Origin of the sequence: Paenibacillus sp. PastM-3 (assembly GCF_029893965.1) — a bacterium.
Lineage (GTDB): Bacteria > Bacillota > Bacilli > Paenibacillales > Paenibacillaceae > Paenibacillus_AQ.
Genome location: NZ_JARXXP010000007.1, coordinates 1 through 222,986 on the forward strand (window position 1 = coordinate 1; position 222,986 = coordinate 222,986).

A 222,986-nucleotide genomic window follows, 5' to 3' on the forward strand; every position below is an offset into this window, starting at 1 on the left:
CCTATTTTAGTTGTGGCTGTGGTAACTACAACTTTAGGGGGAACCGATTTGTTTGTGAAGGGCTATTTTTTCATGTCAGGTTCGGTGCAAGTGTACTGCCTTATTTTCGCAATAATCGTGTTTTGAGCAAGCTAACGGACTCCAGAGCCTTTATTTGCAAATATTTACTGCAAAACAGCAATTTCAGAGGAAATAAGGGCTCTACGGTCCGTTAGCTTTGCAGAGTGTCTCATACACATCAAATAAGGTCGCCTCGGTCCGTTAACCTGCTCCCCGGCTACTTTTTCCCTACCAGTTACCCCCAGACATTTGCATACACAATTGATCCATCAGTCTCGCATTTATTTAGCTGGCGTTTTGCGGTGCTGTTCAGGATTGACCAGTGCTATTCAGGATTGTATAGTGCTCTTTAACATTGGTCAGTGCTCTTTAGCATTGGTCTTGTACTATTTAGGATTGACCGGTGCTCTTTAGCATTGGTCTTGTACTATTTAGGATTGTCCGGGTGCTCTTCAGCATTGGCCTTGTACTATTCAGGATTGTATGGTGCTCTTCAGTATTGGCCGATATTGTCTGGTATAGTAGAAATGACCATTGTTGATGTAATGTTGAGGTAATGTCGAAGTAATGTCGAGGTAATATTGAGATATTGCTGAGGTATTGCTGAGGTATTGCTGAGGTATTGCTGAGGTATTGCTGAGGTATTGCTGAAGTATTGCTGAGGTAACGTTTAGCTTTGCCACATTATCCACCAAATGCCCATGTTTACTCCAACCTGAACACATCCCCCCATCCCCCTGAACAAAAGAAGGCCAACAATGTTTTCAGAACTCACCCGCTCCTAGCAGCAGCACCACCCTTTTCCCCCTTAACCAAACAAAAAGCGCCCCTGCCGCATATTGCGGACAAGGACGCTGCAACAAACTTGAGCTAATTGTAACTAGGTTCAACTACCCCGGCTATCTATCCATTCCAAACGGCAGCTTCGCCTTACCTCCGGTAAAAAGTGAAGGTGCCGTTTTTCATTTTTTTCTCAATCCATTTCAGCAGAAAAACCCGGTAAAGCGGCCGGGTCAGCGGAAACACCAGTGAAAAACCGATTATATCCGTAACGAAGCCGGGCAGGATCAGCATCAGGCCGCCGAAAAAGATACAAAGTCCGTCCAGCATGGTCCGTCCAGGCACCTTACCTTCCTGCATTTGCACCTTGCTGTCCTGCAGCACCTTTTTGCCTTCAAATTGCATCATCAAAAAGCCAATTACCGATGTAACGACCATGATGAGCAGTGTTTTGGGCGCACCGATAAAACCCGCCACATAAATAAACCCGAATAATTCCACGGCCGGGATTACAAACATAGCAGCCCACAGCCATTTGCTTCTAATCATTATGTTCCTCCTTCTTCCCTCAGCGCCCCGGTAATGGCATTGTACAGCTCGGGCAGTGCCCGGTCCAGCCTTACCGGCTTCCAGTCCCTGTTCAGCCAGACATGAGAGGTTGAACCGCTGACCAGAAGCTCGCCCGCAAGCGGCGCATCCGATGGACCAGACGTCACGCCCGATCCGGAACTGTAGCCGGCACCGCTGCCAGTGAAGTCCGCCAGCCGGTGGATTTCATATTCGTATACAACCCTCAGAGGCGAAAAGACGCTGAGCCGCGCATACACGGCGATAAGATCATCATAGCGTGCCGGACTTTTAAATTGCAAATCTGCAGCGGTCACGGGAAGCATTACACCCATTTCCTCAAGCGAACGGTAGGCAAAGCCAAGCCCGCGGAACATTTCGGTCCGCCCGCTCTCAAACCAGCTCAGATAGTTGGCATGGTAGACAACGCCCATCTGGTCCGTCTCCTGATATCTTACGCGGAAAGCGGTGCTGTACCAGCGGCTGGCCGGCACCGGTTCACGTGATTTCATAACAAATCGCCCCTTTCTGTAGTCAATGGCAGGCACAGCTGCAGCCCGAAGCCTGAGTTCACAGGCTCAAGCCGTTCGAAGACACCGGCAGCTGCACCTTGCGGCGCGAGCTTCTGGCCACATATAGCAGCAGCACAGATCCGACAGCTGCACTCAGCATGCAGGCCAGATTCATCAGCCCGACACCCCCGCTACTAAGCAGCAGTCCGTTCAGCAGATTGCCGAGAATTCCCGCAAACCCGGAGAAGACAATATTAAAGACGCTTTGGCCGGTCGCCTGAATTTCTGACGATGTAATCTGGGATACATATTCAACCGCAGCAATATAGAAAAGTCCGAAGGACAGGCCATGCAGAACCTGCACTCCGACCATAACCGAAGGATACGGAAAAGCCACCTGAATGCCCCAGCGAAGCACATATATAAGCGCTCCGATCAGCAGCGTGCGTTCACGTCCCAGCTTACGGATAACCTTGGAGGCATAGAGCATGGATGGCACATTGGTAAAAGAAGCGATAAACAGGGCAATCCCGGCGTAGCTCGCCGACCCCCCCACAGACTGAAAAGCCACTACAAAATAAGTGCCGAACGCAGCCATTGTCTGGTTCACCAGAAAGCATCCGCCGAGAAAAGCCAGAAAAATCCGGTTGCTGAGCAGCTGCTTCACACCCTGTGAAAAGGATTGGCTCATCATATGGTTTTCTTCCGCCTGTCTGGGCAGTGTCAACGCGAATATTACGGCTACCGAGCTCAGAAGCAGGAAGGGCAGCCAGATGGTCGATACCGAAAACAGCTCAATATACTGTCCGCCCGCATAGGCCCCTACGGCCGCCCCTATGCTCATCATCATCCGGATGCTGCCGTAGGATGACCCGGCCCTGTTCGCGGCTGCAATGGCGTAAGAATCGGCGATAGGCGCCTGTGTAGCCGAGAAGATGGTGGACACCGTGTAGATCAGCAGCATAACGATAAAATAGTCGAACCGGTAAAAGCCTGCCAGCACTGCAGGTACGGCCACACTCAGAATCAGCACAAGTCGCGCCTGGTTGTACCTGTCAGCAATCAAGCCCCACACCGGTTGAATACAAATGGCAATCAGCGTACCGGCCGCCATCATCATACCGATCTGGCTGACAGCCATGCCGTTATTCTTCAGCAGCAGAGTCAGATATGAGCCGAAGGAGCCCCCTGCCAATCCCAAAAAAAGATAGAAGCCGCGCAGCTTCATTAGTTTGTCCATAGGTGCTAGTAGTCCTCTCCATTCCTTTTTAACAGATAACCCATACTTTACGAGACTTCCCTGCATTAGATAGAGCAGAACCTTATTGAAGGCGGTGGACAAGTGAGCACAGTTCATAGATTTCAGCGCAGTCAGCCCTGTCTAACTGACAAATCCAATACAGGCCGGACCCGTAATTCCGGCTTCGGCTGGACGTCAAGCAACTGGAGCGGATATGCCATCACCGGCCAGAAAGGCGCCTTCCGGCGGATCTCGGCCGAGTGGACAGTCCCCTACGTAAAACCTACGGCTAAGCCTACTTATTCATCGGCCTGGATCGGAATCGACGGCTTCAAAAACAGCAGTCTGATCCAGACAGGCACCGGCCACGAATCCATGAACGGAACCGTCCATTATTATGCCTGGTGGGAGATTCTCCCCGAGGCTGAGACCGTCATTCGGCTTCCCGTGTCCCCAGGAGACCTCATCCGGGCAAGCATCGTAAAGCTCAGCCCCGGTAAATGGCGCATCCGGCTATGCAATCTGAGCAAGCGCTGGACCTTCCGTACAGTCCAGCGCTACAACGGACCGCAATCCTCTGCAGAATGGATCATGGAGGCACCTCTGGTCGGGGGAACCGTCGCCGATCTCGCCCGTACCTCATCTGTACGCTTCCGCTGCTGTCGGGTCAACGGGATTAGCCCCAGGCTTAAGCCTGCAAACGGCGGCATCATGATCCAGAACAAGGTTACAGTCGCCGTACCTTCGAGTCCCAGTGCCAAGGGCGATGCATTTACAGTAAAACGTCTATATCCTAAAGGCCTCTCGCAAGCTTACCTGAAAAGCCCTGTTTTTATCCGCACCAAAGCAACAAGCGCTCTCAAAAAAACCCTCAATCAAATATAATCATTCAAAGCCGTGATATCAAGCAAAAAAGCAATGGCGAATTGCACCATTGCTTTTTTGCTTATGTCTTTTATCCGTTATGGAAATCAAGCCTGTCTTAGTCGGCAGGAATCGTATCCACTTTCACGAGGTTGGTGGATCCGGAACGTCCCAGCGGGATACCGGCAGTGATCACAACGAGATCGCCTGCTTTTACCAGACCGGAAGCTTTACCGCCTTGCAGTGCAGTAGCCAGCAGTTCGTCAGTTGTAGTAGCTTCATTGCCGAATACTGGAGTTACGCCCCATACCAGCGCCAATTGACGCATTGTTCTTTCCTGAGTCGTTACTGCGATGATCTGGGATTTAGGACGGTATTTGGAAACCACGCGTGCTGTGTGGCCGGTTACAGTCGAAGAAATAATAGCTTTAGCGTTCAGGTCCAGAGCGGAGATCGCTACGGATTGGCTGATAGCTTCAGTAACCGTTGTTTCTTGCGCGATCTGCTGCTTCATGAAGATTTCACGGTGGTTCAGGGCAGATTCCGCTTTCTCGGCAATGCGGGACATGGTCAGTACGGATTCTACCGGATATTTCCCGGCAGCTGTTTCACCGGACAGCATGATTGCATCAGTACCGTCGAAGATAGCGTTAGCTACGTCACTCGCTTCAGCGCGGGTAGGACGCGGGTTGCGCTGCATGGAATCCAGCATTTGGGTAGCTGTGATTACCGGCTTGCCGGCTATGTTACATTTTTTGATCATCAGCTTCTGGGCCAATGGCACATCTTCAGCAGGAATTTCTACGCCGAGATCACCGCGGGCAACCATCAGACCGTCAGATACTGCCAGGATTTCATCAAGGTTGTCGACGCCTTCCTGGTTTTCGATCTTGGAGATGATTTGGATGTGGGAAGCATTGTGCTTCTCAAGCAGTGCACGGATTTCCAGAACGTCGCTGGCTTTGCGAACGAAGGAAGCGGCGATAAAATCGATGTCCTGTCCGATCCCGAAAATGATATCGTTGGTGTCTTTTTCCGTAATACCCGGCAGGGAGATGGAAACTCCCGGTACGTTAACGCCTTTTTTGCTCTTGATTGTACCGCCGTTAACAATACGGGTCTTGATTTCAGTGCCTTGAATGTCTACAACTGTAAGTCCGATAAGACCGTCATCGATCAGGATTGTTGATCCAACCGAAACGTCGTTAGGAAGGTCGCTGTAAGTGATAGAGATACGGTTTTGATCGCCAAGGATTTCTTCCGTAGTCAATGTCAGGTACTCGTCCTGAACCAGCTCAATCGGTTCTACTTCCAGCTTGCCTGTACGAATTTCTGGTCCTTTGGTGTCAAGCAGGATAGCAACGGTCTTGCCCAGTTCCTGGGAAGCCTGACGAATCGTTTTGATCCGGTTGCCGTGCTCTTCATAGTCGCCGTGGGAGAAGTTCAGACGGGCTACATTCATACCAGCCAAAATCAATTTTTTGATATTCTCCAACGATTCACTTGCAGGTCCGATCGTACATACAATTTTACTTTTCCGCATTAGGTTTTCCTCCGTTTTTTCGTTCTCTCTGTCTCACTTTTTCCAACTACAAAATCTACTATAAGGCTTAATGTTTGTATAGGAACTATATCACATGCACCTTTTACTACGCCCTAATGAATATTACTGCAACTTGGACACAAAATCAATGTTCCAGCGCGTTTCCTCTGTAAATATACGTCGAATTTACGCAATCTGCCATCAAAATAAAAATCATCCCGCGGCATTTGCGGGATGATTGCTATGACAATAAATGTATAATCCAGTCTTCCGTGGTTGTAGACCGGAAAGAACTTCCATATGTGTGAAAGTGCAAATGAAACCGTTACTCTACTCCACGTTCTGGACTTCTTCTTCGGGTAATAGAGACTCTTGGGTACCTTCGGCAAACTCGCCGATTTTGCGGAATTTGCGGTAACGGTCCTCCTTGAGCTCTGCAGCATCCAGACTGGACAGTTCCTGCAAATGGCGCCACAGGGCCTCCTTGATGTTGGCTGCAGCAGTCTCGTAGTCCTGATGCGCGCCGCCCCGCGGTTCCGGGACAATCTCCTCGATGACTTCCATCCCGAGGAGATCCGCTGCGGTAATCTTCATCGCTTCGGCGGCCTGCTCCGCTTTGGAGGCATCCTTCCACAGAATGGAGGCTGCGCCGTTCGGCGAGATCGCCGAATAGATGGCATGCTCCAGCATCAGAACACGGTTGCCCACAGCCAAAGCCAGAGCCCCGCCGCTTCCGCCTTCGCCGATGACGACACAGATGACCGGCACAGCCAGCTGGGACATCTCATAGAGATTGCGCGCAATGGCTTCAGACTGCCCGCGTTCCTCCGCTGTATTCCCCGGGTAAGCTCCCTTGGTGTCGATAAAGGTAATGATCGGGCGGCGGAATTTCTCCGCCTGTTTCATCAGCCGCATGGCCTTGCGGAACCCTTCCGGGTGCGCGCTGCCGAAAAAGCGCTGGATATTGTCCTTCGTATCCTTGCCGCGCTGCTGTCCGATTACCGTAACCGGCAGACCGTTCAGCTTCGCAATGCCGCCGACAACGGCCAGATCATCCCCGAACAGGCGGTCGCCGTGCAGCTCCAGGAAGTCCGTAAAAATCAGCCCGATCAGATCAAGCGAGGTCGGACGTCCGTGGTGCCGGGCCAGATGCATCTTCTGGGAGGCGGAAATATTGCTGTAAATTTCATCCGCAAGCACGCGGTAACGTTCTTCAAGCCGGATGATTTCATCCGTAAAATCAATGCCCTTCTCTTCACCGAACTGCTTCAGCTCGGCAATCTTCTTGCGCATTTCTACCAGAGGCATTTCAAAAGGCAACTCTCCCGCCAACCTAAAATCCCCCTTTCACATCATGCAGCTCCAAAATCCTGGTCAGTGTAGACCGCATTTCCTTACGGTGCACCACCAGGTCGAGCTGGCCGTGCTGAAGGTTGAATTCAGCCGTCTGGAAATCATCCGGCAGCTTCTGGCGGATCGTCTGCTCAATGACGATTCTCCCGGCGAAGCCGAACACGGCTCCGGGCTCGGCAATAATAATATCGCCAAGGCTCGCAAAGCTCGCGGATACACCGCCGGTAGTAGGGTCAGTAACGACCGAAATATATAATCCTCCGGACTCGCCAAAACGGGCCAGAGCCGCGCTTGTCTTGGCCATCTGCATCAGGCTGAGGATACTCTCCTGCATCCGTGCTCCGCCGGAGGTGGAGAAAATCAGCAGCGGGAGTCTTTTCTCCGTTGCTTCCTCCACCGCACGGGTAATCTTCTCCCCGACTGCGGAGCCCATGCTGCCTGAGAAAAATTCAAAGTTCATCACCGCAACAATGACGGGATGGCCGCCGATGGTGCCCTGACCGGTCACTACCGCCTCAACTTGTCCGCTTTTGGAGCGCTGCTGCTCTAGCTTAGAGGCATAACCCGGGAACTGCAGCGGGTCCACTGACGACAGCTCGCTGTCAAACTCGATGAAATTCTCCGGATCAAGCGTCATGGCGATCCGCTCCAGCGCGTTCAGCCGCATATGGTGGCCGCAGGCCGGACATACCTTCAGGTTCTTCTCCAGCTCCTTGCTATACTGGATCGTCCCGCATTTACTGCATTTGCTCATAAGCCCTTCGGGAATCTCCCGCTTCGGGCGTTCGCCTTCCGCCGGTCCGCCGCTCCGCTCCAGACGTTCTGAAGGAATAGTCGCGTACTTCCGTTTTTTCTGAAATAAATCTTTGAACAAGGGTCGCACCTCTTCAGCCGTTTATTTGCGCATTCAGCAGCTTGCCGCTGTCAACTACTGCACTTATACATATTTAATTAGGGATGTAAAATCAGATTCAGGGCTTCCTGCACTTCCTCAAGCTCCCCCGAAGGAACCAGTATCTCAAACTGTTGCTTGGACATATTAATCGGACGGCACTTTACCAGAAATCCTTCTTCCGTAAGCCTGCTCTGAATCATATCCGCCACTTTGGCGGTTGGCGCTATATAAATTACCGTCCACATGCCCTGCAAGGCCTCCCTGATCTCAATTCCCAGCCGTATCCCGCGTATAATGGAATCATGATAACACAGTTTTCTTTTTTCCCGCAACAGGAGTAAAACGGAGGAGGCGGGACCAGGAGGCCGCATTCATCAGCTATTAGGTGTTCCCTTATGACGTACCGGTGACATGGGGATACACCTTTGCCCCTTCATGGCGGTGGGCAATCCGGGCAGAAGCGGCTGCGGCAATTCCGGCAACAAGGTCATCCAGGAAGACATGGATTCTGCCCGGCTCATCATTGAGCCTGCCGATTACGCCAAGCTTGACTTTGTCCAGGTAGCCGAAGCTGGTCAGCCCGATCATGCCGTACACCCCCGTAATCCCCAGCGCCAGCGTCTCGTCTGCGCCGTACAGCGATTCATCCGCCTCCATCACCGCCTGCAGCGGCTGGGGAAGCGCCCCTTTCTCCGCCAGCTCATCCAGGGCAATGCCTGTCATGAGCGTGTACTGCACCTCTCTTTTGCCGAGCACCGACTTCACGCTGGACATACATTCATCCTCTGTTAAATCCTGATAATATTTGGATTGCAAAATATATACGATCTCAGCAATGGACGATAACGTAACTCCCCTGCGTTCCAGCAGTTCTGTTGCCATTTGATAGGACATGTTGTCAATCCCCTTTCCGCACGGGACCATTCCCTGTGGTTTCCTAAATGTATGCGGAAAAGGGCGAAAATGTTCTTATTTTATTCTTACTGTACCGGCTCCCAGCATGTCTTCAACTGCTGCGAACAGCTCCGGCGACGGCTCGATCCGGTAGCTGTCGCTGAGCGCCAGCACCCGCTGCTCGCGCTCATAGAACAGCAGGGTGGCTGCAGGCCCGGGATGGGTCTGCAGCAGTGCCTGCAGGCGCGAGAGCAGCGCCGGGTTCTCCGCGGCCGGCGTGATCTTGATAAAGACACGCTGGCCGCCTCCCGCCGCCCCCGCAGGTGCGGCCGGCGGGGCTGCAGGCGCTGCTGCGCCGCCTGCAGTAGTGCGCGGCGCGCCGGTGCCCCCGGCGCCGCCCCGCGGGGCAGGAGCGCTGCGCGGCGCTCCTGTAGAGGCTGTCCGCCCCGGACCGGACGGACGGGAGGCAGCTGCGCTGCGGCGCTGCAGCAGGCCATGAAGAGCGTCCGCGCCAAGCGGCGCGACCTCCTCGGCCAGCAGCTTGAAGCCCTCGTCCTCCTGCTGCACCTTGGCGCGCAGGGCCAGCAGCGCACCCTTCTCGACCAGGCTGCGGCTGCGTTTCCACACCTCCGGGAACAGCACGACCTCGCAGCGCTCGATCTGGTCCTCCCACTGGATGAACGCCATCGCCTTGCCGGCCTTGGTCGTAATCTCCTTGACGGAGACGACCATCCCCGCCGTAACCGTCTGGCTCTCATCCGCAGCTTCGCCAAGGTCCATCAGCCGCTGGATGCCCGGCTCCTCAAGCAGAGCCGCACTGTCGTCCAGCGGATGGCCGGACAGGTATAGCCCGAGCAGCTCGCGCTCCAGCTCCAGCTGCTGGGTTACACTGAACCTCGGGATATCCGGGTAGCGGATTTCCCAGTTCGGGGTTTCAATCAGATCGTCGAACAGCTGGATCTGCAGCTCGTCCCGCTCCTTGCGCCATTTGGCCGCGGCATCAACGGTCTCGTCGAGCATGGCCAGCAGCTGGGCCCGGTGTCCGGGCAGCCGGTCGAAGGCGCCGGCCTGGAGCAGCGATTCGATGACGCGTTTGTTGCAGACGCGCAAATCGACACGGCGGCAGAAATCGAGCAGGCTGTCGAACGGACGCTCTTTACGGACGGCTATAATGTTCTCCACCGCCAGCGTTCCGACATTTTTCACCGCTGCCAGCCCAAAGCGGATATGCCCGCTGCTCCCGTCCCCGCCGGGAACCGGAGTAAACAGCACGCTGCTCTCGTTGACATCCGGCGGCAGAACACCGATGCCGGTTCGCCGGCATTCCAGCACATATTCGGCCACCTTGCGGTGGGTGCCCATGACCGCTGTCAGCATCGATGCCATGAACTGTACCGGATAGTGCGCCTTCAGATAGGCGGTCTGGAAGGCCAGCACGCCGTAAGCGGCGGCATGGGCCCGCGGGAAGCCGTAATCGGCGAACCGGACGATCATATCATAAACGGCATTCGCATCCGCCTCCTGATAGCCCTGCTGCAGGCTGCCCTCCACGAAATGGCTGCGCTCCTTGTCCAGCGTCTCGCGCTTCTTCTTCGACACCGCACGGCGCAGCAGGTCTGCTTCACCAAGCGAGAAGCCGGCCATCAGGGAAGCAATCTGCATAATCTGCTCCTGGTATACGATAATGCCGTACGTATCCGCCAGAATCGGCGTCAGGTCGGCATGCGGGTAGTCCACCGCAATTTCCCCGTGCTTGCCGGCAATAAACTTGGGGATAAACTCCATCGGGCCGGGACGGTACAGTGCCAGCACAGAGATGACATCCTCGAAGCCCGAGGGTTTCAGGTCCTTCAGCACACGGCGGATGCCCGCAGACTCCAGCTGAAAGACGCCGGTCGTCTCGCCGGCCCCGAGCATTTCGTAGGTCAGCGGATCATCATCGGGAATGGTGCGGAAATCGGGAGACTCCCCGTCCATCTCCCTGATCCAGTTCATGCAGCGTTCAATAATCGACAGCGTCCTTAGTCCCAGAAAATCCATCTTGAGCAGTCCGACGCTCTCCAGATGCTCCATGGAATACTGGGTCAGCGCCGTGCTCTCATTGCCGGCCTGCAGCGGCACCGCATCGGTCAGCGGCCCTTTGGAAATCACAACGCCGGCAGCATGTGTGGACGCATGGCGCGGCATGCCTTCAACCTTCATCGCCATGTCGAGCAGCTCCCTGGTCTTGCCGCTGGTCTCATACAGCGCCTTCAGATCAGGGCTGCCCTCAAGTGCCCGCGCAATGCTGATTCCCAGCTGTCCGGGAATCAGCTTCGCTGCCTTGTCCACCTCATTGTACGGCAGATTCAGCACCCGGCCGACATCACGGACCGCTGCCCTGGCCGCCATTGTTCCAAAAGTAATAATCTGTGCCACATGCTCCCTGCCGTATTTCTCGACCACATAGGCGATAACCTCATCACGGCGCTCATCGCTGAAGTCGATATCAATATCCGGCATCGTAATCCGCTCAGGATTTAGAAAACGCTCAAAGAGCAGGTTATATTTCAGCGGATCAACATCGGTGATCCGCAGGGTATAAGCGGTGAGACTGCCTGCCGAAGAGCCGCGGCCCGGGCCGGTAACGATACCATTCTTGTGGCAGAAGGCAATGAAATCCCAGACAATCAGAAAATAATCGCTGAAGCCCATACTCTCGATGACACCCAGCTCATAGTCCAGGCGCTGCTCGGCAGCCGCCTTCCGCTCGGGTGAAGCCCACAGCGGTGTATCCGCATAGCGCGCTTCAAGTCCGCTGCGGCAGAGCCGGCGCAGATAAGCTGCTGCATCCAGCCCTTCCGGCAGCGGGGAATATTCGGGGAGAATATGCTGCCCGAACGTCAGTTCCAGATTGCATTTATCAGCAATTTCCTGAGTGTTTGCAATCGCCTGGGGCACATGCGGAAACAGCGCCGCCATCTGCTCTCCGCTCTTCAGGAACAACTGGTCCGTACCAATCTTCAGCCGGTCCTCATCGTCCACCGTCTTGCCTGTGCCGATACAGATCAGCACATCCTGTACCTCCGCATCCTCCTTGGCCAGATAGTGAACATCATTCGTCGCGACAAGCGGAATGTCCAGCTCCGCTGCCAGAGCAATCAGCTGCGGATTCACCCGCTTCTGCTCGGGAATGCCGTGATCCTGCAGCTCCAGATAGAAGTCGCCGCCAAAAATCTCCTTGTAGCGCAGCGCCGCCTTACGCGCCTCATCTTCGCGCCCGTGCAGCAGATGCTGCGGCACTTCTCCGCCCAGACAGGCGCTCAGGCAGATGATTCCCTCGGCATGGGCGGCCAGTGCCTCCATATCAATGCGCGGCTTGTAATGCTGGCCCTCCAGATGGCCGATGGAGACAAGCTTCATCAGATTTCTGTAGCCGGTTTCATTCTTCGCGAGCAGGATCAGGTGATAGATCGGCTGATCCTTGCGGCTGCCCCGCTCACGGCGCGATCCTGCTGTCAGATAGGCTTCGCAGCCGATAATCGGCTTAATGCCGGCGGCTGTGCACGCTTTATAAAAGGGGATTGCCCCATACATCACTCCATGATCCGTCAGCGCCAGCGACTTCATGCCGTATTCGCCGGCCCGGCGCACGAGATCCGTAATGCGCGCGGCGCCGTCCAGTAAACTGTATTCGCTGTGCACATGCAAATGCACGAATGGGCTCATGATCCCCACATCCCTTCTACTCTTCAAATCAAAACATAAGATGAAACTATTTTATCATAATACCGGGGGAGCCGCCCATAGAATGGATTAAGTGCACAGGGACAGGCAGACTTGTCCGGAAAGGGGCCTTGTATGAGTATTTTCATGAGCAAAGCCGTTCTTGATTTTTTCATCGCCTTCGGCATCGTCCTGGGCGGCGCCATGCTTGGAGGGATCGGTGCGGTCGTCTCGCTGCAGCCGCCGACGCAGACGATGCTGGACATCGCCGACCGGATTAAAATCTGGGCGCTCGCCGCCGCGGTCGGAGGCACCATCGATCCTATGCGGGTCATTGAGAGCAATATGATCGGGGGCAATCTGTCTCCCGCAATCAAGCAGATCCTCTACCTGGTATTCGCCTTTTTAGGCGCCCATATGGGCAGCGAGCTGGTCAAATGGGTGTGCGGCAAGGGGTGAGCGGACCATGAGAATCCCCCCTTTTCAGCGCTACCGCCGCTTTTCGCAGATTTCCGCCGTTTTCGTGCTGGGTATGGTAACGGGAGCCGTCATGTACAATGCCATTTTTCATATGAGCTATAATGTGCTCTGGCTGGACAACCAGGCTCTGCGGGTGCAGATCAAGCAGTACAGCAAAGACATCAAAACGCTAAAAAAATACAACAATACCTCGACCGTCATCCGGGAAATCAAGCTGCGCACTGAGGAGAGCAAGACAAAAGAGGGAAATGCCGTGCTGGATCAGGTAACTGTGAAGGAAATAATCAGCCGGATGAGCGAAGACCTGGAGCCGATGCGCGGCCGCAGCATGTTCGACATTGATACAGACGGCAAGCTGGCGCGGCTGCTGCTGGACGGTAAAATCTACATCGTCCGTGAAAAAGAGTACTCCGTACGGATCCGGACCATGCTGGTAATGGAGGGCGTGCTGCAGATCTGGGTGGAGGTCAATCCTTATAAACGCAGCTGAGCCGCAGATTAGGCGGGCGTACCGGCGGAAGCCGTGCTACAATAATGGACAGGTATATCGGCAAACGGAATTCATGCTGAGGGCTATACTTTTTTTGAATGATTTTCTGATAAAGGAGCTGCCTGTCCATGATTATGCTCATCAAGTATCTGCTGTTCATCCTGCTTGTTGTTTTTATGATTGGTGCCGCCGCATACAGCCTTTCCTCACGCCGGACCTCCGATCCTCTCGAAAAAGGCCGCCGGCGCTCCGTAATGAACGTGCTGCTCGGTGCCATGCTGGTTACGCTGTCGCTGATGTCAATGTTTCTGTTCCGCGGCTCGACCCTAAGCGTGATTGTGGAAGCGGTGTTTCTCGTTATCGGGGCGTTTAATATTTTTTCCGGTCTGCGCAGCCACGGGTACTACAGCCGGAACGGGGGCAGACGCAAGGCTTAGGCGATTGCTTGCTTTTACAGCCTTATTGAGCGGTATGCAACCGCCCTCTCCGCTGCCCGGTATTCCTGAGAAGTGCTAAGTGGAAAAATGCCATCTAATTCTTGGCTAATAGCCGAAAACAGAATTCCAATTGGAAAAACGACACTTAATTCCAGTGTTTTCATCCCGGATGGCGCTTTTAGCCTGAACTAAGTGATGATTTTCCAACTAATTTATTTAATAATTGGATTATGAGCGGATTAAATGTCAAAAATCCAACTAAATTCTTAATGCGCGTAGACCGGTGAAGGGCTGCAGTGTAATAGCGGAGCAGACCGGGATTTTCCAATTTCACTCTAATATAATAGTAAAAAAGAGAGACTGCCCGTATTGAGCGGTCTCTCTTCATACAGTGCAGGCTACCCGTGATCAATCGACTGCAGCATCAGTACCGCCTTGGCGACCATCGTGTCATTGTGGCTGATCTCGATCTCCAGCTTGCAGGTTCTGCGGCTGATCTCCAGCAGCTTGGGCATCACGATAATCGAATGCTCAATCTGCACCGGACGGATAAAATAGGTGGACATGTTGTCCAGCACATAATCGTTGCCGGTAATATCCTTGGCCGCCTTGAACGCGGATAGTGTCATCAATGTGGACAGGACACCTTCGGAAATGGTACCCAGATCCGTCGCCATCTGCGGGGTGATGAAGCCGTGGAAGAACAGCCTCCCCTCCTCATCCCGTTCCTCGGCAAACCCGTTCCAGATCAGATGATCGAACGTTTCGCCCATCTGCGGCTGGTTGCTGACATCCCGCAGGCTCTGCAGCACCTCACGGCGGGTCAGCGATCCGACCAGCTTGCGGTTGCGGTCCACAATCGGCAGAAAGTCGATCCCCTCCCACATCATGATCTGTGCCGCCGAAGCCAGCGAAGTCTGCAGAGCCGCTGTAACAGGGCTGCGGACCATCGCTTTTTCGATGCTCTGCCCCTCCTGCAGCTCCTCCACATCGCGCCGTCCGACAATTCCGATGACCCGGTTCCATTCATCCGTTACAGCAAAACGCTGCTCCCCGCTGGAGAGTGACAGCTGGCGCAGCTCACCGACCGTGCTGGACGTTTTCAGCGTGTTCAGCCGCGGCTTGCTCTCCAGAATGTCCTCTACCAGCATGATCTTTTTCTTGATCAGCCGGTCAAAGATCGCCCGGTTTATCATCGAGGCGACTGTAAACGTATCATGCCTTGAGGAAATCACCGGCAGATCCAGCTCGTCCGCCAGCGCCTTAACCTCACGGCTCGTACCGAAACCGCCCGTAACCAGTACCCCTGCCCCCTGCTCCAGTGCCAGTGAATGCACGTCGTCGCGGTTCCCTACGATCAGCAGGCTGTCGGCATCAATATAACGGATCATGGCATCGACCTTCATCGCGCCGATTATATATTTATGCAGGTGCTTGTTCAGCCCGTCCGCTCCGCCCAGCACATGACCTTCCACAATGTCCACGACATCCCCGAAGGTCAGCTGGTCTGATATGTTCCGCGGCTTCTTTTCGACACGGACGGTACCGATCCGCTCCTTCGTGATGACGATACCCAGGTTCTCGGCCTCCTTTACCGCCCGGTAAGCCGTCCCCTCACTCACTACCATTTCCTTAGCCAGCTTGCGTACAGAAATTTTGGTGCCTACCTTGAGACCTTCGATATGCTGCAGCAGTTGTTCATGCTTTGTAATGTTATCGCCTTGTCCTTCCAACTGTTACACCCCCATGCCCCAATCTGTACTATTCTGTACTCATTATACAGCCGGAAATTGCAGAGTACAACCGTCCTTAGGAGGTCAAATAAGTTAAGTCAGTGAATGACCGGACAGCCAAAATAACCCCGCAAAGCGGGGCATTTGCAAGGATATTAACCTGGTTACGCAAGGGATACCGGAAAGTCTTTATCGTCCCAAAAGCCCGGACGCCGTTTCCGGCAGCCAGGCCTTCCGATCTGTATCAGGTGTTGTTTGCGGGGAGACTAAACACTGGGCTCCTTTTCCTCTGTTCACAGCCTTCTATAAACGCTGCGACATTCTGGTTTCCTCGTTCCACTTGCCCTGCCACTGCTCCAGCTTGTGCTTGCGGACCGCTTCCAGCCGCTTCTGCTTCTCCTCATCCACCCCGATGATGAAATGCAGATGCGCCGCAATAATCAGGAAAGCAAATACGCACCAGACAACCCCAAAGCCCAGCACCCAGCTTGGCCCGTTCTGGAATGACAGCTGCGGGAGTGCATAGAGCAGCATGGCAAGTGCAATCAGCAGGTATACGCTGTGCTTGAACTTGTTTCTTTTTTTCATCACAAACAGCTCCTTCAACTGAATCTATATCTCTACTCTATGAACCGCCCCCGGAAATTATGAGACAAGTCTGCAAAAAAATAAGCCTGCGCACAAAATGATATAGCACTGCCCGCGGTCATATGAGATGATATATACAATTATTAGGAGGCGATTATTTGAATCAGGCGTACGGGTACATGGAGTATACGATCCGCAAAAAGGTTTTTTCGATTATGAGCACCAAGCTGCATATTTATAACAGCTCTGAGGAGCTGGTGCTTTATTCACAGATGAAGGCGTTTAAGCTAAAAGAGGATATTGCGCTCTACACGGATGAGTCGATGGAAAGGGAGCTTCTGCGGATTAAGGCACGGAGCATTATCGACTTCAGCGTCACTTTTGATGTGATTGACTCCGAGACCGGAGAGCATGTTGGCGCGCTCCGCCGCAAGGGGCTCAAGTCGATTCTGAAGGATGAGTGGCTCATTCTGGACAGTCATGACCAGGAAATCGGGCTGGTGAAGGAAGACAGCACCTTTATGGCTCTGCTGCGCCGGATGATCAGCTTTATTCCGCAAAAATACAGTGTCGAGCTGCAGGGGGACCCAATCCCGACCTACAGCCAGAACATCAACCCGTTCGTCACCAAAATTACCGCCGACTTCTCCGGCGACCGGACCGGACAACTCGACCGCAGGCTCGGGCTGGCCGCCGGAATTCTGCTCTGTGCCGTTGAAGGCAAGCAGGATTAGCAGTCCCGGCAAACAGAACAAAAGGGGATTCTCCAGCCGACCGGCCGGGGAGTCCCCTTTGCGCTTGTCCTGCTCCATCCGGAGCGGGCAGTATTAATGTCCGCCGTACATCTGCGACAGGCTGTCCGTAATAATCTTGTTCACATCTTCAATCACTACACTGAGACGGCGCTCTGCGTCGAACAGCCGGCGTATGCCGAGATTCAGGTTCAGCACCTCGAACAGCTTCTCCATTTTTTCCATTTCCTCCTGCGGAGGCATTTCCCCGTTCATCATCCGCTGCTGCAGCTCAATCTGGTTCTGGCGGAAATTATCCAGCATCTGCTTGCTCTCCGGATCGGCTTCAATCACCTTCATTGCACTGCTGATGTCGGAAAATTCAGTGCTTTCTTTAATGGCCCTGGCCAGCTCATGTGCCTTGTCGATTACGTTCATTTGTGTTACCTCCTGGATTTTGTTGTTGTGTCTGCGGTCTGCGCCCGCAGCAATAGCGATTTACGCCCGGCACGGCTTTTTACGGAATAGGTCAATCACCAAGGGTCAGATGTCTCCATATGATGAATGATATGTAACCCTTATGATTCATAATTGCCGGCATCATGCTGCCTACCGGAAGGAGATCCACGATGTCTAAGTTCAAGATCCCGGTCCAAACGGTCCACTCGGGCATCCTGCAGGAAAACGCGATCATGCTTGGCGACAAATCCATGAAAAGGCTCAAAATCCCGGCTCACGGCATCATCCATCTGAGCTTCGGCTCATTCAGGCAGGAGGTTACTGTCATTCCTGTCCCAAAAGCCGACAGCCTGCGCGTAAGCGAAGGGCTGGCCCGGCGGCTCGGCTGGAGAGGCCGGCCTGTGCTGAATGCCTCCTACAGTACCGGCAGCCGCATTCTGCGGCTCGGTCCGCTGATCGGTGTGCTGGTGAGCCGGGACCATCCTGACCAGCCGGACCGGGTGTTCGGTCAGATCACGATGTTCTGCCGGGAACTTACCAACGCCTGCCAAGCACAAGGTGCCTATGTATATTTCTTTACCCCTGAGGCGCTGGAAACGCACAGCTCTTCCATCCAGGGCTGGGTATACGACGAGGGCTGGCGGAAGCTGAGTCTTCCTGTCGCCGATGTAATCAACAATCGGCTTACTACGCGCAAGGTAGAGAACAAACCTAGCGTACAGCATTTTCTGGCGGATGTAAAATCCCGCTATGGAACCCATTTCTTCAATGAGAAGTTCCTTGACAAAACCGAGGTGTTTGAGGCGCTTGCCCAGGATACCGCCCTGCAGCGGTATTTGCCGGAATCCCATGCCCTGAGCGGTTTTGCCGTCCTCAAAAAAATGTGCAACAGCTACCCCAGCGTTTTTCTGAAGCCCGTACGCGGCAGCCTTGGCAAAGGCATCCTTCGCATTTCCCGTGAAGAAGGCGGAGGCTACCGGCTGCTGTCCACGACACCGCTGGGCACGCGCAAGCAGAGCTATCCCAGTCTTGCAAAGCTGTTCCAGTCGATTTCACCCAAGATGAAAACCACCCGCTTCCAGATTCAGCAGGGGCTGAGCCTGATGGAGCTCGGCAAACGGCCGGTTGATTTCCGGGCACTGGTGCAGAAGAACGGCAGCGGCAAATGGGGTGTGACTTCGATCGTTGCCCGTACCGCGGGGAGCAACCACTTTGTCTCCAATCTGGCCCGGGGCGGCACGCTCAGCACGGTGAAGGAAGCCATCGGCAAAAGCAGCCTTCCCGCAGGAATAAAGGAAAGCTCGCAGGTTCAGCTGCCCAGGGCGGCACTGGCCATTGCCCGGGGGATCGAGACCTTTATTCCCGCGCACTTCGGGGAGCTGGGCATTGACCTTGCACTGGACCAGTCGGGGCGGATCTGGCTGCTGGAGGTCAACTCCAAGCCGTCCAAGAACGACAACACCCCGCTGAATGACCAGAAGATCAGACCGTCCGTGAAACAAATGATTCTATATTGCCGCTATCTGGCCGGGTTATAAGGAGGACACCATGACAGAACCAGCACAGGGATTCCTGGGCATAATGACCGGCCGGCGCCAGGGACATCCGCCGATCGCAGAGCCGGAGTTCTGCAGCCAGCTAAGCGCGGCTGCCCCGCTGTTTGATCTGAAGGTGCTTGTGTTCCACCCCGAAGATGTCGCGGAGAACGGCGAATCCATAACCGGTTATGCCTGGAAGGAAGGCCGGTGGCAGCAGACTGTAGCCCCTGCACCCGATATCCTGTATAACCGCTGCTTCTATTCGAGCCGCCAGGAGAAAAAGGCGGCAGCGGCAGCGCTGGCGGCGCTGTCCCGCACCGTTCCCTGGTCGCGGGGACTGCCTGACAAATGGAGAGTGTATGAAATACTCCGCCGCAGCCCGGCTGCTGCACCGCTGCTGCCGGAGACCAGACTCTATACCGGTACGGACGCGCTTGGCTTCATGCTTGCCGAGCGGGAATACGGCGTATTTCTGAAGCCCAGGGCAGGCTCCCACGGCAAACGCACGCTGCATGCCAGGCTGCCCGGCGCAAGGGAAGGCGGGGGATTAAGCATCCGCGGCCGGAGCGGAGCCAACGAAGCCTTCCGCCATCACTTCAGCACCTCCGATGAAGGACTCCGCTGGATTGACCGGTTCATCGGCACGCGCCGCTACATCATCCAGCCTTATCTGCAGTTAACCGGCAGCCAGGGCCGGCCCTTCGATGTCCGGGTGCTGATGCAGAAGAACGGACGCGGCGCCTGGACACTGACGGGCATGGCTGTGCGGATCGGCGGTCAGGGCAGCCTCACCTCCAACCTTCACGGCGGGGGTACTGCAGCAGCCGTGCTGCCCTTCCTGCTTGCAGAGTATGGTTCAGCCGGAGCTGAGCTGCTGGATGAGCTTGCTGCTGCTGCAGCGCTCCTCCCTCCCCTGCTGGAGGAATCCTGCGGTAGGCTCGGAGAGCTGGGGCTTGACTTTGGCATCGACCCCGGGGGCAGAATCTGTCTGCTGGAGGCCAATTCCAAGCCGGGCCGCTCGGTATTCAGGCTGACAGGTGACATCCGGGCGGCCACACTCGCCGCCGAGAACCCGCTGCGCTATGCGCAGCATCTGCTTCAGCACTCGCCGGCCGGCCGCAGAATACCCGCCAAGACGCTCCGCTACAGACAGGAGAATGAAATCAATGGTTCCTAAGGAGGATTCATCAATGGGTCTCACTTTTTGCAATGTCCATTTCACCAAGCAGCCCCAAAGAGTTGTCTACGTCTCGGGTGAACTGATGAAAAGCCTGAAATTATCCGGCAAAAAAAATATTCGCCTGCGGCTCGGCAAGGATGCCATTCCGGCCATGATCAAGCCCATCAAACGGGCAGGAAAGCATCTGTTCCTGGCTTCAGGCGTAAAAAGCGCGATCAAGGTACCTAAGACGGGCGGTGTTTACCTGCGTAATCTGCAGAATGATGAGGTGCAGCTCGGGCCGCTGGTCGGCATTCTGTCCGACGGGCCTACCTCATCAAGCAATCCCTTCGGCTCCCGTACCGGCTTCATCAAGCAGCTGCTGCGCGGGGGCAGCAACAAATGCTATATTTTCGCCTTCACGCCGCGAGATATTGACTGGCAGAAGGAGCGGGTCAACGGCTTTTTTCTGAACGCAAATGACAAGTTCGAGCGCAAGCTGGTGCCGCTGCCGGACGTCGTATACAACAGGCTGCCAAGCCGCCGTGCCGAAACCTCCCCTTATATCAACCAGCTCCGCGAAAGGTTCGGGCGGAAACGGATTCCCTATTTCAACTGGAGCTTTTTCAACAAGTCGGATGTCTACCGGCTGCTGGAGAACGACAGCGCAGCCTACCGCCATGTGCCTGAGACGCTCACCAATCCAAGCCCGGAAAAAATGCGTGAAATGCTGGACCGTCATCATTTCGTATACTACAAACCGTCTGCCGGCAGCCTGGGTCACGGAATCTACCGGCTGACTTACCTGCCCAAGAAAGGGTACTTTGCCCGCTACCGCAAAAACGGTAAAAATGTGCTGCTGCGCTTCACCAGCTTCGACAGCCTGATGCGCATGCTCCGCTCCCGCCACGGCCAGCACCTGCAGAATTATGTGGTGCAGCAGGGCATCCGCCTGATCGAGATTGACTCCTGCCCGATTGACTTCCGTTTCCATATGCACAAGAATGGCAGCAATCAATGGGTAGTCGTCGGCATCGGAGCCAAAAAAGCCGGCCGTGGCAGCGTCACCACCCATCTGAAGAACGGCGGAGCCCTGCTCACTCCACAGCAGGCACTCGGCCGGGTATTTGGCGCAAGGTCGGATGAAGTGCTGCAGCGGGCCAAAACGACTGCCGTCAAGCTGGCTGAAGCGCTGGAAATCCAGCACCGTCACCTGCTCGGTGAAATCGGCTTTGACCTTGGCATTGACCAGGATGAAGATATCTGGATGTTCGAGGCGAATGCCAAACCTGGACGTTCCATCTTCCGCCATCCTTCCCTGCGTGCTGAGGGCAAAGCTTCCGTCGAGCATATTCTGGAGCACTGCCTGTATCTCAGCAAATTCCGCAGGAGGGATGAGCTGTGAATACCCGTTCCCCTGACTCCAGCAAACCGGTAATTGCCATATTGACAACCAGTGACAGGCTGAAGCAGTTCCGCGGCAACCGGAACAACTTCCGCGACATTATCCGTACCGGCAAGGAAATGGGTTATCTCGTCTATGTCGTCACCGTCCGCGACCTGAATTTGGAGGAGCAGACGGTGAACGGCTTCGTTCCTTCCCCCAGCGGAAAGCTCTGGTACAGCGTCCCCATGCCCCTGCCGCAAGTGATCTACAACCGGATTCCAAACCGCAACGAGGAAGAAAAGGCCCCGGTCGCCCGTAAAATTGCCGAGTGTCTGGAGCATGAGTCCATCCAATTGTATAACCCGGGCTTTTTCAACAAATGGACTCTGTTTGAATGGCTGAAGGAATCAAAGGCGACTGTCCGGCATGTGCCCAAAACAAGACGACTGAAAAGTGCTGCCACGCTGGTTGCCATGCTGAAACACCATGACAGCCTCTATCTCAAACCTGAAAACGGCAAGGCTGGAAAAGGCATCATGCGGATCAAATATGCGGCAGAAGCCAGCCTGCCCTTCCGGCTGCAGATCCAGGGCGGCAAAAAGAATGCAACCTACAAAGCCGCTACGATCGACCGCCTGTGGGCCCGGATCAGAAGAGAAAAGGGCATCTCACAGTATATCGTGCAGCAGGCCATCGGGCTGGCCACCCACCGTGGCCGCCCCTTTGATCTGCGGGTGCTGCTGCAGAAGAACGGCCGGGGAGCCTGGGCGGTGACCGGAATCGGCGCCAGGCTGGCCGGTGTCCGCAGCATCACTACTCATGTCCCCCGCGGCGGCAGTGTTGAAGAGCCGGCGAGCATGCTGGAGGGAACCTTCGGCACGGAACGGGCTGCAGTCATCCTGAAAAATGTTCCGACCACGGCCCTGCTGATTGCCCGCCAGATCGAGCGGGCTTCGGGGGCTATGCTCGGCGAGATGTCGATGGATCTCGGCGTCGATGAGGAAGGCGGCCTCTGGTTCTTCGAGGCCAATTCGCGGCCGATGAAGTTCGATGAACCGGCCATCCGCAAGCTGTCGCTGGAGCGGATCTTTCAGTTCAGCCAGTATCTGGCCCGGCAGGGAAAGTAGAATCCTTCCAAGGAAGTGAACCCCATGCAGATCTCTTCTATATATGACAGCAATCCTGAGCGCTGGAAAGCCAGGATTGCCGGGCTGCTGGATTTCCTGCGGGAATACGGGGACCAGCGGATCACACTGCGCGGCTTCCGCCTGCTGGCCCGGCTCACGCCGGAGCAGCTGGCGGCGCCCGGTGTGTCTCTGCTCGTCGCTACGGTGCGCGGACAGAACGGCCGGCAGCTGGCAGGTGTCAGCTTTGTCTCCGGCTACGGCAAGGAAGCCTGCCTGATCGCCGTTCATCCCTTGTACCGGGGCCGCCATACCGGAACAGCGCTGCTGTCAGCACAGCTGCAGCGCCTGGGCCGCCTGGAATGCCAGGTGGCTTGTGACAATCCGGCCAGTCTCAAGATGTGCTTCAACAGCGGCCTTGCCGCTGTTGACCTGATAAGCGGACCGACAGGCAAGTCCACGCTGCTGCTCCGGTCGCAGCCGGACCGCAGCGCGGCTATTCTTCCACAAGAAGGTGAACTTTTGTGCCAGAACCCGTCTTAGGCATCCTGACGCTCTATCTGAACGACGCCAAGCAGCTCGAGGAAAGAAGCATCTACCGGAGGATGATCATTGAGGGCAAAAAAATCGGCCTGGATGTCTTTGTGTTTACACGTTCATTATAGACCTTAAAAATACAAGGATTTGTTCATATTTCAAACTAAGCTTAGAGATGTATAAATCTGTTCCAAATAGTCCCCCCTCCCCTCTACTCATACTTATCATAAATGTAAAAAATAAACAAACAAAAATAAAAATACGAACAACCAATCTACAAATAAAATAATTATGTAACGAATAAATAAAATTCGATATATAAACAAATAATAAATCCAGTCGAATTTTTATTGACTATAACCTTTTATTTACTTATAATTTCTATATTCGATAAATATTATTTTTGTAAAGGTGATGAAATTATGAAGGCAGTACTTAGCATGATCCCCCAATTAATTCGTGCATCTATTGAAAACGACATGCGAACAGTCGAATCCTCTGCCCTCACTATATTGAGAAAACTTAAGACTGAGGAACCAGCAATTTCAGCAGAAATAGCAAAAGCACTTTCCTATCATGGAGTAGGAGCCGCTGTAACACGTTCGGTAGGCATCGACCCACCACCTACAGATCGAGATACTTTCATGTCATTGGCACGCGTAGAAGAACCGAATGTAATCGAACCAAAAATTGTTTTGAGCGAAGAAAACTCCATGCTTATAGACAGATTCATAAAGGAACGTTCGTTAGCTGAAAAGTTACTTGCTGCTGGTGTTACGCCTCCTACCAGCCTTCTGCTATATGGGCCACCAGGAGTTGGAAAAACCTTTTTAACTTCACTTCTTTCTCACAAATTAGGACTTCCTTTAATAACTTTGGACTTAGCTTCCTCAATATCCAGCTATTTAGGAAAAACAGGTCAAAACCTAAAAAAAGTCATTGAATATGCTCAAAGTGCACCTTCAATACTATTTCTTGATGAGTTTGATGCTGTAGCAAAAAGAAGAGATGATCCAGGGGATTTAGGAGAACTAAAGAGAATCGTTAACGTGCTCCTTAAAGAACTCGAAAATTGGCCCATTCAATCAATTGTTGTGGCAGCCACTAATCATGCAGACATGCTAGACAAAGCCATTTGGAGAAGATTTGATCGCGCAATTGAAATTGGGCTACCAGACTTAGGGGCAAGAAAAGCACTTTGGCTTCACTATTTAGGAAGCTATCTTAATACAATTGATGAAGACTTTATACTAGTCCTAGCAAAAGTTACTGAAGGAAAAAGTGCAGCTGATATTTCACAATTATCTGAAAGAATTATTAGGCAGGTGATTGTTGATGATATTGAGCCAATACAAGCCGTTATTTATCAACTAAAATCTGTTTCTGAGGATAACAAGTTTAATAGCCTTTTTGCAAAAACCGCTAAGGATATCCTGGGAAAAAAGGTTACTCAGAAAACGATTGCCAACTGGCTTGGAATAAGCCCTTCAACTTTAAGTCATCACATAAATACAAATAAGGAGGAGTAAAAATGCCAGATGATAATCAACGTTTATTACCAATTTTAGGTTATGGAGAAAATCTTATAGAACCAGTTCGACCCGGTTCTGGCGGCGGTGAAGTTACTTACCCCAGATCATATTCAGAAGCGCGAAATCGAGTAAAAAAACAAGTATCGACTTTAATAAATTCTGTTAAACAAATCCCATCAGAAAAAAGACTTGATGAAGTGGTAGTTACAATTAGGTTAAATCATAAATTCCTTGCCAAGTCCTACACTCCTAACACCCTATTTAGAGATATTAATGTTGAAAATGTTGGTTCTCGACGATGGTTTTACTCAGAAAACGATGAGTCAAATCAAGTTAATTATAGCAAAATGCATTTTATTAAAGCTACTCAAGAGAATTTAACGAAATTAGAAGAATTATTAGATCAAAATGAAGTTGCCACTAAAGAAGCCTTTAAAAAAGACATCCAGAAAATTGAGGATATCTCACTGCTTTCTCCTGAAGAGATTATAGTGGGCTTTGATGATAATTGGGAACAGGGAAAAGTAGAAATGATTCTTCATCCTTTTGAAGGTGATACAGACGAAGCCGTCGAGAAATTCATTAAAATTCTGAATGAGAACGGTGTCCAGACCGATTCACTACGCATTAAGAGTTATGCAAATGGCCCAACATTTATCAGCGGGAACCTTAACAGAAGAGCACTTCAGGCAATTAACGACTTTAATCCTTTAAGAACAGTTCATCCTATAAACATAAGGTCCTTTCCTGAGATGAGAACTATTAGAATAGACCCTAACGCTCCTGAACCATATAGGGGAAATTCACGTTCTTCAATAAAAATTGGTATGTTCGATGGTGGAGTTGATACCACTAACCCCTTGCTAATAAATCATGTCACGGAAAATAATGTTTTAGATACAGAACCGCTAAGTGAGGGCATAGCACATGGTACAGCAGTAGCTGGTTGCATTCTTTACGGACCTCTAAATGCTTATGGGAAAACAGCACAAGTCCCTCAGCCATTAGTTTCTGTTGAAAGTTTTAGAGTACTACCTTTAAACGATCCTACTGACTATGAACTCTATGAAGCAATTGACATCATAGAAAGCATTGTCCCCTCAAGACATGATATTAGTGTTTATAATTTATCTTTTGGTCCAAATGGACCGATTCTGGACGATGACATATCTCGGTTCACATACGTTCTTGATGATTTAGCTTGGAACTATCGAAAACTATTTGTTGTGGCAGTGGGTAACGATGGAGATCTAGCTTCACCATTAAATCGTATACAATCACCTGCTGATATTGTAAACGGACTTGGTGTAGGTGCTTTTTCATATGATTATTCTAGTGGAGAGGTAATACGGGCATCATATAGTTCCATAGGCCAAGGTAGAGAAGGCTGTAAAGTAAAACCGGATGTTGTAGGCTTTGGTGGAGATGAAAATAGACCTATTCACTTGGTGTCAAGTGTCCATGGACAAAAACAACTAAGTATGGGAACAAGTTTTGCCACGCCAATCATTACAGGGATGGCTGGTGAATTGTTAGGTCGTTGTGATAGATTTGATCCTTTAGTTGCTCGTGCATTATTAATCCATTCAGCCAATAATCCAAAGGATGTATGTAATGAGTTAGGTTACGGGTTTATTGATCAAACTGTTGACCAGATAATGCACTGTACTGATAAACATGTAACTCTTGTTTATAGCAGTTCCATACTTCCAGCTAATTATGCCAAACTTCCTATTCCATATCCAATAAACGCAAAAGATGCTGGAACTCTTGAAATTAAATACACAATCGCAGTGCTCTCCAAGGCAAGTCCGCTTCATGTGGAAGATTACACTGAATCAGCTATCGAGGATACTTTTTACCCGCATGATAAAAAGTATCGTTTCACTTTAAATAATAAAAATTACGTTAGACACGTGGTAGAAGATGCTGAAGAGATTCAGAGCTTAATGGATCGTGGAGCTCTAAGAAGTACTCTTCCCGTGACTAGAAGCACGCGTAGTTACCAAACTGAGCAGGCTCGGCGCGGGGAATTGAAATGGGATACAGTCGTGCAGAAATGGGATAAAATGCGTGCCACGTCCTTAGAAAATCCTTTTTTGGTTCTACACGGTATGGGTCGAAATAGTGGAAATAGTAGAATGGATTATGCTGTTATTGCAACAATATCCGCTCCTCGTTATCAAGGAAGTCTCTATGAGGATATCTTAAATGAATATAAGCAGTTGCAGCCAGTACAAATGCGTGCTATTAACGAGATTTTGATACCTATATCATAAATAAACAGACGTGGATATGATTCTCTTAAATGGAAGGTTATTAATTCCTATTGTCGAATCTCATTACTAGTACCGTTTATTCAACAGAGAGGAAGATATACTTTATGAAAAAAAATAATGATAGAAGCACTTCTTCTGGACACAGTAACCAACCTTCACAACCACCAAAAACACCACAGCCAGGAGTAAAAAGACAATATAACGAGTCCCTTCCTCCGCTTGTACAGCGCTCAGTCGAGAGAAGTACAGCAATAGAAATTAAAAAACCTCCTGGAACTAATTAAAAATCTTCTTTGTTTTGTGTGGGCTTATTAGGGTCTATTTCCTGTATAACAATTCCTGACTTTATGTCAACATAAGTACGAATGACTTCATAAACATAGTGCTTATCCGATGCTTTTAAATCTGCACATTTATCAAGAACCAACGCGCGTTCCGTCTCATATGGACGGGACGCTCTGTCCACGACACCAACTAAACTTTCCTCTCCAGGTTTATCTAATTTATAAACCCTCACTGCCAGAACTCCTTTATTTCTTTTTTCATCAACCTTTATAAAAAATTCTTCCCAAACCGTTTGGAGAGTAGTTAAAGGGGCTACACCTAACTTTTTACGACTAGAATTGACTAATAATCTTTGAATCGGATATAAGATCTTCGTATAGAATAAACTTACAGCAAAACTAACCGGGATACTTATCATTAAGAACCATCCAAGAAATTTCAAGTTATCTGCTTGCATCTTCAACTCAGTTAATGTCCAAATCGATTTTTGTCCATAAATGTCACCTACTAAGTTATAAATAAAAATAGTTGCAATAGAAACCGGGAGCCACATCAACGCCGTAATTGCAGCTAATTCTGGGACTGAATGTTTTACAACAGGATTTATTCCAAATGCCTGAATCCAGAAGTACATAAGAATTCCAGGAAGTATAAAAACAGCTGTAGATACAAAATTGTCCATAATTACAACTCCTTAATTGCGTTGCTAATCTTTACGGGTATTAATAATTTTTGTATTTGTCAGTTCAATGAGAACCTTAAAAACACTAATCTCGATTAAGATAGTGCTAACAAAGAAAACACCCTCTCAGCCTAAGCTAACAGGGCGATTGTGCCGATTCTTTCGGACTACACGCCGGCGCTTCCGATCAGTGTAGTTTCACATTAACATGATTGTAACATTCTGTAAATCGACAATTCAAAGTCATAAACCGACAACGATCCCCAGCAGACCTAAAGTAAGAAATGGTGCTAGCGGCACAGAGAGCTGGGCCTCCACAGACAGCATCTTTCTTCCTCCCTGATACAGAAGCACGAAAATGCACATCAGTAACAGAGCAGCAACCGCTCTTTCCAGGCCGATACATAGCCCAAGCAGTGCAACCAACTTCACATCACCGGCTCCCAGGGATCGGGGGATAATCATGAAGATCAGGAATAACACAGCGCCTGGAATCAGCCCCCATAAATACTCTGGACTACATACGATCCGGAACACAAGCATAACTAAAATTGCAGGATAAGTTAGTGTATTGGAAATCCGCCGCTCCGTAATATCAGTGTAACTGAACCAACAACAAAGGATAAGCAGACTTGCTATGAGCAACATATTTACTATGGCCATCACTACGCTCCTAGATCCGGGAATAACAGCTGCAATCCAAAGATAATGATTGCCTCCAAGAGTGTACATAAGTTAGATACCATGATTTCCTCCTTCAGTGAGCCCTCTCGGTGCTCATAAGCAAAACCCCACCGCGAACGATGGAGTTATCAGCTTCTTTGTATTAGTTTGTCCGTCTTACATTCTGCACATCATCATACATACTGCCGTAGATCTCTACTTGCTTCGTAATGCAAGTCACCAAGCCATTCATTCCTGCAGGATCGGTTGAGATTTTGATCCGGTAATAGCCATCAGAAGCATTCACTGAGGTCATGTATTTGCGGCTCTGATAGGCTTTGCCAGAGTCAGAAGTGATCTTGGTCAGCGGTAATTCCCAGGTCGCGTTATTACGATCACCGCTCGTCTTTTCGAGTTTGACCTGGCGCTCCATCTTCCAGTTTGGATCGTAGAACGTAGCGTATACCGTATCTGGTCCGTAGTAAACTCCTCCTAATGGATATGCCGTTCCTTCTAGTCCAGCAGGGATTTTGGTTTCCCAATTTGTCGTGTACGTTGTATTTACTTTCAGCTCGATGCCATAACCTGCCCGGGTGATTTCGTTGGCAGTCTTCCCGTTCTTTTTGGCATAGGGTATAATCTCCCAAGACCCACGGCTCTCTCTATCCGACTCTTTGGGGTGATTGAGATCTGTCGCTATACCTTGTTTGGTGTTTACTTCGGCAGAGATTTTCAGATTCTCCTGGTACTTTACAGGAGTGCTGCTCCAGTTAGGATCACTATAATCCGTGTAGGAATCTGTAAAATAATGAGTTTTCCCATCTGCTGTAGTGTAACTTGAAGTGTAATATTTCGTTGGGTAGCCTGTGATTACCGGATAAGAGACTGACCACTCCCCTGCAGCTTCAGGTTGATTACACTCACTCCCACTACTAGCACCGCCGACCACACTGCAGCCAGTCGTTACAATATTATTGCTCCGGTTCTGATCAAACTTTTCCTTATCAGGATCTACGGAGAGCGTAAGATTATGGACACCTGTCGAGTTCCCAGTCCAATTAAAAGGACCCACGGTTACAGTCTGACCTGCAGCAAAAGATTTCCGCGTTTCATAAATCTTACTGGCGTTGTCATACAAGCGAATGAGCACATCATTCTGTCCTGCTTCACTATCATTCTTGACCTTTCCGGTGATGCTGGACTGACCACCCTTGGTTATAGAATCCGGCGAGGCTATGATTGATACGGCAATCAGATCAGCTTTCGGAGCCACACGTTCGATCAACCATTCTCCATGTAGGGTATTGTTATTATAAGCCACTGCCGGTGACTCCAGCGCCCGATCCTGATGAACCGGATTGTTAATCGTAGTGTCTACTTTGATGTAGTACTTCCCTGGATTATCACCAATCTCGATTTTGCCCAGCATGTAGTTGAATTCTTGACCATTCACTATCGTCGCTGGAAGAGAATCATACATCGAAGCCAGCGAAAACTCTGCGGTAAGTACTCCACCGATTTTAACTTTAGCATTCATCGGTATCCCCCGCGTATTCACATAGTCAGAGGCCATGATATCATCGCCGTCATACCGGAACTTCACCCAGAGCTGCCCACCATCCGTGAGCGTCAGCTTCGTAGGCACAAAATCCAGTGCCTGATCATCCGGGAGTGTAATACTACTAATCGCTGTCCGGCCATATCCATCATCCACGATGATATCTACGTCTCTACCAAGGACTTTAGAGATATCCTTCGCATTCACACTTACATTGCCGTTATAGATCGATTCGGCAGTATGGATTAGTTTTCCATCTGTAAGGCTGACCACCTTAGACAAATCCGGAAATGCTCCTTTGGGGGCTGCAATTACCCGAACGTCTCGTTCCGAATAACCATAGGAAGAAAAAGCGATATTAAGCGCATTTCCCTGGGATACAGTTAACTTAGGCCATGGCGAGACATCGTAGAGCGCACGGTAGGAGTCTTCATTTACCTTCTGAGTGCTATTGAACTTAATTCCCATGCGCGGAACTATGCCTGATGTACGGAGAAATTTATAAGCATATTGTATTGTGTAGAAATACTCATGACCTGTCGTAAATATAGGATCATTAGCCGTTTGAACAAACTGGTTACGAAAGTATAACCGCTGTATTTCTTGAATAGGCTGTCCTGACCAAATGGAGTCAAACAAATCACCCAATGCTGCCTCGCTTTTGTAGACCAAGCCAAAACCATTCTCTTTGTTAAAATTCTGATCAACTTGAGTTCTCTTTACGTTAAAAACATCATAGTTGGAAACTACTCTTGTCTGCCCATCTGCAAATGTGAACAAGCCATTCCATTGATATAACTGCCAAGGGTTATTGTTTACTCGCTTATCAAGGGCCGGGATAAATCCTGCAAACCCTAAACTTTCTTGTTTTCCATAATTCCACTCGACATATTTGTGTAACATCGGAGTTCCCGCTGCCGACACTCCTTGAGAAAGCAGAAATATACTAATCACAACTAATACAAAAGCTTTGTTTATCCTAAGTGCTTTCAATTCGCTTTCACCCTCCCAAAAAAAATGTAAGACTCTGCATAAAAAAGAGCCTGCCGCAATACGCGATCAGACCCTCAACAATTATGCTCCATTGCTCGATACTTCACTTGAGATTCGCTAATAAATACTACTTCAAGGCTTTTGACAACCGGATAACTTCTGATAATGTGGAACCACTATTCCCTTCACCAAACACGATTACATCATTTTTAATACTACCAAATAATTTATCCATATCTTCATTAAAGCTCGTGTCCAGAAATATACCATAACCTTCCCATCCGCTTCCGCTTGACTCGGGTTTAGAAATCGTAATGAACCCTGCTCCCTTACCAATAGTATATGAATAAGTTTGACCAGGAACTAACTTTACAGAAGTACCATCTGAAGCATACTTACTCCCGCCTTCCGCGATCTTTGGCAATGTAAACGTTAGTTTTCCGTTTGCAATCTTCATATTATCAACAAAGAGCGCTTTACCCAGTTCGGTTTCTCCCCCCCACTTAAGCCCTAAAGTATACATATTATTGCCACCCGCAACAGGCGTGGCCGAAGGAGACGGGCTCGCTACTGGTGTAGAAGACGCTCCTGTAGTAATCGTCACCAGACGCTTTTCTTGATTCCAGCCCACCTGTGCACCGAGCGCTTCCGAAACGAACCGCAAAGGCACAAAGGTACGGTTCTGCTGCAGACGCGCAGGTACATCCAGCTTCTGAATGACCGAATCAACCGTTACAGTATCGCTATTGATCTTCATCAAAATCTTCTTTGCGCCTAACTCAATGGTTACCGACCTATCCAGGCCATAGCCTACCTTAGCTCCCAACGCTTCGCTTACGAACCGGATCGGTATCATCACCCGGTTATTCTCATAGTACGGCTTAGCGTCCGGGAACTTCACCGCTGTTCCATTGACTTGTACGGTAACGGTGACTTGAGCTGCGGAAGCAAAGCTTGCCATCAAGCCCAGCAATACGATCATTGCTAAACACGCACTACCTATTCTTAATTTTATCCGATTCATTTGCTTCACTCCCCGTTTTGGTCTTCATTTGTTGTATTAGCTGCAGCAGCTTATTTATCGTCCCTTGGAATTCTTCCGATATATTCGTGATGTTCTTCTCGTTATCCGCTAGTAATTGTCTCCACTCCGGACTCCAGAAATAGCGTGTTTCATCTTCATTCAGACGATGTATTGCTTCACGAATGGCTTCCGCTCTGTTGGTGTTATGTTTATCGCAGTAGTCCTGCAGGATTTTCTCTGTGGCTTCATCGAGTCTGATTGGAATCGATTTGCTTTTGGGGTTTTTGGAAGGGGGTCTACCCATTCTTGAATGATTCAGAACAGTCACCTCATTTAATGATATACGCATAGTTTAATATATCGAATACCATTTGTAAAGAAATATTTTCCATTTTGCATATTAATCCCCTCCCTCCTCTCCCCCACCGCGTCATATGACTGAAAAAAGACAAAATAAAAAGCCCCTCGTAGGCACTTGTGTCGTGATTCTATTCATATTTTTTTCAGTACACTTATTGCTGGACACTTCATGTAACTGCTCACGATCACTTTGGGACTGGTTCTCGATTTCTTTCAATAGTTCGCTTCACATGCTGGCTCATGGCATTCTCCTCTCTTATTACAGTAACTAGCATACCCCACATAACCGAGACAGACGTATACAAAAAGTATGGGTTATGTCTGTATTGAGGTATAGTTACCCGTCTGATAAGATAGGCTGTGAATAGGTGTTACGACCGAAATAGACCGCAATCCTTGTCACGGGGAGCGGTCTATTTCTTTGTGTTTCGGTTGCTGAACGCTACAACGATAGTTACAACCAGCGTCAGAATGGCTACAATAAGCAAGCCAAAGCTGATCATAATCGTCTAACAAATGATTAGATCCCTGAAGCCAACGTGAACGTAAACTGTGAACGATACGTTCCTACCCTTAGCCCCGTTTTGCCTCCGGCTTGGTATTCACTACCGTTTCCTGCAGTAACGATCTCTACTTTGTCTGGTACCCGAAGTGTAAAACTCATCGGAATCTGATACTGGCCCATTCCATGAAATTCGCTTGCGCTTGCCAATATCACTGGTTCCTGATTGAAAATATAATTGCCATTCAGGCTCAAATTACTATCCTGACCGGCAAGGGTAGAAGATTTGGTTACATCCACGCTTAGTGCAGTGGATGGCATTTTTACTACTAAATCATTAGTGCCCAGACTATTATCGACTACGGGATCACTAAAGAAGTCAGTTACTTTGAGAGAATAATTCCAACCGGCACCTGTTCCCCGGCTATCCTCGATCACAGAGTTTGTTACGGAGTTGAGCACCTGATACTGATTGGTTGTACTAATTGTAATTGTATCCAGCTTGAGTCCATTAAACTGAGAATTGAAGCCCCCGCTCAGCACTGTAAAGGACACATCTTCAGAGCCAATTGGACTACCCCAGCTCGGGTCCATCGTGGGTTGTGGCGTGGTGGTTGGCGTTGGCATACCTGTGGGGGCCACTGTTGGTAATGGTGTCGCTGTAGGTGCTACTGTCGGTGTTGGTGTGGGAGTTGGTGTAGCTGTAGGCGAAATTGTCGGTACTGGTGTTGGTACCGGTGTAGGCCCATTAATGGTTTTGTTGCCAGTTGCTAATTCTTCTCCTCCAGCATTGACGAGTCTCACATCCACCACATGGCTACCTTCAGGTAGAGTAACCGGCCCCTTATACTCGCCCCACGTCCCATTATCCATTCTAACCTCAGTTCGAATGCTGGGATGTGTAGTTCCGGATTCCACAGTGTAACTTCCCTTACCGTTATCTATAATCTTGGGATATCCAGGTGTAATCAGGATCGGATCATTAGTCACCTCAATTTCCAGAATCTCACTGTAGATCCCACTCGCGCCGGAACGAGCTTTGAAAGACAAAGTTCCGGTTGTGGTCAACGTCACCGGTGCCGTGTAGGGCAGCCAAGTCGTACCGCCATCCAAAGAGTATTCATTCGTGGTAATCATTGGCTCATTACCGAATTCAACCGTCACAATTGATCGATTATACTTATCCAATGTCAGAGTACTTGTAGGTTTATCAAGGGCTACATAATCCGCAGGAAATACAGTAGGGAAACCGGAAACTGCTGAACCGTATGGCAAGCTCTGGAACACTCCCGTCTCTGTAATCCCATATACCGTATATACACCGTATCGATCAGGCAACGAAAATAGAGAAAGATACTTCTGCGTTGATTTGGTAAATTGACTTGCGCTATTCCAGTAAATTAGTTCGTGCGTATCCTTCAGAGCGTACGTATAGCCACCTGAAGCAGAGAGCTGTTTCACATTAGCAATTTCATTGCTTGTCCCTGTTACTTGAACTGGAGTATTGAGTACACCACCAGATACTCCAGACCTTGAATTCAAGTTCGTCCCAAATGAATAAATCTTGCCAGCCTTCAGATACCAGAATGTGCCCTGGCCGTCACCAACAACTGACTCAACATCCGCAGCAATGTCTGAAGTAGCCTGAATCGCACTGCTTCCACTGCTCCAGCCGCTGAATGGAGTACCCCAATACTTTAGAACCCCGTTCTTAATCGTTGTGTAACCATTCAACAGGTAGTCCGAGGCAGACACCCTTAAAGTTTTGGTATAGCGGTGCACGTTGTTTACATCAACATCTGAGGGTATAGGGATTAGAGCAGGTGTAGCACTATCAATTTCAGTAGTTGTGGATAAAGGATCGCGATACGTTTTCCAGTTCGTCAAGGAATAGCTTTGACCATTAATAGTAAAGATACGTGAGCCTATATCGGCTTTGACCTCACTCCAGTTTGCCCCCCCTGGTCGGGTTGCGATCAGACTGTGGTTGTTATCATTTAAGAAGCTCATTTGAAAGTTCTCTGCTGAAGTAAATGCAGGAAAAAGCGAGGTGACATCTACTGCCTTCGATGATGCACCTCTTGAAGTTAGTCCAAATGCTGAACCTATTAAGTAGACGGTATTATCACGTACAGCCAAGAATGCATTGGGGGATAAATAGTACAGCTTTTGTACTCCTGTAAGCACTGAGCCCGATGGATCAAGGACTTCTGTAGGGACCGACTTGTCTCCGCTTGGGCCAACGGCAAGTTGACCATAAGCCCCTGCTCCCCAAGCCCACACACTTCCGTTTTGCTTCAGGATAAAATAACTGAATTTATCGATATTGCTGTACTCCGAGTTCGTGAGCACTTGAAAGTCGATCACGTTATCCGCTTTTTGAATCGGGCTTGCATCAATTTTCTGAGTGAATAGCTTACCGTTCGAAATGTACACATAACCAATTTTTGTACTTCCATAGGAATTATAGAAAGGCCGATATTTCTCCGAAACGACAGGAGAGACGATAACCCCATATTGACTTAAGAGAGCTTTATAACCATTATCCAGACTGAGGGCGACTTGACTGGTGTCATACTCATCAAATGTCTCTTGTCCAACAATATGGGTATACGCAGCCCCTTCAACGATAGAAGACCCGCCTGAGATAAATAGTCCAGGAATTAGTAGCACTAACGATAGCGCTAAAGCTCCCCAGCGCTGATGCTTCTTGTAAATGGCTTGTTTAGGTACTGTTGTCATTCGTTTTCCTCCTTATAGTCCTGCTGTCGCGGTATAGGTGAATGTCGAGGTATATGTTCCCTGCAGCAGCCCGACCTGCTGGCCGTTGCTGCCGGTAATCAGCTTGGGAACGTTCAAAATATAAGAAACCTCAAATTGGTGCGTCCCCGCTCCTTCAGAAGGAATCACACCGACTATCCGGCTGTCCTCTGAGGAGAGAACCTGGTGACTTGCCAGTTCTCCCTTCGCTGCCTGGAAATCAATAGGTGTTCCCACGAGAGCACTCTTGTACTGCGCTGTGAACGATACAGATGAAGCCGGAATAACAAACTCAACAACCTGTCCAGCAACTATTTTGGTCAATTTGAAATCAGAAGCCCTGAGGACGATCCCCCAGCCCGCAGCCGTTCCCCGTGCATCCATGACGTACAAGCTGCTGTCGGCGGCTGACGTTTGGCTTTGTTTCAAATCCAGTGTAATATCGCTAAAGGCCGGCTTTGTTTGTGTCATTTGCAGGCCTGCACCGGTGACCACCACTTCCGATTCATCGACTTCCGCTGCAAAGGCAGAAGAGACCGGAAGCATAAGAACAAGTGCGGCCCATAACGCGAATATCATTTTTCTCATTTCTTTTTGTTCCTCCCTTATTTACTGTTCATTTGGATCGTGCATTGCTATGGCAGCTGCTGTGCAGCCCGGAATCGCCTCCTCTCTAGCTCAACTGGCAACCCAAAATAAAAATGCAAACCCCATTGCGGTGTCTGCATTTTGAGCTAATTATCTCGATGGCGAAGCAGTATTCCTCAGGAAGTAACCGGGACCTTCCCCTCTTCCTGCTCTTCCGTATCTTTCTTCTCTTTTTTACGTCTCCATAGCAATAACAAAAGCCACAAGAACAACAAGAAGATCAGTACAATTAACACTACAATAAGCACCAGAACCAACATATGCAGCTCTATCCACTCTCCAACGGTCTGGTTAACTTCAATCTTCCCCGCTTCGGTCAACGACTCCTTGGAAGCATTGGACTGCTCCGGAGTAACCTGGAATGTAAACGTCCGGCTAATGGTTTTACCCGAAAAGCTTGCGGTATAGGTCACTTTGTATGCATCCGGCAGCAGCAGCTTGTCATTTACAATGTAGACCATATCTGCGGTCGTCCCCGCATAGATGGAATCAGCGGTGTAATCTTGCTGATATATCACCTTTCCCTGGCTATCCCGGACCGCTATGGAGCCTTTCGGTTTCTCCAAAATCGTTCCTCGATCACTGAGCTTGATCGTCAGCCGGGAATGGCCTGTACTAACATAGTCATGCTTGAAACTGTCGATGCTCATTTCATGAGTCGCCTGATCTGCCTGGTATTCCAGAACCATCTGAACGCCGCTGCGGTTAACCACATCAATAGCTACCGAAGCTTGCTGCCCTTGCGGACTAGTCTGATGATCTTCGGCCTGAATCAGTTCTTCGGCCGCGATCACACCCACATACTGACCAGGTGTAGTCTCGCTTGGAACTGTAACCTTATAGGTGAAGCTTCGCTCCTCTTTCGGCTTCAGCGTGACATTTTGAACACCTTGGGGTTCTACCCACGACCCTACCAAGGAGAGCTTCTGTTCCTTTTCCGAAAAGCTGCGCCCCCCATTTTGAGCAGGAAGTGCATCTGCAGGATACAATTTCAACTGTAAAGGTGCGTCTTTCGTGTTCCTCACAATAAACGTATACTCATTGGAATCGCCAGGTTTCACCTCGTCCTTATAATATCCCCTTCCCTCCTCGACGGCCTTCACCGGGGACAGCACAAAAGAACTGTCCGCACTGGCTACACCGGTCAGCCACAAACAGCCTATCCAAAACAAGCTCATTAAGCTCATCATCTTTTTAAACTTTGGCCTCTCCATGCATCAACCTCTATTCTTTATTCTCATAGTCCTGTAACCAAGGTAAAGGTCAGGCTTGCCCGATACTCTCCAGCCAGCAGCCCTACCCTCTCACCAGGAGAAATCACATCTGTACCGCTCACTTCGGCTACCTCAATTAGTGAGGGCAGATCCACCTGCAGCAACAGATCAGCACTATAGTTCCCACGCCCTGATCCTTCAGCAGCCTCCAGAACAACTTGAGGAGCTCCAGGAACAAATACACCCGAACCTGTATTAATCCTTCCAGACGATTGATCTGAGATTACATCAGATACCTGGTACGAAGCGTATCCTGCCGGAATTCTCGCCTGTATAATCCCTTCCTGCACCTTGTGCCGAATGGTGAAATCATTCAACGATACGGCATATTGCCAGCCGGAGTCTCCTTGATGTTCAACCATAAGATTTAAGCACTGATTAAATTGAAGTTTCCCGGAGAGATCCAGCGTAAGCTGCGCCGAACCTCCGGCAAGACGCAGGCTGCCCATAGGTTCGGCATAGACTGCATAGGTGGCCGACATGACTGTTTCCCCGGAACTCTCCGTATCCGGTCCGGTGTTCTCGGCATGGGTCACCGGGGAGCTTCCTATACCGATAAGCCAAACTACACCTAACCACACCAATAATCGCTTCATAAGTTCCTCCTCTATGGCTGAAGCGTTCCTGCCGGTAACAGGTAAACCTTCCCTGTCTCTTGATATTCCATCAACAGCGCGGCTTGCTTAGGCGTCACTTCCAGTACAATAACCGCCGGGATGAGGCTGCCACCATCTGCCGGATCAGGAACCTTCCCCTCCGAATTTAATCGTTTGACCACCTTCAGACTAGACAGCTCCGGTAAAACCATTTGTTTGGATTGGCCGGTTGCCGTATCGGACACGAATGCATACGCATCAACAAGGATACCTGGCTTGACTTCATCGCCGGAGGACAGAACCAAATCTGTCTTCACCCCGATCTGCCGCATGCCCTCTTTCAAAGAAACCGCTGTGCCGATTCCAGAAGCAGCTGCCGTGGTCACAAGTGACTGGCGGATCGGAGTTCCTTTAAGAAATCCATATTGGGATGCATAGGCATCGTTGAAATCCAGTGTCTCTGCCGAAGTGATCGCATCCTCAGGCACTTCACTAAGCACAATCTCCCGAAATTCAAGCTGTTCTTTGGACAGGGCAGTGAACGGGGCAATGTCTTCTTTCGCCACAATTATTTTTTCAGTCTGCACTTGCTCTGCAATGTTTTTACGATTGAGCTGAAACGCGACCAGAGCAAGAATCAGTCCGAGCACGATGATCAATGCGCTGCGGGTATATTTATTCCATAACTTTTTCAAAGGTATGATCCTCCTCCCTCTCTCTCTCTATTTATAAATACTCTCATAGGGAATATTGCGATGAATGGTAACCGGATATTGGACACCAGGCAGAGCAAACGAGACATGCGTGCGAAAGACTACATCAATCCAGGGAACGTCACTTGAGTCATAGATCAGCTTCAATTCAAAGCTACTGTCTTTCATGATTGGATTCTCCATTGCAGCACTCAAACGCTGAGACTGAATGAACGCTTGTATTGTTGCCGCACGCAGTGTGTTCTGCTCCAATTGAATCAATCCTTGCTGTGCATCCGTTACGATACCGGACCGGATAATTCCCGAGTCAATAGCATGCTCGATGGCCCGGCCATTCGAGTCATACACACTGTCTAGCACAAGTAAGTCCATTACAAGTAGAATGAGAATTAGACCAAACAAAATGGCTCCGCATACCTTAATCCACATGCTATTCCCCCGTTCGGTAGAACTTATGAGCCAGTCCAGACACATGAACTTGAATAGGTACCGTATAGTTCACACCGACCGCTTTCAGGGCAAACACGTTGTACTCCCGGATCGCAGTCACTTCCAGAAGATCACCGCGCTGGACAGGTTTCGGCGTAGCTGTAAAGAAAACCTTAGCCGGATTCATGCCCATACTTTGAAGCAGACCGTCAAATCTGGTCCGTGTCGCTTGGTCTGCCCCATTCTCTACCTTCATGACCTGCAGCACCTCGTTAGCCGCTGTGCGGAGATTAGAGCGAATCATTACATACTGGATTATGGAGACTGTAATTAAAGAAATAATGAGCACAATGAGCAGCAGAAAGAAGATGGAAATAATCCCATCTCCCCTCTCACTCCGGTAGAACCGTTGCCATCTACGACGCATGATATTTCCCTTAATCAAGCGAATTCATTTTGCCGAAGATTTTATCCACGACAAAGGTGTTAATCTGTGCCTTGAACAGCAGATACACGGCGATGAACAGCAGCAGCGTGATAAGAATGCCGATAACCCACTGCATCGCGTCTCCGCGCTCTTCTGTCCGGAACCGGTTCAGCCTTACCACCAGGACTCCTGGAGCGTTCACCACTACCTGCTTTGTACCTTCAACCATTTTCTTCATCAGCTTCTTCATTCGTCAATCATCCTCTCATTTCATGTTTATAGGGAATTAAACGCGCCGAACATTTTGATCAGCATCATAAAAAAGAACACGACCACATGAACAATGACCATTCCATAGAACAGATTCATCTTTCCCGGATTGCCCCGGGTGCGTTCGCGCAGGGCAAGCTTGCTTAGATTACGCAGATCGTTTTTGACACCATTCAGATCGTCCTCGGCTTCATGAAATCCTTTCTCCGCGACGACATTGACCACTGACACAAAATCATACACCACAGGCACATGGACCTCTTTGGCGAACCCTTGCAGGGCATCCTTCTGCGACATCGTCCCCATGTTGGCAACGAGACGCTTAAGTAGTGCTGAAAGCGTTGGGCCACAGCGGGTACTGACTTCCTGAAAAATCACGTTTAACGGCTTGCCAACCTCCAGCGCAGTGATCATTTTGCTAATTAAAAACGGCAAGTCCGCAATGAGCAGATTTTGCCGTTTTTGATACGCCTGGGGAATTTGCCGCATTTGAAGCCAAAAGAATAGAAAAGACAGAATTGGTCCGGCAATGGCAAAAAAGACTTGCTGCACCATACCCGCCAGCACGAGGGCAAATCCACCCGGCAAGAGGGCTTGGATGATCGCCTTGGCGAGATAGATCTCATAACTCACCGGGTATCCCAGCATGCCGTACATTTCACGCTGCTTACTACTCTGCCTTTTTCCTTGCCTAGCAGAGAGCCTGTCCGCTAGGGACCGGATAACGGCATTCTGCTGTAGCCGTAGCCGCTGCGCCTCGGACTGGTTGACCAGAGCCGCCAGATTCATGAGCTGCTGCTGCCGCCGGAAGCCAGGAATGGCGATCCGCAGAACAGGAATGACGATACAGAGTGCGGCAAATCCAAACAGTAGGGATGTAATCATGTTTCACCTTCCTTACAAATCATCCAGATTCAGGCGCAGCAGCGAATCCTTCTTCCAGAGTCCAATTATCACGCTGACAATCATGCTCGCCAGCAGCAGCTTGCCGAATCCTGTCTGCAGGGTCGTCGCTGCCTTGAATTCCTGCACCAATTGACTTTCTAGATAACCAAACAGGAACGGGAAGAGCAGACTGATGCCGAACACCACGAACGGTTCCATCCGCTTTTTCTCATTCTCAATATCAATTTCCTGCAGCAGATGCATGTCTGAAGCAATATCTGCGATGCTCTCCCGAATCCCTTCGACCGAACGGGCATGGAATCCGTCCTTGTTCCCGGCCATCACTTTTTCGCAGAAATCATCGAACTTTTTAAATTGAACCGCTTGTTTCATCTGCTCCAGTACCGTGGGGACATCGATCCCGATCCGCAGCGAAGCGTACATCTGCTCAAACAACGGAACCGTCACACCGCTCATCACCGGCAAGGACATCTCTAGCGACTTCTGGAGGGATTTGCAATCCCGGAACTTGGAGGACAGCAGCCGAAGATTCCCAGGCAAGTTCAGGAGAACCTCTTTCCTGCGTTTGAACTTCACCGCTGAAATGATCATCTTGGGCACAATCACCCCCATCGCGCCCCCTACGCCGACAAACCAGATGTTCGCCGTCCAGTAAGCTACCCCCGCACCTATCGCAAGGGTGATGCCAAGGAGTTGAACATAGTTACGCCACTCCAGGTGAATTCCTGCCGCCTTCGCTTCTGCTTGTGTTTGCTCAAATCCAAAGGCGATACGCAGCTGTCTGGAACGACTGCTGGCCGCTGGCAGCAACGAGAACACGCCAAAGGAGACCAGGAGTCCAGCAGCTAACAGAAGGATGGGCATCATATGGCCTTCAGCTCCTTCCCTTCACACCAGCGCCGGACTTCTTCCTGCGTCGGGTCTTTCAAATAAATTTTCTCCATCAATGACTCGGACTGGATCTTGCCGACCCGAATATGCCGTTTCCGGCTGTAATCATATTTGAAGATCGGATTTAGCACCGGCTCCTCGGTTCCCCGGTATCCAATGAGCTCCGACAGCTCCGTCACGACCCGGGCTCCATTCGGCAACTTCTTCTGAAACAAGATTAAGTCAATTGATCCTGAGATCTGACTGGCCGCAGCCATCGTGTTCCCGTTTAGTTGCAGGAATCGGGTCGCCGCCTCTTTCGCGCTGTTCGCGTGAATGGTCGTCCAGACGGTGTGCCCGGTGTTCATCCCGATCAGACTTTGCTGTGCTGCCGGTTCATCCCGGATCTCCCCGATGCACATCACTGTTGGCTTGAGCCGCAGACAGGCTTTGATCAGCTTGGCGATGCCATAGCTCTTCTTCTCATCCTCCACTTCCTTGACCAAAAGTGAAGGTAAATTCGGGTAGTCGAGATATTGCCGTTTGCTGGCCAGCATCATTTCCTCGGAATCCTCAATCGAGATAATGCGGGTAATCGGCTCCATGCACATCGGTAGGCGAATCAGCTGTGTGGTCTTACCACTGTTGGTTCCCCCGCCAATGACGAGATTGGCTCCCTTGGGGACAATGAAATGCAGGAACTCGGCAATCTCTGGCGAGATGTTCCCGTACTGGATACACTGCTCATCGGTGTACACATCCGGAGGGAACTTCCGGATACTGATCAGCGGTGCATTGGCGCTAATCCCTTGATACTCTTTCGTATCCGCGACTACACAAATCCGGAAGCCCCGGTAATTGGCATCTACAATCGGATCGGTACTGGAGATCGGTTTGCCGATGGGCATGAGCATTTTGTTAATCACTTCATACAAGTGAGACACACTCTGAAACCGGATATCCGGCCGGTGAATGTCTTGCCCGCCCTGCTCAATGATCACTTGCTCCGGACCGTTGATCTCAATCGAACTGACCGTAGGATCATCCAAAATGCCCTGCAGCACCCCAAGCTCCGTGATTTCCTTCTGCACCCATTCCACCACTTCATTCAGGGGAATCGACAGGGCATATTCATTCTGTTCCCGGATCAAATCCGAGATGTAATAACGAATCTTTTGCCGTGAAGGTTCATGGGTTAGGGACTGTACATATTCGTCCAGGTGATCCTCCTGCAGCCGATAACGGACAAAGTTCAGCAGCCCCTCCAGCTTTTTGGCATCCCCCTCCGACCATTCACTGTTGACCGGCTGAATGGAAATCTGAACATCCAAATATTCCAGCGGTTCAATGATTCCTACCGTTTCTTTGTCACGCCCGGCAGCTTGTCCTTCCCGCACCGGGATCTTGTTCGGTTCAAGTGCCTTCCAGCGCTTGATCAGGTCACTGAATTTGGTATACACAGGCGCTTCGTCTATTTTGACATTGGTATCTGCCGAAAACAGATAAAGTCGCTCCCGCTCCACACTGAACACTTCAAGCAATCGGCGGTAATGTGTATAATTGCCAACAAAATCAATGGCATCTGCGCTATAGAGTACGGCTGCATCCGAAGTCCGGAGAGCGAAGTGAGTCGTTGGCTGGATGAGCGAACCCTGTGTGAGTAGAATGATCACATCATAGGCGGCTTCCAGCTGTTGCCGCAGCACTACGGATGCCGAGATCAGCGTTTGATTTGAAGACAATTTACGAATTACGGGTGCTTCAGGCTGAGAACGCGGATTCACCAGCAAATAGTCCACACCACTCCGCTGAACCATGTACTCCTGGATCGGCTTCAAAGCTTGGCGGTCCAGATCGAGCAGGAATTGATCCATTGTGCGCTCTTTGTGGAGTTCGGCGATTTGCTGATCGAAGGTATAGGCAATGCGCGGTAAACCGACACAAGGCAATTCAGCCACCACCACGCGCTGATCCTTGGGATAGGCGCGGATCAGTTTCATGACACCTTGAACCGCATCCCCGCCGCCCAGATTGGCGAAGGCGATCACCTGCGCTTTGCCGGTCATGATCTCCCCTCCGTCTCGCCCCGGTGGCAATTGCCCCGGTACACCCAGCCTTGACTTGTTTTTTCTAAGGTGGCGTAGGTGGCTTTGCCTCCCACATGGCTATTCGGCTCTCCGATCTGGATGATCTTCGCCGTCCAGCAGGCCGGAGGCAGCACATTCAGAAAGTGATCGGCCATCTCTTCATCTACCACATCACCGATCCGGAGGTAATCCTCCAAATCTCCTTCCCAGTTTGCATAGGTCTTTATCATTTCATGTTCACTCCTTATTGTGCCTGGTACGTATCTACGATGTTCCACTTACCATTCGAGAAAACTTCCACTGTGACCTGATTGTTGTAGGGCATACCATCCGCAACGGTCAGTCGGGACAACCAGACCCGTTCATTTCTGGTTTCCTTCTTCAGATTATCCGTGTGTGATTGTTGCAGCGTAGGCATGGCCTTCAGCTCAGCAAGGCTGTACTTCTTATCCAATGTTATTCCCTCCCCATCGTCTCCTTGAGTGCTCGCCAAGCCGTAAGTATAGTGCTCACTGCCTGTTCCTGACCGTGCCAAAACAAGTTTTCTGTCAGGCTACTTATTTGGGTGTCAAAGGCTTCCCATTCGCTTCCCTGGATCACAGGCTGTGATTCCTGCTGATCAGGTTCTTCCTGCGTAACTACAGATGAAGAGACGGCTTTCTGAATCGCCTCTTCCAGTGTTCCTTCCTGGAGCCTGAGCTTGACCTCTCGCAGCACACCTACATCCTGCCAGTCCAGCTGCCTACGCTTACCGTCACGGTTGAAGGTGTACCCTTGCTCCTCCAATAAGACGACCCAGCGCCGCAATGTGCTGACCGGCGTATTCAATATTTCTCCTGCTTCTTTGAATCCAACTTCCTGCATCGCACTCTCCTCTCTCAACGCAAAGGCCGCCCCTTGGATTGCCGGGGCGGCCTCTTTTTGTTTTCTTGCATGATATAAGATTAACTCAATTGTTCAAGTGAAACGTATTTAAAAAGTATGGGAAAAGTATGAGGTTTCAAGTTTGCGCATGTGGCCCATTTTCTTTCCTCCCTCCCATTGCATTTACGGTTCCGTTATACTCCCCATCCTTGGTTCCCGATAAAAGTGAAGTCTGTAGAAACAAAAAAAGCCATAACCACGTGGGTTTTTGGCTTTTGAATTTAGGAACTATAAATGGAACTGTAAATAATCCCTTCGTAAAACATCACTTCTTTTCGCCAGTATTAGGGTATCCAATGTGATGTCGCATAACAAAAAAAGGCGAGAACATATCCCAACTTTTGATCAACCCATACTTCTATGGATTAATAATATTATTGGTTCTATTCTGTCTCACTACTGGTCTAGCCATTCATAAACGAGGTTTAGTTATCAATAGATATTCTATCATTTGTTTTAATATCTCTGTGTTTTCTGTAGAATCCTTGTGATCTTCAAATAATTTAAAAGATAATAACATGTTTTGAACATTTAACAGGCTATCATGATACTCCTTCAGCTGCAATATTGTTTTACTATAAAGATAAAACATCAACCCAGAAACAATTTCAACCATAACTCCCGATGCACCAGCAATATATGCCATGTCTTTCGCACCATCCATAATATATGAAGCAACTAAACCTCCTGCTATAAGTAAAAATCCCAAAATACTTACAGCGAGTGATGCATTGAAAGATTTCCTGTTACTTACTTTAACCAGTTCGTAATAATCTTCCAAATTCCTTAAATTAATCCCGACCAATGTATCAAAATAAAGATTAGTATTATTTTTCGCCACATTCCCAAAATTTCCAATAGTAGATTGAGTGGCCTTACTCTCTAGCCTATTTTTTTGTCTTTCAAGAGCATCAATTTCAGCCTGAATGCTTACTTGTCTGGATTGTCTACCAAAACTAGCTGCAACCATTAATGCAGAAAAAATAGTTATAGGCACAGAAACATAGTTAGTAATCCAATTTACCAAAGTAAGTATATCAGCTAAACCAATTAATACGATGACGATAAAAAATATCCTCAAACCAAGTGAGAGCCTTTTATCAGCTGCGATGTCTTCTTTTAATTTCCTAATCTTTGTTTCGTAAAAATCTAGCCCAATAACTTCTATGGAGCTACTTATTTCGGAATTTACATTTTTAACATACGGTATATTATCTGACTCTCCCATCTCTTCCAAATCAATCACCCTCGCTCTTAGTATTGATACTGAATGAAATCAATTCCTCTTTATTGTAGCACCTCCAATACTAGGAATCATCAGTAACCTCAGCACCGAGAGCTTAGTTAATATTTATACTTTCAAAAACTGCTGAATTTTCTCTTCACTCCAAGCAACGGTATATCCAGCTTTCGGACTTACCGGGGAAAGCAAAAATCCCTGCGCTACCAGTTGACTCATTAGCTGCAGCACTCTCTCCTTACGAATACCAAGTTCTTGCTGCAGTTCAGCAGACCTTGCTGAGCCCTTCTCGCAAATCATAAGCTGCATCCGGAGCAGCAGCTCTTCATCACTTTCCCGGACGCTCAACAGCCAAGGCTTCAATCCCGACTCTGGGTCATACTCAGATGCAACCTTTCCTTCTCTACTTAACTGCTCAACATAGGTAGCAGCCGTCACATAATCAATATTTAATGCGTGCTGCAGCAACCTGCCGGACACGCCGTTATGTTCCCGCGCCAAGCGAATAACTTGTTCGTACATACTCTTATTAACAGACTGCACCTCTTCTTCCTCCAGATCAGCCCATTCCTCTAAGTGGCTCACGCTCTTCGGTATAGTCCGTTCGTCAGATACAGGCTCCGCATCCGGTAATTCCTGTTCTTCCTGTTCAGATATTACAGTAAACGAAGACAAACCTCCGTTTGCTTGTAGTTCAGGATCTACTTTACGCAGCCGCATTTCATTCCGCCAATAATGTTTTAACTCCTCGATATACCCAGTCGTCTCATCATCATCCGCACTGATCGCAGCCGATTGAAACCTCTTCTGTCCGCCACCGTTCAGCATGCAGATCCCATCTCCACCACCGAGTAAATGCGGCCCTCCTGTATCCATGACGGTCTTGAAATCATAGACACTCAGCAAATGAAAAGTTACCCGGGAGGGCAGATTCGACTTAATCACACCAGTCACAACATCCACGCTGGGACGCTGGGTGCCCAAGATGAGATGGAGACCCGCAGCTCGTCCCATTTGGGTCAGACGTTGCACGGTTTCCTCCACATCTGCACGGGCAATGACCATCAAATCGGCATATTCATCAATTACAGTGACAATATACGGCATCTGATCTTGCGGATGATTACGGTTATACTGCAGCAAATTACGTACACCTGCTTCTGCAAAACGCTGATACCGCTTTTCCATTTCTACGACAAGCTTTTTGAGCGTTAGTGCCGCCCGTTTAGGATCAGTAACTGGCGGGGAGATCAGATGCGGCAAACCGGTATACATCGTAAACTCGACCATTTTGGGATCAATGAGCAGAAACTGGACTTGCTGCGGTGAACGTGTAGAGGCTAATGAAGTTAGCAGTCCATTAATAAAAACAGACTTTCCGGAGCCGGTAGCCCCTGCCACAAGCAAATGCGGTAATTTGGCTAAGTCCACCAGTATCGGTTTGCCCTCCATATCCTTTCCGAACACCATAGGCAGTTGAGCTGTTTGAGCAAACACCTTTAAGTCTTGTGCCATATCCCTCATATATACAAATGCCCGTTCGCTATGAGGCAATATAAAGGCTGCTGCACTTGCAAATGGGGATGAGGTCACCGCGAAACTCCGGTCATGCCCGATATGGTTCGCCAGATCATCTCTTTTCTTGACCAGATCACTGAGTTGCAGCCGGGCCGGTAGTCTAAAGGAAATGGTTTGTAGCGTTGGCCCGGCATCGATAGAAAGAATTTCTGGCGGTTCCTCCATTTTCAGCCCTGCCAACTGGACTGTATTGAAGATGAGCTCCGATGCCTGCTCTGCTGATAATGTAGAAGAAGAATTCGGCCGAGGGTTCGGTGGAAAAAGCGCATAGGGTCCCGATTGAACACTCTGTTCGCATGCAAGCACAACCAGCCTATGATTGGGTTCGCCCCGCTCAGGTGCGGAAGGCATAGATTCCACACCCCCGGCATTCAGCAGCTTGCTTAGCGAAATATCTGCTGACGACTGCCCCGGTCTCCATTCCAGGTTTTGAATCTTTTGCCGCAGCTGGATAAGCCATGGCCACATACGTTTCCGATGCTTCCAAGCCACTCGCGCAATATGAGGTACAGCTACAATACCCAGCCACAAAGTGACTGCATACCGGAGTACCGCATGTGCCAAATGGCTGAGTTCTGGCGCTGGCTCCAGAAACAATACGATTACACTTCCCAGCGCAGCCATGACGGTCAGGCGATTCACGAATTGTCCAAAAGATTCCTTTGGCGGTGGATCTGGAGTGCTCACTATGGCCTCAACTTCCTTTCATCATAGATTGGATTAGATCTCTAAGCTGCTGATTAAAACGCGCCGCATTCTCTTTTACGAGAGGCCACCACGCATCCGACTCGTCGAAAACAAAGTGATAGGCTTCATTCAAATTGCGCAGCAGCATAATTACCAAAAATACACCCAACGCTTTGACGAGCCAGGTCGGTAAACCATTGCTGCCTTTCTTGTAAAACACCCATAGCAATATGGCGATAATGACAACTGTTAAATTCATTTCAACCACTCCCCGCTACTAACAATTTGAAGTACTTGGATACCCCGATCCACCATCCGTTATCTGCAGCATAGTAACCACGCGGATTATCTTTAGCCGACAACCACTGAATCGGATCTCTTCCAGCAGGAAGATCCTGAGACAGCTTAATGATCGTATTCGCTGCAATCTGTGCAGCCTCGCCAGTCGAGAGCTGCGCACCTTTCCCGTTGCACCAGCAGCCAAATACATTCCACGGGTTGCGGATAATCTCCGAGGCATGGTTATTGTTTCTCGGCACAAAAGACTGCTCTTGACCGGTAATGGCAATCAGCAGATAGGGAGAGACATTTTTGCTTCGCCCTGCGTCATCGATCATCTGCAGCAGGCTGCGATCTGCCAGCGCTGATTTTCGTTTCTCCAGAAACTGCAGCACATACTCGATATTTAAAGACTGGTATCCCAGCTCTCTTGGCAGAGTAGGCAGCTCCGTACCTGGAGCAAAGACATACTCCAATGGATCAACCGGCACCCCGCTCAGCTCCACTTGAAAATGTAAATGCGGTCCGGTAGACCGCCCGACAATGCCCTCCCCAATGGTTCCAATCAACTGCCCTTTGCTCACCACATCACCCACTGTTACGTTCATCTGAACAGATAAATGTCCGTAAGTGGTCACCAGCCCATTACCATGATCGATCATAATCGCTTGACCATAACCACTGGCAGCTCCAGCCAGCGTCACTGTTCCTGCAGCCATGGCATAGACCGCCTGTAGCTCAGTATTCGCAGCACCATTCGCTATATCAATTCCCTTGTGCATTCGGGTGGTGCCAAACAGATCACGCAGTGCAAATGGAGATGAGACCCGGTCAATGGTCGGCACCGGCCAGATGTAGGCCGTTCCGTCCACATCCAGCTGCACGGGAGCCATCCAGGCATACTGCCCACTTGATTGCGGCTTATAGCTGTCGGTATCCGAAAAGATCATGAACGGCAAGAAGACAAACAACATGATCAATACGGCAAGTCCCAGGAAGATCAGCACCAAACCGATTCCGGGAGAGCTCAGCGCCGAAATCAGCCCGATGATTTTCTTCATCTCATTGGCCTTTTTAACAACTTCCACTTCTCCTCCTCCTCTACCCTGCGGTTTTCAGTCCTCGCGTTTTATACAGGACATGTTCTTCCGGAGGGACATGCATAATCAGTTCATCGTAGCGTTTGTGGTTCTCCAAAATGTAGCGCTGCGTGCCTTCATTCTGAGTAATAAGCTCCTGAATCTCAGATGGCAGATCCGCGTGAGAGGAAAGTAAACGTACCGCTGATTGCTCCATGTAAAAGTACACGCGCACACTGGTGTTCTCCCACATGCCCACGCCAGCTGCGGTATCCAGCATAATGGCCGGGGAGTTGCCTGCCAGGATCATCATACCGTTCTGCTTGCGAATAGCCGTGTACCAGGTGAAGACATAACTGCGCAGCTCAGGATTTTGCAGCTGCCGCTGGCCTTCATCCACCAGTACGGCAGAAAAGTCGGCACCGGCAATTTTGAGCAGATGAATGTTGGCATTGACCTGTTCAAAAGCCATCGACATCTTGATCTGTGCTTGCTTGGCCGATTCATCCTTCTTGGACTCATCCTCTTCACCGGAGCCGACCCGGTAGACAACCAGAGGCGCTTTGTGATCAAAACTGGAGGCTTCTTCGATTTGGAAAATATCATCGTAAATCCCGATGAAGTAGATCTTGATTTTGTCATACAGGCTTTTGGCATCGGCATTGCTGTGAGCCGCCTCTTCGATTTCATGAAATACCGCATGAATCGTCGGCTTCGGTCCTGTAGGTGCATTCCACGTTTCCGGCTGCTTCTTCTCAATCCCTGCCGCACGGTAGACTCTGCGAATGGCTTCGCCTACTTCAAAGATTTCCGGACGGGTTAAATTCTCCCCAAGCAGCGAGAAGGTGCGCACGCCACTTTTCTCGGCCATTTTGTACCGAGCGCGGTTATACTGTGCACATTCCTCATCAATCTCGGTGATGGCTGGCATAATAGTCAGCGGTTCAAAATAGCGCCCTTCTTCGGTGGTGTGGTCAATATAGACACCGCCCACATACGAACAGAGCTCCCTCCATTCACCGTCCAGGTCAAAGACAAATACATGCACACCCTCTTCCAGCAAGGAGACCACCAGCGCCTTCAGAAAGTAACTTTTCCCTTCGCCGGTCTTGCCAAATACAGTCACGTTCTGCGCCCGGGGATCATCCGGATCACACAAATTGACAAAACAAAAGCCGCCGTCCTCGGTCCGGCGACCCAAATAGAGTCCTTCGCTATCCGAGAACGAGCCTCGGGTCATGGGGTAGGTGCGTGCAGCGACAGAATCTGTCGTGACCCGCCCATAATGGGTCTTGTTGAAAAATTCACTGTGATCACTGTAGGGGTCAAAGGCCGGGGTTGTTTGCCGCATCGCCTCTTGCTGCTCACGCTTCAGTTCGTTAAGCTTCCCGGACATGTTATCGAACCACAGCTTCATCCCCGCCTCTGCCGCCTCAATCTGATGAAGCTTCGGCGCGGATATTGTTAAGAAGGTCTGCACTTCGACCAGCTTGTGATCACTGGATAACGTAGAATCTCGTAAGGCCAAGATGGTCTCTTTCGCAGCAATCTCTGCATTCCGCGCCGGATCGGTTTCACTCTGATCATTAATACTGGCCGTTAGCCGGTTCAGCTTGTACTTCATTCGGGTGTTGAATTTAATATCGCTTTGCGCATACCGGATCGTCTTACGCAAGGTGGCCCCGGCATGAGTCACGATGCCATCCAGCTGATCCAGATATCCGGCGATAATCTCCGGCGGATACTCCTGGACCATGAACACCCGCACATAATGGCCAGTCTTCCCATCCTTACCGTCCACCATGTTCACCACCAGTTGCCGGGGCTGCTTCTTCCACTGTTTAACTAACCGCTTCGTATGTTTGAGCAGGCTCATGGGTGGTCTCCTCTCTATTTATGTGTACGTTCAGTAAGCTGCGTTTGTCGGGATCAAGTGCCAGAGGCCGGCCCTGATACAAGCTGTAGGCCGCTGATGGAAAATACGGATAAACCGCTGTATACGCCTGCTGATACTGCTCCTTGAGCAGAGTGTCCATCCGGGGAGCCATGTCTGGAGTACTCTGGTTCAGCCAGCACTCCCCTTCCCAGCGCGGGGCTGCTTCAACGAAGCGAAGCCAATGGTGGTAATCACAATCAAGCACTGCAATGGAACGATATCGCTGCAGCAGCGTCTCCCGTTCAGGATAGTTCCAGGGGATTTCAGCAATAACGAGTCCATCTTCCTCCGCCCGGTGCTGAAGCAGCTGCTCCACTTCCTGCAAGGTGGGATAACGTGTAGGGGTAAATAGCATCCAGTCTGCTGCTTTCCCGGACCAGCTGTCCCAGGCGTCCAGTTCCGAAGGTTGCTGCAGCGGATTCAGCACCGTACGGGTTCCCTGATCCAGCGATAGATCTACAATGCTCACGGTAGTACCGGATAGACTTGCCGCCACCCCAAGATTCGCAGCCAGAAAAGACTTGCCGCTGGGTATGGGTGAGGTCAGTAATATAATCCCTTGAAGCTGATTGGCTCCGTATGTTGGAAGCTTTGGCGGTAGAATCCCTTCTTCCGTTAGCTTATCCGGCGTGTACTCTAGCTTGGCTGCTGGAAGTTTAACCTTTCGGACTCTAACCTTCTGCCAGTCCACACGGCAATTCTGTATCCACCTGCCAAACCAAGGGAGAAACCTTGTACTCCAGGTTGTTCGAAGAAAGGAAATCCCATGTTTACCGCTTTGCATCCATCGTGCTATAGGCCATTTCCCGAGCTGCAATGCGCTTCTCCATGATGACTCGCGGACCACATCCTCGATCAGCAATGGTGTGGGGATCTTTTCCTTCTGAATGTCTTGCATGACTTCATTCTCCGCGTGGTCTTCCACCGGAGGACCGTCCTGAATGAACTTGACTAGCGATGGACTGAATAGCGAACGCCTTTCATCTCGTTCTTCGCCTTGCAGTTCTAATCCCTCCTGCTCATTTAGTGGGTCCGAGTCTTCGGACACTTCATATGGGCTGGGTTCAGCCCATGAGTCTCCATTCATCTTCCAAGCCTCCCATGTGGTCCGGTCCCACCAACGCCCCACAATCTCCGGCAGTGAAAATCCGGATAATAACGATGTGCTATGCCCACCATGCGAAGTAAGTGTGTGGAGCACGCGATCCTTTTTCTCCTGCAGCTCACTCAGCAGGCGGAAACGTTTCAGCGCTTCCGGATTCAGATCTGATGGTTCATCTGCCCGTTCCCTGATCTTGATTTTCGATTCCGAGGTCGTGAGGGTCAGTGTATATTCACTGCGCAGCGCCTTTCCCTCTCTGGCCAGCCGCTCCCACATCTCGATGCGGTTCAACTTCATCGCTTGGATACCTGGACTCTTCGCCGGATGGTTTCGTTTCTGATTCCACAGCTCCAGGCGAACATCCGGGATCTGCTCCGCTGAGATTTGTGCCGAGAAGCCTTCCTGCACCATGGCACGAAGAAACTGTTCAAAGCCGCCAATCCGCGTCCGTTTCTGCGCATACACCGCTGTTTTCCACGGGGATGCCGATAACGAAGACACCACATGCAAGGTTTTCCCGCTGCGGTAGAGCCAGCCATCTTCCTCTACGCCAAGAAAGGAACCGAGGTCTTCCCCGGCTCCTTCCTTCTTTTGCTGTGCATCATGTATGTAGCGCTTCAGACGATACGGCCACTTGAGCCATTGCCCCAAAGTGCTACTCATGAAGATGGCTACAATCCAGGTCATTTTGAACAACACCGGGAACGGAAGCAAAAAGGGGAAGCCCCCGATCATGAGCGTGGTTCCTACGATCCAGCCAATATCCCTTAGCGACAATCCTAGAAACTCTACATCCTCACGGATATCGCCCATAAAGCTTGCACGCAGCAGCTCCTCTTCCCGTTCCTGCTGTTCCTGATTCATTTACTTCACCTGCCCTTTACCTTTCGTTTTTTCAGCATCTTGTGCTTTCGCCGTGCTCGCCTACTGAGTTACCTTGGTCCGCTGCTGTTCATGCCGATGGAGCATTTCCTTCTGCAACTGTTCAAAGCTGCCCATATCCAAACCATCCAGCGGCGGTTGTCCATAGTTGACCGGCACGCGGTCTTTAATGACATAGATTGCGCCATCTTTCGCACGCCAGTAGGGAATCCGGTCTTTTCGGTAGCTGTCATACGCCTTTTGGAATTCACTAAAATGTTCTTCGGGAATAAAGGCATGAGATTCATCTTTAGCCAGCTCCAGCACTTCCACCAGCGCCTCCGATGTACCGGTACGCTCCCAATCGGCGATCATACTGGCCGCAAATCGGGAGTGACGCGGGAAGTTCACCCGGATCTTCCGGGTCGTTTGGGTGAGCATTCCCTCCAGCACTTCAGTAGCCTCTTCCAGGTGATCATCCGGCAACCATAACACGCCCTGCTCCAGCAGCAGCTCCTTCACCCATGGGTATTCATCGGCCCGTTCCTGCAGCGCATGATAGGCCGAAGATCCTGTGCCTTGGGGCAGCTTCGCCTGCGTGTAGAGGGGTAAGGCTTCTTTGATCTGTTCTGCCGCGTGCTCCGCTTCCGAGGATTCGGTCAGCAGTGAAATCTTCGGTGTACTATTCAGATCCACAAAGGCTCCATCCTTGTACATGCCCTCACGAACAGCAGAGATATCGAATCCTTCCTGCTCCAGCTGGGGCAGCATGTCGAGGGTCGGCCCGGCCAGAATCAATTCACCGGTACGCTCATCCCACTGGACATCTTCCTGGTACTCTTTCTTCAGGGTACTAAGCTTCTTGGTCAGTTGTTTACGCTGGGCCACAGGAGCCTTCAGCAAGGATACACTCCGGAACCCTTCGTCTCCCAGTACTTCTGAAATATTCAGCGCCGAGGATTTGATTTCTGACTCTCCTAGCGCCAGCTCATGCGGAGCCTCCACATGGATCTGACCGCCCTCTTGAAGCCATTCTTCCGGTTCATGATAGGCGATGCCCTGCACCGATTCAGACAATCCACCACTAAGTGTCGAGACCAGCTTGTCTTTGCCTACTCTGCGTTGAGTACGCATACGATCTGCCGCTTGCTGCATCCGTTTGCTGGCTTCCTGCATGCTCAGTGCCTTCTTCTGCACACCTTCCGAGCCCATCCGCTTGCCCATGGAATCCAGAGACGATGACGTTCGTTCTCCCCATTTCCCCATGGAATTGAGTACCTGTGCTCCATTCAATGTCACCGGATGCTGCACAGCTTTCATAAGGGGCTTCAGCCAGAAAAAGAAGAAGAACACGAGTAACGCCAGCGCACTGAGAATCGCAAAAATGATGGGCGGTATACCTATAGCAGCACAAAACCCTTCTCCCTCGCCGTAATCCGTCTGCATTTTCACAAAAATTGCCCAATGCAAACCGCAGATCAGGCCAACGAGTAGCGTCCGCAGATATAGATTGGCAAACCCCAGCAGCGTCTCCATTTTTCCGGTATAGGCTGATTGTGTAATCCATAGATTGACCAGGATCGCCATAAAGATAAGCACCAGAGTCTTGAGTACGGCAACCACATATAGGGGCAATACGACCAGTAGCAAATAACTGAGCAGATTAAAAATCCCGCCGCTGGTAGACACGGTCAGTTCACCGAGAGTTTGGGCGGCATACGCGGCATCTGTAATTCCATCAACACCGACAATCATCGCTTTCAGAATCTGCTGCCCCTCTAAGCCTTCATAGGCAATGCCGCTGGTTCCAATAATCCCCTCAAACATCTTGCTGGCGATCCAGTTGATGCCTACATTGGCGATATTCAGCGCCGTTAGTGAGAAATACGTGGCGACAAAGCAAACTAAAAAGACCTTGAGCAAACTGCCCAGATCCTTTTTGCCTTGAATGATTTTAAAGGTTAACCATGAGATCCCGATAAACAACAGTACCAGACCAATGATCATAAAGAGTGACCAACCTGACTGCACCATAGCGATTTCTGCAATTTGCGGCGTGAACAAGTAGCTTTTGGCAAAGGCATCATAGAGTGGGGACATGAGCTCATCCACCAGCAGGACGATGAGTCCTTCAATCGCATCCTTGATCAGCTTGCCGGACATAAGATCCTTGAATGACTGGATCATGTCATCAACTTTTTGAATCATATCGTCTACCCAGCCGGGAATGTACCAGCTCGTTTCCCGTTCAGCAGGCACCTCTGTACTGGTCGGCACCGTGGTTGGTGTTGGCAATGCAGAGGCCATCTTCAGATCCGCTTGTTTTGAAGTTACGATCTTGCTGGGGGAAGCCTGTACCGTTACGGTCAGCAGATTGTTTGTGAAACCTAGCAACAGTAGCAGCAGAACGGTCAACATCCGAAATCGCTGTCTCAACCTCCCCACCCCCAAATCGCCATATAATCATAAAACTGTGACAGCAGGGTAAATACCGAGCCGGTCATGAATAACAGAATCAGCCCCAGCGCTACCGCCATCCGCTTCCAGAATTTTGTATCTTTCAGGCTTTTTGCCCCACGGCTGGCGGATAACAGGAACGCAAAAAAACGAATCAGCCAGTACGCTAAAGCGAGCACACACAGTATTGTCCCTGCGGCACCTGCCAGGACTAAGAACCAGTTCAAATCATCCACTACTCCTGGATCAACGGTATACATTTTTTTCATTTTTGAGATATAATCGTTGTCCATACCTGCACTAGCCCCTTAACTTGCGAAGGTCCGGCTGGGTCCACAACGCTGACTTTTCACCTCCAAGATCCTGTGTGGATGTCCAGTTATAGATATTTTCCAGGAAGCTGAAGAAGGCTCCGCTGATGAACAGGAACACGATAAATACAATGAGGCCTGCTTCAATCCAGAACCATTTATCCTTGATAGTGCCTTTCCCGGTACTGATCTTGACCAGCTTGATGATCACCCGGACAACGACAAATACCAACGTGGCTATCGTCAGTAACGAGATCACGAGGCCAATCGGGGTAAATACAAAATCCAGACCGTCTAGCACCTTCCAGTTAAACTTCATTTTCTCCTTGATCTTGGTGATCGGATTATTATCGTCGGCATAGGCCAGCATAGGTAACATGAACATACTAAACAGGACCATCATGATGAGGGTCCCGGTCTTTTTGATTTTCATTTTTCTCTTCCCTTCCGTTTTCAATAGAATGTCATCAGCCAAAGTGCGATACTGCAGAGCCAGCAGCTTCTTGCAATCCACCGCTCGGCAGCCCCGCCATTTCGCAGCAGATTCAGCGCCACCTTAAGCCGTGGGAGAAGTACGGAACGAATGCCTTCCACCGTTACAGCATCCCCCACTAAATGCGACCACCAGCCCGTCATCAAGCCAAAACCGAGCGCCTGGAACAGAACCGGCTGTGTCGAGGTAAAAGAGACTACGCCAAGGCTCAAGGCACCTGCGAACTCCGGACTATGGATGATCCCGCGATGTTTGACGAAAGGCATTACCAGCAAGGCAACGCCAGCAAGCAGGGTAAGCCAGTGGAGGCTATATAGTTCATATCCTGCAAGCAGCAACAGTCCAAGTCCACTTAGGAGGAGCATGCGTAGTCGAGAGGCTAAGGCAAAGATTAGGCCTGCTGCTGCCCATAGCCAGGGCATTGGTTGCTGCAGGACAAACCACAAGATTCCCATCCCCAGCGATAGAACGGACAATCCTTTCAATTTCTTTCGTGTATTTGTCGAGAACTGGAGCTTATTACTGACTGTGCTGGTTTTATGGTCCAGATCCGGCAGCAGCCCGCCGATCCCCGCAGCGGCAATCAATGAGGCAGCAGGTACGATAGGCAGGGCTGGCGTAAAATAGAGCACTGTCGAACCTGCCAGAATCGCCATTCCTATATGTCCTTGTCGATTCACTTAGAATTTCACCCCCTTTCCGGACAGCACAAAATACCGCTTCAACGCTTGAAGCAGTTCAGGTCTTTGCAATGATTGAATTGAACCTTCTGTTAGAAAAAACGGCCAAGTCCCCGCTTTTTCTGTTTTTGCAAAATCGGAGATAAGAGGCCTTCAAGTAATTCATCTGTATCCGCTTGGGGATGAAAAGGATCTGGATGATTCGGAACCGCAAATACGGGCCTGCCGCTTAAGCATCCCGCCACCATCTCCCGATTTGGTTCGTTTGCCAGTGGCAAAGCAATGCGCCAGTATTCCTGCGGCACTCGGCTATGCTCCCTGCAGAAGGAGATCAGTTCCTTCACCCGCCATTCACTGCCGGAACCCACCAGTACAGGAACGCTGGCTTGTACAAATAGGTCAGCCTTCTTGCTGTTCTGTAAACTCCCTAGATCCAGCACCGTATAGCGGTAGTCGCTCATCAGCGATCCGATCCAGTACTCGGATACCTCAGCCTTATAGAGAGCCACATTATTCAATTCATAACGGGGATGATTCGAGAAATTACCTTCCTTAATGTATTCCAGGAAAGAGAAACACGGATGATTCCCGCCTTCCCACACCGCCACTTTGGTTTTCGCATACCGGGCTAAATAGTGAGCGATGAGCAGCGCAGTATGTGTGCTGCCAGCACCTTCATACACACTGCCTACAGCAATAACGATCCTTTCCCCTTTTCGACCGAAGTTCAATTCAGGCAATGCGATCTGTTGAGGACTCACCTCTACCAGATGATGAGCTGCGAGCAGCTTCTCTTGCCAGTTTCCGTTCAGCCATACGTCCGAAGCGCCCAATGCGGTCCAGCTTCTTACCGCTGTTGGTGATAGGCTCGATGCCTCACTAATCACGACAAACTTTACGGGGATCTCCTCCGCTAACGGTAAGATACTACGGGCCTCATCCTCATGGATCAGGACGTATTCCGGCATCAAGATCAAGGAGCTTTCTTTGACTTCTTCAAATTTACCGCATACATGAAACTTAAAATGGGGATCACTGATTTCTGGCTTTATGCCAACAAGTACAATATGCAATGATGTCCTACCTCCTCTGAGCAATATGTCTACTGTATGATCATAGCTCATGGAGGCAAGCCGAACGTGCGAAAAATGTTCTGAAAAAGTATGGGTTGTTGAACATCCTTGAAAAAAGGCCACCCTGACCTATTTTTGAATCTATTTTGTCACTTATAAATATTTATTCATCATCTTCACCAAATCTGATGTCTTCATGATCTAAAAATAAAGTAATTTCATCTATTTCTGCATCTAAACTAATATAGTCATGAAAAAAGCAATAGTGTTCAGAATCAATTAGTAAATTTCTATCTGAGTTATTAAATAGATTTGCCTTCTCAGCTAACATTATGAGATTCTCATTGCCATTTGAATTTGCAGTTGTACAATAATAAAATATAAAAATAATCTCGCTTTGAGTTAATTGTGCTCTAAGAATACTAATATATTTCTCCTTGTATTTATCTTCTAGATTAATTATAGATTCGATAATAAATCTAAGATTTCGAATGTAATGAATTAATGAAGTTTCATATTTAGAGTAAATCTCATTATATGCTTGTCGAGTTACTCTGAATTTAATGTTATCCTTAATGCTAATGTTAAATCGACCATAATCTTCATCTAATATTTCATTATATATGCTTTTCATTTCTTTATAGAGTGACTTAAATACGTTCCTCCCATGGATCTCTTCCTCTACATCTATTCTGATGCTAATATTATTTGATAATTCATTATGTAGAGAGATTAGTTTGAAAAATGTATTATCGTATTGAATCATCTCCATCTTATGATTCTGTTCATCCTGCTTGCGTATAGTAATCAAGACCCCAAGTAATGTAAACAAGCCCCCAAAAATCCCTCCAAGATAACTACCCAAAAACCCAATCCAATCATTGGAGTTACTCATATCAAACCACATAAAATTTTTTGAACTTACAATCCATCCTAAGTTCCCGGAATTTATAACGAGGGAGGTTCTACTCCGAGCGCTCGATACAAATCAGCCTGTTTTTGCGTCACTTCACCTAAGATTCGTCCGTGTCCAGGCGCTTCAAACCGCTCTATGGTGTCCAATTGATCGAGTAGTCCTTGCATCGTCCAGGATTCAAAGAGTCCGGCATCCTGCATGCGTTTCTTGACGTAGGAAAGATAGATAAGAGCAATAAATTCCACAAACAGCTTGCCATTAAGCGAAGTTTCTGAAGAAACTTGCATTCTCCGGAAATTCAGCCGTTCTTTGAGATTGCCGAATGCCTTCTCTACGATGTCTTTGCTGCGGTATAGTGACAACGCTTCATCCGGTTCTTTGACTTCGTTGGAAAGCAGTGCAAAGTAGCCATAGTTCTGTGCCACCTCAAGCATCTTGTCCTCTCGTGGGACAATCTTTCGGCCACGCTTGGGGGTCTCGGTCACTTCAAAATACTTGGCGTAATCCTTTCGACAATACTCACGCAACGTGCCTTCCTGCAGATCCCGGTACAGACGTGTCAGGTACTCATTCATGTCTGCTTGATCCCTGGCTGCTTTCTCTGGATTGTAATAGAGCAGGAGATAGGCTCTGCGCGTTTCTTGCAGAACGTCGCCCTTGTAAGGGCGCTCTTGTTCGTAGGCCCAATCGATTCGTTTGCAGATGCCATAGGTTCCGTACTGCGTATGTAAATTCGACCAGAGTCTCAAGCGCTCCCGTTCCTCTTCCAAGTGCGATTTGACGTAGGAGAGGTTTAACTTGACGCCGATGATAAATTTTTGATGGTTCTGGTAGAGATGATCGACATTACGCTTGCTGTAAAAGCCACGATCCAGCACGACGCTTACTTTCTTGTACCCCATGATGTGAAACTCTTGCATCAGTTGCCGAACCGTCTTGACGTCCGTCACGTGCCCGGGAAGCTTTCGGTAGTAAAAGGGCAGGCCGGATTCCTCGCCAAAGAGGAGCGCCAAATTGATTTGGGGCAACCGATCATGTTCTTTATTCTTGCCCTTCTTCACTTGCTTCAGCACCTCAGAGTAGCTGGAAATCGTGGTAATATCGAAAGCCCAGTATTCCTTTTCGATGCGCCGTTTGCCTTGCCTCTCGAAAAAGGTCATGCGCTGTGCCTCTTCAATCGACTGGAACAACTCGCTGCTTCGTTGCGAAGGAATATCTGCTCCATAGGGATGAATATGCATGCGCTGCCAGTGGGAAAAGCGGCTGAGGGAGTTGTTTTCTTCCAGGATTAGATAGTAGGCGATGGACAGAATTTTCTTGTAGCTATCCGGAAAACAAGCCTTGAGATCGGCTTCGACACCGGTTTCCTGTCCGATTTGATCAAAAAGGTACGTTGCGCCGTAGAAACTACGCTGAAAGCTGCTGATCGGTACAGGTCCGCGTTTCTTGGCAGGAGCTTCAGCCCCCGTCTCTGGCTCTTTCCGATACGCTCGGGTAGGAACGATTTCTCCTGTCTTTGGGTCGACTCTCCCAATCAGCGTCCGCTTTGCCCGAGACTGCTGCTTTTCCTTGTCCCAGAAGGGCTCGTTGTTGTAGGCATAGGTAATGCCTGTCTTTTTATTGGTTTGATAAATGATCGCCATAATAACCACCAACCTCGTTATACATTCTATAATATGTAACGAGGTAAAATCAACCATTTTGTTGTTAAACCCTTGTCACTACGCGGTGTTCCCTTACAACATCGTTACACAATCCGGGAACTCAGGATACATTGCCTATCAATGTGGTGAATATTTCTCCATAGATTACGAGCAAAAACAATACATGAAAATACCGCCCGAAATCTCGAATAATCTCGGCCATCGGAATATCGTATTGAAGAATCTCGGGCTGACTCCCATAAGAAGCCCGAATAATGGTATGAATTTTCTCTCGGTAGGCCGGTCCGGTGTGTTTGAATTCTTTTATCAAATCCCGTAATGTTTGTTCATTAACAACCGGGAAAATGACATCACGAATTACTCCATCTGGATTATTGATTGCGGACTGCGCCATGTTGAATAAAATTCCATACTTATTGCTTACCTTGCGTAAGTCATTCAGAATTTCCTTTTCGACTTTACGTTCTGCTCTTACTCCTATCCGATGGACGATCTGAATAAGCAGCTCGATCAAATTGTCCGTTATTTCCATGCTTCTTAGCCGGAAGAAGGCGGCCAACAGTGTATAACGGATCGGATCAGGATGCCGGCGAAGTTCCCTGAGATCCTCTGTTGCGGTCCGCTGTCGGTACTTGGTCAATACTTTAAGAGGGATATCACGAAACAGATCATCCGGAAGTTCCAGATTTCGAATCGTTCGTAGCTTGCTTACTTCTCTTAACACACTTTCAACACCTGGTTTGCCTGGATCGGACTTCAGCTCTTGAAAAGAAAGAAGTCCCTCGTCGCTGCTTGAACCGCCCTGTTCTTCATCCAGAAATGCGATGCGCTCTACAAGTGAATCCAATTTAGACAAAGACGACGTGGGCATCTTGCCCAGTGTGGCTTGGAAAAATTGCTCTTCATATGTACGGATTGCCGCTCTAATAAGTCGCTCGATGCGATCGGGCGTAGGCGGTACAACTTTTATCTCCCGAAATCGCCGGTATACAATCTCAACCAAATGTTCGAAGTCGTGATCCTGGAATAACACATTTTTGCATAGCCAATCGATTACCTCTTCAGCATCTTGGATGGTATCCTCACGAAAGGGGGTAGTACCAGCGTAGCTGTCACCAAGGGCAAAGTAGATGTAAATTAAATGGGAAATTTATTGATAACCTCGTTATATTCCTGCTGGGCATCGGTGATTGCAAGCTTCGAATAGATTTCCAATGACTTCCGGCTTTCATGACCGGAATACGGCTGTATGAGTGCGTCATCGATGCCCTGTTTATTGAGCCAGGTCAACAGAAAATGACGCAGCTTGTGTGGCGACAGGTTTTGAGCAAGTTTAGCTTCCTCCAAATATTTGGCCAAAATCTTCCGTATTCCCCGATCCGTGTACATTTTCTTCCACGATGATTCAAATAAATAGACCGCATGTTTTTTCTTCAAAGTATTCGAGTAAATGACTGAACAATCCTGCCCCGTTTATTCAGTGATGCACGCTGAAACTCAAAAAAAACGATGGATCGGTTCCATCGTTCGCGATCTCATAACCCGGAAGAAAAAGCAAGTGAATCCATTTGCTCACGATCTTGACTCCGTTCGTCCTGGATCAATTGACATAACGTTCTCGCCAATATACGTCCAGCCGTTCTTGGCGCGACCAATCCCGGTAAACTTGGTGCCAACAAGGCCTTGATTCCACGTTTTTCGGCAAAACGAAAATCGGTTCCACCTGGTTTGGAAGCCAAATCAATAATAATAGCGTGATGCGGAATACGGGTCAACACACGAGAAGTAAGGATTTGCGCCGGAACCGTGTTAAAAATAATATCCACATTTACGCCTTCATCGTACAAATCTTTCGTATAAAACGGCTCAATCCCCATCTCCCATGCACGTGCAAACTGCTCCGGTTTCTGCACCCCCGCTTTGACATGTGCACCCAGGCGCTGAAGCATTCCGGCTAGCGTAAGACCGATTCTCCCCAAACCCAGCACCATACAACAGGAACCATGTATGGTAATGTCCGTATGTTGAATGGCCATCAATAAGGCGCCTTCCGCAGTGGGAATGGAATTGTATATGGCAACATCGTCCCTGCTGAATAATTCAATCAGATCTATTCCTAGTTCCACGCAAAGGTTCCTCAAGTAAGACTTGGCTATGCCAGTACCGGGTTAACCCCCGAATTATGGACACTGCACCTCTTATTCGACTGATTGCGTAGAAAACCTTGCATTTCTTGTGCTTTACAGATGACTGCGATCATACCTTGATTACCTTGGGTTTTACGCTGCCTTGCTGGATCGCTTCGCTGTATTCGTATGGCGACATGTCGTAAATGCTTCCATGGATGCGTTTGCGGTTGTAGTTGTGAATAAAGCCGCTGACGATCTCATACGCCTGTTGGTAACTCTCAAAATCATGACGCTGATAGCATTCCGACTCCAGTATGGCGTGGAATGACTCGATGTGAGCGTTCTTATTCGGCGTCTTGGGCGGTATTCGCTCATGGACGATTTCAAATCGCTCACAGGCCGCTGCAAATCGATGGCTGATGAACTGTGGACCGTTGTCCGATCGAATAACGGGCCGATTCGCTTTGTCAAAAAGCTGGCGCTTCATGAGCGCTTCCTGCGTGATCTGAACCAGATCCCTCGCCTCGCAGGACAGACCGTGGTGATAGGCAACAATCGCCCGGTCGAATACATCGATAATGCTCATCAGAAAGAAGAAGCGCTGCTCGCCTTCGATCCAGCCATACTTAATATCTGTTTCCCACAGTTGGTTGGAGGCAGTGACGACTCGGTTGTTCGCCAGTCGCTTGGGATGCTTGATCTTCAGCTTGCGCTGCGGCCGCAGTACGTTCATCTTCTTGCACAACCGGTAGACCTTCTTCTTGTTGATTACAAGGCGATGCTCACGCCGCAGCATTTTCGCCAGCTTGCGGTAGCCGTAGACGGACGTGTATTCGTCGGCTAACAGTTCCATAATCCACTCACTGATTTGTTCATCGCTTATGCGTTTGCCCTCTTGCGTGCAGGAGTAACCCGGCGCGGGGCGACCGCTTCTGTGGATGGGTTCGGGTTGCTGCTCCGTTCGATTCAGATGGGCATAATACGTGGAACGCCCCACTTCCAGAATGCGCAGTACAAGAGCGATGGGATGACCCTGCTCGATGTAATCTTGCGCAAGGGCTATTTTATCCGCAAGTGTGGGTTCGTTTTTTTTAATAGGTCACGGAGGATTTCCCTTTCCAGCGCTTGCTCGGCATAAAGCTTCTTGAGTTTTTCGTGCTCTTTTTCCAAGGCCGCGTAGTCTGCTGCTGAAGGAATGAACGCCGCCTGCTTCAACGCTGATCCGTCTAGCTGATCCAGGTCTTGGCGATCCAACTGCTTAGCCCAGCGCAACACCATCTTCGGATCAAGCTCATGCTGCCGCGCCACCGCTGTCATATTACCAATCTCTTTCCCCTTGGCCACAACCATCTTTTTGAAATAACGTTTCAGATGAAAATGAAGACTCTACTCTGCCATGGTCGTCTGTACCGACAACCGGTAATATCAATACATCAGCATTGCGAAGCACCTCCCTCGTAAGCTTGGAATGCTGAACTTCAAGAAGTTGTTCGTGCAAATCTTCATAACCGATTACCACAACATTTGCATCCAGGTCTGTGAATGACCGAATGATTTCAAGATGTCGGGCATCGCCTCCAAGGAAAACAATATGCAGACCCGTTAACAAAAAATCCCCCTACTTTCCTTAAGTATGGATTTAAAATTAACTAACCTCGTTTACCATCTTTAAAAGGGCATCTGCTCCTTTCATCCCAGGGCAAATTCCGCGTAATTCCGCCTCTGTGGTCACCATATCGAGTGGGGCATCCAGCAATTGCTCTATTGTTCGTACCCCGGTTGCGCGTCCTGCCACAATGCGGCGATCGTTTAATTTCTCATTTAACAAACGAATATCAAGCGCTCCGCACATGATATATCCGTGATCGGTTGTGATGGCCAGAAGTGTTGTTTTGGGCAGGGCGACCTCGATACTTATAACCTGATGACCTTCAACTTCAATCGGTTTCATCATGATCATCTATGATGCAGCTCCTTTTTTTCTACACTATATGCCGGGCGTGATATTTGCACCATAGACTGTTGCCCAAATCCGATATTACTTGTATTCGTTGGAAGCCTTCTCCCCCTTCGCCATATACATGTGTAAATTGGACTTCGATTCAATTCCATGTAATTTTTGAGAATTATAACAAAGGAGATAACAAACGCGCTGCTTGATCAAGCATGCGCTCGGAAGAAGTACGATGCATATGATCTTCCAAACGATATGGAGTAGCCTCGGCGAGATCCCGTTCGAATTGTTCCGTAAGCTCCCGGGCCACATCAGAATGATACATCACTGCACACACTTCGTAGTTTAAACGGTAACTACGGAGATCGTAGTTGGAAGAACCCACTTCGGCAATCTCGCCATCGATAATCATGACTTTGGCGTGCAATACCCCTTTGTTGTACTGAAACACATTGATCCCTGCTTCCACGAGTTCGCCATAATACGTACGGCTTGCAGCTCCTGCAACTTTAGGAATCACTTGGCGCGGCACCAGTAATCTCACTCGAACGCCACGCGCCGCGGCTGTTTTGATGGCCATAATGATATCCGCATCGGGTATAAAATAAGGGTTGGTCACGTCGATGGTTCGGGTCGCCTGCGTCAGGCAGATGAAATGCATTTCCCGAATGACCGGAGTAGGCAGCCCGGGATTGCCTTCGAATATCTGTATATAGACGTTATGCGAATCCTTGGATGGGGAAGCTTTTCCCATGTGGGGGCCTTCCATCGTTCCCAGCTCCGATCCCCATTCCCATCCGTATCCTCGTTCTGTTTTGCCGGATGGAAATGGATGAATGGCTTTATCGTCAGAAAGTTGAGCCGATTCAGGGAGAAATTTTGCCTTTCTCGTTAAATGGAGCATGTCCGGTGACGCCATTTTCCAGTGAGCCTCAAAAACGGCTTTCACATCATCCGCTGTTTCGCCGGTTAACCGCATATGAGTGTCGCGCCAAAAATCGACATCCGGCTTCATTCCGGTATACTCGTCCCCAACGTTGATTCCTCCCATGAAGGCTTCCTTTCCGTCGACGATGACGATCTTGCAATGATCCCGGTATGTCAAGTTGGATAGTACCCAGGGGAATCGCAAGGGAAAGATGGTCCTGCATTCAATGCCTGCTTCCATCATCCGGCGAACCGCATGTTTGGGAAACGACCGGCTTCCCCAGCCATCCCTTATAAAACGAATGTTCACACCGGATAAAGCCCGGTCAATCAGCACATCTGTGATACGTTTACCGATATGGTCATTCCGGTATATGTAATATTCCAGATCGATTGTCTTTTGTGCGGCCTGAATTGATTGAAGGAGTTTTCCGTAGGTTTCCATCCCGTTCGTGAGGATTTGGACGTAACCGGTTCGAAGGCCACTGACAGACAAAGGTTGCAAAGCCCGAGCGATAACAAAAGCGGAGTCACCAGATGCTGGAGGCAACGCTATCGGGTTATTGTGCGAAGAAACGAGCTTGTCCCGCCGCATTTGCACAGGATTCGTGACGAACAGGTAACAAACGAATCCGATAATCGGTAATACAAGTCCGACTGATATCCAAGTCAACGCTTTGGCGGGGCGGCGCACCTCCCGAACCGCAATAATGATCAACAGTGCCGTATTTACTAGCCATAATCCTGCTATCCATGCCAAGAAAATCAGCCTCCCAATCCTGTCGTCTACGAGGGAATAAAGATAAAGGGGCAGCCATGCCGAGAAGAGATCGGCATGGCCTTTTTTAGAAACCTTTATACTGCGGTTCTTCCTGTTCAATTTGTTGTAACCGTGGAGTGACCTGGTCAATAATGTTTTGTGTCTGTTGCGCTGCATTTGTGAACGTGGTTTTGGCCTGCTGGTTTTGAGTATTTAACGCAAACTGTTCAAAGCTGGCCTGTGCGCTTTTTAATGAAGCTACAGCTGTTTTCACTTGAGAAGCTACCGTCATGTTGATCACCTCCTGAAATGGCATCCATATGTAATATGTCAACCCGTCAGAAAAATAATGAATGGTAAAATTTTACGATTGGCTATTGTCAGGGGTTAGAGTCTTTTTGAAAAGATTTACCGAAATCTATGCCCTTCTTGGCAATGCTTGAAGCCAGCAAGTACAGCCCAACATAGATAGGAAAAGAATAGGTATGCATCCAGTGAACGGGGTGGTATAAATCGGCCATTTGTGAGACCGGCTCGGCCACAAAAGCGGAAAATCCCCCAAATAGGAGAGCTTTGAACAACGGATGTATGCCAGACTTGTACTGGTGTAAGAACATAACCGTGACGGGAAGAAGTGAAAAATTCCATGGAAAATTGGCCGGCATGAACGGTACGACTTCCCAGTGATAATGCAAGAGTCCCATGGCAATCCCAAGCTGGTCCAGCCACGATAATCATCGTAAGCCCGGATAGGAGAAACTGTCCCGTAGCTCTCTTATCCCGAAATCCGATCCAAAATAGCCAGGGGCATATCGATAAACCTACTCCAAACCACCATTGCCGCGTAAACAGTACGTGAGTGCGCCAAATGTCAGTCATGTTGCGGTGTGCTTCAACAATCAATTGATAGGCTTGTTCGATTGCATGATGAATCTGATTTTCGTCCACCGATCCACCCCTTTCCGTTATCCGGATACCGATCATTTTTCATTCGATATGTGCCTGCTTTGCCTGCTTTATATACGCGAGTTTCCATACAGTATATTCGACGTTACAAATACGCCAACCGGTGGCAACGAAGTTGAAGGCGGTTGCGGTGGGACATAGCCGCTATACCCCGCCAAGCTTATATCAGTTGTCGCTACCCAGGTTCCATATTCGCCCGCCTGTATAGAGGGAGGTAGCATCTGCAGACGTCCGGTGAGAACCAGATGCCGAAGTTGAATCTGGACATCGTCATAGATGGTTAAATGGCCGGAGTAGGCGGCGTAGGGGGAATGAAACATGATCTGCTGCGCGCTTTCATTCCAGCTTCCTTCAATCGGAATCGGCGTTCCGCGAAATTGGATGGTGCCTTGAATTTGTTGGTCCGGCAAAACACGCATCACGAGTTTGCCCCACACAACCGGTCTTCCGGCGACAGATGCATGAACTCCCCATATGGAAAAGGGAGGTAAACTCTTTGTACTTGTTTGAGCCGCAACGGACATGATTCATCACTCCTCAAAGTTGGATCACGTCATTATATGCGTCATCGGCAAAAATGCCAGTCACTGGGCATGAATTGTTTACAGATAACCGAACATGATCAAGTAAAAGAAGTGGACCCCTTATATTGGTTGATTCTTAATGCAGACAGGTTTCGAACAGAATTGTTTCAACCCATCCCAGTTGCCCCAGATGCAATTTTTACATCGATTCGGTTGTCTTGGGGTAGAGATAGTCCGGTTTTCAACGCTTGTACTGAATGTTGGTGACATGTAGGTATCCGCCTTTCCAAATTTATGCAAACAGCATTTAAGTTGTCCAGAAACGAATCATCCTATTCCGCCAAGCAGTAATCCGCATCGTGAAAGTTCCGCTTGGATTCGATCCCATCTACCCTTGTCCCCTGCATACAAATATCAAAGACCGGAGCTGCCCATTTTGGGCAACAGCCGGCCTTTTGGTGGTCCTATTTCGCAGGCATTCTACCGATGGCTCGAATCGCAAACATTTTTCACACACCGATTCTCCCAGTTGTTGCAGAAGTCCTCATATACTTGCTCTACGCCACAGTCGGATAGCATGTGCCTGGCCAAAAAGTCATACCAGAACTGGTCGAAAGACAAGGGCATCCGGGTTCCATATTGGGAACGAAGGGTTACATAGCGGACCCAGATTTTGATTCGGAATGCGGCCAATTCATCACATCGCTCCATGTCGGTTCGCCTTTAAGCGGCGCTGGTGTCGCTGGATATTTCTGACGTTTTCGCTTTTTCTTCGGAGAGCTTTTGAAATTGTTTCGCCCTTTCCAGATGAAAGGTACGTAATTGTTCGTGATACTGAGCCATTTTCATGTGCCAATCGTACATTTGCCTGACATAAGCGGCCTGGTCATGCGTATACATGGGCATTGCCTGTTTGATAAACTGCATTTGAAAACATTCCTCCTTGGGTTAGGTAAAGTTGAACTTACAGCATTAGTCTATGGCAGGCGCATAGAAGCGACAACGGCATCCGCCCGGTTTCCGGTCATTTTATCGGGTTGGTTGTCTATATGCAGGCGGAAACACCGCCTTTTGGGGACCTGACTCCTATGATGCATAAAGGATATGAAAATCGGAATAATATCAGTTGCATATTCTGAAAATGGCGAATGAAAAGGAGAAAGTATGGAAAAAAGCGAACTTAAATCACAATTTAGACAGCGAATCAAAACGACAAGTAACAAATCTCCAATAATCTTGGATGGAAAGGCAAGTGAAAATGTTCCAACCGAGCCGAGTTTAATGGAGCGAACCAAAGAAGTGATGGAGAATATAGGAACCGAAATAAATAGTGTCTGACAGTATATGGCTTTTATAGCTTGGTTAACGTAACCTTTGAGATTATCGATGGGGACATTCCGTACAGATTTGGAACAAGTAAATGTTTCTCATAATCAAAACCGGCCGGTTAGGGATCGCCCTGACCGACCGTTACAGTGTATTTTAGCCAACGAAATTTGGATTGGGCCCCGTATTATCCTTTGGGTTTTACGAACAATGCAGCGAGAAACGAAAAAATAATCGCTGCGGATATTCCGGCACTGGTCACTTCGAAAATTCCGGTGATGATCCCGATCCAGCCATTGTTCTTTAGTTCTTGAAGCGCACCATGGACAAGAGCGTTACCAAAGCTTGTAATCGGAACCGATGCTCCTGCCCCGGCAAATTCAATCAGCGGATCATACCATCCAATTCCGTCGACAATCGCGCCCAATACAACAAGCAGGGTCATGGTGTGGGCCGGTGTAAGTTTCAAGACATCAAAACAAAATTGTCCGAAAACACAGATTGCACCTCCCACCAAAAAAGCCCAAAGAAAAATCATAATATCTCCCTTCCTGCCTCTATGGATACGGCATGAGCGATACAAGGAATGCTTTCCCCTTGTTGAAATGAAATCGGGGATAGCAGCGCCCCCGTAGCGACAACGAGGATTCGTTTCAGCTCACCTCTTCGCATCCGATTTAGCAAATGTCCATAGGTAACAACTGCCGAACAACCGCAGCCGCTTGCTCCGGCTTGAACCATTTGGGTTTCATAATCGTAAATCATCATCCCGCAATCGGAATATTCGGTTTGTTCGATGGGAAAGTTATGTTTCTTAAACAATTTACAGGCGATTTCATATCCGACTTTCGCAAGATCGCCGGTAACGATCAAATCGTAATAACCCGGTTCAATTCCCAAATCTCGAACATGCGCCTCAATGGTGTCTACCGCTGCAGGAGCCATCGCTGCGCCCATATTAAACGGATCTTTAATGCCCATATCGATAACCCGGCCAATGGTGGCAGATGTAACAACCGGTCCGTCACCTTCCATGGATACGATGGCAGCACCGGCCCCGGTTACCGTATATTGGGCGGTTGGCGGTTTTTGCGAACCGTACTCGGTCGGATATCGGAACTGTTTCTCCGCACTGGAATCATGGCTGCATGTCCCCGCCAACACAAATTTCGCCGAACCGGAATTTACAAGGTTAGCTGCTAATGCCAGACTTTCCATCGAGGTTGAACAAGCGCCAAACACACCGAGGTAAGGGATCGATAATGTTCGCGCGGCAAAACTGCTGCTAATGATTTGATTCATCAAATCCCCGCCTATGTAAAACTGTACTTGTTCCTTTGTCAACCCCGCATTTTCAATAGCCAGTTTTGCCGCTTCTTCAATCAATGCCTTTTCTGCTTTCTCCCAGCTCTTTTGTCCCATCATGGATTCTCCATGGACAATGTCAAAATCTTTGGCCAGCGGGCCTCTTCCTTCAAATGGACCCACTACCGTTGCTGTTGATCGGATGAACGGCTTGTTCTCAAATAGCCAACTCTGGTGTCCCTTTAACATATTAAGAGCCTCCCCCGCCTTTGATCAGCAAATGTACAATTCCTACCGCAAAGGCGGCGACTGTACCAAATACAATAACCGGTCCAGCCAGTTTAAACATTTTACCGCCAACACCGAGCACCATACCTTCACTCTGATGTTCAATCGCAGCGGATGCCATCGAATTCGCAAATCCCGTCACAGGCACTGCAGAACCCGCACCAGCCCATTGGGCAAACTTATCGTACACCCCCATGCTGGTCAGAATGACAGAAAGGAGTATCATAACCGCCACGGTAGGGTCCCCAGCTTTTTTCTCATCAAAGCCGCCCCAATGCACAAACATTTCCTGGATGGCTTGTCCAACCAAACAAATGGCCCCGCCGGCTATAAACGCACGAATGAAGTTTTTGAGTATGGGCCTCGGAGGTTCGACGCTTTGCGCCAATTCTTTATATTCCTGTTGTACCCGCGTTAAATTTTTCTTTATATTATTTGCCATGAACATCCTCCTCGACTTTCAGCTGACGTATAATTAGCGAATTGTTAACGAATCAGCAATGGTTTAACTTCATCAATAATCTTTTCTAACGCTTTTGAACATTGCTCGTACATCTGCTTTGTATTTTGTTCTTTGGTAGATAAGCCAAACATTTCGAGATCCGCTTCACACTTTTTCAATGTTGCAAGCAACGCGGCTTTTTTCTGGGGTTTCGGTACTTTGATCTGATCATCAAATAAATCAACGTATAGCTGGCCATAGGAATCCACCTGTCCAAGAAATACGTTATCAATCGAAACACCTAATTTCTCCAGTTCCGTATCCAGCCATTTCCTGTTTAGACCTATCGTGGCAAGCGGTTCGTCCATTATTTTTCCATCCATAATGACCGATTGAGGTTCTTGTTCTGGCCCGACATTTATTCCCAGGTGTTTAGGCGTTAACGGTTGATTTTCCTTGGTTAAAAGAACGCTAACGTCACCGCTTGACTCCATGATGGCGAATTCAACATCGGCAGCTTTGAACACATTCTTTATTCGAAGCTGTTCCATAAGTTCATCCGTGGTAATCCTTTCTTTTTTTAGGTTATCCTCCATGATCTTGCCGTCCTTAATGAGCACTGTTGCTTTGCCGTCGAATAGGTCTCTTGCATTTTTGCTTTTCAGCTGTAGAAATTCAATCCCTAAAGAAACAACGGTCCAAACCGTCATCGCAACCAAGCCTAAATACCAATTGGTCTCCAGATCCAACGAAACGTAAGCTGCAAGGCTGCCGATCGTGATTCCGGTGATATACTCAAACAATGACAGCTGTGATACCTGCCGTTTCCCCAATATCTTCGTTAGGACAAAAAGTACCCCCATAGCCAACAACGTTCGCAAAGCGATTTCTACCCAATCCGGCATAATATCACCATTCCTTTCCAATCACATTAATCGACAAAAGTTAATATGTCCTAATTCCATTATTTTCATGCATTTCCATTTGAATTTTTTTCTAACGTATACTTTTGTTGCGAGACGGAAATATTAATTTCGGTATTGGGAGAATGTAAGCATCTATTCCTATTACCCCTGAAACATTATCCTATCCTAAGGTAAAGGAGGTGACATTCCGTGACAGTTGCTTCTCAAGTGAAAACGTGCGTAGCATCTTTAAAAAGTGCTCAGGCGAGTCTGGAACAATTTGCTTTGGAAACACAAAATCAAGAAGCAAAATCGCTCTTTACGAATGCGGCCCAACAAACCCAACAAATCGTGCAGCAAGTAGAAAGCCGCGTACAACAGTTGGAAAATGAAGAGCCTCAATATAAGGGGTTTTAAGAAAAACAGACAAACCATGAATATTGAGGACATGGCTTGTCTGTTTTCATCGGTGAACAGATTAGAAAAGAGATCAAACCCTACAAGTTGAGTAGGGTTTGATCTCTTTTCGCCACTATTCTTTTGTTTAGACAGCTAACCTTGGATAAACCTAAACACTGCCGCCCCCATCGCCACTGCTAAAGCTGACAGTATCCAAGTTCCCCCTCGGCCCAACGCACGCCCATGGCTACGGCCGCCAAATGATGAAGGTTGGAATTGAATGCCGATCTTTTTTCCCCATTCGCTTCCCTTGGGCGCTGTCCTATTGGAGTTGCCGAAATCATTGTAAGATTGTTGTATTCGATGGTCAGGAAGCTTTTACTGGAGGCATCAATATCGGGGATGAATATACCGGATTAAAGTCGAATGTCGGCTTTGACGCGACACCCATATTCGAATAGTGGGTTAACCTTCAAACGAACTGCAAGCAGTCTTCGACGCCCATTGGAATATCGCGCCTTACTTTGTGCCAGATGCAGACATTATTATGGCGATTAAAGCAGCTTTGGTTCGCGGTGTCCGAGTGCGCTTAGTTCCCCGCCACGTGGTATCGATCATCGTTGGAGCTGCAAGTCGGACCTACTATGGAGAACTTTTGGAAGCCGGGGTTCATATCTACCTCTACAATAAAGGCGTGTTGCATGCGAAGTTAATGATCATTGACGGAGAAATTGCCGAGACAGGCTCCTCAAATGTTGATTTAAGAAGCTACCGTCTGAATTATGAAGTGTGCGAAGTTGTGTACAGTTCTGAAGTAGCACGAAAACTGGCGGAACAATTCGAGCATGATCTTGCGGACTCCATTCCCTTACGGATGGAAGTCCCGCCTCAACGCACGCATTTGCAGCGGATTCTCGATCAAACGGCATGCTTGCTTTCACCAATCATTTGATGAAAGAGGAAATGAAAAGTTGTTTCTTCAATTCTCAATTGAGTTCTTGCTAGGTTTTGTAGGATTGTCCATCATTACAAAGATGTTAGGGAAAAACCAATTTAGTCAAGTAACACCGTTTGACTTCATTTCAGCTATTTTTAGGTGAAGTCGTTGGAAATACTCTATATGACATGCAACTGTCTACCCTATGCTGTATTCTTTATTCTTATGGAGGTCATTTATGTTAGCTATTAAGACGGCAGGCCAAAAGTTTTGGAAATAAGAAGTTGGATCGATGGAACCCTGTGCCTTAATTCCGATAGTAGCATAATTACCCAATAGTTGGATTTCGTGCCGAATCAACTTATAAAAATATGGAGACTTAGTCCCTGGGCATCCGTTGAACTGCTAAAAAAATAAGAAGTATCAAACCCATATACCCAAATAGCGGATAAAGATAAGTAAGTAAGGAGGTGAAACCGGCTTGACTAATCAAAAAACTAGCAAGTAATATGCCAAGAACCAACCAACTTTTAGGAAGATTATATAGACTTTGGATTTGACGAGAAATTCCGAATACATTGCCTATCAATGTGGTGAATATTTCTCCATAGATTACGAGCAAAAACAATACATGAAAATACCGCCCGAAATCTCGAATAATCTCGGCCATCGGAATATCGTATTGAAGAATCTCGGGCTGACTCCCATAAGAAGCCCGAATAATGGTATGAATTTTCTCTCGGTAGGCCGGTCCGGTGTGTTTGAATTCTTTTATCAAATCCCGTAATGTTTGTTCATTAACAACCGGGAAAATGACATCACGAATTACTCCATCTGGATTATTGATTGCGGACTGCGCCATGTTGAATAAAATTCCATACTTATTGCTTACCTTGCGTAAGTCATTCAGAATTTCCTTTTCGACTTTACGTTCTGCTCTTACTCCTATCCGATGGACGATCTGAATAAGCAGCTCGATCAAATTGTCCGTTATTTCCATGCTTCTTAGCCGGAAGAAGGCGGCCAACAGTGTATAACGGATCGGATCAGGATGCCGGCGAAGTTCCCTGAGATCCTCTGTTGCGGTCCGCTGTCGGTACTTGGTCAATACTTTAAGAGGGATATCACGAAACAGATCATCCGGAAGTTCCAGATTTCGAATCGTTCGTAGCTTGCTTACTTCTCTTAACACACTTTCAACACCTGGTTTGCCTGGATCGGACTTCAGCTCTTGAAAAGAAAGAAGTCCCTCGTCGCTGCTTGAACCGCCCTGTTCTTCATCCAGAAATGCGATGCGCTCTACAAGTGAATCCAATTTAGACAAAGACGACGTGGGCATCTTGCCCAGTGTGGCTTGGAAAAATTGCTCTTCATATGTACGGATTGCCGCTCTAATAAGTCGCTCGATGCGATCGGGCGTAGGCGGTACAACTTTTATCTCCCGAAATCGCCGGTATACAATCTCAACCAAATGTTCGAAGTCGTGATCCTGGAATAACACATTTTTGCATAGCCAATCGATTACCTCTTCAGCATCTTGGATGGTATCCTCACGAAAGCCGAAAAACTCTCTGATTTGTGTTCGGTGATAGGTAATGGATCGGCCAGCCCAATCATATTGTGCATAGAGCTCTGCCGGTGTTTCGATCTGCTTCGCAATGTATTGAATGACCGCTTTGGGCACTTCGAATTTATACGTGGGGAACCTCGCCTCGTATTGGAAAAACTTAAACAGTACCGCAAATCCCATACGAGTCTCCCCAGATTTGTTCCCGACTTGCTGCATTTCGTTTGGAAGAAATGTAAAATGCTCGATTAACTCATCCAGTTTCGCTTCACATGATCCCCTCCGAGACAAATCCAGTATACAAATGCATTCTTAATGAGACAATATGGGAATAAATGCTTTGAAGTTCATTTTACAAAATTAAAGACGGAACTTTATGAGGATGCGGTGAGTTAATGCAAAAAATTTCGGTGTTACAGTCATACATGATCATATTGCTTTCAGTAGGATTGCTTAACCATGTTATCATCATCCCGTTGCTGCTCGGTGCATCGGGACGAGATGCCTGGCTTGTGGTACTTCTTGTATTAATCTGTTCGCCAATATGGGTTGGCATTCTGAGTATTATCCTAAACAACATGAACGGCATGCATGTTAGGGATTGGTTAACGAAACACTTCGGAAGATTTTTCTCAGCAGCCTTAATTGTCCTATACAGTGTGCTTGTATGGCTTATGGGGTTCATTTCTTTAAAGGATACTACAACATGGACGATTGCAACGTATATGCCTCAAACACCTCTGCTTGTTCTTACTGGAACAACGCTGATCGGATGCATTTTTGCGGCATTTCAAGGGCTTCGCACCATTGCAATTTTAAGTGGAATATTGTTGCCTTTTGTTGTTATTCTAGGCGACTTTGTCATGGCTGCAAACTTTCAGTTTAAAGACTACACCCTGCTTTTGCCTTATCTCGAAAACGGAACACCTCCAATTTGGAAAGGTGTTCCCTACGCGGCTGGGGGATTGTTGGAATTGATGGTGCTTACCTTGTTTCAGCACAAGTTAACAAAGAAGCCGGGTTTCAAAAACTTAATGATTATGTGCATCTTACTATGCGGACTTACGATAGGTTCTTTAATGGGTTCGATTTCCACGTTTGGGCCTGATGAGGCAGCACATCAACGATATCCCGCATACGCACAATGGAGGATGGTTCGACTAGGCGAATATGTCGAGCATGTTGATTTTCTCTCAATATACCAATGGCTATCCGGTATGTACATTCGAGTTTCTCTTTCGCTGTATCTCTTAAGCGAATTGTGGAAAATGCAAAAGTATAGGTGGTTGCCTATGTTTCTGGGCGCTTTACTCATGCTGGCTGCTACATTGTTGCCAATCAGCGATATGCTTTTTCAAGATCTGCTCAGCCAATTTTACTTCCCTTCGTTTTGTATCTTTACCTTGGGGGCCATGCTCGTTTATGTCGCGCGAATATTTATTTCAACAAGAAGTAAAAGGAGCACGTGAAGATGATCAATCTTTTCAAACATAAATGGATAAATCACATGAAATCGTCGACACAAAAAGGGACTCCTGATACGCAACCTCTTAATGAACAAGCACTTCTTCAACAGTTCCAGATGTGTCGTGATGTCAAGCATCATGTTTATAAATTAGTAGCTGGCGACGATCAATCAAGCATCGTTTTGCTGTATTGCGATGGATTATGTGACAATCAACAACTCATTCAGGATGTAGTGCTTCCTCACTTGACTCGGTTTTACGAAAATCACGGTTTTCATAAGAATCAGGAACTTCTTGAGTCGAGTCAATTACAGCTTGAGAGCATTTCCTTCGAGGAGTGGGAGCAGAAATCCGAAACGGACATTTTCGAAGGAAAACTGCTATTGTTTATTTCGGCGCTAACTTCATTGTTCTCCCTCGACATATCGAAAAAACCGGCACGCCAGCCCGAAGAATCCAATATCGAAGTCTCCATTCGTGGGCCGAAAGACGGGTTTGTTGAGGAACTCGGTGTCAATGTTGCGTTAATTCGAAAACGAATCAAGTCAACCAGCATGGTATACGAAACGAAAACCGTAGGTGTCCGAACAAAAACAACCATTGCAATTCTCTATATGCAAGACATTGTTGATCCGAAAATTGTCCAAGATATTAAGGCGAAATTGGATCGCCTTCACATTGACGGAGCATTCAGCGCCACTCAACTGGAAGAGCTATTGGAACCGACCAAAGCTTTGTTTCCTTTGATGGGCTATACGGGAAGACCAGACTTTGCCGTTAACTGCATGCTGAATGGACGTGTAGCGCTGATAGTGGATGGTACACCAGTTGCTTTGATCGCTCCGGCCAATTTGTTCCTGCTCCTGAAAACGCCAGAAGACATCCACTATACTGCTTTGTCTGCTACGTTTGGACAATCGCTTCGTTTGCTTGGATTATCCGTATCACTTATGCTACCCGGTTTTTGGGTCGCAATTCTTGCGTATCATCAAGATCAACTACCCTATTACCTTCTTGCAACACTTGGCGTCAACCGGCTAGGTATTCCTCTTGGCGTGGCAGGGGAAATGTTTCTCGCGCTCATCTTTTTGGAAATATTGCGGGAAGCCGGTGTTCGATTGCCCTCCGCGGTTGGGTCTACAGTTACGGTAGTAGGAGGGCTCATTTTAGGGGATGCAGCCATTCGTGCAGGATTTTTGTCCCCCAGCATCGTCGTCATAGGTGCAATTACGCAAGTATTCGGTTCAACTTTATCCAGCCAGTCACTATCTGGGACGATAAGCATTTTGCGCTTTTTTCTGTTCGCTATGTCATCGATTTTGGGGATCTATGGTTTCTTACTTGCGTTGTTTATCGTAATAACTCACTTAGCCTCTTTACATTCATGCGGTTTGCCTTACCTGGCTCCGGTTTCGCCTCCATATAAAGATTTCGCCAATGCCTTGTTTCGATTACCTTGGAAATGGCGGAAAACCCGCCCTGACATGCTAAACACTCAAGATCCCACACGCCAAGGGGAGGGGCAGCAATGAACGTATACAAATGTGCCGCTCTTCTCTTGCTCCCCTGCATTCTCACCGGATGCTGGAGCAAATATGAATTGCAAAACATGAATTATGCAACGGCTGTTGGAATTGACTATGTGGATGGTCAGTACATCATTTATGCGCAAATGCTCGATTTCTCGACAGTGGCAAAATTGGAAGGACAGCAGAAAGCGGAACAGCCCCCGGTCTGGATCGGTAGAGGAAAAGGTATCTCGTTTACAGAAGCAGCGAATGATTTATACAGCACTTCGCAACAAAGGTTAAACTGGGGACAAATCTCTGCAATCTTGTTTAGCGAAAGGTTATTGAAGGAACGAAAAGTCGGTGAAGTGTTAGAACTGATTAACCGATATCGTGAGATCAGGTATTTAGCGTGGGTGTTCAGTACGCGCGACCCTCTCGACGAGATCTTGCTTGCGACTTCATTTTTCAAATTATCGCCAAAAGCATCGATTCTGCATAACCCCGAACAGAATTATCGGCAGCGTTCTATCCTCGCTCCGATCCGTATTCAAAATTTTGTAATGGATTCAAACGAAAAGGCGAAGATAAGCTACATACCAGAAATTTCTGTTCGAAAGGATCAGTGGAAAGAAAATGAAAAACCGCACGAGTTGCTTAGATTTTCAGGCATACAAATATACGATAAGGACAACTACTACGCACGCATGAGCCTCGAAGAAATAAAAGGAATGCCATGGCTGAATAAACATACAGTTCGGATGCCCATTAACTTGTTTACTGATAACAAGCTTGTTGCAGTTCTCGTTGCTGAAAAACCCGAATATGATGTCAAACCATGGGTTAAATATGACAAAGCATATTTCGATATTTCCATTAAGGTGAAGGCTGGAGTAAACGAGCTACATGCAGAAATTACGGAGCAAGAACTTACGCAGATGGCTCAAAAAGAAATTGAGCATCAAATTAGGCATACCTTTCAAAACGCGTTCGAAAAGAAAATAGATATTTATAATCTGGGGGAATCTCTTTTTCGCAAGAATCCTTATGAATGGACACGGATTGCATCCGGGACTGTGCTAAACAAAGATTCCTTACGAAATATCAATGTTAATGTACAAATCGTGTACTCTGGCAGGTATAAACTTTCACCTTGATGTTTGAGTGATTTACTTTGCGGGTGGTGTCAGCTTCGCTGGTACTACCCCAAAAAGAAAAAAGCAGCGCCGGTGAAGGAGCTGCGATCATTGTTTTCGATTAATTATAACTGGCACCGGGCGAAACGAAATAGACGCCGTGGCAACAGCTAGAATCGCTCATTGATTTCCTCGTATTCCTTCACTCGCCGGTAAAACGTAGGCTTTTTCATACCGATCCGACGCATAGCCTCCATCGCGGAAAGCTGGCCAGCTTTCCATTCCTGGTACGCTTCCACAAACTTTTCGTCGATCTCCTGCTTGGGCCGACCGAATATAACGCCGTCCGCCCGGGCAACCTCGATCCCTTCCGCCTGCCGCTGCCGGTTCTTCTTGCGCTCCTGCTCGGCCACGTATGCCAGCAGGCTTAAAAATTGGTCTTCCATCACTTTGCCGAAATCGCCCATCGTTTTAAACTTCCGGGAGTCGAACAACGTTTCGTTATCCAGGCATACGATGTCAGCGCCGACTTCCCTCGTGATGTACTTCCACTCGGTAATTATGCCATCGTAATCCCGGCCAAGCCGGTCCAGCGCATCAATATACACCAAGTCGCCTTCCCGGATCATCAGACGCATAGCCTGATAGCGTGGGCGGTCGAAGTCCTTGCCGCTCTGCTTATCGACAAAAATAAACCGATCTTCAATGCCCAGCTCCCGAAACTTGACGAGCTGCCGTTCCGGATTTTGATCCTTAGCCGACACACGGCCATATCCCAGCTTCATATGACTTTCTCCCCCATATTCGTCTCAAAATATCCATGTCGAATGTGAAACGTCTCTAAAGTTATTTTAGGATATTTTGAGACGTAAATACAGGCATTTTTCCCGCGTATCAAAAAGCATGCTTTTTGGAACTATTGAAATAGAAATTGAACGAGGTCACCTCAAGATGAAACTCACTAATGAAAATTTATTTGTAACGTTTACCCACGAACTCTAATTGCTCAATTATGCGTATGAACTCTCTCTCCATTTTCTCGTAGAGCTCCAAATCTTCTTTCTTTATTGCTTCCTCCATAAGATCGCTATAATCTGCAAGTTGCTGCAATAAAGTTCGCCGCCGTTGTAGGTGTCCTTTCTGTAATTTAAAGTTCATTGATTCACGCTCCTCATTTATGTTTAGAGATCTATTAAGATTCTGGAACTACTTTATAATAAACCGCTTCAATACTCCCCTTAAATGGAAGGACACACGCTCCAGTTCTTTTTAGGCTGGATATAATCCCCTTGGCCTTAACCTTGTTCTCGTACCCCTCTATTTCTTCAAGTGTTGTATAACGTTCAAACCGTTTTCCCATACCCGTAATTCCGGTATACACAGCGATCTTCATTTCAATCACTCCTCGGTTATAATAATGTTGTCTTTGCCAGTGTAAGTAACACGAGCGATTTTATTGTCCGCATCTTTTATCTTCACGGGTTACCTATCTACTAGTCTACTAGCTCGATTTCTAGCAACTCCTCTACGAAATTTGCTTCCAGCCATTTCAAAATATAAAACTGCTCTACGGTTTCAGCTTTGGTTATCTCAAAATCCCCCTTGGCTTTATGCTGTTACCGATCAGTGTCTTCGTACTGCGCAATAGAATATTTTTTCTTCTTAAAGAGATACTAATCAAAATTTGATTATTTCACAGGGGGCAACAATTCTGAAAAAACTAATAATTTTCTTTGCTTTTTGTTTTTTAGCATTTGGAATTTCTCCATATGCTGCCGTAGCATCAAATGATCTCTTCAAAACACCTGCATCAAAACAATCTGATCAGTGGAAAGTTGAAATCAAGAAAGTTGAGAAATATGACTCTAAGATGTCAAAACCTCGTAAAAATGAAAGTGAAATGTACAACATTATCATCACCAATATCGGGGTTGGCTTAGAAAATGTAGTGTTTAACTCCTATAGAGATGAACCAAATACCCAAACAAAGTTCGGATTAAGCATTTCAGACGATCATCACAAAATTTTTAAACATGGCGAGATAGTCGACTTTTCTAATTTCCCTATTTCTGTTGATTCAAAGGAACTTCAAATCGAGATTAGTTGGTACGGAAAACCTTCAAATAACGAATCCCATGATAGAAAATACAAAGAAACCTTTACTTTCACACCAGCAAAATAATAGATGCATATTGGGCACTTCGGTGCCCTTTTAGTTTACAGTTTGCGTCAACCGTGCATCAATCCGTCTCATCGAAACATCTGTTTATATTCTTTGGAATCAAATTTACCCGTTTCCCGATCAACAGCGACCAGGCCGATATCCGTATGAAAAACATGGCATCTATCATTCGAATGTGCATAATGGACTTCTTTATAATCTGCTTCCATTAATACACGACACAAGATCATTTGTTCAAACAGACCCAGCTTCATAATTCACCTCCTTATCAAATTGCCGAACTACTACTTCGATAACTGCACGAGTCGTGCTATCTTCTGGGGGCTCCCAGCCTCGATCATAGTTGGCCAGATGTTTGCTGAACTCCTTTTGGTTGATTCGGATATATGGTCCTACTGATTCGACGCTCGGATATGCCATATACGAGGATGGCTCTCAGAATACATGTGCTTGTACATATAGACCTTGAACCTCTTCTTGAAAGCTGTCCCCTGCGTACAGGGGACGTTTGTATTCCAGTGGCCTTAGTGTTTATCTCCCTTTTTGGCATATAACTCATACTCATCTGTCATAGCAGAATCCCCCAATACATTTCCGTTAAACAGGACTTCTAATGCTGTTTCAGAGGCATGCCCTTTTTTCAAAAGATCGGCATACATCCATTTGAGATAAGCATCCTCATTTACAAATCTGAGCATTTGCGCTGCATTGAATACGGGATAATCTGATTCCATAAGAGTCATCCTTTCTGTCCTGAAGTTGAGATCTATTAAAGTCCTGAACGGTCTCTAGATAATTCGCAGGGACTGTGCCAGTAAAATAAGTGCGGTTTTCTTCACCTGATAATACTTCGCACGGTACCAGTTGAATTTGTTCATTAGGTACTCATCTAACTCTTCCTCCCGGCAAAAATACTTCGCTTCAATCAGCATGAGTTGATCAGGATCAAGGCTACGCAAGGCTTTTTCCATCGGATATATCTGATCCTCAACCTCCCATATTTCATCCTGGAGCCGTTCGGCTTTATCATACATACTCATGACGGCTTGCTCCGTTGATGAGTGAGGGATTCCTGATCGTCCACTGACTCCGGTAAGTTCCATCCCCGCCGTGACCTTAGGCTCTTTCGGTTTCATCTGCATCAGCTGTGATTTCAACCAATTGATCCGTTTATTTGCCTGATAATATTGCTTCAAGCGGTACTCTACGATAGATACGTATTGCTGCCGGATGGCTACAGGGATATTCATTTCAATCTGTTCCACTTCTTCATCGCAAGCACGGACAGAAGATTTACTCGTTTTCTCCAAATGCTCCTTAATGATCATCAGTTCTTGCTCCACCGCAGCTGTTATCTTTACTGACTTCTTCAACTTTTGGTACCTTGCAAATAACCAATCCACCGGTACCAATGAGATGTTGAGCTCCGTGACCTGAAAGTTCTTCAATCCCTCACACTCCCCCCTGGGTAAGCCCTCTGTCTCTTGCAACTCGAAATCCCAAGAGCTTTGTTCAAATCCCTTGTTACAGACAATGCACTGGAAGGCGTACTCTCCTACTTCCTGGCACCTATTGCCGCAATGAAGGCAGATCAATCACCTTCCCCCCTTCGCTTGCTTGGTTCATGTTGACGGTTAGACTCTCATCATTTCCCATGGCAGCAGCTTATCCTTAATCTCCTGGTAGGCATCGGTACGGTCGTACAGTGCAACATACCGATGCTGCGTATCCGCTGTGCCTGCGCCAGCATTGGCGCTGTAGAGAAAAGCTGATGGAGCTTCAGCATGAGGTGTACCCAAGACTGGCACGCCAAGCTTTTGACAACGCGTTTTGGTTAGCAGGATGGCAAAGGAATAACCCTTGCCTTCCCAGCGCTTGGAACGCGGAATGTAGTACGGTAGACCGGATTCCAGCACTTCTTGTTTGGTAAAGCGCCCCTGTGTATTTGGCATTGTGCTCCTCCTTCATTCTCGAATGGTTCAGCCTTGACGAGTCACCCAGGCAAAACCGATCTCGCCCCGTCCCGGATCTTCCACCACATAAGCCACACCTTTCGTGATGTACGGGTTGGTAGTGATCCGCAGTGATCCGAAAGAGGTCTTGACAGACTCATACTTAGCAATATCTGCATCCGGACACACACACATTTTCAGGCGGTCAATGGTGCACCCCTTACTTGGAGATAACAGTGGGCGGATTGCCCTGTTAATCATGTCCATGGCGCGAGGATGAATCGGCTTGGCGGAGAATTGACTCATAATCCTGCCCCTCCTTCCCACACATCAAAATAATTGTAACTCGCCCGCCTGCTCGGTAGTTGTAAACTAAGTACTTCCTATCTCAAAAAGAGAGCGTATGTTCTGATTTAAATGCATGACTCTCCCTGTCGGAAGCCCTATACTCTCCCAGCTTCGCTCCGTCTATAGCTTTTACTAGCAGTTCAGCAAACGTGTCGTTCCCTTCTTTTTGTGCACAATCTCTATCTGCCCGGGAGTAGCACGTAATACCAGCCAGTTCTCTGGTGCCAACCGGTGCAGGCTGATCACTCCCTTTTGCTTCCGTGTGGGACGCACGGCTCTACTCTTCTTTTCCCGGGATTTCACATGAGTGCTCATCTGTTCCGTCCTTTCAATTCGTTGTTGGTATTTGAATTTTCATCGTTGACGCACTGCGGTTCGTTCCAGGGCTTTGGCTTCCTTGATCTCTTGTGCCTTACGCATCATCTCAGCCATTTCATCCGGGTTAGGCATCGTCCCACCTCCATCATCGGTCGAGATTAGGATCTGCGGCTTTCTGCTTCTTCCGCCCTGGCTACGCGAACCTTCGTAGCTCCTTGAAACATGCTGCGTAACTGAAGGCCCTGCGGATTTCCTGGTTTCCGGGTTGTTGTCTATGCCGCCCCGCTCACGATATCCCCGGAGGATGCCTTGTACATAAGCCAGGTTTCGCTTATCTGACCCGAGCCGGTAGGCCGCTCTCATGGCGGTATGCAGCCACTCTCCTCCGTAGGTGTCGTATAGGGACTGCAGGTCATTTTCGTCAAACGGTGTTAGCCTGCCGCCTGCGATAAAGTTATTTTTGTAGTCAAGCAAGTTGTTCTGGAAAGAATAGGGCTCCTGATCCGGCTTCACCATGTCCGTGCTGGTTCTAGTTGTTGTTATTGTTGTAGTAGTAGTTCTTTTAAATCTTTTAATAGCTTTAATACTAGCTTTAGAAACGCTGAAACCCTTGATACGACTAGAATAATTGCGTGTCACGGTTCCCTTTTTGGGAACTGTGCGGTTCCCCTTTCGGGAACTGGCTAGTTCCCTTTTCAGGAACTCAATTCCCTTTTCAGGAACTCGGTCCCCTTTTAGGGAACTCGGTTCCTCTTTTGGGAACTCGGTTCCTCTTTTGGGAACTCGGTCCCCTTTTGGGGAACTCGGTTCCTCTTCCGGGAACTCAGTTCCCTTTTCGGGAACGGTAAACTTCAGTAAATTAGCTGAAGGCCTCGCCAGATTGAGATTGATTAGCTCCTTGAACCTGTTGGGATTCGCACTGATGACTGACTCCATGGTCCAGAGATCGTAATGCTTATTCAGCTGAAAAGTATTCAACTCCTTATCCCAAAGAATGACATTCCCTTGAAGAAGCTCTTCTAAGACACCACGGATATGATTTTTACCTATCCCTGTTTCAGCAAAATCCTTCAATTCCGGAATGATCGCCGATGGCTTCCCGCACCCCCAGCTCAGCGTCAGGATAAAATCTATGACATTACGCTGGCGCTGAGAAAATTTCCGCCGGATCAGCTCTCGGTGTATTTCATGCGATATTCTGATGTGAGCATCCGTTGGCTGAGGATTAACACTGGAATCCACGGCATCGCCTCCTGTATTCTGTCGGGCCTAGATCGCCCTGAATCGCTTGGTTCTCTTCTGCCATTCCCGGTTCAGACCGCAGCCCTTGGCGGGGAACTCATAATGCCTGCGTCCGCATACAAACGACACGAATAAGCCGGTTGCCTGCTCGTAGTACATCCCGTTCAAGACTTCTGGCGGCTGCTCGATCTCAACATCGATTAGATCAAACAGATCCATTTGCTCGACATGCTTCATCGCACGCCCCCCTTGTCACTCCGGTCTACTGAACGCAAAATTGCGCTAAGTGAGGAAATTGCATTACTGAATGTTTTATGAGATAATAGCCGCGCGTGTTGGACCAGGTACGTAAGCATTTGCGGTGCTTATGTACCTTTTTTGTTGTTCACTCCGCATAATGTTCTTGACTAGCACATGATGCTGCAGCGGATTACGTTCAAACCAGATGGTCGCGAGTAAGGGTAATGTCATCTCTTCCTGCAAAAGTTCCTCACCTCCCTCTAGTCCCCGGCACTGAGCGCAAAATTGCGTTCAGCCTCTCTGCAAAGCTCAGCGCAGAAATGCGTTCACTGACCTGTAGCTACTGAGCGCAATACTGCGTTTATCCCAAAATGTACAAGAAACACTTAACGACAGACTGCGTTCAGTCCACTGGACGCATAGAATCGTTCATTAGACGAAACTCAACTGAGCACAGAACCGCGTTAAGTTAGCGGTCTCCAGCCTTCCACATATTGCAGTGCCTTCTCCAAGTCTTCTTTGCGGATATCCCTGTAGCTGGCAACCTCAAACTCGGCATAGATCGCCCGGTACAATTGCCGGTAGAATCCCGGCCTCCGGCTTGCCTGATTCGCCAACAAGATCACCCTGCGGCCTATAGCCGCATGCAGCTTCTTCTGCTCCACGGTCTTGAGTGTGACTTCCTTGACTACATCGCCCAGCCGTTGCTCTACTTCCTGTACGCGTTCCTTCATTTGAGTAAAAATCGCTTCACTAATGAACAACGGATTGGGTGGTGCGGAAGCAAGCCTGCCTTGTTGTTGTAGCTGGTTCTCCATTTGATTGAAGGCCGCAATATAATCTTCCTTGAATCTCGCCGCTTCACGACCGGTAAAGCCCGTAATCAGGAACACAAAACCGTCCCGGGTCACCTTGTAATACGGATTCTTGCGTCCCGACCTATCCGAATATTCACTAAGCGCAAAATTGCGTTCAGTAAATTCGGGACTGCATTCCAGTGTCTTAATGCTTCTCAGAATATCCGCATGACGTTTGCCGAACTTGTCCGCAATGCTCCGGCTATCGGTCATGGCTTGTCCATTCTCCACGTAGACAAAATGGCCGTTCTCATCCTGGTTTCTTGCAAGCGATGGAACTGTAAGTCCGTTTGTCATTAACATCCACCCTTCGTTATGCCGTTCTGATGAATCAAATACATTGCTGTACATAGGGGATGGAGTAGCCCTTCCTCTACGGCGGATTCCGCGACCTTCCCGGCACTGACCGGTAGGTTTCGGCTGGTATCCCTCCAGCCATCATCAGGCGGTTATTCATCATAAGAAGCTATAAGCGCAGCCATAATGCCTGGATCGGCTCCGTCAGCCCTTCCTCCTCACTGAGATCGCATCGGCCCACTCCCACTCTTCAGGTTGCTCGGAATTTGAAGTCCGTTCATAAATGTTGTGATAATCAGCTTCAGCTACAGTCTCCACACGATATTCCATCCGTCTTCCGATCTGATCCTTGCCTCTGAAATAGAGATGCTTCCGGTCGTCTGACACTACCTTCACAATTGCAGAGATGTGCAGCCAGTCCTGCAGATATTCTGCAGCAGCCCTGCCAGTGATCACCGGCAATGAGTTTGCATTCCCCACATACATTCACTCCTTTGGTTGTTATCTGATTTCTCTTATTTCATTTACGAGAAATCCCGTCGCTACTCTAATGTGCCAGTTAATCAAATGATCTTTCATACAGCTGGGCAGCTTCCTCTATGGTCTTAAAATCAAATTCATAATACACGGCACGAACGACTTCTCTAATCTGTTCCTCATCCCAGCCTTTGCGTGATAATGCCGCACGGATATACCCAAGGCAGGCATTATTGCTCCACTCTTGCATATGGTCTTCCTCCTTTGATTGGTGGGGCGTTCAGAATCAGCCTCTTGAATCCCACTGATAAACTCTAGCTGGCCTGCATCTACTTCGTTGTATTGGCATATCGTTTACTAGGGATTTCACCTCTCCCCCCATTCTTATGATTGGGTTAACGCATTTTTGCGTTGAGTGCTTAGGCACTCAGTAATCCTTCCTTCATTTCGAACTGAGCGCAAAAATGCGTTCAGTATAAGTCCTGGGCTTGTCCTATTTCTCTACAAGGAAACATGCAGCCGCACTAAGCCCAGAATGTCTTCCGGAAGATCCAGAATAATGGTTCGCAGGAGGTGAAGTTCTTCTCTTGCCTTTTGGCGATCTGATTCTGTAATTAAAGTGTTGTTAGCATCAGACAAAACGGCAAGCTGCATGTATCGGATGGAGAGTGCGTTCCACTCACTCATGGGGGATGCTCAATAAGAGAGAACTTTTGTGAACAAATTCACCTTGAATCACACATCCTTGAGGAGATAGTGGTGGACTTGCTTCTATGTAATCTTTAACAAGCCCCCGCCTTTTTAACTCTTGACCATAACCTCCTTCAAAAAGCCGTTTGAGTATAGATGAGATACATCTTTCTGTGATGGCTTCCATACGCTTGAGTTGTTGCTGGTAGACCTGCGCGTCATAAACATCCGTATGATTCTTCCATTCCTTGATTTGCTCTAACTTCAAATACATGCATTCAAGCCTTTTAAACTCCATTTCGTAATGCGATTGTATGATTTGCTCTTCATTGGCCTCTATTTTTGAAAATAACGAATGTCGCTCTTCTTTAATTGCGTCAATCTCTTGTGTTCTCTTCACCAGCCGCTGGGCAATACTTATTAATTTCCTCATTACACTTGCTCCTGTCTTCTTCCGAATGACTTCTAGGCCCTGCCCAGAATATTTGAAATTGAATGAGTTCAAATTATGAATTAGCTCCTTATATAAACGCTTTATAAAGGCTATAATGATTATGTTTGCTTCATTCCGGATCTGCATTATCTTGTAGGCATGCCCAAGCAGCATCAGCAATCGCAATCTCCACTCTCTCCCGTTCTTCCGGGTCTGTAACAAGATGGTCATCGCAGATGTGAACCTTTGTCTCACCAAATGTATAGGTTGCAACAATCATGCCAGCATCCCCCCTGGCATTATGTGTATGCCGGGATGATCGAGGGACAACCATGATTTCTCACCACCTTTTTTATTTTTCGAATAACATTAAGTAAAAAAATAGGATGTTCGTTTTTGGAACACTATAATCGAATTTATACATTTCCCCCATTGCATGATTATTGTTTTATGAGTTCAAGACATATGATTAAATCGAATGACTCGTTTAACGAACATTACTTTGAAAAAAAATGAGATCTACACTTAACTCTAACTGGCATGATATTAGTTGTGCCACTTTTAGAGAGGGATCATGTTCTCCTCTTTCAATGTTAGCTAAGTATGCTCTTGAAATACCAACTGATTTTGCAAGTTCTTCTTGAGTCCATCCTTTCTTTTTTCTAGCAATTATAAGATTCTCACGCTTCTCTTTCATTTCCCTCCCACCTTCCACTTGCTCGTTTTACGAACTTTAATAACCACATTATATGTTCGTATATCGAGCATGTCAATACTAAATAGCTCATTATATGAACGTTTATTTTACGAACATTTTAGGTTATTCTTTAGGAAGGCGGTGAATGATATGTCTTTATTTAATAATCGACTAAAAGAACTACGAAACGAACGTAGTCTTACTCAAGAACAATTAGCAAATATATTGGATATTCCTTCAGCAACTATCCGAAGATTAGAAGTATCCAATTCAATTCCTCGGAGAGATCGGCTTGTTTTGTTGGCTAATTTCTTTAATGTATCTACTGACTATTTGTTAGGCGAAACAGATGATAAAACACCAAGTAAAAAAAAGGACAGTGAAGAAGAAGGCTTTAGCAAGAACAACGGTAAGGCTTATTACAATCTCACTGCCAAAGACGAAAAGGACATCGGCAAAGACCTGGAACGCATGCTTGCTGATCTCCAATCAAACGAGGCATTAGCTTTTAATGGGGAACCCATGGATGAGGAAACCAAGCGGTTATTTGCTATTTCACTTGAAAATTCTTTGCGATTGGCCAGAGAACTATCTAAACAAAAGTTCACTCCCAATAAGTACAGAGATTAATCAGGAAAGGGATACAGCATGATCAAATCCACTGTAGCCCAACTGATCAAGAAGCACAGAACCAATGACCCATTTGAGATTGCATCCCAGAAAAACATCCTGGTTCTTTTTGAATTGTTGGGTGACATGTTAGGCTACTATAATTCCAGTCGTCGATTACAAATGATACATATTAATAACGCTGCCTCTGAGCAGGACCAACGTTTTACTTGCGCTCATGAATTAGGACATGTCATTTTACACCCGAATGTGAACACTCCATTTCTACGAAGACACACTCTTTATTCTGTGGATCGGATTGAACGGGAAGCGAATCAATTTGCTGTGGAGCTTTTGATGCCTGATGAGTTGCTTTATGAATCTAAACATAAGAATTTGACTGTACAAGAAGCTGCGGCAATTTACGGGGTTCCTTCTGGGTTTGAACGTTTAAAGAAAATGCCTGATTTTGAATTATAACAATATCTGATTGTTATCACTAAGTTAGACATATTTTTGTAAAAAAACAGGCTATGGTAGCGACTTCCGTCTCATACCATAGCCTGTTTTTTAAAAGAGAATGCCTAAAATCCAGAGTATTAAAGAACCTGATATTGGGTTAGTGATCTTTTACACTACTTCAATTGTTTTAATATGCCGGCATTTGGGAAAGCTGCTGCAGCCATAGAATTGACCCTTAGAGCTATTTCTTAGGACAAGTTTGCTTCCACACTTTGGACAAGTGTACTCATCTACCGGCACCTCCGCAATAACTGCTTTGGGTGAAGGTGCTGCTCCCGGATTCATGGCAAGAATCATCTCAATTAGGGCTTCGCGGTTAATTAGCTTAACCCCGTTGGATCTTGCCAGATCATAGGCAGCAGTTGTATAATCACTGTTCGATACAACCCAAGCTTCTGACGCTCCATAGTGAGCAATAGATGCTTGCGCCTCCTGCACAGCCTTGATTCCAACATTTTTGCTATAGCGTTTGGCTTGAACAACAATCTTTTTATTATTCTTCTGAATAATGAGATCCGCCCCATAATCTCCAGCAGCCTTGGTTACTTCAGCCTTATACCCTTGTGCTCGGAAAAGATGCCCTAAATACTTCTCAAACTGAACACCTTCCATTTTGTCAATGTCAGAAATCCCTGACTTCTTCAGGCGTTCAGCTCGTTTTTGTCCAATAATAATCATTATAACGGTTACTATAGCAATCCCAATAATTGCTCCAACTACAGCACCTTGAATAGATTTTGTTACATAATACCCCCCAAATGCCAACCCCATTGCTGCCAAGCCAACCAATCCTTGAAAAAACTCTTCTTCCTGCTTTGCTTTACTTTTTCTTCTTGCCATTCTAATCCCCTCCGCTAACAAAAATGTCATAATTCAACATTCTCCGTCAAGGAAGGAATTTCCTCTTTTTCTATAGCACTTTAGACCCAGTGGTTAGAATCTCAAAACAAGGAATCCTGAATTTCCGGTGTCAGGAACATATCCAAATTCATTACACGAATCCTGCCAAACGGATCAATGAAATCTTTAAGATTATAAGTCACAATGATATCAGCGTTATGTATAATAGCGGCAGCCATCACAGGGTAATCATCCATATCTTTAAGCGGCTTTTTACGTCCTCGTTCCTTCTTCGCTTCCTCCTGTAACATAGCAATTGTCTTTCCCAAATACTTCTCTATCACATCTTGGCCTTTATTGCTCCATCCATATTCCTCCTGCAAAATCTCTTCCACAATCAATTTATAATCATCTGAAAATTCAGGCCAAGCAATGTGTGCCAATGAATCCAGAAATTCCACATTAAAAATTCCGTCGAACATTTTGAAGAGTAGCATAAGTTTGTCATGTTCGAAAGCAACTGGTATCATCGGGCCATCTTTCTCCATACGGGTGGCTATACCTCCTGAGCGCAGCAATCCATAGAATTCTGCCTGAACCGCTTTGGGCAGGCAGAATTCCACAAGACCGTTGATGTGCAAATCATATAACCGGTCGAATTCCTTGCGAACCCTATGGTTACGGTAAATGAACCGATCAGCGAGTATGCAGCCATCCCAGATCACAATTTTAGTCTTCATCACGGTATAGATCCTTACGATTAACGAGTTCCATCTCAACTGCATCATTGAAAATGGCTTTTTCAAGCACTGAGACTTCGGCTTCTGCAGGAGGACTTTTAAATTGCTTCTTTGGAATTCGGATGTCCCTGCTATGTTGACTGGTACGTTCCCACTCAATTTTATTGTGCTTAATCCATTTATACACTGCTTTATCCGTCACATTGAAGCGCTGAGCAACCTCTTGAACCGTATAGAAATCATCTGATTGGAAAGCATTACTCAAGGTCGGAGTGAATTTAATCTGGTGCCTGTTACGAAATCCCGGCTTCCCTCTACGCAACACACTTCTTGAGGAAATGATTACAGAAGACTCTAAAATACTCTGCGCATTGTGAATATCCTGAGCAGTAACACTCCCTGATTCAACCTTCTCCAGAAAATGAAGCAAATTCTCTTTAACCTTTGACATAAGTAGCACCTCCTTAGCTTTAGTATATCACAATAGAATATAATTCAACCATAATTCAACCTACCCGAAGACAAAATAAATTGTTTTTTTGATACGTCACCCCTTATAATACATCCATAAATATTCGCCTATAACTCAAAGGGGATGTACATAATGGATGTAGCTCTTTACTTGCGAAAGTCCAGAGCAGATGAAGATGCTGAGCGGCGCGGCGAAGGTGAAACCCTGGCCAAACACAAAACAGCTCTGCTCAAACTTGCCAAGCAATTAAAATTAAATATCATTCGTATTCGTGAAGAGATTGTCAGTGGTGAAACCTTAGTTCACCGTCCGGAAATGCTGCAGCTATTAAAAGAAGTAGAATCCGGTGAATATGATGCAGTTCTGGTTATGGATATTGACCGTTTTGGACGCGGCAATATGCAAGAGCAAGGATTGATCCTGGAGACCTTCCGTTCAGCTAAGACTAAAATTATCACTCCACGAAAGACCTATGATTTAATGGATGAATTCGACGAGGAATATAGTGAATTTGAAGCTTTCATGGCCCGTAAGGAACTTAAAATCATTACCCGTCGTATGCAGGGAGGCCGGAAGCGCTCTGCAGAGGAGGGTAATTTTATTGGTACTCGTCCACCATTTGGTTACCTGATTGAAAATCTTCCAGATGGTCGTGGACGCACCTTAACCCCCCACCCAGAACAAGCTGAAATCGTAAAACAAATTTTCGCCTGGTATACCCATGAAGATCCTGAGCAGCAAAAAGGCGGAAACAAAATTGCCTCTGAATTAGAACGGCTTAAAATCCCCTCCTACAAGGGCGGCAGTTGGTCTGCTTCCTCTGTCTTAACCATTCTCAGGAACGAAGTATACATCGGAAGAATTCAATGGGGTAAGAAAGAACTGAAGAAAAGCAAGGACGGAAGCAAACACCGTACCTCACGCCATAGGAGCCGCGAAGAGTGGGTTGATGTTCTAGGTAAGCATATACCTATTATCGACAAGGAAACCTTTATGAAGGCGAATCGGAGGCTCTCAGAGCATCACCATTCTCCTCACCAATTCAATGTAGATGGCAAACCTAGAATGACTTCAGCACTAGCCGGTCTTGTAAAGTGCTCCGAGTGCGGACTGACCATGGTTTATCGCCCCTACGGCAAACGACCCGCTCACTTTCGTTGTAATACTGTCGGTTGTCCTACCCGCAGCAGCCGATATGATGCTATCGAGGCCAGGATCGTTGAAGGACTTGAAATTTGGCTGAACGACTATAAGATCAAATGGGGAAAAAGAAATCAAACTACACCTCAGAGCGAACTCAAGCTAAAAGAACGAGCTCTAGCTTCACTGCAGAATGAACTAAAAGAACTTGAGAATCAAAGAGGAAAATTATTCGACTTTTTGGAACGAGGTATTTATACAGAAGAAGTGTTTATGGAACGATCCCAAGAAATCTCTAAACGAATAGCTGCAACAAACGAGGGGATCACCAGAGTACAAAAAGATCTGGATCTGGAACTAACCCGCAAAGAAGCCAAAAGCAAGATCATCCCCATTGCAGAATCTGTTGTGAAGTCATACTACCAGACCGACAACCCCATGAACAGAAATGCGTTATTGAAATCCGTACTTAACAAAGTGGTTTATAAAAAAGGCCCTACCCAGTCTAAAGAACAGTTTGAGCTGTTCCTGCACCCACGTCTATGATGTGGGTGTTATTGTGTTTACACCCATGGATGTCAATACGGGGAAAGAGCTGATCCATGCCATGATCTACGACCCGGTGAGCGGCAAATGGTCGCGCAAATGGCGGGCTTTCCCTAATATGATCTACGACCGCTGCCGGATTCAGCGCAGCTCCCGCTTCGAGCAGCTGCTGCGCTTCCGTTCACGCTACAATCACCTGACCTTTCTGAACCGTCCGCTGCGCAACAAATGGACGATCCACCAGACCTTTTCACAGAAGACCCGCTTCCGCCAGCATATGCCCGAGACGCTGCTCTACCAGTCTTCGTCCGATCTGCTGCGGATGCTTAAAACGAGTCCGGTCGTCTATGTGAAGCCGATTAACGGTACAGGCGGACGCGGCATTTTGCGGATCGAACGGCTCAAAGAGGGGCAGAGCCTCTACGATATTCAGGGCCGCCGCCAGAACCGTCAGATCATCTCCCCGCGCAAGGTGACGCTGTCAAAGCTGGAGGCCATTGTCCGCCAATGGTGCGCCGGCGGGCGTTTCCTAGTCCAGCAGGGTATCCCGCTGCGTCTGCCGGGCGGACGCTTCCATGACTACCGCATGCTCGTGCAAAAGAACGGGCAGGGCGCATGGGAGCTGACCGGCATCGCCGGCCGCGTCGGCGCCGCCCGCAGTGTCACCTCGAACCTGCACGGCGGCGGCCATGCCGTCCGTGCGGAGGTGCTGCTGAAGGAATGGCTCGGCAGCGCGGAGAAGGCCGACAAAGCGATGAAGTCGGCCGAGAAGCTCGGCCTGGAAGCCGCCGCCTTCCTGGAGGAGAGCTTCAGCACGTTATGCGAGCTGGCACTCGATCTTGCGATCGACCGCCAGGGCCGGATCTTCGTGCTGGAGGTCAACCCCAAGCCGGCCCGTGAGGTGTTCGCCCGCACCGGCGACAGCAACACCTACCGGACAGCGCTGGTACGCCCGCTGGAGTATGCGCTGTGGGTGCACAAGAACAAGAGCACGCCTGCCCCGGCTAAGGCGGCGGAGGAATAACCATTACCAGTGTACTGTATAGGGTAGTTTCTTTTTCATTCTCATGCGTGCGCGGTGAGTGGCTGATGTGCTGTGTTGCAGGGTGCTGATGTGCTGAGTGCTGATACGCTGATGCGCTATTCGGCTGATCAGCTGCTCGGCTGCTGGCTGCCCGGCTACTCGACTGCCCCGTTCTCTGAATCAGCTGCTTATTTCTAATTCAGTTGGATTTTCGGCACTTAATTCCACACTTTTCCGCGGATTTCTGCCACTAGTTGGAAAAATTACACCTATCTCAAATGAAAACTCTACTTTGGTGCGAATCCGCTGGAATTAAGTGTCCTTTTTCCAACAAATATTGAAATAACGTTGTTTTACGAAGAAATAGATGGCGATTTTCCACTTAGTTTGCTGAGAGTGCGCTCTGAAGAGTAGATTTTTAAAGAATATAATCAGCAAGCTCCAATACCCAGCCTATTATATAAAGTGCATAGATGAAGCATACGATCGTAACGATAAAGCAAACTAACATTAGCCCAGACATTTTATGTTTAATTGAAAACATTATGAAAAGCACGTAACAAACCACTATAACGGATAACACGCTTATTGGAACTACCGGATTATTATACTGGGGCTGTATAGTAAAAAATATAAATTCGTCCTCTTCCTCACCGGCACCGCTGCTCAAGATGCTCACCCTTAAGCTAAGCTTCTATATCTGTCAAAGCAACAATCAGCTCCCACGTATCACCCTTCTATTAAGCTGTAGAACCTGACTTCCCCATCAGCAGTTTCGGCAATTATAATGTCATTCCGCTCTTTTGCACTGAATATTTTAGTACCTGGTTCCAGCTTATTTGCGGTCCCGTTCTTGAATTTTCTACCATCCTTCTGCTGCTCAATAACCTCCGTTATTTCTTTATCTTTGGAAAGCGGCAATTCATTAACCCAATCGATCCCTGCACTATAAATAATATCCTGGTACATAAAAATGTTTGCAGCGGGATCCGCGTTTAAGACATCGTTAGCTGTTGGATTTCCGGTGGTATTTGATCCTGTGTTCAGGCTACATCCGGACAGTACCCATACAAACATTGCAACTGCTATCATCATTTTAGGCATTTTACACGCTCCTTGATCCCATTTAAAAGATTATAGATCAACCTCTTGACAGCTGTTTCTTTTAAAATGTTCGCGATAATCTGCAACATTCCTGCCCAACGCTGCTTTCCTTTTGACAGGAAAAAATGCCAATTCTCTGTAATGGACACAAATGACCTTATTTTGGTCAAAATCCGGTTTCCGAGGCGCTAACGGACCCCAGAGGCTTTATTTGCATACATTTTTCCTCCACCATGCTATTTATAGACTATTAACGGCGCTACGATCCGTTAGCCATGCAGATTGTCCCCTGCAGACGAAATAAGGTCGCTCAGGTCCGTTAGAAGTTAGTTGGGGAGGCTTAAAAGTTGGCATTGGCAGGGACGGTTTGGGGCTGGATGCCGGGTGGTCACGGGCAGCGGTTGTGTTTGGCAGCGGACGGGGCTCAGCTCGCTGAGCCGTTAGCCGAGGGCGGGGACGCGTTAAGTTGGTTGGCTATCAGTGAGGCCCGGGTCTACGGTTGTGATTGGTAGTTTGTGTGGGTGGAGCGGCGTTTAGGTTGGTTATCGGCAGATTGCAGGTTACTGGTTGTGATTGGCTGTCGCCGGGGCACAGACCTGCGTTAAGTTGGCTGTCGGCGTAGGCCCTCCCCACAATCTTCCCACAATAAAACAAACAGCCGCTCCGTTAGGAGAGGCTGATGCGCAGCGTATAATCCAGCGGCGTAATAAGCGTTACAATAACCTTCTGGCAGCCGTCCGGGTAGCTCATGCCCCGGATTTCGGCCAAATGGTGCTCGTGGCTGCCGTGCTCAAGCTCCATCCAGTCTCCGCCGGAGCTATAGCGCAGCTTGCCGGATTTCCAGAAGGAGGCCTCGTTCATTCCCGGAACCGGCGTCAGCGCCTCTCCCTCCAAGGTGCCTTCACTGCCGAAGAGCAGCACGATCTGGGTCAGCACATCCGCCGGTGACGGCGATGTGAACTGCAGATCCCAGCCTCCGCTGTGCTCGCTCACCAGGACGGAGACTTTACTGGCCTGTGAATGGGTAAGCGGCCTTTCGCCGTGCGGCAGCAGATACCATGGACTGGCGGGCAGGCCTGAAAGCGGCGGCAGCTTGTCTGCAGGAATCGTGCCGTAATAGCCCTTCTCCCCGGTGGACTCCAGCAGGAAGCCTGCCTCGGTCTCCAGCAGGGAATCCATAGTGATCAGCCCCGGCTCAAAGCTGGAAGCCAGCTGAACCCCGAGCAGCCGCGCCTTGCCGTGCCGCAGGGAGAACAGGGAGGAAGCCTCGGTCATCACGCTCACGCTCGTAGAGCCGCTGCGGACCCTGGCAACCGGGGCCCCGAATTCGGTATGCTGCTTACTGTGGCGGACAGGGCCGCCATAGCCGTCATGTCCGATCTTGTCCAGCAGCTCCCGGCGGTTAAATGCGCCGTTGATTACCTTGCGGTACTGGCCAGGCAGCTCTCCCGGTTGCACCGCAGCCGATTGCAGCTGCGGGTACAATAGGAAGCCAAGCATGATCTGATTCGGCAGCGAACCGGGGTGAGTAACAGAGCGGCCGGCCAGCTCGGCCAGTGCAGCAAACTCGGCATCCCCGTCAAGCTCAGCCATCAGCTTATAGCACAGATAGTAGTCCGCCAGCGAGAAGACACTGCCGAAATCCTGGCGTCCCGAATAATCGGTCACTACCTCCCCGTCGGGATGGACGAGATATTTCATCATCCGCAAATTGCGGCGGACCGGCTCAAGCAGCTCAGGCCGGTTCAAATCCCAGGCGGCATAATAGAGCATGATGTCACTGACCGTGTTATAGATCCCGTTGCTCCGCTCCGTCCACTCTCCGTCCGGGGTGATATCCATCCCCTCCTGCAGCCATTCCTCCGCTCTGCGCTTCAGCTTATTTTCTCCGAAAATCCGGTACAGGGAGCCGAGTGCAGCGGTCAGTACCCAGCGGTGGTTGGGCGTATGTACGCCGCCGGTCAGCATCGCCGGAAATGTCCGCTGCAGAAACATGCCAATCATCTCCTGAACCATGCCGGCAGGCTCCCACGCCTGCTGCTCCAGCAGGGTATAGATATTAGCCAGCCCCACTACCACAAAGGCCGTATCCGGCGGTGAATGATAGTTGGTCCAGCCCGGTGATATCGTTCCATCCTCATGCTGGAACCGCAGCATGAAATCCGCCGCTTCGTGCAGCTGCCGAAGCAGGGCCGGATCGCGGTAATACTGCGATTGCGGATTGCACAGCGCAGCAGCCCAGGCCGCAATGTATTGGGCGGTGCCGGTATGATTCGGCCAGGCTACCCCGCTTAGCGGATCACGCACCCCTCCAAAGTAACGGTTATCCCGGTCAGATATCTGTATTGCCAGTGATTCCTGTGTCCACTTGTCATTTATTGCTGTTATCCTGTCGAACATCTGCTACTCCCCTCCAACTGTCGGCGCAAGCCGCCCCCCGGTGCGCCGGGCTATCTTTGAAACAAGCATCTGATGACTCTGCTCAATATCCGCCGGAGTACAGGCTGCTTTCAGCTCATACACCTTGACCGGAGCCTGCGCAATAATATCCAGGAATGAGTCAAAGCCTTCATCGTCCCCGCTGTGCACATAAGGACACCAGTGATCCGACAATCCAATTGTTTCATGTATATGAACGCCTACAATATCTTCTATCATTGCATTCGCTTCGTTCACATTGTCATAAAGCCCCATCCGTCCCATCATCATGCCGTGGCCGATGTCATACCACAGGCCGACCGGTGCTCCCTTCAGACCTGAGATAATCGTTCTGGCTTCCTCCAGCGTCGGCATCTGATTGCAGCGTGAACGGGTCTCAATGCCGAATTTCACTTTGTACCCTCGTCTCGCCGATTGCTCGCACACGTCGTCGAGGCTGCTCATAATACGCTGAATATAGCCGTCGCTCAAGGCTTCCCGGCGCTCAATCATTTCAGCCCAAAGCCGCTGATACGCGGCGGATTCCCGGCCTTGTGTGTTGTAGATCTCTTTAAGCTGATCGTCAATATCCCGGTCAAAAGGAACCTCCCCGGGATGCACCACAACGGCCTCTGCCCCATAGCGGTGGGCGTATTCCGCCGACTGCAGCAGCAGCTCCACCGCCCTGTTCCTCCGCTCCTTGTCCTCAAAGCCGAGCAGCACTGAATCTGTGCCGTAGTCGGGATCGGCTATATGCGGGAATGTATTATGCACACTGGAGATACCGATCTCCCTGCGTTCAATCAGCGGCTCGATGGTCTGCAGCATTTCACGGGTTACATTGTAGTTCAGTTCAACTCTGGAGAAGCCCAGCGAACGGATTTCCTCAATCATCCGGTCACCCGATTCATGCCTTCTGATATTCCAGCAGGTCGAGAAGGAGTATTGCTCTTTTGCTGTGAATTCCACTCTTGATCACCCTCTCTTTATAATGGTTAGCCGAAGTTCTTTCAACTCCCGCACTGTCTTATCCCTTAACAGCCCCGGTCATTACACCGGAGACAAAATATCTCTGCAGCCAAGGGTACACCAGCAGAATCGGCACGGTCGCGAACATTACCGTTGCAGCCTTGAGGCTTTCCGGCACTACTGTACTGATGGCGTTGCCCTCCATCCGCATCAGATCCGACACCTGGCTGTTCTGGATCATCTGATACAGCTTAAGCTGCAGCGGGTACAGCTCCGGCTTGGTGATATACATCAGCGTATCCTGAAATCCGTTCCACCGGCCGACTGCATAGAACAGGCTTAATGTAGCAAGCACCGGCATGGACAGCGGCAGGATAATCCGGAGCAGCGTGCCGAACTGGCTGCTGCCGTCAATCTCTGCGGACTCCTTCAGCGCATCCGGAATCCCGGCGAGGAAAGAGATCAGGATGATCATGTAGAACGGGCTGATCAGACCGGGCAGAATAAGCGCCCAGATTGTATTAAGCAGGTGCAATTCACGTGTAAGAATATATTCAGGAATAATACCGCCGCTGAAAAACATCGTTACTACTATGATGAACATAAAGATTTTACGGCCCTTCAGGTCCTTCTTGGACAGCGCATAGCCGGCGGCAACCGTCATCATCATGCAGAGCACCGTAAAGAGCACGGTCAGGAAGATTGTGAAGCCCAGTGAACGGATCATGGCAGCATCACTGAACACTTTTTTATATGCCTCAACATTGAAGTCCAGCGGGAATAAGGTTACTTTTCCTGAAGAGATCGGTACGGTCCCGCTGAAGGATACAGCCACAATATGAATAAACGGAATCAGACAGGCCAGCACCGCCAGGATTAGACAGACGACTATGACCACATCAAATGCATTGTTAGCCGCTCTTTTGTTTGTTATGTTAGTCGCTCTTTTGCTCATTATGTTAACTGCTCTTTCACTCATAATGTACACTCCCTGTCAAAAGGTTGTTTATAGAATGCTCTCGTCAGTGAGCTTTTTGGAGATATAATTGGCCGCCAGCAGGAAGATCAGTCCGACCACCGCCTGGAAGAGCCCGACTACTGTAGCCAGCGTATACTGCCCCGATTCCAGTCCAATCCGGTATACGAAGGTGCTCAGCACATCCGAATATTCCCTTACAGCCAGGTTGCCGATAACAAACGGGCGCTCGAAGCCGATCGAAATCATATTTCCCAGATTGATGATCAGCAGCGTAACAATCGTCGGCTTGATTCCCGGAATCGTTATATGCAGAATGCGCTTCAGCCTGCCGGCCCCGTCCACTTCAGCCGCCTCGAACAATTCTTTATTGATGCCGGTAAGCGCTGCCAGATAGAGAATCGTCCCCCAGCCGGCACTTTGCCAGACCCCGGTCAGCAGGTAAGTGATCAGCCAGTACTTTTTATCAGACAGAAACGGAACAGCATCGAAGCCCAGGCTCATCAGCAGATTGTTGATCATACCGGACTGTGTGCCGAACAGCTGGTAGACGATTCCCCCGATGATTACCCAGGAAATAAAATGCGGAATATACAGAATGGTCTGCGACAGCTTTTTAAACCAGGCCACTTTCAGCTCAAACAGCATAATCGCCAGAATTAACGGTGCCGGAAAAGATACGATAAGATCGAGAAAATTCAGCATCAGCGTATTTCGCAGGGTTAAGTAGAAATCATGATTGGCAAAAACTTCGCGGAATCCGTCCAGGCCGATCCATTCACTGCCGCCGATTCCCCTGAAAAAGTTGAAATCCTTAAAAGCAATCTGCACACCGTACATAGGGCCGTATTTAAAAATAATGAAAAAGGTAATGGGCAGCACCAGCAATGCATACATCTGCCAGTTTCTGCGGAAATATCGGGCGTACCCCATGGGCGGCTCCTCCTTTACTGTGCCTCTTATGGTAAGGGAGCAGCACGGCCTGCAGCCGCACCACTCCATCAAGATCTGTTATTGCTGCCCGCTGTAAGCTGCTTTGCGTTCATCCAGGATCGCCTGTCCGCCGCTTGCCATATAGTCCTTCAGCATACTTTCATAGGTTGCATCGAAATCCGCAGGGGATACCATCGCCGATTTTACAATCAGCTGCTTCGCCTTTTCGCTGAGTGTGGTGCCGTATTTACTTTCGGCCTCAATTGGACGGCTGGTATACACAGGCTCGATGACATCGGTGTTTGAAATATCAAGCGATTTGGCAATGATATCCTGGTACTCAGGCTTGAAGCTCTTCACAAAAGCCTCATTGTTCTTCTCCTGGCTCTCGAAAATCCGGCCGTTAGCAATAATCCCGATATCCCCGCCGCCCATCAGCTTGTTCGTGGACTCGGCAGATAAATTCGGAATGGCAACCGGAACTCCGTCCTCCAGGGTGTAGTGCTCACCTTCAATCCCGTTCTGAATGTACATCAGATGATCCCCGGAGGCCATCCAGTCTAAGTATTTGATCGCTTCAACCGCATGCTTGCTGGACTTGGGAATCATGATATACATTCCGTTCGGGGCAGCCACCGGCTTGGCGTGCTTGCCTTCACTGTTCGTATAAGGATCAATCGCGGTCAGGACCGCATCCGGATGGTTCTGCAGGAGCAAATCATAAGCACCGTCAGGATAAAAAATATTATCATTGTCCTCACTGAACGCACCTACGAGCCCGGAGCCGATATTCTGCGTCAGTGTTTCTTTATTTTCATCCAGGGCAAAATCCTTGCTGATCAGCCCTTCGTTATACAGCTTGTTCATATATTGTACTGCGTCCTTGAAGCCGGGCAGCAGAATCGGATAATCTCTGGAACTCAGTGTCTGGGTCAGCTCAAAGCGCTCCTGCTCGGTGACTGGCTGGATAAAGGACCAGATCAGCGACTCATATTGCCCCGGGGCAATCGTCATTCCGAGCGGAATAACCTTGCCTCCGGTTTCACCCGGGTCCTGTTCTTTGAAGGCTACCAAGGTGTCATACAGTTCCTCAGTTGTCGTTGGAACCGGCAGCCCCAGTTTATCCAGCCAATCCTGGCGTACAAAGGAGGCGTATTTCCCTACGGTTGAGCGTTTAGCCGGGATACTGTATTGCACGCCTTCAAATTGGCCGTATTTCAGCGTATCTTCGCCAAGGAAGGCTTTCAGGTTCGGTCCGTATTCATCCAGCAGCGGAGCCAGATCCGTCAGGCCGCCTTGCTCGGCATATTTATTGAAGGTACCGGAATCGTAGGTGAACACAATATCAGGGACATCTGTGCCGCTCGCCATCAATACATTAAGCTTGGTTACTTCCTCCGAGCGGGGAATAGGAACAAATTCGACGTCGATATTGTTCGGCTGGCCGAAGCTTTCTTTTACATAGTCGGTCAAAAAGTTATCCGATGCCGTAAGTCCTGCCGGTGCGTTGCCGCGGTCAAACACTTCGATTTTTAAGCTTCCAGCCTGTTGTGATCCGCCGTCACTTGCATTTGCACTGGTACTGTTATCCTGTGAACACGCAGATAATAATACTGAAGAAGCAAGAACTGCCGAAAGACCCAAAGCCATTTTCCCTTTGCTGTGACCGATTGCCATATTCCCTCACCTTACCCTTTCGAATTCTGGTATTAATCCAGTCGTCTCTGTCTCTGCTATGCTTTCGACTTGATCATGGGATGAATTATTACATCGTTTTTAAAAATGTACAATATACATGTTTCTTTGCGCTTTTTCATGAAAATTATAAGAATTTACGTCATTTTTCATGACATATATACAGTTTTCTAGTGAATTCCAGGTGTTAATTCGTTGAAATTCTGATAAATATACCACATATATAACATTAAGTGTTCTATGTATGCCAGCTGATTTCCGATAAAAAAGCGTAAATGCCGGCCGCATGGCTTCCGGATTTACGCTTGCATTTGTTCTTCTATATCTTACGGATGATTCAGCTTCCGGTGATCGCCGGGAGTCATTCCGGTAAACCGCTTGAAGACCCTTCCGAAGGTAATAGCGTTAGCATAACCAACCTGCAGGGCAATATCCTGAATACTGTCCTGCGTGTCATCCAGCAGCTCCTTCGCCTTCTTTACCCGCAGCTCTGCCAGGAAGTCAACAAATTTCATATTGAATTCTTCCTTAAACAGATAGCTGGCATATTTGCCGGAGATCTGGAACCGTTCGCTCAGATGGTTTAAGGAGAGATCCGGATTGGCGTAATTGTCCTCAATGTAATGCTTAACCTCCTTGATCATGACACGGTGGCTCTTGAGCTCATTCACCGAAACATAAACATGGTAGGTTTCATTCAGCCAGCCCGTCAACAGCTCCTTGATCTCCTCGAGATCGGTACTCCTGCGGATCTGCTCCTGCAAACCGCCAGTGCCGGTTAACGCGAGCTGCCGGTCCAGTGATTCCGAGATGCCCCTAAGCTCCTGCTCCAGTGCCTGCAGCATGACCTCCAGCAGCATGTAGATCTCTTCATCCTTCAAGCGGTCTTTACGGAAGGAAGCAAAAATTTCCTCCAGCCTGCTCCGCCAATTCTCCCCGGATAGCCGGAATTCCCGGACAAGCTGCGTGAAATTCCCGAAATACTTATAGCTCTGCAGCCCGGGCTCCTCCTGCCGGTCCATATGAACCGCAGCAATCTCTGTTCCGAGCGCCAGCCTGTGGCTGAGCACCCCGGCAGCAGCTGTGTAGGACAGGTGAATATCCTGCAGGCGGTCAACTGTATGACCGACACCAAAGGTAAGGGAAAGGCGCAGATTCTCCAGAATCCAGCTGTGACAGCCCCTGGCCAGCTCAAGCAGCTGAGAATTATCATCTGAAGGACGGTGCCGGAGGCCGATCAGGACAGCAAGCCGTTGTCCGCTTACCCATTCCGACCATGCCTGAAGCTGATTCTCGGCCATCAGGTCGCTGATTACACTCGTCAGGGCGAATTTAAGCAGATTCTGCTCCTGCCGGGAAAGCACCTTTAGCTCATCTCCCACATTCAGCTCCGCAGCAAATACCACAAAGGCGTCAAACTCTCTTTTTCCTTCAAAAGGATCAAGCGCTGTTAGTCTTTCAGATACATCCTTCAGGCGTTCACCGCTGATGATGTCCAGAAACAGCTGTCTGCGCCGGATCAGCAGATTTTCATAACGTTCCCGCTCATAGTCGGTTGTCAGCTGCACCAGACTGTCCAGGGCGGTATGCATCAGGGCCAGCTCATCCGGATTAGCAGCTGCCGGCTCATTTTTGCCATGGGGCTGCAGCGCTTGAATCCGTACCATCAGCTGCTGGATCGGCCGGTAGTTGCGGCGGGTGATATAAATGATATACAGCACTCCCAGTGCAATCGTCACGAGTCCGATCACAAGCCAGATATAGGATATGACCGAAATCCAGTCGAACAGCCGGCCTGCCCGCAGTCCGCTCTCAAAGGTCCAGCCCAGGCTGTCCGCCCGGATCGTGGATAGCTTGCGGATATTGTCATCACCTGAGGTCTGCAATGAATCATACAACAGGGTGCCTGCGGAATCTTTTATCCGGACAAAAGAAAGCTCGCCGCTCGTCAAACCGTCCACCAGGCGCTCCAGGCGGTATACGCTGATATTGACAACGATGTAACCGTCTGAGCCCAGGGGAATCGGAAGCCTTCTGGCCAGACTGACCACCGGATATTCAGCCTTGGCATTTCTTGGCTGGTACATCCGCACCGGACTCCAACCGGTCTGCACCTGCTGCTGTGAAATCTGATCAATATATGCCGCCTCATGCGTCAAATCCAGGTCCACGTAACCGCTTTGGCTGAGAACCTGCCTGTCCTTGCTGCGGTAAATATAGATCGAGTCGATGAGGCTGATGCGTTCAACCAGACGGTTCATGCTCTGTACAATTTCGTAGGAGCTGTCACCAGGGTAAGCCGCTTTGGCCGGGTCAAAAAAATCGTTGTAGGAGTAGTTGTTCTCTACCTCATCCAGCACACTGAGCTGCACATCACTTAAGGTCCGTTCCACGGTATCTGCAATGTAGCTGGTGGAGATGTAATTGGCTTTTTGCGTCTCGCTGCGGGAGAGCTCTGTAATGATCATAAAGGCCAGAAAAATAAGCACAGATACGACAAGAAGAAAGACAGGGAAGTATGAAAATAGCATCCGACTGTACCAACTGCGTTTCATAGCTCCTCCCCTCCCTTTTTAGAAAGTTAATGACTTGAATGCGAGACAGCCTTAACCCTGTACAGCAATAAAGCGCCGGCCGCAGCGCTGACCGTGCAGGCAAAATACATCAGACCGGGTCCGCCCGTCTCCAGCAGATAGCCATTCAGCAAATTCCCGGCGATTCCGCCGAGGCCTACAAACACCATGTTGAACAAGCTTTGTCCTGTGGCCTGCAGCTCCTTGCCTGTTATAGAAGCTACATACTCCACAGCAGCAATATAGAAAAAGCCGAAGGAAAGTCCGTGCAGCGCCTGGACTCCTATCATAACACCGGGAACCGGAATGAGCCATTGGATGGCCCAGCGGAGCATGTAGGCAACGGAAGCGAGCATCAGTGTTTTTTCATAGCCGTATTTATTCAGCACCCTGGATGCTGCCAGCATCGCCGGGACACTGGTAATAGAAGCAATCAGCAGCGCAATGCCCGACCACGAGAAGCTGCCTCCGGCCATCTGAAAGGTCAGCACAAAAAAGGAATTGAACGCAGTCAGTGTCTGGTTGACCAGAAAGCAGCCGGCCAAAAACAGCATAAACACCTTGTTGCCCAGCAGCTTTCTGATTCCCTGTGAGAAGGTCACACTGGTGCTTCTCCGCTCCACACTAGTAGGAATAGTGATTACCAGCGTAAGCGCGAGCAGGTTAAAGATCAGGAACGGTATCCAGAGCTCGGTTACTCCCAGCCAGTTGAGATACATTCCGCCAAAATATCCGCCCAGCGCCGTCCCGACACTGCCAAACAGCCGGATCGTGCCGAAGGAGGTGCCTGCCGCCTGAGCCGCCCTTACCGCATAGGAGTCGGCAATCGGAGTCTGTGTACTCTGAAATATAGTGTACAGGCTGTATACCAGTACAATAACCATCAGCCATCTCAAATTATAAAAATAAACGATGGTTCCGGGAATAATCAAGGTGAGCATGAGCACCAGCCTTGTCCGCTGATAGCGGTCCACCAGAATCCCCCACAAGGGCTGGAACAGAATCGCCAGCAGGGTGCCGAAGGCCATCATAACCCCGATTGCCTGGCTGCTCATGCCTTGATGAACCAGCAGTGAAGTGACGTACGGATTGAAGCTTCCCCCCGCCAGACCCGTGAACAGGTAGAGTCCGCGCATTTTCAGCAGCACCTCGGACTCCTTGCTCTTGACCGAAAATCTTGTTATGCCCAGTTCACGTTTCATGATCTAAACCTCGTTTCTATTTAATTGCCTGAAGTGATTCTGCTTCTTACAGCCGCCGCAGCTCCGATTGCCCCTGCCCGGTTGCCGAGCACCGCCTGCCGGATTGCCGGCGGCTGATGCGGGGGATAACAGCTGACACGCTTGACAATTTCGTCTATATATCCCGGATTCTTCTCCACCACTCCGCCGCCGAGAATGACGAGCTCCAGATCGAGCGTGAGCACTATATTCTTGATAACAGCCGCCATGTGCCCGTATGCCTGATCCAAAAGCTGCAATGCCGCTTTATCCTCACGCCTGGCGGCAGCAAATACATGCTCGGCCCGGACCGGTCCGCCCTGCGCCAGCTCACGGATTAAAGACGGGCGGCCGCCGCTGTGCAAGTAATCCGCTGCCTTTGCTCCAATCCCTGTGCCGGAAGCCTCCATTTCAAACGGGCCGAACTCGCTGTACTCCGGATCAGCTGCCGCAGAGTACTCGCCCGGCTTAACAATGAGATAGCCGATCTCGCCGGCGGCGAAGCCGGCTCCCCGGTACAGCCGTCCATCCAGGAACAGGGCGCTTCCGACTCCGGTTCCAACCGTAATCATGATGAAATGCCCCGAGCCGGCCGCCGCTCCGGCCGCATGCTCGCCCAGTGCTGCCATATTGACATCGTTGTCGAGCACGACAGTTCCCGGATAACGGGCAGTAATAAGCGGACGAATATCGACAGCAGGCCAATTCAGCGCCGGAGCACTGGTAAGTGTCCCTGTACGTTCATTCATCACTCCCGGAAAACCGATGCCTACTCCCTTGAGCGATGATAGTGTACCGCCGTTTCGGATGCAGCTCTGCTCCAGTTCATCAAATAACCAGTTAAAGAACTTTCCGGGATCACGGCTCAGCTGTGTCTCCAGCTTATGCTCCTCCAGGATATTGCCCTGCTCATCTGTCAGGCAGAGCTGTGTTTTGGTTCCGCCGACATCGATTCCTGCGCTGAATAGCTTCATTATGAATTCCTCCGCATTGTTATGATTCCTTATTCCCGCCTACTGTCCGCGAATAAGGCGAAAAGCAGCCTGTAGGGCAATCTGAATGGCACCGAGTACCACATCCTTATCCCCGCGGCCGGATACAGACAGCTGCGGCTTGCGCTGCAGCTGCGCCAGCTCTGCTTCCAGCCTGTGCAGCAGCAGGTCGCCGTTTCCGCCGATCCCGCCTCCCAGCACTACCCGGTCCGGAGCGATTACTGCACAAATACTGCCAAGTGCTTCTGCCAGCAGGCGGCAGTATGCATCCAGAATGGATTCTGCGAGAACATTGCCGCTGCGGGCTTCATTAAATATCTGTTCTGCAGATCCTTCAAGGCCTGCTAGCAGTGGAGTTGCTGCCGCAGTTTGCTGTTCAGCGGTTATGCTGGAGGCGAGCTGCTTCAGTCCGCCTGCAGACAGAATATCCTCCAGCCTGCCCGCGCTAAGAACCACATTGGCTAATTCACCGGCACCGCCGCCCAGCCCGCGGTAAATCTCCCCGCCGATAATCAGCCCGCCCCCGGTTCCTTCACCGATGGAGAAGTACAGCAGGGAACGGCTTTTTTCCGCTCCGGACAGGGTATACTCGGCCAAAGCTGCCAGATTGACGTCATTCTCGGTGACGACGGGCACCGGTAACAGCTGTGCCAGATTCGCCAGCTTCAGCGCAGCTTCGCGGCCCCGCAGCGGCAATACCAGCTCAGACACCTCGCCGTCAGCGGGATTGACAACACCTGGAATACCGAAAGCCGCCGCCTGGATGCTGTCCCAGTTTAACCCGGCTTCGGCAAGAAGCCCTTCAAGGCCCTGCACCAGAAAGTCCTGAAACTCCGGCTCTGCCAGATGATCTGCCGGCATAGCCAGCTGCTTGTAATGGCAAATCTCTCCGCCCATATCCGCCAGGGCCATCCTGATCCGGGTCGCCCCCAGGTCTGCGCCGATGACATAATAGCATTTCCGGTTAAATTCAAGCAGAGTGGCCTTGCGGCCCTGTGCGTTCTCCGCCCGTCCTGTTTCTTTGACCAGTCCCCGCCCGATTAACTGGGTCACTGCCGAGGATATGGTCGGCTTGCTCAGTCCCGTTTCACGGCTTAGATCCGCTCTGGATTGCGGCCCGCCAGCAATAATACGGTCCAGGATCAGCATTTCATTCATATTGCGCATCGCTTTCGGCGTTCCTGCAGATGACATATTCATCGTTCGCCCTCTACTCTCATGATTTGCCTCATACTCTCTTGCATTCCCCTGAATTTTATAATTAGTAAAGTTTCTTAACTTAATATACAGATTACCGTTACATTTATCCAGCCTTTTGTAAGGTTAAATTACATCAGCGGGCAGAGAAAAATTTGATAAGAACTGAATTTGGGCTATAATTATAGGTAAATATGCTTACGGGGTGTACTAATGAACGAAGACAGATATAACAAAGTGGACGGACTTATGGGGGCTTTTCAGCAATTTTCTCGGCTGAACTGGCAAAAGACGACAATGTTCGGGCTAAAGCCGAGTGAAATCCGGGTACTGATTACGATCCGCATGGGCAAAAAAAGAACCGGCAAGGATACGCTTACCGTCTCGGAAGTCAGCAAACTGCTGCGCGTGACCTCTCCTACGATTACACAAATGGTGAACAGCCTGCTCAGCCAGGGACTGGTCGTGCGTACCAGCGACTCCCAGGACCGCAGGATCAGCGCGATCCAATTGACGGAACAGGGCGAGCAGCTCGCCGACCAGGCCATTGCCAAGATCCGCGATACGTTCAAGGGTATGATAGACCATCTGGGTGAGGACAAAAGCGCTCAGCTCATAGAGCTGCTGGACGAAGTCCACGCCTATTTCGAGCATTTGAACGGACAGGCAGATTACTCTTAATTTGATGTAATATCGCTCACCGCCGTCCTGCCACGCCTCTGTGTCACACCACTTGGGAGAATCAACGGGACTTTTACCGTTGATTCCGCCGCTCCGCACGTTTCTGCCCGCCCCGCCGCTTCTAATACCTAATTACCTTCAGTCCCCCACTCACATCACCATCCCACCTTCCTCCAATACCAAGGCGTCCCCCTACATAAATTAAAAAACACCAAGTGCAGGATTTCACCCACACTTGGTGCTCATTCTACTCCCAATTAATTACTCCCGTTACTCCAGCCAAGTCTATTACTCCGTCTGATCCGCCCGGTTTGGCAGCTGCAGCAGGTAGCTGTTCGACAGGCTCAGCAGACGCTGGACTGCGCTGAACTGCGCTTCCGTCGAGCCGCCGGGCAGGCTGGAGTTATCCAGCAGGCTATAATTGGTACCGTCAGCATAGCCGTCACCAGTGACGTAAATGCTCTGGTTATTAATGAAGGAACCCGTCGGCAGGAAATGCCGCACCGGCAGCAGATTACTGGCCTGATTGAACAGGTCTTCGCCAAAATGCAGCTGCCCCGCTACGGAAACTCCCAGCAGATTAGCAACTGTCGGCAGAATATCGACCTGGCCGCCCGTTCCGCTCATAACAGCAGGCAGGCCGCCGCTTGGTGAATGGACAATGAACGGAATGTTAAACATATCCGTGTAGCCGTAGTCATGGCCGACCAGCCCGTTAATCAGCTCCTTCTCCCCGCTGCCCAGCGTATACATCGGTACCCCCTGGTGGTCCCCGTAGAAGACAACAAGGCTGTCATCCCACAGGCCGCTTGCCTTCAGCTCCTCCAGAAACTGCCCCATCGCATAATCGGCATAGTTCTGAGCCTGGATATAATCACCAAGCAGCGTTCCCTTGTAGCGCTCAGGCAGTGACATTTTGTATTTCTCCTCAGGAATCCGGTAAGGATGATGCGCACTCATGGAGATTACCATCGCATAGAACGGCTGGTCTGCGGCATCCATTTTGACCAGTTCAGGTACAGTCTTCGCAAATAGCACCTCATCCGAGGAACCAAAAGCAATGTGATCGTCATCCCCGTAAAAAGCCTGGTCATAATACTTGTCAAAGCCGATCGCTTTGTACAGGGCGGTGCGGTTCCAGAATTCCACGCTGTTTGTATGGAACGTAGCTGTAGCATAGCCGTTGCCGCCAAGCAGCTTCGGCAGGCTCGGTACCGCTTTTCTCATATAGTCGGAGGAGGTCGCCGGTGCATTCTTTGGCACATAAAAAGAGGTATTTACCGCAAACTCGGCATCCGAGGTGGTCCCCTGCCCTGCATTGGTGTAAAAGTTGTTGAAGTACGTATTTTCGCGTGCCAGCCGGTTGAGGTTCGGTGTAATTTCCTGCCCGTCAATGCTCAGCCCGATCAGGAAGTTCTGGAACGACTCCATCTGCACCACAATCAGATTCCGGCCTTTGTCGGCACCGAAATAGAGCGGCACTGCCGGCTCCGTGATTCCCTTAACCTCATTCACCGCCTGCTGCGTGATGTCCTGAGGGGCAATCAGCGCCTCATCCTCTGTCGTGTCAGCAAATAACGTGTACAGCTCGTAGTTCAGAATCCCCATGCTCTCCGCTTTTTTAATCTCGTTCATGCTTGCGTGGTTAGGCCAGATGTTAAAGACACACAGGCCAAAAGAAACGGCAGACAGCACCAGCAGAGCTGGCCGGCTCATCCGGATTGCCCCCCGTTCCTTCCACTTGGCAATGTATTTGGGACGGAACATGAAGAACAGGAAGAAGATGATATCGACAAAAATAAACAGGTAATACGGTGTAATCAGCGAATATGTGCTTTCCCCAACCTTGGTCACTTTATCTGCCTGCTGCAGCGCGTGATAGGTAGCAATGACCCCGTAATATTTGTAATACATCAGCACGGCAAAATAAATGACCGTAATCAGCAGATTCGCAATCATGTAGTACAGAATTTTCCGCTTGGAGGCCAGCCATTCAATCAGGCTGAACACAATCAGGAAAAAAGGAATCTCTGTGAATGCCATGCTCCAGCTCGGTCCTCCGCTAAAGACGACAAACCAGGCTACGGCACTTTTGATGAGCAGCACAACGCTGAACAGAATGATGGGTCTGCCGAATAACCGTTTTATTGCAGAATTGTGATTCATATTGACTCCCCCTAGCTTTTCAGAAAAAAATCATTTTTATTTCAAATTTTGACAGCAGCATTCGTCACCAGCCTTAGGTGTCACCTCATGCCAAGTATTTATATTCATTTCCGGGAGAAAGAGTTACACAAGCAGCAAGAAGAAACGGCTTACCGTCTTGCACCCAAGAACACCCGGACGGATTCCGTTTCTGCGGAGATACACTGATGATTAAATCATAAAGTAGATAGGTAATCAACCTATTTTTTTAAAAAATAAATCCGAACTCCTCCCAGGCTGGCTTGCCTGCTCAATCAAACTCTATGTCCGCCAAAAAAGCCCTCTCTCCGCAAGCTGCGGAAAGAGGGCTAATCTAGTGGTACTGGAGCATACCCGTTAATTATTCCGCACTGTCGTACAGTCCGATCAGCTCATCGAACGCTGAAATAATGACATCCGAGCCCTTCAGCTCCTCCTGGCGGCCGAAGCCGGCATAACCGCAGCCGATCACGGTCTGCCCGTTGCCTTTGCCTGCTTCCACATCGGAGGACCGGTCGCCTACCATCCAGGCGCTGCTTACCCCGTTGTCCTTCAGCAGAAGGCCCAACAGCTCTGTCTTCGTTGCCGTTCCCTGGCCGCCTGCACTGTACAGCCCCTCGAACAAATCCTTCAGCTCATGCACAACTACTATGCTGTGTATGTAATCCGCCAGCCCGTTGCTGGCGACGAACAGCCTGACTCCCCGTTCTTGCAGCGCGCGCAGCGTCTCCACAACCCCCGGGTACAGCAGTGTGCCGCCGGCCTCCAGCCCTTCGATCTCCAGCTGCAGCAGCAGCTCATCGGCTCTGCGGTGCACCGCTTCATCCGCTTCCGGCATCACATTCTTCCAGATCTGCGCAAGAAGCATACCAAGACTGCCCAGAATGCGCTCCTCCGGCGGCGTGGGACCGGCATACAGCCCTTCCTCACGAAGGATATCGAACATTTTATGGTAAGCAGGCAATAACAGGCTTTCCGTCTGGAACAGCGTTCCGTCCATATCAAATACAATCGCTTCCGGTTTCTTCAGTTTCGTCATAAGGTGACCTTCCCTTCAGAGTGTTCTGCATGGGTTAATGATAAAGGATAGCAGCACTCATTGTCTACGAGGGGTGAAGGGCATTAAATCCCCCCACAAAGCGGGGTCTCTCATGGATGCTGATCAGGTCCTTTGCGGGAACCCCGAAAACTTATACAACGTAAAAAGACCGGGGCGTACACTGTTAAAAGTGCGCACTCCGGTCCTGCGGTCATCTGAAATTTCAGGCTTAAGATAAATGATTAAATCCGGTCAAAGCTGGCAATCAGCTCATCAAGGACATCCTTGCTGACCATTTTGCCTCTGAAGTTAATCAGGTTCTCTGCGCTTCCGGAGAAGATGCAGGTAGGCTCATATTTTCTGAGAATGATTTTTTCTCCGTCAACAAAAATTTCAAGCGGGTCTTTTATGTCGATTCCCATTGTTCTGCGCAGCTCAATCGGAATTACAATACGTCCCAGTTCATCAACTTTTCTCACAATACCAGTTGCTTTCATTATTATGCATCCTCCCTTGAAATAAGCACTTTATATAATCATTTGTGTTAAAAGCTATCAAGGCTTCTAAATAGTAGTAATGATTACGCTTATATTTGCATTGTAATGTGCTATTTCTTCCCTGTCAAATTTATTTCTACATCTTTTGATATTTATCGACATATTATTCGACAAAGTTTAGAGATGATTCGACAAAATATAAAAATTATTTCAATTAGCAATATTATGATTTTTAGATAGTTTCACATGAATAATAATATTTTGTTGCGATAATAGCAAAAACACCCTCCGCAAATACTGGTCAATAACTTTCCAGATTGCGAAGGATGTCTCTGTTCGTACGGTACTTAAGACCTTGTATACCCTCTTAACTATGCAGCTCAAACAGTCTGGCCGTTCTTCCAGCCGGAACAGATACGGTCAGGCTGCCCTCCGCCTTATTCCAGCTCCATTCGGAGCCATGCTGCTTGGGATAAGCGCAGCTGATCCGTATCTCCCGGCCGGCAAGCTCCGGCAGCGGCAGCGTTATTCCCTGTTCTTCCCCGGCAATCCGCCACACTGCCAGATAGCGGATATTACCGTGCTGCAGACCATAGCTGACCCACTGTCCCCGGCTGTCCGGCAGGCCAAGCGGCCAGAATGGCATTGCCTGCGGGATCAGTGCGCGGATCGATTTATAGTAATCCAGCGCTTCACGCACCAGCTCCCGGCGGCCGGGCGCAAGCTCTGCCAGATGGCCGCTCTGGTGCACTCGCAGCAGGAGGGCGTTGATCATATTAAAAATGACCTCTTCATCATCGCCTTCGCGCAGCGGGTAAGACCAGACCGCCGATTGCTCCGGGGTCAGCGCCAGCGGGGAACCGGCGGCAATCGCCGCATAGCTCACGTAGTCCTCCTGGTCACTGGTGGACTGGATACTGTGACGGCTCAGCATGGCATAATCCATCCGCATGCCGCCGCTGGAGCAGTTCTCGATGACCAGCTCCGGATAACGCGCAAAGATGCTGTCGAGCCAGGCCAGGTAGGCCCTGTTATGCTGCAGGAGCCCGTCGCCAAAGCTGTCTGCATCCGTCTCGGTGCCGATCCCCGCATTGATGTTGTAGTCCATTTTGATATAGCCTACACCATACTCCTCTACGAGACGGGCTATAACACCGTCGGCATGTTCGATAACCTTGGGATTGCGGTAGTCCAGCTGATAACGGCTGCGGTCCTTGACCCGCTTGCCGTGCCGCATGAAGAACCAGCTGTCATCCGTTTCGGCCAGCTTCGGACTGTTGATGCCCATGACCTCCAGCTCCAGCCACAGCCCTGGAATCATACCTTTGCCGCGAATGTAATCCAGCACAAATTTGATCCCTTCAGGAAAACGTTCAGCCGAAGGCTCCCACTGGCCTACACCATCCCACCATTCTCCAGGCGCATACCAGCCGGCATCAATACAGAAATATTCACAGCCCACATCTGCTGCAGCATCAATCAGCGGCAGCAGCTTCTCTGTCGTCGGGCTGCCCCACAGGCAATTCATATAATCGTTAAATATTATCCGCAGCAGCTCATTGTCCTCATTCGGTCTGCGGATGATCCGGCGGTAGGCCGTCAGCTGCGCGGCCGCCGCTTCTATTCCCCCTTGCACAGAGCCGGCGGCAACCGGCACGGAGATGAATTCCTCACCCGGCGCAAGCTTCAGCCACCAGTGGTTGTCATGCTCCGTTGGTCCGCTGGCCAGCAGAGTGAGCTGATCGGACTGGTCGGTCAGCTCCCAGTGCCACGAGCCGTTATGCTCAATCTGCCAGAACAGGCTGCTTCCGCTTTCTTTGTTGTGCAGCACCGCCATCGGCAGCAGCTCCGCTGCCGACCAGGAGCCCGTATTGCTGGCGGCAATCCGCTTCGAACCCCGGTCAGCCAGATGGTACATACCCAGCTCCGGCAGGCTGTAGGTCCGCCACTGCAGCTCGCTCTGCCAGCCGCTGTGCGCCAGTGTGACTTCAATCTTGTCCTCCCTGTCACGGCTCCCCTCCTTGTCCACTCCTGTAAGGGCAAAGGAAGAAATATATTCTACAGCAATTTCACTGTCTCCTTCATTCTTCAGCACCGTCCAGGCACGGACGATCTGCACTCCGCTGTAAAACTGAAAATGCTGCACTGTCTTCAGCGCAGTGACCGGATCTTTCAGTGTAAGCTCCAGCTTGCGCCCCAGCGCATTAGCAGTGTCGCTATGTCCGTCATATTCCATCCGCAGTCCCGGATAAGAAGCCCGGTGAGTCCGGCCGTGATACTCTGCACGGTCCTCCCCGGACAGCTGCAGCTCCAGCAGCCGGAAGCCCGGCTTATGCTTATCCGCAATGACGCCGGGCTCAAGCGGCGCCGCCCCGAAATGCAGCAGCCGGACATCCAGCTCCTCCGTAATTTCAATCGTAAGATAAAGCCCGTTTTCGGCAATCTCAATCAGCCTGCTGGTCATAAGTGTTAAACCTCCTGACAAATGATGGGCAAAAGACGGCCCCGCCGGTAAGAACCTTACCTGCGAGACCGTCCCGGATGATCACTTTCTGTTATTCAGCCGAACCGAATTGAATCCACGCTTTCTGAATTTCGTCGATCGCCTGGTCTTTAGTTTTGCTGCCGCCGATGTAGGCCTGCATCAGCTCGCCGAATTTCTGGTGGAACGTATCCAGCGAGTAGTTGACAGACAGGTCGCCGGATTTTTCGGTTTTGAGGATTTCATCCATTTCCTTCGGCATCTGCAGGTCAGGCATCGGAGCATCCTTGATTGGCGGAATTACTTTGGCTACAGTAGAGAACCAGCTTTTACCGTAGTCGGAAGTGTACAGCCAGTTGAAGAACTCGATGGTTTCGGCAGCTACTGCGGAATCCTTGTTAATGCGCAGCGCCTGGTCGGCCCCGGTAATAATCTGGGATTGCTCAGCCTTGTCGCTGACCGGATAGCCGGCGATGCCAAGGTCGAAGTCTGGAGTGATTTTCTTGATTGCTTCTTCATCCCATGCGCCTTTACCGGTCATGAACGCTGCTTTGCCAAGTGCAAAGTCGCTCACTTCAGCATTGCTGTCACGTTCCAGCGGCTTGTCTGTTCCGTGCTTAACGGTAGTATCGATGAAGTTGAAGAAGTTATCGTACAGCACCGGATGATCCTTGAAGGTGGTCTCACCGGCGATGAAGTTCGCTACCAGCGTCTTCGCATCAATGCCGGCATCCATAGCCGCTGCGTCTACAAAGTGCTGGAAGATGTGCTTCCAAACCCACCACTCTTTATAAGCATTGGCGAATGGTGTGATGCCTTTGGCTTCCAGCTTGGTGATGGCATCATCCAGCTCGGCGGTTGTTTTCGGAACCTCTGTAATGCCGGCATCGGCCAGCAGTTTTTTGTTATACATCAATACGAACAGATTCCCTTTTACCGGGAGCCCCAGCACCTTGCCGTCAGAGGAGGTCATGTTGGCCCGCACGGCATCTGTCATTGCTGCAGCCAGCGGTTCATTGGTCAGGTCAGCGCTGTATTCGGCAAAAGTATCGATATCCCCGCCGGCAGTTGTCTGGAAGACATCAGGCGTGCTGCCTGCGGCAATTTTGGATTTCAGTACCGTGTTATAGTCGGCCTGCATAATTTCCAGGTTGATGGTCACGTTCGGCTTCACTTTTTTGTACTCGGCAATATATGCATTGAATGCGTCCGTGTACTCTGGTGATGCAGTGAACATATTAATCGTTACAGGCTTGGAGGAGTCTGTTTCGGTAGCTGCATTGTTCCCGCCGTTAGTTCCAGCTGTGTTGTTAGCAGCATTATTGTTATTGCCTCCGCAGCCGGCCAGCAATCCTCCGAATAGCAACAGGCTCGCAGACACTGCCATGAATCTTTTTAACATGATGTTGCCCCCTTTTCCTCATGTATCTTGTGTTCTTGGTGTTTATTCTAAATAAAAAGAAAAAGGATAAGAATGTACATAAGTGAACTTCTAAGGGTAAAAAAGTGGGCTAATGTAACCGTTTCACTTCTCTGCCTCCAGGGCACGGGCCCGGAATTCAGAAGGTGAACAATCGTAGTAATTGCGAAACGCCTTGCTGAAATAATTCTTGTCCTTATAGCCCAGCATTTCGGAAATATCCTGAACCTTAAGCGCCGGGTCGGCCAGCAGATCCCTGGCTTTGTCCATTCTCACCTTTTGCACATATTCATGAATGCCGCAGCCGTATTTGCCCTTGAACAGCTTCATCAAGTATTCTCTGCTCAGGAAATACTTATCCGTGAACATCGATATTTTAATATTCTCAAAATAATGGTTATCAATGTATGCTTTTATATTTTCCAGCACACCGCTTCGGTTGCCCGCAAGCGACCTGCTGATTTCACCGGCATAGGCATCCAGAAGCTCATTCAGCAGTCCTTCGAACTGGCTGAACGAGGTATAATCACCGCTGAGGCTAAGTGCAGCCAGCCCTTTATTTTTGATAGCACGCAGCGAAGTTGGCACCTCATCCAGTTCCCCGGCGATATCGCCCAGCAGAATCAGGAGTTCTCGCAGTGTCCGGTCCGCATCTCCCAGGCTGAAACGGGCCGAGGACTGCCACCTCTGGGTGAATTCGTTCAGAATGCTTTTGGCATGGGCGGCATTCCCGCTCTCCAGAATGCTGCGGATCTGCGGCATCCGCCCGGTGAGGGAAGGGTGGTCCCTGAATTCCTGCACGGCGCCGCCGCCACCGGCTACCACCGGCGCTTTCAATTGCAGCAGGTCAATATCATCCAGCCGCGCTTTGGCAGTCTCGCAGGAACCGGCCAGCTCCAGGTAGTCGCCATAAGTAGCTCCAAGCCCGCCGGCACAGTGTATACCGAACAGCTCCTTCAGCGTCGCGGCCGCTTTTTTGAGCTGGTGCATGGAGTGGAAGGCCGCATCCTCCTCATAGCCTTTTTTCATCGTAAAGATCGCAATCAGTTCCCGCTCATTCCTCGGATTCACGAAGCTGAACGCTTCGAATGCACCGCCGCTATTCTCATTAATCACGTTCGTCACGGCAAAATGCATCAGATCACGGTCCTCATGGAACCGCCCCTTGCGCACCTGTTCCAGATTAAGCAGCCGCAGAATGCCGGCCGTATACTGGTTGCCGGCTGTATCCGCACCGATCAGCGGCAGGAAGGCCTCGTACGACTGGTTCTTGAAGCTGCGCTCCAGAATAGACAGGTACATCTTTTCCTTGAGCTTGGGCACGGACATATTCAGCGTGATGTTCTGTGCAATGAACTCGCTTCTCTCCCGCTTCCTGGCTTCAAGCAGATCTACAGCTTTGCGCAGCGCACTGTTAAGATCGCCGCGGTTCACCGGCTTCAGCAAATAATCGACCACCTTGGAACGGATCGCCTGCCGGGTATACTCAAAATCATTGTAGCCGCTGATGACAATCAGCAGCAGCTCCGGAAATTCCTGCTCCGCAATCTGCAGCAGCTGGCTGCCGCCGAGCTCCGGCATTTTCATGTCAACAAGGGCCAGATCGAATTTCTCCCTGCGCAGCATGTCCAGACCGGTCTTGCCGTCATTCGCCTCCAGCACCTCGCTGACCCCGAGCCCCTTCCAATCCCCCAGAATATGAATCGCTTCGCGCAGCGGCTCCTCATCATCAATGATCAGTACTCTATACATGTTGTTATTGGCCTCCCCGCGGTAAAAGAATATCCATTTGTGTTCCGTTTCCTTCACTAGTTATCAGCAGTCCCGCTTCATCCCCGTACAGCAGCTTCAGCCGGGTATTCAGGTTTTTGAGGCCAATGCTCTCATGTCCTTCGTCCTCCCCGGATGCTTCAGTACCGCTGGTCTCCTCATCCCACTGAATCTGCAGCGAGCCCAGCACCTCACCAAGCCGCTCCGCCGTCATTCCCGGCCCGTCATCCATCACCGAAATGACATTGTAGGCAGGCGTCACATGCGCCTCAATCCGGATGGTCACGGTGGTCGACACCTTTTCCAGGGCATGCTTGATGCAGTTCTCCACCAGCGTCTGCACGGACAGCTTCGGAATCCGCAGCGTAAGCAGGCTCTCATCCCATTCATAGACCACCTGCATCCGGCTGCCGAACCTGGCTTTCTGCAAGGCCATGTAGCGCTCAATATGCCTAAGCTCCTCGCTCGCCTGGACAACATCCCGTCCGCTGATGCAGTACCTGAGGGTTAGCGCCAGATTGTCCACCATCTCGACGATATCATCATTGTTGTTCTTGAGCGCCTTGGTGGAGATTGCCTGAAGGGCATTATACAGAAAATGCGGGTTAATCTCCGCTTCGAGTGCTTTGAGCACCGCATTTTTTTCAACAATCTTCATCTTGTAACGTTCATTGATCAGCTCGTTCGTACGTTCCACCATTTTGTTAAAATGCCGTGACAGATAGGCAATCTCATCATTGCCCTCCACCCTCGCCTCCGCCTCAAAGCTGCCGGCGCTGAAGCGTTTCATCTGCAGGGACAGGTTTTTCAGCGGATGGGTAATCCGGTTGGACAGGAAGCCGACCAGAATAACAGAGGCAATCAGAAAGAGCAGCCCGATCGAATAGCTGAGCTTGCGCGTTGTCGTCGCCGCTTCATAGATTTGTTTGTAAGGAATCGGCTTGACCAGCTTCCAGCCCTCTTTTTGGCTGATGTCGTAGATGACCAGGTACTTCTCCTGAGCGTCTGACCAGGTCACCTGTCCGCCTTGCTCCGCTGTAAGCTTATTCAGCAGATCCGCCTCTTCCGTCCGTTCATAAAATGCCTGATCATCCACCACGTACGGCTCATTGTCCGGGCTGATATACATCAGATGGTCCCCTTCCGAGAAGGGAATGTCCTTCATAATCTCATCCGCCACACTGGAATTGAAATACAGCGACAGCACCGCCTGGGGCTCACGGGAAGCGATCGAGCGCAGCAGCCGGTGATAGCCCATAAAGCTTGCATCCGTATTGACCTTGTAGTCGCCCTGCTCCGCATTACCGCTGACAAAAGACTGATAGGACCGGTTATTCGGGCTGGCCAGCGCACGCTTATACCAGGTCAGATGATCAATCGGCGGATGCTCGGCAACCCGGACCGTAATATTATAGTTCTCCTTGGTTACGTAATAATATTTCTGCTCCTTAATGATGTAGAGATAGATGGACTCCAGATCCTTGCGTGAAAAATAGAGATTCTTCAGATAATCCTCCACATACATCTTGGAAGCATAATCCTGTGATTCATGCGTAATGGCGTAAGCAAACTCATCATAGGAGATCTGCGGCAGGGACAGCTGCTCAATCCCGTCAAGATAGCTCTCCAGATTGCGGCCGACCAGCAGCAGGTTATTGCTTGTGCTTGCTATGCTATTGTTCACCGATTCCTTGCGCAGCATCCCGTAGGAGATGAACGTCAGCGACGTGACCACGAGGATGATAATAATGGAGAACAGCAGGATCAGCTTGTTGGCCAGACGGCGGGAAACCCGCTCCAGCAGCGGCTCCAGCAGCTTTTGTATGTTGTTTTTTATGATGGCGCAAGCCTCCCCGCCTCTAATTTTGTTTCCGCTTGCAGTTCACTTTTTTACCCCTAACTGTCTTCTTAAATCCATTTCTGAGTATACGGTGCTGCCCTATAATACACAATATAGACTAACCGGAATGGTTAAGTGTGGCAAGCGGGGTCCTTTACTCCCACCCTATAAATAGCAGAAGAGGTGCATCCATGTTAAAATCACTCGGCAGAAAATGGCGCGAGAAAACGGAGTTCGGGCTCTTCACCCTCCCCGTTCTGATCTGTATCGCAATAGCCTTCTATGTTCCGTTTATCATGACCATCCGTTATTCCATGACCAAATGGAACGGGATCTCCAAGCATCCCAAGTTCGTAGGGCTGGATAACTTCAAGCAGATTTTTATGGGAGATACCAATTTCTCCGATTCGGCCTGGTTCACGATTAAATATGCGGTGCTCTACATCGTTATCGTCAATGTGCTGGCGATTCTGCTGGCCGTGCTGCTCGATATGAAACTGAAATCTACCTCCTGGCTAAGAGCGGCCTTCTTCATTCCTTACATTCTCAGTCTGGTTATCGTTGGTTTCATCTGGAAATTCATCTTTATGCAGGGCTTCAACTCGCTTGGCGAAAGCACCGGCTGGGGCATTTTCGGCCTGAGCTGGCTGGGGACGCCGGGGCTGGCCTTCATATCCATATTAGGGGTATCCATCTGGCAATCCATCGGATTCTATCTCGTAATCTATATCGCCGGCCTGCAGTCCGTACCTGAGGATCTTAAAGAAGCCGCAACAGTAGACGGTGCCGGAGCACTGAGAAGGTTCTTCAGCATTACGCTGCCGCTGCTCGCACCTTCCATTACGATCTCTGTGTTTATGGCGCTGACCAACTCTATTAAAGTATTCGATGTGATCCTGTCGCTGACCGGCGGCGGTCCAGGCGGCACTACTTACAGTATCGCCTATGACATTTACCGTGACACGTTCCAGAACAACCTGTACGGCTACGGTACGGCGAAAGCGCTTATCCTGTTCGTTGCGGTGCTGATCGTTACCGTGATCCAGCTTACATTCTTCAAGAAAAGAGAGGTGGAGGCATAATGAAAACCAACAACAAGTCCGGCAAAGTTATACTCGAGATTGTGCTTGTCCTCCTCTCGCTGCTGTTCCTGTATCCGCTGTTCCTGACGATTATCAACTCGTTCAAAAGCTTCAGCGAGGTCATGACCGACGTGATTGCCCTGCCGCAAAAGCTGACTTTCGCCAACTACGCTTATGTATGGGAATTCATCAACTATCCGCGGCTGTTCCTGAACAACTTCATCATTACCGGGCTCGGGCTGCTGGGGATTGTGTTCGTCTCCTCTATTGCCGCTTACAAGCTGGCCCGGACCAAAACAAAATGGAGCGGCGTAATCTACTTCCTCTGCATTATGCCGATGCTGATTCCGTTCCAGTCCATCATGCTGACCGTGCTGCAGACCGCCAAGAACCTCAACCTGTCCGAGAGCACCTGGGGACTGGGCCTGCTCTACTGGGGCTTTGGCGCACCTCTTGCCGTATTCATCTATCACGGCTTTGTTAAAGGGATTCCGCTGGAAATCGATGAAAGCGCCACGATCGACGGGGCTTCCGGCTTCCGCCTGTTCTTCAGTGTCATCTTCCCGCTGCTGAAATCGGTAACGACTACCATCGTTATCATCGACGTGATGTGGATCTGGAATGACTTCCTGCTCCCGCTCCTCATGGTCAACGGCTCACCGGATACCAAGACACTGACGCTGGCCGCTTACACCTTCGTCGGACAGTACACCTCCGACTGGCAGTATGCAATGACAGCTATGGTAATGGCCGTACTGCCGTCCATCATCGTATTCATCTTCCTGCAAAAGTATATTGTTAAAGGCGTTGTCGCCGGGGCGGTTAAGGGCTGATCTGGTTGGTTGGCTGTAAGAGTTAGTGTAGTCGACAAAGTGAAATACTTCATGCCGAATGACTGATAAAACGCAACACTCCTATAGCCGTATGATCGACACAGCACAACACTCCAATAGCGCATGATTGACACAGCAAACACCCCATAGCCGCGATGGCTGTGGGGTGTTTGCTGTGTTTGCTGTGCTTGCTGTGCTTGCTGTGTTTTCTGTGCTTGTATGCCAATTTGCTGCTGCCAATGTTAGAAAACCAGATGGCGGAAACTCCTGATGAGTGCATTTTGTACCTTAGGCTGCTCCATAGCGGTTCACTGATTAAACTAAGTGGAAAAACGTCACCTAATTTCCGGCAGAACGCCTCTAAGAGTAGACTAAGTGGAAAAACGTTACTTATTATTGCCGATTCTGCTCTCAACGTGGATAATGGCCCGAAATAAGCTGCATTTTTCCACCTAATCGCTACATATTCCAGAATTACAGAGAATTAAGTAGCGAAAATCCAACTAGTTGCCGGAGAATAGTCAGACGGAGTAATCGTACAAAACCGTAACATGTGCTCAAGGATCAGACGGCGCAGACGGCCAGCATCAGCAGGCAATCCATTTAAGAACCTTCGCCTTCACCATGCGGTCAAATTCATTCACTCCACGCCGCCTTCCCGGTTCACAGCTTCTCACTAACCGCTCCATCCGCAGCAATCTTCGCGTTGAACGACAGCTTGTTCAGCTTCATGATCGCTTCCTTATTATAGGCGGCGCCCATGAAGTTCGGCTGTCCGCCGATGATCTTGAGCGGAGTGATCCGGCTGGTAATCCCCGAGCCCGTTATGGTGAAGTCAGCCAGCATCGTATGCACGGTCTTCTCACCGCCGCGCGTCGATTTATTGAACACAAAATTACCCAGCGAATAGTAGATCGGCTTATGCTTGTAGTACTCGATTCCCATCAGGCAGTGGCTGTGTGCACCGAGAATGATGTCCGCGCCGCTGTCAATCATCTGCTTGGCCAGCGTCCGGGCGTACTTCTCCGGATAATCCGCGAACTCTTCGTTCCAGTGCAGATATACAATGGTATAGTCATTGTCTTTGGCGGATTTCTTGATGGCGCCGAGCAGCGGCTCCGCCGTGTAGGCCGAGGCAGCACCCGGTGTATTTTTGCCGGCATGCCAGGAAGGTCCGGACAGCACCCGGCTTGCCCCAAGCACGGCAATCCGCTTGCCTTTGACTGTTTTGACATACGGCTTGAAAGCCTGATCCATATTGCTGCCTGCTCCGGTATGGCCGATCTTGTTCCTGTCCAGATGGACCAGTGTATCCAGCATCGCATTCTGGCCGTAATCAAGGATATGATTATTCGCCAGTGTTACGCCGTCAATGCCGGCATAGCTTAATCCGCCAAGCGTCTCCGGTTTGGAACGGAAGGCAAAGGTTTTCTCTGCCGCCTGGCCGCGCACCGATACAGGTGTCTCGAGATTGGCGAAGGCCAGATCAGCCTTTTGCAGGACAGGAGCTACCTTGGCAAACGGAAAATGAACCCCGTACCTCGCTATTTGCTCCCCTACGAAGCCGTCCAGCACAATATCTCCGGCAAAGGTAAGCGTAATACGGTCTGCCGGCTGGGCCTTGGACGCTCCGCCCCAAACCGCCGGGGCAGGAATCAGCAGAAAGAATAATAGAATAAGTAGGACTGCTCTGCGCACTCATTTTACTCCTTTTGATAAGATATCTATCAACTATAACGGATAGCGTCGGTTATCTAAAAGAGTAAAAAGTCCCGGCTATAGAACGTGGATTTAAGAATGGTGAACCGGCAGCTGCTGCCGAGCCTGAACCTTCGGGTTCTACAGCAGCTCCACTATCCGATTCTCAAGTTCATCAATAGCTTTGCGCTTTCTTCAGCACTGCCCGGAAGCAGCTCAGCCCGCCCCACTGATCCGTCCGCAGCGCATCCTCCGGAAGATTGAAATTTGTCTCACCCCAGTACTGGAAGCCAGCCTGCAGCAGTACGTCGTTCATCACCGGCAGATTGACGGTCGGATAATCGAAGGTCAGCACCAGCAGCCCCTCCCCGTTCAAAGTCCTGTGGAATTCCCGTATAGCCAGGATCGTATCATTCAGCGATAAATGCTCCAGTACGGAAATGCAAAAAATCGTATCAAAGCTCTCGTCCGCATAGGGCAGTGAGGTGAGCTCCGCCTGGGCCAGATGCAGGCCTGTCGTCCTCCTGGCCATAACCTGACGGGCTGCCTCTACGCCAATGTCTTCTTCAATATTCCGGATGATCGCTTCCTTTGATATGATCCGGGCATCCCTGTCGCAGGCATGCACCTCGGCGCTGAAGCCGGCAAGATAGAACTTGAGCGGATGGGAAATGCCGCAGGCGGCATCCAGCACTACATCATGGGGAGAGACAAAGTTAGTACACCATTCATATTCATAAGGCCGGCTCCACCAGGACTCCGGCAGTTCATAAATCAGCTTGTCGCGGCGGGCATCAGAACGGACAAAGAAACGGGAGACATAGGGATGTGTCGGCATGGCCAGGACTCCTTTTTACGGGTTTCGGTAGTGAGAGTATATTCACTATTCCCTGATTCATGCCATATGCTGTTACACGTAGTAAGAGAGCAGCTTGGCGTCAACGCCATGTCTGCTGATCAGCATGTCCAGCATTTTGGACCACTCCGTATCCACGGTGCAGAGCTGCGGCCGGGCTTCGAACCATTCAACCGACATCCTGATCCCTTCGGCAAAAGGAACCGTTGCGCTGAACTCCGGCACCAGCCGTTTGAGCTTGCTGTTATCGAACACACTGCTTACCGCCTGGTCGCCGATCAGGCCGTCGGCTGTTCCGGCCGGCGTATGGGCGGCGATGAAATCTGTCGAGATATGCACCACCTTGGGTTCTCTCCCCGCAGCTTCACCGATGGCTGCATAAATCTGGTTCCAGTTCAGTGACTCATCGGAGGTGATGTGGATCGCCTCACCGATCGTTTCGGAATTCCCCAGCAGGCCGATGAAGCCTCTGGCAAAGTCCGTATTGTGCGTCAGCGTCCAGAGTGAAGTGCCGTCACCATGAATGACCAGCGGCTGGCCCTTGCGGATGCGTTCCACCAGCGACCAGGGATGCTGCCAGCTGGTCAGCGCTGCCGGGATAGCCGTTACACCGTAAGTATGTGAAGGCCGGACAATGGTCACCGGGAAGGCACTGGTGCGGTGCACCTCCAGCAGCAGCTCTTCACAGGCGATTTTGTCACGGGAATATTGCCAGTAAGGATTGGCCAGCGGTGTTTCTTCCGTAATGAGGTAGCTCCGCTGCGGCTTCTGGTAGGCCGAGGCAGAGCTGATGAAAATATACTGCTTCGTCTTACCGGTGAACAGCTCAATATCGGTCTGCACATGCTCCGGTGTAAAGGCAATCCAGTCTACAACAGCATCAAACTCGTACCCCTTCAGTGCTTCTGCCGCACCGGCCGCATCACGGATATCTCCCCGGATAACTTCCGCCCCGTCAGGTACAAATTCACTGCGCTCCCCGCGGTTAAACAGATACAGCTCAATCCCCTGTTCGACTGCAAGCCTGGATACGGCCTGGCTGATTAATCCTGTGCCTCCGATAAAAAGTACCTTCATCTGTATCTGCTCCTCTCTCTTTAGGCAATAATTTCGTCAATTCGCGACAAGACTTCACTGCTCAGTTCGACACCTGAAGCCTTCACATTCTCCTCCACCTGCTCCGGCCGGCTTGCACCGACAAGTGCACTTGCTACATTAGACTGCCGCAGGATCCAGGCGAGAGCCAGATTGCCGACCGAAAGATCCAGCTCTGCCGCAACTTTACCCAGCTCCTGCACCTTGGCGATTTTCTCTTCTGTAACCCCTTTACGCATCCATTCCAGCCTGGAGGCCCGGCTGCCCTCAGGAATGTCCTCCGCCGAGCTGTATTTTCCGGTCAAGAGACCTTGAGCCAGCGGCGAGAATACAACCTGTCCGATCCCTTTGCGTTCGCCGAGCGGAATAATTTCTTTTTCTATATAACGTTCGAACATATTGTAAATCGGCTGATTGACCACAATGCGGTCCAGCAGATACCGGTCCGCAACAGCCAGCGCCTCTGTCATCTGGGCAGCCGTCCATTCGCTTACGCCGACGTAGAGCACCTTGCCCTGACGGACCAGATCATCCAGTGTGCGCAGCGTCTCCTCAATGGGTGTCTCCGGATCGTAACGATGGCAGTACATAATGTCCACATAATCTGCCCCCAGCCGCTTCAGGCTGGCATGGCATTGCTCTGTAATATGCTTGCGTGACAGGCCGCGGTCATTCGGACCGTCTCCCATAACGCCGTAAACCTTGGTGGCCAGGATATAAGATTCGCGGGGAAATCCGCGCAGCGTCTCACCGAGCAGCTTCTCGGCCGCACCTTTTTCATACACATTGGCCGTATCAAAAAAATTAACGCCCAACCCGTAAGCGGTTTCAATTGCTCTGACAGCATTCTCCCGTTCCACATATCCGCCGTACGTCAACCAGCTTCCCAGGCTGATTTCACTGACCTTCAGCCCTGATCCGCCTAATCTGCGGTACTTCATTCCACACTTCTCCTCCCAGTTCCTCTTTATCCGGCCCGAGTGTGAACCGGTATTTCCATTGCACATTGTTATTTTAGACCAGTTTGCTAGGAATTTCTATCTGTTTGAAAAAAATAGCCCCTTTACGATAGCTAACAGTAATCTGCAGACGGGAAATCGGGCATAGCTATATATGAGGGGAGCGGTTTAGTCGGAATACATAACCACTATCTGCATTGGTCCCTCGATTAGTTTCAAAATTACACTTGCTTTATAAAAGTAATATGCTATAATAAATTTCATAAAGTCAACACGAAATCCAATACACTCACTTTAGGAGGAATTTCAAATGACAACATTGAACATCGGGATTATTCTGGGAAGCACTCGCAAGGGCCGCGTAAGCCCGCAAGTCGGGGAATGGGTGAAAGGCATTGCAGATGCCCGCGGAGACGCCAACTATGAGATCGTAGACATTGCCGACTTTAAGCTTCCGCTGCTGGGCGAAAGCGATGATTATGGCCCTGCCGCAGCCTGGGCTACCAAGCTGGCTACTCTGGACGGTTTTGTATTTATCGCCCAGGAGTATAACCACAGCATTACCGGAGCACTCAAGAATGCGCTTGACTCTGCCCGGGATGAATGGAACAACAAGGCTGCCGGGATTGTCAGCTACGGTTCGGCAGGCGGAGCACGCGCGGCTGAACATCTGCGCGGAATTCTCGGCGAGCTTCAGGTAGCTGACGTCCGGGTACATCCGCTTCTCTCCCTCTTCACCGACTTTGAGAACGGCACAGTCTTCAAGCCGGCTGATCTGCACAAAGCGAACGTCAATGCGATGCTCGATCAGGTGCTGGCCTGGAGCGGTGCCCTGAAGACACTGCGCCAGTAATATCATCGTTGCCCTAACAACAACAGCAAACAGCCGCTTCTCACCGGGAGCGGCTGTTTGCTGTTGTTAACATCGTTAAATGAAAAAATTCTCATGAAACCTTAATCTAATCATGGCGTACTTAAGGGTAATAAAAGAGTAAGAGTATATTACAAGCACAATTTATCTTATAAGGAGGAGACATGATGCTTAGAAAACTTCTTGGCAAGGTACTGCATTCTGTAGAACATTCCAGGCCGGGCGGACACCGTAAATATTCAAGCAGTCACAAAGGGAGGTCATTTTACGGCAGACATTCAAGCAGCAGCCGCGGATATAAGCGGTATTCGTCGTCCGATGCGCACCGCGGCGGAAGCGGTCATAAATACTATAAAAACCGTTATGGCAGTTCCAGCTAATAACCGGCTGCCGGAACGGTCCAAGAGGCGCCTTCCTGTTCAAGCTGAAGGCGCCATCTTTATTGCTATTTCACCAGACTCTGATGTATTGCTTCAGCGTCCCGGATAAAGTCCGCAGTATCCGCATAAGGTTCGGCATGTTCTCCAAGCAGCCGGTTGAGGAGCACCAGCATGTCCGGCGATACCTTCAGCTCCTCCCGCCAGCTTCGCTCTTGCTTCCCGCGTTCAGGCTCGTAAGCAGAATACAGCATAAACAGCATCAGCTGGCCCATATCATACAGATCCGAAGAGATCACCGGCGGCATCCGCTCAGGCAGCACCACTGTCTGCAAGGCATCCGGACCGCTTGAATCCTCCTGCTCCCCGATCCTTTTTGCCAGGCCGAAATCAATCAGATACAAGTCATCCTCCCGCAAAATAACATTAGGAATCCGCAGGTCCAGATGGACGTATCCCCGCGAATGGACATGCATGACCAGCTCTGCCAGCTTTAGAATGACAGCCAGGCTTTCCCGCTCCCCGTAGATACGCTTGTCGTCAAAGATCAGGTCCTCCAGTGTTTTTCCCGTAATGTAATCACTGGCCAGCCAGTTCGAGCCTTTAAACTCCAGATAATCCCGGCATGCGGGGATTCTGGGATGATCCATAGACTGGAGGATCCTGTACTCCTTCTCAAGCAGCATCCGTCCCGCGTCTTTTTTGCTCGGTCTGGACTGCTTCAGCGCATAAAGCTCCCCTTCTGCAGTATCACGGCAGCAATAGGTAAGCCCATAGCTTCCTTCACCGAGCAGATGCTGTATTACATAACGCCCGCCGATCAGCTTCCCCTCCGGGAGCGGGTAATCCTGCCAGGCCTTTATAAATCCGCGTAAGCGCTCCGGCACCAGCCCCATAGCCCTCCATCCTCCCGTCCTGTCGCGATATGGAATAAGGTTAACATATTGAACCCGGGTACGCCAAATACACCGGCATCAATATGCCGGTGTAGACAGGTGAGACACGTTATCCAGGCTTCCGGTACCTATTGTGAAGTATTGCCCGAAATTGTTGCTCCATTCCCATTAATAACTTCTGAAGCTGTAAATTTTATACTGAGCTCTTGTTGTTTATATTCGACCGCATCATCATCTTTAAAAATATTATTTCTCAATGCACTGAGGTCCTCAACATAAGCATAAACAACGTTATTTTCTTCATCAATTTCGGTCGATTTAATGACCCCTTTTTCTTCCATTTCTTTATTTAAATAGGCTTGTTTTTTTTGCAATTCTTTAAGTGAGTGTTGTACAGAATGATATTTAAAGGATTTTTAAGTCAATGATATATATTTTCCCTTATATTAGTTTTTTCTGCTCTGAGATTTCAATTGCATAAAAAGAGAAAAGAGTTCTACAATTTAGCATCCTTGAAGGCGAAACACTACAAAGACCTTCCTGTACTCTAAGCACTAGAATAAAGTTTACGTTGAAACAGTTTTACAGAACGATATCATACTTCTATTGTAATAGGTACGAAGAAAGTGCTACTACTTATTTAGTAAATGTAGAAAAAGAATTGAAGAACTCTACTTAAAACCTACGGTGGCCGGATAATCTGCTTGTATATATCCGGCCACATTTTTATTCAGCTTAAACGTTACAAAGGATTGAATTCCAGAGGCAATATCTCCTCCTTAATATGGAATCTGCATAGACAACTTCAGAATCAAACTGATCCCTTCAACAATTCTAAGCCTGCCCCTTAGAACACCCGCTTCTTATCCCGTTCCTCAATCAGAATCTGCACGGACTCCTTGAACCGGATCGCGTGGATAATCTCCCGCTCGCGCAGGAATTTCAGGCTGTCCTGCAGGTCCACATCATCCGTCATGTCAATCAGCCACTGGTATGTAGCCCGGGCCTTTTCCTCGGCGGCAATGTCTTCGTACAGATCCGCGAGCGGATCGCCTTTGGCTTGGATATAGCTGGCGGTCCACGGAACCCCGGCTGAATTCTGGTAGAACAGGGCGTGGTCACGCTGCGCATAATTCGGTCCCAGGCCTGCCGCCTCCAGCTCCTGCACGGATGCATCCTTGGTCAGCTTGTAGATCATCGTAGCAATCATCTCGAGGTGGGCAAATTCCTCTGTCGAAATATCGTTAAGCACGCCGATCACCTTATCCGGAATCGAATACCTCTGATTCATGTAGCGCAGTGCTGCGGCCAGTTCCCCGTCAGCGCCTCCGTATTGCTCCATCAGGTACCGTGCCATCCTTACATCACATTTGTTGACACGAACCGGGTACTGCAGCTTCTTCTCATAAATCCACATCCGGGAGCCTCCCTCCTATACGTTGTGATAACGCTACACTTGCCAGGGCCACGGGCTCTGGTTCCATTCCCACGGACATTTGGAGTACGCCCGCCCGAAATTCTGCAGCGGCCCGTACAGCTCCTGAAACTGGTTAGCCAGCCGGGTCCGCTCCTGGGTTAGCTGATTAAACTGCTCAATCGCCTTAAGATCATCCGGATGGGTATTCAGATACAGATTCAGCTCGACCAGTGCAAAATCAAGCACCTGAAGCTGCTCCAGCATTTCATAATATCGCGGCTCACATGCATTTGGCTGCTCCATCAGACTAGATGCCCCCTTTCCCTTTCCCTTTTCCGGCTTTGGATTCGTAAGGACTGTAGAAGGCCGGCCATAATGTCCCTGCCCTCAGGGCTTCCGGCAGCGGATACTGCGGCAGACCCGGCGGCTGAAAGTTAATATACTGGTTCGGCGGCACAACGTACGTTTTGAACGGCACCGGCGGGCAAGGATCAAACGGTCCGCGGTAAGTGGCCCATACACGCTCCTGGGAGTTCAATTGCGTTCCCCTCCTCATTGGTTGATAGCCCTATTCTGGCTATAATCTCTTCGTAGCTATTGTATGAGAGTCCACCCATCAATCAGAACGTTCACGACGAAAAAAAAAACCGCACCGCCGCACCAGGACAAAACCTGTGTGCAGCAGTACGGCTTATTGTATCGGTATCGGCAACAGATGTATCTGAAGCGACCCTACTCCTTGTCCTCCTCACCGGCGCCGTCTGTCTCCTCCAGCTCCGGCGGATTCTTCTTGTGGATTTTGATTCTGGTAATCCGCAGCCGGGTCGATTCCTCCACCTCAAAGGTTACATCGCCCACAACAATATTTTTACCCTTCGACGGGTTGCCCTCCAGCTCCTTGAACAGCCAGCCGCCGATGGAATCGACCTCTTCGTCTTCAATAATTACACCGGTCAGGTCATTGACATCCTCAATCAGCATCCGCCCGTCCACGGAGATATATTCCCCGTTACGTTCAACCTCTGGACGCTCATTCTCGAACTCATCATGCAGATCGCCGACGATTTCTTCGAGAATATCCTCGGCAGTCAGCAGGCCGGCCGTTCCGCCGTACTCATCGACCACCAGCGTCAGCTGGGCTTTATTCTTCTGCATCAGCCGCAGGGCATGGCTAATCTCCATTGATTCCGGTACATTCAGGATAGGGCGTACCAGCGATGCCAGATCATTCTGCTGATCGAGCGGGGCAAACAGCAGGTCGGTGATGTGAATAAAGCCGATAATCCGGTCTTTGTCTTCATTGGCGACGGGATATCTGGAATGCTTGGTTTCTGTTATAATCCGCATATTCTCTTCCAGCGACAGATTGCTGTACAGCACGTCCATATCGGTACGCGGCAGCATGACTTCACGGGCCAGCAGGTCCGAGAATTCAAATATATTATCCATCAGCTTCATTTCATCCTGATCAATGACCCCGCTCTTGGCGCTCTGATTCATCAGGATGCGTATTTCCTCCTCCGAGTGGGCGGCTTCAGCTTCACTGGCAGGCTCCACGCCAACCAGTCTAAGAAGCGCATTTGCGGAAGCATTCAGAATCCAGATGAACGGAAGAAACAGATTATAAAAGAACATCAGCGGTGCGGACAACAGCAGCGCTGAGCCTTCTGTTTTTTGAATCGCCAGGGATTTCGGAGCCAGCTCCCCCAGTACAATATGTAAGAAAGTAATAATGGAAAATCCGACTATAACCGACACAGTAGAAATTAAAGTATGGTCGGTAACGCCGAGTTGAAACATCAGCGGCTCTACCAGCAGCTCCGAAATCGCCGGCTCCCCGATCCAGCCCAGCCCGAGGGAGGCAAGCGTAATTCCGAATTGGGTAGCAGACAGGTACGCATCCAGCTTCTTGTTGACCTTCAGCGCGTATCCGGCCATCTTGTTACCCTCACTCACCAGCTGGGTCAGACGGGACTGTCTGACCTTCACCAGCGAAAACTCTGCTGCAACAAATATACCGTTTAACAAGACAAGCACCAGAACCAGAACCAGATTAAGCAATAAGCTTCCTATGTCAAATTCCGTATGCACAATAACAACGCCTCGATTCTACAGTGTGATCGCCTTTCTTGATTTGAAATCGACCTTGGGGTAATACATATCAGCCACCAGCAGATTCGGACCGCAGCAGCCCGCAGCATCACAGAAGCAGTTCACCTTCTGGTTAAGAGGATGGCTGTTCTGCCAGTCGGCAAAGACATCGTCCAGCCTGCTTGAGCCAATGTTACCGAAAGCGGAAATATCGGCAAAATCGGTCACAAAGACATCGCCGGTAAACATATTCACATTTACCCGGTTACGTCCGTCCGGATCATTGCGCAGCGTCACATTCTTCTCTGTCCGCAGTCTGCGCAGCAGCTGCTGGTCCTCTTCAAGAGAACTGCAGGCGAAGAACGGAAGCGTGCCGAACAGCATCCACATTTCCGGATCACGGGCGTCCAGCAGGGAATGAATCGCATCGCCCATCTCCTTCAGCGATAATACCGGCAGTGAGGAGGCAAAGCTTGAGGCATACATCGGATGAACCTCATGGCGTCTGGCGCCCATGTCACCGATCAGCTTATGGATTTGCGGCAGCTTCGTATGGGTACGGTAGTTGATCATTGATTCTGCGGAGATCAGCATGCCATCCTCACTGAGCCGGCGGGAATTCTCAATCATTGTTTCATATAGCCGGTACGCGGCTTCCCTGGAGACAGGATGTCCGCTGTTCGCGAAGCCGACCTCATGGAAGTCATCGCCGTTTACATAATTGAATGAGATATGCATAACATCCAGATAAGGCAGCAGCTTCTCATACCGGGCGTACGGCATCGTCAAATTTGAATTAATCTGTGAGCGGATGCCCCGCTCATGTGCATATTTCAGCAGCGGTACAATGATGTTATCCACAGTAGAAGCACGGAACATCGGCTCTCCCCCGGTAATGCTTATGGTTTGCAAATGCTCCACTTCGTCAAGGCGCTTCAGCATATTGGCAAGCGGCAGCATTTCCCCTTCCTTCATGGTGAGGCTGTCACCGACCGCACAGTGTTCACAGCGCATATTGCACAGATTAGTAACCGTCATCTCCACACTGGTCAGTACATGCTGTCCATGCTGGCGCAGTGAAGTAATCGGATCCCAAGGATCATAGCTTGGTGACAGCTCCCTTATTATTCTTGATGAAGGTTCTAATATACTCATTTTTGCTTGCTCCTTTAATACGTATTCCTAATTATTAACCCAAATAAATGAAAAAGATAGGCAGCTTACCCTTTATCATACCACGCCCGGCCAAAAAACGTCATATTCTGAAACCCCTGGATGCCGGTGTGCCGCTGAAACAGCTCCTAATGAAAAACAGCGGGGCGATAACAGGCCTTGTCAACCGCACAACTGCGGCTGCCTGTTTTTCGCTCCTCGCTGCTAGGAGGCAGAGTGCTTCGTACGAAGCCTCCTGCCGCAATTTCTGCAATTCAGGTGGACTTCGTCTGCTCGCCGTCATCCGAGACATCGGAAATCACTACGGAAAGTGCAGTGCCCAGATCAATCTCATACGGCGTAACCGGTTCACCTTCCTGACCCGTAATCACCCGCACTACCGGCCTGTGCGGTATGCTGGGGTCTATCTTCACAACAATACCGCTTTCCCCTGTACTCAGCTTGACTGTCAGCCCAAGCGGATAGATTGCCACCCGGTCTCTGAACAGCTCAAGCTGCTTCTGCTCGTATAAGGTACCGGAACCGACATACAGCGCTTCAACCGCCTGGTGGGGCAGCATCGCTTTTTTGTAGATCCGGTTAGAGGTCATCGCATCATAAGAATCAGCGACACCCAGCCATTTGGCGTATTCATGAATCTGCGGGCCGGTCAGCCCGCGCGGATAGCCGGTGCCGTTAATACGTTCATGATGCTGCAGTGCGCAATGCGCCGCGAGCAGCGGGATGTTAGGCTCATCCTTGAGAATCCGGTAGCCGATTTCCGTATGGGCCTGCATATGGCGGAATTCTTCATCGCTAAGCATGCCGGGCTTTTGAACGATTTTGACCGGGATCTGGGTTTTGCCGATATCATGCAGCAGCGAACCGAGACCGAGCACGCGCAGCTCTTCTTTGCTGTAACCATAAGCAATACCAAGGACAAGTGTATAGAGACATACATTAAGCGAATGGACATACAGGTAATTATCCGCTGTGTGCATATCCGCCAGCATAATCATCGGATCTTCCTGGGAGGACATATCGTCCAGAATGGAATCCATTACCTTGGAGAATTTTTTGTCCAGATGATAAAAGCCTTTGGTAATACCGGACATGCTGGACATCTCCTGGAACTGGCTACGGATTACCTTAAGCGCCTGGTTACGCGTTTCATCATGCAGCAATGTGGTGATCACGACATCATCTGTATTGGCATCCTCTATATAGACATAGCCGATGTCGATCCTGGCCAGCCGCTTGATTAACGCATCCGATAGTTCTACCCCGTCAGCGAGCAGAACCAGTCCTTCATCATTATAAATCTTTTTTCCCAGCTTCATCCCCGACTGAAGCCGATTCACGGATACTAAACGCACCTTGGCTCACTCCTGCCTTTAACGGTAAATTGCTATTCTGTTTCTAAAGCTATAAATGCATTCTGTGTCTATACCGTTATCTTGAACGAACCTGGGCTAACGCATAATAAACAGCCAGAAAACGGCTGCCAGTATAAAACGGTAAATCGCAAAATGCGTCGGTCTGATCTTCTGAATCAGCTTCATAAATAGTACCACCACGACATAAGCGACCACAAAGGCAATCACGAAGCCGATCGCAAAATCCCAAATGGTATCCTTGGTGAAATATTTGTAAGAATCCAGCAGCTCATAGCCGGATGCAGCGCACATAATCGGAATGGCAATAAGGAAGGAGAAGTCGGCTGACGCCTTGTAGCTTACCCCGCTCAGCATACCGCCTGAAATCGTTGAACCGGAACGTGAAAATCCCGGCCAGAGCACTGAAATAATCTGGTACAGACCGATGGCCAGCGCCTGGCCGTACGACAAATCATCCAGCTCATGCGCAGTCACGCGCGATTTGCGCTTGTTCCACCACTCCGCCACAATCATCAGTATCCCGCCGGCAACGAGCGCCCAGAGCACCGTAGTGGCTCCGAACAGGCCTTTAATAAAATCCCGGGCAAAAAAAGCCACAGCCAGCGCCGGAGCAATCCCAAGGATTACGTGAATCAGATTGAGCCGTGAGGCCGGCATTACGCCGCCTCTGCCCCGGTTGCTGCGCCCGATGCCGAGCAGATCCAGCACACGTTTGCGGTAGACCAGTGCAATGGCCAGAATTGCGCCAAGCTGAATCACGATTTCATATGTCTTCATGATCGGCGACTGTTCATCAAAGCCAAGCAGCTTGGTAGTAAGAATCATATGGCCCGTAGAAGATACCGGAATAAATTCGGTAATTCCTTCTACTATAGCTAGAATTATTGCTGTAATTGTATCCATAGCTTCCTCCTGATTGAAAAATGAACACTGCTTTTGGTTATTGCCTGTGCTGTTATGTGCTTATGTAAGAAAAGCTATACAGCGCCTGTGTCTACCCAGCGGATACCGGCACTTTCTTCCAGGCTTTCAGGACGCTGCAGCTCCATCCGCAGCAGATCGCGCAGAAAATGCGGCACCAGATACACCGGATCGCGTCCGTTCGCAATACTCTCATAGCCGGAACGGAAGGTGAACATATCCAGGGTACCGACCTCATATTCCGTTTCGTCCTCCAGCGGTTCCCCTTCGACAAAAACTGCAATACTGTTATCATAAGGCATCGCAGCAGGGTCATACAAGATTTTTAATCCATCCGCAGCCAGGCTGCCGAGCACCTTTCCCCTGAAGCCGTAACCGAAAATCGGCTTCATGCAGAACGCTTCTGTCAGGCTCTGCGCAAGAGCGGTCCGGATATCTCTGCCCATAAGCTTTATAATGCAGGGATTGATCGGTGACGGACACAGCGCATGCAGCATACCTGCCGTTATGGTGCCTTCCGGAAGCGGACCGAGCAGCTGGCCCGTATTGACCAGCGACAGTCTGGTGCCTGTAAACCGGCGCACTGCCTGGGCCAGCAGATTGCCGAAGGGCGATTCACCCAGCAGATCAAGCGGAAGCTCATGCCCGGTGATCGCTACAGTCTCCTCCAGCGCTTCACGCCCTTGCTGCAGATGGAGCGCAGCCGCCGGAGCGATCACGGGCTCGGTCAGCTGCTGATCCAGTTCAACGCAGCCGCCGCTGACCAGTCTGAACGGCCTGCCGGCTTCAGGCCGCTCAAACTGCAGTCTTCCCAGATAGCGGCCGAATTTCCCGGCCCCGCAGACCGCGGTTCCGTTAATCAGAAGCGGCTGCTCCAGCAGATGATGGGTATGGCCTCCGAGAATGGCATGTACGCCCTCCAGACGCTCGGCCAGCAGCTTATCTGCCGGCAGTCCCAGATGGGAAAGGATGATCACAATATCCGCCTGCTGAGCCAGCAGCCGGCATTGCTCACGAAGCGCTTCCTCAGGCTCCATGACTTTCCATCCCAGCAGTGCATAAAAGGAGGTAAACGCAGCAGTAGCCCCGGTTATGCCGATCCTGATGCCGTTCTTCTCCACAATGGCATGCTGCCTCATCCATTGCGGAGGCTGCCCGGTGGCGGCATCAAGAAAATTACAGCATACTACGGGGCACTGCAGCCCTGAGAATATGGCGGCCAGCGTCTCTGGCGAAAAGGTCAGGCCTTCGTTATTGCCGATGGTTACCGCGTCATACCCGGTCAGATTGATGATGTCTATATTCGCCTGACCCATTGTTCCTTCCGTCTCTACAGCAGCCCGGTCCATATGGTCACCGATATCCACCAGCAGCACTGCGTCCTCACCTGCTGCAGCTTTGAGCCCGGCTATTCCGGCGGCAATGGGACTCATCGTCTCAAAATGGCTATGTATATCATTGGTATGTAGTATCGTCAGTCTTTGCGGTGCAGACTCCATGAGCACTAGTTCCCTTCCTTCTGTAAAGCCGTTCCGGCAGAAGCGGCAGGCATGTAATCTTATGTAGCCTAGCATAACATTTTCAGGGGCATTATGGTATATTGGAATCATTATTAGAACCCCGAGGTGAAATGAACCATGCAGATCAACATTCGCCTGTTCGCCGGCCTGGCCGAGCTGTTCAGCGCATCCACCCTGAAATTCCAGGCACCCGAAGCCCCGTTGACCGCGGGCGGACTGAAGGCGCTGCTTGCCGCTGCTTATCCTGAGGCTGCACAGCAAATCCATTCTTCACTCGTAGCTATTGACCACGAATATGCGCCAGACGATACACCTGTTACTGAGGATTCCGAAGTAGCACTGATCCCGCCGGTATCGGGAGGGGAGCCTGCAGATCCCGACGGAGAGACAGCCGACGGACTGTTTATCATTACCGGCCAGCCTCTCAATGCAGAAGTACTGCTGGACAAGGTGCTGGATCAGAATCACGGCGCTTCCCTTGTATTTGTAGGTACAACCCGGGAAATGACCGGGGAACAGCGGACTACAGCCCTTCATTATGAAGCCTATACTCCCATGGCACTTGCCAAGCTGCAGGAAATCGGCAACGATGTCCGGAGCCGGTGGAATGCTAATTGCGCAATTGCACACCGGACAGGCCTGGTAGGACTTAAGGAGGCCAGTGTCATCATCGCCGTCTCCGCCGCTCACCGTGACATTTGTTATGAAGCAAGCCGATATGCCATTGAGAGGCTGAAAGCCGATGTACCGGTATGGAAGAAGGATATCAATGAATCCGGTGAGGCCTGGCTCGGCTCTGACCCGAAAGCCAAAGCGTATAAATCCCTGTAACCTTACAGTAAAACCATTGAATAATTCCGTCTTTGTTGCTATGCTGGGTACAACTGGGTACAAATTACTATTAGTAAGGTGGCATAGCATTGAGAGTACACGTCATGGATCTTAAAGCCGGTGATTACCTGCAGTCGGATACCTTTAGTTCAAGAGGCCTACACGTATTATCCAAAGGATCGCGCCTTCGGCTTGAAGAAATCTCCAGGCTGATACAGCACGGGGTTGATTACGTTGATATTGATGCCCGGGAACACACGGTTATCAATACCGGCGGATCTCCCGTCATAGAGACTGTAAATGCAAACTTTGACAACAGTATAGAAGGCTTTGAGTCACTGTATCTGGAAGCGTTGACCAAAGGGAGCTTCAACCAGTCCGTGGTAGATGACATCCTTCAGCCTACCCTGCAAGCGCTGGACAAGCACAAAGATGTAGTAACGCTGCTGCTGCTGCTGGACAGGGATGATAATTATACCTATAACCATTCCCTGCAGGTTGGCATGCTTTCCTATTATATTGCATCATGGCTCGGATATTCCAAGCAGGAGTGTTATGAGATCGGACGGGCCGGATATTTAATCGACATCGGCAACTGCCAGATTTCTCCTGCCATCCTTCAGAAGCCGGGTAAGCTCACCTCTCAGGAATATGAAGAAGTCAAACTACATACGCTTTACGGCAATGAAATTATCCGCAGCTCCATGGACGACCCCTTTACTGCTCTTATTGCCCTGCAGCATCATGAACGGGATGACGGCACCGGCTATCCGAACAACCTGACCAAATCCGAGATCCACCCCTATGCCCAAATTGCAGCCGTTGCCGATACTTACAGTGCGATGACCTCCCAGCGGGCCTATCAGTCGAAGCAGGAATTCATCTCCGTCCTGCGGGAACTTAATTCCCTCAGCTTCGGCAAGCTGAATGGCAGTCATGTACAGGCCTTTATCCAGCATCTGATGCCCAATTTCATTAACAAAAAGGTGTTGCTCAGCACCGGTGACATGGGTGTTATTATTATGAACAATCCCCTTGATGTCTTCCGTCCGCTGGTTCAGATTGAGAGCAAATTTGTTGATCTGTCCCGTGAGCGCCAAATTAGCGTTGTGGAAATTTACATGGAATAAAAGAGAGGCCCCTAAGCTGATACCGGTGCAGGGCGCCTCTTTTTAGTTAAAGAGATAATTAGTGAAATCCTCTGTAATTGGCTTGTACAGCCGTATGGACTCCTGTTTCCCTGGCTAGGCTGTTAAGACAGCTGTACAAAAACTGGAGGTGAAATGATGCTACTGATTCATCAGCGGATGGCTGAGCTGTATACGATAAGCCGCACGCGTCCGCTTACACCGGCAGAGCTTACGGAACAGCAGCAGTGTCTGCATGCCAATGCGGCCTACTGCTGGGAAATGGCCCGGCTGAATGCGGAGGGGCTCCTCGCGGCACAGACAGGGGATACAGGCTGGCAGCAGGAGATCCATGCACAGCTGGCTGAAGTACGTGCCGGCGGAAAAGCAGGCAGGCGGCGTAACTAGCGGCAAGCTTGAACTGACAGCGGTTCATGTTCTTCTATAAAAAGTACACCTCAATTTATCAGGCACCCGGGAGATGAACACAATGATCACAGGCCTTTTCGAAACCCATATCAATGTTAGCGGTTATATCAGGTCAGCGCAGTTTTCGAAGTAAACATTAAGCAGCAGCCCGTAACCTGGTAATCAGGAACGGGCTGCTGCTGTTTATTGCTATAGGAAGCGGAATTGCGCTTCAATTAATCCGTTATAAATACCATCGCGTTCGGTGAGCTCGGCATGATTGCCCTCTTCCTTGATTTCACCGTGATCAAGGACGACAATCTTGTCGGCATGGCGGATCGTCGAGAGCCGGTGGGCTACTATGAAGGAGGTCCGTCCCTGCAGCAGGATTTTGAGCGCATCCTGGATTTTGATTTCTGTCTCGGTGTCGATGCTGGCTGTTGCTTCATCCAGAATCAGAATCCGCGGGTCAGCCAGCAGCGCCCGGGCAAAGGAGAGCAGTTGGCGCTGTCCCATCGACAAGGCGCTTCCCCGTTCCTCTACCTCAGTATCATAGCCGCGAGGCAGCTTCGTGATGAACTCATGCGCATCGACCGCCTTGGCGACCTCTTCAACCTCCTGGTCGGTGGCATCCAGCCGTCCGAAACGGATATTGTCACGGATCGTCCCCGAGAAAATGAACGTATCCTGCAGCACGATCCCTATCTGCTCGCGCAGGCTCTGCAGCTGGACTTCACGTACATCCTGGCCGTCAATCGTCAGCTCACCGCTTTTAATATCATAGAAACGCCCGATCAGGTTGATGATGGTGCTTTTCCCTGAGCCGGTATGTCCGACAAGCGCAATGGACTGGCCTGCCTTGACGTCAAGCGAGATGCCCTTCAGCGCCGCCCGGCCTTTTTCATATTCGAATACGACGTTCTTAAAGCTGATATCCCCCCGAATCTTCGGCAGCGGCTTCGCATCCGGCTTATCCTGAACCGCAGGCTGCTCATCCAGATATTCGAAGATCCGCTCGGAGGAAGCCATGGCCACCAGCAGCTGGTTGTACATCTGGCCCAGCCGGTTAATCGGGTCCCAGAAATTGCTGACATAAGTGCTGAAGGCAACCAGATAACCAACCGTCAGATCGCCCGATTGAATCAGATAGGCCCCGAACCAGAACAGAATCATGGTGCCTATACCGCCGGTAACCTCGATGATCGGACCAAAGGCCTGGTTCATAGCGGAAGCCTTGTTCCAGGATTTACGGCTGTCCATATTCATCGCGTCGAAATACTGCATATTCTCCTGCTCCTGCGTATACGCCTGGGTTACCCGGATACCCTGGATCGACTCATTCAGATGGGAGTTAATCCGGGAATTTTTCATCCGCACATCCTGCCAGGCGATCCGGATTTTCTGGCGCAGCTTGGTGGAAACAAAGAACATGATCGGCACAGTAACCATTACTGCCAGTCCCAGCTTCCAGTTGATCAGCAGCAGGATGACCATGATGCCGACAAGCTGCACACAGTCGATCATCAGATTGACGACCCCGTTCGTGAACAGGTCCTGCAGGGAGTTAATATCATTGGTCACACGTACCAAGACGGAGCCAGCCGGTCTTTTATCGAAGAAGTTAAACGACAGCTTCTGGATATGCCGGAACAGGTCTGAACGCAGATCGTAAATGACCCGCTGACCGATCACGTTCGTATATTTGATCCGGTATACCCCGGCGATCCACTGGATCAGATAGAGCACAATTACGCTCGCCGTCAATGTATACAGCAGGGTCAGGCTGGGGCTTCCTTCCTTGGGAGCAATCGCCTTATCAATCGCCATACTGGTCAAAAAAGGAACAGTCAGCTTCGTTACCGTACCCAGAATCATCAATACCGAGACGATCGGCAGCATCTGCCTGGCATAAGGCTTCATATAGCCGAACAGCCGGGTGAACTGCTTCCAGTCAAACGCTTTGTCGATCTGGTCATCGTCCTTGTATACAAAACGCTCCTCAAGGAGCTGCCCTGCTGCAGCCTTGCCCGGTTTGCCCGGCTTACCGGCAGGTCCTGCCGCCGCCTGCTTCTTTTCAAGCTCCATGCTCCGTTCCCTCCCCTCTATCCTGCGTCCTGGCCAGGTAATCGGCATATTGAATCCGGTATACATCCTGATAAGGTCCGGGAATTTCAATCAGCTCGTTATGCGTCCCCTTCTGCACCATCCGCCCCTGATCCATCACGATAATCTGATCGGCGTGACGCAGCGAGGAAATCCGGTGGGCAATAATCAGCGTGGTGCGCCCGCGCATAACCTCCTGAAAGCCGGCCTGGATCTCATGCTCCGTTTCCATATCGACGGCACTGGTCGCATCATCAAGAATCAGAATCCGCGGATTTTTAAGCAGCGCCCTGGCAATAGCGATCCGCTGCTTCTGTCCGCCGGAGAGTCCCATCCCCCGCTCGCCGACTACCGTGTCGTACCCTTCCGGCATCTCCATAATAAAATCATGGGCCTTAGCGAGCTGGGCTGCTCGGATAATTTCCTCCATGGTTACATTTTTGAGGCCGTAGGCAATATTGTTGCGGATGGACGAGGAGAACAGGAACGTCTCCTGGAACACGGTGGAGATCTGTGAACGCAGACTGCGGACATTGAACTCCCGGATGTCTGTACCGTCCAGCGTGATACTGCCTTCATTCACATCGTAAGCACGCATCATCAGCTGGATAATCGTGGATTTACCGGAACCTGTACCGCCCAGAAAACCAATTACAGCTCCCGGCTTGGCTTCGAAATGAATATCCTTGACGGCCGGCATCTTATTGCCATAAGCAAAGGTTACATGGTTGAAAATAACCTCGCCTTTTACCTCGGAAGATTCCAGCGCACGGGCATCCGCCTTATCCTGCACATCAATCCGCTGATTGAGTACCTCAAGTACCCGTTCTCCGGAGGCTTTGGACTGCGTATAGTTATTGATATGGAAGCCAAGCCCCCATACCGGGCCGATGATGTACCAGATCAGACTGAAGAAGGCTACCAGCTCACCCAGCGACATATTGCCTTTAATAACCAGCGTCCCGCCGACACCGAGCAGAATAGCAATACTGACCGAAGCCAGCAGCTCCATAACCGGAAAGAACTTGCTCCACAGCTCAGCGGCAAAAATCTGGTTATCCTTATAACGTTCATTACGGTGCGAGAACTTCTCAACCTCATAGTCCTCTCTGGCAAAAGATTTGACCGTCCGCACACCGGTAATATTCTCCTGAACAGCCGTGGTCAAGGAGCTTAAGGCAAGCCGCATCTCCTGGAAGGCCGGATGAATCCTCGATTCGAACTTGAAAGCCACTGCTGCCAGAAACGGCATCGTAATCAGTGTAATCAGTGTGAGCTGCCAATTGATGGTGAACATCATAATAGAGCCGAACAGCACCATGAAAAATACGTTTAGCAATTGGGCGAAGCCGAATCCGATAAAGTTACGGATCGCTTCCAGGTCCCCGGTCAGCCGGGACATCAGGTCGCCTGTCTTGGCGGTATCATAATAGCGGAAAGACAGGAATTGCAGCTTCTCATAACAGGCGTTGCGCAGACGGTAGGCCAGAAAATTACCCAGCCGTCCTCCAAAAAATCCGTGTGCAAACTGCAGGCAGGCTTTTACGATTACTACAGCTACAACACTCAGTGCCAGTACCGGCACCTCGGCAAACTTAAGTGGAACAATTACATCATCAATCAGCCTTCTAAGTAAATTGGGGGTTATAAGCCCCACTGCAGTTGCGGCGGCCAAAGCAATAATCGAAAGAATCAAATAATGCAGCTTCTCCCGGTAAAAGCCCCGCAGTTGCCTGAGAACATCCATGTCTCTCCTCCTTAAAGCTTTACGCAGTGATGCTTCCTTCGTAAGCACAAATCCGGCTCTGTGAACTGACACTGGCGTATGTAAGCACAAATCTGGCATTACGAAAATATCACCGGCTCCGTAAGCATACTCTTGTGTTCCTTTCATTTTGGCGCTTTGAGCTGTAAGATACAGCTGGCTTGCGATGTAAACCTCACATCGCAAGCCATATTTACTAGCGCTTTCAATTTAGGGACTTTATGCAGTTTAACACCCATATTTTAATGCGGCAAAGGGGAGAAATGACCATTTTCCATGTTATTTCCGGTTAAATCAGGCTTAACCCGGCGTATAATGACTGCCGTATCTTTAATTGCTCCCGTTTCCTCCCAAATGCTGCTCAATTTAGCTTTAGCATAATTCAACTTCTTTTTAATAACAAACTACAAACGATAACCACCATATTTTGCCATAATTCAACTCAACAAAACGTTAATAGGCATGATTCTTTGGCAAGATGATCAGAAGTAATGCCTAACACTATTTTGCTAATCCTTCTATAGTGCTGAAATAGCAGTATCCCATAAATATAGCTACCGTTATTTCCTCGGCAATATTCTGGAAAATCCGATCCTTAAACTCCGTTTCACGTCAGTTAACGGTCAACTTTTATCAGCTTAGGGAGATAGCGCAAGCTCATCTCTCAGTAGCCTATTATCAAATGGTGTTCAAACTTATTCTCAATAAAAAAAGTGTCCGCTGTCTCAGACATAAGAATGTCAGAGTACAGCGGACACTTATTAATGAATCAGGTGCAGAGCACGGGTCCCTGTAAGTACAGGGTTACCCGATACTTCCTTCCATCTCGAACTTGATCAGTCTGTTCATTTCCACCGCATATTCCATCGGCAGCTCTTTGGTGAACGGCTCGATGAAGCCCATGATGATCATCTGTGTGGCGTCGGCTTCGGTCAAGCCGCGGCTCATCAGATAGAACAGCTGCTCTTCAGATACCTTCGATACCGTAGCTTCATGCTCAAGAATGACATTGTCATTCATGATCTCATTGTACGGGATCGTATCCGATGTGGACTGGTTATCCAGAATCAGCGTATCGCACTTGATATTCGCTTTGGCGCCTTCAGCCTGACGGCCAAAGGAAGCGAGACCGCGGTAAGTTACCTTGCCGCCGTGCTTACTGATCGATTTGGAGACGATAGTTGATGTTGTGTCAGGTGCCAGGTGAATCATCTTGGCGCCTGCATCCTGGTGCTGGTCTTTACCGGCAACCGCGATGGACAATACCGAACCCTTGGCTCCGCGTCCCTTCAGGACAACCGCAGGGTACTTCATTGTCAGCTTGGAGCCGATGTTGCCGTCAACCCATTCCATAGTGGCATTTTCTTCAGCTACAGCACGCTTGGTTACAAGGTTGTAGATGTTTGGTGCCCAGTTCTGGATCGTAGTATAACGAACACGTGCGTTCTTCATGCACAGGATCTCAACAACTGCGCTGTGCAGGGAGTTTGTGCTGTAGATTGGCGCTGTACAGCCCTCTACGTAATGCACAAAGCTGTCCTCATCCGCAAGGATCAGGGTACGCTCAAATTGTCCCATGTTCTCGGAGTTGATGCGGAAGTAAGCCTGCAGAGGCACTTCGCACTTCACGCCTTTAGGAACATAGATAAAGCTGCCGCCTGACCATACTGCACTGTTAAGAGCGGCAAATTTGTTGTCAGCTGGAGGAATGATCGTGCCGAAGAATTTCTTGAACAGCTCAGGGTGCTCGCGCAGCGCGGTATCCGTATCGGTGAAGATAACGCCCTGATCCTCAAGATCCTTCTGCATGCTGTGGTAGACAACCTCAGATTCATACTGTGCCGAGACACCGGCGAGGAACTTCTGTTCCGCTTCCGGAATACCGAGCTTGTCAAAGGTTTCCTTGATTTCGGAAGGAACCTCTTCCCACGTCTTCCCCTGCTTCTCGGAAGGTCTTACATAATATTGAATATCGTCGAAATCCAGATCATCCAGGTTGCCGCCCCATTTAGGCATCGGCATTTTGCGGAACTGCTCCAGAGACTTCAGACGGAAGTTAAGCATCCACTCCGGCTCATTTTTGATGGCGGAGATTTCGCGGACGATTTCTTCTGTGAGCCCTTTACCAGACTGAAATATTGACTTGTGCTCATCACGGAACCCGTACTGGTACTCTTCCATATCAGGCGCTTTCTTAGCCATGGTGTCAGCCTCCTTGTTCTAATGTTGTTGTTGCCCTTCTTCTGTTTCGATTCCTTTACGCAGCGCGTTCCAGGCCAGGGTGGCACATTTGATCCGCGCCGGAAATTTATTTACACCGGACAGGGCTTCTATATCTTCGTAATCTCCGAAATCTGCATCTTCACCCTTCATCAGTGAGGAAAAGCTGTCAGCCAGCTCAAGCGCACGTTCAACCGACTGTCCTTTGACTGCTTCGGTCATCATGGAAGCAGACGACATACTGATCGAGCAGCCTTCACCGCTGTACCGGGCATCCTTGACGATGCCGTCCTCCACTTTGAGCTGCAGCGTAATGCGGTCGCCGCAGGTCGGGTTGTTCAGTTCAATCTTTAGTGCATCATCTTCAAAAGAACCGCGGTTCCGGGGATTTTTATAATGATCCATAATAACGCGTCTATACAGGTCATCCAAGTTCATAAGAGAAGTACTCCTTTGCCTTGATTAGGCCTTTAACCAGCGCATCTACATCCTCTTCGGTATTGTAGAGATAGAAGCTGGCCCGGGCTGTCGAGCTGACCTGCAGCCAGCGCATCAGCGGCTGGCAGCAATGATGTCCTGCCCGCACGGCGATGCCTTCGGCATCAAGCACGGTAGCCACATCATGCGGATGGACGTCGCCGAGATTAAAGGTGACTACACCCACCTGGCGGTTACGGGGCCCGTAAATCGACAGGTCGCTGATCTCCGAGAGCTTCTGCTCCGCATAAGCGGCAAGCTTCATTTCATGGGCATGAATGTTGTCCAGCCCGACCTCCTGCAGGAAATCAATAGCGGCTCCAAGACCGACAGCACCGGCGATAATCGGTGTGCCGCCTTCGAACTTGTACGGAAGCTCTTTCCAGGTAGAGTCATACAGGCCGACGTCGTCAATCATCTCGCCGCCGAATTCAACCGGCTCCATCGCTTCCAGCAGTGCTTTCTTGCCGTACAAAGCGCCGATACCGGTCGGTGCCAGCATTTTATGGCCGGAAAATGCATAGAAATCGCAATCCAGATCCTGAACGTCCACCTTCATATGCGGAGTGCTCTGCGCACCGTCCACTACAATGACTGCACCGTGGCGGTGGGCGATGGCAGCCAGCTCTTTTACAGGATTCGTAACACCCATTACATTGGAAACGTAAGCGATAGCTACAATCTTGGTCTTATCCGTGATTGTTGATTCCGCATCCGCAAGCGTCACTGTTCCGTCCTGCTGCAGCGGGATGAACTTCAGGGTAGCCCCTGTCCGCTTGGCCAGCTGCTGCCACGGAATGAAATTGCTGTGATGCTCCATCTGGGTGATGACGATCTCGTCACCTTCGCTGACTGCAGCAGGACCATAGGAGGAAGCTACAATATTCAGCCCGGTTGTTGTTCCGCGGGTGAATATGATCTCCTTGATGCTGCGGGCGTTAATGAATTTCGCTACCTTCTCCCGGGCGCCTTCGTAAGCATCCGTAGCCCGGCTGCCTAACGTATGAACACCGCGGTGCACGTTCGAATTATCCCACTCATAATAAGCTTTGACCGCTTCAATGACCTGGCGAGGCTTCTGTGAAGTCGCCGCGCTGTCCAGATAAACGAGCGGATGCCCGTTAATCTTCTGGTTCAGGATGGGAAATTGCTCCCGGATATTGCTGCTGATCATTGTCCCAACTTCCTTTCCACAAGAGATTGGAGCTGATTGCGCAGTCCCTCCAGTGGAATTTGCGACACGACTGGTGCCAGGAAGCCGTATATGATAAGTTTCTCTGCGTCATGCCGTGTAATTCCGCGGGACATCAGGTAATACACCTGCTCGGGGTTGACCTGTCCTACGGAAGCGGCATGGCCTGCTGTTACATCATCTTCGTCTATGAGCAGGATCGGATTGGCGTCTCCGCGCGCTTTCGGGCTCAGCATCAGTACTTTTTCAGTCTGCTGGCCGTCAGCTCTTGTAGCACCCTTCTCGATCTTTGTAATTCCGTTAATAATGGAATTGGCTGATTCGCGCATAACCGCACGGGTGATCATGTCACTTGGCGTATGTTTGCCGAAATGCTGTGCCTGGGTAGTATAGTTCAGCTTCTGAGAGCCAGAGCCTACAGCAATGACTTTGGCGTCCGAGCTGGAACCGTTGCCTTTGAGCACCGATTTGGTATCGCTGGCGGTATCACCATAGTTCATCTCACCGACAATCCATTCGATCGTGCCGTCATTCTCTACAACTGCCCGGCGGTAAGTGACATCCGTTGTGTCTGCACCCAGCTGATGGACAGTGGCATAACGCACTGTGGCACCAGCGCCTACGAAGACTTCAACCGCACCGTTGTGCAGGCCTGCTTCGGTCTTGTCAGATACATAGTTGTCAACATAGGTAACAGAGCTGTTGGTATCGGCAACGACAAGAATATGCGGAACAAACGCTGCTTCGGCATCATCGGTAAGCAGAACGGCCTGCAGCGGTGTATCAATAACCACATTTTTGGGAACATAGAGGAATACACCGCCGTTCCACAGCGCTGCATGCAGTGCAGCGATGGAATGCTCGTTCGGCAGCACAGCCTTATGCAGATAACGCTGCACAAGATCACCATGCTCTTTGGCAGCAGTCTGCAGATCGGTAAAGATTACCCCCTGCGCAGCCAGCTCAGGGGCCAGACGGGTATAGACAACACCTGAATTCTGCTGAATAATCAGGCTGCCTTCCTCCTGGTCCTTAATCAGTGCAGCAATCGCTGCAGGTGCTTCATTAAGTGCCGCTAGCGGCTTGCTTGCCTTATAGCTTCCGTAGTTATTCACGTTCCAGCGGTCAATCCGCGTCTTCTCCAATTTCGGCAATTCCAGTTCGGCTGCCAGAGCCAGCGCCTGCAGGCGGCTGTCCTTCAGCCAGCCCGGCTCGCCGCTGCCCTGCGATAATTCGCTGAGCCGCTCGGCGTCCACCGGAAGAATGGTTTGCGTCGTCATAAGTGGTTTCCTCCTTCCTGGTGTCCTGATTAAGCTTCCTGTCCTACAGTTTCGTCTTCAATGCCAAGCTCTTCCTTAACCCATTCATAGCCTTCCGCTTCCAGACGCTCGGCCAGCTCAGGTCCGCCGGATTTAACGATACGTCCCTGCATCATGACATGAACATAATCTGGCTTGATGTAGTTAAGCAGGCGCTGATAGTGGGTAATGACCAGGAAACCGCGCTCAGGGCTTCTCATGGAATTTACGCCTTCAGCTACAATCTTGAGAGCATCAATATCAAGGCCGGAGTCAATTTCGTCAAGAATGACGATCTTCGGATCCAGCATCATCATCTGGAGAATTTCATTACGCTTCTTCTCACCGCCGGAGAAGCCTTCATTCAGGTAGCGGTGCAGGAATTCCGGATTCATCTCCAGTTCCTTCATCTTGGCTTCCATCTGGCGGATGAAGCGGATCAGGGAGATTTCATTGCCCTCTTCACGGCGGGAATTGATTGCGCTGCGCAGGAAGTCGGAATTGGTTACTCCGGCAATTTCACTTGGATACTGCATCGCCAGGAACAGGCCGGCGCGGGCGCGCTCGTCTACAGCCATTTCCAGCAGGTCTTCACCGTCAAGAACGGCTGTACCTTCTGTTACTTCATATTTGGGATGACCCATCAGTGCTGAAGCCAGAGTACTTTTACCGGTACCATTCGGTCCCATGATGGCGTGAATTTCGCCGCCCTTCATCTGAAGATTGATTCCCTTCAGAATTTCCTTTCCTTCAATGTTCGCTTTCAGTCCTTCAATGACAAAATCTGCTGCCATAATTAATATTCCCTCCACTATTCAATTTGCGAAATCAGAAAGTTGTATTGTCACAGGATTTCCCTGATTGCCAGCACAATTATATTTTATATCACATTGTAATAATTATAAACAGAATCATAATGATTATCAATGATTCTCACTAATTTTATTACAAAGGATGTCTTTTTACAAATGTTGCTTTTCAATTTTCACAGCAATTTTACATGATCCGACAGTTAACAACAACATGTTAACTACTTAACGCGGACAGGATTTCCGACCTCCGGCGCTCAAATTCGCTGTCGCTAAGAACCGGCTTCCATTGCTGTTCCGGGGGCGCATCCTTCAGTTCAATCCATGAACGGCAGCCTGAATATTCAGGCAGCACAGGTATGGTTGCCGCAGCTTCGCTCACATATACCCGCAGAAGCAGGACATGCAGCGGTTCCTTGGCTTTCCAGCGAAGACGTTCGGCGGCAAGCTGTTCGCTCCAGATATGGAACGGATACAGCAGCTCCAGCTGTTCCAGATCGCGGACCTCAATATCATCAGTTGCTTCGGCATATGCAGCAACCGATACGGTTCCGCCACCGCCGGCAGCCTCATCGGCCAGCGTCTGCGCGACCAGCGGACGGTAAGGTTCTTTAAGCAGCTCTTCACGCTGATGCTCGTAGGTGGGGTACAGGAAGAATGAGTGGCTTTTCAGCTCAAAACGTCTGGTCTCCTCCGCAATGCCCCCTTTGCGCAGCAGGATGATCTGCTGGCCTCCGGCCAGGGCATGTACAGCGGAAGCCCATTCCTTTAACGCTACAGGATTAATATTCAAGTTCAGTCTCCCCTTTCCGTCTACGTGTACTTAATAGCAGGTTTACTATGGATTATATAACTTGCAGCAGCCATCTACAAATTGTTTGGATCACACCTTCCGCAGAAATATCTGCGGGTTATGGACTTCATTATATTTTACCGCAAAAAAAAATAAAGCCTCCGCACGGGCTATGTCATTAAGAAGCTATAACTTAATAACGTTGCCCGCAAGGGAGGCTCTATTCCATTATCCAGCTTTTATAATGCCGCAGTGTTACGCCCCCAGGAAGGAGCGGAGCATCCACTGGTGTTTTTCCAGATCAGTGCGGATTTTGATGAAGAGATCTGCTGTCGGCTGGTCGCTGCTCTCCTCAGCCAGCTCAATGCCTTCAGTCAGCTCTTCCGCTACAGTTGCAAAGTCCTCGATCAGGGTCTGCACCATACCGCGGGTGTCCTCTTTGCCTGTAGCTTCCTGAATGGTACCGATTTCCAGATATTCCTTCATCGTTGCGGCAGGACTGCCCTTGATGCTGAGCAGGCGTTCAGCCACTTCGTCCATCTTCAGTGTAACATCGTCGTACAGCTCTTCAAATTTCACATGCAGGGAGAAGAATTGCTCCCCTTTGACATACCAGTGATAATTGTGGAGCTTAACATACAGTATGTTCAGGTTAGCCACCTGACGGTTAAGTACTTGTTCCAGTGAAGCTGTATCAACTTTTTTCGTTGCTTTAGCCATTTCTGATCCCATCCTTGTCCATAAAATTTGCCGGCTGCATGTCCATCCTCCGGCAGCAATTGTCTATATTTATTGTACCCCTGATGCCCGGGTACGAAACAACCGCATACCGGCTGTGCCAGCATGGCGAAGATTAGCGGACATGCTTTTTCCTCTTAGTAGGATGACCATGTATTACAGCCTTATCCGCTTTTGTTCCGGCAGCATAAAAGGGGCCGTGAAGGCCCCTGCAAGGCTGTATTTTAAAGATAAAATCTTACTGCCTAGAGCATTAACAGCAGTGCTTCTTCACCGGTCATTCCGGGAACAATCCCCAGCTTCTCAGCTTCAACAGTAACAGACTCCAGCGGAGCAGCAAGCAATTGGGCCAGCGTACGCACACCCACTGCTCTGGCTGCAATGATCTTGCGGTCACCCAGCTTCTCATTAAGCAGGCCTACATCAAGTGCTCCGCACATAATATACCCGCGGTCCGTGCTCACAGTCAGCAGGGTTGTTTTGGGCAGCTTGACCTCGACACCAATCAGCGTATGACCGCCTACTTGAACAGGCTCCAATGTTACCACTTTGCATTTCCTCCTTATAATCACATTCACGATGTATGTGTATGCGTACCAAGGGGCCGGCGTGCGGACGAATGGACTAGGGCGGTCTACAGAATATCTGATTCCCAAGTCCTTCCTCCAGACAAAGAAATATATGCTTATTAGAATTTTAATGGTATAGTTTATTTGGCTTACGAATTGATTTGATGAAAAAGCTGGGGGATTTATGGACAAGAAACTGCAAAATACGGACGGTAATTATTTGTTTAACGTCGACATCCTGATTAACGCCCGTACCAACCCGCTTGCTCTGCAATATCTGCTTGAAATGCTGAACAACAGCGATAAGGTAACGGACTTTAAAATCGTTTCGGGTCTTGAGCTGGGAAGAAGCATCGATACGCTGCTCCGCTCAGCCAAAGCGGCTCTGAATCAGGAGTCACCACAGCCGGTACCGTTTAAACTGCCGCCGAAGCCGGTGAATGAGAAGCCGTTAATTGAAAAGAGAGATAAGCCAAATGCTGCCAAATCCGCTTCCGAAGGGTCTGTAGACGCTTTTGCCAAAATCCGTCATTATATTAAAAGCAATCAGCTGGTCCGTCTGCGGACCAACCGGCCAGGCAACCAGGTCTCCATGCCCTGCCGGATTTTGAACTTTGATGAAGCGTCATCTACGATCAGTGTCTATCATGTCGACGAAAAACAAGTGTATACCTTTAAAATTTATGAAATTGATGAATTTATGTAAGGGTATTCTTTACTGTAAAGAGCAAACAGGCACCTCCCGCGGCGCGGGCAGGTGCCTGTTTGCTTGTGGTGACATCAGCTTTTGCGCGACAGGGCCTCCCAGGCCAGACTAACCCATCCGGCGATGAAGCAGACACCGCCAAGCGGGGTAATGGCTCCCAGGATGCTGATTCCGGATATACTGAGCACATACAGACTGCCGGAGAACAGCACAATTCCCGCTATAAGCAGCCAACCGGCCCAGCGCAGACGGGCACTCTCCCCCCATTGACCTATCAGTACCGCAATCACAAGCAGGCCAATCGCATGAACCATGTGATAATGAACGCCTGTCTCATAGACTGCCAGATCGTCGCCGCTGAGCACAGTCTTCAGCATATGAGCCCCAAATGCGCCAATCATCACGGACAGCATGGCCAAGATTGCGCCCCAGGCCATAAATTTTCGCTGCATTGCAGTCACAACTCCTCTTCATTAAGCTCATCTTATCTTAACTTATTGGTGCCTGTGAATTCCAGCTGGAGGCAACTTCCGGAATTTTCACCGTTAAACCTTGCTTTTACAGCTGTGTTGTGAAAAAGTGGAAGGTATAGAGTCTTCATCCCCATTTACGAGGAGTGCTTAATATGGATCACCAATATCCGTCCAAAACCGACCTTCAGGGCAATCCGCCGGAGTCCTCTCCGGCCGCAGCAGGCATGCAGCCGGAAACAAACCCGGGATATGCCTATCAGGAGAACAAACGCGATTATAAGCATTCCGGACCGGGGATCGCATCCTTCGTGATTGCCCTGGTTACAGTAGTCGGCTATGCCATTTCCTTTGTTTACGCCGGTATGCAGGCTACCTCTATCCTCAGCAGCAGCAATGATGTGATCAATGATTCTTCGCAGACCATCATGCTGCTCGGACTGACGGTCCTTATTCTGGCAGCTGTCAATGTAGCCGGTGCAGTTGTCGGTATTATCGGACTTACTCTCCGCAGGCGCAAGAAGGTATTTGCCATTATCGGTACCGTTATTAATGCCCTGATTCTGCTCCTGTTCATGCTGATGATCGCTACTGTGCTCGTAAATGCCGGTGCCTGATCCACAGGTCTGCCCAGGTAAGCCATAGGTTTGGTGCAGTAAAAAGGCCGCTGCGGATAAATCCGCAGCGGCCTTTTTGGACCATTCTCAGATGTTAACGGTTAACAAGGGAATCCAGTGAAGCATATACATGCGGCCCGAACCCTTCCGACGCTTCGCGCTGCGGGATATTCAGCCGGATGATATAGCCTTGGCCGTCAACCTCTTTGACGATATACTGGTCGGTAAGCCCTGAGCCCATGGCTGTAAGATAGAGCCTCACACCGGACATCCGGCGATCCTGCTCCTCCTGGCTCAGCTTCGTAACCTCTCCCACGGCCGAAAGTGCTTCACGGCCTTCCTCTTCCAGCGCGTCCAGATTGAAATCGGAAGGCAGCTTGGTGATGTCGGCATAATACCCGGGATCCACCTTCATCGCCAGCCTGCCCGCTGCCTGGTCAAAGGTGAAGATATCAAAGACATACAGGGAATAGCCGTCTCCTTCGGCCAGACTGGCGGTTTTCTCCTCTTCCATACCTTCGAGGGTAAGCTTGATTACTTTGGTGGCCGGTAGCCCCTCTTCAGTGGAAGCTTCCCCGCCGTCAGCCTTCTCCAGTCTGGATAACACCCGCTGAACGACTGCAGGATCGCCTTCCACCGGTTTTTCCACGTATTCTATAATGACGGTATCATCCATTTCAAGCGCTGCAGGCGCGTCTTCAGTACCTGCTCCCAGCTCAAATGCGGTTGGTCCTTCTTCTGTCTCGATCTCCACGGAATGATTGTCAATCTGGCCGATATAGGTGCCCGTACCCTGAATGGTCTGCTCAGGCTCCGCAGTAGGTGCCGGTGTAGGTGACGCTGCTGCGGTCTCTGTCTGGACCGGGGCTACGGTTGCCGAGGGTTCGCCGGGTGCTTCTGCCGGGCTCCGGCCGCCGCATGCCGTAATGGCCAGCATCAGGACAGCAACGGCTGCGGCTGCCGGAAATGAACGTTGTGATCTCATGTTGACGGCCTCCTTAGGTTGGCTGGTTTAGTATTGTCTACCCCTATTAACGTTTAACCCGCCGGCAGGGTTGCATAAACTTGTTCTGTTTCCTGACCGTATACCCAGATTCCGGCAGGAGTCTGCTTAACCGGCACTGTAAGCCACAGCACCGTTGATTACGGTCATCCGCACTTTAGCCTCAAGCAGCTCTTCCGCATTCGTAAGGATATCACGGTCTGCAACTGTGAAATCTGCCCGGTAACCGGGCGCTATGCGCCCCCGTTCCAAAGACTCTCCTGCAGCAGTTGCACTGCCCTCCGTGAACAGCCGGAGCGCTTCCTGCGGACTAAGCTTCTCTTCAGGCAGATAGCCTTCATGATGCTCTCCGGGTCTGCAGCGGGTAACGGCGGCATGCATCCCGAGGAACGGGCTCAGCGGCTCGATCGGGGCATCGCTGCCTCCGGCGCAGGGAATGCCCGCATCCAGGAGCTTCTTCCATGCGTAGAGATAACCGGTTCTGGCCGGGCCGACCCGGTCCAGCACCCATGGAAAGTCGCTCGCTACAAACCGCGGCTGAATATCGGCAATCAGCCGCATGCCGCGCATTTGACTGACCAGGCTGCTGTTCAGCACCTGGGCGTGTATGAAGCGGTCCGGAAGCGCCGCATCCGGCTGGAGCGGCACATGCCGCATTGCGGCCAGCGTCATCCGGGCCGCCGCATCGCCGATGGCATGCACCGCCACCGGATACCCCAGCCTGCGGGCAGCGCTGACGATGTCATTCAGCGCCTCCTGGGTATGGATCGCGATGCCCGAGGTTTCAGGCGCGTCGCTGTAGGGCTGCTCCAGCAGGGCTGTCCGGCCGCCGATCGCCCCGTCGGCGAACAGCTTGACCGCGCCAAGCCGCAGCCACTCATCTCCGCTGCCTGCGGCCAGCCCCAGCTGCTCCACCTCCTGCAGATAGGCATAGTAGAGCAGCTGATGGGTACGGAACAGCAGCCCTTCCTCCCGCAGCTCACGGTGAATGCGCAGCATCGTCTCCACGCTGCCCAGGAAACGCAGGTCCTCCGTGTGGACCGCGGTCAGTCCAAGCGAGAGCGCATCCGTGATGCCGCGGCGCACCGCCTGTTTCAGGGCGGCATAATCCGGCGCCGGCTGCACCTCATTGAACGGCTGGACGGCATCCTCGTAGATCCAGCCGTTCAGCTCGCCTCCGCTGTCGCGGCCGTAAGCGCCGGAGGCACAGTCAGGCGTGGAAGCCGTGACGCCTGCCCGCCGGAATGCCTCGCTGTTGCCCAGAAAAGCGTGGAAGCAGGTCCGGGTCAGGAACACCGGATGCTCCCGGGTCACGGCGTCCAGCTCAGATATATGCGGAGCGGCCGCAGGACTGAATTCATTTTCGTTCCAGTTAAGGCCGAGAATCCATTCCCCGGGAGGCGTAACCGCCGCCCGTTCCTTAATGGCTCGCAGCATCTCCTCCTTGGAGGTCATGCCCGTGAAATCCAGCATGTCCAGCTTCATCCCGTGCATGCCCAGATGAACATGGGCGTCTACAAGTCCGGGCAGGACATGCCCGCCGTCCCAGTCAATAACCGCCGCCCGGCGCCCGGACAGCTGCAGGGAGAGCTCACTCCCTTTTCCGACAGCCCTGATGAAGCCGTCCTCCGCGAGTACAGCATCATATCCGGGATAGCCTGCTGCGGCCAGGTTTCCATTTTTGAACAAGGTTAACGTCATTTATAAGCTGCTCCTTTATTTTTGGAATCTTTTGCTTATTAAGAGGAAGAAAAGCGCTGTAGTACGGTTTCTTTACTGCGTCATAAGATCTACCGGAAGCAGGGGCCGGTTCCGCCAAAGAATCAGGTTATCTGGGAATCGACCGGACCTCGTACCCCGGAGTGGAAGCCATCCTGAGTTTCTCTAAAAATTTTGCTATGGACAAACCAGTAACCTCATCCTCCCTCATAGGCTAATATATCACAAGAAAGATGGCACATCGGAACCTATACCGTAGCCGGGGTAGTCGGCACCATAGTGATCTCAGGTGATTCAGCAGCCAACCATGCCGGCTGGACCCTTGGCGTCATCTACCAGAACCCGTCGCTGCCTTTCCGCAATATGTCGCTGCGCGCCGGTGCTGTACTGGTCCAATCGACTTCAGCACCTGTGGTCACCACCATTACAGGCTTTGCCACCCCTGTAACCGGTGCGCTCGGCGGACGCATTTTGTTCAGTGCACAGGAAGGCGATGCCAACCGTTCCGGTGACCAGGCATTGTTTGGCCCTACCTCCGCTAACCAGGCTGCGCTGTCCGGTCCCAATAACTTTGCCAACAACTTTTAAGCTACCGCCTGATTATTGATGAGATCGGTGAGTAAAGACTGTTCACATATCCCCCATCCCCATGAATATACTTTAGTTACAACCCTGTCAGCAGACTAAGGCTTGTGCAGCGACTGATTTATATTTCATGGGAGGTGGTCATCCTGCCGCAATCACCGGAGCCATATGCGTTTGTTGTCTCGAAAGAAGACTGGTCCCTTCACCGTAAAGGCCATCAGGATCAGGAACGTCACCAGCAGAAGGTCAGGGAAGCCATCAAGGATAATCTGCCCGACCTGGTTACCGAAGAGAACATTATCATGTCTGACGGCAAGCAGATTGTAAAGGTGCCGATCCGCAGTCTGGATGAATACCGGATTATCTATAACTTCCGCAAGCAGAAGCATGTCGGCCAGGGAGACGGAGACAGCCAGGTGGGCGATGTGCTCGGCCGTGACTCCCAGTCCTCCCAGCCGGGCAAGGGTGACAAGGCCGGCGATCAGCCGGGCCAGGATACCATTGAAGCAGAGGTCAATCTGGAGGATCTGGAGGACATTCTGTTTCAGGATCTGGAGCTTCCGCATCTTGCCCCCAAGGATAAGGAAGAAATTGAGGTCAAGTCGATTGTGTTCAACGATATCCGCAAGAAGGGCATGATGTCGAACATCGACAAGAAGCGTACACTGCTGGAGAATCTGCGGCGCAATGCCAGCAGCGGGAAGCCAGGCATTCACAGCATCAGCCCCGATGACCTGCGCTATAAAACATGGGATGATGTCACGGTCCCTCACTCCAATGCCGTTATTATAGCAATGATGGATACTTCAGGAAGCATGGGGACCTTCGAAAAGTACTGCGCCCGCAGCTTCTTCTTCTGGATGACCCGCTTCCTGCGCCGCCAGTACGAGAAGGTCGATATTGTCTTCCTCGCCCATCATACCGAAGCCAAGGAAGTCAGCGAGCATGATTTCTTCACCCGGGGCGAGAGCGGCGGTACCATCTGTTCGTCAGCCTACCAGAAGGCGATCGAGATTATCGACAGCCGCTACCCTCCGGCCAAATATAACATCTATCCTTTCCACTTCTCTGACGGGGATAACCTGACCTCCGATAATGAGCGCTGCGTCAAGCTGATCGGCGAGCTGCTGAAGCGCAGCAACATGTTCGGCTACGGTGAGGTCAACCAGTACAACCGCAGCAGCACACTGATGTCCGCCTACCGCCATCTGAAGCAGGAGCAGTTCATGCATTATGTCATCAAGGACAAAAAAGAAGTGTATCAGGCGCTCAAGACCTTTTTTGGCAAAAGAATTGCGGCAAAGTAAGTATAGGCTTACCTGAAACCTCTTCCCTCCAGGGATGAGGTTTTTGGGCTGAGCGGGGCTGGATCGAGCTGCTGGCGAACGGCAAAAACTGATGGAGGAGGGACCGGAATGAGTCTCGCAAAATGCAGATTTTTCAGTGACTAAGAGAAGGAAGAAGCATGACCAGCTGATCCGGGAGTAAGGCTTCAATTACGGCGCATTCTCTTATGTAAAAATAGGCCGAAAGCAGACATTCCCTGCTCCCGGCCTTCCATTCGAATTAGTTCACCTTCTTAGTTCACTTTCTCGCGGTCCTTGCCCTTGTCGGATTCACCGGCATTTTTATTGGCGGCATCGCGGTCCTGCTGCATTTCCTCCACTGTCTTCACTTTCAGGCGTGCTGCTCCTTCGTTGTCTGTACGGGTAGGAATCAGGTTGCCTGAAGCCAGGCGTTCCTTCGCTGCGGCAATCGCCGTCTTGTACTGCGGCAGCCACTGCTCCCCGGCCACGAGCATCTCATCGACCATCTGCCAGATTTCCTTCGGATTGCAGACTGCCCCGACCAGCGGGTCCATCATGAACGCCTGGCGCAGCAGCTGATCGTCCCCGTGCACCGCTGCTTCAACCGCCAGACGCTGTACCGATATGCTGACATTGCAGACCGCAGCCGGACCAAGCGGCAATTCACCGACCAGCGGCATCGAGATGCCGTTATGGTCCACATATCCCGGAGCTTCGATAATAGCATCTGCAGGCAGGTTGGCGATTACGCCGTTGTTCACAACATTGAAGTGGCCCCGGTATACCCGGCCTGTCTCAAGTCCTTCAATAATATAGGAGCCATGCTCCTCCCCGCGGTTCTCCGCCGTATACGCAAGTGCAGGATCCTTCATCCAGTTCGGAAAATCCGTCTCGAACCAGTTGCGGCCTTCTGTGCACACTCGCAGGTAACCTCCTGTTTCGCCGTTAATCCAGCTGCCCAGATCAATCCAGTCCATAATTTCGCCGCTGCGTTTGCGGTACCATGGCACATATTCGCTTAAGTGGCCGTTGGATTCCGTGCTGTAGTAACCGAACCGGCGCAGCATATCAATCCGCACCTTCTCTGTCCGGCTGTACTCCGGATGACGCTCGAACGCTTCCAGTAGGCCTGCCGTCAGATCCTTGCCCTTATGCTTCGCCGAGATATACCAGGTCTGGTGATTGATGCCGGCACAGATAATGTCCACTTCTGATTTCTCCAGCCCGTATACCTCGGCAATCTGGTGATGTCCGTGCTGCACGCCATGGCACAAGCCGATCGTCCGGACGCCGCCGTATTTGTTGCAGGCCCAGGTCAGCATGGCCATCGGGTTGGAGTAATTGAGCAGCAACACATCCGGCGAAGCCACTTCACGGATATCACGGCAGATCTCCAGCATCTCTGCAATTCCGCGCTGCCCGTACATAATCCCGCCGGCACACAGCGTATCGCCCACACATTGATCCACCCCGTACTTCAGCGGAATATCCACATCGGTGGCAAAAGCCTCCAGCCCGCCCATGCGGATTGTACAAAATACGTACTTGGCATCCTTGAGGGCTTCTCTGCGGTCAGTAGTAGGCTTGATATGGATCGACAGCCCGTTCTCCGCTATATCCCGCTGGCACAGCTCGGTGACCATCTGAAGATTGTGGCTGTTAATATCCATAAACGACACTTCAATATTGCTGAATTCCTTTACAGTCAAAAGGTCGCGCAGCAGCCCGCGGGTAAACCCGATGCTGCCTGCCCCGATAAAGGTCACTTTAAAAGACATCGTAATCATCCTCCGTATAAGGTTATTCTACCTGTCCATTGTAGCAAGGAGACTAACGGAAGCGTAACCAATATCATGACCAGTTTACTGTTAGATTGTCAACAATTCTCACTTTTCATCTGTAAACGAGCTGATTTCACTCCAGGAATAACGTTCGATGGAGTTACGGTATTCGACTGGAGTGACGCCGGCATACTTTTTGAACAGCAGATGAAAATACTGCCTGCTGCTGATTCCGACATAATCGGCAATCTCCGCCACCGGGATCTCACTCTGTCCGAGCAGCATTTTGGCCTTCTCCATCCGCAGCAGATTGAGATAATCCGTCAGCGTCTTGCCGGTCTGTGCCTTGAAAATGCGGTGCAGATACCCGGGATGTACACTGACGGCCGCTGCGACCTCCTTGACCTGAATGCTGCGGTCATAATTCTGGTGCAGGAATTCGATGGCCCGCCGTACATAGAGCTGTGAGGGTTGCTGGCTGGCTAACAGCCGTTCACGGCGCAGCCTGGAGAGCCGGAGCAGCAGCTCTACGAACAGCAGCTGAACGAGGCTGCCTCCCTCCTTGCCATACTGGTCCAGTTCCAGCACCAGCGCCTTCAGCACATGAAAGACTTCCTCCGGATCAGACAGCACGAGGCTGATGAACGGTTTTTGCAAAAAATCAGCCAGTTCTCCTTCCTCCCGGGCCAGTCTGCTCAGTGACGGAGCAACTCCCTTGTGCTCGGCAAAGCCAAACTCCACATTCAGCATCCGGCAGGCGCTGCCCGGTTCAACGATCAGCCGGTGCGGGACACTGGCGTCGAGCATAATCAGCTCACTGCGTTTTAAGCGGAACTGCTCCTCATGACCAGCAGCACTGCGGACATCCACCGCGCAGCCCCCGGAAATGACATACATGATTTCCGTCGAGTTATGCTGATGAAACGGCATTGTATATTGATCCCACTGCTTATAATAGTAAGCAAAAAAATGCGGGCTATATTCCTTCTCCATCAGTGACTGCTGAAACAGGCTCCCGCTCAGCTCATTCATGCTGTTCACTCCCTTCCATCTTGCAGCCGGTTAGCGGATCTTGGCTCTACTATAGTCAGCCTTCAAAAGAAACCAGTGACTGCTTCAGATTCTCTGCCAGCTCCTCCAGCTTCGCTGAAAGGGCAACCAGCTCCTCGCTGACGATGAATTGCTGCGACGACATCGAGGCTACCTCCTGGGTGGATGCGCTGGTCTGCTGCACAACCGAAGTTACGCTGGCCATCGATTCACCGAATTGGCGCTGGAATCTCTCCAGCTCAGCCACGGAGGATGAGGACTCGCTGATCAGCTCAAGGAAAGCTTCCATTTCCGTCCGGACACTCTCAAATATAACAGAGGATTCCCGAACGGATGTAATCTGCTCCCGAAACAGCGGGCCGGCTTCGCTTACGACCTTCACTGTATTTTCAATATGGCGGCTGATCTCCTCTGTTATTGCAGAGACAGACTGGATCGATTGATTGGACTGGTTCGCAAGCCCTCTGATCTCATCGGCAATGACAATGAACCCTTTACCGGCCGCCCCTGCACGGACCGCTTCGATTGAAGCGTTCAGCGCAAGGATATTCGTCTGCTTGTTGACGGCTATCATCGGGCTCAGGATACTGCGGATCAGATGAGTGCTCTCCTGCAGCATAGCAGAGTTCTCCTGTATCAGATTCATCATCTGGACTGTGGATTCACTCTGCTTGACCAGCGTCTGCATCAGTGTAGCCCCCTGGTCACTGACCGTCAATACCCGCTCTGCCGTTCTGTCCATAATGGAATTGATTCCGGCCACCTCCTGCATCTTGGTGCCCATCATCTCCACATTCCGGTTGCTGGCTTCGGCTTCTGCTGCCAGGCTGGCTGCACCCTGCGCAATTTCCCCGGTTGCTTCCGCAACCTCTTTTGCATGATTGGAGGTTGCACCGGATGCTCTCACCAGCTGCTCTGATGTTGCCAGCACTTCCGCTGCCGATCTGCTGCTCTGGCCGGCCAGAAGGGAGATCTGTTCCATCATCTTGTTGAAGCTGTGGCCCAGACGTCCAATCTCATCCTGGCCTTTGAAATTCGTCCGGACCTGCAGATTGCCCTGCTCGCCTTCTTCCATAAGCCTGGCCAGCTTGCCGAGCGGACGGCCGATCAGGCGTACCAGAATATAACCGATCAGCAACGCTATCAGAGCTGCTGCTAGCACTACTGCTAAAGTGATATAGAGCAACCTCTCGGCGGATTTGGTAAAATCGCTGACCGGGGCGTAGCCGAGAAGAGTCCATCCTCCGGTATCCAGCGGCTGGTAGACTGCCAGCTGGGACTTGCCCTGCTCATCTTTGGCTGTAAAGGACTGTTTCTGCCCGTCCTGTGGTTCAGCGGCAGCTTGTATGTATGAGGCCTGTCCTAGCAGCGCATTGTCCGCTCCATACACAATGCTGCCCTGCGGGTCCAGAATACGGATTTCTCCGGTCTGACCGATATGGAGGTTTGACAGCACATCCGTCAAGGCGCTTCCCTTAATCTCAATAAGCATATAATATTCGGCAGCCGGGTTCTGGATGTTACGCAGCAGCCGGCCCATCGTCATGGATGACTCGCTATACATCTCGAAGAACCCTTTATCCAGTACCGGGAACCAGACCGGCTGGCCCTTACCTTCGTCGATCTTTTTAATTCTTGACTGAATCTCGTCACCGCCCCGGACAGCGCTGACTCCGGCCGATTTGTAGGACTGCGCATCGACCAGGCTTCTGGAAACGAGGCGTATGGCGACCAGCCGCTCGTCGGACCCTTTTACCGAATCCAGCTTGCGGCGTATGCGGTCCTCGGCTGCTACCTTGGCTACCGTTCCGGCCGCCGGATCATTGACCAGCTCCATATCGGCTTTCAGTGTAGAATCGACTGCAAACTGTCTTGAGAGCGCTTCATATTCTGCAAACAAAAAATCCAGCTTGTCCGCTGCCTGAACAATGGACTGCGAGGAGGCTGCTGCTACTTCATCCGTAATAATGCCTTTGGCTGCATAATAAGAGGTAAGTCCAAGCACGGAAGACAGCAGGACAATGGTACCGAAGAGAATAACAAACAATTTGACACCTACCGATTTCAATTGCACATTTCGCGGCCGTTTCATCAGGCTCCCTCTCCTCATAACAGAAATAAACAGGGTACCCCCTTACTGAACTGCATAAAGGTGTACCCTGTTTTCATGGAATACTGTAATATATGATCGTTATCCTTTGCTGGCACCGGCGGTCAGACCGTCAACCAGCAGCCTTTGCAGGAATCCGAAAAGGATCATAATAGGAACGGAGATCATTACCGCTCCGGCAGCGAAGAGCGTAAAGTTCGAATTCTGCTGGCTGTTGACCATATCCCACATACCTACAGCAACCGTCCAGTTCTCCTTGGTCCGCAGAACAAGCTTGGCGAAGATGAAGTCTACCCACGGGCCGACAAACTGGGTCAGCGCCATATAAGTGATCATCGGACGGGATAACGGCAGGATAATCCGGATAAAGATCCCGAAATTGCTCGCACCGTCAATACGTGCCGCTTCATCCAGCGAACGCGGTATGGTATCCAGGAAGCCCTTGGCAATCAGCGTTCCGCCCAGCGGCGCTCCCGCCGCATAAACAATAATCAGAGCCAGATGCGTATCAAGCAGATCGAATTGCTTCAGCAGCAGGTAGATGGCAATCATACTCATGAAACCCGGGAACATCCCGAGAATCAGCAGTGTTGACATCGTGGTCTTGCGGCTTTTGAACCGGAATCTTGACAGAGCGTAGCTTGTAAGCAGTGTTAACAGAACACCGATCAGCATCGAAAATACGGCAATCTTCAGTGTATTGGTGTACCAGGTGCCGAACATGTAAATATCTGAAGTAAACAGCTCTTTGTAATGAGAAAGAGTGAACTGCTCAGGGATCAGTGTCTTGCTGTACAGGGATTTACCGGGCCGGAAAGAGGCCAGAAGAATCCACAGAGCCGGATACAACGCTACAACCGCCATAACAATCAGAACTATATAGCTTGCAGCCAGGCGTACGATATTCGCGAATTTGCGTCCGATCATTGGATCATATCCTCCTCTTTAAATGACTTGGTCCGGCGGTAATTGTACAGGGAGAATCCGGCCACAATGATAAAGATGATAATCCCGATTGCGGAAGCCATATTATTTTTGTTCTGGTCAGCCGTTAATTTATAGAGCCAGGTAACCAGCAAGTCGGTTGAGCCGGCATATTGATAGTTACCGTTAACCGGGGCACCGCCTGTCAGCAGGTAAATGGCGTTAAAGTTATTGATGTTGCCCGCAAACTGCATGATCAGTGTAGGTGCGGTTGAGAACAGAATCATCGGCAGGGTAATGATCCGGAATTTCTGATAGTTTGTTGCACCGTCTACTTCAGCAGCTTCATACATATCACGCGGAATGGTAGTCAGCACACCCATAACCAGCAGCATTGAAACTGGTATCCCTACCCACATGTTAACGAGGATGACCGTCACTTTTGCCCAGAAGGGGTCAGTTAGCCACGGCAGCCCGCCAAGTCCGAAATATCCCAGATACTGGTTGATCGGACCGAACTGCCCGTTGAACAGGTTGCGCATAAGCAGGAGCGAGATCATCTGCGGAACGGCATACGGTACAATCAGAATAATTCTCCAAAAGCCTTTGAAGCGTATCCCCTTCTGGTTAACCAGCAGCGCCACAAGCACGCCGCCGAAGTATGTAGTAACCGTCGAGAGCACCGCCCAGATGATCGTCCATGTTAATACGCCATAGAAGGTTTCGCTCCATGTTTTCAGGAACAGCAAATTGCGGAAGGTTTCAAAACCGACCCAGTCAACCAGCTTGGCAGGCGGAATATGATCCGGTGCAGCAAAGTTGGTGAACGCCAGCATGATCATAAAGATAATCGGCATAATCGTAAAGAACAATATGCCTACGCTGGGCAGAATCAGAAACGTCTGGGCAAACTTATAATCCAGAATATATCTGACCGTTTGCTTGAATGTATTGGACTCAAGACCGGCATCGCGTGCCGCTCCGATCTTATAAGCATCTCTAATGTTTATAAACCAGGCAAACAGAATAATGATGAAAAACAGGAGAGTAATCAGACTCTCAATCATAATGAAGATGGAGTGGTCACCTGCGACCATTTTGGCAATTCCATTTACTTTTTCAAGACGGTTTGGAGTATCTCCCAGTGTGGTGATGCCCCAAATAGCTCTTCCAAGATTATTGATAAAATAGATTAGGCCTAACGCCTCTATTAATAAGAAGATAAGACCCTTGATGAATTGGCGGTTGTATATTTGTCCCAATCCCATAAATATGGTCGACAGTATTGCGGCTCTCGTACGGTGTCGCTGCATTTCCCTTCCGTTCTCCTCTCCGCGCGGAATTCAGGAAACTGCCCGCCGGTGAAGTTTCGGCGGGCGATTCATTCCACAGTTTGCTATTGGTTGTTCACTGTTACGAATTCAGGGTATTACTGGGCACCGTTGTTAAGATCTTTAATCTGCTGTACGGCTTTGTCCATTGCTGTTTTTGGATCAGCGTTGTTATCCCAAATTTCCGGAAGCGCTGCGTTTACAGGAGCCCATACATTACCCATTTCAGGGATGGACGGCATTGGCTCCGAGCTCTTGGCCTGCTCAGCAAAGGCGGATAAATAAGGGTCGCCTGTGATCTGCGGATCTGCCAGTGCTTCGTTGTTGGTAGGAATGGAACCGACCATCTTGTTCAGGGTCAGCTGTGCATCTTTACTGGAAGCAAAGTGTGCATAGAGCTTGGCTGCGTTCGGATATTGCGTATAAGCGTTAACCCCGAAAATTTTGATACCGGAGAAAGTAATCGCCTGTTTGCCGTTAATAGTAGGAACCGGAGCAACACCAAGGTTATCGCCAAGTGCTTCTTTGTAAGCTGCGAGTTCCCAAGGACCTGTGATGTCCATCGCTACGTCGCCGCTGGTGAACAGGGCGCGCTTGATGTCAGCGGTGATGTCACCGCTCTTGACCGGCAGTGCTTCCTTCATTTTGGCGAATGCAGTCAGACCTTCGATAGCGCCTTCGTTGTTCAGGCCGATATCATCCTTGTCAGTACCGTCTTTACCGAACAGGTAACCGCCGGTAGTTGCAATGAAGGTGTAGCCGTAATACATGTTGCCGACTTCCCACATAATGCCGTATTTGTTCTGGTTTTTGTTAGTGAAGGTTTTGCTGAAGGCAAGAACGTCATCAAAGGATTTCGGTGCTTCAGGCAACAGCGTCTTATTGTAGTAGAGGGCATAAGTTTCAGCCGCTCTTGGGTATCCGTACAGTTCGCCGTCATAGGAGGAGCCTATGATGGAAGCTTCAGTATTTTCAGCTTTGGTCTGTTCGGCAAAAATATCATTTGGCAGCAGCAGGCTCGCGCTTGCGGCTTTACCAAGGTTATCATGCGGAATCAGGATAACGTCTGCAGCCAGTCCGGAAGGTCCGTCCTGTGTCAGCTTGCCCACTTGGTCTGGTGGTGGAATCTCCTCAATTTTGACCGGAACGTTGTATTTCTCGGTAAATTGCTTGGCGATCTCTTCAGCAAATACTCTCTCTTCTTTACTTTCCCAGACAACCAGCGATGCACCATCTTCAGGTACGACCTCTTCAGTTACAGCTTCGCCGCTGTTTGTAGCAGGTGCGTTAGTGGCCGTGGTATCTGCCGGCGCATTCGTTCCTGCTGCGTTACCGCCGTTATTGTTGTTGCCGGAGCCGCATGCTGTAATGGACGCTGCCATTGAGACTGCTGCGGTGATGACCATGAGTTTTTTCAACTTCATTACTTTAACCCCTCCCGATTTGTATATCGCTTTTTGTGCTTGAGATGATGCTGCAGAACATGCGCAAACGATTTCAGAAGATTCAAAAAAAATGTGTGTGTCTGTCAACCATCCTTCTGAATACGCTTCAACAAGTTCTAGAAAGCGCTTCATTCATAATTTCATAATACAACAGTAATGTTAATTGTTAAAACGTTTGCACAGTGTATATTTGCCCATATATCCTGTTTAACACGCTTCAATGAACAATTATCTTCGTTTTTCACATTATTCCTCTTATTTACTCTAAATAACAACGAAACCAGCTTCAAGTTTGGTCAAAACCAGTAACTTATACATGAAAAAAGGGGGATCCAGGTGATCTTTTTCTTATTTTGAGTACAGAAAGGCAGTACCACTCGTGAAAAATAGTGCAATGGTTTGAACAATAGTATTGTACGGCCATTTATTCCATGCTATAATCCAAACCATTATGAGCAGCCCACCCTGCCGGAGGCAGAGCAAGCATGCGCCCTTGTTCTTACAACAACCAAAAGGCAATGTTACTTATCAGGGACAACCTCGGACAAGCTTAGGCTGGAGTTGTTCCTTTTTGCTATGGGCGAATTTCATAAGTAATGTGTGCAACCGTGGCGCAAGTGACGGTGCCATACAGGCATAACGCCTCTTTCTTCACCTATTTATCCGGTTTTAGTCTGAAGGACCCCTGGAAGCGCAGCTCACAAAACTTTTAGCCTATGCTTCCGAAGCAAGTTTTGTACGAAGGATCTCTGGAAGCGCAGCTCACAAAACTTTTAGGAGGAATTATCATGTTACTTGAAGCTGTATATCACCGCCCGCGGTTAAACTGGTCATACGCCTATGACTATGAAACCATCCATCTCCGTCTGCGTGCCAAAAAAGGTGACCTGACTGAAGTGTTCGCCTGGGCCGGGGATAAATATGCATGGGACACTACCAAAGAACTGATCCCGATGAAGCTGTTTACTAGCGATGCAATGTTCGATTACTGGGAATGTGAATCCGTTCCCCTGTACCGCCGCCTGAAATACGGATTTCTGCTGCAAAAGGGAGATGAACGCATCTGGATGACAGAAAGCGATTTTCAGACGGAGCGTCCGGCAAATCCCAACCGGCTGTTCGAATTTCCCTACATAAACCGCGGAGATGTCTTCACCCCGCCAGCCTGGGTTAAAGATGCTATTTTTTATCAGATATTCCCTGAACGCTTTGCCAACGGCGACCCCGGCCTGAATCCGGAGAATGTGCAGCCGTGGGGCGGAACGCCTACCCCCGAAAATTTCTTCGGCGGAGACCTGCAAGGGGTTATCGATCACCTCGATCATCTGACAGAGCTGGGGATTACGGGTATTTATTTCACGCCGATCTTTGCCGGAACCACCAACCACAAATACGATACCGAAGACTATATGAAGGTCGATCCGCATTTTGGCGATGTTGAAACACTCAAAAAGCTGGTCAGCGCCTGCCACGAACGCGGAATCCGCGTGCTGCTGGACGCCGTATTCAACCATTCGGGCAGAACCTTCGCCCCGTTCGTGGATGTGCTGGAGCACGGGGAGAACTCCCGTTATAAGGACTGGTTCCATGTCCGCGAGTTCCCGCTTCAGGTCGTGGACAATATTCCGAATTATGATGCCTTCTCGTTCGAACCGAATATGCCTAAGCTCAATACGGAGAATCCTGAGGTAAAGGAATATCTGCTTAAGGTGGCTGAGTATTGGATCAAAGAGGTCGGCATTGACGGCTGGCGCCTGGATGTGGCGAATGAAGTGGATCACGGCTTCTGGCGCGAATTCCGCAAGGTTGTCAAAGCCGCTAACCCGGAAGCCTACATTCTCGGTGAAATCTGGCATGAATCCGCTCCTTGGCTGGAGGGGGACAAATTCGATGCCGTCATGAACTATCCATTCACGGATGCTGTGCTCGACTTCTTCATCAACGGCTCGCTTGACGCTGAAGCTTTTGCCAATGCGATTGGCAAGCAGCTGTCGCGTTATCCGCTGCAGGCCAGCGAGGTTGCCTTCAATCTGCTGGACAGCCATGATACCGCACGCCTCCTGACCCTGGCCGGCGGCGACAAGAAGAAGTTTAAGCTGGCTGTGCTGTTCCAGTTCACCTTCATGGGCACGCCTTGCATCTATTACGGTGATGAAGTCGGCATGGACGGCGACAACGATCCGGGCTGCCGCAAATGCATGGAATGGGACCCTGCCAAGCAGGATCATGGCCTGTTCAGCTTCTATCAGAAGCTGATCTCAATCCGCACCAGCCATCCCGCTTTGCGCAGCGGGTCCTTCAGATTCCTTGAAGCCGGCCGCAACGGAAGCAAGATTGCCTTCGAACGCAGCCTGGGCGACGAAATCATCATCGTTCTGATGAATACGGAAGAAACCGCCCAGACCTTCCGGCTGAGCGTCGAGGAGCGCAGCTGGGAGAACCTGTTCACCGGTGACTCCCTGCGTGCAGAACGCGGCACGCTGTCTATTAAGCTTCCGGCTTACGGATATACGGCGATTAAGGCGATTTTGTAGCCTGCGCATTGATGGGGGGCTGGCCGGGCTGGCCGGTAAACTAGTTGGATTTTCGCCACCTAATTCTATCATTTCCCAATATTTCTGATCATTAGGTGGAAAAATGCCATCTAATTCAGGCCAAATCCACCTTTGAGAGCTAATCCAGTCAAAATAAGTGGCGATTTTCCAACTAAAATCTTAAGCAAGGCAAATGTTAAAGAACTAAGATACGAAAATCCACTTAGTTTGGTCAGCGCATCCGCAGCAGCATTCTCCGCACACTTTTCCTATAAAGCCAGTTTCCCGAAATAAATACAAGTCAAACAGCACTCTTCAACAGTTGAAGAGTGCTGTTTCCCGTCGGCCGAGATAAACTCAATTACCACAGAATAGCATTTGATATTTATCCTCAGCATCTGCAGACCCTCATAATCAGATCCTTTTATTCAGATTCCTCTAATCAGGTCCTTCTCATCCAAACTAATCTACACAACGCAAAGCAGCGGTCCCCCTTTAGGAGGATCGCTGCTTTGTGTGTTCATTTAACCAGCTATAATTCTCACTTAGCCAGCAATTTGTAGATAACCTGGGCGCTTTCTGCACGGGTCATATTAGCCTTAGGCGCAAACTGGCTGGCTTCTCTGCCCTGCACCAGGCCAAGACCTGCAGCTGTATTTACATAGACAACTGCCCATGGACTGATGCTGGCTGCATCTGCAAAGCCTGCGGAAGAAGAGCTCTGGCTTACCTTCTGCCCCTGCTTCACTTCAAGCGCACGGATGACCATAGCCGCCATTTCTTCACGGCTGATCGCCGCATTCGGCGCAAAGAGCGCGGAGCTGCGTCCGGAAACAATGCCCTGGCTGACTGCAGCGGCCACATAAGGGGCGTACCAGGCATCCGCCTGTACATCACTGAATGTGGTCTGGCCTGCTGCTTCGATTCCCAGTGCACGGACCAGCAGTGCAGTAAATTCTGCACGTGTAACATTGGCCCCCGGGTTGAATGCTGAAGCAGACACACCTGTTACAATCTGCTTGGCGCTCAGTGACTTCACGGCCTGTGAAGCCCAGTGCGAAGCAGGTACATCTGTAAACGACTTGCTCAACTCAAGTGCCGCATATTTGCTGAAATGCATTACCTGTGCTGTAATCCGGTCACCGTTAACCGCGCTGCGGACATACTCCAGATTGTTGTTCTCACCTACATAGAACACGCCTGTGAGATCTTTATCCGCACTGCCGCTGATGGCAAAGGTTAACTCAACCGGTGCTGCGAAAGTACTTGCCGGCGTGCTTGTGCCGTCCTTCTTCACTACCGACAGTGAGAAATCATAGATCTTCGAAGCTGCGCTTACTTGGGTATAGGCGTTGCTCAGCCCGTTCACCAGAGCGCTTGCCGCACTATCCTGCAGCGGACTTGCACTAAACTGAATTTGTGCGCCTACCGCATCAGCTCCGCTGAGTGATTTCTGGAGCTGGAGCAATACTGCGTTAGGCAAGATTACATTTAGTCCGCCCATCTGCAGCTCAAGTGCGTTTGTACCCAGCGATTCTGCAGCCTGAACAGGCAGCAGGACAGATGTTGCAGCTGAAGGAATCTCAAGGGTCACTTTTCCATCCTTGACGTTCTTCAGACTGTCTGCACTGATTACCTGGACACTGGAATCCGGTGTAGGTGCAGGAGTTGCTCCCGGAATCGATCCGGGAAGGACCACTGGCGACGGTGTCGGTGATGTCTCCGGTGTTGGTGTTGGTGTTGGTGTCGGTGTTGGTGTCGGTGTTGGTGTCGGCGTTACTCCAGCCACCGCTGCCAGAATAACCGTTCCCCCGTCAGCCCGGCCCGGCAGCTCAAACGCCACCATCCGGTCAGCAGATACTGTATACGACTTGCCGCTGTATTCATCTGTTACTATCACTCCTGCGGCAAACGGTACAGGAATGCTTACAGATACCGGCTCCGTTTTAGTGTTAATGACTGTTACAACATTCTCATTTCCATACTGCTTGTTAAACGCCAGGTACCCCAACTCATCCGAGCCGGCCAGCGATGTGCGGGTTCCCTTGGAGAATACCTTGGAATACTTGGCACGGATGTTCAGCAGCTTCTGGTAATGGTCATGAAGCCCCTGCTCCGCAGTCAGCTGATCCCATGGCATATCGCTGCGGTTCTCGCTAAACTCTCCTTTGGACAGATCACCGGCATTGCTGCCGGAACGGCCGAGCTCTTCACCGTAGTAGATTACCGGCTGGCCTTTTGCAGTAATCTGCAGCGCGGCTGCGATCATCAGCTTGCCTTTATCGCCGCCCACGTAATCGGAGAGGAAGCCGTTCTCGTCATGGCTGCTCAGGAATTGGGCCATAGTCTTTGTATTGTCCAGTTTAGATTCACGGTCCTGCAGATAAGCATCCACTTCCGTAATTTTGCCGTCAGTGAAGCTTTTCGCTGCTCCCTTGAATCCGAAATCAAGCAGACTGTCCATCTGGCCGGACTGCAGATTGCCGCCGTCGCTGTCAATCGTGCCGCCGAAATATTCGCCGACCAGCTTGAACTCCGGATCAATCGCAGTCAGCGCATTTTTAAATGCTTTCCAGGTGGTGCTCTCCACATGCTTGACTGTGTCCACACGGAAATAATCGATAGTATCCCCGCGGTCAGTCCGGGCATTGTCAAGCCAGCCGGTCTGCCAGTCAATAATCTGCTGGCGCACCGCAGGATCTTCTGTTTTGAAGTCCGGCAGTCCGGCCAGCTCACCTTTAACCGGATCGGTATCCGAAGATACGCCGTCCGTGCGGAGCATGCCGTCGAAGCGCGCTTTATCTTCAGCAGTAACTCCAGGAGTGCTGTCGCTCGCCTTCAAGCCATAGCCTGCATGGTTAAGGACAACGTCGACCATAATTTTGATGCCTCTGTCATGCGCCTTCTCGATCAGTTCCTTGAAGGTGTCCATGTCGCCCAAATGCTCATCAAGCTGGGTGAAATCCTTGGCCCAGTAGCCGTGGTAGCCGTACTGGATACCGCCAAATTCAGTGCCTTTGTTGAAGTCGATGTTATCGACAACCGGCGTAATCCACAGCGTATTGATGCCAAGCTCCTTAAGATAATCAAGATGATCAATCATCCCCTGGAAATCCCCGCCGTGATAGGCTTCCAGATGACTTTTATCCACATTCTCATTGTTCGTCGGGTCACCGTCAGCAAACCGGTCAGTCAGCGCAAAATAAATCCGCGCCTCATCCCAATCAAAATCAAGCTTATCCCCGCTGTAGGTTCTGGCTTTGACTTCCAGTGTTGCCGAGCCTTTATGCGTATTGCCGTACTCGTCAACCAGTGTAAGCGGTATGGTTTTGATTCCCGCTGCCACGGTATCTTTTACAGCAACCGTCTGCTTCATCAGTCCGGTATCGAGCTGAACTTTAGCCGGCCCGCCAAGCGCGGTCAGATCCATATAGCCGTCTTTATAGGCGACTTCCTCAGCTGAAGCCGCGATAATAGTAATGACTGCATTTTCATTCGAGTTTACCGCTTGCGGTGCTGCTGCTGCTGTAATTTTAACCTCCGGGTTGTGGTAGGTTACTGAGGATTCGCCGCCGACCGTATTTTTCGGATCAGCCAGCTCCTCGGTTACTCCGTCCTTTGTGACCAGGAAGGTGTATTTGTATGTGCCAGCCTCGGCACCTGTCAGCTCATAACTGAACCATTCATTCACAGCGTCGTAAGTCATCGGATATTCGGAACCATTCACTTTTACAGCGACGGCCTCAATATCCTGCTGATTACCGCTGCGGAACAGCGCATCATCGCGGAACATGAAGGTGATCGTTCCGTCCTTCATCACCGGACCGCTGATAAACGGCTTAATATCCAGCTCCTTCACCATGCTGGTGACAATGACCTTGGTGTAGCTCTCACCAGCCGTCAGCGGAATGACCCGGTCATCCGGATAATCCTGCTTGCCGGTATTCCAGTCAGTGCCCTTGCGCAGGACAAAGCCTACACTGGTCGCATTCGCGGCAACCTCAATCAGCACGCTGGCCTTGCCGTCCTTGAAGGTGGTGAAGTCAATCTGGTCGTTCTTCGCGCCTGTATTCCAGACCCAGATATTCCAGTCGGTATAATCCTTGTCTGCGCGCACATAGGTAAATTCTACATAACGTTTGGTGTCTACAGCCTCGGTCACTACTTTAACCGTGACGACAGAGGATTTGCCGCCGTAAGTAACCGTAATATGTGCCGTTCCGGCTTTAACCCCGGTCACAACACCCTGTGCCGACACGCTGGCTACTTCCGGTTTGTCAGAAGTATAGACGGCAGTTTTGGTAATATTGCGTTGGCTTCCGTCGTCATATTTGGCATAGGCAGCTGTCTGATGACTTGTGCCTACCTGCAATGAGTATGCTGCACTGTCTGTCTCAACTGAAGTAAATACAGCAGCTGCTGCATCCATCCGTATAATCACTGCAGTAAGCGGCTGGAGCTGAATCGATGTACCTGTAAGCGTGAACCCGCTCTGCTCTCCGGCCGGAATGGCTGTCACTCCTGCCTGGTCATCATCGGCGAGCACCGCACCTTTCGTCAGATCTTCGGACAGCGTAAGTGTTCTGACTTCATCATCAGCGTTAACGAACACATAGTAGTTGCCTGTGCCGTCTGTTGCTTTATTTTTGTAGCCGATTACGAGATCCGTTGCCTTCATTTCCGGCGCCTGAATCAGCGTAACATTGGAATCTACCAGGCTCTTGTCACCCAGACGGAAAGCATCCGAGGACTTTCTGAGCTGGATGAGACCCGCTGTGTAATCCTTCGTTGTGTTCTGAACCGGATATTTCACGGCATCAGTCGCCTTGGACCAGTCAAACATGTTGACTGCATCAGAGGAATCATAAGAGTCATGGATAAAATAGCCAAAGGACTGGCCGTTCGCATCCTTCATCTCGGTGTATTTCTGTTCAGGCACGCCTGTACCCAGCCACTGTTTGGTACGCCCGTATTCCTGGCCGGCCTGCATAAAGGCTGTGCCCTGTGAGGTCAGCTCCAGCGTATTGCCAAGACGAATCCGCTGCTGGATCTCCAGCTCATTAGCCGGGATCGCCGGGTCTTTCTTGATGGACTGGGCAATGACATCATGCAGGGTCAGATTGTCATGCGCCTCGATATAAGGCACCACATCGCCCGGATCATCCGCAGGAATGTTGGACGGCTGGGCCTTGATATTATTCAGGATGGTCGCAATGGAGCGCGCTCCGCCTGTAATAAATCTCGGTTCACCCTCTGATCCGTAGCCTGATTTCAGCTCGTTGCGGAACTCATCGGAGAAGACGCCGACGCTGTCTGTTTTGTCCATCCACTGCTGGTCAGCACCCTGGCCGGCAAGTGAAGGATCTGAAGCCGCGCCTCCGAACGTAACCCAGCCTTCGCCGATGAACAGCGCCTGCGGGTTGATCGCCTGGGCTGCATCATAGGCCGCCTGCACCGCATCCTGTGTGGCATCGCCCATCATATCCCAGCGCATGCCGTCAATCTTGTATTCGCTGAACCAATATTTGACGGAATCAACCATCAGCTTCTCCGCCATTTTGTGATTGGTGGCCAGGTTATTGCCGAAGCCGCCGATAAAGTTGCCGCCCGCATCCTGGAACGCGTAGTAATTAGGCACTATGTCGTCCAGGAAATCTTTTTTGGCCATGTGAGTGTATACAACGTCCAGAATGACACCCATTCCGGCCTCATGCACCGCATCGATCAGGCCCTTCAGCTCTTTGATCCGTGCTTCGGGATCAGCCGGATTTTCTGAATAGGCACCATCCGGGGAGAAGTAGCTGTGCGGATCATAACCCCAGTTGTACTCGTTATTTTGTGCAGAATAGGCTGTTTCTCTTTCGCCCATCTTCGTTTCATCCCCGTAATACCAGGCCATTACCGGGAGAAGCTGAATGTGGGTTACACCCATTGATTTGATATAATCCAGTTTCGTTGCAAAAGCGTCATAGGAGCCCCAGCGCTCGCCGTTCAGACTGCTCTCAATTGAGACATCCGAAGTGAAATCGCGGATATGGACTTCGTAGATGACGGCATCCTCGCGTTTTTCATAGCCGTCGATATCTGCCGGATGAACTTCTGCAGGATTCGTTTTGCTCAAATCAACAATTGCCGCTTTGCCGACAGTATCCCCGTCCGGACCCGCAGCACCGGCAGAATCGACAGTAAATACGGCCATTGATTTGGCGTAAGGATCAAGTACAGGCTTCGTAACACCGTGGTTGGTCACTTCATACTGATAGTAGTAGCCGCGGACATCCTTTTCCCCGCTCACTCCGGTGATATCCGCCGGTGTCAGTTCAGTGGACCATACGCCCTGTTCGCCTCTGGTCAGGCTTACATGTCCGACTTGCTTGGAAGCGTCTGTTTTGCTGTATACATTGACTGTAACCGAGCTGGCCACAGGGGCCCACAGCTTCAGCGTTGCCGATTTGTCTGCGGCGTGATAGGTTGCACCCAGGTCATCGCCAGTGTAATTGTACATTTCATCAAGCATTCTCCAGCCGCTGGACGCAGATACCGTTTTACCGGAATAAGTAACACTCAGCGGTGTCTTTTCCAGGTCAAAAACAGCCGTGTCCACTTCAATTGAAGAAGTACCGGTAATCCTCACTGCAGAGATGCTGACGTCAGCGCCATCTTTGTCTTTTACAGTGATCGCGCTCTTCAGCGCTGCAGCATCAAGTCCGTCAGTAAGTGTAAATCCGAGCAGCAGCTTATTTGTGGAGAGCACTTCAGCCGATACTAGCCCTATAGGCTGCTCGCCGAACGGGGAGACATACACCGTATTGTCACCCTCTTTGATCCACAGCTGATTGTAGCGGTCAAGCAGGCTGAACGCCTTATCTCCGCCGTCCTTTGCTTCATTTGACGGGTTAACGATAAGGAAGCCCAGCTTCCTGGCACTCTCTTTCAGCGGAATGTCCACATAAGCACCGAAACGGTCTGTATTCTCAGCCGGGAACATAACAGCATCCGTCGGCCAGTTAGCGGGAGCCTGCGCTACATCATCCCAAGTCCACAAACCAAATTCGCTTTGCTTGTGATCCGCTCTGATGTAATGAATCCGGACCGTATTTGCTGGCAGTGTCACCGGTTCGTAAGGTGTCACTTCATTGCTGCCCTGCTTGATCCAGATTTCATTGGTCTGCGGAGTGTTGATCAGGAAGGTTTTATCCCCGCTGTCCTTAGTCTCATTGGTACGGTTAATGACGAGGAAGGAGATTTTTTTGGCGCCTTCTTTTAACGGAATATCCACATAAGCTCCGTAGGAGTCCAGCTGTCCTTCAGGAAAAGCAGCCGCACCCGCTGGCCATCCGGCAGAAGCTGACGCTACATCATCCCAGAGCCATAAGCCCTGGTCAGCGTAATCGCCAGCCGGACGGTTGTAGTGAATACGCATGCTTCCTTCCGGAACAGGTGTTACAGTGCCCGGATTCACCGGAGCTGTAAACTTGGCGCTCACATCATGTGTCTGAGCATTATAACTGAACGTAACCGGCAGATCAGCCGGCAGATTAAGGTTCTGCTCCGCTGCAGGATAATATGTATCATCCTCTGCAGAGGCTCCCGGTACAAAAATCTGATAAACATAATCGCCCTTAGGCAGATTTGCCGTATACTCGTAAACGCTGTCAAAATTAGTGTCTGTCAGTACTGTGCGGGCATCTGCCGCAGAATGATCTTTCGCATCCCCCAGCACTGTCTGCAGGGAGCCTGTAAGTTTTGGCAGTTTGTCCTGGGCAAGCGGCGTGTAATACGTGGAGTCTGCTATCTTGTTGGTAACATCGTTGTAATAAAAGGTCACTTCCGTCTCGGCTGCGAGCGTAAGCTCAATATTGCCGTCTTTGTTTACGCCCTGGGGATTGGTATAGCTGCTGTACCCGTAGCTTTCATCCCATGTGCCGTTTAGCGCAACCTTATACTCATAAGTACCCGCCGGCAGTGTTCCTGTGAACATATAAGTGCCATTGTTCATATACGTCATTTCAGTGACTGTCGTATCCGGATTCCAGTCCGCCGTCTGATTAGTTTCCGTAGACAGCTCCGACTGAAGGCTGCCCACCAGAACCGCCCTGGCTGCCGACGCCTGTACCGTAGATGCCGGAAAACTAAAATAGGAGCACACCAGAACGACGATCATACTGATAGCGAACATTTTTTTGCTCCATGAAGCCAGTTTCATTCCAAAAAGCCCCCCTAAATGTGAGATTTGCCCCGCGGTTTGCGGGATTGCATCATGCCGTGAATGAGTTCACTTTCCGCCGTGGCTGCTTAGACCCTCTTAAGCCTGTTCCCTCCTTCTCATAATGAAATGTAATGCTCCTTCCAAATCCACAACCATTAGCGCAAACGTTTGCAAAAGAAAATAAAGGATGCTGCGGCCATCAAACAACAGACTTTCGGGTTACTCCTGCATGACAAATGCACTTGTAAGCGCTTTTAAGTTCTGTTTACCATATTAATCCTCGATTTAAAGCGTTGTCAACTGTAATTCTGCATTTTTCAGGAACAATAATACAGGAAGCTCATCTGAAAATATTTTCAGCCAGTTGCACATAATTGCACAAACTTCCCTGCAACAAACCAGTAAGGAAACCGGTTTTTTCGATAAAAAACCGTTTGCACACTTCTATATCCTGCATTTGACGCCAGGATAGCCCTTTACACTGCAGAAAGCCTCAGCCTGCCCGAGTTTGTCTGATCCCGCTGTAAAAACATGCAAAATCGGGCCGCGAATCGTGGATATTATTCCAAAAAGGCGGCAAAACGGCCTGTTGCAGGACTTTCTCTATTTACAATTATCAGCACTTCGATTAATATTACTGTGTAAAGCAAACGGTTCCATGAAGGAGGTTTCTATGACAGTTACCATCAAGGATGTGGCTAAGAAAGCGGGAGTTTCTCCCTCCACGGTATCCCGGGTGTTGTCAGGCCATCCCAGAATCAGCCTAGAAACTTCCCGTAAAGTGAAAACGATTATGGAGGAAATGGGCTATACTCCGAACATGATGGCAAAGAGCCTGGTTTCGAAAACAACCAACAGCATTTGCATCATCCTGCCGAAGCCGGCCGAGGAGCTTTTCTCCAATCTGTTCTTTATGGAATTGATCCGAGGGATTGTCACCCAGTCAAGCCGTTCCGGCTATGATGTGCTGATCAGTTCCGGAGCCAACGAGAAGGAAGAGCTTGAAGCTGTTTCCCGCCTGCTCAAGGGACGCCGTGTTGACGGCGTTATTCTGCTGTACTCACGCAAGGATGATGCGGTTATTGATTTTCTCGAATCCGGCGGATATCCGTTCGTCCTTGTTGGACGAAGCGACCGCTATGAGGATATATTATCCGTGGATAACGACAATGTCATGGCAGCCTTTGATGCCACGAATCATCTTATTTCTATGGGTCATGAGCGTATCGGCTTTGTCAGCGGACCACCCAATCTGATCGTTTCGCGCGACCGTCTTGAAGGATACCGCAAGGCTATGCAGAACAGCGGTCTGGAAATGCGGCCTGAATGGATTGTTGAAGGAGAGTTTCTGCAGGACAGCGGCTACCGGGCGATGTCATTCTTCATGAATCTCCCGAACCGGCCGACAGCACTGGTCGCGGTCGATGATATGGTCTCTTTCGGTGTATTGCGCGGACTGAATGAGCTGAAATACAAGGTTCCCGAGGATCTGGCGATTGTCAGCTTTAACAACATCCCGCTCTCGGAATTGTCCAGCCCGCCGATCAGCAGTATTGACATCGGTATTTATCATCTCGGATATACGGCTTCCCAGGTGCTCATCCAGACCATCCAGAAGCCTGACAATGATCCCGGATATACGAACCGTTTCGTCATTCCTCACCGTCTGATCGTGAGAGAATCATCCATGTATGCCCCAGGCAAGAAATGACCCGGATTCAAAAATAAATGAAGCAGTCCGATGCTTCATTTATTTTTTCGAATATTGTACAAACGTTTGCGCTAAATTTCGGTTACAGCTATTCACAACCGGAACACTCTTACCGATTCTAGTTTTATAAACAGAAACGACAGGAAGCAAGCGCTAACAATACTCAGCATGCTTCCGAAGCAAGTTTTGTACGAAGGATTTCAGGAAGCGCAGCTCACAAAACTTAGCTCATGCTAGGAAGCGCAGCTCACAAAACTTTTAGGAGGTTCAACATGTCAGAAATCAAAGCCTGCCTGTTCGATTTGGACGGCGTTCTCGTCGACACCGCCAAATATCACTTTATTGCCTGGAGAGAGCTCGCGGAGCAGCTCGGCTTCGTATTCACCGAACAGGATAACGAGCGGCTCAAGGGTGTCAGCCGGGCGGCCTCACTGAATATTCTGCTGGAGATCGGCGGACTCACGTTCAGTGAAGAAGACAAAGCGCGCTTTGCCGAGCAAAAGAACAACCGCTATGTCGAATACATCTCCAAGATGGACAGCTCCGAGATTCTGCCCGGCGCCCTCTCCTTCCTGCAGGAATGCCGCGAAGCCGGGATCAAGGTTGCCTTGGGGTCTGCCAGCAAAAATGCGATGGCCATCCTGAACAACACCGGCCTGACCCCTTACTTCGATGCCATCATCGACGGGACGCACACCAGCGCCGCCAAGCCGGACCCTGAAGTATTCCTGCTGGGCGCACAGGCGGTAGGCATTGCCCCTGAGCATTGCGTCGTATTCGAGGATGCCGAAGCCGGAATCCTGGCCGCAACCCGCGCCGGCATGCGCAGCATCGGCATCGGCTCACCGGAAACACTGTCCGAGGCAGATTTTGTCGTCCCTTCCCTCGCCCAGGTCAGCGTCTCCAAGCTGGGAGAATGGTTTACAGCGGTTTGATCCATATTAACCGGTAATTGTGATATGCATCTGTTTCTGCCCTACTACTACTTATAAAAGAACTATCTGTGAGAGATCGGAAGACACGTGATAAGCGGAGAAGGTAAAAGGATGTGAAGAAGCGCCAGCGATCGTAACATCCTTTTACCTTCGGAGCGTTCCCCGCGTGGCTGTAATGTCGAACCAATAGTTCCATTTATATTATCCCTCATTTAAAAGGAGCCAAAAAACAATGAAACAATATCTTAAAATTGATGAATGGTCCATCATTGAAGAATCCTTTGATCCGCACACCCAGGAGATCTCCGAGAGTATCTTCAGCATCGGTAACGGCTACATGGGCGGCAGAGCCAACTTTGAAGAGCAGTACAGCGGCCACAGCCTGCAGGGCAGCTATATGGCAGGTGTCTACTATCCGGATAAAACCCGGGTCGGCTGGTGGAAAAACGGCTATCCGGAGTATTTTGCCAAGGTATTGAACAGCACCAACTGGATCGGCATCAACATTGATATCGACGGTACGCCGCTTGATCTGGCAGCCTGCACCGTGACCCAGTTCCGCCGTGTGCTTAATATGAAGGAAGGCACGCTGTTCCGCAGCTTTACTGCAGAGCTGGAGGGCGGCAAACAGGTACAGGTGGAGAGCATCCGCATCGTCAGCATGTCCCGTCATGAGATCGGCGCGATCCGTTATGCGGTTACTCCGCTGAATTTCGCCGGAACGCTCACTGTCACTCCTTACTTAGACGGGGACATCAAGAACAAGGACTCCAACTATGATGAGAAATTCTGGAATGAAGTAGAGAAGAAAAGCGGTACGGAAGGCGGCTATCTGACGCTAAAAACGAAAAAGCTCGATTTCCATGTAACATCGGCCTTCGCTTTTGACATTGTAGTTAACGGTGAAATGGTTACTGCAGAAGCTGAAGCGCTGGAGCAGGATAAATATGTGGGCAGCAAAGTGACACTTTCTGTGCAGTCCGGCAATCAGGTGGTTATTTATAAGTATGCCGCCAATGTAACCTCCCGCAATTACGGCCTGGGCCAGCTTGTTGAAGCCGCCCACAGCGCATTGAATGGTGCCCGCGAAGCCGGCTTTGTTACCCTGCTGAACGAGCAGGCTGCTGCCTGGGGTGACAAATGGAAGGAAAGCGACATTATTATTGAAGGAGACGTATCGGCGCAGCAGGCGATTCGCTTCAATATTTTTCAGCTGAATCAGACCTATACCGGAGAAGATGACCGTCTGAACATCGGGCCTAAGGGCTTTACGGGTGAAAAATACGGCGGCAGCACCTACTGGGACACTGAAGCTTATTGCGTGCCGTTCTATCTGAGTACTGCGGATTCCAGCATTTCACGCAACCTGCTGATCTACCGCTACAAGCATCTGGAGAAGGCTAAGGAAAATGCACGCAAGCTCGGCTTCAAAAAAGGTGCACTCTACCCGATGGTAACCATGAACGGTGAGGAATGCCACAACGAGTGGGAAATTACGTTTGAAGAGATCCACCGCAACGGCGCAATCGCCCACGCCATCTACAACTATGTGAACTACACCGGCGACAAGGCTTATCTCGGCCAATACGGGCTTGAGGTACTGGTGGAAATCTCCCGCTTCTGGGAGGAACGCGTGCATTATGTGCCGCGCAAGGATCAGTATGTCATGCTGGGCGTTACCGGCCCGAATGAATACGAGAACAATGTCAACAACAACTGGTACACAAACCGGATTGCTTCCTGGACGATGGAATATACGCTCGAAGCACTGAAATACCTGCAGGAGAATGAAGCTGCCCGTTATGCAGAGCTGGCTGATAAGCTGGAGCTGCTTGACAGCGAAACTGCCAAGTGGAATGAAATTATCGGCAAAATGTACTATCCATCCGATGAGGAGCTTGGGATCTTCCTGCAGCAGGACGGCTTCCTCGACAAAGAGATTATTCCGGTGAAGGAAGTGGCTCCGGAGAATCTGCCGCTCAACCAGAAATGGTCCTGGGACCGCATTCTGCGCTCCTGCTACATCAAGCAGGCTGACGTCCTGCAAGGGCTGTATTTCCTGGGTGACCGCTATGATCTGGAGACGAAAAAACGGAATTTCGACTTCTACGAGCCGATCACCGTTCATGAGTCCTCCCTGTCCCCTTGCATCCATGCCATTCTGGCCTGCGAGCTGGGCTACAAAGAAAAAGCCTATGAAATGTACCTGCGTACTTCTCGGCTGGATCTCGACAACTATAATAACGATACGGAAGACGGCTGCCACACTACAAGTATGGCGGGCACCTGGATGTCCGTTGTACACGGCTTCGGCGGACTGCGCGTTCAGGCAGACCGGCTGATCCTGAACCCGTCCAACCCGGGCCACTGGACCTCGTATTCGTTCAAAATCATGTTCCGCGGCTCACGGCTCAAGGTTAACGTTACCGATGCACAGGTTACAGTAACCAATGAGACAGATGTTCCGGCGGCACTCACGATTCATGGCAAAGAGTATACTGTGAACGGGCTCGGCAGCGTTACGGCTGAAGGTTCCTCGGTAACGGCGTAGTTTTTGTCGGCCCCGGGGGACTCCTGTCCCCCGGGGCTTTTTATGCGGGTATACCAATTAGCATATAAAAGGAGTCGTTAAAATGAACAGAGCCTTTTGGAAAGAAGCGGTAGTCTACCAGATCTACCCGCGAAGCTATCAGGACAGCAACGGAGACGGCATCGGCGATCTGCGCGGGATCATATCCAGGCTGGACTACCTGAAGAAGCTCGGCGTCGATGTCGTCTGGCTGTCACCGGTCTATAAGTCGCCTAACGATGACAACGGGTACGACATCAGCGATTATGAGGATATTATGGATGAGTTCGGCACGCTCCAGGATTGGGAAGAGCTGCTCGCCGGGCTGCATGAACGCGGCATCAAGCTGATGATGGATCTTGTCATCAACCATTCCTCGGATGAGCATGCCTGGTTCGTAGAGTCCCGCTCCTCCAAAGACAATCCGTACCGTGATTATTATATCTGGCGTCCGGGCGGTCCGGATGGCGGGCTGCCCAACAACTGGAGCTCCATCTTCAGCGGTCCGGCCTGGGAGATGGATGAAACAACAGGTGAATATTACCTGCATCTGTTCTCGCGCAAGCAGCCGGACCTCAACTGGGAGAACCCCAAGCTGCGGGAGGCACTCTACAAGATGATGACCTTCTGGCTCGACAAGGGTGTGGACGGCCTGCGGATGGATGTCATCAACATGATCTCCAAGGTGGAAGGCCTGCCATCAGTCAAACGGGATGACCTGGAACCCGGCAGGCTGGCCGGCGGCGGCGAATATTATATGAACGGCCCGCGGGTTCATGAGTATCTGCAGGAGATGAACCGTGAGGTGCTCTCCAAATACGATGTGATGACCGTCGGAGAAACTCCCGGTGCCAGTGTGGAGGACGCGATTCTGTATACGGCAGAGGACCGCAAGGAGCTGCAGATGGTATTTCAGTTCGAGCATATGGACATCGATTCCGGTCCCGGCGGCAAATGGGAGGTTACACCGTGGAGCCTCAAGGGGCTGCGCGATATTTTGCATAAATGGCAGGTTGGGCTTGCTGAGCAGGGCTGGAACAGTCTATACCTGAATAACCACGACCAGCCGCGGATGGTTTCGCGTTTTGGTCATGACGGTGAGTACCGCGTACAGTCAGCCAAAATGCTGGCTACCCTGCTGCATACGCTAAAAGGGACCCCTTACATTTATCAGGGTGAAGAAATCGGCATGACGAATGTGAAGTTCCCTGTACTTGAAGACTATAAGGATATCGAGATTCTGAATATGTACCGGGAAAAGGTTACGGAGGGCGGCGGGGATCATGACACTATTCTGAAAGCGATCCATGCCAAAGGCCGTGACAATGCCCGTACTCCGATGCAGTGGGATGACTCGGCAAACGCCGGCTTTACAGAAGGCACACCTTGGCTGAGGGTCAATCCGAACTATAAGGATATTAATGTTGAGCAGGCCTTAGCCGACCCTGATTCCGTCTTTTACTACTACCAGAAGCTGATCACTCTGCGTAAAGAAAATCTCATCATGGCTTATGGTGAATATGAGCTGCTGCTGCCGGAGGACGAATCTGTCTACGCCTACACACGCAAGCTGGATGATGCGAAATGGCTGGTACTGCTGAACTTCAGCGACGCCCTGCAGACCGTTCAGCTTCCGGATGAGCTCGCCTCTGTGCGGGAAACAATCATCAGTAATTATCCCGATGAGCCCGCTACCGGGGAGCGTGACACACTGCGTCCTTATGAGGCCAGAGTATACCGGCTTGGAAACTGACAGCAGTGCTTGTAATACGTTATACTTTGAAAAGAAACCTGTCATTAATGAGCAGAGAATAACAGGACTGGTTCCTCTGACCATGATAGGATGAACTCAAAGGGAGATGACAGCGTCTTGGAATGGCTGATCCGGATGAAGGAAGCTATGGATTATATGGAGAGCAAGATGACCGAACCGCTGCGAATCGAGGATGTGGCAGGGATCGCACATGTATCTCCGTTTCATTTTCAGCGGATGTTCAGTATGCTGACCGGCTTTACGGTGGCAGACTATATCCGCAAGCGCAGGCTGACACTGGCTGCCCAGGAGCTTGCAAGCTCCAAGATCAGGGTGCTGGATGTAGCGCTGAAATACGGCTATGACTCACCGGAATCCTTTGCCAAGGCGTTCCGCAAGGCCCATGGGCTTACTCCCTCGGCGGCGCGTGAACCCGGGGTACAGCTCAAAGCGTTCCCCCGCCTCTCTTTCCACCTATCATTGAAGGGAGATCAGGAAATGGAATACAAAATCGTGGATAAGCCGGCTTTTAACGTAATCGGCAAATCAATCCAGGTTACGTGCAAGGACGGAGAGAATTTCCGCAGAATTCCCGAGTTCTGGAACGAATGCAACGAGGACGGCACCTCGGATGAGCTGATCGGGCTTGCCTCAGAGGAAGCATGGCTCGGTATCTGTATGAGCATGGACATGGAAAAGGATCTGCTGTCCTATTGGGTCGGAGTCCAGGCGGATGAAGCTACAGATCCGCACGGCTACGAGAAAGGCGCCGTTCCGGCTGCCAGCTGGGCGGTATTTACCTCCAAAGGACCATTGCCCCATACGCTCCAGACGGTCTGGCAACGGATTTACCAGGAATGGTTCCCGGGAACAGGCTACCAGCATGCCGGCGGGCCGGAGATTGAGCTGTACCCTCCCGGAGATACATCAGCGGAAGATTATGTCTGTGAGGTATGGATACCGGTTGTTAAAAAATAATCGGTACGCTTCCATACTCCTTGAAGTATGCAACAGTTAAGACTATCCCTTGCGGATGGTCTTTTTTCTATCAGGCTGTGATTTTTGTTTTGAGATTCGGCATAGGCTTGGTATAATAGACAGATTATATGGTATTTCTGGTGAAGGAGAATTTCATGTCTAATGTAAAGATTTTTTCAGACAGCACTTCCGATTTGCCGCAAGGCTGGAAGCAAACGTATGATATCGGCATCGTTCCGCTGTACGTAGTATTTCAGGACGGTACATACAAAGACGGTGTAGACATTACACCTGAGGAAGTTTACCGCAGAGTAGCGGCTAACGGAGCTTTGCCGAAGACGGCTGCCCCGTCGCCGGCTGACTTCATCGCGGCTTTTGAGCCGGTTATCGCAAGCGGCGGAGATGTAGTCTATGTCAGCCTGTCTTCTGCCTTATCCTCTACATACCAGAATGCCCTGCTGGCTGCAGGCGAATTCCCGGAAGGACGAGTACGGGTCGTTGATTCCGAGACCCTGTGCGGCGGGATTGCGCTGCTCGTCATGAAGGCTGCACGCGCAGCGGCCAAAGGCCATAGCAGTACAGAAATTACCGCCATGCTGGAGCAGTGCCGCAGCCGGGTGGAGACTGAATTTGTCGTTGATACCCTTGATTACTTATATATGGGCGGCCGCTGCTCAGGGATGCAGAATTTTATCGGCAGCCTGCTGAAGATCCGGCCCGTTCTGCGGCTGATTGACGGCGCCATCGTGCCCGTCAGCAAAGTTCGCGGCAAAAAGGAAAAGGCTGTGGAGCAAATGCTGCAAAATGCGCTTGCTAATGTCAGCGAGATGGATCAGGAGCTGCTGATTATCGCCCATACGCTGGCCGAAGAAGATGCGGAGTTCCTGGAGAATGCGCTGCGCGAGCAGACCAGCGTTAAGGAAATCGCCGTTATCAATGCCGGCTGTGTTATCGGCAGCCACTGCGGACCGGCTACTGTCGGCCTGATGTATATGCGTTAGAGTGGCGGTGCAACCTGTCCGCTTACGGGTTAGGGGCTGGTGGGTTAGCGTATTTTACGCTAACACCTGCCTAAGATGAGCCTCCTTAGATCTAGTTGGATTTTCGCCAACTAATTCCGTCTTATTTCAACTTTTACGATGATTAGTTGGAAAAACGCCACCTATTAGCTCCCCAATGGCCTTCCGGGGATGAAATCACTGAAATTAAGTAGCGTTTTTCCAACTAAAATCCGGATGCAGCTGTTTTGTGGAGAAATAGGTGGCGAAATTCCACTTAGTCTAGTCTGACAAACGCATAACTGTCCTGTAACTGGACAGAACAAATAAGCCAGCCTGACCCCGAATCTCGGGGCGGGCTGGCTTTTGAATTCATAATAGCAGCAACTCTTGTTTAGACATCTTTATGCTGCTGCCATGCCCCCCTTACGCTTCCATCGTTTCCTTTACGAACGGCAGCATAAACCGGAAGATGGAGCCGCGGCCTTCTTCGCTCTCCACAAAAATGGTTCCGCCCATCAGCTCCACCAGCTGCTTGCAGATCGCAAGCCCCAGGCCGGTGCCGCCGTATTTGCGGTTAATGAACGGATGCAGCTGTGAGAAGGACTGGAACAGCAGGTTCAGCTTGCTGTCGGCAATTCCGACGCCGGTGTCACGCACCGAGAATTCCAGCAGATATTCCTCCGAGCCCGGCAGCGGTATATTCTTCACCGATAAGGTCACGCTTCCCCGTTCGGTGAATTTCAGCGCATTGCCGACCAGATTCACAATGATCTGCCGCAGACGGCTGGGATCGGTGGTTACAGCCTCCGGAACGCTGGTATCGGCCCACCACCGCAGAGCGAGCTGCTTCTCCTCCGCCTTAGGCGTGAACAGGTCAATCACACTCTCGATCATCTCCCGCAGATCGAAGGTCTCAGACTGCAGCTGCATCTTCCCGGCTTCCATTTTGCTGAAATCGAGGATGTCATTCAGAATCTGCAGCAGACTGTAGCTGCTGCTCCGCAGAATCTCCGCATAGCTGCGCTGCTCTTCTTCAAGCTCCGTTTCCAGCAGCAGATCGGCCATGCCGATCATTCCGTTCATCGGTGTACGGATTTCATGGCTCATCATGGCCAGGAAATCGGACTTGGCCTGGGCTGCCTGCTCAGCCGATTCCTTGGCACGCCGGATTTCACGTTCATTTGTAATATCGGCGAAGGAGAGAACCACCCCGCAGATCAAGCCTTTGTCAAGCAGCGGAGCAATCCGGTAGCTTACAAAAAAGCTGGTGCCGTCCTTGCGCCAGAATATTTCGTCTGAGCTGCTGCGGATAACCCCGTCATCCAGGGTACGGCGGATCGGACACTCCAGCGAACCGGTTCTGCTATGGGTCTGATTAATCAGGTCCATCAAATGGACGCCGTACAGCTCAGAGGGATGATAGCCTAGCATATCCGCGCCTTCCCGGTTGATAAAGATGGTCCGGCCTTCGGGATCCAGACCAAAGATTCCCGCAGATACCGAATTCAAAATCAGGCTTAGCCGCTTATCTTCAGCCATCTCGCGCATCAGCGCCGGGAGCTTCTCTCCCTGCTGCTCCGGTTCCTCTTCTTCCGTCCCGGCTGCCGCGAGCCGGCTGAACCATTCTAACAGTGCTGCGGGGAGCAGCGCATTCACATCATAATGGATAATGGCAAACACACCGGCTATCCCCTCTTCTGCCTTAACCGGAGCATACGTTATGGTGGGAGAGACAGATACGCTGACGTCTTCCTCTTTCTCTGCAAGCTCAAAGCTGGAGGTTAACCCTTCCAGGGCCGCAGTAAAATGTGCTTCACCGGGAGTCAGCGCCTCCTCTGTACCACTAAATGTGTGCGCTGGAACGCACGGAACGGCAGAGCCGAAAGCCCGGTTGCTGTCCACGAATTTCCCCTGCCTGTCCAGTATGATGATCAGATCGGGATGATGATCATATAACGATTTAAAAGCACTTTCCTCAGAAAGCACCCTGCCCAGAATGGCAGCCCAGTCTTTAAGCATTGCCCACCTCCTCCGCTGCTCAGAACCTGCTATCATGCATTCGCAAATGCGGAAATTATCTATATATGTAGAAATTCCTGTAATAAGCTTTATTATAGCAAAAAAACCGCCTGCGGTCGCCAGAAAAACAGCGGCATCAAGCGGTTTATTCACCTTTTTTTATAGTCCAAAGTTCCGGTTATCCTACGTCCTGAGTCTCAATCTTGCGGATCGAGAGATAGGCAATGGCAACCCCTGCAAGCCCAAGGAACAAGGATACGCCTACCTGATTGCCCAGCCGGAAGCTGCCGAAATCAGAGGACAGGAGCCCGGCAATCAGCACACCGGATACAATGGTTGCCGGCAGCGATTTTTTGCGCATCCCGAAGAACAGCGGAATCAGCCCGATGCCTGCCGAGTATACCGCATCCGATGCGGCCATAATGAGCTGCTCACCGATTATTTGAGGCGTCAGCTCACCTGAAATCGCTTCTGAAAAGTAGTGATTAAAGCCGACGATTCCCGCGCCTACCACCACGTTGGATACAAAGATCGTAATCAGGATAAATAACGATACAATAATCAGCTTGGCCGCCATCAGCTTTTTGCGGGGAATCGGATACATGAAGAGCAGGTCGATCGTGTTATTTTTATATTCCTCAATGACCAGCTTGCTGATCAGGACAGAACCGAAGACCATAAATACCGCTTTTACAAAGATATGCACCCCTTCAAAAACATCCGCATAGGTGCTGAAGTCCCCTTCCTCAACCTCAGTGAATACGACAAGCAGCATGAATAACAGAAGGGCAAGATCGGCTATAAGAAAGCCTTTGAACAGGCTAATTTTGTTCTTGCGCAATTCAAGTCTGATCAGCTTAAGCAACGACTTCACCCCCCATTAGTTCGACAAAATAATCTTCCAGCGAATGCTGCTTCCGGTTCAGGCTCTCCAGCTCGATATCCGCCGCAGCCAGCGCCTTGCTGAGCTCCAGCTGTGAGGTCTTCTCATAAATCCGGATCGTCCGCGGCCCGATGACCCTAAAGTTGCTGAGGCCAAGCGTATGCGTGAGTGTGTACACCGCTTTGCTGCTATGATCTGTGATCAGCTCGATATAGTCCGTATCCCGGCTGCGGATCTCATCCATGGCAACCTCCTCCAGCAGCACGCCGTCCCGGATTACACCGATCGTGTCGGCAATCTGTTCAACCTCACCAAGGATATGGCTGGAGATCAGCAGCGTCATCCCGTATTCACGGCTCAGCATGCGGAACACCTCGCGCAGTTCCTTGATGCCCAGCGGGTCCAGCCCGTTGATCGGCTCATCCAGAATCAGCAGCTCCGGCTTGGTCATTACCGCTCTGGCAATGCCCAGCCGCTGCTTCATGCCCATCGAAAACTGCTTGACCGGCTTCTTGTCTGTCCCGGTAAGGTTCACCAGCTCCAGCGCCTCCTTCAGCGCTTTCGGGTCATAGTAGCCCATGTATTCCCCGTGTAGCTCCAGATTCTCCCGGGCGGTCAGCTTATCGTAAAATGCCGGATACTCGATGATGCAGCCCATGCGCTTGAGCATTTCGTAGGAGCGGGGTGTCATCTTTTCGCCAAAAAATTCGATTTCGCCGGCCGTTGGCTTCACCAGATTGGTGATCATCTTCATCACAGTGGTCTTACCGGCCCCGTTCGGCCCCAGAAAACCGTAAATTTCACCCTGCTTAATATTCATGTTCACGTTATTCACGGCTTCTTTGCCCTGATAGACCTTGGTTAAGTTCCACGTCCGCAGTATCGTTGTCATTTCCGTTATCCCCTTTGGCTTCGTTGTCTTCCTTGATTTATATAATACAGGGGGGAATTTTCTTTTTTATTACCTGTTTCTTACGAAAATCTTAAGCTGCGGCGGATTTCCTAATAATCCAGCCTGCGGAAGGACAAGGTGAACGCCGTCTTAACGTATGGCTTGCTGGTCAAAGTGATACTGCCGTTCATCTGCTCGGTCAGCCTTTTGGTAATGGTCAGGCCAAGCCCGCTGCCCTGGTAATCACGGTTACGTGAATCCTCCAGGGTGTACAGACGCTCAAAAATTTTATCCTGATGGCCTTCGGCTATGCCTTTGCCTTTGTCCCACACCTCAATGCATACCTTGTCTTCCTGCAAAAACAGCTTGAGCCCCAGCACGCCCCCGTCTCCGCCATAGGTGATTGCATTGGAGAGCAGATTGCCGAGCACCCGGTCCAGCGCCTCCTCATTGCCCATAATGTACAGCGGCTCATCCGGGATTTCGATCTGCACATCGCTGCCCCCGCCGCTGAGAAGCTCATAGAACGACAGAATGTTGCGGCGGCACAGCTCACCCAGCTCCACCCTTGAAAGCGGGATTTCTTTATCCCCTGACTCCAGCTTGGCCAGGTCAAAGAACCGGTTCATCAGCGCAATGACCTCCTGCGCCTTGGCATGAATCGTCCGCAGCATCGCCTCCCGCTCGCCGGCAGGCAGATCATGATCCTGAAGCAGTGTCTCGATATATCCGAGTACGACGGTCAGCGGTGTCTTCAGATCATGAGAGATGTTAGCCAGCATATGACGCATCGATTGCTCCAGCCGGACCCGCTCCACCGCGCCCTTGTGATTGACATTTAGCAGGTCATTGAGGGTGCCCAGCAGCTGCTGCAGCGCCGGATCGCTGTTGAACAGCAGCAGCCGTTCGTGTGAGCCGCTCGCCATGATACTTTCCAGTTTGGTCCGGATGTACTGCAGCTGGCGCCCGTGCTCTCTCAGCCGCAGCGATTGCCACAGGATGAGCAGCAGAAGCACTGTAATAATTCCGCCGAGAAAAGGTATCATGGCAGCACATCCCCCAGCTTATAGCCGATGCCCCACAGTGTTTTTATGTATTCGGGATGGGAGGGGTCATCCTCAATCTTCTCGCGCAGTCTTCTCATGTGTACATTGATAACATTCTCGTCTCCGTAATAATCATCCTCCCAGACCAGGCTGTAAATCTGCGCCTTCGTGTACACTCTGCCCGGATTGGCCGCGAACAGACGCAGGATCTGGAATTCCTTGGCGGTCAGCTTGACTTCTTCTCCGTGCTTCTCTGCCGAAAAAGTATCCAGATTAACAGTCAGCCCGCGCAGAGGGATGAGCTTGGCTTGGTGCGCTTCGGCTGCCGGAGGCTCCTCTGCCCTGACAGCACCGGCAGCGGCATAGCCCGCCCGGCGGATCGCCGCCTTCACTCTGGCCGCCAGCTCAATCATCGAGAACGGCTTCGTAATATAATCATCTGCGCCGAAGCCGAGTCCGAGCGCTTTATCCACATCACTGTCCTTGGCGGACATAATCAGCACCGGCACCAGGCTGGCTGCACGGATGCTCTGCAGCACATCCATGCCGCTGCGCCGCGGGAGCATCAGATCCAGCAGCACCAGATCATAAGCCTCTCCGCTGCGCACCTTACGCTCGGCGGCTTCCCCGTCAAATACCTGCTCGACCTCATAGCCTTCTTTTGCCAGATAAGAGCTTACCATTCTGCTAATATCTTCATCATCTTCAATCAGCAGTACACGCTGTTGCATAGCCAAGACCTCCGTCAATTCTAGTAGATTTGCTTATTTAGGCTTGGCCGTGGCCAGCTCTTATTTATAATAACCTTTTGTCTCCGGCAGCGCCTGATAAAATTCCCCTTCCTGCACTTCGCTGATCATATGCTGTGCCAGTACAGTCATTCCCTTTCCGTCAGCGCTTTGGTCGCACTCACTCCAGGCAAACTTCCGTTCGCTGCCGTTCATTTGTACCAGCAGCTCGTAGCTGACAGCAGGCTTGATATTGCAGGCTTCGGTCAAGGTCTTGTCCTGTTCATAGCCGGCAAGTACCAGCTCACGGTATATGCTCTGCAGCTTCGCCTGCGGCAGCCGGAACTCCGCTGCTTCTGCAGTAGTGCCATCCTGGAGGTCCTTAACCAGCTTACCCTTAAGCGTATTGATCTCGTTCTTCCGGTTCACCCCGTACTTCAGCACAAAGCCGAAGTCATCCTGCTCTGACAGCTCGTAATTAATCCAGAGCAGTGCGGCTTCCGGATATTCCCCTTCACAGCCTGTAAGTGTGTATTTCAGCGCTGTGCTCCCTTTACTCTTTTCCAGTGCCCGGCAGGTATACGTTCCTGTATCCTTGGGTCCAAAAGCGTCTTCCGTACTGTCATAAGCAACGACAAGCTTATTATCTCTATACCGCACCTCCGTGAAGATAGGGTCACCCTCAACCGTGTATAGAATGATCCGCTGGCTGCCTTTTTTCCGCTCCATGAAGTCATCCAGCCTGTCCAGGTTCAGCGGTCCCGTTCCAAAGGAATAAACTACATCCTTCTGCTCATTGATCTCATGGCGGAGTCCGCCATTCACGGCCTCTTTGCCAGTAAAGAAGCAGCCCTGCAAAAGCGTCACAGCCAGCAGTATGGTTAGCGTCAATGCCCCTTGGCGAAGCCCCCGCCTCTTCATAAATTCCTGCAAATGCATCCGTCTGTTTTCGGGTGATAACCGCATGTTTACAGCTGCCTCCTTATCCGCTCTGGAAAAGTTTGTCTATTGTTTGAGTATACCAAGCCGCTGCGGCTCTTACTACCCCATTACCGAAACTTGCAGACTAGCAGAATCTTCCTTGTCCATCCCTGTCTTTCATTTCAGGTTCACTAAAGGTAAGGCGCGTATCATCCTGCTTAACAACTTACACGTAGAGGTGATGCTGTAATGATACAGATTGACAAAAAGAAATCCCTGAGCTTTAAGCAAAAGCTAGGAACCGTGATTCTGGCCGTAATCCTGGTAATCGGCGGAGTGGTGTATAAGCTGGCTGACCGTTACTTGATCGAGCATGTTGAGGTCGTGGTGGCCGATGAAGCCGCCGGAACGGCAGACAGCAATAATACAACCGGAAGTGCCGAGACTGCATCCTCTTCTGCTGAGGTTAATGCCACATCCGATGACTGGAGCTACAGCAGCGATGACATTCAGATCAAGATCGACCAGGCTCAGACCGGGTCCGGATCAGACAAGATCACCTATTTTGTGGCGGATGTCGTGTTAAAGGATGCAAGCAGCCTGAAGTCCGCTTTTGCCGATAACAGCTTTGGTACCAATATTACCGAGGCGACTTCGGAGATAGCTTCCAGTAATGATGCGATTTTTGCGATTAACGGTGATTATTACGGCTTCCGCGAGGACGGTGTGATTATCCGCAACGGTACGGTGTACCGCGATGATCCGGTACGTGATGCGATGGCGCTGTTCGAGGACGGTACGATGCAAACCTATAACGAGGAGGAGGTGTCCTCCGATGAGCTGCTGGCGCAGGGAGTGACCAACACGCTGTCATTCGGACCGATTCTGATTCAGGACGGGCAAATCACCAGTGATTTCAGCAGTGTCAAAATCGACACCAACTTCGGTAACCGCTCGATCCAGAACGCCAATCCGCGCACGGCCATCGGTATGATTGCCCCGAACCATTATGTGTTCGTAGTCGTTGACGGGCGCAATGAAGGCTACAGCCGCGGTATGACCCTGACCGAGCTTGCGGAGCTGATGCAGGATCTCGGGGCAACCGAAGCCTACAATCTCGACGGCGGCGGCTCCTCGACCATGTACTTCATGGGCCGGGTGGTCAACAATCCGCAGGGTAAAAACCAGGAGCGCGGCGTCAGTGACATACTTTACATTAAGGAGTGACCACGATTATGACTATACTAATTCCTGCATATGAACCTGACGACCGGCTGCTTGACCTGATTATTAAGCTGCAGGATTACGGGCTTGGCCCGATTCTCATTGTGGACGACGGCAGCGGCCACGCTTACCGGGGACTGTTCCAGACGGCTGAAGCGTTCGGCTGCACGGTACTGACGCATCCCGTCAATTATGGCAAGGGCCGTGCGCTCAAAACCGGATTCCGCTACATTCAGGATAATGACTTGCCCGGCTACGTAGTCTGCGCTGACAGTGACGGGCAGCATCTGCCTCATGATATTAAGCGGGTCGTAGAGCTGCTGCATAGCCAAAACAAGCCCGGAATCGTGCTGGGCAGCCGCCGCTTCAGCGGTAAGGTTCCGCTGCGCAGCCGCTTCGGCAACTCCGTGACCCGCGGAGTATTCGCCCTCACTACCGGCAGCAAAGTCTACGATACCCAGACCGGACTGCGAGGTTTCCCTCCGTCCATGCTGGACTGGCTGGGCGGGATTCCCGGCGACCGGTTCGAGTACGAAATGAACATGTTGCTGACCGCCCGCAAGGAGGGCTACGACATCACCGAGGAATTCATTGATACCGTGTATCTGGACCACAACAAATCGTCACATTTCCGCCCGCTCGCCGATTCCATCCGGATCTATCTGCCGATCCTGATGTTCAGCACCTCATCGCTGCTGTCGGCGCTGATCGACTTCGTGCTGCTGTTCCTGTTCCAGCGCCTGACCCACAATCTGTTCCTGTCCGTAGTCGCCGCGAGACTGTGCAGCTCGATCTTTAATTATTCCGTGAACCGGAGATTTGTCTTCAGCGGCGGCAAGCGTTCGCGCCTCCAGTCGCTCCCGAAATACTTCTCACTCGTCGTTCTTGTGCTGCTGTTCAACTACGGCCTGCTCTACTTCTACAGCGAGCAGCTGATCATCCCGCTGGCAGTTGCCAAGATTCTGACCGAGGTGTCGATCTTCGTGTTCAGCTACTGGGCGCAGCGGCGGTTTGTGTATTGAGGTTGCGTGATCGAATGCAAAGAGCAGCACAGCTCCTGTGTAACGGGAGGTGTGCTGCTCTTACTGTTAGGCTTAATTTATTCTATACTGAATAAAGTGCCCGTTTGAATTTGTAATTCTTTGAAGATAACGGATTGTATCATTTCCGGCTCTATATATAAATTACGTATCGTGTAGCTGCCATCTTCCATAGTATACACGTGAACAGTCCGGTTTCCAGGATCAACAATCCAGTATTCCTGTACTCCATGCTTCTGATACAAGTTAAACTTCTCATTAAAATCCTTGAGTGCGGTAGAGGGTGACAGCACTTCAATGATCATAGTTGGAGCGCCGTTACAGCCGTTTTTTGAAACCTTGTCCTTGGAACAAATGACCGAAAGATCGGGTTGAATGATATGGTCGGGTGACTGATATTCTCCACTTTCACTAAAAAACACATCAAAAGGAGCCACGAACACATAACAGCTCCGGTTCTGAAAAAAGGTTCGCAGCGCAAAATGAAGTTCTCCTACAATAAACTGATGCAACGACGTCGGAGCAGGAGACATATTGTAAGCTGTACCATTGATTAGCTCCCAATTCCCTTCCCATGTCAGCCAATCTTCATAGGAATAGACTTTCTTTTCAACCGGATTTGACACTATGTTCGGCCTCCTTTTTGTTTATGAGTTTTTACTAATTGTACCATGGGTAAACAGTAGGAGCTAATTTTTGATGGTCAATAATCTGATACAATAAAAGGACAAACCCAACTGGAGGTGCCAGCTATGCAATGGGAAGAAGTTCGGAAGATTTATCCCAATCAATACGTTAAGCTGCAAATCCTTGCGTCACATACCGAAGGCAACACCAAACTCTGACCTTAGACAAGCTTGTCATCGATACAGGGGCATCTCATACTAGGCTAATATTGTGCTGGATTTGGCGAAGCTTGTTATCCATTCGGCCGAAGAAAAAGATTAGGCTGAGGACTCAAATTGAGTCCCCTACATTGGTTTCATCTATACGTCTTAGCCAGGCATCGAAATAACTTCTGCTAGGCTTCTCGTACCAATAATCCACTTTTTTCATAAAAGGATAATTGAGATTAAATGTTTTCTTCGAGTAGTCCAGTCGCTGCAATCAGTCGCTCAAAACTAGATCTAACCAAAGCACCAATTTTTATTTCCTCAGATCCTTTAAAATCACTTCGCATAAACAGCTCTGAAGTATCTGAGACAGAATTGGATAAGGCTGTAACCACATTGAAGATTTTCTCCTTGAAGTCTTCATTGCACAGAAGCTCAAAACGAAAATCTAAACCTTTTGCATGGAACAGCTCCTGGAGTTCGGTTATGTAGAGTTGCAGCGGTTCACGGATTGCACCATATATTTTTGGAGCTGCACGTAATCTTCGAGTTCGCCTTCATGTTGCTTGAGATAATAAAATAACGATTTGGCTTCACTGGGAGACAGCGATAGATATATTAATTTGGAAACGTACTCAACAATATCTATATCCACTGCCGTATAAGTTGAAGCTGCTTCTGCAAATGATTCTTGAACATATGCCAAATACTCCTCGCTTACCTGCTGATCATACTTAATTAACACATCAATCTGAAGTAGTACTTGATTGGCGAAGTCAAGCTTAATCCTATCCTCCTGTTCCTTATCGCTTAGGAGACATCCATGTAAGTTCCTCCCTATACATAGCGATGAGCTAACCTTCTCCATCGTTGCAGGAAAATCCTTCATATACTGTATAAATCTCATGTCCAGGAGCCCCGCCATCATACTCTTCCCCTCCCGCCCATATACATAAAAAGAACTGCAAGCCGGAGGGAGAGTAGAATCATGCCAAGTGAAGATGAAATCAAGGCGCTGGAGCGGTCGATTGCCGAGATTACGGAGATTGCTACCGGGTTCGGGCTGGATTTTTACCCGATGCGGTATGAAATATGTCCTGCCGATATTATTTACACCTTCGGGGCCTACGGGATGCCTACCCGGTTCGGGCACTGGAGCTTCGGAAAAACCTTTCATAAAATGAAATCACAATACGACTTCGGACTCAGCAAAATTTACGAGCTCGTGATTAACTCCAATCCCTGCTACGCCTTTCTGCTGGACGGCAATTCCCTGATCCAGAACAAGCTGATCGTCGCCCACGTGCTTGCCCATTGCGATTTTTTCAAAAATAATATGCGCTTCTCCATGTCCAACCGCGATATGGTCGAGAGCATGTCTGCCACAGCCGACCGGATCGCCGGTTATTCGGTGACCTACGGCATTGACCGGGTGGAGCGGTTCATCGACTCGGTGCTGGCGATTCAGGAGCACATCGACCCCAGCCTGATCCAGCCGCGCAAGCTCGGCAAAACCGATCTGCTGGAAGCCAAGATGAGAGCCAACAAGGACGCACAGGCCGGCAAGCCCGCTGAGGACAATGCCTACAGCGAGCTGTGGAAGCTCGATCAGGCCAAAGCCGGTCCGCAGGAGCCGGATGCCGCCGCCAAACGGGCCTTCCCGCCTGAGCCGGAAAAGGATATCGTCTGGTTCATCCAGCAGTATTCGACCACTCTGGAGGATTGGCAGCGCGATATTATGACCATGCTGCGCGACGAGATGCTCTATTTCTGGCCGCAGATGGAGACGAAGATCATGAACGAAGGCTGGGCTTCGGTTAGCTAAGGTGCTTAATCCTTAGCCCCTTTCCGGAGACAAAGTTTGCCCCATTATAGACAATTGTAGATTAATGTGTAATTGGAAAATATTAAACAAAGTTCAGGAAAAAACGCCGAACAGTTTCAACGTCGGCGTTTTTTATACTTAATTATTGAGGAAACAATCACTAATACCGAACCTGGCGATTTTACTGACTTGTTACATTTGTTTGAATCGTCCCATCGTCTTCTCTAACTAACGTAGCAAATACTTCCTGCCACTTCTTTCTTACATAATATTTATGTGGAAAATCAATTTCTGCACCTTCAAAGAAATATTTATACGAAGATTCTACTATAGAATGTGCTTGTAAAAACAAATCAGTAAATAAAGGATCAGTATTAACAAAGAGTGTACTTGATCGTGATCGCTTAAGCAAATACATCATTTTCTCAACAATATCCAGTAACATTATAGGAGTCAATTCCATGTGTAGTACCTCAGCATCACCTTCCCAAAATGCCTTTGGTACCTCAAATGAAGGTGAAAATCCAATACTAGCTTCACTAATAGGTGTAGAAATTCCAAGAAGTAACCAAGAAACATATGGAACCTTCTCGTATGAATCAACTTCATATTTTCTTAAATCCCGTTCCATTTTATCTTTTAGGCAATCTTTTAATTTTTTCAACTCTTCATGTTTCAAGAATACAGGGGCTTCTGGATTGTCAAACCGTTTAACTGCTACTGACAGCCATTCTGCCATAAATGCAGGGTCATCTAATTGCTTGTCAGGTAAAGCCATAGGTGGTTCAACCCAAAGATCGTGGTTAAGAAGGTATTGCCAGGTTTCTCCCCTTTTAATATCTCGAAGCCGATCAAACATGTCCTTGATATCTACGTATTCTATTCGTTTTGTTCGATAATTTTTTATTCTCTTCTCATAATCATCCGGGAATCGTTCTTTAATTTGCATTTCCTGATATTTCCTGCTTGTGAGTTTCTCTAGCATCCTTTGTGTTTTAGGTCCTATTCCATCGGTTTTAGTCATAAAAACCATGCATCGGGTTCCGGAGTGCCTTTTCATCATGTTGTCAAAATCATCTTTCAGCTTATTTGCAACCCCGCCATCTTTATCTACAGTATCAATAAAAAAGCCGTAACAAGCCAATCTTTTATCAGGTGTTATTATGCCATCGTTACTCAGATCACCCAACGGACCGATTGCCTTTGTTGCTCGAAAGAAACGGTAAAAAATTTTCTGATACCTATGGCAAAATTCGGCGAAATCGTCTTTATTAAATTCCATGACCTTCTTATAAAAATCTTCATATGTAACAGATACCCGCTGCTGCATACTCCACCCCCAGACAATCTTTGTTTTATTATACCACCTTCATTATTAAATACTCAGTGAAGCAACGGTACCGGTGGTAGTCCAATGGTATGTTTTTCACTAAGCAATATTCAAACTAAATAAAAGGTATTTGCGAATCAAAGAAATTATCAATAATCGCAATAAGTATACGGTCACTGTCACGAATGAATGATGAAGCGATGAATATTTTTCAGAATAATCGAAGCCAGGAGGTGCAGCAGAATTCGTGAGATGTTGTGTAATCGTAAAATCGGCAGAGTTGAATTTGGATGGGAAGGAACCGGGAATTTGACTGAAGCGACCAAAGACGATTTTCGAAGTAAGCTGGCTGCCGTGCCATTTGGCTATAGTGGTCATAGCCTAAATAGGAATCTAGGAAATATCAAATGCTTCGTAAATACAATTAATGTAGGCGACGACTTGGGACTAATCGTTGAAGGAGATGCAATCCACGGTGGGTTTCTCGGAGAGTATGATTTTAAAGATGGATATCACACGAAAGCGATTGAAAGGAGATTTATCGTATATAAAGACGTTGCAAATCAGCATCTCCGTTCTTTCGTCGAAAATCGAGCTTCGTGCACAAAGTTCAAGTATCCATTTGAGGTATCCGAGTTAGGAATGTATTTATATTAATCGACTTTCCATTCTTCCAGGCAAGACACTAAACATGGCGTCAAAATCAATGAACTTGTACAAAAATCTCTCGATATTTTATCCGGTAAACTTTACTCAGAAAAACACGACACCCGGTAAGTCGGCATTTGAACTTCTTCGTTCTTATAAACGTATGGTTTATTACTTTAAGCAAAACCAACTTTAAATTCAGCTAACATATGACTTAACTTTTTTTGTGCTTCTAAAAGTTCAATTTCTTTCTCTTCAAAATTCATAGCAAGTAATATTTTATATTGAAATTATACTATACAATTAGTCTAACTGACGCAATCATAAAGCTGGTGATCTAATGGACCGTATCCACGATGCAAATAGTAATGTTCTCTATCGACTTGAAAATAAAAGTATAAATGTCAGTTTTATTCGCAATGAAGATGAAACCCCAAATTCCTGGAATGCAACAATCGATACAATAAATGTAACTATCTCATGGACTGAGATTCTTAAGGAAATAGCAAGCAATAACGACCTTGATATAGGAAAATATATTGAGTCTGTGATTTTGTCTCGTTTAGAAAACGCATAAAAGGTTTTTGATATGAAAACAGCAACCTTGTGGTTGCTGTTTTTATATTTCAACTATTCTGCTCTTTAACGCAGCGAAAACAAAGAATCACTTCAGTTTCATCGTGCTGATCTAGTCCGACGGCAGGTTAATTCCGGAGCCTAATCATTAAACCGATTCGACTATTTCGATGATCTCCTTTTTAGACAATATTTAGATTTTTTTTATCTAAATAACGATACCATGCCAGAGAATTTTGTGGATATTTGCTCACATCACCATTGAAGTGATTCTCCTCCTTTTCAAATGGCTGTTGTAATTGCATACGTTATGAATGGTTTATGGTGGATTGGGATTTAAAGAACAAAGATATCGATATCTTTGTCAAGAAGTAAGGGTTTATCTAATTGAGTTGCCGTATTTAAGAATGCCGCTGATATTTTTTTTTGCATTGAGTCATCTAATTGCCTCCACTTGATCGGAGAAAACGCAAGATTTTCAACGTAAGAAATGAGCAAATTCGAAATAATGATTTTTTGCTCCGGTACACTTTTTGTTAGAATTTGGCTCTTTATAAACTTAAACCTTCTCTGATTTCGTTTCAAATAACTCAACAGTACATATGTCTTCCCACTTTGAGGGAAAACAGTAACGAATGTCGGAGCAAGGGCGGTTTGGAAATCATTTAAATCGTTTACTATATTTCCTTCAAGATCCTTTTCAATGATCACTGTCGCCGAAGTAGCTATGTGATATTCTTCAGGAAATTCAATTACCTCAGTGATGAGTTCATCAAAATACCCGTAATCCAGAAAACCATTCATTCTTACTCTCGCTATTTCCAGGCGTTCTTCCGCATCTTTCGAACCTTCTAAAAAAGCTTCGAACATTATCCTCATAAACTGAATGTGATCCTGACTTGGCTCACCACGTTGCTCAAATATTTTATTTAACTCAACGAACTCACCTTTCTTAATTAATTCGAGCGATTTTCTGGCAATTTCGGCAGTACTTTTCTTGGCATGATATTCGTGAGCAAGTGCTCGATAAGCAAATAAAAATTCTTGTTGCTTATTGCCAATCTGATAATCAAGGTTTTCAATTGGGTTAAAAATCGTTGTATCGTGATGACCACAAAACCCCGTGAAAGTAGTGGCTCTCTTTCTCCCTTCTTTCTTCATGACGGCTTTTAATTCGAAAGATTCGTCCAACTCGTTTCCAAACATTAATACTTCTCCGTTTTCGGAGATTTTATTTAATATTTTATTATTTTGAATGGAATGAGCTTTAATTATCCTTTCACTACAGTTCTGATCGGCATGAAAACAGCCTTCCCAAAAAGATTGGTTCCTTAGTTTTCGGAAGCTTTCAAAAAAAGCGCGCTTCATTGCATCCATGAGCAATTTCCCCCTAAAGCATTGTGTATATCATTTATCGCGACAACCTTTTACACATTTAATAATTTCCAAAATCATCCTGAATATCGTAAGGTGCCTTAGATTCTTCTCAAAAAATGTCTCTATTGAAACATGTCGTGAATCTAAAACATTCCATTCACGATCCACAAATCCACTACCTTGCATACCCCTTAGAGAAAATCTAATTGATCAATATTATATTGAAGATTAATGACCACTATAGAACCAAGGAAGTGGTCTTCGCTACCTTCTATGTTCTGATTATCATTCCATAAATCCATCCATTAATCAACTTGGAGTTCGTATCCATCTTTGATTTATCCGTTTCCACATCAAAAGACTCCTTTTTGGTCACATATTCCCGATTTCATTGACTTGTCTATTCGATGTTAAACCTATTTTATCCTGTTACTTTATCAAGTATTAATCTTAAATCACAGGAGCACCAACGTCTAATAGACCTTGGCACTCTATTTAGATCCTTTATTATTTTTGCTATCACATGGATGATTGTAATGCCCCACTAATATCCTAATTTTTGAGATGATCATTACTACTGAACTTAAGTTGCTGGTTTTGTTTGTACGTAACCCCGTCGGTGTCGATCCATTCAATAGGTCCTGCAGCAGATCGTCCTAATATCACAGCTGCTGCAGCACTAATACTCGAGAATTTTGCATTTTCTCTAAATACGTAGAAGTTACCATTATCCACAAGAACCTGAGTCTCAATTAGTTTTTCTCGGAGCTTAAGGTATCCGTTTGCGAATGAGCTTTGCACTTGCTTAATACATTGGGATCCTGCTAATACAACGAATCCCTCTTCCGTTTCAATCAAACGTGCATCTGCTGACTTGCTCTTCAAAAGATACTCTTTCTCATCTATTGCTTGAGCATGTTTGGTCGAAACATCGTCAATTGGCGTATATACCGATGGAACTAAGAACATGAAATTAACAACCGGCAAAATCAATTTGATTTGCTCCAAGTAGTATTCCATGTCTGATCGATCCGCTTCATGCAATGTGGTCAACTCGGGAGTTTTGTCATTATCGATTTCTGCCGATTTGGCTTCTCTTGCTAAGCGAATGATTTTCGCTTCAAGGTATTTTATATGTGCCTTGGTTAACATTTCATCTTTACTGACGAACACTGCAAGTTCAACAAAGTCTTTTTCTGAAGAAGCAAGATGCTGCTTCAACCTATTCTTAAGATTTTCTGCTTCGCCAATGTAAATACGCTCACTAAAATTATCACTATTAGGCGTGGACTTCAGTATGTATACGCCAGGGCGATCAAATTCATCACGATCAATAATCTTAGATAACGATGATCGATGAGCATATACGGCTTTCCCCGACCAGTTACCGATTTCGATTGTTCTAGGTCCGGTAGCAGCACCGTCTATCAAGTAAATCGTTAATTTCTTTCCCATGGAGAACTCCTTCGATATGCACGATTATTTATGATTGCAAAAGTTCTTTTAATTGATCCATTCTAAGCCATTCTCGCTTACAGTGAAGCATCCGATGACAATTTGCACACACCAGTGCAATGTCTTCAATCTTAGCCTGATACACGTCCTCCATACTCGAAATCGGAACGGTATGATGTCCTTCAATATAATTCTCTCCAATAGGACCATATTGCTTAATGAAAGAAAATCCGCATGCCATACAACTTAAGTATTTATCCTTCTGCTTATAAAGTTCTTTGGCTGCTCTTATTAAATTCGGATTGCGTTCAATCGTTCTATGTAATCGATAAACTCGCTTCCCTTCTGAAAACATTTTCGCTTCTTCTTCCTCAAAATGCGCTACGTCTGATACGCACCAAAGTTTGTTCAGCTCGGTTGCATGCACTTCACTTACTTTGTAATTCGTCTGATTCGCCATTCGTAATATTAATAAATTTTCTAGTGCCTTATTGAGTTTAATATCCGTTCTTGGTATAAAACCATCTGAAACTTTGACCTCCAGCAGTTCAATGGGAACTCCCAGTCCAGGTACATTCCAATCAGTTGACTTCCAATATTGCTTAGCTTCTTCATCTATACGAATAATTGGCGAGCCATTAATTACTCCCCTTGCAACAATGCCATACAATATCCCCGATTCGAACTTCCTTCTCATAATGCTTCTGCCGCAGACTCCACCAAATGAATTGCCGATCGGTTAAATAGCTATCGATATAAAATTTATTGGGATTGCCTTGAAATATCCATGTTGCAGGTGCGCCAAACTTATCTGTTTCCTCTGTCCACTTAATCGTAACAGGCGACGTATCTAACACTGTCACAGATGGCAACAAGGAAAATAACCCCATAATAAAAGAAGATCTGTGTCTTGTATGCCCAGGTATATCATTCGCTCTAAGAGAAGCCCTCTCTTCGAAAGCGTTCCATGCATCCTCAACCCATGTTTTACGAACAAGCTGCGGCTCAGATTGTGTAGTGACTAAAAATCCTTCGTCACTTACTTGTTCTATTACATTTGCCTTATGATGAGATAGCGTGTAAACAATGTTATTATTCGACCGAACGCAATTCACCAACTCGCTCCAAATCACAGCACCAAATCTATTCATTATTGTCTGCCCCTTGCATTAATTAATTGACTGCATCGAGAATATACATTTCTCAGCTGGCGGACTGCTTACATCAGTTATCCGAGAGGTCAAAACCGTATCAGAATTGACGTATCGATTCAAATACCTGTTGTTACTATTGACTCTACTCTTTACAAATTCATCCCACCTAGGCATTTTGTCGAATTTCTCCGATATTAAACAAGCGAATTTATGAATGGATTTATTATTTTTCTGATAAAAGTTCTTTGAATTCTGTTTTCATACCAAACAACCGAGAAATCTGATATCTCAAATATTGCAAGAAAAATGTATTTTTCATCTTACGCTGAGCTCGTTTAATTTCGCGATCACTCGGTATTATAATAAATTCCCTAATCTTAATAATTTCTTCAAAGAAAGGTTCGAATGCATGATAAGCAAAAGCTTTTTGAGCTTTTTCTTTAACGTAAGCATCTTTACCCAATGCATACATATCTTGCAACCATTTAAGCGTAATAATCCCCTCAATATGATTTTTCACTACTAAATCTAATTCTTCTTCTGTACATAAGAAATCTTCCGCCACTTCAGCAATAACATCTTGAACAAGTTCCAGCATTCTTTGTGCATCGTCCTCTACAAATTGATCGAGTAGCATTTTTGTGCCTTGTGCGCCGACTGTTCCTCCTGTTATTCCACCAGCTATTGCCCCTACTACAGCCCCTATTCCAGCACCAATTGCTGTACCTGGACCTGGTGCAAAAAAACTCCCTATCGCTGCTCCTACTTTCACTCCCCCTAAAGTACCACCATAACCTCCTAACATACCTGCTCCTGCGCCTGCAATATTGACGCTCACATTTTTTGAAAACTGAGTCCAAGAAATTCGTTTACTTATAGTTGCACGATACAAATCAGGAACAGTGAAAACGGCTGTTGTGATCGCTGTAGTTAATACATTTGTTCGCAATGATTTGGCTAACACTGATTTCGCTGCCGCACCGGCAACTTCTTTTCCTAGAATAGCCGATGCTAGCTTATGTATAATCGTCTTACCAATATCCGCTTTATATAATGAGTTAACAATTTGTTTCGACATTGTTGTAGTAAAAACAGTGAAACTTCTACCCATACTTGTTCTCAAAAACTGTCTAGTAATTATCCCTACACTTAAGGTCACACCACCAACTCGAAGAGCACTTAATAGTGATACCTTCATAGAAGTTTTTCGATCCTGACCATTCCATCGGTTACTTGCATACTGGAGTATAAAACTAATCCCCGCGGCTTTTGAGGACACAACACTTTGTGATTTGATATCAAACCAAAGAGAATCAATGTTACCCGCTTTTGCAATATTTCGCGCTTGTTTATATGTAACGCTTCCTTGTTTCAGTATTTTCTTTGCTTGTTCTGGATCAGTTACACCAGGAACCTTTCCTTCCCTGATCTTATCCCTTAACTGGGATAAGGCTTCATCAAATTGATCCTTCGGTACTTCAAGTAACTGATCCTTATATTTATACATACCTGTCTCATTATCAAACGCAGCATTAACTGATGCCTTTCCAGAATTATAATATTTAGTTTGGATTGCTTCATTGTTGCTAATTCGATCGGCTCCATTTTTAGCATTATTCATCCCTGTTATATCAACTTTTTTTCCTCTTAAACGATCAGCTAGTACATTGGCATCTTCTGCTGAAAAGCCACCTCCGCCTTTTGGATTATTATATTTTGTATATTGCGTTCCTTCTATAGATGATGATGTATCTAAATTTGCGTAAGTTTGGTGGATTACATTTTCAATATTTCTTTTTGTTGATTCATTTTTTTTAAACATACATACACCACCTTCTTTATTCCTAATAATATTAAACACGATACTGACACTTCATTAGTCTCTATGATTTCATCAATTCAAATCTTATTTTTCTAGTACATTAGTAATAGATTAACAGGAAATATTCGACATCGACGCCTGAAAACCTTCATATTTGGAAATTCCAAGCGTATACATATGACGAGGAAAATTGACTGCACAGTTAACTTCAAAAACCGGTTAACCCCAGTCTATTCATGACTTATTCAGTTAACCAATCCAAGGAGAAGTGAACATCCTATGCCAGATGTAACATTCGGAGTAAAAGTCACGCCTGAACTGAAGGAAAAGATCGAACAATTCATAAAAGATTCAGACTTTGATACGCACAAGGAATGGTTCCAACATCTGCTCTCCAACTATGACTTATACCATTTAAAACAACAGGACGGTACAAAACGATACGCCAGCGACTTGGACTACATCGTACAGAACCTAACACGTGTCCAAGAAACCATCGTACAAATGATGAAGAAAACAACCGATGAAGTGGTACATCAAGAAGCTGAATGGACGAAAGCATCAGACGAAATACAGCAGCAACTTCAGCAAAGCGAGCAATTCCGCAAGAATTTGGAATCTCAATTAATTGAAACGGAAGAGCAGATAAATCAGCATAAAAAAAACTGACGGAATTACAGAAACAAAGTAGCGTTCTCGATGAACTATGCACAACATTGAAGAAATCGTTACATGAAAAAGAAACAGAAATCGAAAGGATGAAGCATGAACGCACTCAATGGCTATCTTCCGACTATCCCTCCACAATCCAGCGACTAACCGAAGATAACCAAGCCCTCAAGCAACAATGCCAAATGCAGCAGCATCAGATCGATCTATTGCGAATGGAATATGAGAAGAAACTAGAAGTTGAACAATTAAAAACGGATTTTGCCAAAAAAGAAGCAGAGTTGCTCCTATTGTCCCAGCGCAAATTACGCAAAGAAGATCATGATGACCCACCCCGTAAAAGAGGACGTCCAAGAAAAGACGAACCTATACTGTCTGTCAGGGGGCAACAACAATTATTTACTGATGTTTATGATAACGCAGAAGATGGGCAGAATCAGGAATACGATCTACCTGATGACGCTGAGGGTTTGTATGAAATGCTCGGGGATGAACCTCCTCAAAAGTAAAAGGAATAAACATAACCCCCGTCCATATCCGGCGGGGGCATTCTTAATGATATTGTATAGCTTTATAGCGGTTGTAATTTAATTTCAATATCCTCATCCCCGTGAACGATCACATGCTGTATCAACGTTTGAATAATGCCTTTCGCTTGTTCGACTGGTAGCAAATTTATAGCGCTAATGATATTGTTTACCTTTTCGTTTAACTCTTTCTGAACCTGACCCAAATCTACCGATTCGACTTCCCCATGATCCATCTTCTCAAGCCCCGATAAAATCTGATCTAATCTTGCCTTCTCCTCATTTAAATCGTCCAGCTCAATTAAGCCAGAAGTATAGGCTTCTATTTTCCGCTTATACCGCGCTTTAGCAGTGTTTGCCTTTTGCTCAAGTTGATCCCTATCCGACTTTACAGCCGCTTCCTTCGCCATGATCATCAAAATACCGGAAGTATCTCCAATGATCTGTAGCAATCCATTTTTAAACCATTCCTCAACCAAATCGGCACGATATTGCTTACTCGTACAAGTGCCTTTATTCTTATTCGCTGAACAACGATAAACACGATATCGTTTACTAGGAGAACCTGAGAAGCCAATACTCATACCCGATCCACAATTCCCACATCTTAGCATACCGCCCAACAGGTGCGGACTTGTCTGGGCTCTTGGAGCCATAGATGTTTGTCCCATTCGTCTTTGCACACTTTCCCATATTGGCTTCTCAATAATGACTGGTAGACAATCTTCCACGTTCACCCACTCCGATTCATCCTTGTCTTTACGCTTTGATTTGCTCGAATCTATCCGATTCCAGACCAATGTACCTTTATAAGCGGGATTCGTTAACATCAACTTAATTGCTCGAATGGACCACTCTTTCCTCTGTCTGGATGGAATGCCTTCCTCATTTAATCTTTTTGCAATGGAATAAAAACCGAGCCCTTCATTCAGGTACAAATCGTACACCCGCCTTACTATATCTGCTTCCTTATCATTAATAACTAAGGACTTGTCCAATAGATCATACCCATACGGACTTTGCGTTAACCATTTTCCAGTAGTGGCGGCGTGAAACATATTTTCAAACACACGTTCACGAATACGCTCCCGTTCAAACTCAGCAACTGCTCCCAAAACCTGTAGCGTAAGACGACCAGATGGTGTGTTAGTATCAAAAGATTCGCTAATGGATACAAAGGAAACCTCGCAATTTTGAAACATGTCAATTAGATTCAGTAAATCTAACAATCGTCTACTCATCCGATCGAGCTTGGTGACCATGATACGAGATACGTTTCCGCTCTTTACTGCCTGCAGCAACCTTTTTAACTCCGGTCGATCCAAGTTCTTAGCTGAATAACCGTCATCGATGAAAAGCTGAACCTGCTCCGTCCAGCCCATTGCGCGGCAATAAGCCTTTAACCGTTCCTGCTGTTCATCCAGTGAGACGCCCTCTCTTGCTTGCTCATCGGTAGAAACCCGGCAATACAAAGCCACAGAACGGATATCATATACTTCATTTTTCCGTTGTTTTCCGCTCATGACTTCCCCCCTTGTCCATACCTATGCCTGTCCTCTTCTATATATGCTATTCCATAGGGTTGTCCCTGCGACCTTGCAGCATAGATTAGATCGAGGTGATGTTATGGGACAACTCAAAGTCCGTTTTACAATTGAACATCAAGACGAACAGAAAAGTTTCACATTAATGTCCGACTTGCAAGAGCACTCATTTTCAGAACTTCTATTGAATCGCCTCAATGATTTTGAAATCCGTCTAAAACGTGCAGCGGCAGACATTTGGCTACAACAGAAGCTGGGTAGAGATCACCCTTCAAACTACCAAATAACGATGGCGCAGAATAATCCAACCTCAGACATTACCGACTAAACGCCAAAAGCCTAACTCCATCTACAGGGGTTAGGCTTTCCTTATCGTAGTCCGTTTATTCACCATAATAAACAGACATTTATGATTATGAATACTTTTCCAAAGTTTGGGGGAGCTTAATGGGTGTCGGATGATCCCATTGTGAATAGCTCCACTCCTTGTTCCACCATCGTCATCAAGTAATCAGTAGCTATCGGATTAGTGCGATGCAAGTCCAACAGCAATCCACCTATACGCTCTGCACGCCACACTGTATGATCGTTCTGGGCAACATCCTCGTTAATGATCATATGTAGTTCTTGATTCAGCTTACTCAATACTTCCAGCTGGATGGTCTGTGTCTTTCCCGTTTCCAGATTGCTTAAGTACGCGGGTGAAACCCCTATCTCTTTAGCAAACTCGTTCAGACCGAACCCCTTCTGCTGTCTAATCTGCCTTAACTGTTGTCCGAAATTGCTCATTTTCTTTATCACCACCTTAGGAGGAATAACACCTTGAACCACAAAAAAACTCGTACCACGGAGCTTCAAATTTCGTCCATTAGTCATATTCATGACCCACTTGCCGCTCGCAAATGGATGGAACTATACGTCACTCTGCTAAAGAAGCAGCTTATCGCCGAACATGTTGACCAATGCCCTGGAGAGGAGTGAATACCCAATGAAAACGGTATTGTACGCTCGATCTTCCATTAAATCGCAGGAGCACTCTATTGATATGCAAAAGGCTCTTGCGCTAGAGAAAGTCAAAGCGAAGGGCTTATTATTCGACGATCTATATCTCGATGAAGCAGTATCGGCAAGAAAAACCGAAATTCACGAACGTCCTGAGTTAAGCCGTTTGGTTCATGACATCGAAAACGATCTAGTTTCAACGCTTTATGTTTATAAACGTGATCGTTTAGCCAGAAATGTGGTGCAGTCAATGGAGTTATTTGAGTTGCTTCGCTCCAAACAAATCAAGGTTGTATTCACCGCCGATAATGAAATACCGATCCAATACTCGCCAGCCGGAGAATTCTTCGAGTTAATCATTGCCGGCTTCAATCAGCGTGAAGCCAATCAGATCGTCCAACGCATCAAAGAAACAAAATATACGATGACAAAACAAGGGAAACATGCTCAAGGTCGAGTTGCTTATGGTTATGTAGTTGATAAGGACAAGAACTATGATCAACATCCGGATCAGGCTAAGACGATCTACAAACTGTATGATGCAATCATTAAGACCAAATGTAATACATTCTCGGACTTTGTTCGAGATATACAGCAACATGATTGTTTTCCTGCCAAATGGGATTACAATCGAATCCAAAGTTTGATTGGAAACACCATTTATAAGGGCATTCGAAAAATCGAAGAATTTGGTGAGTATGTTGAGATTGAGAATGAAAGGCTTCGTATCGTTGACGAATTAACTTGGAGTAAGGCACAGGAACGGATGAATAATCTTATCCAAACTCGCTCTCGAAATACTAGTCGAATCCCTATGACTCTCGACGATCTGCTATTTTGCGGCAAGTGCAACACAGCCATGTTTGGCAAAGAAAAAACGGATGTAAGTACAAGGAAATATTATACTTGCAAGAAGCATAACTACATCCGTCTCGCTCCTGATCTGCTAGAAGAAATGATTCTAGAGGAATGTGCAAAATTCATCACAGGGCAGTTTCAAACCTACTTTCCTGAACTGTACCAGCTGACACACGGGAACCTGATTCAGTTTTACAAAGACTCCATTGCTGAGAGCCAAGAGGCGATTCAATTATACAAACAGAAGCTCTATGAAGATACCGCATTATGGCTGCAGTCCCCAACACCCGATTTACAGGATAAGCTATTCTACCTGCACAATTGCATCCGTCGGGAAGAGGAAATGCAACATTATTATCCCCTTGAACTTGATCAACTGCAGAAACAATTCCATCTAATAAAGGAACTTCAACAATCAGTTGATTTAATAACCGAGGTTCTCTCCTATAAAGACAGTGAAAGAGAAGAGTTCATCAGGGACATTGTCTATCGAATCGAGATTGACACGCCCTCACTTTATATCCAATTTCGAGACCCGTTTAAAGGAAAGGCTGTGATTGTACATGTTGGCGTTAGCTGATCTCATAAAGCCTGGGATGAGGGGCGCATTCTATGGGCGTCATTCAACGGATAAACAAACAATGGAAACTCAACGGTCCATGGCTTATGAATTTGCCAAGAAATATGGATGCATGATTACATGTGAGTACGAAGATGCTGGCGTGTCCGCTAGAAAAAAGAAGTTAGATGACCGTGATGGAATCTCCCTTCTTCTTAAAGAAGCGATCGACGGCAAATTTGATTTCGTATTAATTAATCATCATGACCGTATTGCAAGAAATCCGACGGAACATCAGAAGATTCGAATGATTTTAGCCGGTTGCAATATTCCTGTTGTTATTAGCAGTTCTGAGAGCTTGTATGACTCTGGGGATTTTATTGTTGATCTGATCAAGGATGGGACTTCCAAAATGGAAGTCGATAATACTCGAATTCGTACCCGAGATACCGCTAAGAGTATTTTAATTAAAGGAAAATGGACTGGCGGTAAAGCCCCTTTTGGTTATCGCTATGACAAAGTAAACAAATCCTTTTCTCAATGCGGAGAAGAATTAACAATTGTACGACGTGTGTATGAGTTGTACCGCAATCGAGAGGGTTTCCAATCCATTTCCCGTTTAATCAGCCATGAATTCGGTAAAACCATTAATAAGGCAACTGTACGCTGGATTATAACGAACCCTTTTTACGCTGGTTACATGTCTCACCATCGCAAATCTGAACACTCAAGAAATTCAATTACTCCAATCGAAAACTGGTTGATGATAAAAAGTGACTTAATCGAGCCGATTATGAGCTTGGATGAATGGAAAGAAACCTGGGCGATCTTCGAGCAGAGAAAGACCGGAAATCTCAACCCGAAAATGTACAAAACGAGCTTCTTTCTAAGCAATCTGCTGTATTGTTCAGTCTGTAAAGGTATTTTGACTGGTAAAGACCAAACCACATTCGATAAGAAACGAAGCAAACTATACGGAAAAAAATGGTATTCCTGCCCTACTTGCAAATATAAGATCGAGCTAGATCGGATTCATACGGTCATTGATGTTGTATTGAAGGATTTGAAGTCTCAAAATCTAGAAACCGTTAGTTTGGATGTATATAACGAGCTATTGAAAGAGCGTCAGCTCGTTACTAATCGGTTGAGTAGGACCACGGTCGAGTTAAATGGAGCAGAACATCAACTACAAATGGCAGAAGATCAATCCAAACGCCTTGCGTCATTAGTGAAAGACCTTGAAACCATCGACGACAACACCAAGATGGTTCAAATCCTTGATCTGCAGAAGGAACACCTGTCTAACCGGATCAAAAAACTTAAAACTGAAATTAATCAGTTAGAAAAGAGCGCTCAGTACCTCGAACTTATTGAGGGAAATGAAGATGAAATCACGCGTAATATTAAGTCCATGAGTATCATAACTAATCACGACAATGATAATGATATCCGAAAAATGATTACCTATCTGGTTGTGCAAGCTACATTTACTCCCAAAACCATTGATAGCAAGAAAATTGTGACTCATGGCGAAATAGCTATCCAAACAAGAAGTAGCCTTGTAAGAACGACCATAAGTTAACCGACTGTCTTAACTAAGACGGTCGGTTTTTTAGTTATCTAGAGGTTTTCTCATCTGAATGTGGACGAGTTCTCGGTTATTTGGTCAGTTTGTCCTTCACGGGTGCCAAAATCTCGGTAACGAGATAGGCACCCGATCGGCAGCCTACCCGGCTGCCGAGACAAAACGCCCAGAAAGTGCTTGTACACTGGGGTTTGTCCGGTTTCTATATTCATCAGTATGGACAGGATTTTAGGATGGTAAACGTTTCTCGGTTATTAGGTTAAATAGTCATTACCTATTCATCATAACTCGGTATTGGAGCATGATTCATGAATTCATCTATTAGCAGAGTGATTCTCATAATAATTAGTACAGGCTCATATAATGTTTTAATAGCAGGAATTCCTTATGGGACGATAAATTATTGGATACACTAGTATTTAGGAGAGAAACTGATAGGAGGGATAGTATGAATAATACTTGGAGCAATTTAACTAGTTTTGAACGAAATCTACTCGTAGGAATAAAAGTTATGGATTTCCCTAATAATAAAAACTTCTCAGATGATTGGAAAAACTCGTTTACTTATCATCATGACTTGGGAATGTGGAATTATTCCACAAACCCAAGACAAGCTTATGACGTTATTGAGAAACTAATTGATGAGGGACATGTCGTCGAAATAAAAATTCATAACTTAAAACAATTTTTCTGTAGAATTGCACTTTCAACTGAAATACTTTCAGGTACCTCTTTTTCAGAAGCAGAGTCATTTCAAGAGTCAATTTGTTTGGCTGCGTTGCGAGCTAAAGGTTATGTTATAACGTAACAATTATGTCTATACCCTCTATTATTAGGCTTCAAGATTTCTATATTCTCCGTAGCCGTCAAACTGAAGATGACATACATTAATACCAAATGTCTTCATTTTGTGTGCAATTAGTTTTTCTAGATCTTCATTACAAGTCGTTATAAATAGTTGATCAAAAAACCGCTCTTTATCGTTTTGTTCCACTCTAAGAAGGTCAACAAATGATAAAACATTCAAATCATCCATGGATTGTATAGGATCATCAAGAAAATAACATCTAAAAGGATTATGTTTCTGTCCCATAGCAACTGTCAAAAACATTGACAAAGATACCATGGAAAGTTGTCCAGCGCTTAATACATTGGGGACATACATTTCTTTTCCACCGTCTACAGTTACGCTTACGTTTGTTTTTTGTGTGGTTATACCCTCCGACATTAGATTTATTGATTCAATATTGGTATGCCTGCTGAGCCTTTTAAAAATCCTTTGCATTGGCTCGTTTATTTGATCAACAACACGTTTGTCCCATTTATTCCGCGTCTCCTTCAGTTCTCTTTGAATTTCCTTGAGCTTATTTAGTTTCTTTTCTCTTACCATTAATTCATTATTTAAGGCATGATACTTAACTTCTAATTCCTTTACCTTTTTTTCAGCTGTCTTGAGTAATTCATCATTTTTCAATTCATTTTCAACTTTTCTCAGAGTGATAAGTTTCGATGTAATTATATCCATATTTATATCGCTTATCGGGACTAAAAGCTGATTTGTTTCAAAAAAATCATCCGCATATGCTCTACCTAATTCAATAAAATCTTTATAGATATCAATTTTTTGTGAACTGTTAAGTTGATCATACATTTCCCAGTATGTTTCTTTTGTTTTGTTTGGAAAAGACCTATATACATAGTTAATTTGATCTAGTAAAACTTGATCGAATTCTGTGGCTAAATACTCCTCTACACGTAAGAGGAATTTTTTCTCAACCTCATGAATCTTTTCAAAAGTTAAATCATTTATCGTAAGATCATATCTATTTAGTTCCAAAATAAATAGTTCCATTTCACTAAAAGTCTTCACAATAGCAGTTGCGTTTGAGCGCAAATCAGTGAGCACCGTCAACACAAACTTTTTAAGTTCCGAATAAAGCTTAACTATCCCCCCTTCGGCAGCTATCATTGCATTTGCAAGAATTGATCGTGCATTATCTACCGTCCCGAGCAATCTTTTAGCTTCTATGGCTAGTTCTGTTTCCTGATCTCCAAATAATTCACTGCTTCCACATAACGGACACTTATCTTGACCATTATGTCGTATTTTTTCAAAACCATTAATATGATCCACTAAAGCACGTAAAGCCTTTGTAGTTCGCTCGTTCGTTTCAAATTCCTTAATTTGTGAATCATATAATTCTTTCTGTTGAGATTTATCAATCAATTGTGATAATAAGTCTACAATCTGTTGGTCCAAATCATATTTACTCATTAATTGTTCAAAATATATCTTGCTTTCATTATTGAATTGTTTTAATTGTTCAATCTTCAATATTTCCGAATCCAAAGTAAGTTTCTTCTCGTTGTTTTGTTTCAAGTCCTTATTTTGAATTAACTGAATACGATTCCAATTTGTTTCAAAAGGCAATTTAATCTTTTCTCTGAAGTTCGATAAATCTTCGTTGGCGTTACAACGACCCAATTCAGATATAACATATTTTTCAATACTTTGTGCTAATAAAACTTTTTGCAAATGTTCAAAACTTTCTCTTTGCCCCTTACATAGGGCATATTTTCTTGTTATTTCATCTTCAGAGTAGTAATAATACTCAGCAGTCTTTTCATCAAAAAAAGTTAACTCGCTCGGGTATCTATTCAGTTCTGCATCAAGATTGCTTGCTAATGCAATATTTTTTTGTAACTCACCATAGATATCTTTTTCTTGCTTAAACGTTTGATTTAATGTTTCAAGAACTTCTCTTTCAGAAATTATTTTTTTATTTAGTTCTTCAACCAAACCTGTTGTAACCGTCTTTGTTCGCCCTTGCTTTTCTTCAAATCCATTTAAATTATCAAGCATTGTTTCAATTTCCTCAGTACCGCCAAAGAAAAGTGAAAAAGACTTATAAAAATCTTCTCGGCTGTTGTTGTAAAGTTTTAAGTTTTTATCAAATGTGCAGATATGTCGATCATAAAAATATTTTGAAAGTTGTACTTCCTGGTCTGTTTCAACTGAAAGTAGGTCATCTATTGAAACTCCATCATACTCTTTATCACCGATGCAAAATTTAAATTCTGTTCCATTTAAACTAAAACCAAGCTTCTCAGTAGAATCGTTAAACGTTCTGATTAATTGAATATTCTTTCCATTGAAGTAAGCATCAATTTTTACAGTGACAACATCTCCTCTTTTACTGGAGCTATTCTTAATTAATCCCGCTTGCAATGATTTGGATGTCTCTTTTCTAATGAGAAATTCATTCTCTAATCTTCTTACCGTTCCGGTGAGACACCATTCAATAGCATCTAATAAAGTAGTTTTTCCAAATCCATTTGGTCCACTAATAAGAATAATGCCATTTTTTAAATCCTTAGCTTCTTTGTTTAAAAATAAATCAAAACTTTTTTCACGATACCCGCGAAAATTTGATATATGGACTTTACTTATCATGAATTTATTGTTCATCATATTTAGCAACATCCCCATTACTCAATTTCAATTAATTTTAGAAATGCATCTAAATCCGGCTTTTCTTTTTTACTAAGTTCCTCAAAAATGGAATCTCCGATTACCTTTGAGACACTTTGGTTCAATCCATCGTAACCACTAAATTGCTCCTTTATATGCAGGCTGACTGGTCTAATTGGTAAGATATCGAGTTCTTCATCAAGGTTTTTAGCACTACTGTTGATTATAAATTTTCTACAATAGTATTTATCTCTTTCAATAATCAAGCGATTCGATTGGTTAAGGAATCCATCTTTTATTTGCTGCTTTTTTAAGGGACAAATGAACACAAGATTTACATTATAAGATAGAGCTAAATTAGGAAATAGCAGAGTGAATCCAGCAATTTTGTCAACATATGACTGAACTTCTTGCATACTAACTGGCTCATCCTTCCCCTTCACAAGGTACATTTCATTTTCTAGCTGATTTAAATAAACATCATCCGATCCAAGCTCTTCTATGTACTTTCTAAATTTTGAATCTTCATTTATTGGACTGAACCCATTTTCCTTCAAATATTGTTTCACACGAATAATCAACCTGTTCACCCCATCATACAATTTGCTTTAAATATATTTGCTACATGATCAACTGAACTCGCATCACCTAAATTCAGACAGTTTAAGCATTGGACAGTAAAATAAAAATCCGGTTCACAAGTACTTAATGCCCATTGTTGCACTGGCACTTTTGTAATATTTAATTTATAAGGTATCATGTACGAAGCTCGCAGTTGAGCAATGTTACCCCAATACCAAACATTAGGAATATGATCTTCATCTTCTACTGTTGACAATCTAGTTCGCAACATCCCAATCGTCTTAATTGCATCCAACGATTGCTGTGGATCAGCTAGAATGACACCCTGCTTTCTCTGTTCATGTGGATGCTTAAATAACCAGCAGTTTTCTGTAAAATCAAACCAGTCATCAAGATTTGCTATAGATCCTGCATTTTTTTCGTAAGCATATAAAATTTTAGCTAACTTAAATACGAATGCTCTGATGTGAATAAAATGTTTACAAAACTCTTCGTACTCAGCATTTAATGTCGTGGTTTGAGCTAAGTTTCTAAAGTCACTAATAGATAAAAGAAAACTCGTCCTCTTTCTCGGATCATCAAAATGTTTTTCAAAAAAATCATGAATTTTTTTTGCTATTTGCTTATAATCATTGATAACAATTGGATCCACAAAGGTGTCCGGAAATAGAGGATTTGGCTCTGACATCTGATCGATATATTCATCTAATGATCTATCAATTAGTTGTAGAATCTTGAGCAGATAAAATTTAGGATCAATAATGGGATTAACAGAGAAAAAATTAGATAATTGTTGTAGACCAGTAGGATTACCGGCTCTACCATCGTTAATAATTTTACTTAAAGCAGCTGCATATAAAAAATCAGGATTATACTGCGCAGAACCGTACGCAGAAAACAACCTACTTTTAATCTCAGTAGTAACGTCCAGAAGACTCTGTGTCTTAACAAATTTTGCTTGACCTATAAATTTAGTTCGCATCTGCGGAGAATCGGTATTCAGTTCTAATATTCGGTGATAAACGGAATGTTGCTTTTCTGGGTCTGTTTCTTTTTCATTTTTTTCAAATGCTTCTTTTAAAACAATTTCAGTATTTTTCAGAGGTGACTTATCATGATGAAAGATGTAATATTTCGTTTTCAAATTTGGATCTTTATTTTCGAAACGAAGAAATGAGTAATAAAGCCACAATAAAGCTTCTAAATATTCTGCATTTCCTGCATATTTATTATGATGTTTCACCTGGGCAAGTCGTATATAATTAACACCACTATTTTCAAAAACTTTTGTATAATCCTCAATTTGCTCAATCTTATAGTGAGAAGTAACTCCTTGAAACTGGTCTCCAAATGGATCTTCAGATGACTGATCTAAAAGAATGTGTAAGAGAGTCAATTCGAACTGATAAAAATAACCATCTATTGAAGCGTAAGCGTTTCTGTTCTTGATAGACTGATTTAATTCTGTTAAAAGATTGACTACGATAGGATTCATTCACAATTCCCCAATTCTGGAAACATTATAACTCCATCTTACACCAAAAAAACTCAACATTGTATATGTAATGATATTTTCCCACACTTTATCATTGTGTATGTTTGATCGCAGGCACTTCGATCGTCGCTTAAAGTCTTTTCAAATCAAGTACCTTAGCTCAACGAAGGGCTGGGTGAGCTTCTCTCGCCAATGGATCATGCGAGCTTGATTTAACTTCTGATGAGACCGTTGGATACACTACGCTGAACTCCGCCGTCGTGCAGCATTCAAGGCATTCGCTGAACCCCTACTACCTGGGACTGAAAATATTCGAGGACATCGAGAAACATTGGAATAACCCTGCTCCGGAAGAAAAAGAACGGCACGGACAAGTGCCCGGACGTGGCAGAAAAAAGATTTTTGAAGTCCGTGAAAACGATGCGGATATCTCTTTTATTCGCAATTACTTGACCAAAGATTTGGTGAATGAACTGGATCTTTATGTCTTTGAAAAGAAAGGTCCGGAGTAGAAAATTACCGATAAATCGTGGGGAAATATTCGTGATCAGTTTTCCTATCGCGCGTGAAAGGCGGGTTCCCTTACCTTGTTGTAAAGGATGGCGATTATTTACGCAACGGTGAGCTTTACTTGCAGAATCAGTTTGAACGTGTTGAACTGGATTTGAAATATATAGAGCGGACACTGCCTTATGTTTATCAGCTGTGGGTCGAAAATAAAAAAATTCATAATGTAACATTTACAACTACTTACTTTAAACCGTATTTAGATTACGACTTCCTTATTGTAGAGGCATCTCTACCGCCTTCGAGGGTCAGCAAAGTAACCTTAACGGTAGCAAAAGAAAAGGATCGCGTGATAAGGGATAACCCCACAACCGCCGATCCAATAATTCTGTATTTATAATCTGTTATGCACTATCCCTAAAATATAAGATTACAAACCATTTCAAACTCATGATCGATTGTGGGAGATGCCCACTCTCTTCTCCTAGCGCTGGTTTCCATCTTGAATTTAGTTATTAACCTATTTTCAAATAAGTTAACAGTAAATGTCACTCCTGATTTATTTGACGCTTAAGCTCAATTTTATGAAAAAACTCCTCTTCACGAGCAGTTAATTCATCACTTAAACCAAGATATCTTGCTACACTTAATACGATTAGAACCATACTTAAAAAAACTTGTGATACATGCATAATACTTAAACATACATTTTTGTAATCAAAAAACGAAAAATTAAATACGGATACGGATGCGCTAAAGAGAAGAAACTCTATATAGTGTCCGTCATTATGAATAGGTAGCCCATCAAAAATTACGTGCTTACTGACCAATAGATATAATATTGAAAAAATAAAAACTATTTCTAACAGCGTATGTACCGCTAATGATATTCTTCCAGTCTTTAATAAAAGTGAATTTTTCCAATTTGAAATGTATACTGATGATTCGCCTTTATCAGTTTTATAAATAAAGGTGATTGCATTAACTTTAACTACATCATTATAGAAAGCAATTACTATTTCTGTAGCTCTGGATGCAATTCGAAATGAAACAAAATAAGTTAAAATTTGAATACAAACTTCATTTAAAACTCCCCAGAATAATACTGTCAACGCTACCAGAATTGTAGTAAAACACAAGTTAAACCAATTTGAAAATTCAATAAAAAACTTATTAGTAATTTTAAGTCTGTCATAATCACACATGCTTATTTTCTCTAATCTCGACACAGGACACTCATCTTTACAATCACATTTAGAATTACTTTCAACCCTCTTAAGTTTATTTTTATTTGTGTCTTTGAAAGCTTTTGCAATAAAAAAATCTGGTAACAAAAAAAATAAAAGCGATATCAACTTATACTTTCTAAATATTTCATTAAAAAAACTCAAGATATTCACATTGTTACTGCTACTTGCATTCAACTTTGATTTATTATACGAGTGTAAATGTATTAAATATGAGCTAATTATGCACAAAAGTAGAGCAATTAAGAGTTGAAATATGTGATAATTAAATAAAGTTTGTCCCCATAAAAAAAAATTTACAATGAAGTTGTGTATATTCTCCCCCCAGTTCTTATATCGAATTACTTCGAATAAAGCTATCACTGCACCAGCAAAAATGACTATAATAACCTTATTTCTGCTTAACTTGTTATGAGTCTTCTCCAGTAAAAGATAACTCTCAACTGCATCATCCGAAAATTCATTTATGCTATTGTAAAATTCATCCTTATTCAACTCTTCAATCCACCTTTTCGGTTTTATTCCTACACACTATACTCCTACACTTCGTTTCTTCGAGGTAAATAATAACATATTCATAAAGAGTCTCGCTATATGCTTTACACAAATTGTAAGAAAGCACCTTAGCGCAACGAAGGCTGGGCCTCCTACTGGCATCAGCGGATCATGCGCGAGCTGGACCTGACGCCGGAGGAGACGATCGAGTACTCCAAGCTCAATTCGTCCGTGGTGCAGCCGTCGCGGCAGAGCCTTAACCCTTATTATCTTGGCCTGAAAATCTTCGAGGACATCGAGCGCCGCTGGGACCGCGATAAGATGTTTGAGGTGCGCGAGCTCGACTCCGACATTTCCTTCATCCGCAGCTACCTGTCGAAGCAGCTGGTTAACGACCTTGACCTTTATGTGTTCGAGAAAAAAGGGCCGGAATGGAAAATCACAGACAAAGCCTGGGAAAATGTCCGCGACCAGCTCGTGCTCGCCCGTGTCAACGGCGGTTCGCCTTACCTCGTCATCCAGGATGCCGATTATGAGCGCAACGGTGAGCTGCTGATCGTCCACCGCTACGAGAGCATCGAGCTTGACCTGAAATATCTGGAGCGCACCCTTCCGCACATCTACTCTCTCTGGGGCCGCACCGTTCATCTACAGACCGTCGTGGAGGACAAAAAAGCCTTGTTCACCTATGACGGGAAAAAGGTGCAGCGGAAGTTTACGTAGGTTATGAGGAGAATACAGTATGCTAAAAAGAGAGCCTATCCCTGTCGGGATGCTCTCTTTTTGTGATGTTCGTCTGGATTGCATTGTGTAATAGCTGACGCTATGGTGCCTCATCGCCGTATAAGCTACGCCCGTGCCAGGACCCGTTTTCTCCTCATTGTCTCCGCTCCACCAAATTGCATAAATACAAACCGCTGATAGTGCCTTCTCCTTTTTAATCTACAAAAATACTACAGTGATTGTATTGGATACAATAGACATCCATGCCGCCTAGCGGCACCCAAGAAGGATGAAAATGGGTACTTGTCGAAGTTTCCTTTTACGGCTGGCGAAGAGAGGTCGAGTA

At 48.7% G+C, this 222,986-nt stretch carries 204 protein-coding genes and 5 pseudogenes; 57 read left to right on the forward strand and 152 right to left on the reverse strand.

Annotated features, from left to right (window positions below):
* Positions 1–990: 990 nt before the first annotated feature.
* The 3 genes from M2108_RS12695 to M2108_RS12705 are packed head-to-tail and all read right to left on the reverse strand — an operon-like array spanning position 991 to position 3,159.
* Positions 991–1,389 carry an FxsA family protein gene (locus M2108_RS12695; RefSeq protein ID WP_068729664.1) on the reverse strand — a complete coding sequence of 133 codons (399 nt, stop codon included), beginning with the start codon at positions 1,387–1,389 and terminating at the stop codon, positions 991–993.
* Complete coding sequence (locus M2108_RS12700) at positions 1,389–1,919, reverse strand: acyl-CoA thioesterase (RefSeq protein WP_277469970.1); 531 nt, start codon at positions 1,917–1,919, stop codon at positions 1,389–1,391. Before M2108_RS12700 ends, M2108_RS12695 begins: the two co-directional genes overlap by 1 nt.
* A 58-nt stretch (positions 1,920–1,977) precedes the next feature.
* Positions 1,978–3,159, reverse strand: a complete 1,182-nt coding sequence (locus M2108_RS12705; protein ID WP_277469968.1) for an MFS transporter — start codon at positions 3,157–3,159, stop codon at positions 1,978–1,980.
* Positions 3,160–3,261: 102 nt separating this feature from the next.
* On the opposite strand from M2108_RS12705, the gene M2108_RS12710 reads away from it, so the two are divergent.
* Positions 3,262–4,044 carry a G1 family glutamic endopeptidase gene (locus tag M2108_RS12710; protein WP_277469967.1) on the forward strand — a complete coding sequence of 261 codons (783 nt, stop codon included), beginning with the start codon at positions 3,262–3,264 and terminating at the stop codon, positions 4,042–4,044.
* Positions 4,045–4,141: 97 nt separating this feature from the next.
* On the opposite strand, the gene pyk is transcribed toward M2108_RS12710, so the two are convergent.
* The 6 genes from pyk to M2108_RS12740 form a co-directional block, all read right to left on the reverse strand.
* Positions 4,142–5,566 (reverse strand): pyruvate kinase, encoded by a 1,425-nt coding sequence (pyk, locus tag M2108_RS12715; RefSeq protein ID WP_277469966.1) that lies wholly within the window; start codon positions 5,564–5,566, stop codon positions 4,142–4,144.
* A 330-nt stretch (positions 5,567–5,896) separates the two neighbouring features.
* Positions 5,897–6,898, reverse strand: coding sequence for an acetyl-CoA carboxylase carboxyltransferase subunit alpha (locus tag M2108_RS12720; RefSeq protein WP_277469964.1), 1,002 nt, complete (start codon positions 6,896–6,898; stop codon positions 5,897–5,899).
* 1 nt (position 6,899) lies between these two features.
* Positions 6,900–7,793: an acetyl-CoA carboxylase, carboxyltransferase subunit beta gene (gene accD, locus M2108_RS12725; RefSeq protein WP_277469963.1), complete on the reverse strand. Its 894-nt coding sequence runs from the start codon at positions 7,791–7,793 to the stop codon at positions 6,900–6,902.
* A gap of 77 nt (positions 7,794–7,870) precedes the next feature.
* Entirely contained in the window at positions 7,871–8,059 is a 189-nt protein-coding gene (locus M2108_RS12730; RefSeq protein ID WP_277469961.1) for a glutamate decarboxylase, read from the reverse strand.
* 148 nt (positions 8,060–8,207) lie between these two features.
* On the reverse strand, positions 8,208–8,708 hold the full coding sequence (locus M2108_RS12735; RefSeq protein WP_277469959.1) for a phosphatidylglycerophosphatase A family protein: 501 nt from the start codon (positions 8,706–8,708) through the stop codon (positions 8,208–8,210).
* A gap of 75 nt (positions 8,709–8,783) precedes the next feature.
* Positions 8,784–12,416 (reverse strand): DNA polymerase III subunit alpha, encoded by a 3,633-nt coding sequence (locus tag M2108_RS12740; protein ID WP_277469958.1) that lies wholly within the window; start codon positions 12,414–12,416, stop codon positions 8,784–8,786.
* A 132-nt stretch (positions 12,417–12,548) separates the two neighbouring features.
* On the opposite strand from M2108_RS12740, the gene M2108_RS12745 reads away from it, so the two are divergent.
* The 3 genes from M2108_RS12745 to M2108_RS12755 all read left to right on the forward strand — a co-directional run bounded on the left by M2108_RS12745 (position 12,549) and on the right by M2108_RS12755 (position 13,820).
* Positions 12,549–12,872, forward strand: a complete 324-nt coding sequence (locus tag M2108_RS12745) for a YtrH family sporulation protein (RefSeq protein ID WP_068728693.1) — start codon at positions 12,549–12,551, stop codon at positions 12,870–12,872.
* Between the two features lie 7 nt (positions 12,873–12,879).
* Positions 12,880–13,383, forward strand: coding sequence for a sporulation membrane protein YtrI (locus M2108_RS12750; protein WP_277469956.1), 504 nt, complete (start codon positions 12,880–12,882; stop codon positions 13,381–13,383).
* 128 nt (positions 13,384–13,511) lie between these two features.
* Positions 13,512–13,820 carry a YtpI family protein gene (locus M2108_RS12755; protein ID WP_277469954.1) on the forward strand — a complete coding sequence of 103 codons (309 nt, stop codon included), beginning with the start codon at positions 13,512–13,514 and terminating at the stop codon, positions 13,818–13,820.
* 398 nt (positions 13,821–14,218) lie between these two features.
* On the opposite strand, the gene M2108_RS12760 is transcribed toward M2108_RS12755, so the two are convergent.
* Entirely contained in the window at positions 14,219–15,553 is a 1,335-nt protein-coding gene (locus tag M2108_RS12760; RefSeq protein WP_277469953.1) for a DRTGG domain-containing protein, read from the reverse strand.
* A 303-nt stretch (positions 15,554–15,856) separates the two neighbouring features.
* Positions 15,857–16,141: a hypothetical protein gene (locus M2108_RS12765; protein ID WP_277469951.1), complete on the reverse strand. Its 285-nt coding sequence runs from the start codon at positions 16,139–16,141 to the stop codon at positions 15,857–15,859.
* A gap of 158 nt (positions 16,142–16,299) precedes the next feature.
* Here M2108_RS12765 and M2108_RS12770 point away from each other — a divergent pair, with 158 nt between their 5' ends.
* Complete coding sequence (locus M2108_RS12770; protein ID WP_277469950.1) at positions 16,300–16,875, forward strand: LURP-one-related family protein; 576 nt, start codon at positions 16,300–16,302, stop codon at positions 16,873–16,875.
* Positions 16,876–16,968: 93 nt separating this feature from the next.
* On the opposite strand, the gene M2108_RS12775 is transcribed toward M2108_RS12770, so the two are convergent.
* Positions 16,969–17,310, reverse strand: a complete 342-nt coding sequence (locus tag M2108_RS12775; RefSeq protein ID WP_068728702.1) for a YlbF/YmcA family competence regulator — start codon at positions 17,308–17,310, stop codon at positions 16,969–16,971.
* A gap of 191 nt (positions 17,311–17,501) precedes the next feature.
* Between M2108_RS12775 and M2108_RS12780 the strand changes: the two genes are divergently transcribed.
* The 9 genes and pseudogenes from M2108_RS12780 (at position 17,502) to M2108_RS12820 (ending at position 27,171) form a co-directional block, all read left to right on the forward strand.
* Positions 17,502–18,869, forward strand: coding sequence for a YheC/YheD family endospore coat-associated protein (locus tag M2108_RS12780; RefSeq protein ID WP_277469948.1), 1,368 nt, complete (start codon positions 17,502–17,504; stop codon positions 18,867–18,869).
* A 10-nt stretch (positions 18,870–18,879) separates the two neighbouring features.
* Positions 18,880–20,046, forward strand: coding sequence for a YheC/YheD family endospore coat-associated protein (locus M2108_RS12785; RefSeq protein ID WP_277469947.1), 1,167 nt, complete (start codon positions 18,880–18,882; stop codon positions 20,044–20,046).
* 13 nt (positions 20,047–20,059) lie between these two features.
* Positions 20,060–21,433 carry a YheC/YheD family endospore coat-associated protein gene (locus M2108_RS12790; protein WP_277469944.1) on the forward strand — a complete coding sequence of 458 codons (1,374 nt, stop codon included), beginning with the start codon at positions 20,060–20,062 and terminating at the stop codon, positions 21,431–21,433.
* Positions 21,430–22,542, forward strand: a complete 1,113-nt coding sequence (locus tag M2108_RS12795; protein ID WP_277469942.1) for a YheC/YheD family endospore coat-associated protein — start codon at positions 21,430–21,432, stop codon at positions 22,540–22,542. Before M2108_RS12790 ends, M2108_RS12795 begins: the two co-directional genes overlap by 4 nt.
* Before the next feature lie 24 nt (positions 22,543–22,566).
* Positions 22,567–23,082 (forward strand): GNAT family N-acetyltransferase, encoded by a 516-nt coding sequence (locus tag M2108_RS12800; protein WP_277469940.1) that lies wholly within the window; start codon positions 22,567–22,569, stop codon positions 23,080–23,082.
* Positions 23,064–23,192 (forward strand): annotated as a pseudogene (locus M2108_RS12805) (YheC/YheD family protein); the annotation flags it as partial. The gene M2108_RS12800 and the pseudogene M2108_RS12805, both read left to right, overlap by 19 nt.
* A gap of 306 nt (positions 23,193–23,498) precedes the next feature.
* Positions 23,499–24,605: an AAA family ATPase gene (locus M2108_RS12810; RefSeq protein ID WP_277469938.1), complete on the forward strand. Its 1,107-nt coding sequence runs from the start codon at positions 23,499–23,501 to the stop codon at positions 24,603–24,605.
* Positions 24,606–24,607: 2 nt separating this feature from the next.
* On the forward strand, positions 24,608–26,887 hold the full coding sequence (locus tag M2108_RS12815; protein ID WP_277469937.1) for a S8 family peptidase: 2,280 nt from the start codon (positions 24,608–24,610) through the stop codon (positions 26,885–26,887).
* A gap of 104 nt (positions 26,888–26,991) precedes the next feature.
* Positions 26,992–27,171 carry a hypothetical protein gene (locus M2108_RS12820; RefSeq protein ID WP_277469936.1) on the forward strand — a complete coding sequence of 60 codons (180 nt, stop codon included), beginning with the start codon at positions 26,992–26,994 and terminating at the stop codon, positions 27,169–27,171.
* On the opposite strand, the gene M2108_RS12825 is transcribed toward M2108_RS12820, so the two are convergent.
* The 44 genes and pseudogenes from M2108_RS12825 to M2108_RS13040 all read right to left on the reverse strand — a co-directional run bounded on the left by M2108_RS12825 (position 27,168) and on the right by M2108_RS13040 (position 69,401).
* Positions 27,168–27,854 (reverse strand): hypothetical protein, encoded by a 687-nt coding sequence (locus M2108_RS12825; RefSeq protein WP_277469934.1) that lies wholly within the window; start codon positions 27,852–27,854, stop codon positions 27,168–27,170. The two genes, M2108_RS12820 and M2108_RS12825, sit on opposite strands and share 4 nt — an antisense overlap.
* A 243-nt stretch (positions 27,855–28,097) precedes the next feature.
* Entirely contained in the window at positions 28,098–28,517 is a 420-nt protein-coding gene (locus M2108_RS12830) for a prepilin peptidase (RefSeq protein ID WP_277469933.1), read from the reverse strand.
* Between the two features lie 163 nt (positions 28,518–28,680).
* On the reverse strand, positions 28,681–31,068 hold the full coding sequence (locus M2108_RS12835) for a CARDB domain-containing protein (RefSeq protein WP_277469931.1): 2,388 nt from the start codon (positions 31,066–31,068) through the stop codon (positions 28,681–28,683).
* 127 nt (positions 31,069–31,195) lie between these two features.
* Complete coding sequence (locus M2108_RS12840) at positions 31,196–32,092, reverse strand: copper amine oxidase N-terminal domain-containing protein (protein ID WP_277469930.1); 897 nt, start codon at positions 32,090–32,092, stop codon at positions 31,196–31,198.
* A 773-nt stretch (positions 32,093–32,865) separates the two neighbouring features.
* A complete protein-coding gene (locus M2108_RS12845; protein WP_277469926.1) occupies positions 32,866–32,955 on the reverse strand; it encodes a putative holin-like toxin in 90 nt (29 codons plus the stop codon).
* Between the two features lie 17 nt (positions 32,956–32,972).
* Positions 32,973–35,696 (reverse strand): hypothetical protein, encoded by a 2,724-nt coding sequence (locus tag M2108_RS12850; protein ID WP_277469924.1) that lies wholly within the window; start codon positions 35,694–35,696, stop codon positions 32,973–32,975.
* Between the two features lie 12 nt (positions 35,697–35,708).
* Positions 35,709–36,302 carry a hypothetical protein gene (locus M2108_RS12855; protein WP_277469923.1) on the reverse strand — a complete coding sequence of 198 codons (594 nt, stop codon included), beginning with the start codon at positions 36,300–36,302 and terminating at the stop codon, positions 35,709–35,711.
* A 176-nt stretch (positions 36,303–36,478) separates the two neighbouring features.
* Positions 36,479–37,540 (reverse strand): WxL protein peptidoglycan domain-containing protein, encoded by a 1,062-nt coding sequence (locus tag M2108_RS12860; RefSeq protein WP_277469921.1) that lies wholly within the window; start codon positions 37,538–37,540, stop codon positions 36,479–36,481.
* 59 nt (positions 37,541–37,599) lie between these two features.
* Positions 37,600–38,232: a hypothetical protein gene (locus M2108_RS12865; RefSeq protein WP_277469920.1), complete on the reverse strand. Its 633-nt coding sequence runs from the start codon at positions 38,230–38,232 to the stop codon at positions 37,600–37,602.
* Positions 38,233–38,243: 11 nt separating this feature from the next.
* Positions 38,244–38,927 (reverse strand): Flp pilus assembly protein CpaB, encoded by a 684-nt coding sequence (gene cpaB / locus M2108_RS12870; RefSeq protein ID WP_277469919.1) that lies wholly within the window; start codon positions 38,925–38,927, stop codon positions 38,244–38,246.
* 27 nt (positions 38,928–38,954) lie between these two features.
* The gene (locus M2108_RS12875) at positions 38,955–39,374 is read right to left on the reverse strand and encodes a hypothetical protein (RefSeq protein ID WP_280777050.1); all 420 of its coding nucleotides are present in this window, start codon (positions 39,372–39,374) and stop codon (positions 38,955–38,957) included.
* A 1-nt stretch (position 39,375) separates the two neighbouring features.
* Entirely contained in the window at positions 39,376–39,801 is a 426-nt protein-coding gene (locus M2108_RS12880; RefSeq protein ID WP_277469915.1) for a DUF4320 family protein, read from the reverse strand.
* A gap of 10 nt (positions 39,802–39,811) precedes the next feature.
* Positions 39,812–40,051, reverse strand: a complete 240-nt coding sequence (locus M2108_RS12885; protein WP_277469914.1) for a hypothetical protein — start codon at positions 40,049–40,051, stop codon at positions 39,812–39,814.
* Positions 40,052–40,077: 26 nt separating this feature from the next.
* Complete coding sequence (locus tag M2108_RS12890; RefSeq protein WP_277469912.1) at positions 40,078–40,956, reverse strand: hypothetical protein; 879 nt, start codon at positions 40,954–40,956, stop codon at positions 40,078–40,080.
* A 12-nt stretch (positions 40,957–40,968) separates the two neighbouring features.
* Positions 40,969–41,844 carry a hypothetical protein gene (locus tag M2108_RS12895; RefSeq protein ID WP_277469910.1) on the reverse strand — a complete coding sequence of 292 codons (876 nt, stop codon included), beginning with the start codon at positions 41,842–41,844 and terminating at the stop codon, positions 40,969–40,971.
* Positions 41,841–43,913, reverse strand: a complete 2,073-nt coding sequence (locus tag M2108_RS12900) for a TadA family conjugal transfer-associated ATPase (protein WP_277469908.1) — start codon at positions 43,911–43,913, stop codon at positions 41,841–41,843. The genes M2108_RS12895 and M2108_RS12900 overlap by 4 nt, the downstream gene beginning before the upstream one ends.
* Positions 43,910–44,164 carry a hypothetical protein gene (locus M2108_RS12905; RefSeq protein ID WP_277469906.1) on the reverse strand — a complete coding sequence of 85 codons (255 nt, stop codon included), beginning with the start codon at positions 44,162–44,164 and terminating at the stop codon, positions 43,910–43,912. Before M2108_RS12905 ends, M2108_RS12900 begins: the two co-directional genes overlap by 4 nt.
* A gap of 14 nt (positions 44,165–44,178) precedes the next feature.
* Complete coding sequence (locus tag M2108_RS12910) at positions 44,179–44,388, reverse strand: hypothetical protein (RefSeq protein WP_277469905.1); 210 nt, start codon at positions 44,386–44,388, stop codon at positions 44,179–44,181.
* Positions 44,389–44,390: 2 nt separating this feature from the next.
* The gene (locus M2108_RS12915) at positions 44,391–44,798 is read right to left on the reverse strand and encodes a hypothetical protein (protein ID WP_277469904.1); all 408 of its coding nucleotides are present in this window, start codon (positions 44,796–44,798) and stop codon (positions 44,391–44,393) included.
* Between the two features lie 472 nt (positions 44,799–45,270).
* On the reverse strand, positions 45,271–46,086 hold the full coding sequence (locus M2108_RS12920) for a TRADD-N-associated membrane domain-containing protein (RefSeq protein ID WP_346780561.1): 816 nt from the start codon (positions 46,084–46,086) through the stop codon (positions 45,271–45,273).
* A 123-nt stretch (positions 46,087–46,209) separates the two neighbouring features.
* Positions 46,210–48,363: an FtsK/SpoIIIE domain-containing protein gene (locus M2108_RS12925; RefSeq protein WP_277469901.1), complete on the reverse strand. Its 2,154-nt coding sequence runs from the start codon at positions 48,361–48,363 to the stop codon at positions 46,210–46,212.
* A gap of 7 nt (positions 48,364–48,370) precedes the next feature.
* On the reverse strand, positions 48,371–48,622 hold the full coding sequence (locus tag M2108_RS12930; RefSeq protein WP_277469900.1) for a hypothetical protein: 252 nt from the start codon (positions 48,620–48,622) through the stop codon (positions 48,371–48,373).
* A 1-nt stretch (position 48,623) separates the two neighbouring features.
* On the reverse strand, positions 48,624–49,730 hold the full coding sequence (locus tag M2108_RS12935) for a M23 family metallopeptidase (protein ID WP_277469899.1): 1,107 nt from the start codon (positions 49,728–49,730) through the stop codon (positions 48,624–48,626).
* Positions 49,731–49,743: 13 nt separating this feature from the next.
* Entirely contained in the window at positions 49,744–51,597 is a 1,854-nt protein-coding gene (locus tag M2108_RS12940) for a TraG/VirB4 family ATPase (RefSeq protein WP_277469897.1), read from the reverse strand.
* Entirely contained in the window at positions 51,563–53,623 is a 2,061-nt protein-coding gene (locus M2108_RS12945) for a P-loop NTPase family protein (protein ID WP_277469895.1), read from the reverse strand. The genes M2108_RS12940 and M2108_RS12945 overlap by 35 nt, the downstream gene beginning before the upstream one ends.
* A 60-nt stretch (positions 53,624–53,683) precedes the next feature.
* Entirely contained in the window at positions 53,684–56,056 is a 2,373-nt protein-coding gene (locus tag M2108_RS12950) for a hypothetical protein (protein WP_277469893.1), read from the reverse strand.
* Positions 56,053–56,370, reverse strand: coding sequence for a hypothetical protein (locus M2108_RS12955; RefSeq protein ID WP_277469891.1), 318 nt, complete (start codon positions 56,368–56,370; stop codon positions 56,053–56,055). Before M2108_RS12955 ends, M2108_RS12950 begins: the two co-directional genes overlap by 4 nt.
* Positions 56,371–56,377: 7 nt before the next feature.
* A complete protein-coding gene (locus M2108_RS12960) occupies positions 56,378–56,821 on the reverse strand; it encodes a hypothetical protein (RefSeq protein ID WP_277469889.1) in 444 nt (147 codons plus the stop codon).
* A 20-nt stretch (positions 56,822–56,841) separates the two neighbouring features.
* Positions 56,842–57,537, reverse strand: coding sequence for a metal-dependent hydrolase (locus tag M2108_RS12965; RefSeq protein ID WP_277469888.1), 696 nt, complete (start codon positions 57,535–57,537; stop codon positions 56,842–56,844).
* Positions 57,538–57,653: 116 nt separating this feature from the next.
* Positions 57,654–58,634, reverse strand: a complete 981-nt coding sequence (locus tag M2108_RS12970; protein ID WP_277469887.1) for a hypothetical protein — start codon at positions 58,632–58,634, stop codon at positions 57,654–57,656.
* A 163-nt stretch (positions 58,635–58,797) separates the two neighbouring features.
* Positions 58,798–59,529 carry a putative phage abortive infection protein gene (locus tag M2108_RS12975; protein ID WP_277506200.1) on the reverse strand — a complete coding sequence of 244 codons (732 nt, stop codon included), beginning with the start codon at positions 59,527–59,529 and terminating at the stop codon, positions 58,798–58,800.
* A 53-nt stretch (positions 59,530–59,582) separates the two neighbouring features.
* The gene (locus M2108_RS12980; RefSeq protein WP_277469885.1) at positions 59,583–61,193 is read right to left on the reverse strand and encodes an IS1634 family transposase; all 1,611 of its coding nucleotides are present in this window, start codon (positions 61,191–61,193) and stop codon (positions 59,583–59,585) included.
* Between the two features lie 121 nt (positions 61,194–61,314).
* Complete coding sequence (locus tag M2108_RS12985) at positions 61,315–62,217, reverse strand: hypothetical protein (protein ID WP_280777053.1); 903 nt, start codon at positions 62,215–62,217, stop codon at positions 61,315–61,317.
* Positions 62,218–62,351: 134 nt separating this feature from the next.
* Positions 62,352–62,651, reverse strand: a complete 300-nt coding sequence (locus M2108_RS12990; protein ID WP_023556415.1) for a tyrosine-type recombinase/integrase — start codon at positions 62,649–62,651, stop codon at positions 62,352–62,354.
* Between the two features lie 98 nt (positions 62,652–62,749).
* Positions 62,750–63,376 (reverse strand): annotated as a pseudogene (gene dpsA, locus M2108_RS12995) (dipicolinate synthase subunit DpsA); the annotation flags it as partial.
* A gap of 94 nt (positions 63,377–63,470) precedes the next feature.
* Positions 63,471–64,439 carry an IS3 family transposase gene (locus M2108_RS13000; protein ID WP_128635682.1) on the reverse strand — a complete coding sequence of 323 codons (969 nt, stop codon included), beginning with the start codon at positions 64,437–64,439 and terminating at the stop codon, positions 63,471–63,473.
* Positions 64,403–64,660 (reverse strand): transposase, encoded by a 258-nt coding sequence (locus M2108_RS13005; RefSeq protein WP_128635681.1) that lies wholly within the window; start codon positions 64,658–64,660, stop codon positions 64,403–64,405. The genes M2108_RS13000 and M2108_RS13005 overlap by 37 nt, the downstream gene beginning before the upstream one ends.
* A gap of 1 nt (position 64,661) precedes the next feature.
* The gene (locus M2108_RS13010) at positions 64,662–64,952 is read right to left on the reverse strand and encodes a dipicolinate synthase subunit DpsA (protein WP_277469880.1); all 291 of its coding nucleotides are present in this window, start codon (positions 64,950–64,952) and stop codon (positions 64,662–64,664) included.
* Between the two features lie 36 nt (positions 64,953–64,988).
* On the reverse strand, positions 64,989–65,303 hold the full coding sequence (locus M2108_RS13015) for a YunC family protein (protein WP_021624005.1): 315 nt from the start codon (positions 65,301–65,303) through the stop codon (positions 64,989–64,991).
* A gap of 166 nt (positions 65,304–65,469) precedes the next feature.
* Positions 65,470–66,984 (reverse strand): phospholipase D-like domain-containing protein, encoded by a 1,515-nt coding sequence (locus tag M2108_RS13020; protein WP_277469878.1) that lies wholly within the window; start codon positions 66,982–66,984, stop codon positions 65,470–65,472.
* Between the two features lie 85 nt (positions 66,985–67,069).
* The gene (locus M2108_RS13025; RefSeq protein WP_029197844.1) at positions 67,070–67,276 is read right to left on the reverse strand and encodes a DUF1657 domain-containing protein; all 207 of its coding nucleotides are present in this window, start codon (positions 67,274–67,276) and stop codon (positions 67,070–67,072) included.
* An 88-nt stretch (positions 67,277–67,364) separates the two neighbouring features.
* Positions 67,365–67,688: a CBO0543 family protein gene (locus M2108_RS13030; RefSeq protein WP_277506197.1), complete on the reverse strand. Its 324-nt coding sequence runs from the start codon at positions 67,686–67,688 to the stop codon at positions 67,365–67,367.
* 312 nt (positions 67,689–68,000) lie between these two features.
* On the reverse strand, positions 68,001–68,474 hold the full coding sequence (locus M2108_RS13035) for a hypothetical protein (protein ID WP_074729537.1): 474 nt from the start codon (positions 68,472–68,474) through the stop codon (positions 68,001–68,003).
* A gap of 723 nt (positions 68,475–69,197) precedes the next feature.
* Positions 69,198–69,401, reverse strand: a complete 204-nt coding sequence (locus M2108_RS13040) for a hypothetical protein (RefSeq protein WP_023559066.1) — start codon at positions 69,399–69,401, stop codon at positions 69,198–69,200.
* A 237-nt stretch (positions 69,402–69,638) separates the two neighbouring features.
* Between M2108_RS13040 and M2108_RS13045 the strand changes: the two genes are divergently transcribed.
* On the forward strand, positions 69,639–69,812 hold the full coding sequence (locus M2108_RS13045) for a hypothetical protein (RefSeq protein ID WP_023559065.1): 174 nt from the start codon (positions 69,639–69,641) through the stop codon (positions 69,810–69,812).
* A 175-nt stretch (positions 69,813–69,987) separates the two neighbouring features.
* On the opposite strand, the gene spoVAE is transcribed toward M2108_RS13045, so the two are convergent.
* Genes spoVAE through M2108_RS13065 form a run of 4 tightly spaced genes read right to left on the reverse strand, consistent with a single transcriptional unit; the run spans position 69,988 to position 72,740 of the window.
* Complete coding sequence (gene spoVAE, locus M2108_RS13050) at positions 69,988–70,338, reverse strand: stage V sporulation protein AE (RefSeq protein WP_277469871.1); 351 nt, start codon at positions 70,336–70,338, stop codon at positions 69,988–69,990.
* Positions 70,335–71,354, reverse strand: coding sequence for a stage V sporulation protein AD (spoVAD, locus tag M2108_RS13055; protein ID WP_175393872.1), 1,020 nt, complete (start codon positions 71,352–71,354; stop codon positions 70,335–70,337). The genes spoVAE and spoVAD overlap by 4 nt, the downstream gene beginning before the upstream one ends.
* 1 nt (position 71,355) lies before the next feature.
* Complete coding sequence (gene spoVAC, locus M2108_RS13060; protein ID WP_005832062.1) at positions 71,356–71,835, reverse strand: stage V sporulation protein AC; 480 nt, start codon at positions 71,833–71,835, stop codon at positions 71,356–71,358.
* A gap of 44 nt (positions 71,836–71,879) precedes the next feature.
* Entirely contained in the window at positions 71,880–72,740 is an 861-nt protein-coding gene (locus M2108_RS13065) for a DUF421 domain-containing protein (protein ID WP_277469866.1), read from the reverse strand.
* A gap of 210 nt (positions 72,741–72,950) precedes the next feature.
* On the opposite strand from M2108_RS13065, the gene M2108_RS13070 reads away from it, so the two are divergent.
* The 3 genes from M2108_RS13070 (at position 72,951) to M2108_RS31605 (ending at position 74,239) form a co-directional block, all read left to right on the forward strand.
* Complete coding sequence (locus M2108_RS13070; RefSeq protein ID WP_007781230.1) at positions 72,951–73,157, forward strand: DUF1657 domain-containing protein; 207 nt, start codon at positions 72,951–72,953, stop codon at positions 73,155–73,157.
* A gap of 529 nt (positions 73,158–73,686) precedes the next feature.
* Complete coding sequence (locus tag M2108_RS13075) at positions 73,687–74,091, forward strand: phospholipase D-like domain-containing protein (protein ID WP_277469858.1); 405 nt, start codon at positions 73,687–73,689, stop codon at positions 74,089–74,091.
* Complete coding sequence (locus M2108_RS31605) at positions 73,985–74,239, forward strand: hypothetical protein (protein ID WP_481856905.1); 255 nt, start codon at positions 73,985–73,987, stop codon at positions 74,237–74,239. Before M2108_RS13075 ends, M2108_RS31605 begins: the two co-directional genes overlap by 107 nt.
* Before the next feature lie 216 nt (positions 74,240–74,455).
* On the opposite strand, the gene M2108_RS13085 is transcribed toward M2108_RS31605, so the two are convergent.
* Positions 74,456–75,934 (reverse strand): DUF4158 domain-containing protein, encoded by a 1,479-nt coding sequence (locus M2108_RS13085; RefSeq protein ID WP_277469857.1) that lies wholly within the window; start codon positions 75,932–75,934, stop codon positions 74,456–74,458.
* A 104-nt stretch (positions 75,935–76,038) separates the two neighbouring features.
* On the opposite strand from M2108_RS13085, the gene M2108_RS13090 reads away from it, so the two are divergent.
* From M2108_RS13090 to M2108_RS13100, 3 genes are read left to right on the forward strand one after another with little or no spacing between them, the layout of a single operon-like run.
* Positions 76,039–77,112 carry a GerAB/ArcD/ProY family transporter gene (locus M2108_RS13090; protein ID WP_277469855.1) on the forward strand — a complete coding sequence of 358 codons (1,074 nt, stop codon included), beginning with the start codon at positions 76,039–76,041 and terminating at the stop codon, positions 77,110–77,112.
* A 2-nt stretch (positions 77,113–77,114) separates the two neighbouring features.
* Complete coding sequence (locus tag M2108_RS13095; protein ID WP_277469854.1) at positions 77,115–78,641, forward strand: spore germination protein; 1,527 nt, start codon at positions 77,115–77,117, stop codon at positions 78,639–78,641.
* Complete coding sequence (locus tag M2108_RS13100; protein ID WP_127606896.1) at positions 78,638–79,774, forward strand: Ger(x)C family spore germination protein; 1,137 nt, start codon at positions 78,638–78,640, stop codon at positions 79,772–79,774. Before M2108_RS13095 ends, M2108_RS13100 begins: the two co-directional genes overlap by 4 nt.
* 149 nt (positions 79,775–79,923) lie before the next feature.
* On the opposite strand, the gene M2108_RS13105 is transcribed toward M2108_RS13100, so the two are convergent.
* The 3 genes from M2108_RS13105 to M2108_RS13115 all read right to left on the reverse strand — a co-directional run bounded on the left by M2108_RS13105 (position 79,924) and on the right by M2108_RS13115 (position 81,146).
* Positions 79,924–80,538, reverse strand: coding sequence for a recombinase family protein (locus M2108_RS13105; RefSeq protein WP_127606894.1), 615 nt, complete (start codon positions 80,536–80,538; stop codon positions 79,924–79,926).
* Positions 80,539–80,725: 187 nt separating this feature from the next.
* Positions 80,726–80,911 (reverse strand): hypothetical protein, encoded by a 186-nt coding sequence (locus M2108_RS13110; RefSeq protein WP_277469850.1) that lies wholly within the window; start codon positions 80,909–80,911, stop codon positions 80,726–80,728.
* A gap of 34 nt (positions 80,912–80,945) precedes the next feature.
* Positions 80,946–81,146, reverse strand: a complete 201-nt coding sequence (locus M2108_RS13115) for a hypothetical protein (RefSeq protein ID WP_277469849.1) — start codon at positions 81,144–81,146, stop codon at positions 80,946–80,948.
* A gap of 291 nt (positions 81,147–81,437) precedes the next feature.
* Between M2108_RS13115 and M2108_RS13120 the strand changes: the two genes are divergently transcribed.
* Complete coding sequence (locus M2108_RS13120) at positions 81,438–81,935, forward strand: hypothetical protein (RefSeq protein ID WP_076098449.1); 498 nt, start codon at positions 81,438–81,440, stop codon at positions 81,933–81,935.
* Between the two features lie 68 nt (positions 81,936–82,003).
* Here M2108_RS13120 and M2108_RS13125 read toward each other — a convergent pair whose 3' ends face one another.
* The 14 genes from M2108_RS13125 to M2108_RS13185 all read right to left on the reverse strand — a co-directional run bounded on the left by M2108_RS13125 (position 82,004) and on the right by M2108_RS13185 (position 89,486).
* The gene (locus tag M2108_RS13125; protein WP_277469846.1) at positions 82,004–82,189 is read right to left on the reverse strand and encodes a hypothetical protein; all 186 of its coding nucleotides are present in this window, start codon (positions 82,187–82,189) and stop codon (positions 82,004–82,006) included.
* A 270-nt stretch (positions 82,190–82,459) separates the two neighbouring features.
* Entirely contained in the window at positions 82,460–82,669 is a 210-nt protein-coding gene (locus M2108_RS13130) for a hypothetical protein (RefSeq protein WP_277469845.1), read from the reverse strand.
* A gap of 54 nt (positions 82,670–82,723) precedes the next feature.
* Positions 82,724–83,383, reverse strand: coding sequence for a hypothetical protein (locus tag M2108_RS13135; protein ID WP_277469844.1), 660 nt, complete (start codon positions 83,381–83,383; stop codon positions 82,724–82,726).
* A gap of 186 nt (positions 83,384–83,569) precedes the next feature.
* Positions 83,570–83,887 carry a hypothetical protein gene (locus M2108_RS13140; RefSeq protein WP_277469842.1) on the reverse strand — a complete coding sequence of 106 codons (318 nt, stop codon included), beginning with the start codon at positions 83,885–83,887 and terminating at the stop codon, positions 83,570–83,572.
* Between the two features lie 27 nt (positions 83,888–83,914).
* On the reverse strand, positions 83,915–84,193 hold the full coding sequence (locus M2108_RS13145; RefSeq protein WP_277469840.1) for a hypothetical protein: 279 nt from the start codon (positions 84,191–84,193) through the stop codon (positions 83,915–83,917).
* A 174-nt stretch (positions 84,194–84,367) separates the two neighbouring features.
* A complete protein-coding gene (locus tag M2108_RS31610) occupies positions 84,368–84,550 on the reverse strand; it encodes a DUF6906 family protein (protein WP_481856904.1) in 183 nt (60 codons plus the stop codon).
* Between the two features lie 39 nt (positions 84,551–84,589).
* Entirely contained in the window at positions 84,590–85,795 is a 1,206-nt protein-coding gene (locus M2108_RS13150; protein WP_277469837.1) for a replication protein, read from the reverse strand.
* Positions 85,796–85,822: 27 nt separating this feature from the next.
* A complete protein-coding gene (locus M2108_RS13155) occupies positions 85,823–86,032 on the reverse strand; it encodes a hypothetical protein (protein WP_277469835.1) in 210 nt (69 codons plus the stop codon).
* 467 nt (positions 86,033–86,499) lie between these two features.
* Positions 86,500–87,189, reverse strand: a complete 690-nt coding sequence (locus tag M2108_RS13160; RefSeq protein WP_277469833.1) for a Rha family transcriptional regulator — start codon at positions 87,187–87,189, stop codon at positions 86,500–86,502.
* Between the two features lie 204 nt (positions 87,190–87,393).
* Positions 87,394–87,669, reverse strand: a complete 276-nt coding sequence (locus M2108_RS13165; protein ID WP_277469831.1) for a hypothetical protein — start codon at positions 87,667–87,669, stop codon at positions 87,394–87,396.
* A 79-nt stretch (positions 87,670–87,748) separates the two neighbouring features.
* On the reverse strand, positions 87,749–87,916 hold the full coding sequence (locus M2108_RS13170; protein ID WP_277469828.1) for a hypothetical protein: 168 nt from the start codon (positions 87,914–87,916) through the stop codon (positions 87,749–87,751).
* Positions 87,917–88,345: 429 nt separating this feature from the next.
* Entirely contained in the window at positions 88,346–88,789 is a 444-nt protein-coding gene (locus M2108_RS13175; RefSeq protein ID WP_277469824.1) for a hypothetical protein, read from the reverse strand.
* Positions 88,790–88,919: 130 nt separating this feature from the next.
* Entirely contained in the window at positions 88,920–89,069 is a 150-nt protein-coding gene (locus M2108_RS13180) for a hypothetical protein (RefSeq protein WP_277469822.1), read from the reverse strand.
* Between the two features lie 207 nt (positions 89,070–89,276).
* A complete protein-coding gene (locus tag M2108_RS13185) occupies positions 89,277–89,486 on the reverse strand; it encodes a helix-turn-helix transcriptional regulator (protein WP_277469820.1) in 210 nt (69 codons plus the stop codon).
* A gap of 150 nt (positions 89,487–89,636) precedes the next feature.
* Between M2108_RS13185 and M2108_RS13190 the strand changes: the two genes are divergently transcribed.
* Complete coding sequence (locus tag M2108_RS13190; RefSeq protein ID WP_277469819.1) at positions 89,637–90,116, forward strand: helix-turn-helix domain-containing protein; 480 nt, start codon at positions 89,637–89,639, stop codon at positions 90,114–90,116.
* A gap of 18 nt (positions 90,117–90,134) precedes the next feature.
* Entirely contained in the window at positions 90,135–90,575 is a 441-nt protein-coding gene (locus tag M2108_RS13195) for an ImmA/IrrE family metallo-endopeptidase (RefSeq protein WP_277469810.1), read from the forward strand.
* A gap of 150 nt (positions 90,576–90,725) precedes the next feature.
* On the opposite strand, the gene M2108_RS13200 is transcribed toward M2108_RS13195, so the two are convergent.
* The 3 genes from M2108_RS13200 to M2108_RS13210 all read right to left on the reverse strand — a co-directional run bounded on the left by M2108_RS13200 (position 90,726) and on the right by M2108_RS13210 (position 92,648).
* Positions 90,726–91,457, reverse strand: a complete 732-nt coding sequence (locus tag M2108_RS13200) for a restriction endonuclease (RefSeq protein ID WP_277469808.1) — start codon at positions 91,455–91,457, stop codon at positions 90,726–90,728.
* A gap of 101 nt (positions 91,458–91,558) precedes the next feature.
* Entirely contained in the window at positions 91,559–92,197 is a 639-nt protein-coding gene (locus M2108_RS13205) for a hypothetical protein (RefSeq protein ID WP_277469806.1), read from the reverse strand.
* A complete protein-coding gene (locus M2108_RS13210) occupies positions 92,187–92,648 on the reverse strand; it encodes a helix-turn-helix domain-containing protein (RefSeq protein WP_277469804.1) in 462 nt (153 codons plus the stop codon). The genes M2108_RS13205 and M2108_RS13210 overlap by 11 nt, the downstream gene beginning before the upstream one ends.
* Positions 92,649–92,801: 153 nt before the next feature.
* Here M2108_RS13210 and M2108_RS13215 point away from each other — a divergent pair, with 153 nt between their 5' ends.
* The 3 genes from M2108_RS13215 (at position 92,802) to M2108_RS13225 (ending at position 95,577) form a co-directional block, all read left to right on the forward strand.
* A complete protein-coding gene (locus tag M2108_RS13215) occupies positions 92,802–94,355 on the forward strand; it encodes a recombinase family protein (RefSeq protein WP_277469803.1) in 1,554 nt (517 codons plus the stop codon).
* Positions 94,356–94,368: 13 nt separating this feature from the next.
* Complete coding sequence (locus M2108_RS13220; RefSeq protein ID WP_277506192.1) at positions 94,369–95,379, forward strand: YheC/YheD family endospore coat-associated protein; 1,011 nt, start codon at positions 94,369–94,371, stop codon at positions 95,377–95,379.
* Between the two features lie 72 nt (positions 95,380–95,451).
* Positions 95,452–95,577, forward strand: coding sequence for a hypothetical protein (locus tag M2108_RS13225; protein WP_277469801.1), 126 nt, complete (start codon positions 95,452–95,454; stop codon positions 95,575–95,577).
* A gap of 531 nt (positions 95,578–96,108) precedes the next feature.
* Here M2108_RS13225 and M2108_RS13230 read toward each other — a convergent pair.
* From M2108_RS13230 to M2108_RS13275, 10 genes are all read right to left on the reverse strand, one after another.
* Positions 96,109–96,483: a hypothetical protein gene (locus M2108_RS13230; protein ID WP_277469800.1), complete on the reverse strand. Its 375-nt coding sequence runs from the start codon at positions 96,481–96,483 to the stop codon at positions 96,109–96,111.
* Positions 96,484–97,149: 666 nt separating this feature from the next.
* A complete protein-coding gene (locus M2108_RS13235) occupies positions 97,150–98,883 on the reverse strand; it encodes a hypothetical protein (RefSeq protein ID WP_277469799.1) in 1,734 nt (577 codons plus the stop codon).
* A 3-nt stretch (positions 98,884–98,886) separates the two neighbouring features.
* Positions 98,887–99,870, reverse strand: coding sequence for a sugar phosphate isomerase/epimerase family protein (locus M2108_RS13240; protein ID WP_277469798.1), 984 nt, complete (start codon positions 99,868–99,870; stop codon positions 98,887–98,889).
* Positions 99,871–99,928: 58 nt separating this feature from the next.
* On the reverse strand, positions 99,929–100,849 hold the full coding sequence (locus tag M2108_RS13245; protein WP_277469797.1) for a carbohydrate ABC transporter permease: 921 nt from the start codon (positions 100,847–100,849) through the stop codon (positions 99,929–99,931).
* A 27-nt stretch (positions 100,850–100,876) separates the two neighbouring features.
* Positions 100,877–101,779, reverse strand: a complete 903-nt coding sequence (locus M2108_RS13250) for an ABC transporter permease (protein WP_277469796.1) — start codon at positions 101,777–101,779, stop codon at positions 100,877–100,879.
* Between the two features lie 78 nt (positions 101,780–101,857).
* Positions 101,858–103,456: an extracellular solute-binding protein gene (locus M2108_RS13255; protein ID WP_277506190.1), complete on the reverse strand. Its 1,599-nt coding sequence runs from the start codon at positions 103,454–103,456 to the stop codon at positions 101,858–101,860.
* Between the two features lie 344 nt (positions 103,457–103,800).
* Positions 103,801–106,029 carry a helix-turn-helix domain-containing protein gene (locus M2108_RS13260; protein ID WP_277469794.1) on the reverse strand — a complete coding sequence of 743 codons (2,229 nt, stop codon included), beginning with the start codon at positions 106,027–106,029 and terminating at the stop codon, positions 103,801–103,803.
* A 26-nt stretch (positions 106,030–106,055) separates the two neighbouring features.
* Positions 106,056–107,249 (reverse strand): MFS transporter, encoded by a 1,194-nt coding sequence (locus M2108_RS13265; RefSeq protein WP_277469793.1) that lies wholly within the window; start codon positions 107,247–107,249, stop codon positions 106,056–106,058.
* Between the two features lie 20 nt (positions 107,250–107,269).
* Positions 107,270–108,241 carry an ROK family protein gene (locus M2108_RS13270; RefSeq protein ID WP_277469792.1) on the reverse strand — a complete coding sequence of 324 codons (972 nt, stop codon included), beginning with the start codon at positions 108,239–108,241 and terminating at the stop codon, positions 107,270–107,272.
* A 39-nt stretch (positions 108,242–108,280) separates the two neighbouring features.
* Positions 108,281–109,459 carry an ROK family transcriptional regulator gene (locus M2108_RS13275; RefSeq protein WP_277469791.1) on the reverse strand — a complete coding sequence of 393 codons (1,179 nt, stop codon included), beginning with the start codon at positions 109,457–109,459 and terminating at the stop codon, positions 108,281–108,283.
* Positions 109,460–109,669: 210 nt separating this feature from the next.
* On the opposite strand from M2108_RS13275, the gene M2108_RS13280 reads away from it, so the two are divergent.
* The gene (locus M2108_RS13280; RefSeq protein ID WP_277469790.1) at positions 109,670–110,137 is read left to right on the forward strand and encodes a MarR family winged helix-turn-helix transcriptional regulator; all 468 of its coding nucleotides are present in this window, start codon (positions 109,670–109,672) and stop codon (positions 110,135–110,137) included.
* Between the two features lie 288 nt (positions 110,138–110,425).
* Here M2108_RS13280 and M2108_RS13285 read toward each other — a convergent pair whose 3' ends face one another.
* The 7 genes from M2108_RS13285 to M2108_RS13315 form a co-directional block, all read right to left on the reverse strand.
* A complete protein-coding gene (locus M2108_RS13285; RefSeq protein ID WP_277469789.1) occupies positions 110,426–112,303 on the reverse strand; it encodes an LTA synthase family protein in 1,878 nt (625 codons plus the stop codon).
* Between the two features lie 379 nt (positions 112,304–112,682).
* Complete coding sequence (locus M2108_RS13290) at positions 112,683–113,360, reverse strand: HAD family hydrolase (RefSeq protein WP_277469788.1); 678 nt, start codon at positions 113,358–113,360, stop codon at positions 112,683–112,685.
* A 242-nt stretch (positions 113,361–113,602) separates the two neighbouring features.
* Positions 113,603–113,860 carry an AbrB/MazE/SpoVT family DNA-binding domain-containing protein gene (locus M2108_RS13295; RefSeq protein WP_068728741.1) on the reverse strand — a complete coding sequence of 86 codons (258 nt, stop codon included), beginning with the start codon at positions 113,858–113,860 and terminating at the stop codon, positions 113,603–113,605.
* A gap of 364 nt (positions 113,861–114,224) precedes the next feature.
* On the reverse strand, positions 114,225–116,321 hold the full coding sequence (locus M2108_RS13300) for a glycoside hydrolase family 36 protein (protein ID WP_277469786.1): 2,097 nt from the start codon (positions 116,319–116,321) through the stop codon (positions 114,225–114,227).
* 91 nt (positions 116,322–116,412) lie between these two features.
* A complete protein-coding gene (locus tag M2108_RS13305; RefSeq protein ID WP_277469785.1) occupies positions 116,413–117,741 on the reverse strand; it encodes a type 2 periplasmic-binding domain-containing protein in 1,329 nt (442 codons plus the stop codon).
* Between the two features lie 123 nt (positions 117,742–117,864).
* Positions 117,865–119,511, reverse strand: coding sequence for a response regulator transcription factor (locus tag M2108_RS13310; protein ID WP_277469784.1), 1,647 nt, complete (start codon positions 119,509–119,511; stop codon positions 117,865–117,867).
* A gap of 4 nt (positions 119,512–119,515) precedes the next feature.
* A complete protein-coding gene (locus tag M2108_RS13315) occupies positions 119,516–121,213 on the reverse strand; it encodes a sensor histidine kinase (protein WP_280777056.1) in 1,698 nt (565 codons plus the stop codon).
* Between the two features lie 347 nt (positions 121,214–121,560).
* Here M2108_RS13315 and M2108_RS13320 point away from each other — a divergent pair, with 347 nt between their 5' ends.
* Positions 121,561–122,451, forward strand: a complete 891-nt coding sequence (locus M2108_RS13320) for a carbohydrate ABC transporter permease (protein WP_277469782.1) — start codon at positions 121,561–121,563, stop codon at positions 122,449–122,451.
* Positions 122,451–123,284 carry a carbohydrate ABC transporter permease gene (locus tag M2108_RS13325; protein ID WP_277469781.1) on the forward strand — a complete coding sequence of 278 codons (834 nt, stop codon included), beginning with the start codon at positions 122,451–122,453 and terminating at the stop codon, positions 123,282–123,284. Before M2108_RS13320 ends, M2108_RS13325 begins: the two co-directional genes overlap by 1 nt.
* A 663-nt stretch (positions 123,285–123,947) precedes the next feature.
* On the opposite strand, the gene M2108_RS13330 is transcribed toward M2108_RS13325, so the two are convergent.
* The 4 genes from M2108_RS13330 to M2108_RS13345 form a co-directional block, all read right to left on the reverse strand.
* On the reverse strand, positions 123,948–124,946 hold the full coding sequence (locus M2108_RS13330) for a CapA family protein (protein ID WP_481856907.1): 999 nt from the start codon (positions 124,944–124,946) through the stop codon (positions 123,948–123,950).
* Positions 124,947–125,157: 211 nt separating this feature from the next.
* Positions 125,158–125,820 carry a class I SAM-dependent methyltransferase gene (locus M2108_RS13335; RefSeq protein ID WP_277469779.1) on the reverse strand — a complete coding sequence of 221 codons (663 nt, stop codon included), beginning with the start codon at positions 125,818–125,820 and terminating at the stop codon, positions 125,158–125,160.
* A gap of 72 nt (positions 125,821–125,892) precedes the next feature.
* Entirely contained in the window at positions 125,893–126,915 is a 1,023-nt protein-coding gene (locus M2108_RS13340) for an SDR family oxidoreductase (RefSeq protein ID WP_277469778.1), read from the reverse strand.
* A gap of 20 nt (positions 126,916–126,935) precedes the next feature.
* On the reverse strand, positions 126,936–127,874 hold the full coding sequence (locus M2108_RS13345) for an aldo/keto reductase family protein (RefSeq protein ID WP_277469777.1): 939 nt from the start codon (positions 127,872–127,874) through the stop codon (positions 126,936–126,938).
* A 328-nt stretch (positions 127,875–128,202) separates the two neighbouring features.
* Between M2108_RS13345 and M2108_RS13350 the strand changes: the two genes are divergently transcribed.
* Positions 128,203–128,745 carry an NADPH-dependent FMN reductase gene (locus M2108_RS13350; protein WP_277469776.1) on the forward strand — a complete coding sequence of 181 codons (543 nt, stop codon included), beginning with the start codon at positions 128,203–128,205 and terminating at the stop codon, positions 128,743–128,745.
* Between the two features lie 463 nt (positions 128,746–129,208).
* On the opposite strand, the gene M2108_RS13360 is transcribed toward M2108_RS13350, so the two are convergent.
* The 10 genes from M2108_RS13360 to M2108_RS13405 all read right to left on the reverse strand — a co-directional run bounded on the left by M2108_RS13360 (position 129,209) and on the right by M2108_RS13405 (position 138,513).
* On the reverse strand, positions 129,209–130,036 hold the full coding sequence (locus tag M2108_RS13360; protein ID WP_277469775.1) for a serine/threonine protein kinase: 828 nt from the start codon (positions 130,034–130,036) through the stop codon (positions 129,209–129,211).
* Positions 130,037–130,164: 128 nt separating this feature from the next.
* On the reverse strand, positions 130,165–130,410 hold the full coding sequence (locus M2108_RS13365) for a hypothetical protein (protein WP_277469774.1): 246 nt from the start codon (positions 130,408–130,410) through the stop codon (positions 130,165–130,167).
* A 473-nt stretch (positions 130,411–130,883) separates the two neighbouring features.
* Positions 130,884–131,453: a manganese catalase family protein gene (locus M2108_RS13370; protein ID WP_277469773.1), complete on the reverse strand. Its 570-nt coding sequence runs from the start codon at positions 131,451–131,453 to the stop codon at positions 130,884–130,886.
* 33 nt (positions 131,454–131,486) lie between these two features.
* Positions 131,487–131,756, reverse strand: coding sequence for a spore coat protein CotJB (locus M2108_RS13375; RefSeq protein WP_277469772.1), 270 nt, complete (start codon positions 131,754–131,756; stop codon positions 131,487–131,489).
* Between the two features lie 4 nt (positions 131,757–131,760).
* Positions 131,761–131,991: a spore coat associated protein CotJA gene (locus tag M2108_RS13380; RefSeq protein WP_277469771.1), complete on the reverse strand. Its 231-nt coding sequence runs from the start codon at positions 131,989–131,991 to the stop codon at positions 131,761–131,763.
* Between the two features lie 194 nt (positions 131,992–132,185).
* A complete protein-coding gene (locus tag M2108_RS13385; protein ID WP_277469770.1) occupies positions 132,186–133,544 on the reverse strand; it encodes a hemolysin family protein in 1,359 nt (452 codons plus the stop codon).
* Positions 133,545–133,562: 18 nt separating this feature from the next.
* Positions 133,563–134,699: a radical SAM/CxCxxxxC motif protein YfkAB gene (yfkAB, locus tag M2108_RS13390; RefSeq protein WP_277469769.1), complete on the reverse strand. Its 1,137-nt coding sequence runs from the start codon at positions 134,697–134,699 to the stop codon at positions 133,563–133,565.
* 272 nt (positions 134,700–134,971) lie between these two features.
* Positions 134,972–136,072, reverse strand: a complete 1,101-nt coding sequence (locus M2108_RS13395) for an HD-GYP domain-containing protein (RefSeq protein WP_277469768.1) — start codon at positions 136,070–136,072, stop codon at positions 134,972–134,974.
* Positions 136,073–136,168: 96 nt separating this feature from the next.
* Positions 136,169–136,996 carry an undecaprenyl-diphosphate phosphatase gene (locus M2108_RS13400; protein ID WP_068720489.1) on the reverse strand — a complete coding sequence of 276 codons (828 nt, stop codon included), beginning with the start codon at positions 136,994–136,996 and terminating at the stop codon, positions 136,169–136,171.
* A 74-nt stretch (positions 136,997–137,070) separates the two neighbouring features.
* The gene (locus M2108_RS13405) at positions 137,071–138,513 is read right to left on the reverse strand and encodes a bifunctional metallophosphatase/5'-nucleotidase (protein WP_277469977.1); all 1,443 of its coding nucleotides are present in this window, start codon (positions 138,511–138,513) and stop codon (positions 137,071–137,073) included.
* Positions 138,514–138,651: 138 nt separating this feature from the next.
* On the opposite strand from M2108_RS13405, the gene M2108_RS13410 reads away from it, so the two are divergent.
* The 3 genes from M2108_RS13410 to M2108_RS13420 all read left to right on the forward strand — a co-directional run bounded on the left by M2108_RS13410 (position 138,652) and on the right by M2108_RS13420 (position 140,900).
* The gene (locus tag M2108_RS13410) at positions 138,652–139,365 is read left to right on the forward strand and encodes a molybdenum cofactor biosynthesis protein (RefSeq protein ID WP_277469767.1); all 714 of its coding nucleotides are present in this window, start codon (positions 138,652–138,654) and stop codon (positions 139,363–139,365) included.
* A gap of 89 nt (positions 139,366–139,454) precedes the next feature.
* Positions 139,455–140,495, forward strand: coding sequence for an HD-GYP domain-containing protein (locus tag M2108_RS13415; RefSeq protein WP_277469766.1), 1,041 nt, complete (start codon positions 139,455–139,457; stop codon positions 140,493–140,495).
* A gap of 153 nt (positions 140,496–140,648) precedes the next feature.
* Positions 140,649–140,900, forward strand: a complete 252-nt coding sequence (locus tag M2108_RS13420; RefSeq protein WP_280777058.1) for a DUF7667 family protein — start codon at positions 140,649–140,651, stop codon at positions 140,898–140,900.
* A gap of 210 nt (positions 140,901–141,110) precedes the next feature.
* Here the strand turns inward: M2108_RS13420 and M2108_RS13425 are convergent, their stop codons facing one another.
* The 10 genes from M2108_RS13425 to M2108_RS13470 form a co-directional block, all read right to left on the reverse strand.
* On the reverse strand, positions 141,111–142,985 hold the full coding sequence (locus M2108_RS13425; protein WP_277469764.1) for an ABC transporter ATP-binding protein: 1,875 nt from the start codon (positions 142,983–142,985) through the stop codon (positions 141,111–141,113).
* Positions 142,975–144,750 (reverse strand): ABC transporter ATP-binding protein, encoded by a 1,776-nt coding sequence (locus tag M2108_RS13430; RefSeq protein ID WP_277469763.1) that lies wholly within the window; start codon positions 144,748–144,750, stop codon positions 142,975–142,977. Before M2108_RS13430 ends, M2108_RS13425 begins: the two co-directional genes overlap by 11 nt.
* Positions 144,751–145,572: 822 nt before the next feature.
* Positions 145,573–146,970 carry a Fe-S cluster assembly protein SufB gene (sufB, locus tag M2108_RS13435; protein ID WP_039871626.1) on the reverse strand — a complete coding sequence of 466 codons (1,398 nt, stop codon included), beginning with the start codon at positions 146,968–146,970 and terminating at the stop codon, positions 145,573–145,575.
* 18 nt (positions 146,971–146,988) lie between these two features.
* The gene (sufU, locus tag M2108_RS13440; protein ID WP_277469762.1) at positions 146,989–147,426 is read right to left on the reverse strand and encodes a Fe-S cluster assembly sulfur transfer protein SufU; all 438 of its coding nucleotides are present in this window, start codon (positions 147,424–147,426) and stop codon (positions 146,989–146,991) included.
* Positions 147,413–148,639 (reverse strand): cysteine desulfurase, encoded by a 1,227-nt coding sequence (locus M2108_RS13445; protein WP_277469761.1) that lies wholly within the window; start codon positions 148,637–148,639, stop codon positions 147,413–147,415. Before M2108_RS13445 ends, sufU begins: the two co-directional genes overlap by 14 nt.
* The gene (sufD, locus tag M2108_RS13450) at positions 148,636–149,937 is read right to left on the reverse strand and encodes a Fe-S cluster assembly protein SufD (RefSeq protein WP_277469760.1); all 1,302 of its coding nucleotides are present in this window, start codon (positions 149,935–149,937) and stop codon (positions 148,636–148,638) included. Before sufD ends, M2108_RS13445 begins: the two co-directional genes overlap by 4 nt.
* A 29-nt stretch (positions 149,938–149,966) precedes the next feature.
* Entirely contained in the window at positions 149,967–150,749 is a 783-nt protein-coding gene (gene sufC, locus M2108_RS13455; RefSeq protein ID WP_277469759.1) for a Fe-S cluster assembly ATPase SufC, read from the reverse strand.
* A 232-nt stretch (positions 150,750–150,981) separates the two neighbouring features.
* Complete coding sequence (locus M2108_RS13460) at positions 150,982–151,557, reverse strand: DUF1802 family protein (protein ID WP_277469758.1); 576 nt, start codon at positions 151,555–151,557, stop codon at positions 150,982–150,984.
* A 255-nt stretch (positions 151,558–151,812) separates the two neighbouring features.
* Positions 151,813–152,277 (reverse strand): Dps family protein, encoded by a 465-nt coding sequence (locus M2108_RS13465; RefSeq protein ID WP_277469757.1) that lies wholly within the window; start codon positions 152,275–152,277, stop codon positions 151,813–151,815.
* A 263-nt stretch (positions 152,278–152,540) separates the two neighbouring features.
* Entirely contained in the window at positions 152,541–152,843 is a 303-nt protein-coding gene (locus tag M2108_RS13470; protein WP_277469756.1) for a YunC family protein, read from the reverse strand.
* A gap of 205 nt (positions 152,844–153,048) precedes the next feature.
* Between M2108_RS13470 and M2108_RS13475 the strand changes: the two genes are divergently transcribed.
* Entirely contained in the window at positions 153,049–153,570 is a 522-nt protein-coding gene (locus tag M2108_RS13475; protein WP_277469755.1) for a hypothetical protein, read from the forward strand.
* A gap of 74 nt (positions 153,571–153,644) precedes the next feature.
* On the opposite strand, the gene M2108_RS13480 is transcribed toward M2108_RS13475, so the two are convergent.
* Positions 153,645–154,022: a DUF423 domain-containing protein gene (locus M2108_RS13480; protein WP_277469754.1), complete on the reverse strand. Its 378-nt coding sequence runs from the start codon at positions 154,020–154,022 to the stop codon at positions 153,645–153,647.
* 173 nt (positions 154,023–154,195) lie between these two features.
* On the opposite strand from M2108_RS13480, the gene M2108_RS13485 reads away from it, so the two are divergent.
* A complete protein-coding gene (locus M2108_RS13485) occupies positions 154,196–154,657 on the forward strand; it encodes a hypothetical protein (protein ID WP_277469753.1) in 462 nt (153 codons plus the stop codon).
* Positions 154,658–154,751: 94 nt separating this feature from the next.
* Here the strand turns inward: M2108_RS13485 and M2108_RS13490 are convergent, their stop codons facing one another.
* Positions 154,752–155,642 (reverse strand): hypothetical protein, encoded by an 891-nt coding sequence (locus M2108_RS13490; protein WP_277469752.1) that lies wholly within the window; start codon positions 155,640–155,642, stop codon positions 154,752–154,754.
* 126 nt (positions 155,643–155,768) lie between these two features.
* Entirely contained in the window at positions 155,769–157,361 is a 1,593-nt protein-coding gene (locus M2108_RS13495) for an amidohydrolase (protein ID WP_277469751.1), read from the reverse strand.
* A gap of 297 nt (positions 157,362–157,658) precedes the next feature.
* Between M2108_RS13495 and M2108_RS13500 the strand changes: the two genes are divergently transcribed.
* Together M2108_RS13500 and yhbH are read left to right on the forward strand one after the other, a co-directional pair.
* Positions 157,659–157,967, forward strand: coding sequence for a hypothetical protein (locus M2108_RS13500; RefSeq protein WP_346780559.1), 309 nt, complete (start codon positions 157,659–157,661; stop codon positions 157,965–157,967).
* 113 nt (positions 157,968–158,080) lie between these two features.
* Positions 158,081–159,271, forward strand: coding sequence for a sporulation protein YhbH (gene yhbH, locus M2108_RS13505; RefSeq protein ID WP_481856906.1), 1,191 nt, complete (start codon positions 158,081–158,083; stop codon positions 159,269–159,271).
* A 272-nt stretch (positions 159,272–159,543) separates the two neighbouring features.
* Here yhbH and melA read toward each other — a convergent pair whose 3' ends face one another.
* The 6 genes from melA to M2108_RS13535 all read right to left on the reverse strand — a co-directional run bounded on the left by melA (position 159,544) and on the right by M2108_RS13535 (position 167,891).
* Positions 159,544–161,049: an alpha-glucosidase/alpha-galactosidase gene (gene melA, locus M2108_RS13510; protein WP_277469750.1), complete on the reverse strand. Its 1,506-nt coding sequence runs from the start codon at positions 161,047–161,049 to the stop codon at positions 159,544–159,546.
* Between the two features lie 108 nt (positions 161,050–161,157).
* Entirely contained in the window at positions 161,158–162,075 is a 918-nt protein-coding gene (locus M2108_RS13515) for an AraC family transcriptional regulator (RefSeq protein WP_277469973.1), read from the reverse strand.
* A 64-nt stretch (positions 162,076–162,139) separates the two neighbouring features.
* Positions 162,140–164,194: a methyl-accepting chemotaxis protein gene (locus M2108_RS13520; RefSeq protein WP_277469749.1), complete on the reverse strand. Its 2,055-nt coding sequence runs from the start codon at positions 164,192–164,194 to the stop codon at positions 162,140–162,142.
* Between the two features lie 99 nt (positions 164,195–164,293).
* Positions 164,294–165,139 carry a sugar ABC transporter permease gene (locus M2108_RS13525; RefSeq protein WP_277469748.1) on the reverse strand — a complete coding sequence of 282 codons (846 nt, stop codon included), beginning with the start codon at positions 165,137–165,139 and terminating at the stop codon, positions 164,294–164,296.
* Entirely contained in the window at positions 165,136–166,449 is a 1,314-nt protein-coding gene (locus M2108_RS13530) for a sugar ABC transporter permease (RefSeq protein WP_277469747.1), read from the reverse strand. The genes M2108_RS13525 and M2108_RS13530 overlap by 4 nt, the downstream gene beginning before the upstream one ends.
* A gap of 116 nt (positions 166,450–166,565) precedes the next feature.
* Positions 166,566–167,891 carry a sugar ABC transporter substrate-binding protein gene (locus tag M2108_RS13535; protein ID WP_277469746.1) on the reverse strand — a complete coding sequence of 442 codons (1,326 nt, stop codon included), beginning with the start codon at positions 167,889–167,891 and terminating at the stop codon, positions 166,566–166,568.
* Positions 167,892–168,700: 809 nt separating this feature from the next.
* Between M2108_RS13535 and M2108_RS13540 the strand changes: the two genes are divergently transcribed.
* Complete coding sequence (locus M2108_RS13540; RefSeq protein WP_277469745.1) at positions 168,701–170,446, forward strand: alpha-glycosidase; 1,746 nt, start codon at positions 168,701–168,703, stop codon at positions 170,444–170,446.
* 541 nt (positions 170,447–170,987) lie between these two features.
* Here M2108_RS13540 and M2108_RS13545 read toward each other — a convergent pair.
* Positions 170,988–178,652, reverse strand: a complete 7,665-nt coding sequence (locus M2108_RS13545) for a pullulanase (protein WP_277469744.1) — start codon at positions 178,650–178,652, stop codon at positions 170,988–170,990.
* 676 nt (positions 178,653–179,328) lie between these two features.
* On the opposite strand from M2108_RS13545, the gene M2108_RS13550 reads away from it, so the two are divergent.
* The 6 genes from M2108_RS13550 (at position 179,329) to M2108_RS13575 (ending at position 187,602) form a co-directional block, all read left to right on the forward strand.
* Complete coding sequence (locus M2108_RS13550) at positions 179,329–180,366, forward strand: LacI family DNA-binding transcriptional regulator (RefSeq protein ID WP_221802690.1); 1,038 nt, start codon at positions 179,329–179,331, stop codon at positions 180,364–180,366.
* A 272-nt stretch (positions 180,367–180,638) separates the two neighbouring features.
* Entirely contained in the window at positions 180,639–181,301 is a 663-nt protein-coding gene (gene pgmB / locus M2108_RS13555) for a beta-phosphoglucomutase (RefSeq protein ID WP_277469743.1), read from the forward strand.
* A gap of 232 nt (positions 181,302–181,533) precedes the next feature.
* Positions 181,534–183,852, forward strand: a complete 2,319-nt coding sequence (locus tag M2108_RS13560; RefSeq protein ID WP_277469742.1) for a glycoside hydrolase family 65 protein — start codon at positions 181,534–181,536, stop codon at positions 183,850–183,852.
* Positions 183,853–183,934: 82 nt separating this feature from the next.
* A complete protein-coding gene (locus M2108_RS13565) occupies positions 183,935–185,623 on the forward strand; it encodes a glycoside hydrolase family 13 protein (RefSeq protein WP_277469741.1) in 1,689 nt (562 codons plus the stop codon).
* A 117-nt stretch (positions 185,624–185,740) separates the two neighbouring features.
* Entirely contained in the window at positions 185,741–186,601 is an 861-nt protein-coding gene (locus M2108_RS13570) for an AraC family transcriptional regulator (protein ID WP_280777060.1), read from the forward strand.
* A 155-nt stretch (positions 186,602–186,756) separates the two neighbouring features.
* Positions 186,757–187,602, forward strand: coding sequence for a DegV family protein (locus M2108_RS13575; protein ID WP_277469739.1), 846 nt, complete (start codon positions 186,757–186,759; stop codon positions 187,600–187,602).
* A gap of 423 nt (positions 187,603–188,025) precedes the next feature.
* On the opposite strand, the gene M2108_RS13580 is transcribed toward M2108_RS13575, so the two are convergent.
* The 6 genes from M2108_RS13580 to M2108_RS13605 form a co-directional block, all read right to left on the reverse strand.
* Positions 188,026–189,621: a PAS domain-containing sensor histidine kinase gene (locus M2108_RS13580; RefSeq protein ID WP_277469738.1), complete on the reverse strand. Its 1,596-nt coding sequence runs from the start codon at positions 189,619–189,621 to the stop codon at positions 188,026–188,028.
* 178 nt (positions 189,622–189,799) lie between these two features.
* Complete coding sequence (locus tag M2108_RS13585; RefSeq protein WP_277469737.1) at positions 189,800–190,486, reverse strand: ABC transporter permease; 687 nt, start codon at positions 190,484–190,486, stop codon at positions 189,800–189,802.
* A complete protein-coding gene (locus tag M2108_RS13590; RefSeq protein ID WP_277469736.1) occupies positions 190,479–191,396 on the reverse strand; it encodes an ABC transporter ATP-binding protein in 918 nt (305 codons plus the stop codon). Before M2108_RS13590 ends, M2108_RS13585 begins: the two co-directional genes overlap by 8 nt.
* Before the next feature lie 110 nt (positions 191,397–191,506).
* The gene (locus M2108_RS13595) at positions 191,507–192,442 is read right to left on the reverse strand and encodes a sensor histidine kinase (RefSeq protein WP_277469735.1); all 936 of its coding nucleotides are present in this window, start codon (positions 192,440–192,442) and stop codon (positions 191,507–191,509) included.
* Positions 192,439–193,173, reverse strand: coding sequence for a response regulator transcription factor (locus M2108_RS13600; RefSeq protein WP_277469734.1), 735 nt, complete (start codon positions 193,171–193,173; stop codon positions 192,439–192,441). Before M2108_RS13600 ends, M2108_RS13595 begins: the two co-directional genes overlap by 4 nt.
* Positions 193,174–193,233: 60 nt before the next feature.
* Positions 193,234–194,136: a DUF4362 domain-containing protein gene (locus M2108_RS13605; protein ID WP_277506189.1), complete on the reverse strand. Its 903-nt coding sequence runs from the start codon at positions 194,134–194,136 to the stop codon at positions 193,234–193,236.
* 204 nt (positions 194,137–194,340) lie between these two features.
* Here M2108_RS13605 and M2108_RS13610 point away from each other — a divergent pair, with 204 nt between their 5' ends.
* Together M2108_RS13610 and M2108_RS13615 are read left to right on the forward strand one after the other, a co-directional pair.
* On the forward strand, positions 194,341–195,318 hold the full coding sequence (locus tag M2108_RS13610) for a phosphodiester glycosidase family protein (protein ID WP_277469732.1): 978 nt from the start codon (positions 194,341–194,343) through the stop codon (positions 195,316–195,318).
* Positions 195,319–195,326: 8 nt separating this feature from the next.
* Positions 195,327–196,337 carry a bifunctional glycosyltransferase family 2/GtrA family protein gene (locus M2108_RS13615; RefSeq protein ID WP_277469731.1) on the forward strand — a complete coding sequence of 337 codons (1,011 nt, stop codon included), beginning with the start codon at positions 195,327–195,329 and terminating at the stop codon, positions 196,335–196,337.
* Positions 196,338–196,414: 77 nt separating this feature from the next.
* On the opposite strand, the gene M2108_RS13620 is transcribed toward M2108_RS13615, so the two are convergent.
* Both M2108_RS13620 and M2108_RS13625 read right to left on the reverse strand, forming a co-directional pair.
* Entirely contained in the window at positions 196,415–196,981 is a 567-nt protein-coding gene (locus M2108_RS13620; RefSeq protein WP_277469730.1) for a Uma2 family endonuclease, read from the reverse strand.
* A 691-nt stretch (positions 196,982–197,672) separates the two neighbouring features.
* Entirely contained in the window at positions 197,673–198,116 is a 444-nt protein-coding gene (locus M2108_RS13625; protein WP_277469729.1) for a hypothetical protein, read from the reverse strand.
* 60 nt (positions 198,117–198,176) lie between these two features.
* Here M2108_RS13625 and M2108_RS13630 point away from each other — a divergent pair.
* Positions 198,177–199,004 (forward strand): annotated as a pseudogene (locus tag M2108_RS13630) (SpoVR family protein); the annotation flags it as partial.
* 190 nt (positions 199,005–199,194) lie between these two features.
* On the opposite strand, the gene M2108_RS13635 reads toward M2108_RS13630, so the two are convergent.
* Positions 199,195–200,343 (reverse strand): hypothetical protein, encoded by a 1,149-nt coding sequence (locus M2108_RS13635; RefSeq protein WP_277469728.1) that lies wholly within the window; start codon positions 200,341–200,343, stop codon positions 199,195–199,197.
* A 988-nt stretch (positions 200,344–201,331) separates the two neighbouring features.
* On the opposite strand from M2108_RS13635, the gene M2108_RS13640 reads away from it, so the two are divergent.
* Positions 201,332–201,568, forward strand: a complete 237-nt coding sequence (locus tag M2108_RS13640; RefSeq protein WP_277469727.1) for a hypothetical protein — start codon at positions 201,332–201,334, stop codon at positions 201,566–201,568.
* 335 nt (positions 201,569–201,903) lie between these two features.
* Here M2108_RS13640 and M2108_RS13645 read toward each other — a convergent pair whose 3' ends face one another.
* The 5 genes from M2108_RS13645 to M2108_RS13665 form a co-directional block, all read right to left on the reverse strand.
* Positions 201,904–202,944, reverse strand: coding sequence for a hypothetical protein (locus M2108_RS13645; RefSeq protein ID WP_277469726.1), 1,041 nt, complete (start codon positions 202,942–202,944; stop codon positions 201,904–201,906).
* Positions 202,945–203,496: 552 nt separating this feature from the next.
* Positions 203,497–204,399 (reverse strand): GIY-YIG nuclease family protein, encoded by a 903-nt coding sequence (locus M2108_RS13650; RefSeq protein ID WP_277469725.1) that lies wholly within the window; start codon positions 204,397–204,399, stop codon positions 203,497–203,499.
* 28 nt (positions 204,400–204,427) lie between these two features.
* Positions 204,428–205,096: an HNH endonuclease gene (locus M2108_RS13655; RefSeq protein WP_280777063.1), complete on the reverse strand. Its 669-nt coding sequence runs from the start codon at positions 205,094–205,096 to the stop codon at positions 204,428–204,430.
* Positions 205,038–205,550, reverse strand: a complete 513-nt coding sequence (locus tag M2108_RS13660; protein ID WP_277469723.1) for a hypothetical protein — start codon at positions 205,548–205,550, stop codon at positions 205,038–205,040. Before M2108_RS13660 ends, M2108_RS13655 begins: the two co-directional genes overlap by 59 nt.
* Positions 205,551–205,776: 226 nt before the next feature.
* Positions 205,777–207,375, reverse strand: a complete 1,599-nt coding sequence (locus M2108_RS13665; RefSeq protein WP_277469722.1) for a hypothetical protein — start codon at positions 207,373–207,375, stop codon at positions 205,777–205,779.
* 279 nt (positions 207,376–207,654) lie between these two features.
* Here M2108_RS13665 and M2108_RS13670 point away from each other — a divergent pair, with 279 nt between their 5' ends.
* Both M2108_RS13670 and M2108_RS13675 read left to right on the forward strand, forming a co-directional pair.
* On the forward strand, positions 207,655–208,044 hold the full coding sequence (locus tag M2108_RS13670) for a hypothetical protein (RefSeq protein WP_277469721.1): 390 nt from the start codon (positions 207,655–207,657) through the stop codon (positions 208,042–208,044).
* Between the two features lie 47 nt (positions 208,045–208,091).
* Positions 208,092–208,553 carry a hypothetical protein gene (locus M2108_RS13675; RefSeq protein ID WP_277469720.1) on the forward strand — a complete coding sequence of 154 codons (462 nt, stop codon included), beginning with the start codon at positions 208,092–208,094 and terminating at the stop codon, positions 208,551–208,553.
* 62 nt (positions 208,554–208,615) lie between these two features.
* Here the strand turns inward: M2108_RS13675 and M2108_RS13680 are convergent, their stop codons facing one another.
* Positions 208,616–210,094, reverse strand: a complete 1,479-nt coding sequence (locus tag M2108_RS13680) for a recombinase family protein (protein ID WP_277469719.1) — start codon at positions 210,092–210,094, stop codon at positions 208,616–208,618.
* A gap of 103 nt (positions 210,095–210,197) precedes the next feature.
* Between M2108_RS13680 and M2108_RS13685 the strand changes: the two genes are divergently transcribed.
* The gene (locus tag M2108_RS13685) at positions 210,198–210,443 is read left to right on the forward strand and encodes a hypothetical protein (RefSeq protein WP_277469718.1); all 246 of its coding nucleotides are present in this window, start codon (positions 210,198–210,200) and stop codon (positions 210,441–210,443) included.
* 116 nt (positions 210,444–210,559) lie between these two features.
* Here the strand turns inward: M2108_RS13685 and M2108_RS13690 are convergent, their stop codons facing one another.
* Positions 210,560–210,991: a helix-turn-helix domain-containing protein gene (locus M2108_RS13690; protein WP_277469717.1), complete on the reverse strand. Its 432-nt coding sequence runs from the start codon at positions 210,989–210,991 to the stop codon at positions 210,560–210,562.
* Between the two features lie 112 nt (positions 210,992–211,103).
* Here M2108_RS13690 and M2108_RS13695 point away from each other — a divergent pair, with 112 nt between their 5' ends.
* The 3 genes from M2108_RS13695 (at position 211,104) to M2108_RS13705 (ending at position 214,927) form a co-directional block, all read left to right on the forward strand.
* A complete protein-coding gene (locus tag M2108_RS13695; protein ID WP_277469716.1) occupies positions 211,104–212,555 on the forward strand; it encodes a recombinase family protein in 1,452 nt (483 codons plus the stop codon).
* The gene (locus tag M2108_RS13700) at positions 212,539–214,116 is read left to right on the forward strand and encodes a recombinase family protein (protein ID WP_277469971.1); all 1,578 of its coding nucleotides are present in this window, start codon (positions 212,539–212,541) and stop codon (positions 214,114–214,116) included. The genes M2108_RS13695 and M2108_RS13700 overlap by 17 nt, the downstream gene beginning before the upstream one ends.
* A 451-nt stretch (positions 214,117–214,567) precedes the next feature.
* Positions 214,568–214,927: a BC1872 family protein gene (locus M2108_RS13705; protein WP_277469715.1), complete on the forward strand. Its 360-nt coding sequence runs from the start codon at positions 214,568–214,570 to the stop codon at positions 214,925–214,927.
* Between the two features lie 24 nt (positions 214,928–214,951).
* Here M2108_RS13705 and M2108_RS13710 read toward each other — a convergent pair whose 3' ends face one another.
* Genes M2108_RS13710 through M2108_RS13720 form a run of 3 tightly spaced genes read right to left on the reverse strand, consistent with a single transcriptional unit; the run spans position 214,952 to position 219,668 of the window.
* Positions 214,952–217,591 carry an AAA family ATPase gene (locus M2108_RS13710; RefSeq protein ID WP_277506188.1) on the reverse strand — a complete coding sequence of 880 codons (2,640 nt, stop codon included), beginning with the start codon at positions 217,589–217,591 and terminating at the stop codon, positions 214,952–214,954.
* Between the two features lie 17 nt (positions 217,592–217,608).
* Positions 217,609–218,160 carry an ABC-three component system middle component 1 gene (locus M2108_RS13715; protein WP_277469713.1) on the reverse strand — a complete coding sequence of 184 codons (552 nt, stop codon included), beginning with the start codon at positions 218,158–218,160 and terminating at the stop codon, positions 217,609–217,611.
* Between the two features lie 17 nt (positions 218,161–218,177).
* Complete coding sequence (locus M2108_RS13720; RefSeq protein WP_277469712.1) at positions 218,178–219,668, reverse strand: hypothetical protein; 1,491 nt, start codon at positions 219,666–219,668, stop codon at positions 218,178–218,180.
* Positions 219,669–219,834: 166 nt separating this feature from the next.
* On the opposite strand from M2108_RS13720, the pseudogene M2108_RS13725 reads away from it, so the two are divergent.
* Positions 219,835–220,398 (forward strand): annotated as a pseudogene (locus M2108_RS13725) (SpoVR family protein); the annotation flags it as partial.
* Positions 220,399–220,723: 325 nt separating this feature from the next.
* Here the strand turns inward: M2108_RS13725 and M2108_RS13730 are convergent.
* Positions 220,724–221,917, reverse strand: coding sequence for a hypothetical protein (locus M2108_RS13730; RefSeq protein ID WP_277469711.1), 1,194 nt, complete (start codon positions 221,915–221,917; stop codon positions 220,724–220,726).
* Between the two features lie 135 nt (positions 221,918–222,052).
* Between M2108_RS13730 and M2108_RS13735 the strand changes: the two are divergent.
* Positions 222,053–222,640, forward strand: a pseudogene (locus M2108_RS13735) (SpoVR family protein); the annotation flags it as partial.
* Positions 222,641–222,986: the final 346 nt, after the last annotated feature.

What these genes read in the sequence shown, in the direction of transcription:
- M2108_RS12695 (WP_068729664.1), bottom strand. Translation starts at nt 1,389, where the DNA reads ATGATTAGAAGCAAATGGCTGTGGGCTGCTATGTTTGTAATCCCGGCC.
- M2108_RS12700 (WP_277469970.1), bottom strand. Translation starts at nt 1,919, where the DNA reads ATGAAATCACGTGAACCGGTGCCGGCCAGCCGCTGGTACAGCACCGCT.
- M2108_RS12705 (WP_277469968.1), bottom strand. Translation starts at nt 3,159, where the DNA reads ATGGACAAACTAATGAAGCTGCGCGGCTTCTATCTTTTTTTGGGATTG.
- pyk (WP_277469966.1), bottom strand. Translation starts at nt 5,566, where the DNA reads ATGCGGAAAAGTAAAATTGTATGTACGATCGGACCTGCAAGTGAATCG.
- M2108_RS12730 (WP_277469961.1), bottom strand. Translation starts at nt 8,059, where the DNA reads ATGTGGACGGTAATTTATATAGCGCCAACCGCCAAAGTGGCGGATATG.
- M2108_RS12735 (WP_277469959.1), bottom strand. Translation starts at nt 8,708, where the DNA reads ATGTCCTATCAAATGGCAACAGAACTGCTGGAACGCAGGGGAGTTACG.
- M2108_RS12740 (WP_277469958.1), bottom strand. Translation starts at nt 12,416, where the DNA reads ATGAGCCCATTCGTGCATTTGCATGTGCACAGCGAATACAGTTTACTG.
- M2108_RS12745 (WP_068728693.1), top strand. Translation starts at nt 12,549, where the DNA reads ATGAGTATTTTCATGAGCAAAGCCGTTCTTGATTTTTTCATCGCCTTC.
- M2108_RS12750 (WP_277469956.1), top strand. Translation starts at nt 12,880, where the DNA reads ATGAGAATCCCCCCTTTTCAGCGCTACCGCCGCTTTTCGCAGATTTCC.
- M2108_RS12755 (WP_277469954.1), top strand. Translation starts at nt 13,512, where the DNA reads ATGATTATGCTCATCAAGTATCTGCTGTTCATCCTGCTTGTTGTTTTT.
- M2108_RS12765 (WP_277469951.1), bottom strand. Translation starts at nt 16,141, where the DNA reads ATGAAAAAAAGAAACAAGTTCAAGCACAGCGTATACCTGCTGATTGCA.
- M2108_RS12775 (WP_068728702.1), bottom strand. Translation starts at nt 17,310, where the DNA reads ATGAACGTAATCGACAAGGCACATGAGCTGGCCAGGGCCATTAAAGAA.
- M2108_RS12780 (WP_277469948.1), top strand. Translation starts at nt 17,502, where the DNA reads ATGTCTAAGTTCAAGATCCCGGTCCAAACGGTCCACTCGGGCATCCTG.
- M2108_RS12785 (WP_277469947.1), top strand. Translation starts at nt 18,880, where the DNA reads ATGACAGAACCAGCACAGGGATTCCTGGGCATAATGACCGGCCGGCGC.
- M2108_RS12790 (WP_277469944.1), top strand. Translation starts at nt 20,060, where the DNA reads ATGGGTCTCACTTTTTGCAATGTCCATTTCACCAAGCAGCCCCAAAGA.
- M2108_RS12800 (WP_277469940.1), top strand. Translation starts at nt 22,567, where the DNA reads ATGCAGATCTCTTCTATATATGACAGCAATCCTGAGCGCTGGAAAGCC.
- M2108_RS12810 (WP_277469938.1), top strand. Translation starts at nt 23,499, where the DNA reads ATGAAGGCAGTACTTAGCATGATCCCCCAATTAATTCGTGCATCTATT.
- M2108_RS12815 (WP_277469937.1), top strand. Translation starts at nt 24,608, where the DNA reads ATGCCAGATGATAATCAACGTTTATTACCAATTTTAGGTTATGGAGAA.
- M2108_RS12820 (WP_277469936.1), top strand. Translation starts at nt 26,992, where the DNA reads ATGAAAAAAAATAATGATAGAAGCACTTCTTCTGGACACAGTAACCAA.
- M2108_RS12825 (WP_277469934.1), bottom strand. Translation starts at nt 27,854, where the DNA reads ATGGACAATTTTGTATCTACAGCTGTTTTTATACTTCCTGGAATTCTT.
- M2108_RS12830 (WP_277469933.1), bottom strand. Translation starts at nt 28,517, where the DNA reads ATGGCCATAGTAAATATGTTGCTCATAGCAAGTCTGCTTATCCTTTGT.
- M2108_RS12840 (WP_277469930.1), bottom strand. Translation starts at nt 32,092, where the DNA reads ATGAATCGGATAAAATTAAGAATAGGTAGTGCGTGTTTAGCAATGATC.
- M2108_RS12845 (WP_277469926.1), bottom strand. Translation starts at nt 32,955, where the DNA reads ATGATCAGCTTTGGCTTGCTTATTGTAGCCATTCTGACGCTGGTTGTA.
- M2108_RS12850 (WP_277469924.1), bottom strand. Translation starts at nt 35,696, where the DNA reads ATGACAACAGTACCTAAACAAGCCATTTACAAGAAGCATCAGCGCTGG.
- M2108_RS12855 (WP_277469923.1), bottom strand. Translation starts at nt 36,302, where the DNA reads ATGAGAAAAATGATATTCGCGTTATGGGCCGCACTTGTTCTTATGCTT.
- M2108_RS12860 (WP_277469921.1), bottom strand. Translation starts at nt 37,540, where the DNA reads ATGAGCTTGTTTTGGATAGGCTGTTTGTGGCTGACCGGTGTAGCCAGT.
- M2108_RS12865 (WP_277469920.1), bottom strand. Translation starts at nt 38,232, where the DNA reads ATGAAGCGATTATTGGTGTGGTTAGGTGTAGTTTGGCTTATCGGTATA.
- M2108_RS12875 (WP_280777050.1), bottom strand. Translation starts at nt 39,374, where the DNA reads ATGTGGATTAAGGTATGCGGAGCCATTTTGTTTGGTCTAATTCTCATT.
- M2108_RS12880 (WP_277469915.1), bottom strand. Translation starts at nt 39,801, where the DNA reads ATGCGTCGTAGATGGCAACGGTTCTACCGGAGTGAGAGGGGAGATGGG.
- M2108_RS12885 (WP_277469914.1), bottom strand. Translation starts at nt 40,051, where the DNA reads ATGAAGAAGCTGATGAAGAAAATGGTTGAAGGTACAAAGCAGGTAGTG.
- M2108_RS12890 (WP_277469912.1), bottom strand. Translation starts at nt 40,956, where the DNA reads ATGATTACATCCCTACTGTTTGGATTTGCCGCACTCTGTATCGTCATT.
- M2108_RS12895 (WP_277469910.1), bottom strand. Translation starts at nt 41,844, where the DNA reads ATGATGCCCATCCTTCTGTTAGCTGCTGGACTCCTGGTCTCCTTTGGC.
- M2108_RS12900 (WP_277469908.1), bottom strand. Translation starts at nt 43,913, where the DNA reads ATGACCGGCAAAGCGCAGGTGATCGCCTTCGCCAATCTGGGCGGCGGG.
- M2108_RS12905 (WP_277469906.1), bottom strand. Translation starts at nt 44,164, where the DNA reads ATGATAAAGACCTATGCAAACTGGGAAGGAGATTTGGAGGATTACCTC.
- M2108_RS12915 (WP_277469904.1), bottom strand. Translation starts at nt 44,798, where the DNA reads ATGCAGGAAGTTGGATTCAAAGAAGCAGGAGAAATATTGAATACGCCG.
- M2108_RS12920 (WP_346780561.1), bottom strand. Translation starts at nt 46,086, where the DNA reads ATGGGAGAGTCAGATAATATACCGTATGTTAAAAATGTAAATTCCGAA.
- M2108_RS12930 (WP_277469900.1), bottom strand. Translation starts at nt 48,622, where the DNA reads ATGAATTTAACAGTTGTCATTATCGCCATATTGCTATGGGTGTTTTAC.
- M2108_RS12940 (WP_277469897.1), bottom strand. Translation starts at nt 51,597, where the DNA reads ATGAGCCTGCTCAAACATACGAAGCGGTTAGTTAAACAGTGGAAGAAG.
- M2108_RS12945 (WP_277469895.1), bottom strand. Translation starts at nt 53,623, where the DNA reads ATGAATCAGGAACAGCAGGAACGGGAAGAGGAGCTGCTGCGTGCAAGC.
- M2108_RS12955 (WP_277469891.1), bottom strand. Translation starts at nt 56,370, where the DNA reads ATGGACAACGATTATATCTCAAAAATGAAAAAAATGTATACCGTTGAT.
- M2108_RS12960 (WP_277469889.1), bottom strand. Translation starts at nt 56,821, where the DNA reads ATGAAAATCAAAAAGACCGGGACCCTCATCATGATGGTCCTGTTTAGT.
- M2108_RS12965 (WP_277469888.1), bottom strand. Translation starts at nt 57,537, where the DNA reads ATGGCGATTCTGGCAGGTTCGACAGTGCTCTATTTTACGCCAGCCCTG.
- M2108_RS12975 (WP_277506200.1), bottom strand. Translation starts at nt 59,529, where the DNA reads ATGAGTAACTCCAATGATTGGATTGGGTTTTTGGGTAGTTATCTTGGA.
- M2108_RS12980 (WP_277469885.1), bottom strand. Translation starts at nt 61,193, where the DNA reads ATGGCGATCATTTATCAAACCAATAAAAAGACAGGCATTACCTATGCC.
- M2108_RS13005 (WP_128635681.1), bottom strand. Translation starts at nt 64,660, where the DNA reads ATGACAGCGGTGGCGCGGCAGCATGAGCTTGATCCGAAGATGGTGTTG.
- M2108_RS13015 (WP_021624005.1), bottom strand. Translation starts at nt 65,303, where the DNA reads ATGATCATGATGAAACCGATTGAAGTTGAAGGTCATCAGGTTATAAGT.
- M2108_RS13025 (WP_029197844.1), bottom strand. Translation starts at nt 67,276, where the DNA reads ATGACGGTAGCTTCTCAAGTGAAAACAGCTGTAGCTTCATTAAAAAGC.
- M2108_RS13030 (WP_277506197.1), bottom strand. Translation starts at nt 67,688, where the DNA reads ATGGGACTCTTGCATTATCACTGGGAAGTCGTACCGTTCATGCCGGCC.
- M2108_RS13035 (WP_074729537.1), bottom strand. Translation starts at nt 68,474, where the DNA reads ATGTCCGTTGCGGCTCAAACAAGTACAAAGAGTTTACCTCCCTTTTCC.
- M2108_RS13040 (WP_023559066.1), bottom strand. Translation starts at nt 69,401, where the DNA reads ATGCAGTTTATCAAACAGGCAATGCCCATGTATACGCATGACCAGGCC.
- M2108_RS13045 (WP_023559065.1), top strand. Translation starts at nt 69,639, where the DNA reads ATGGAAAAAAGCGAACTTAAATCACAATTTAGACAGCGAATCAAAACG.
- spoVAE (WP_277469871.1), bottom strand. Translation starts at nt 70,338, where the DNA reads ATGATTTTTCTTTGGGCTTTTTTGGTGGGAGGTGCAATCTGTGTTTTC.
- spoVAD (WP_175393872.1), bottom strand. Translation starts at nt 71,354, where the DNA reads ATGTTAAAGGGACACCAGAGTTGGCTATTTGAGAACAAGCCGTTCATC.
- spoVAC (WP_005832062.1), bottom strand. Translation starts at nt 71,835, where the DNA reads ATGGCAAATAATATAAAGAAAAATTTAACGCGGGTACAACAGGAATAT.
- M2108_RS13065 (WP_277469866.1), bottom strand. Translation starts at nt 72,740, where the DNA reads ATGCCGGATTGGGTAGAAATCGCTTTGCGAACGTTGTTGGCTATGGGG.
- M2108_RS13075 (WP_277469858.1), top strand. Translation starts at nt 73,687, where the DNA reads ATGGCGATTAAAGCAGCTTTGGTTCGCGGTGTCCGAGTGCGCTTAGTT.
- M2108_RS31605 (WP_481856905.1), top strand. Translation starts at nt 73,985, where the DNA reads ATGATCTTGCGGACTCCATTCCCTTACGGATGGAAGTCCCGCCTCAAC.
- M2108_RS13090 (WP_277469855.1), top strand. Translation starts at nt 76,039, where the DNA reads ATGCAAAAAATTTCGGTGTTACAGTCATACATGATCATATTGCTTTCA.
- M2108_RS13095 (WP_277469854.1), top strand. Translation starts at nt 77,115, where the DNA reads ATGATCAATCTTTTCAAACATAAATGGATAAATCACATGAAATCGTCG.
- M2108_RS13100 (WP_127606896.1), top strand. Translation starts at nt 78,638, where the DNA reads ATGAACGTATACAAATGTGCCGCTCTTCTCTTGCTCCCCTGCATTCTC.
- M2108_RS13105 (WP_127606894.1), bottom strand. Translation starts at nt 80,538, where the DNA reads ATGAAGCTGGGATATGGCCGTGTGTCGGCTAAGGATCAAAATCCGGAA.
- M2108_RS13110 (WP_277469850.1), bottom strand. Translation starts at nt 80,911, where the DNA reads ATGAACTTTAAATTACAGAAAGGACACCTACAACGGCGGCGAACTTTA.
- M2108_RS13115 (WP_277469849.1), bottom strand. Translation starts at nt 81,146, where the DNA reads ATGAAGATCGCTGTGTATACCGGAATTACGGGTATGGGAAAACGGTTT.
- M2108_RS13125 (WP_277469846.1), bottom strand. Translation starts at nt 82,189, where the DNA reads ATGAAGCTGGGTCTGTTTGAACAAATGATCTTGTGTCGTGTATTAATG.
- M2108_RS13130 (WP_277469845.1), bottom strand. Translation starts at nt 82,669, where the DNA reads ATGGAATCAGATTATCCCGTATTCAATGCAGCGCAAATGCTCAGATTT.
- M2108_RS13140 (WP_277469842.1), bottom strand. Translation starts at nt 83,887, where the DNA reads ATGCCAAATACACAGGGGCGCTTTACCAAACAAGAAGTGCTGGAATCC.
- M2108_RS13145 (WP_277469840.1), bottom strand. Translation starts at nt 84,193, where the DNA reads ATGAGTCAATTCTCCGCCAAGCCGATTCATCCTCGCGCCATGGACATG.
- M2108_RS31610 (WP_481856904.1), bottom strand. Translation starts at nt 84,550, where the DNA reads ATGAGCACTCATGTGAAATCCCGGGAAAAGAAGAGTAGAGCCGTGCGT.
- M2108_RS13155 (WP_277469835.1), bottom strand. Translation starts at nt 86,032, where the DNA reads ATGAAGCATGTCGAGCAAATGGATCTGTTTGATCTAATCGATGTTGAG.
- M2108_RS13160 (WP_277469833.1), bottom strand. Translation starts at nt 87,189, where the DNA reads ATGACAAACGGACTTACAGTTCCATCGCTTGCAAGAAACCAGGATGAG.
- M2108_RS13170 (WP_277469828.1), bottom strand. Translation starts at nt 87,916, where the DNA reads ATGCAAGAGTGGAGCAATAATGCCTGCCTTGGGTATATCCGTGCGGCA.
- M2108_RS13175 (WP_277469824.1), bottom strand. Translation starts at nt 88,789, where the DNA reads ATGAGGAAATTAATAAGTATTGCCCAGCGGCTGGTGAAGAGAACACAA.
- M2108_RS13180 (WP_277469822.1), bottom strand. Translation starts at nt 89,069, where the DNA reads ATGATTGTTGCAACCTATACATTTGGTGAGACAAAGGTTCACATCTGC.
- M2108_RS13185 (WP_277469820.1), bottom strand. Translation starts at nt 89,486, where the DNA reads ATGAAAGAGAAGCGTGAGAATCTTATAATTGCTAGAAAAAAGAAAGGA.
- M2108_RS13190 (WP_277469819.1), top strand. Translation starts at nt 89,637, where the DNA reads ATGTCTTTATTTAATAATCGACTAAAAGAACTACGAAACGAACGTAGT.
- M2108_RS13195 (WP_277469810.1), top strand. Translation starts at nt 90,135, where the DNA reads ATGATCAAATCCACTGTAGCCCAACTGATCAAGAAGCACAGAACCAAT.
- M2108_RS13200 (WP_277469808.1), bottom strand. Translation starts at nt 91,457, where the DNA reads ATGGCAAGAAGAAAAAGTAAAGCAAAGCAGGAAGAAGAGTTTTTTCAA.
- M2108_RS13205 (WP_277469806.1), bottom strand. Translation starts at nt 92,197, where the DNA reads ATGAAGACTAAAATTGTGATCTGGGATGGCTGCATACTCGCTGATCGG.
- M2108_RS13210 (WP_277469804.1), bottom strand. Translation starts at nt 92,648, where the DNA reads ATGTCAAAGGTTAAAGAGAATTTGCTTCATTTTCTGGAGAAGGTTGAA.
- M2108_RS13215 (WP_277469803.1), top strand. Translation starts at nt 92,802, where the DNA reads ATGGATGTAGCTCTTTACTTGCGAAAGTCCAGAGCAGATGAAGATGCT.
- M2108_RS13230 (WP_277469800.1), bottom strand. Translation starts at nt 96,483, where the DNA reads ATGCCTAAAATGATGATAGCAGTTGCAATGTTTGTATGGGTACTGTCC.
- M2108_RS13235 (WP_277469799.1), bottom strand. Translation starts at nt 98,883, where the DNA reads ATGTTCGACAGGATAACAGCAATAAATGACAAGTGGACACAGGAATCA.
- M2108_RS13245 (WP_277469797.1), bottom strand. Translation starts at nt 100,849, where the DNA reads ATGAGTGAAAGAGCAGTTAACATAATGAGCAAAAGAGCGACTAACATA.
- M2108_RS13250 (WP_277469796.1), bottom strand. Translation starts at nt 101,779, where the DNA reads ATGGGGTACGCCCGATATTTCCGCAGAAACTGGCAGATGTATGCATTG.
- M2108_RS13255 (WP_277506190.1), bottom strand. Translation starts at nt 103,456, where the DNA reads ATGGCAATCGGTCACAGCAAAGGGAAAATGGCTTTGGGTCTTTCGGCA.
- M2108_RS13260 (WP_277469794.1), bottom strand. Translation starts at nt 106,029, where the DNA reads ATGAAACGCAGTTGGTACAGTCGGATGCTATTTTCATACTTCCCTGTC.
- M2108_RS13265 (WP_277469793.1), bottom strand. Translation starts at nt 107,249, where the DNA reads ATGAAACGTGAACTGGGCATAACAAGATTTTCGGTCAAGAGCAAGGAG.
- M2108_RS13270 (WP_277469792.1), bottom strand. Translation starts at nt 108,241, where the DNA reads ATGAAGCTATTCAGCGCAGGAATCGATGTCGGCGGAACCAAAACACAG.
- M2108_RS13275 (WP_277469791.1), bottom strand. Translation starts at nt 109,459, where the DNA reads ATGAATATGTCATCTGCAGGAACGCCGAAAGCGATGCGCAATATGAAT.
- M2108_RS13280 (WP_277469790.1), top strand. Translation starts at nt 109,670, where the DNA reads ATGAACGAAGACAGATATAACAAAGTGGACGGACTTATGGGGGCTTTT.
- M2108_RS13285 (WP_277469789.1), bottom strand. Translation starts at nt 112,303, where the DNA reads ATGAATCACAATTCTGCAATAAAACGGTTATTCGGCAGACCCATCATT.
- M2108_RS13290 (WP_277469788.1), bottom strand. Translation starts at nt 113,360, where the DNA reads ATGACGAAACTGAAGAAACCGGAAGCGATTGTATTTGATATGGACGGA.
- M2108_RS13300 (WP_277469786.1), bottom strand. Translation starts at nt 116,321, where the DNA reads ATGACCAGCAGGCTGATTGAGATTGCCGAAAACGGGCTTTATCTTACG.
- M2108_RS13305 (WP_277469785.1), bottom strand. Translation starts at nt 117,741, where the DNA reads ATGTTAAAAAGATTCATGGCAGTGTCTGCGAGCCTGTTGCTATTCGGA.
- M2108_RS13310 (WP_277469784.1), bottom strand. Translation starts at nt 119,511, where the DNA reads ATGTATAGAGTACTGATCATTGATGATGAGGAGCCGCTGCGCGAAGCG.
- M2108_RS13320 (WP_277469782.1), top strand. Translation starts at nt 121,561, where the DNA reads ATGTTAAAATCACTCGGCAGAAAATGGCGCGAGAAAACGGAGTTCGGG.
- M2108_RS13325 (WP_277469781.1), top strand. Translation starts at nt 122,451, where the DNA reads ATGAAAACCAACAACAAGTCCGGCAAAGTTATACTCGAGATTGTGCTT.
- M2108_RS13335 (WP_277469779.1), bottom strand. Translation starts at nt 125,820, where the DNA reads ATGCCGACACATCCCTATGTCTCCCGTTTCTTTGTCCGTTCTGATGCC.
- M2108_RS13340 (WP_277469778.1), bottom strand. Translation starts at nt 126,915, where the DNA reads ATGAAGGTACTTTTTATCGGAGGCACAGGATTAATCAGCCAGGCCGTA.
- M2108_RS13345 (WP_277469777.1), bottom strand. Translation starts at nt 127,874, where the DNA reads ATGAAGTACCGCAGATTAGGCGGATCAGGGCTGAAGGTCAGTGAAATC.
- M2108_RS13350 (WP_277469776.1), top strand. Translation starts at nt 128,203, where the DNA reads ATGACAACATTGAACATCGGGATTATTCTGGGAAGCACTCGCAAGGGC.
- M2108_RS13360 (WP_277469775.1), bottom strand. Translation starts at nt 130,036, where the DNA reads ATGGGGCTGGTGCCGGAGCGCTTACGCGGATTTATAAAGGCCTGGCAG.
- M2108_RS13370 (WP_277469773.1), bottom strand. Translation starts at nt 131,453, where the DNA reads ATGTGGATTTATGAGAAGAAGCTGCAGTACCCGGTTCGTGTCAACAAA.
- M2108_RS13375 (WP_277469772.1), bottom strand. Translation starts at nt 131,756, where the DNA reads ATGGAGCAGCCAAATGCATGTGAGCCGCGATATTATGAAATGCTGGAG.
- yfkAB (WP_277469769.1), bottom strand. Translation starts at nt 134,699, where the DNA reads ATGAGTATATTAGAACCTTCATCAAGAATAATAAGGGAGCTGTCACCA.
- M2108_RS13400 (WP_068720489.1), bottom strand. Translation starts at nt 136,996, where the DNA reads ATGGATACAATTACAGCAATAATTCTAGCTATAGTAGAAGGAATTACC.
- M2108_RS13405 (WP_277469977.1), bottom strand. Translation starts at nt 138,513, where the DNA reads ATGGAGTCTGCACCGCAAAGACTGACGATACTACATACCAATGATATA.
- M2108_RS13410 (WP_277469767.1), top strand. Translation starts at nt 138,652, where the DNA reads ATGCAGATCAACATTCGCCTGTTCGCCGGCCTGGCCGAGCTGTTCAGC.
- M2108_RS13420 (WP_280777058.1), top strand. Translation starts at nt 140,649, where the DNA reads ATGATGCTACTGATTCATCAGCGGATGGCTGAGCTGTATACGATAAGC.
- M2108_RS13425 (WP_277469764.1), bottom strand. Translation starts at nt 142,985, where the DNA reads ATGGAGCTTGAAAAGAAGCAGGCGGCGGCAGGACCTGCCGGTAAGCCG.
- M2108_RS13430 (WP_277469763.1), bottom strand. Translation starts at nt 144,750, where the DNA reads ATGGATGTTCTCAGGCAACTGCGGGGCTTTTACCGGGAGAAGCTGCAT.
- sufB (WP_039871626.1), bottom strand. Translation starts at nt 146,970, where the DNA reads ATGGCTAAGAAAGCGCCTGATATGGAAGAGTACCAGTACGGGTTCCGT.
- sufU (WP_277469762.1), bottom strand. Translation starts at nt 147,426, where the DNA reads ATGAACTTGGATGACCTGTATAGACGCGTTATTATGGATCATTATAAA.
- M2108_RS13445 (WP_277469761.1), bottom strand. Translation starts at nt 148,639, where the DNA reads ATGATCAGCAGCAATATCCGGGAGCAATTTCCCATCCTGAACCAGAAG.
- sufD (WP_277469760.1), bottom strand. Translation starts at nt 149,937, where the DNA reads ATGACGACGCAAACCATTCTTCCGGTGGACGCCGAGCGGCTCAGCGAA.
- sufC (WP_277469759.1), bottom strand. Translation starts at nt 150,749, where the DNA reads ATGGCAGCAGATTTTGTCATTGAAGGACTGAAAGCGAACATTGAAGGA.
- M2108_RS13465 (WP_277469757.1), bottom strand. Translation starts at nt 152,277, where the DNA reads ATGGCTAAAGCAACGAAAAAAGTTGATACAGCTTCACTGGAACAAGTA.
- M2108_RS13475 (WP_277469755.1), top strand. Translation starts at nt 153,049, where the DNA reads ATGGACAAGAAACTGCAAAATACGGACGGTAATTATTTGTTTAACGTC.
- M2108_RS13480 (WP_277469754.1), bottom strand. Translation starts at nt 154,022, where the DNA reads ATGCAGCGAAAATTTATGGCCTGGGGCGCAATCTTGGCCATGCTGTCC.
- M2108_RS13485 (WP_277469753.1), top strand. Translation starts at nt 154,196, where the DNA reads ATGGATCACCAATATCCGTCCAAAACCGACCTTCAGGGCAATCCGCCG.
- M2108_RS13490 (WP_277469752.1), bottom strand. Translation starts at nt 155,642, where the DNA reads ATGAGATCACAACGTTCATTTCCGGCAGCCGCAGCCGTTGCTGTCCTG.
- M2108_RS13495 (WP_277469751.1), bottom strand. Translation starts at nt 157,361, where the DNA reads ATGACGTTAACCTTGTTCAAAAATGGAAACCTGGCCGCAGCAGGCTAT.
- melA (WP_277469750.1), bottom strand. Translation starts at nt 161,049, where the DNA reads ATGTCTTTTAAAGTGACCTTTATCGGGGCAGGCAGCATCGGGTTTACC.
- M2108_RS13520 (WP_277469749.1), bottom strand. Translation starts at nt 164,194, where the DNA reads ATGAAACGGCCGCGAAATGTGCAATTGAAATCGGTAGGTGTCAAATTG.
- M2108_RS13525 (WP_277469748.1), bottom strand. Translation starts at nt 165,139, where the DNA reads ATGATCGGACGCAAATTCGCGAATATCGTACGCCTGGCTGCAAGCTAT.
- M2108_RS13530 (WP_277469747.1), bottom strand. Translation starts at nt 166,449, where the DNA reads ATGCAGCGACACCGTACGAGAGCCGCAATACTGTCGACCATATTTATG.
- M2108_RS13535 (WP_277469746.1), bottom strand. Translation starts at nt 167,891, where the DNA reads ATGAAGTTGAAAAAACTCATGGTCATCACCGCAGCAGTCTCAATGGCA.
- M2108_RS13540 (WP_277469745.1), top strand. Translation starts at nt 168,701, where the DNA reads ATGTTACTTGAAGCTGTATATCACCGCCCGCGGTTAAACTGGTCATAC.
- M2108_RS13545 (WP_277469744.1), bottom strand. Translation starts at nt 178,652, where the DNA reads ATGAAACTGGCTTCATGGAGCAAAAAAATGTTCGCTATCAGTATGATC.
- M2108_RS13550 (WP_221802690.1), top strand. Translation starts at nt 179,329, where the DNA reads ATGACAGTTACCATCAAGGATGTGGCTAAGAAAGCGGGAGTTTCTCCC.
- pgmB (WP_277469743.1), top strand. Translation starts at nt 180,639, where the DNA reads ATGTCAGAAATCAAAGCCTGCCTGTTCGATTTGGACGGCGTTCTCGTC.
- M2108_RS13560 (WP_277469742.1), top strand. Translation starts at nt 181,534, where the DNA reads ATGAAACAATATCTTAAAATTGATGAATGGTCCATCATTGAAGAATCC.
- M2108_RS13565 (WP_277469741.1), top strand. Translation starts at nt 183,935, where the DNA reads ATGAACAGAGCCTTTTGGAAAGAAGCGGTAGTCTACCAGATCTACCCG.
- M2108_RS13575 (WP_277469739.1), top strand. Translation starts at nt 186,757, where the DNA reads ATGTCTAATGTAAAGATTTTTTCAGACAGCACTTCCGATTTGCCGCAA.
- M2108_RS13580 (WP_277469738.1), bottom strand. Translation starts at nt 189,621, where the DNA reads ATGCTTAAAGACTGGGCTGCCATTCTGGGCAGGGTGCTTTCTGAGGAA.
- M2108_RS13590 (WP_277469736.1), bottom strand. Translation starts at nt 191,396, where the DNA reads ATGACAACGATACTGCGGACGTGGAACTTAACCAAGGTCTATCAGGGC.
- M2108_RS13595 (WP_277469735.1), bottom strand. Translation starts at nt 192,442, where the DNA reads ATGATACCTTTTCTCGGCGGAATTATTACAGTGCTTCTGCTGCTCATC.
- M2108_RS13600 (WP_277469734.1), bottom strand. Translation starts at nt 193,173, where the DNA reads ATGCAACAGCGTGTACTGCTGATTGAAGATGATGAAGATATTAGCAGA.
- M2108_RS13605 (WP_277506189.1), bottom strand. Translation starts at nt 194,136, where the DNA reads ATGCGGTTATCACCCGAAAACAGACGGATGCATTTGCAGGAATTTATG.
- M2108_RS13610 (WP_277469732.1), top strand. Translation starts at nt 194,341, where the DNA reads ATGATACAGATTGACAAAAAGAAATCCCTGAGCTTTAAGCAAAAGCTA.
- M2108_RS13615 (WP_277469731.1), top strand. Translation starts at nt 195,327, where the DNA reads ATGACTATACTAATTCCTGCATATGAACCTGACGACCGGCTGCTTGAC.
- M2108_RS13625 (WP_277469729.1), bottom strand. Translation starts at nt 198,116, where the DNA reads ATGATGGCGGGGCTCCTGGACATGAGATTTATACAGTATATGAAGGAT.
- M2108_RS13635 (WP_277469728.1), bottom strand. Translation starts at nt 200,343, where the DNA reads ATGCAGCAGCGGGTATCTGTTACATATGAAGATTTTTATAAGAAGGTC.
- M2108_RS13640 (WP_277469727.1), top strand. Translation starts at nt 201,332, where the DNA reads ATGGACCGTATCCACGATGCAAATAGTAATGTTCTCTATCGACTTGAA.
- M2108_RS13645 (WP_277469726.1), bottom strand. Translation starts at nt 202,944, where the DNA reads ATGGATGCAATGAAGCGCGCTTTTTTTGAAAGCTTCCGAAAACTAAGG.
- M2108_RS13650 (WP_277469725.1), bottom strand. Translation starts at nt 204,399, where the DNA reads ATGGGAAAGAAATTAACGATTTACTTGATAGACGGTGCTGCTACCGGA.
- M2108_RS13655 (WP_280777063.1), bottom strand. Translation starts at nt 205,096, where the DNA reads ATGAGAAGGAAGTTCGAATCGGGGATATTGTATGGCATTGTTGCAAGG.
- M2108_RS13660 (WP_277469723.1), bottom strand. Translation starts at nt 205,550, where the DNA reads ATGAATAGATTTGGTGCTGTGATTTGGAGCGAGTTGGTGAATTGCGTT.
- M2108_RS13665 (WP_277469722.1), bottom strand. Translation starts at nt 207,375, where the DNA reads ATGTTTAAAAAAAATGAATCAACAAAAAGAAATATTGAAAATGTAATC.
- M2108_RS13670 (WP_277469721.1), top strand. Translation starts at nt 207,655, where the DNA reads ATGCCAGATGTAACATTCGGAGTAAAAGTCACGCCTGAACTGAAGGAA.
- M2108_RS13680 (WP_277469719.1), bottom strand. Translation starts at nt 210,094, where the DNA reads ATGAGCGGAAAACAACGGAAAAATGAAGTATATGATATCCGTTCTGTG.
- M2108_RS13685 (WP_277469718.1), top strand. Translation starts at nt 210,198, where the DNA reads ATGGGACAACTCAAAGTCCGTTTTACAATTGAACATCAAGACGAACAG.
- M2108_RS13690 (WP_277469717.1), bottom strand. Translation starts at nt 210,991, where the DNA reads ATGACTAATGGACGAAATTTGAAGCTCCGTGGTACGAGTTTTTTTGTG.
- M2108_RS13695 (WP_277469716.1), top strand. Translation starts at nt 211,104, where the DNA reads ATGAAAACGGTATTGTACGCTCGATCTTCCATTAAATCGCAGGAGCAC.
- M2108_RS13700 (WP_277469971.1), top strand. Translation starts at nt 212,539, where the DNA reads ATGTTGGCGTTAGCTGATCTCATAAAGCCTGGGATGAGGGGCGCATTC.
- M2108_RS13705 (WP_277469715.1), top strand. Translation starts at nt 214,568, where the DNA reads ATGAATAATACTTGGAGCAATTTAACTAGTTTTGAACGAAATCTACTC.
- M2108_RS13710 (WP_277506188.1), bottom strand. Translation starts at nt 217,591, where the DNA reads ATGATGAACAATAAATTCATGATAAGTAAAGTCCATATATCAAATTTT.
- M2108_RS13720 (WP_277469712.1), bottom strand. Translation starts at nt 219,668, where the DNA reads ATGAATCCTATCGTAGTCAATCTTTTAACAGAATTAAATCAGTCTATC.